This window comes from Bradyrhizobium canariense, assembly GCF_019402665.1.
Taxonomy (GTDB): Bacteria; Pseudomonadota; Alphaproteobacteria; order Rhizobiales; family Xanthobacteraceae; genus Bradyrhizobium; species Bradyrhizobium canariense.
In genome coordinates, this window is record NZ_VSST01000015.1 from 112,510 (window position 1) to 331,950 (window position 219,441).

The 219,441-nt window shown below is 64.7% G+C and carries 174 protein-coding genes, 1 pseudogene and 3 riboswitches (1 of these 178 only partly in view); of the genes and pseudogenes, 112 read left to right on the plus strand and 63 right to left on the minus strand.

The window, feature by feature from the left end:
• From FXB41_RS07345 to FXB41_RS07355, 3 genes are all read right to left on the minus strand, one after another.
• Positions 1-1,366: the 5' portion of an ABC transporter substrate-binding protein gene (locus FXB41_RS07345; protein ID WP_219680943.1), read on the minus strand. It extends 56 nt beyond the left edge of the window; 1,366 of the gene's 1,422 nt are visible here — the first part of the coding sequence; it begins with the start codon at positions 1,364-1,366; its stop codon lies beyond the left edge, outside the window.
• 165 nt (positions 1,367-1,531) lie between these two features.
• Positions 1,532-2,308, minus strand: coding sequence for a Crp/Fnr family transcriptional regulator (locus FXB41_RS07350; protein ID WP_007593261.1), 777 nt, complete (start codon positions 2,306-2,308; stop codon positions 1,532-1,534).
• Between the two features lie 196 nt (positions 2,309-2,504).
• Entirely contained in the window at positions 2,505-2,801 is a 297-nt protein-coding gene (locus tag FXB41_RS07355; RefSeq protein ID WP_007593255.1) for a gamma-butyrobetaine hydroxylase-like domain-containing protein, read from the minus strand.
• Between the two features lie 208 nt (positions 2,802-3,009).
• Here FXB41_RS07355 and FXB41_RS07360 point away from each other — a divergent pair, with 208 nt between their 5' ends.
• The 5 genes from FXB41_RS07360 (at position 3,010) to FXB41_RS07380 (ending at position 8,154) form a co-directional block, all read left to right on the plus strand.
• Positions 3,010-3,783 (plus strand): ferredoxin--NADP reductase, encoded by a 774-nt coding sequence (locus FXB41_RS07360; RefSeq protein ID WP_007593254.1) that lies wholly within the window; start codon positions 3,010-3,012, stop codon positions 3,781-3,783.
• Between the two features lie 104 nt (positions 3,784-3,887).
• Positions 3,888-5,630 carry a fumarate reductase/succinate dehydrogenase flavoprotein subunit gene (locus tag FXB41_RS07365; protein ID WP_007593253.1) on the plus strand — a complete coding sequence of 581 codons (1,743 nt, stop codon included), beginning with the start codon at positions 3,888-3,890 and terminating at the stop codon, positions 5,628-5,630.
• 26 nt (positions 5,631-5,656) lie between these two features.
• The gene (locus tag FXB41_RS07370; RefSeq protein WP_007593252.1) at positions 5,657-5,890 is read left to right on the plus strand and encodes a 4Fe-4S dicluster domain-containing protein; all 234 of its coding nucleotides are present in this window, start codon (positions 5,657-5,659) and stop codon (positions 5,888-5,890) included.
• A 2-nt stretch (positions 5,891-5,892) separates the two neighbouring features.
• Positions 5,893-6,870, plus strand: coding sequence for a HEAT repeat domain-containing protein (locus FXB41_RS07375; protein ID WP_219680944.1), 978 nt, complete (start codon positions 5,893-5,895; stop codon positions 6,868-6,870).
• Positions 6,871-6,981: 111 nt separating this feature from the next.
• Entirely contained in the window at positions 6,982-8,154 is a 1,173-nt protein-coding gene (locus FXB41_RS07380) for a fumarylacetoacetate hydrolase family protein (RefSeq protein ID WP_007593250.1), read from the plus strand.
• Positions 8,155-8,213: 59 nt separating this feature from the next.
• On the opposite strand, the gene FXB41_RS07385 is transcribed toward FXB41_RS07380, so the two are convergent.
• The gene (locus tag FXB41_RS07385; protein ID WP_157158567.1) at positions 8,214-8,381 is read right to left on the minus strand and encodes a hypothetical protein; all 168 of its coding nucleotides are present in this window, start codon (positions 8,379-8,381) and stop codon (positions 8,214-8,216) included.
• A gap of 162 nt (positions 8,382-8,543) precedes the next feature.
• Between FXB41_RS07385 and ytfQ the strand changes: the two genes are divergently transcribed.
• The 11 genes from ytfQ (at position 8,544) to mmsB (ending at position 20,897) form a co-directional block, all read left to right on the plus strand.
• Complete coding sequence (gene ytfQ, locus FXB41_RS07390; RefSeq protein WP_007593249.1) at positions 8,544-9,509, plus strand: galactofuranose ABC transporter, galactofuranose-binding protein YtfQ; 966 nt, start codon at positions 8,544-8,546, stop codon at positions 9,507-9,509.
• A 121-nt stretch (positions 9,510-9,630) separates the two neighbouring features.
• The gene (locus tag FXB41_RS07395) at positions 9,631-11,175 is read left to right on the plus strand and encodes a sugar ABC transporter ATP-binding protein (protein WP_219681156.1); all 1,545 of its coding nucleotides are present in this window, start codon (positions 9,631-9,633) and stop codon (positions 11,173-11,175) included.
• Complete coding sequence (locus FXB41_RS07400) at positions 11,172-12,164, plus strand: ABC transporter permease (protein WP_007593247.1); 993 nt, start codon at positions 11,172-11,174, stop codon at positions 12,162-12,164. Before FXB41_RS07395 ends, FXB41_RS07400 begins: the two co-directional genes overlap by 4 nt.
• Complete coding sequence (yjfF, locus tag FXB41_RS07405) at positions 12,161-13,141, plus strand: galactofuranose ABC transporter, permease protein YjfF (protein WP_007593246.1); 981 nt, start codon at positions 12,161-12,163, stop codon at positions 13,139-13,141. Before FXB41_RS07400 ends, yjfF begins: the two co-directional genes overlap by 4 nt.
• A complete protein-coding gene (locus tag FXB41_RS07410) occupies positions 13,138-13,917 on the plus strand; it encodes a FadR/GntR family transcriptional regulator (protein WP_219680947.1) in 780 nt (259 codons plus the stop codon). Before yjfF ends, FXB41_RS07410 begins: the two co-directional genes overlap by 4 nt.
• Positions 13,914-14,840 carry a Gfo/Idh/MocA family protein gene (locus FXB41_RS07415; protein ID WP_219680948.1) on the plus strand — a complete coding sequence of 309 codons (927 nt, stop codon included), beginning with the start codon at positions 13,914-13,916 and terminating at the stop codon, positions 14,838-14,840. Before FXB41_RS07410 ends, FXB41_RS07415 begins: the two co-directional genes overlap by 4 nt.
• A 2-nt stretch (positions 14,841-14,842) precedes the next feature.
• Positions 14,843-15,919 carry an aldose epimerase family protein gene (locus FXB41_RS07420; RefSeq protein WP_219680951.1) on the plus strand — a complete coding sequence of 359 codons (1,077 nt, stop codon included), beginning with the start codon at positions 14,843-14,845 and terminating at the stop codon, positions 15,917-15,919.
• Positions 15,919-16,797: an SMP-30/gluconolactonase/LRE family protein gene (locus FXB41_RS07425; RefSeq protein ID WP_219680953.1), complete on the plus strand. Its 879-nt coding sequence runs from the start codon at positions 15,919-15,921 to the stop codon at positions 16,795-16,797. Before FXB41_RS07420 ends, FXB41_RS07425 begins: the two co-directional genes overlap by 1 nt.
• A gap of 73 nt (positions 16,798-16,870) precedes the next feature.
• Positions 16,871-17,944 (plus strand): multiple monosaccharide ABC transporter substrate-binding protein, encoded by a 1,074-nt coding sequence (gene chvE / locus FXB41_RS07430; protein ID WP_007593237.1) that lies wholly within the window; start codon positions 16,871-16,873, stop codon positions 17,942-17,944.
• A gap of 188 nt (positions 17,945-18,132) precedes the next feature.
• Entirely contained in the window at positions 18,133-19,710 is a 1,578-nt protein-coding gene (gene mmsA / locus FXB41_RS07435) for a multiple monosaccharide ABC transporter ATP-binding protein (protein ID WP_219680956.1), read from the plus strand.
• Positions 19,707-20,897, plus strand: coding sequence for a multiple monosaccharide ABC transporter permease (mmsB, locus tag FXB41_RS07440; RefSeq protein WP_007608442.1), 1,191 nt, complete (start codon positions 19,707-19,709; stop codon positions 20,895-20,897). The genes mmsA and mmsB overlap by 4 nt, the downstream gene beginning before the upstream one ends.
• An 84-nt stretch (positions 20,898-20,981) precedes the next feature.
• Here the strand turns inward: mmsB and FXB41_RS07445 are convergent, their stop codons facing one another.
• The gene (locus tag FXB41_RS07445; RefSeq protein WP_007593230.1) at positions 20,982-21,137 is read right to left on the minus strand and encodes a hypothetical protein; all 156 of its coding nucleotides are present in this window, start codon (positions 21,135-21,137) and stop codon (positions 20,982-20,984) included.
• 172 nt (positions 21,138-21,309) lie between these two features.
• Between FXB41_RS07445 and FXB41_RS07450 the strand changes: the two genes are divergently transcribed.
• From FXB41_RS07450 to FXB41_RS07520, 15 genes are all read left to right on the plus strand, one after another.
• Positions 21,310-21,885, plus strand: coding sequence for a cytochrome c oxidase subunit 3 family protein (locus FXB41_RS07450; protein ID WP_007593229.1), 576 nt, complete (start codon positions 21,310-21,312; stop codon positions 21,883-21,885).
• 2 nt (positions 21,886-21,887) lie between these two features.
• Positions 21,888-22,148: a cytochrome C oxidase subunit IV family protein gene (locus tag FXB41_RS07455; protein ID WP_007593227.1), complete on the plus strand. Its 261-nt coding sequence runs from the start codon at positions 21,888-21,890 to the stop codon at positions 22,146-22,148.
• Positions 22,149-22,244: 96 nt separating this feature from the next.
• A complete protein-coding gene (locus FXB41_RS07460) occupies positions 22,245-22,697 on the plus strand; it encodes a c-type cytochrome (protein ID WP_007593225.1) in 453 nt (150 codons plus the stop codon).
• Between the two features lie 39 nt (positions 22,698-22,736).
• On the plus strand, positions 22,737-24,083 hold the full coding sequence (locus tag FXB41_RS07465) for a cbb3-type cytochrome c oxidase subunit I (RefSeq protein ID WP_007593223.1): 1,347 nt from the start codon (positions 22,737-22,739) through the stop codon (positions 24,081-24,083).
• A 59-nt stretch (positions 24,084-24,142) separates the two neighbouring features.
• On the plus strand, positions 24,143-24,955 hold the full coding sequence (locus FXB41_RS07470; RefSeq protein ID WP_219680958.1) for a CbbQ/NirQ/NorQ/GpvN family protein: 813 nt from the start codon (positions 24,143-24,145) through the stop codon (positions 24,953-24,955).
• Positions 24,956-24,965: 10 nt separating this feature from the next.
• A complete protein-coding gene (locus FXB41_RS07475; protein WP_219680961.1) occupies positions 24,966-26,882 on the plus strand; it encodes a nitric oxide reductase activation protein NorD in 1,917 nt (638 codons plus the stop codon).
• 74 nt (positions 26,883-26,956) lie between these two features.
• The gene (locus FXB41_RS07480; RefSeq protein WP_219680962.1) at positions 26,957-27,622 is read left to right on the plus strand and encodes an HAD family hydrolase; all 666 of its coding nucleotides are present in this window, start codon (positions 26,957-26,959) and stop codon (positions 27,620-27,622) included.
• An 8-nt stretch (positions 27,623-27,630) separates the two neighbouring features.
• Entirely contained in the window at positions 27,631-28,581 is a 951-nt protein-coding gene (locus tag FXB41_RS07485; RefSeq protein ID WP_219680965.1) for a sugar-binding transcriptional regulator, read from the plus strand.
• Between the two features lie 351 nt (positions 28,582-28,932).
• A complete protein-coding gene (locus tag FXB41_RS07490) occupies positions 28,933-30,246 on the plus strand; it encodes an ABC transporter substrate-binding protein (RefSeq protein WP_219680967.1) in 1,314 nt (437 codons plus the stop codon).
• A 90-nt stretch (positions 30,247-30,336) separates the two neighbouring features.
• Positions 30,337-31,209 carry a carbohydrate ABC transporter permease gene (locus FXB41_RS07495; protein ID WP_219680968.1) on the plus strand — a complete coding sequence of 291 codons (873 nt, stop codon included), beginning with the start codon at positions 30,337-30,339 and terminating at the stop codon, positions 31,207-31,209.
• A gap of 3 nt (positions 31,210-31,212) precedes the next feature.
• A complete protein-coding gene (locus tag FXB41_RS07500) occupies positions 31,213-32,043 on the plus strand; it encodes a carbohydrate ABC transporter permease (protein WP_219680969.1) in 831 nt (276 codons plus the stop codon).
• A gap of 16 nt (positions 32,044-32,059) precedes the next feature.
• Positions 32,060-33,067: an ABC transporter ATP-binding protein gene (locus FXB41_RS07505; protein ID WP_219680971.1), complete on the plus strand. Its 1,008-nt coding sequence runs from the start codon at positions 32,060-32,062 to the stop codon at positions 33,065-33,067.
• Between the two features lie 32 nt (positions 33,068-33,099).
• A complete protein-coding gene (locus FXB41_RS07510; RefSeq protein ID WP_219680972.1) occupies positions 33,100-33,873 on the plus strand; it encodes an SDR family NAD(P)-dependent oxidoreductase in 774 nt (257 codons plus the stop codon).
• Between the two features lie 38 nt (positions 33,874-33,911).
• On the plus strand, positions 33,912-35,552 hold the full coding sequence (locus FXB41_RS07515) for an FGGY-family carbohydrate kinase (protein WP_219680974.1): 1,641 nt from the start codon (positions 33,912-33,914) through the stop codon (positions 35,550-35,552).
• A gap of 6 nt (positions 35,553-35,558) precedes the next feature.
• The gene (locus tag FXB41_RS07520; RefSeq protein ID WP_219680976.1) at positions 35,559-36,494 is read left to right on the plus strand and encodes a carbohydrate kinase family protein; all 936 of its coding nucleotides are present in this window, start codon (positions 35,559-35,561) and stop codon (positions 36,492-36,494) included.
• A 171-nt stretch (positions 36,495-36,665) separates the two neighbouring features.
• Here FXB41_RS07520 and FXB41_RS07525 read toward each other — a convergent pair whose 3' ends face one another.
• Positions 36,666-37,553: a LysR family transcriptional regulator gene (locus FXB41_RS07525; protein ID WP_219680978.1), complete on the minus strand. Its 888-nt coding sequence runs from the start codon at positions 37,551-37,553 to the stop codon at positions 36,666-36,668.
• Between the two features lie 120 nt (positions 37,554-37,673).
• On the opposite strand from FXB41_RS07525, the gene FXB41_RS07530 reads away from it, so the two are divergent.
• The 7 genes from FXB41_RS07530 (at position 37,674) to FXB41_RS07560 (ending at position 45,925) form a co-directional block, all read left to right on the plus strand.
• Positions 37,674-39,095: an amidase gene (locus FXB41_RS07530; protein WP_219680981.1), complete on the plus strand. Its 1,422-nt coding sequence runs from the start codon at positions 37,674-37,676 to the stop codon at positions 39,093-39,095.
• A gap of 96 nt (positions 39,096-39,191) precedes the next feature.
• Positions 39,192-40,142 (plus strand): ABC transporter permease, encoded by a 951-nt coding sequence (locus FXB41_RS07535; RefSeq protein WP_219680984.1) that lies wholly within the window; start codon positions 39,192-39,194, stop codon positions 40,140-40,142.
• On the plus strand, positions 40,139-41,032 hold the full coding sequence (locus FXB41_RS07540; protein ID WP_007593200.1) for an ABC transporter permease: 894 nt from the start codon (positions 40,139-40,141) through the stop codon (positions 41,030-41,032). Before FXB41_RS07535 ends, FXB41_RS07540 begins: the two co-directional genes overlap by 4 nt.
• Positions 41,033-41,034: 2 nt before the next feature.
• Positions 41,035-42,048: an ABC transporter ATP-binding protein gene (locus FXB41_RS07545; RefSeq protein ID WP_007593199.1), complete on the plus strand. Its 1,014-nt coding sequence runs from the start codon at positions 41,035-41,037 to the stop codon at positions 42,046-42,048.
• The gene (locus tag FXB41_RS07550; protein ID WP_219680987.1) at positions 42,045-43,049 is read left to right on the plus strand and encodes an ABC transporter ATP-binding protein; all 1,005 of its coding nucleotides are present in this window, start codon (positions 42,045-42,047) and stop codon (positions 43,047-43,049) included. Before FXB41_RS07545 ends, FXB41_RS07550 begins: the two co-directional genes overlap by 4 nt.
• Positions 43,050-43,103: 54 nt before the next feature.
• Positions 43,104-44,597 (plus strand): ABC transporter substrate-binding protein, encoded by a 1,494-nt coding sequence (locus tag FXB41_RS07555; RefSeq protein ID WP_219680990.1) that lies wholly within the window; start codon positions 43,104-43,106, stop codon positions 44,595-44,597.
• A gap of 353 nt (positions 44,598-44,950) precedes the next feature.
• The gene (locus tag FXB41_RS07560; protein WP_219680993.1) at positions 44,951-45,925 is read left to right on the plus strand and encodes a magnesium transporter CorA family protein; all 975 of its coding nucleotides are present in this window, start codon (positions 44,951-44,953) and stop codon (positions 45,923-45,925) included.
• A 43-nt stretch (positions 45,926-45,968) separates the two neighbouring features.
• Here FXB41_RS07560 and FXB41_RS07565 read toward each other — a convergent pair whose 3' ends face one another.
• Positions 45,969-46,595, minus strand: a complete 627-nt coding sequence (locus FXB41_RS07565) for an alpha/beta hydrolase (protein WP_219680996.1) — start codon at positions 46,593-46,595, stop codon at positions 45,969-45,971.
• Positions 46,592-47,530, minus strand: a complete 939-nt coding sequence (locus FXB41_RS07570) for a ring-cleaving dioxygenase (protein WP_219681000.1) — start codon at positions 47,528-47,530, stop codon at positions 46,592-46,594. Before FXB41_RS07570 ends, FXB41_RS07565 begins: the two co-directional genes overlap by 4 nt.
• A 129-nt stretch (positions 47,531-47,659) precedes the next feature.
• Between FXB41_RS07570 and FXB41_RS07575 the strand changes: the two genes are divergently transcribed.
• Positions 47,660-48,571 carry a LysR family transcriptional regulator gene (locus FXB41_RS07575; protein ID WP_219681010.1) on the plus strand — a complete coding sequence of 304 codons (912 nt, stop codon included), beginning with the start codon at positions 47,660-47,662 and terminating at the stop codon, positions 48,569-48,571.
• 37 nt (positions 48,572-48,608) lie between these two features.
• Here FXB41_RS07575 and FXB41_RS07580 read toward each other — a convergent pair whose 3' ends face one another.
• From FXB41_RS07580 to FXB41_RS07590, 3 genes are read right to left on the minus strand one after another with little or no spacing between them, the layout of a single operon-like run.
• The gene (locus FXB41_RS07580; protein WP_219681012.1) at positions 48,609-48,923 is read right to left on the minus strand and encodes a hypothetical protein; all 315 of its coding nucleotides are present in this window, start codon (positions 48,921-48,923) and stop codon (positions 48,609-48,611) included.
• A 15-nt stretch (positions 48,924-48,938) separates the two neighbouring features.
• Entirely contained in the window at positions 48,939-51,632 is a 2,694-nt protein-coding gene (locus FXB41_RS07585) for a hybrid sensor histidine kinase/response regulator (RefSeq protein ID WP_219681015.1), read from the minus strand.
• Entirely contained in the window at positions 51,629-52,660 is a 1,032-nt protein-coding gene (locus FXB41_RS07590) for an ABC transporter substrate-binding protein (protein ID WP_219681017.1), read from the minus strand. The genes FXB41_RS07585 and FXB41_RS07590 overlap by 4 nt, the downstream gene beginning before the upstream one ends.
• Before the next feature lie 293 nt (positions 52,661-52,953).
• Here FXB41_RS07590 and FXB41_RS07595 point away from each other — a divergent pair, with 293 nt between their 5' ends.
• The 3 genes from FXB41_RS07595 (at position 52,954) to FXB41_RS07605 (ending at position 72,368) form a co-directional block, all read left to right on the plus strand.
• On the plus strand, positions 52,954-53,724 hold the full coding sequence (locus FXB41_RS07595) for a hypothetical protein (protein ID WP_219681019.1): 771 nt from the start codon (positions 52,954-52,956) through the stop codon (positions 53,722-53,724).
• Positions 53,725-53,793: 69 nt separating this feature from the next.
• Positions 53,794-70,662 (plus strand): leukotoxin LktA family filamentous adhesin, encoded by a 16,869-nt coding sequence (locus FXB41_RS07600; protein WP_219681020.1) that lies wholly within the window; start codon positions 53,794-53,796, stop codon positions 70,660-70,662.
• Positions 70,663-70,673: 11 nt separating this feature from the next.
• Positions 70,674-72,368, plus strand: coding sequence for a ShlB/FhaC/HecB family hemolysin secretion/activation protein (locus tag FXB41_RS07605; protein WP_219681021.1), 1,695 nt, complete (start codon positions 70,674-70,676; stop codon positions 72,366-72,368).
• 18 nt (positions 72,369-72,386) lie between these two features.
• On the opposite strand, the gene bluB is transcribed toward FXB41_RS07605, so the two are convergent.
• From bluB to cobU, 3 genes are read right to left on the minus strand one after another with little or no spacing between them, the layout of a single operon-like run.
• Positions 72,387-73,019, minus strand: a complete 633-nt coding sequence (bluB, locus tag FXB41_RS07610; protein ID WP_219681022.1) for a 5,6-dimethylbenzimidazole synthase — start codon at positions 73,017-73,019, stop codon at positions 72,387-72,389.
• A gap of 4 nt (positions 73,020-73,023) precedes the next feature.
• Positions 73,024-73,806, minus strand: a complete 783-nt coding sequence (gene cobS / locus FXB41_RS07615) for an adenosylcobinamide-GDP ribazoletransferase (RefSeq protein WP_219681023.1) — start codon at positions 73,804-73,806, stop codon at positions 73,024-73,026.
• Positions 73,803-74,306, minus strand: coding sequence for a bifunctional adenosylcobinamide kinase/adenosylcobinamide-phosphate guanylyltransferase (gene cobU, locus FXB41_RS07620; RefSeq protein ID WP_219681024.1), 504 nt, complete (start codon positions 74,304-74,306; stop codon positions 73,803-73,805). The genes cobS and cobU overlap by 4 nt, the downstream gene beginning before the upstream one ends.
• Before the next feature lie 121 nt (positions 74,307-74,427).
• Here cobU and cbiB point away from each other — a divergent pair, with 121 nt between their 5' ends.
• Together cbiB and cobD are read left to right on the plus strand one after the other, a co-directional pair.
• A complete protein-coding gene (gene cbiB / locus FXB41_RS07625; RefSeq protein ID WP_311985805.1) occupies positions 74,428-75,366 on the plus strand; it encodes an adenosylcobinamide-phosphate synthase CbiB in 939 nt (312 codons plus the stop codon).
• A gap of 11 nt (positions 75,367-75,377) precedes the next feature.
• On the plus strand, positions 75,378-76,340 hold the full coding sequence (gene cobD / locus FXB41_RS07630) for a threonine-phosphate decarboxylase CobD (protein ID WP_219681025.1): 963 nt from the start codon (positions 75,378-75,380) through the stop codon (positions 76,338-76,340).
• Here the strand turns inward: cobD and FXB41_RS07635 are convergent.
• Positions 76,329-77,777, minus strand: a complete 1,449-nt coding sequence (locus FXB41_RS07635) for a cobyric acid synthase (RefSeq protein WP_219681026.1) — start codon at positions 77,775-77,777, stop codon at positions 76,329-76,331. The genes cobD and FXB41_RS07635 overlap by 12 nt on opposite strands.
• A gap of 10 nt (positions 77,778-77,787) precedes the next feature.
• Entirely contained in the window at positions 77,788-78,423 is a 636-nt protein-coding gene (cobO, locus tag FXB41_RS07640) for a cob(I)yrinic acid a,c-diamide adenosyltransferase (RefSeq protein WP_007593167.1), read from the minus strand.
• A gap of 40 nt (positions 78,424-78,463) precedes the next feature.
• Positions 78,464-78,681: riboswitch (cobalamin riboswitch) on the plus strand.
• A 95-nt stretch (positions 78,682-78,776) separates the two neighbouring features.
• Here cobO and FXB41_RS07645 point away from each other — a divergent pair.
• From FXB41_RS07645 to cobJ, 7 genes are read left to right on the plus strand one after another with little or no spacing between them, the layout of a single operon-like run.
• Positions 78,777-79,160, plus strand: coding sequence for a DUF1636 family protein (locus FXB41_RS07645; protein WP_007593166.1), 384 nt, complete (start codon positions 78,777-78,779; stop codon positions 79,158-79,160).
• Entirely contained in the window at positions 79,157-80,206 is a 1,050-nt protein-coding gene (gene cobW, locus FXB41_RS07650; RefSeq protein WP_219681027.1) for a cobalamin biosynthesis protein CobW, read from the plus strand. Before FXB41_RS07645 ends, cobW begins: the two co-directional genes overlap by 4 nt.
• The gene (gene cobN, locus FXB41_RS07655; RefSeq protein WP_219681030.1) at positions 80,206-83,454 is read left to right on the plus strand and encodes a cobaltochelatase subunit CobN; all 3,249 of its coding nucleotides are present in this window, start codon (positions 80,206-80,208) and stop codon (positions 83,452-83,454) included. The genes cobW and cobN overlap by 1 nt, the downstream gene beginning before the upstream one ends.
• Positions 83,451-84,614 carry a precorrin-3B synthase gene (gene cobG / locus FXB41_RS07660; protein WP_219681032.1) on the plus strand — a complete coding sequence of 388 codons (1,164 nt, stop codon included), beginning with the start codon at positions 83,451-83,453 and terminating at the stop codon, positions 84,612-84,614. Before cobN ends, cobG begins: the two co-directional genes overlap by 4 nt.
• Positions 84,614-85,243: a precorrin-8X methylmutase gene (locus FXB41_RS07665; protein ID WP_007593162.1), complete on the plus strand. Its 630-nt coding sequence runs from the start codon at positions 84,614-84,616 to the stop codon at positions 85,241-85,243. Before cobG ends, FXB41_RS07665 begins: the two co-directional genes overlap by 1 nt.
• 2 nt (positions 85,244-85,245) lie before the next feature.
• Positions 85,246-85,977, plus strand: a complete 732-nt coding sequence (locus FXB41_RS07670; RefSeq protein ID WP_219681034.1) for a precorrin-2 C(20)-methyltransferase — start codon at positions 85,246-85,248, stop codon at positions 85,975-85,977.
• The gene (gene cobJ / locus FXB41_RS07675) at positions 85,974-86,708 is read left to right on the plus strand and encodes a precorrin-3B C(17)-methyltransferase (RefSeq protein WP_219681036.1); all 735 of its coding nucleotides are present in this window, start codon (positions 85,974-85,976) and stop codon (positions 86,706-86,708) included. Before FXB41_RS07670 ends, cobJ begins: the two co-directional genes overlap by 4 nt.
• On the opposite strand, the gene FXB41_RS07680 is transcribed toward cobJ, so the two are convergent.
• The gene (locus FXB41_RS07680; RefSeq protein WP_219681037.1) at positions 86,684-87,430 is read right to left on the minus strand and encodes a cobalt-precorrin-6A reductase; all 747 of its coding nucleotides are present in this window, start codon (positions 87,428-87,430) and stop codon (positions 86,684-86,686) included. The two genes, cobJ and FXB41_RS07680, sit on opposite strands and share 25 nt — an antisense overlap.
• On the opposite strand from FXB41_RS07680, the gene cbiE reads away from it, so the two are divergent.
• From cbiE to cobT, 8 genes are all read left to right on the plus strand, one after another.
• Entirely contained in the window at positions 87,429-88,610 is a 1,182-nt protein-coding gene (gene cbiE, locus FXB41_RS07685) for a precorrin-6y C5,15-methyltransferase (decarboxylating) subunit CbiE (RefSeq protein ID WP_219681039.1), read from the plus strand. The two genes, FXB41_RS07680 and cbiE, sit on opposite strands and share 2 nt — an antisense overlap.
• The gene (locus FXB41_RS07690; RefSeq protein ID WP_219681041.1) at positions 88,607-88,975 is read left to right on the plus strand and encodes a cobalamin biosynthesis protein; all 369 of its coding nucleotides are present in this window, start codon (positions 88,607-88,609) and stop codon (positions 88,973-88,975) included. Before cbiE ends, FXB41_RS07690 begins: the two co-directional genes overlap by 4 nt.
• Positions 88,972-89,754 (plus strand): precorrin-4 C(11)-methyltransferase, encoded by a 783-nt coding sequence (cobM, locus tag FXB41_RS07695; RefSeq protein WP_007593150.1) that lies wholly within the window; start codon positions 88,972-88,974, stop codon positions 89,752-89,754. Before FXB41_RS07690 ends, cobM begins: the two co-directional genes overlap by 4 nt.
• A complete protein-coding gene (locus FXB41_RS07700) occupies positions 89,754-91,064 on the plus strand; it encodes a cobyrinic acid a,c-diamide synthase CobB (RefSeq protein WP_219681042.1) in 1,311 nt (436 codons plus the stop codon). Before cobM ends, FXB41_RS07700 begins: the two co-directional genes overlap by 1 nt.
• Positions 91,061-91,792, plus strand: a complete 732-nt coding sequence (cobA, locus tag FXB41_RS07705; protein WP_219681044.1) for a uroporphyrinogen-III C-methyltransferase — start codon at positions 91,061-91,063, stop codon at positions 91,790-91,792. The genes FXB41_RS07700 and cobA overlap by 4 nt, the downstream gene beginning before the upstream one ends.
• A 45-nt stretch (positions 91,793-91,837) precedes the next feature.
• A riboswitch (cobalamin riboswitch) is annotated at positions 91,838-92,057 on the plus strand.
• Between the two features lie 37 nt (positions 92,058-92,094).
• Complete coding sequence (locus tag FXB41_RS07710) at positions 92,095-92,772, plus strand: energy-coupling factor ABC transporter permease (protein ID WP_007593143.1); 678 nt, start codon at positions 92,095-92,097, stop codon at positions 92,770-92,772.
• Positions 92,773-92,818: 46 nt separating this feature from the next.
• Positions 92,819-93,568 (plus strand): precorrin-6A synthase (deacetylating), encoded by a 750-nt coding sequence (cobF, locus tag FXB41_RS07715; RefSeq protein WP_219681046.1) that lies wholly within the window; start codon positions 92,819-92,821, stop codon positions 93,566-93,568.
• 15 nt (positions 93,569-93,583) lie between these two features.
• Positions 93,584-94,636 (plus strand): nicotinate-nucleotide--dimethylbenzimidazole phosphoribosyltransferase, encoded by a 1,053-nt coding sequence (gene cobT, locus FXB41_RS07720; protein WP_219681048.1) that lies wholly within the window; start codon positions 93,584-93,586, stop codon positions 94,634-94,636.
• Here the strand turns inward: cobT and FXB41_RS07725 are convergent, their stop codons facing one another.
• Entirely contained in the window at positions 94,637-95,209 is a 573-nt protein-coding gene (locus FXB41_RS07725; RefSeq protein ID WP_219681050.1) for a histidine phosphatase family protein, read from the minus strand.
• 72 nt (positions 95,210-95,281) lie between these two features.
• Positions 95,282-95,483: riboswitch (cobalamin riboswitch) on the plus strand.
• A gap of 117 nt (positions 95,484-95,600) precedes the next feature.
• Between FXB41_RS07725 and FXB41_RS07730 the strand changes: the two genes are divergently transcribed.
• The 8 genes from FXB41_RS07730 to FXB41_RS07760 all read left to right on the plus strand — a co-directional run bounded on the left by FXB41_RS07730 (position 95,601) and on the right by FXB41_RS07760 (position 106,494).
• Positions 95,601-97,958, plus strand: coding sequence for a TonB-dependent receptor (locus FXB41_RS07730; RefSeq protein ID WP_219681052.1), 2,358 nt, complete (start codon positions 95,601-95,603; stop codon positions 97,956-97,958).
• 11 nt (positions 97,959-97,969) lie between these two features.
• Positions 97,970-99,397 (plus strand): PepSY domain-containing protein, encoded by a 1,428-nt coding sequence (locus tag FXB41_RS07735; protein ID WP_219681054.1) that lies wholly within the window; start codon positions 97,970-97,972, stop codon positions 99,395-99,397.
• Between the two features lie 461 nt (positions 99,398-99,858).
• Positions 99,859-101,868, plus strand: coding sequence for a hydantoinase/oxoprolinase family protein (locus FXB41_RS07740; protein ID WP_219681055.1), 2,010 nt, complete (start codon positions 99,859-99,861; stop codon positions 101,866-101,868).
• Positions 101,865-103,445, plus strand: coding sequence for a hydantoinase B/oxoprolinase family protein (locus tag FXB41_RS07745; protein ID WP_219681056.1), 1,581 nt, complete (start codon positions 101,865-101,867; stop codon positions 103,443-103,445). The genes FXB41_RS07740 and FXB41_RS07745 overlap by 4 nt, the downstream gene beginning before the upstream one ends.
• A gap of 10 nt (positions 103,446-103,455) precedes the next feature.
• Entirely contained in the window at positions 103,456-104,235 is a 780-nt protein-coding gene (locus tag FXB41_RS41450) for an aminotransferase class III-fold pyridoxal phosphate-dependent enzyme (protein ID WP_283843414.1), read from the plus strand.
• Positions 104,232-104,750 (plus strand): aminotransferase class III-fold pyridoxal phosphate-dependent enzyme, encoded by a 519-nt coding sequence (locus FXB41_RS41455; protein WP_311985806.1) that lies wholly within the window; start codon positions 104,232-104,234, stop codon positions 104,748-104,750. The genes FXB41_RS41450 and FXB41_RS41455 overlap by 4 nt, the downstream gene beginning before the upstream one ends.
• 137 nt (positions 104,751-104,887) lie before the next feature.
• Positions 104,888-105,820, plus strand: coding sequence for an N-carbamoyl-D-amino-acid hydrolase (locus FXB41_RS07755; protein WP_007593122.1), 933 nt, complete (start codon positions 104,888-104,890; stop codon positions 105,818-105,820).
• A gap of 5 nt (positions 105,821-105,825) precedes the next feature.
• Entirely contained in the window at positions 105,826-106,494 is a 669-nt protein-coding gene (locus FXB41_RS07760; protein ID WP_219681057.1) for a flavin reductase family protein, read from the plus strand.
• Here FXB41_RS07760 and FXB41_RS07765 read toward each other — a convergent pair.
• A complete protein-coding gene (locus FXB41_RS07765) occupies positions 106,491-107,153 on the minus strand; it encodes an aspartate/glutamate racemase family protein (RefSeq protein WP_007593113.1) in 663 nt (220 codons plus the stop codon). The genes FXB41_RS07760 and FXB41_RS07765 overlap by 4 nt on opposite strands.
• 56 nt (positions 107,154-107,209) lie before the next feature.
• Here FXB41_RS07765 and hydA point away from each other — a divergent pair, with 56 nt between their 5' ends.
• The 13 genes from hydA to FXB41_RS07830 all read left to right on the plus strand — a co-directional run bounded on the left by hydA (position 107,210) and on the right by FXB41_RS07830 (position 122,799).
• Complete coding sequence (gene hydA, locus FXB41_RS07770; protein WP_219681058.1) at positions 107,210-108,679, plus strand: dihydropyrimidinase; 1,470 nt, start codon at positions 107,210-107,212, stop codon at positions 108,677-108,679.
• Between the two features lie 16 nt (positions 108,680-108,695).
• Entirely contained in the window at positions 108,696-109,670 is a 975-nt protein-coding gene (locus tag FXB41_RS07775; RefSeq protein WP_219681059.1) for an NAD-dependent epimerase/dehydratase family protein, read from the plus strand.
• A complete protein-coding gene (locus FXB41_RS07780; protein WP_219681060.1) occupies positions 109,670-110,419 on the plus strand; it encodes an SDR family oxidoreductase in 750 nt (249 codons plus the stop codon). The genes FXB41_RS07775 and FXB41_RS07780 overlap by 1 nt, the downstream gene beginning before the upstream one ends.
• Entirely contained in the window at positions 110,416-111,852 is a 1,437-nt protein-coding gene (locus FXB41_RS07785; protein ID WP_219681061.1) for an NAD(P)-binding domain-containing protein, read from the plus strand. The genes FXB41_RS07780 and FXB41_RS07785 overlap by 4 nt, the downstream gene beginning before the upstream one ends.
• Before the next feature lie 119 nt (positions 111,853-111,971).
• Positions 111,972-113,591: an ABC transporter substrate-binding protein gene (locus tag FXB41_RS07790; protein ID WP_219681062.1), complete on the plus strand. Its 1,620-nt coding sequence runs from the start codon at positions 111,972-111,974 to the stop codon at positions 113,589-113,591.
• A gap of 41 nt (positions 113,592-113,632) precedes the next feature.
• Positions 113,633-114,667 carry an ABC transporter permease gene (locus FXB41_RS07795; RefSeq protein WP_007593101.1) on the plus strand — a complete coding sequence of 345 codons (1,035 nt, stop codon included), beginning with the start codon at positions 113,633-113,635 and terminating at the stop codon, positions 114,665-114,667.
• Entirely contained in the window at positions 114,664-115,512 is an 849-nt protein-coding gene (locus tag FXB41_RS07800; RefSeq protein ID WP_007608569.1) for an ABC transporter permease, read from the plus strand. The genes FXB41_RS07795 and FXB41_RS07800 overlap by 4 nt, the downstream gene beginning before the upstream one ends.
• Complete coding sequence (nikE, locus tag FXB41_RS07805; protein ID WP_007593097.1) at positions 115,509-117,179, plus strand: nickel ABC transporter ATP-binding protein NikE; 1,671 nt, start codon at positions 115,509-115,511, stop codon at positions 117,177-117,179. Before FXB41_RS07800 ends, nikE begins: the two co-directional genes overlap by 4 nt.
• A gap of 141 nt (positions 117,180-117,320) precedes the next feature.
• Entirely contained in the window at positions 117,321-118,922 is a 1,602-nt protein-coding gene (locus FXB41_RS07810; RefSeq protein WP_219681063.1) for an ABC transporter substrate-binding protein, read from the plus strand.
• 17 nt (positions 118,923-118,939) lie between these two features.
• Positions 118,940-119,881 (plus strand): ABC transporter permease, encoded by a 942-nt coding sequence (locus tag FXB41_RS07815; protein ID WP_219681064.1) that lies wholly within the window; start codon positions 118,940-118,942, stop codon positions 119,879-119,881.
• Positions 119,878-120,801, plus strand: a complete 924-nt coding sequence (locus tag FXB41_RS07820) for an ABC transporter permease (protein WP_007593091.1) — start codon at positions 119,878-119,880, stop codon at positions 120,799-120,801. Before FXB41_RS07815 ends, FXB41_RS07820 begins: the two co-directional genes overlap by 4 nt.
• A gap of 19 nt (positions 120,802-120,820) precedes the next feature.
• On the plus strand, positions 120,821-121,810 hold the full coding sequence (locus FXB41_RS07825) for an ABC transporter ATP-binding protein (RefSeq protein ID WP_007593086.1): 990 nt from the start codon (positions 120,821-120,823) through the stop codon (positions 121,808-121,810).
• Positions 121,807-122,799 (plus strand): ABC transporter ATP-binding protein, encoded by a 993-nt coding sequence (locus FXB41_RS07830; protein WP_007593084.1) that lies wholly within the window; start codon positions 121,807-121,809, stop codon positions 122,797-122,799. The genes FXB41_RS07825 and FXB41_RS07830 overlap by 4 nt, the downstream gene beginning before the upstream one ends.
• A gap of 179 nt (positions 122,800-122,978) precedes the next feature.
• Here FXB41_RS07830 and FXB41_RS07835 read toward each other — a convergent pair whose 3' ends face one another.
• The 11 genes from FXB41_RS07835 to FXB41_RS07885 form a co-directional block, all read right to left on the minus strand.
• Complete coding sequence (locus FXB41_RS07835) at positions 122,979-123,266, minus strand: YciI family protein (RefSeq protein ID WP_219681065.1); 288 nt, start codon at positions 123,264-123,266, stop codon at positions 122,979-122,981.
• Positions 123,267-123,346: 80 nt separating this feature from the next.
• Positions 123,347-124,321, minus strand: coding sequence for a sugar ABC transporter substrate-binding protein (locus FXB41_RS07840; RefSeq protein WP_027517121.1), 975 nt, complete (start codon positions 124,319-124,321; stop codon positions 123,347-123,349).
• 42 nt (positions 124,322-124,363) lie between these two features.
• Positions 124,364-125,341, minus strand: a complete 978-nt coding sequence (locus tag FXB41_RS07845; RefSeq protein ID WP_219681066.1) for an ABC transporter permease — start codon at positions 125,339-125,341, stop codon at positions 124,364-124,366.
• Positions 125,338-126,288, minus strand: a complete 951-nt coding sequence (locus tag FXB41_RS07850) for an ABC transporter permease (RefSeq protein ID WP_007593077.1) — start codon at positions 126,286-126,288, stop codon at positions 125,338-125,340. The genes FXB41_RS07845 and FXB41_RS07850 overlap by 4 nt, the downstream gene beginning before the upstream one ends.
• Positions 126,281-127,807: a sugar ABC transporter ATP-binding protein gene (locus FXB41_RS07855; protein ID WP_007593075.1), complete on the minus strand. Its 1,527-nt coding sequence runs from the start codon at positions 127,805-127,807 to the stop codon at positions 126,281-126,283. Before FXB41_RS07855 ends, FXB41_RS07850 begins: the two co-directional genes overlap by 8 nt.
• Positions 127,804-129,198: an FAD-linked oxidase C-terminal domain-containing protein gene (locus FXB41_RS07860; RefSeq protein ID WP_219681067.1), complete on the minus strand. Its 1,395-nt coding sequence runs from the start codon at positions 129,196-129,198 to the stop codon at positions 127,804-127,806. Before FXB41_RS07860 ends, FXB41_RS07855 begins: the two co-directional genes overlap by 4 nt.
• Positions 129,199-129,251: 53 nt before the next feature.
• Positions 129,252-130,136, minus strand: coding sequence for an intradiol ring-cleavage dioxygenase (locus tag FXB41_RS07865; protein WP_219681068.1), 885 nt, complete (start codon positions 130,134-130,136; stop codon positions 129,252-129,254).
• 16 nt (positions 130,137-130,152) lie between these two features.
• Entirely contained in the window at positions 130,153-131,055 is a 903-nt protein-coding gene (locus FXB41_RS07870; RefSeq protein WP_219681069.1) for an NAD(P)-dependent oxidoreductase, read from the minus strand.
• A 20-nt stretch (positions 131,056-131,075) separates the two neighbouring features.
• Positions 131,076-132,449 carry an amidohydrolase family protein gene (locus FXB41_RS07875; protein WP_219681070.1) on the minus strand — a complete coding sequence of 458 codons (1,374 nt, stop codon included), beginning with the start codon at positions 132,447-132,449 and terminating at the stop codon, positions 131,076-131,078.
• A 4-nt stretch (positions 132,450-132,453) separates the two neighbouring features.
• Positions 132,454-133,533, minus strand: coding sequence for a maleylacetate reductase (locus tag FXB41_RS07880; protein ID WP_219681071.1), 1,080 nt, complete (start codon positions 133,531-133,533; stop codon positions 132,454-132,456).
• Positions 133,530-133,853 (minus strand): Dabb family protein, encoded by a 324-nt coding sequence (locus FXB41_RS07885; protein WP_007593067.1) that lies wholly within the window; start codon positions 133,851-133,853, stop codon positions 133,530-133,532. The genes FXB41_RS07880 and FXB41_RS07885 overlap by 4 nt, the downstream gene beginning before the upstream one ends.
• Before the next feature lie 108 nt (positions 133,854-133,961).
• On the opposite strand from FXB41_RS07885, the gene FXB41_RS07890 reads away from it, so the two are divergent.
• The 6 genes from FXB41_RS07890 (at position 133,962) to mdlC (ending at position 141,691) form a co-directional block, all read left to right on the plus strand.
• A complete protein-coding gene (locus tag FXB41_RS07890; RefSeq protein ID WP_219681072.1) occupies positions 133,962-134,885 on the plus strand; it encodes a LysR family transcriptional regulator in 924 nt (307 codons plus the stop codon).
• 43 nt (positions 134,886-134,928) lie between these two features.
• Positions 134,929-135,396: a MarR family winged helix-turn-helix transcriptional regulator gene (locus tag FXB41_RS07895; protein WP_219681073.1), complete on the plus strand. Its 468-nt coding sequence runs from the start codon at positions 134,929-134,931 to the stop codon at positions 135,394-135,396.
• 46 nt (positions 135,397-135,442) lie between these two features.
• Positions 135,443-137,152, plus strand: coding sequence for an FAD-dependent oxidoreductase (locus tag FXB41_RS07900; RefSeq protein ID WP_219681074.1), 1,710 nt, complete (start codon positions 135,443-135,445; stop codon positions 137,150-137,152).
• 88 nt (positions 137,153-137,240) lie between these two features.
• A complete protein-coding gene (locus FXB41_RS07905) occupies positions 137,241-138,566 on the plus strand; it encodes an MFS transporter (RefSeq protein ID WP_219681075.1) in 1,326 nt (441 codons plus the stop codon).
• Between the two features lie 33 nt (positions 138,567-138,599).
• Positions 138,600-140,048, plus strand: a complete 1,449-nt coding sequence (locus tag FXB41_RS07910) for an aldehyde dehydrogenase (RefSeq protein WP_219681076.1) — start codon at positions 138,600-138,602, stop codon at positions 140,046-140,048.
• Positions 140,049-140,083: 35 nt separating this feature from the next.
• Positions 140,084-141,691: a benzoylformate decarboxylase gene (gene mdlC, locus FXB41_RS07915; RefSeq protein WP_219681077.1), complete on the plus strand. Its 1,608-nt coding sequence runs from the start codon at positions 140,084-140,086 to the stop codon at positions 141,689-141,691.
• Here the strand turns inward: mdlC and FXB41_RS07920 are convergent.
• Both FXB41_RS07920 and FXB41_RS07925 read right to left on the minus strand, forming a co-directional pair.
• Complete coding sequence (locus FXB41_RS07920) at positions 141,688-143,220, minus strand: glucosamine inositolphosphorylceramide transferase family protein (protein WP_219681079.1); 1,533 nt, start codon at positions 143,218-143,220, stop codon at positions 141,688-141,690. The genes mdlC and FXB41_RS07920 overlap by 4 nt on opposite strands.
• A 46-nt stretch (positions 143,221-143,266) precedes the next feature.
• Entirely contained in the window at positions 143,267-144,442 is a 1,176-nt protein-coding gene (locus tag FXB41_RS07925) for a glycosyltransferase family 4 protein (RefSeq protein WP_219681080.1), read from the minus strand.
• Positions 144,443-144,724: 282 nt separating this feature from the next.
• Between FXB41_RS07925 and FXB41_RS07930 the strand changes: the two genes are divergently transcribed.
• Positions 144,725-146,818, plus strand: coding sequence for a GumC family protein (locus FXB41_RS07930; protein WP_219681082.1), 2,094 nt, complete (start codon positions 144,725-144,727; stop codon positions 146,816-146,818).
• Positions 146,819-146,876: 58 nt separating this feature from the next.
• Here FXB41_RS07930 and FXB41_RS07935 read toward each other — a convergent pair whose 3' ends face one another.
• On the minus strand, positions 146,877-148,223 hold the full coding sequence (locus tag FXB41_RS07935; RefSeq protein WP_219681084.1) for a lipopolysaccharide biosynthesis protein: 1,347 nt from the start codon (positions 148,221-148,223) through the stop codon (positions 146,877-146,879).
• Between the two features lie 431 nt (positions 148,224-148,654).
• Between FXB41_RS07935 and FXB41_RS07940 the strand changes: the two genes are divergently transcribed.
• Positions 148,655-149,878: an FAD-dependent oxidoreductase gene (locus tag FXB41_RS07940; RefSeq protein WP_219681086.1), complete on the plus strand. Its 1,224-nt coding sequence runs from the start codon at positions 148,655-148,657 to the stop codon at positions 149,876-149,878.
• Between the two features lie 29 nt (positions 149,879-149,907).
• On the opposite strand, the gene FXB41_RS07945 is transcribed toward FXB41_RS07940, so the two are convergent.
• Positions 149,908-151,044, minus strand: coding sequence for a GNAT family N-acetyltransferase (locus tag FXB41_RS07945; RefSeq protein ID WP_219681087.1), 1,137 nt, complete (start codon positions 151,042-151,044; stop codon positions 149,908-149,910).
• Between the two features lie 226 nt (positions 151,045-151,270).
• Here FXB41_RS07945 and FXB41_RS07950 point away from each other — a divergent pair, with 226 nt between their 5' ends.
• Both FXB41_RS07950 and FXB41_RS07955 read left to right on the plus strand, forming a co-directional pair.
• Complete coding sequence (locus tag FXB41_RS07950; protein WP_007593052.1) at positions 151,271-152,581, plus strand: O-antigen ligase family protein; 1,311 nt, start codon at positions 151,271-151,273, stop codon at positions 152,579-152,581.
• Positions 152,578-153,603: a glycoside hydrolase family 5 protein gene (locus tag FXB41_RS07955; protein WP_219681089.1), complete on the plus strand. Its 1,026-nt coding sequence runs from the start codon at positions 152,578-152,580 to the stop codon at positions 153,601-153,603. The genes FXB41_RS07950 and FXB41_RS07955 overlap by 4 nt, the downstream gene beginning before the upstream one ends.
• 1,030 nt (positions 153,604-154,633) lie before the next feature.
• Here the strand turns inward: FXB41_RS07955 and FXB41_RS07960 are convergent.
• A complete protein-coding gene (locus tag FXB41_RS07960; RefSeq protein ID WP_219681091.1) occupies positions 154,634-157,474 on the minus strand; it encodes an ATP-binding protein in 2,841 nt (946 codons plus the stop codon).
• Between the two features lie 197 nt (positions 157,475-157,671).
• Here FXB41_RS07960 and FXB41_RS07965 point away from each other — a divergent pair, with 197 nt between their 5' ends.
• From FXB41_RS07965 to FXB41_RS07975, 3 genes are all read left to right on the plus strand, one after another.
• On the plus strand, positions 157,672-158,091 hold the full coding sequence (locus FXB41_RS07965) for an organic hydroperoxide resistance protein (protein ID WP_219681092.1): 420 nt from the start codon (positions 157,672-157,674) through the stop codon (positions 158,089-158,091).
• A gap of 37 nt (positions 158,092-158,128) precedes the next feature.
• A complete protein-coding gene (locus FXB41_RS07970) occupies positions 158,129-159,160 on the plus strand; it encodes an alpha/beta fold hydrolase (RefSeq protein WP_219681094.1) in 1,032 nt (343 codons plus the stop codon).
• A 117-nt stretch (positions 159,161-159,277) separates the two neighbouring features.
• A complete protein-coding gene (locus FXB41_RS07975) occupies positions 159,278-159,781 on the plus strand; it encodes a cytochrome P460 family protein (RefSeq protein WP_219681159.1) in 504 nt (167 codons plus the stop codon).
• A 10-nt stretch (positions 159,782-159,791) separates the two neighbouring features.
• Here FXB41_RS07975 and FXB41_RS07980 read toward each other — a convergent pair whose 3' ends face one another.
• From FXB41_RS07980 to FXB41_RS08010, 7 genes are all read right to left on the minus strand, one after another.
• Entirely contained in the window at positions 159,792-163,301 is a 3,510-nt protein-coding gene (locus FXB41_RS07980; protein ID WP_219681096.1) for a PAS domain-containing hybrid sensor histidine kinase/response regulator, read from the minus strand.
• 393 nt (positions 163,302-163,694) lie between these two features.
• Complete coding sequence (gene hemA / locus FXB41_RS07985) at positions 163,695-164,924, minus strand: 5-aminolevulinate synthase (RefSeq protein WP_219681098.1); 1,230 nt, start codon at positions 164,922-164,924, stop codon at positions 163,695-163,697.
• A gap of 190 nt (positions 164,925-165,114) precedes the next feature.
• Positions 165,115-165,732, minus strand: a complete 618-nt coding sequence (locus FXB41_RS07990) for a HEAT repeat domain-containing protein (protein WP_219681101.1) — start codon at positions 165,730-165,732, stop codon at positions 165,115-165,117.
• Between the two features lie 16 nt (positions 165,733-165,748).
• Entirely contained in the window at positions 165,749-166,810 is a 1,062-nt protein-coding gene (locus FXB41_RS07995) for an MBL fold metallo-hydrolase (RefSeq protein WP_219681103.1), read from the minus strand.
• A 94-nt stretch (positions 166,811-166,904) separates the two neighbouring features.
• Positions 166,905-169,058: a methyl-accepting chemotaxis protein gene (locus FXB41_RS08000; RefSeq protein ID WP_219681105.1), complete on the minus strand. Its 2,154-nt coding sequence runs from the start codon at positions 169,056-169,058 to the stop codon at positions 166,905-166,907.
• A 164-nt stretch (positions 169,059-169,222) separates the two neighbouring features.
• A complete protein-coding gene (locus FXB41_RS08005) occupies positions 169,223-169,948 on the minus strand; it encodes an outer membrane protein (RefSeq protein WP_007599475.1) in 726 nt (241 codons plus the stop codon).
• A gap of 223 nt (positions 169,949-170,171) precedes the next feature.
• Positions 170,172-170,492, minus strand: a complete 321-nt coding sequence (locus tag FXB41_RS08010; RefSeq protein WP_007599476.1) for a hypothetical protein — start codon at positions 170,490-170,492, stop codon at positions 170,172-170,174.
• Between the two features lie 236 nt (positions 170,493-170,728).
• Between FXB41_RS08010 and FXB41_RS08015 the strand changes: the two genes are divergently transcribed.
• Positions 170,729-171,076 carry a hypothetical protein gene (locus tag FXB41_RS08015; RefSeq protein WP_007599478.1) on the plus strand — a complete coding sequence of 116 codons (348 nt, stop codon included), beginning with the start codon at positions 170,729-170,731 and terminating at the stop codon, positions 171,074-171,076.
• Positions 171,077-171,200: 124 nt separating this feature from the next.
• Positions 171,201-171,494: a hypothetical protein gene (locus FXB41_RS40545; protein WP_007599485.1), complete on the plus strand. Its 294-nt coding sequence runs from the start codon at positions 171,201-171,203 to the stop codon at positions 171,492-171,494.
• Positions 171,495-171,585: 91 nt separating this feature from the next.
• Here FXB41_RS40545 and FXB41_RS08020 read toward each other — a convergent pair whose 3' ends face one another.
• Together FXB41_RS08020 and FXB41_RS08025 are read right to left on the minus strand one after the other, a co-directional pair.
• Entirely contained in the window at positions 171,586-171,795 is a 210-nt protein-coding gene (locus FXB41_RS08020) for a hypothetical protein (RefSeq protein ID WP_007599488.1), read from the minus strand.
• Positions 171,792-171,956 (minus strand): hypothetical protein, encoded by a 165-nt coding sequence (locus FXB41_RS08025; RefSeq protein WP_007599491.1) that lies wholly within the window; start codon positions 171,954-171,956, stop codon positions 171,792-171,794. The genes FXB41_RS08020 and FXB41_RS08025 overlap by 4 nt, the downstream gene beginning before the upstream one ends.
• Before the next feature lie 346 nt (positions 171,957-172,302).
• On the opposite strand from FXB41_RS08025, the gene FXB41_RS40550 reads away from it, so the two are divergent.
• Complete coding sequence (locus FXB41_RS40550; protein WP_246648674.1) at positions 172,303-172,572, plus strand: hypothetical protein; 270 nt, start codon at positions 172,303-172,305, stop codon at positions 172,570-172,572.
• Between the two features lie 18 nt (positions 172,573-172,590).
• Here the strand turns inward: FXB41_RS40550 and FXB41_RS08030 are convergent, their stop codons facing one another.
• The 5 genes and pseudogenes from FXB41_RS08030 to FXB41_RS08050 form a co-directional block, all read right to left on the minus strand.
• Positions 172,591-174,210, minus strand: coding sequence for an ABC transporter ATP-binding protein (locus FXB41_RS08030; protein WP_219681106.1), 1,620 nt, complete (start codon positions 174,208-174,210; stop codon positions 172,591-172,593).
• A gap of 2 nt (positions 174,211-174,212) precedes the next feature.
• On the minus strand, positions 174,213-175,052 hold the full coding sequence (locus FXB41_RS08035) for an ABC transporter permease (protein ID WP_018458168.1): 840 nt from the start codon (positions 175,050-175,052) through the stop codon (positions 174,213-174,215).
• Entirely contained in the window at positions 175,049-176,020 is a 972-nt protein-coding gene (locus FXB41_RS08040) for an ABC transporter permease (protein ID WP_007599498.1), read from the minus strand. The genes FXB41_RS08035 and FXB41_RS08040 overlap by 4 nt, the downstream gene beginning before the upstream one ends.
• A gap of 91 nt (positions 176,021-176,111) precedes the next feature.
• Complete coding sequence (locus FXB41_RS08045) at positions 176,112-177,662, minus strand: ABC transporter substrate-binding protein (RefSeq protein WP_219681108.1); 1,551 nt, start codon at positions 177,660-177,662, stop codon at positions 176,112-176,114.
• A 218-nt stretch (positions 177,663-177,880) separates the two neighbouring features.
• Positions 177,881-178,193, minus strand: a pseudogene (locus tag FXB41_RS08050) (hypothetical protein).
• A 177-nt stretch (positions 178,194-178,370) separates the two neighbouring features.
• Between FXB41_RS08050 and irr the strand changes: the two are divergent.
• Positions 178,371-178,853 (plus strand): Fur family transcriptional regulator Irr, encoded by a 483-nt coding sequence (gene irr, locus FXB41_RS08055; protein ID WP_246648675.1) that lies wholly within the window; start codon positions 178,371-178,373, stop codon positions 178,851-178,853.
• Between the two features lie 7 nt (positions 178,854-178,860).
• Here the strand turns inward: irr and FXB41_RS08060 are convergent, their stop codons facing one another.
• A complete protein-coding gene (locus FXB41_RS08060) occupies positions 178,861-180,411 on the minus strand; it encodes a winged helix-turn-helix domain-containing tetratricopeptide repeat protein (RefSeq protein WP_219681110.1) in 1,551 nt (516 codons plus the stop codon).
• A 134-nt stretch (positions 180,412-180,545) separates the two neighbouring features.
• On the opposite strand from FXB41_RS08060, the gene mddA reads away from it, so the two are divergent.
• Together mddA and FXB41_RS08070 are read left to right on the plus strand one after the other, a co-directional pair.
• Positions 180,546-181,331 (plus strand): methanethiol S-methyltransferase, encoded by a 786-nt coding sequence (gene mddA / locus FXB41_RS08065; protein WP_219681112.1) that lies wholly within the window; start codon positions 180,546-180,548, stop codon positions 181,329-181,331.
• A gap of 230 nt (positions 181,332-181,561) precedes the next feature.
• Positions 181,562-181,984: a GFA family protein gene (locus tag FXB41_RS08070; RefSeq protein WP_007599506.1), complete on the plus strand. Its 423-nt coding sequence runs from the start codon at positions 181,562-181,564 to the stop codon at positions 181,982-181,984.
• 43 nt (positions 181,985-182,027) lie between these two features.
• On the opposite strand, the gene FXB41_RS08075 is transcribed toward FXB41_RS08070, so the two are convergent.
• A complete protein-coding gene (locus FXB41_RS08075; RefSeq protein ID WP_219681114.1) occupies positions 182,028-183,587 on the minus strand; it encodes a winged helix-turn-helix domain-containing tetratricopeptide repeat protein in 1,560 nt (519 codons plus the stop codon).
• Positions 183,588-184,025: 438 nt separating this feature from the next.
• Between FXB41_RS08075 and pcaB the strand changes: the two genes are divergently transcribed.
• Positions 184,026-185,387, plus strand: coding sequence for a 3-carboxy-cis,cis-muconate cycloisomerase (pcaB, locus tag FXB41_RS08080; protein ID WP_219681116.1), 1,362 nt, complete (start codon positions 184,026-184,028; stop codon positions 185,385-185,387).
• 113 nt (positions 185,388-185,500) lie between these two features.
• Positions 185,501-186,757, plus strand: a complete 1,257-nt coding sequence (locus tag FXB41_RS08085) for an aminopeptidase (protein ID WP_063994582.1) — start codon at positions 185,501-185,503, stop codon at positions 186,755-186,757.
• Here FXB41_RS08085 and FXB41_RS08090 read toward each other — a convergent pair whose 3' ends face one another.
• Positions 186,758-187,312 carry a hypothetical protein gene (locus tag FXB41_RS08090; RefSeq protein ID WP_219681118.1) on the minus strand — a complete coding sequence of 185 codons (555 nt, stop codon included), beginning with the start codon at positions 187,310-187,312 and terminating at the stop codon, positions 186,758-186,760.
• A 235-nt stretch (positions 187,313-187,547) separates the two neighbouring features.
• On the opposite strand from FXB41_RS08090, the gene FXB41_RS08095 reads away from it, so the two are divergent.
• Positions 187,548-188,003 (plus strand): cupin domain-containing protein, encoded by a 456-nt coding sequence (locus FXB41_RS08095; protein WP_219681121.1) that lies wholly within the window; start codon positions 187,548-187,550, stop codon positions 188,001-188,003.
• A 98-nt stretch (positions 188,004-188,101) separates the two neighbouring features.
• Here the strand turns inward: FXB41_RS08095 and FXB41_RS08100 are convergent, their stop codons facing one another.
• From FXB41_RS08100 to FXB41_RS08135, 8 genes are all read right to left on the minus strand, one after another.
• The gene (locus FXB41_RS08100; RefSeq protein WP_219681123.1) at positions 188,102-189,151 is read right to left on the minus strand and encodes an amidohydrolase family protein; all 1,050 of its coding nucleotides are present in this window, start codon (positions 189,149-189,151) and stop codon (positions 188,102-188,104) included.
• Between the two features lie 117 nt (positions 189,152-189,268).
• On the minus strand, positions 189,269-189,790 hold the full coding sequence (locus tag FXB41_RS08105) for a hypothetical protein (protein ID WP_219681125.1): 522 nt from the start codon (positions 189,788-189,790) through the stop codon (positions 189,269-189,271).
• A gap of 76 nt (positions 189,791-189,866) precedes the next feature.
• Entirely contained in the window at positions 189,867-190,811 is a 945-nt protein-coding gene (locus tag FXB41_RS08110; protein ID WP_007599520.1) for an EamA family transporter, read from the minus strand.
• Positions 190,812-190,881: 70 nt separating this feature from the next.
• The gene (locus FXB41_RS08115) at positions 190,882-191,697 is read right to left on the minus strand and encodes an MBL fold metallo-hydrolase (protein WP_219681127.1); all 816 of its coding nucleotides are present in this window, start codon (positions 191,695-191,697) and stop codon (positions 190,882-190,884) included.
• A 58-nt stretch (positions 191,698-191,755) separates the two neighbouring features.
• Positions 191,756-192,160 carry a type II toxin-antitoxin system VapC family toxin gene (locus FXB41_RS08120; protein WP_007599522.1) on the minus strand — a complete coding sequence of 135 codons (405 nt, stop codon included), beginning with the start codon at positions 192,158-192,160 and terminating at the stop codon, positions 191,756-191,758.
• Positions 192,157-192,411, minus strand: a complete 255-nt coding sequence (locus FXB41_RS08125) for an AbrB/MazE/SpoVT family DNA-binding domain-containing protein (RefSeq protein WP_219681129.1) — start codon at positions 192,409-192,411, stop codon at positions 192,157-192,159. Before FXB41_RS08125 ends, FXB41_RS08120 begins: the two co-directional genes overlap by 4 nt.
• 68 nt (positions 192,412-192,479) lie before the next feature.
• On the minus strand, positions 192,480-194,006 hold the full coding sequence (locus tag FXB41_RS08130; RefSeq protein ID WP_219681131.1) for a permease: 1,527 nt from the start codon (positions 194,004-194,006) through the stop codon (positions 192,480-192,482).
• Positions 194,003-194,752, minus strand: a complete 750-nt coding sequence (locus FXB41_RS08135) for an ABC transporter ATP-binding protein (RefSeq protein ID WP_219681133.1) — start codon at positions 194,750-194,752, stop codon at positions 194,003-194,005. The genes FXB41_RS08130 and FXB41_RS08135 overlap by 4 nt, the downstream gene beginning before the upstream one ends.
• Positions 194,753-195,015: 263 nt before the next feature.
• Here FXB41_RS08135 and FXB41_RS08140 point away from each other — a divergent pair, with 263 nt between their 5' ends.
• From FXB41_RS08140 to FXB41_RS08165, 6 genes are all read left to right on the plus strand, one after another.
• Entirely contained in the window at positions 195,016-195,891 is an 876-nt protein-coding gene (locus tag FXB41_RS08140; protein WP_007599531.1) for a branched-chain amino acid ABC transporter permease, read from the plus strand.
• Positions 195,892-195,895: 4 nt separating this feature from the next.
• Positions 195,896-197,047 (plus strand): branched-chain amino acid ABC transporter permease, encoded by a 1,152-nt coding sequence (locus FXB41_RS08145; protein ID WP_219681136.1) that lies wholly within the window; start codon positions 195,896-195,898, stop codon positions 197,045-197,047.
• On the plus strand, positions 197,044-197,802 hold the full coding sequence (locus tag FXB41_RS08150) for an ABC transporter ATP-binding protein (protein WP_007599535.1): 759 nt from the start codon (positions 197,044-197,046) through the stop codon (positions 197,800-197,802). The genes FXB41_RS08145 and FXB41_RS08150 overlap by 4 nt, the downstream gene beginning before the upstream one ends.
• A 4-nt stretch (positions 197,803-197,806) precedes the next feature.
• Positions 197,807-198,595 (plus strand): ABC transporter ATP-binding protein, encoded by a 789-nt coding sequence (locus FXB41_RS08155; RefSeq protein ID WP_007599536.1) that lies wholly within the window; start codon positions 197,807-197,809, stop codon positions 198,593-198,595.
• A gap of 89 nt (positions 198,596-198,684) precedes the next feature.
• A complete protein-coding gene (locus FXB41_RS08160) occupies positions 198,685-200,523 on the plus strand; it encodes an AMP-dependent synthetase/ligase (RefSeq protein ID WP_219681138.1) in 1,839 nt (612 codons plus the stop codon).
• Between the two features lie 79 nt (positions 200,524-200,602).
• Positions 200,603-201,802 (plus strand): ABC transporter substrate-binding protein, encoded by a 1,200-nt coding sequence (locus tag FXB41_RS08165; protein ID WP_219681140.1) that lies wholly within the window; start codon positions 200,603-200,605, stop codon positions 201,800-201,802.
• Positions 201,803-201,962: 160 nt separating this feature from the next.
• Here FXB41_RS08165 and FXB41_RS08170 read toward each other — a convergent pair whose 3' ends face one another.
• Both FXB41_RS08170 and FXB41_RS08175 read right to left on the minus strand, forming a co-directional pair.
• Positions 201,963-203,087, minus strand: coding sequence for a lysozyme inhibitor LprI family protein (locus FXB41_RS08170; RefSeq protein ID WP_219681142.1), 1,125 nt, complete (start codon positions 203,085-203,087; stop codon positions 201,963-201,965).
• Positions 203,088-203,299: 212 nt separating this feature from the next.
• A complete protein-coding gene (locus FXB41_RS08175) occupies positions 203,300-204,031 on the minus strand; it encodes a transglutaminase-like cysteine peptidase (RefSeq protein ID WP_219681144.1) in 732 nt (243 codons plus the stop codon).
• 620 nt (positions 204,032-204,651) lie between these two features.
• On the opposite strand from FXB41_RS08175, the gene FXB41_RS08180 reads away from it, so the two are divergent.
• Entirely contained in the window at positions 204,652-212,190 is a 7,539-nt protein-coding gene (locus FXB41_RS08180; protein WP_219681147.1) for a VCBS domain-containing protein, read from the plus strand.
• A gap of 62 nt (positions 212,191-212,252) precedes the next feature.
• Positions 212,253-214,484 carry a CHASE2 domain-containing protein gene (locus FXB41_RS08185; RefSeq protein WP_007599545.1) on the plus strand — a complete coding sequence of 744 codons (2,232 nt, stop codon included), beginning with the start codon at positions 212,253-212,255 and terminating at the stop codon, positions 214,482-214,484.
• 184 nt (positions 214,485-214,668) lie between these two features.
• On the opposite strand, the gene FXB41_RS08190 is transcribed toward FXB41_RS08185, so the two are convergent.
• Complete coding sequence (locus tag FXB41_RS08190) at positions 214,669-216,264, minus strand: ABC transporter substrate-binding protein (protein WP_219681149.1); 1,596 nt, start codon at positions 216,262-216,264, stop codon at positions 214,669-214,671.
• Positions 216,265-216,474: 210 nt separating this feature from the next.
• On the opposite strand from FXB41_RS08190, the gene FXB41_RS08195 reads away from it, so the two are divergent.
• Positions 216,475-218,133, plus strand: coding sequence for an ABC transporter substrate-binding protein (locus FXB41_RS08195; protein WP_219681150.1), 1,659 nt, complete (start codon positions 216,475-216,477; stop codon positions 218,131-218,133).
• A gap of 191 nt (positions 218,134-218,324) precedes the next feature.
• On the plus strand, positions 218,325-219,278 hold the full coding sequence (locus FXB41_RS08200) for an ABC transporter permease (RefSeq protein WP_007599552.1): 954 nt from the start codon (positions 218,325-218,327) through the stop codon (positions 219,276-219,278).
• The last annotated feature ends 163 nt before the right edge of the window (positions 219,279-219,441 follow it).

Sequence of the window (219,441 nt, forward strand, 5' to 3'; positions counted from 1 at the left end):
TGCCGCTGATCTTGGCGGCATAGGCTTCGGCGTCCTTCTTCAACAGGAACGGCACAACCTCGCCATTGCCGACCGCGAAGAAAGCCTGGTCGGCGAACAGCTTGATGCCGCGGGTGGTATCGAAGACGTAAGCGACGTTGATCTTCTTGCCCTTTGCCTTGTAGTCGGCATAGGCGGCGAGCGTGCAGCCGGTTGACGAGAAAGGCATGATGCCGGCTTCGTCGACCCAGACCTCGCCGGCTTTGCGCGGATCGGAGATCGGTTTCTTGCAGAAGGAATCTTCGCCGGAGATCTCGTAATTGCTGGTGCTGGCGAGCCGCGCGTCGTAGTCGAGCTTCATCTCGGAATAGGCTTTGCGGATGTAGCTGTCGTCGACCCATTTCTTCGGGTCGAACTCCTTCATCCGGCCGAGGTTCTGCAGCACCTTGACGTCGGCCGTCGCGGCGTCGATCAGCGCCGGCTTGATCGAGGGATCAGTGGTCATGTTGCCGCTGGGGCCGAGGAAGATGTAGACGACCTCCTTGTTGATGCCGGTCCATTCCTGGATTTTCTCGGCGGCGAGCTTGGGATCGTCGCGCAGCCACTGATTGGCGGCGATCAGCGCCTTGAAATATGCGACGACGACCTCGGGATATTTCTCGGCGAAATCGGTGCGGACCACGATGCCGTGGAAGGTCGGCAGATTAGTCTCGACGCCGTCAAAGATCTTTCGCGCGAAACCGCGGAACGGCAGCAACTCGGCGAACGGAACGAAGTCGGCATGCGCGTCGATCTTCTTCTCCTGGAGATTGGTCGAGCCGACCTCCGGGCTTTGGCTGACCAGCTGGAAGAAATCCGACGCGTAGCCGCGGTCCTGCATCGCCTTCAGCACCATGCCGTGCGCGGCGGAGCCGAACGGCACGCTCACGAGCTTCCCCTTGAGGTCTGCGAGATCGTAGTAGGGCGAATCCTTGTGAACGACGATGCCGTTGCCGGAGCCCGACAGGCTGTAGGCGGCGATGCCGATCAGTCGGCTCTTGCTCTCCGGATTGCTGTCGAAAGTGAAGCCGTTCACGATCAGCGGATAGTCGCCCATCATGCCGATCTGCAGCTTGTTCGCCATCATCGCATTGGTGACGGGCGGACCGGACGTGAAGTTCTGCCACTCCAGCTCGAACTTGATGTTGGCGTATTTGCCGTCCTTCGGCAGATATTTTTCGAGGAGATGGAGCTGGCGGATGACGACGCCGGCGGTCACCGTGTTGGTCGTGGTGTCCTGCGTTCCGATGCCGAGCGTAACGGTTTCCGCCGCGGCCGGCTGCGCGAGGAGAAGCGCCAGCGACGTCACCGACATCGCGATCGAGAGCGTGGGAAGATGGCGGACCATTCTCATCCTCATTCGGTTGGATGTGCTGTGGTTGCCATGATTGGGTGAGGGCGTGGGCAGGGCAAATCCGGAATGAGCGCCACAGTCGATTAGTTGCCGGGAAAAGTTGATTGCATAGTCCTTGGGCAGTCCTGCACTATAAAGCCGCTTGGGTGGGCACCGGCCCTAGTCCGACGCTTGCCCTCGCATCTCTTCCAGCACGTCGGGCCGGCAGACCACGATCTGGGAGCGCTTGGTCAGCACGATTCCCTTCTCCTGCATGCGCTTCAGGCTGATCGTGACCCATTGCCTGGTGGCGCCGACCATGTGGGCGATATCGGCATGGGTGAAGGCGGCCGCGATCACCCGGCCGTCGGCGTCATCGACGCCATAGAGGTCGACGAGATGCAGCAACAGATGCGCAAGGCGCTGTGTGATCGAGCGCGTTCCCAGCATCTGGGCCAGCGCCGAATAGCACTTGCCCTTGAAGGTCAGGCCTTCGATCAGGCCGATCGCGAGGTTCGGAATCTCGACCGCAAGCGATCGCAACTCCTTTCCGGGCAGATGCACCACGCTGCAATTGCTGGATGCAACGCCGGACCATTGATGCACGGTGCCTTCGAACACTTCCGGCCCGCCGACGAAATTGCCGACATGCCAATAGGCCAGCGTGATCTCGCGGCCGAGCGGCGAGGTGTAGAAGACCCGGATACGGCCGCTTTCGATCAGCCAGATACCGTCATGCTTGCCACCCTGGCTGAACAGCGTCTGGCCACGGTTGAGCACTTTTCGGCGGCCCTGCTTCAGCACCAGCTCCCGCTCGCGCTGGCTGAGCTTGTCCATCAACGGCGGCGGTCCGCCGATCCATTGCTGGTTCTCGGTGAGCAGCAGCGAGGAACCGCCGGCAGGCCGGACTGCCGGGGGACCGGCCCCCCGAACCGCATTCGCCGCCGCCTGCAACATTATCTGCCTCCGGAACGTTCAAACCGTTCTAAAGAGGAGCAATGTCCGTGCCAGATTCACTCCGCTGTCATCGCCCGGCTTGACCGGGCGATCCAGTATTCCAGAGACGTCAATGGGTTATCGAGAAGCCGCGGCGTACTGGATTCCCCGCCTTCGCGGGGAATGACAGCGGAGTTTGGAGGACGACCTGTTGCGTCTACCGTCCCGCCAGGCTCAGCAAATACGGCTTCGGGTAAATCCCCCGATTATGCCCATCCGAAAACGAGATGTTCAGCCCGTAACCGAGATCGCCGATTTCGGTGATCGCGATGCCCGGAAAACGCTCGGGGAAGCGGCCGTCGAAGCGGGCGCGGGTGCAGTGGGCGCATTTGCAGGAGAGGCGGAGCGTTTCCGCCGGCAAGTCCAGCGTGTCGTCCTGAGCGGTGCGAACGCGGAGCGTCGCGAGGTCGGCGCTTGCTTCGTAATCTGCCACGATCGGTGCCACCAAGGTCATGACGTGTCTCCGACCCTTCTCTACGTTGCCGCAGCGCTGCTGCGATAGCAACTAATTGCCAGGCTCAGGTGCGAGGCGCTGATCTTCGCTGCCTGCTGTTCGATCATCGCCCACGAAATGTGAAACTAATCGACCGGGAATTTCAGTTCGGCGTTGCCGGATTCCCGTCTCTCCGAAACCTTGTGCGCAATCGAGGTCAGGAGAGACAATGAGCGCATTTCAGAAGGAAACGGTCCTGTCGGTCAGGCACTGGACCGATAGCCTGTTCAGCTTCACCGCGACGCGCGATCCGGGCTTCCGCTTCCAGAACGGCCAGTTCGCGATGATCGGGCTGGAAGTCGAGGGCAAGCCGTTGCTGCGGGCCTACAGCATGGCGAGCGCCAATCACGAGGAGGCGCTCGAGTTCTTCTCGATCAAGGTGCAGGACGGTCCGCTGACCTCGCGCCTTCAGAAGATCAGGGAGGGAGACGTCATCCTGGTCGGCCGCAAGGCCACGGGCACGCTGATCACCGGCAACCTCCTTCCCGGCAAGCGCCTGTTGCTGCTCTCGACCGGCACGGGGCTCGCGCCGTTCGCCAGCCTGATCAAGGACCCCGACGTCTACGAGAATTACGAGACCATCGTGCTCGCCCATGGCTGCCGCCAGGTCTCCGAGCTCTCCTATGGCGAGCACCTGGTAGAAGGCCTGCGCGATCACGAGTTCTTCGGGCCGCTGATCCGGGACAAGCTCGTCTACTACCCGACCGTTACCCGCGAGCCGTTCAGGAATCGCGGCCGCATCTCCGACCTGATCGCGTCGAACCAGCTCTTCGACGACATCGGTCTATCAGGCCTCGATATCGAGACCGACCGCATCATGCTGTGCGGCAGCCCGGCGATGCTGGAGGAACTTCCCGCGATGTTGTCCGCACGCGACTTTGTCGAGGGCAATCACAGCCGGCCCGGTCATTTCGTGATCGAAAAGGCCTTTGTCGAGCGCTGAGGCGCAAATCGCAGCCCGGCGACAACTAATTGCTATCGCCGGGACGCCTGCTGAACAAATCTGATGCAAAGGCGCCGGACCTGCCGGCGAACCAGGAGCAAGCGATGTCACTAGATCAGATCGTCGATGGACTTTCGGAGGTTTCCTGCGACGTGCTGGTGATCGGCGGCGGCACGGCCGGCCCGATGGCGGCACTGAAGGCGAAGCTGAAGAATCCGAAGGCCAATGTCGTCCTGCTCGAAAAGGCCAACGTCAAGCGCTCCGGAGCGATCTCGATGGGCATGGACGGCTTGAACAACGCCGTCATTCCCGGATACGCAACGCCGGAGCAGTACACCAAGGAAATCACCATCGCCAATGACGGCATCGTCGATCAGAAGGCGGTCTACAAATACGCGCAGAACTGCTACTCGATCATCGAGGAACTCGACAGTTTCGGCATCCGCTTTCTGAAGAACGAGAACGGCGACTACGCCGTCAAGAAGGTGCACCACATCGGCACCTACGTGCTGCCGATGCCGAACGGCGAGACCGTGAAGAAGGCACTGTATCGCCAGCTCCGTCGCGCCCGCATCCTGATCTCCAACCGCTACATGGCGACGCGGCTGCTCAAATCCGCCGACGGGCGCATTGCCGGCGCGATCAGCGTTAATACTCGTACCGCCGAGATGCTGGTGATCAAGGCCAAGGCCGTCATCCTGTGCATGGGCGCCGCCGGCCGGCTCGGTCTGCCGACCTCCGGCTACATGTTTGGTACCTACGAGAACGCAGCCAATTCCGGCGACGGCTATTCCATGGCCTATCATGCCGGTGCGGCTCTGGCGAACCTCGAATGCTATCAGATCAATCCGCTGATCAAGGACTATAACGGCCCGGCCTGCGCCTACGTCGCCGGTCCCTTCGGCGCCTTCACCGCCAACAACGAGGGATCGCGCTTCATCGAATGCGATTACTGGTCGGGTCAGATGATGCTGGAATTCTACAACGAGCTGCTGTCCGGCAAGGGCCCGGTGTTTCTCCAGCTCAAGCATCTTCACCCCGACACCATCTCGGAGATCGAATCGACGCTGCACAAGGTCGAGCGTCCCACACGCGGCCTGTTCCAGCAGGGGCGCGGGGTCGACTACCGCAGCGAGTCGATCGAGATGCATATCTCCGAGATCGGCTTCTGCTCCGGTCACAGTGCGTCGGGCGTGTTCGTCGACGACAACGCGCGCACCACCGTCCCGGGCCTCTATGCCGCCGGCGACATGGCCAGCGTGCCGCACAATTACATGCTCGGCGCCTTCACCAACGGCTCGGTCGCCGGCCTCGACGCGATGGAATTCGCTGACAATCACGACTTCGCGGAATTCGACGCGGCCGATGTCGCCAGCGAACGTGACCGCGTCATGGCGCCGACCAAACGCGAGGACGGCATTCCGCCGAACCAGATCGAGTACAAGACCCGGCGTCTCGTCAATGACTATCTCCAGCCGCCGAAAGTTACGCGCAAATACGAACTCGGCATGCGCCGGCTCGCCGAAGCGAGGGAAGACATGCAGGAGCGCATGATCGCGCGCAATGCGCACGAACTGCTCCGCGCGCTCGAAGTACAGTCGATCATGGACTGCGCGGACATGGCTGTGCATGCCTCGCTCTACCGCGAGGAAAGCCGCTGGGGTCTCTATCACTGGCGGACGGATTTCCCGGAGAAGGACAACGAGAACTGGTTCTGCCACACGCTGCTGAGCAAGCAGGACGGCAAGATGACCAGCGAGAAGCGTGCCGTGGAGCCCTATATCGTGCCGATCGCCGACGATGAGAAGGATCTCTACGACAAGCAGCGCATCCGCGCGACAGCCTGACCCGCCAAAGTAACAGGAGACATACGATGCCTCTCGCTTCCTATCAGACATCGGTTCCGGTGGTCGTCGACGACGCCAAATGCATCGCGGACAAGGGCTGCACGGTGTGCGTCGACGTCTGTCCGCTGGACGTGCTGCGTATCAGCGATATGACCAACAAGGCCTATATGGCCTATGACGAATGCTGGTACTGCATGCCCTGCGAGGCGGATTGCCCGACCGGCGCTGTCACCGTCAACATTCCCTATCTGCTGAGGTAGTCATGTCGAGCCCGTTCGAATCCTACGACGATCTCGAAGATGCCGACGAGCGGCTCCAGGCCGCCGATCCAGGGGAGCGCCGCGTCGCCATCATCGCGCTCGGCCATTCCGGCGATCCCGCAGCAGTCGGCCGTCTCGCCAAAATGGTCGCCGATCCCGATGCCGGCGTCCGCCAGCAGGTCGCGATGGCGCTTGGCGAGTTCGACGGGCCGGAGGCTGCCAGCGCGCTGGTGAAGCTGCTGGTCGATCCTGAGAGAATCGTTGCGTCCGCCGCGGCCGACAGCATGGCCGAGTTCAAGGATCCTGCCTGCGCCGAAATCATCCTGCCGCTGGTCAAGCACGCCCACGCCTTCGTCCGCATGGGCGCGTTGCGCGCGCTGAAGGAGCTGCGCTGCAAGGATACGCTGAAGCCGGCGCTGGAAGCGCTCCAGGATTCCGACGCCGCCGTGCGGGTGCAAGCGATCGGCGTGATCGGGTTCCTCAAGCTGGAGGAATCAATCCCGGCGCTGACCGCGCTGATCAACGATCCCGACGCGCATGTGCGCCGTGCCGCCGTCAGCGCGCTCGCCTTCTCGCAGATGAAGCCCGCGGCTGAGATGATCACGCGCGCGTTGAAGGATTCGGACTGGATGGTGCGGGAGATGGCCGCAGAAACGCTGGGCCTCAACGTCAACGGCTCGATCGCCGCCGACCAGCTCATCGCTTCGCTCAGTGACGAGTTCTGGCAGGTGCGGCTGAAGGCAATCCGCAGCCTTGGCCGGATGAAGATCGAGCACGCGGTTCGCCCGATCGGCAATTGCGTCAACCATGAGCAGGCGAATTTGCGGAAGGAAGCCGCTGCTGCGCTCGGCGAAATCGCCCACCACGACGGCGAGGCGTTCCTTGCCGTCATCGCCAACGATCCAGATCCCGAGGTGCGCAAGAACGCGCGCTGGGCGCTTCAGCAGATCGCGGCCCGGAAAGCGCGCGCGGGGGCATAGGAGCGCGGCGGGCTGCCGCGCTGGACTTCCCGTCCCAGACGTTTATTGGTCTTCGCCAATGTGATCGGCCTCCGCGAGCGCGGCCGATCCGAAAAGAGCGAGGATACGCCCATGACGACATTGACGGTAAAGGACCTTCTTCCCGAGGACGGCACGCGGGGAACGCTTGTCGGCCGCGTCTGGCTGCCGCAGGCGAATGGCCCGGCCGTGGTCGCCGTGCGCGGCGATGGTGTGTTCGACGTCACCGCAACGTTCCCGACCGTCAGCACGCTCTGCGAGGAGGACGATCCGGCGAAGGCGCTTGCCACGACCAAGGGCGAGCGCATCGGCGATATCGAGGCCATCGTCCGCAACACGCCGCCCGATCAGCGCGATCCGAAAAAGCCGTGGCTGCTCGCGCCGGTCGATCTCCAGACGCTGAAGGCGGCCGGTGTGACCTTCGCCATCTCGATGCTGGAGCGCGTGATCGAGGAGCGGGCGAAAGGCAATCCGGCCTCGGCCGAAGCGATCCGGCAAGAGGTGACGCGGCTGATCGGCGACGATCTGTCGAAGCTCAAGCCGGGTTCGGACCAGGCGATGCACCTGAAGCAGGTGCTGATCGACCAGAACGCCTGGAGCCAGTATCTCGAGGTCGGCATTGGCCCCGATGCCGAGGTCTTCACCAAGGCGCCGACCTTGTCGTCGGTCGGCACCGGCATGGATGCGGGGCTGCATCCGAAATCGACATGGAACAACCCCGAGCCGGAGCTGGTGCTGTTCGTCTCGAGCCGCGGCAAGATCGTCGGCGGCGCGCTCGGCAACGACGTCAATCTGCGCGACTTTGAGGGCCGTTCGGCGCTGTTGTTGTCGAAAGCCAAAGACAACAACGCGTCGTGTTCGATCGGTCCGCTGCTGCGCCTGTTCGACGACAGCTTTACCCTCGATGACGCCCGCAAGCTCGACATCAGCCTGAACGTGAAGGGGCAGGACGGTTTCGTCCTCGACGGCCATTCCTCGATCAGCATGATCAGCCGCGATCCGACCGATCTGGTCGAGCAGACCATCGGCAAGGTGCATCAATATCCTGATGGCTTCGTGCTATTCCTCGGGACCATGTTCGCACCGGTTAAGGATCGCGACGCGCCGGGGCAGGGGTTCACCCACAAGCGCGACGACATCGTCACGATCTCGGCGCCCCAGCTCGGCAAACTCGTCAACCGCATGCGGACCAGCGACGAGTGCGAGCCCTGGACCTTCGGCATCGGCGCGCTGATGAAGAATCTGGCGCAGCGGAAGCTGATCTAGCGGTCGGCATGTTGCCCGGCCGACAGCGGGCGATTGCACATCGAAATCAGAGAAGGTCGTCATGCCCGGGCTTGTTCCGGGCATCCACGTTCTTTGTCCCGCATGGCAAGAACGTGGATAGCCGCGACAAGCCCGCCCATGACGATGTGGCGCTGGCCAAGCTGCATCATTTCTTTCATCTTCCCGTTGCATCTGCGGAACAAAATCGCGCTGGGCGTGTCGTACAATGACTCTCCTGCCGAATGTCACCTCCCGACCAAATAGTCAGATAATATGACTAGTCGGAACCAAGCTTCCGTGAAATAGTCCCTCCCGCCGCCTCAAAGGTCGGCCTGTGGGTGCGATGCTACCAATCGGCGCCCCGGATAACATTTTGGGAGATACGCCTGATGATCCTCAAAGCCCTCTTTGCGGCCAGCGCCACTGCCGCGTTGCTGCTCGCGCTGCCGGCGAATGCCGCCGAGCTCACCATCGGCTTCTCGCAGATCGGATCGGAATCCGGCTGGCGCGCGGCCGAGACCTCGGTCTCCAAGCAGGAAGCCACCAAGCGCAAGGTCAATCTCAAGATCGCCGACGCGCAGCAGAAGCAGGAGAACCAGATCAAGGCGATCCGCTCCTTCATCGCGCAGAATGTCGATGCGATCTTCCTCGCGCCCGTCGTCTCGACCGGCTGGGACTCGGTGCTGAAGGAAGCCAAGGAGGCCAAGATCCCGGTCGTGCTGCTCGACCGCGACATCGATCCCTCCGGCAAGGAGCTCTATCTCACCGCCGTGACCTCAGACAGCGTGCATGAAGGCGAGGTCGCCGGCGACTGGCTGGCCAAGACCGTCGGGGCCAAAGCCTGCAACATCGTCGAATTGCAGGGAACGGTCGGCGCGAGCGTCGCCGCCAACCGCAAGAAGGGTTTTGACACCGCCATCGCCAAACACGCGAACCTGAAGGTGGTGCGCAGCCAGACCGGCGACTTCACCCGCGCCAAGGGCAAGGAAGTGATGGAAAGCTTCATCAAGGCCGAAGGCGGCGGCAAGTCGATCTGCGCGGTCTACGCGCATAATGACGACATGATGGTCGGCGCGATCCAGGCGATGAAGGAAGCTGGCCTCAAGCCGGGCAAGGAGATCCTCACTGTCTCGATCGATGCGGTCCCCGACATCTTCAAGGCCATGGCCGCCGGCGAAGCCAATGCCACGGTCGAGCTGACGCCGAACATGGCGGGCCCCGCGCTCGATGCCATCGCGGCCTTCAAGGGCAAGGGCACGGTGCCGCCGAAATGGATCCAGACGGAGTCGAAGCTTTATACGGCCGCCGATGATCCGCAGAAGATCTACGACAGCAAGAAGGGCCTCGGTTACTGAGGCGAGGACGTCGCCGGACGGCCGTGTTTCGGCAGTCCGGCGATCCCGCTCGAAACCGCTGCGCGAACGAACAGGCTCCGTGTCCGCATCGTCGGCGGGCGCCGCTGGGAGTGAATTTGTGATGGAGAACAGCCCGGATTCCGCGGCTTCCCTGCTGGAGGCGCGCGGGATCAGCAAGAGTTTTGGTGCGGTACGCGCGTTGCAGCAAGTCGACTTCACGCTGCGCGCTGGCGAGATTCATGCGTTGCTTGGCGAGAACGGCGCCGGCAAGTCCACGTTGATCAAGGTGATCACCGGCGTGTTCCCGCGCGATGCTGGCATCGTCAGGCTCGGCGGCGAAGAGGTCGCGCCGCGCTCGGCCAAGGCGGCGCTTCAGGCCGGCATCGCCACCGTCTACCAGGAGGTCAATCTGCTGCCGAACCTCTCGGTGGCGCAGAACCTGTTCCTTGACCGGCAGCCGATGCGTTTCGGCATGGTGCGCGAAGGCGAGATGCGCCGCCGCGCCAAGGCGCTGCTCGCGGATTTCGGCCTCGACATCGACGTATCAGCGCCGCTTGGCAATTATTCGGTGGCGATCCAGCATGTCACCGCAATCGCGCGCGCTGTCGATCTCTCGGCGCGTGTGCTGATCCTGGACGAGCCGACCGCGAGCCTCGACCGCCATGAGGTCGAGATCCTCTTTCGCATCATGCGTCAGCTTGCCAAGCGCGGCATTGGCATCGTCTTCGTCAGCCATTTCCTCGACCAGGTCTACGAGATCTCCGATCGCATCACGGTTTTGCGAAATGGTCGCCTGGTCGGCGAGCGCGAGACCGCGTCGCTGTTGCGACTCGAGCTGATCCGGATGATGCTCGGCCGCGAGCTGGCCGAGACCACCAGCGCGCGGGCCGCGACGCGCGAGCATCAGGCCCGCGAAGTCTGCGCGAGCTTCGAGAGCTATGGCAAATCAGGCTATGTCGCGCCGTTCAATCTCGAGCTGCGCCATGGCGAGGTGGTCGGTCTCGCCGGCCTGCTCGGCTCGGGCCGGACCGAGACGGCGCGGCTGGTGTTCGGCGCCGAGCGCGCCGATCGCGGGCAGGCGAGGGTGGAAGGCGCGCCTGTCCGGCTTCACTCGCCGCGCGACGGCGTGCGCCACGGCTTTGGCTATTGCCCTGAGGAGCGCAAGACTGACGGCATCGTTGCCGAGCTCACCGTGCGCGAGAACATCGTGCTCGCGCTCCAGGCCAAGCGCGGTCTGCATCGGCCGCTGTCGCGACGCGAGCAGGACGAGATCGCAAGCCGTTACGTCAAGATGCTCGACATTCGCCCGCCCGATCCGGAGCGTCCCGTCGGCCTGCTGTCCGGCGGCAATCAGCAGAAGGTCCTGCTGGCACGGTGGCTTGCGACCTCCCCGCGGCTCCTCGTGCTGGACGAGCCGACCCGCGGCATCGACGTCGGCGCGCATGCCGAGATCATCCGCCTGATACGCGAGCTCTGCGACGACGGGCTTGCGCTGCTCGTGATTTCCTCCGAGCTCGACGAGATCGTGACCTATTCCGATCGCGTGGTGGTGCTGCGCGACCGCGCTCATGTCGAGGAACTCGCGGGCGAGGCGATCGACGTCGGTAACATTCTCGCGGCCATTGCCGTCGATAGCGTCGCCGTTGCGCTTGAGGCTCACACATGACAGCGCTGCTGCCGCGCCGCGGCCTTGCCCAGATCCTCGCATTGATCGTCATCCTCGCGGTCGATCGTGTGGTGTCGCCGCAATTCTTCGATCTGCGCCTCCAGGATGGACGTCTGTTCGGCAGCCTGATCGACGTGCTCAATCGCGGCACGCCGGTGGCGCTGCTCTCGCTCGGCATGGTCCTGGTGATCGCGACGCGCGGCATCGATCTGTCGGTCGGCGCGGTCATGGCGATCTCGGGCGCGATCGCGGCGAGCCTCGCCGACAACCACAGTCTGGCCGTGGTGCTGGCGGCTGCGCTCGGCGCGGGCCTGATCTGCGGATTGTGGAACGGATTTCTCGTCGCGGTGCTCGGCATGCAGCCGATCGTGGCGACCTTGATCCTGATGGTGGCGGGACGCGGCATCGCTCAGCTCATTACCGAAGGCCGCATCGTGACCTTCTCCTCGCCCGATCTGGTCTGGCTCGGCAACGGCTCCATCCTCGGCGTGCCGGTGCCAGTCGCGATTGCGCTTGGCATGTTGATGCTCACCGGCGCGGTGGTGCGAGGCTCGGCACTTGGGTTACTGATCGAGGCAACCGGCGGCAATGCGCGGGCGAGCGAGCTTGCCGGCGTCGGCACGCGCGCGATGATTTTGGCGGTCTATGTCTGGTGCGGCGTTTGCGCTGCGCTTGCCGGTGTCATCGCGGCGGCCGACATCATGGGCGCGGATGCCAACAATGCCGGCCTCTGGCTCGAGCTCGACGCCATCCTCGCGGTGGTGATCGGCGGCACCTCGCTGTTCGGCGGCCGCTTCAGTCTCGTGCTGGCCGTACTCGGCGCGCTGATCATCCAGACCATGAACACCGGCATTCTGCTGTCGGGCTATCCGCCGGAGTTCAATTTGCTGGTCAAGGCGATGGTGGTGCTCGCCGTGCTGCTGCTGCAATCGCCGAAGCTGTCCGGCTTTGCCGGAATCGTGACGCGGCTGCGGGGGACCAAGGCATGAAAGGCCTGCCGCCCGTCCTCATCACGGCGATCGTGCTCGTCGCGGGATTCGCGCTTTGCGCGATGCAGTTTCCCAACATCGCCTCCACCCGCGTTGTCGGCAATCTCCTGACCGACAACGCCTTCCTCGGCATCGTCGCGACGGGCATGACCTTCGTCATCATTTCCGGCGGCATCGATCTCTCGGTCGGCTCGGTGATCGGCTTCACCACGGTGTTCGTCGCGCTGGCGATCGAGCGCTGGGGAATGCCGCCCCTGGTCGCCTTCGTCGCCATCCTCGCGCTCTCGGCCGCCTTCGGAGCGGCGATGGGCGCGGTGATCCATGTCTTCGATTTGCCGCCTTTCATCGTGACGCTCGCCGGCATGTTCTTGGCCCGGGGTGCCAGCTTCCTGCTCTCGACGGAATCGGTGCCGATCACAGCACCGGTCTATTCCACCGTGTCGGACTTCGCACTGCGAGTACCCGGCGGTGGACGGCTGACGGCGGTCGCGATCATCATGCTTACGATCGTGATCGGCGGCGCATTGCTGCTGCAGCTCACCCGGTTCGGCGCCAATGTTTATGCGCTCGGCGGCAGCCGGGCGACCGCGAGCCTGATGGGTGTCGCCGTCGGCAGGATGACGGTGAAGATCTACATGCTGTCGAGCCTGCTCGCCGGCATCGCCGGCATCGTCTTCTCCTTCTACACCAGCGCCGGCTACTCGCTGTCCGCGGTTGGCGTCGAGCTCGACAGCATCGCGGCCGTCGTGATCGGCGGCACGCTGCTCACGGGCGGGCAGGGCTCGGTGATCGGCACCTTCCTCGGGGTGCTGATCCAGGGCATGATCCAGACCTACATTAATTTCGACGGGACGCTGTCGAGCTGGTGGACCAAGATCGCGACCGGGGTGCTGCTGTTCGCCTTCATCGCCTTGCAGCAGGGGTTGGTCGCGCTCGCGCGCCGGCCCGTGGCAAAGCGCGCGGGAGCAGTCTCATGACCACCTCGCGCATCCTTGTCATCCCGACGCGCCGGGCGCACTCCAATCACGCGGAGGTGGCCCGCTCGATCGGCGTCGACATCATTGCCGGCCGCTACGCGGAGGGAACGCGCCTGCCTGGCGATGCCGAAATGATCGCGATGTTCGGGGTGTCGCGACCGGTGCTGCGCGAGAGCGTGAAGACGCTGGTGGCCAAGGGCCTGCTCACAACCAAGGCGCGGGTCGGCACCGTCGTGCGTGAACGCGTCGCCTGGAACATGTTCGACGCCGACGTGCTGGCCTGGCACCTGGATGCCGGGATCGACAAGCGCTTCCTCAATGACCTCGCCGAAATCCGCCTCGCGGTCGAGCCGCGCGCGGCCGCGCTGGCGGCGGCGCAGCGGTCGGAGCAGGATCTCTCCGAGCTCCGTCGCTGCATGGAGCGGATGCGGCTTGAAGCCTCCGACTCCGTTGGCTTCGCCGATGCCGACCTCGCGCTCCATGTCGGTGTGGCGCGCGCCTCCGGAAATCTGTTCATGCGCTCGATCGGGCACGTCATCGAGGCTGCGTTGCGCGCCTCATTCCTGCTCAGCGCACCGGTCGAACCGGAGGACCGCGACACCGTTCTGCTCTGGCATCAGAAGATCGTCGATGCCATCGCGGACGGTGATGCCACGACTGCGTCGGAGGCGATGGTCTACGTCATTCACAACGGCATGCGCCGCCACGAGGGTACAGTGATCGAGACTGTACCGGCCGAAGCGCTGCCGTCCGCGGAAGCTGGAGAAAGATCGTGACTGAACTTCGCATCGCCATCGTCGGCTTCGGCAAGATCGCGCGGGACCAGCACGTCGGCGCCATCGCAGCGGTTCCCGGCGCGACGCTGGCGGCCGTCGCCAGCCGCAATGCCTCGTTGCCGGATCTGCCGCATTTCGCGACCATCGAGGAGCTGCTGGAAAAAGGCCCGCCGATCGACGCGGTGTCGCTCTGCACGCCGCCTCAAGTGCGCCGCGCCCAGGCCGTCGCAGCGCTCAGGGCCGGCAAGCATGTCATGCTGGAGAAGCCGCCCGGCGCCGGCGTTGCCGAGCTCGATCCGCTGATCGCGATGGCCGGTGAGGCCAAGCGAACGCTGTTTGCGACCTGGCATTCGCGCCATGCGCCGGCAGTCGAGCCGGCGCGCGAGTGGCTCGCCGCGCGCCGCATCCATTCCGTGCACATCAACTGGAAAGAGGACGTCCGCGTCTGGCATCCCGGGCAGGCGTGGATCTGGGAGCCGGGCGGGCTCGGGGTGTTCGATCCCGGCATCAATGCGCTGTCGATCCTGACCAGGATCCTGCCGAAACCTGTGTTCGTCACCGCGGCCGAACTCGCCTTCCCTGCCAATTGCCAGGCGCCGATCGCCGCGAAGCTGACGCTGACCGACATCGACGGCCTGCCTGTGGCCGCCGAGTTTGATTTCCGCCAGACCGGGCCGCAGAGCTGGGATATCCTCGTCGAAACCGACCAGGGCCGGATGACGCTATCCCGCGGCGGCAGGATCATGGCGATCGACGGCAAGACCGTTGCCGAGGCGCCCGATGAGGAATATCGGGAGCTTTACCGGCGCTTCGTCACGCTCGCCGCTACAGGCGCGAGCGACGTCGATTTGGCGCCGCTTCGTCTCGTCGCGGACGCCTTCCTGCTCGGCAGGCGCACGATCGTCGAACCGTTTGTGGATTGATCATGGCTGGATCGAAAACAGAAAGAGACGTCTTCGGAACGCTGCCGGACGGCCGCAAGGTGGACCGCATCGTGCTGCGCGGAGAGGGCGGGTTCGAGGCGCGCATCATCACCCATGGTGCAGTCTTGCAGGCCTTGATCGCGCCGGACGCCAAGGGCGGCTACGACGACGTCGTGCTCGGCCATGACGCGTTCGCCGGCTATCTCGCCGAACGGAAGTTCTTCGGCGCCACCGTCGGCCGCTACGCCAATCGCATCGCCAACGGACAATTTTCGTTGGACGGCGAGACGGTGCAGCTTCCCGTCAACAACGGTCCGAATGCGCTGCATGGCGGCCTCGACGGCTTCGACCGCAAGCTCTGGGACATTGCGGAGATCGACGATGGCGCCGAGCCCGCGGTCACGCTGACCTACACGAGCCCGCATGGCGAGGAAAACTATCCCGGTCGGCTCGATGTGCGCCTGACCTATCGCGTCACCGGCCCGGCCGAGCTATCCCTGATCATGGAGGCGCGGACCGACCGGCCGACCATCGTCAACCTGACCAACCACAGCTTCTTCAATCTGGAAGGCGCGACATCAGGTACGCCCATTCTCGATCACAAGCTGACGGTCGCCGCCGGGCATTTCCTCGCGATCGATCCCACCGCCATTCCGTTGCCGGAGCCGCCGCGCAGCGTTGCCGGCACGCCGTTCGACTTCCGCGAGCCGCGGGCCGTCGGCGAGCGCATCCGCGAGAGCGACCAGCAATTGCGCAACGGCAGGGGCTACGATCACACCTACAGTCTCGCGCGTGATGGCAAACTTGCGCTCGCGGCGCGGCTGGAGGGACCGCGCTCGGGGCGCATCATGGAGCTGCTCACCAATCAGCCCGGTCTGCAGGTCTATTCGGGTAATTATCTCGACGGCACGATCTCGGGCAAGGGCGGCAAGCTCTACCGGCAGTCCGACGCGATGTGCCTGGAGCCGCATATCTGGCCGGACGCACCGAACCGGCCGGATTTCCCGAGCCCGCGCCTAGCGCCGGGCGAGGTCTACCGCCATCACACGGTCTATCGCTTTGCGGTGAGGAGGTCATGATGGAACAGGTGCCCACCTCGGTTCTTTCGGACGATCCTTGCCATCTCGGCGAGGGGCCGACCTATGACGTGACCACGGACACGGCCTGGTGGTTCGATATCCGCGAGGGGCGACTGTTCGAGGCGCAGCTCGCCAGCGGCAGCATTCGCGTTCATGCGCTGGGCCGGATGGCGAGCGCAGTTGGGCGGATCGACGCCGAACGGCAGTTGATCGTCGCGGAAGACGGGCTCTATGTCCGCAAAATCGCCGATGGCGCGATGACGCTGATCTGTCCGCTCGAAGCCGATAATCCCGCGACCCGTTCCAACGATGCCCGCGTGCATCCCTCCGGCACGTTCTGGATCGGCACCATGGGCCGCAAGGCGGAAGCAGGGGCAGGCGCGATCTACGCGTTCCATCACGGCGAGATCTCGATGCTGTTTCCGCGCGTCAGCATTCCCAACTCGATCTGCTTCTCGCCCGACGGCACCACCGGCTACTTCGCCGATACTGCGCGCGCGGTGCTCTACGCGGTGCCGCTCAATCCCACGACCGGCCTGCCGCGCGGCGAGCCGGAAGTGCTGCTGCGCCACACCGGCATCGGCGGTCTCGATGGTTCGGTGTGCGACGCCGACGGAAACATCTGGAACGCGTGCTGGGGCGCTGGCCGTATCGACGTCTACTCTCCGCAAGGCGAGCGGCTGCGCTCGATGAGCGTGCCGGCAAAGCAGGCGAGCTGCCCCGCTTTTGTAGGCCCTGATCTGTCTCGTCTCCTCGTCACCTCGGCCTGGCAGGACATGGATGCGGCGGCGCGTGCCGCCGATCCGCAAGCCGGCTACACCTTTCTGTTGGAGGCATCCGCGCGCGGTCGCGCGGAGCCTGACGTCAAGCTCGCATAGGAGGCTCGAAGCCGCACACCACCAAAGTTCTCGGCGACACGAAAAAACAGTCTGACACCAAAGGGAGTGAAACATGCTGAAACTGAAGACGACCTTCCTCGCGCTGGCGCTGGCCGGCGCTGCGACGATGGCCGCGGGCGTCACCGCCTCGGCCCAGGACAAAGCAACAGTCGGCATCGCCATGCCGACCAAATCGTCGGCGCGCTGGATCGACGATGGCAACAACATGGTCAAGGTGCTGAAGGAGCGCGGCTACAACACCGACCTGCAATATGCCGAGGACGACATTCCGAACCAGCTCTCGCAGGTCGAGAACATGGTGACCAAGGGCGCGAAAGCGCTGGTGATCGCCGCGATCGACGGCACTACGCTGTCCGACGTGCTCAAGCAGGCGAAAGCGAAAGGCATCACCGTGATCGCCTATGACCGCCTGATCCGCGGCACGCCGAACGTCGACTATTACGCGACGTTCGACAATTTCCAGGTCGGCGTGCTCCAGGCCGAGTCGATCGTGCAGGGCCTCGGCCTCAAGGATGGCAAGGGTCCGTTCAACATCGAGCTGTTCGGCGGCTCGCCCGACGACAACAACGCCTACTTCTTCTACAACGGCGCGATGAGTGTGCTGAAGCCGTACATCGACAGCGGCAAGCTCGTCGTCGTCTCCGGCCAGATGGGCATGGACAAGGTCGCGACCTTGCGTTGGGATGGCGCCACCGCGCAGGCCCGCATGGACAATCTGCTCAGTGCCTACTACGGCAACAAGAAGGTCAACGCGGTGTTGTCGCCGTATGACGGCCTATCGATCGGCATCATCTCCTCGCTGAAGGGCGTTGGTTATGGCAGCGCCGGCCAGCCGATGCCCATCATCTCGGGCCAGGATGCCGAGGTGCCCTCGATCAAGGCGATGCTGCGCGGCGACCAGTATTCGACCATCTTCAAGGACACCCGCGACCTCGCCAAGGTGACCGCCGACATGGTCGACGCTGCGCTGGCCGGCAAGCAGGTCACCGTCAACGACACCAAGACCTACGAGAACGGCGCCAAGACCGTGCCGTCCTATCTGCTCAAGCCGGTCGTGGTCTACAAGGACAATTGGGAGAAGGTCCTGGTCGACAGCGGCTACTACAAGAAGTCGCAGTTCCAGTAAGAGGTCTACTCCCTCTCCCGACCTGCGGAGAGGGAGTTCTTTAGGGTTAGGGCGAAGCGCATGTTTATCAACTCGTCATGCCCGGGCTTGTCCCGGGCATCCACGTCCCTCTTCGCAAGCGGCTGCACGTGGATGGCCGGGACAAGCCCGGCCATGACGATTGTGGAAGCCCCCGGGAGAATGATCCAATGACTGCAATGCTGGAGATGCGTAACGTCAGCAAGAGCTTTTCCGGCGTGCAGGCGCTGCGCGATGTCAACTTCTCGGTTGAAGCCGGGCAGATCCACGCCCTCGTCGGCGAGAACGGTGCCGGCAAGTCCACGCTAATGAAGGTGCTCAGCGGCGTCTATCCGGCCGGCAGCTACGAGGGCACCATCATCTTTGATGGCGAGGAGCGCCGCTTCCGCGACATCAACGATTCCGAGGCGCTCGGTATCATCATCATCCATCAGGAGCTGGCGCTGATCCCGCTGATGTCGATTGCCGAAAACATCTTCCTGTCGCATCCGCCGTCCAAGCTCGGCGTCATCGATCGCGACGAGGTCTATAGACGCACGCGGGAACTCCTGGCGCAGGTCGGCCTCAAGGAATCGCCGGATACGCTGATCACCGATCTCGGCGTCGGCAAGCAGCAGCTGGTCGAGATCGCCAAGGCGCTGTCCAAGCGGGTGCGGATGCTGATCCTGGACGAGCCGACCGCGAGCCTCAACGAGGCCGACAGCGCCGCGCTGCTCGAACGCCTCATGGCGTTCCGCGCGCAGGGCATCGGCTCGATCCTGATCTCGCACAAGCTGAACGAGGTCGCCAAGGTTGCCGACCACATCACCGTGCTGCGTGACGGCCGCACCGTCGACGGCATCGACTGCCGCGCCGAGCCGATCCAGGAAGACCGCATCATACGCAGCATGGTCAACCGCGATCTCGCCCATCGCTTTCCGGAGCGGAGCGCAAAAATCGCCGAGCCCGTTCTCACCGTCGAGAACTGGTCGGTCTACCATCCCATCCATCCCGAGCGGCAGGTGATCAAGAACGTCGATTTCAGCGTGAAACGCGGCGAGGTCGTCGGCATCGCCGGGTTGATGGGGGCGGGGCGCACCGAGTTCGCCATGAGCCTGTTCGGCCGCTCCTGGGGCACCACGATCAGCGGTCGCATCCGGCTCGAGGGCCGTGAGATCGTGCTGCCCAACGTGGCCGCCGCGATCGACGCCGGCCTTGCCTATGTCACCGAAGACCGCAAGCAGCTCGGACTGATCCTCGCCGACGACGTCCGCAAGAACATCACACTGGCAAGCCTCGACCAGGTCGCCCCCAACCGGGTGATCGACGACATCGCCGAGCTGAAGGTCGCCAGCGATTACCGCAACCGGATGCGCATCCGCTGCTCCGACGTCTATCAGGAGACCGGCCAGCTCTCCGGCGGCAACCAGCAGAAGGTCGTGCTGTCGAAATGGCTGATGACCGACCCCAAGGTCTTGATCCTGGACGAGCCGACCCGGGGCATCGACGTCGGTGCCAAATACGAGATCTACTGTATCATCAACGAGCTTGCGGAAGCCGGCCGCGGCGTGGTGGTGATCTCCTCGGAGATGCCCGAGCTACTCGGCATCTGCGACCGCATCTGTGTCATGAACGACGGCGCCTTCGTCGGCGAGTTCCCCGGCGCCGAAGCGACGCAGGAAAAGATCATGCGCGCCATCATGCGCAACGACAGAAATTATGGAAGCAGCGCCCTCGCGGGTGCGGAGATGGGAGGATCGCAGCTATGACCGACAAGACGGTTTCGCTGCCCGAGGAGGGCCGGCACGGCAGCTTCATCAAGAACAATTTGCGCAATTACGGCATGCTGATGTCGCTGATCGCGATCATGCTGTTCTTCCAGGTCATGACCGGCGGCACGCTGCTGCAGCCGCTCAACCTGACCAATCTGGTACTGCAGAACAGCTACATCGTCATCATGGCACTGGGCATGCTGCTCGTCATTGTCACCGGCCATATCGACCTCTCGGTCGGCTCGGTCGCGGGCTTCGTCGGCGCGGTGGCCGCCGTGCTGATGGTGACATACAAGGTCGACTACACGCTCGCCTTCATCGCCTGCCTGCTGCTGGGCGCGGCAATCGGCGCCGCGCAGGGCTATTGGGTGGCCTATTTCAAGATTCCGTCCTTCATCGTGACGCTGGCCGGCATGCTGGTGTTCAAAGGACTTGCGCTCGCGGTGTTGCAGGGCCAGTCGCTCGGGCCGTTCCCGGCGACCTTCCAGAAATTGTCGTCGGGCTTCATTCCGGAGATGCTGCCCGAGGCCGGCACGCTGCATCCGACGTCGATGCTGGTCGGTGCGGTGCTCGCGCTCGGCCTCGTCTACGCCAGCGCCAAGGGGCGCTCGCGCGAGCAGTTGCACGGCATCGAGGTCGAGCCTTACGCGTTCTTCCTCGGCAAGAGCATTCTCCTGGCCTGCGCCGTGCTCTATTTCACCTATCTGATCGCCTCGCATCGCGGTCTGCCGAACGTGCTGGTCATCATGACCGCGCTGATCGCGCTCTACGGCTTCGTCACCCGCCGCACCGTCATCGGTCGGCAGGTCTACGCGGTCGGCGGCAATGCGAAAGCGGCAAGCCTGTCGGGCATCAAGACGGAACGGTTGACCTTCCTCACCTTCGTCAACATGGGCGTGCTCGCCGCGCTCGCCGGCCTCGTCTTCGCCGCGCGCCTCAACACCGCAACGCCGAAGGCGGGTCTCGGCTTCGAGCTCGACGTCATCGCCGCCTGCTTCATCGGCGGCGCCTCGGCCTATGGCGGTGTCGGCCGCGTCGGCGGCGCCGTGGTCGGTGCCATGATCATGGGTGTGATGAACAACGGCATGTCCATCCTCGGCATCGGCATCGACTATCAGCAGGTCATCAAGGGTCTGGTCCTGCTCGGGGCGGTGTGCATCGACGTATATAATCAGCGGAGATGAGGCTGCGTAGCCTGGATGGAGCGAAGCGCAATCCGGGGCTACTGACCCGCATTCCGCTCTGCTCCATGCGGGCTACGGCAGTCATTACTGCGTCGTGATCAGCACCCCGGCGATCGCGACGGAGAGGCTCACCGCCGAGACGGTGGCCACGGTCGATAGCACGCCCATTCGCCGGAGCGCGATGGCGAAGACGATGATGATGGGCGTTGCGGTCATCAGCCCGATTTGTGCATCGCTCATGTTATCGCTCGCAGCTCCACGGAACCCTGGGGCGTTTGGTACCGCGACCCGGCCGGCCGGACGTTGCGACGGCGCAAACAAATTGATCGGCATTCCCCAAGTTTGTCCGGCAACAAACTCGGATCGGCACGGCTGAGCTAAGTCTGGCTGGTGTCCTGATCCGGAAGAGCAGATGTCGGCAGCCGATTGCGAACCACGGGGAGCCGGCTGGGGAATTCTGGACGATCTTCCCGGCGATCCCATGATCTGGGTGCTGATCTTCAGCGAGCTCGCCGCCTTCGGTCTGTTTCTCGGTGCATTCGCGGTCGCCCGCGCGATCCATCCGGCCGTGTTCGCGGTGGGGCAGGCGGCGCTTGATCCGGGTCTCGCCGGATTGAACACTGTCGTGCTGGTGACGAGCGGTTGGGCCGCAGCCCGGGCTGCGAAGACCGCGCGGGCCAGCGAGAGCCGGGCGACACAATCCTGGCTCCTCACAGCCATGGGGCTTGGCGGCCTGTTCGTGGCGATCAAGCTCGGCGAATATGCCGAAGAGATCGGACGCGGCATCGGACTCGAGACCAGTCCGTTCTTCACACTCTACTTCCTCCTGACCGGCTTCCATCTTCTGCACGTCTGCCTCGGCATCATCATCCTCGCATTGGTCTGCCGCCGCGCTGAAGCGTTCGGCGTCGAGACGGGAACGGCCTTCTGGCACATGGTCGATCTGGTCTGGATCGTGATGTTCCCGATTCTTTATCTGGTGCGGTGACGATGCCGGATCGCCTGGACATCACATGGATCGCGCTGATCGGCCTCGCGCTCGCGACCATCCTGGTGCCACCGCTGGTGCCGCGGCCGCTGCTCGGCAACGCCCTGCTGCTGGCCTTGGCCGCCGTCAAGGGCCGCCGGATTGCGCTCGATTTCCTCGATCTTCGCGCGGCGCCTGCGCTCTGGCGCGGCCTCGTCAGCGCCTGGATCCTCATGGTGGTGCTGTTTGCCTGGCTCACATCTGCCGTCAGCGCCCTGATCTGACTCACTCCTTGCGCCCTGACAAAGAACAGGCCGTGCCGATCAGCGATAAATCGCATCACCGATTTTCTCGGCGGGACTCAATTGAAAGGATTGGCAATGGCTGAACGCCTGACCAAGTCGGCCGCTCGAAACGTCTTCTACGGCGGCTCGGCCTTTTTCTTCGCCATCTTCATCGGGCTGACGGCGCACAGCCACTACTACATGGTCACGACCTCGACGGACGCAGTGACGCTGACGTCGTCGGTCGCCCGCGGCAAGCATGTCTGGGAGAAGAACTCCTGCATCAATTGCCACACGTTGCTCGGCGAAGGCGCCTATTTCGCGCCCGAAGTCGGCAACGTCTGGGATCGATGGGGCGGCAAGGAGGATCCGGCCGGCGCGCGAGAGACGTTGAAGGCCTGGATGCAGTCGCAGCCTTCAGGCGCGGAGGGCAGGCGGCAGATGCCGCAATTCAACCTCACCGACCAGGAGCTCAACGATCTCGCCGATTTCCTGCAATGGGTGAGCACGATCAAGCGCCAGGATTGGCCGCCGAACAAGGCCGGTTGAGCCCGCCGCTTTCCTCTTTCAAGACAGAGAGAATCCGAGATGAAATATCAGACCCAGAAAGTCGCGATGCTGTATTTCTACGGCGCGCTGACCCTGTTCCTGGCTCAGGTCCTGTTCGGCCTCCTCGCCGGGACGATCTACGTCCTGCCCAACACGCTGTCGGTTCTGCTGCCGTTCAACATCGTCAGGATGATCCACACCAACGCGCTGATCGTGTGGTCGTTGATCGGCTTCATGGGCGCGACCTACTTCCTGCTGCCTGAGGAAACCGAGACCGAGCTGTACAGCCCGCTACTCGCAAAGATCCAGTTCTGGATGTTTTTTGGCGCAGCAGGCGTCGCGGTCGTGGGCTATCTCTTCCACTACCACGAGGGCCGCGAGTTCCTTGAGCAGCCCTTCATCATCAAGGTCGGTATCGTCGTCGTCTGCCTGATGTTCCTGTTCAATGTGACCATGACCGCGCTCAAGGGACGCAAGACCACGGTCACCAACATCCTGCTGTTCGGCCTGTGGGGCGTTGCGATCTTCTTCCTGTTCGCCTTCTACAATCCGGCGAACCTCGCGGTCGACAAGATGTACTGGTGGTACGTCGTCCATCTCTGGGTCGAGGGCGTCTGGGAGCTGATCATGGCCTCCGTGCTCGCCTATCTCATGATCAAGCTCAATGGCATCGATCGCGAGGTGGTCGAGAAGTGGCTCTACGTCATCATCGGCCTCGCGCTGTTCTCGGGGATTCTCGGCACCGGCCACCATTTCTACTGGATCGGCGCGCCCGGCTACTGGCAGTGGATCGGCTCGCTGTTCTCGACGCTCGAGGTTGCGCCGTTCTTCACGATGGTGATCTTCACGGTGCAGATGACCTGGAAGGCCGGCCGCAAGCATCCGAACCGCGCCGCGCTGCTGTGGTCGGTCGGCTGTTCGGTGATGGCGTTCCTGGGAGCCGGCGTCTGGGGTTTCCTGCACACACTATCCTCGGTGAACTACTACACCCACGGCACCCAGGTCACCGCTGCGCACGGCCATCTCGCCTTCTTTGGCGCCTATGTGATGCTCAACCTTGCCGTGATGGCTTACGCCATCCCGCAGATCAAGGGACGCGCGCCCTATAACCAGTGGCTCAGCATGACGAGCTTCTGGATCATGTGCACGGCCATGATGACCATGACGTTCGCGCTGACCTTTGCCGGCGTGGTCCAGGTCCATCTCCAGCGCGTGCTCGGCCAGGGCTACATGGACGTGCAGGACCAGCTCGCATTCTTCTACTGGGTGCGGCTCGGCTCCGGTGGGTTCGTCGCGATCTCCGCGCTGATGTTCGTCTGGGCGGTGCTGGTGCCCGGCCGCGAGAAGCTGGCGACCATTCCCGCCGTGCTGCAGCCGGCCGAGTAAGCGTGACGGCGGCCGCGTTTCGTCGCGGCCGCCGCTTCAGAAATCTACGGAGAAAGATCATGAAAGCAGCCCTTCACGCCTTGGCCGCTCCTGCACCCGCGCTACCGGCCTATGTCGCAAGCGGCAACGAATGCGCGCTGTTCGAGCATGCCTGGCGGCACCGGCTTCCGGTCCTGCTGAAGGGGCCGACCGGTTGCGGTAAGACGCGTTTCGTCGCGCATATGGCCGCGCGGCTGGGCTTGCCGCTCCACACCGTCGCCTGCCACGACGATCTCACCGCCGCCGATCTCACCGGCCGCTATCTGCTGAGAGGCGGCGACACTGTTTGGACCGACGGTCCGTTGACGCGCGCGGTCCGCGAGGGCGGCATCTGCTATCTCGACGAGGTAGTGGAAGCCCGCAAGGACGTCACCGTCGTGCTGCATCCGCTCACCGACGACCGCCGTATCCTGCCGCTGGAGCGAACCGGCGAGGAGCTCGTTGCTCCCGCGAGCTTCATGCTCGTCGTCTCCTACAATCCCGGTTACCAGACCTTGCTCAAGGCGTTGAAGCCGTCGACGCGGCAGCGCTTCGTCGCCATTGAGTTCGGCTTCCTGCCGACCGAGCAGGAGATTGCGGTGGTGTCGGCCGAGAGCGGGCTGCCGCCGGATCGCGTACGGCCGCTGGTAGCGCTTGCCGGACGTCTGCGGGCGCTGAAGGGGCATGATCTGGAGGAGGGCGTCTCGACCCGACTCGTGGTGTATTGCGCGACTTTGATTGCGGCGGGAGTCTCGATCGCCGATGCCGTGCTCGCCGGCATGATCGAGCCGCTGACCGACGATTCCGACGTCAAGGCGGCGCTGCTGGATGTCGCGCGCGCCGTGATTGCGTGAGGCAGGTCCCATGCTCGACTTCCTCGAACTGGAGGAGACGGTCGGCCGCGCCTGGCACCGGATGGTCGGCGGCACCGCGAGCTATCCGGTTCACGATGATCACGCGGTCGCGCTTGCGGAGGTGAGAGGCCGGCTCGCGGTGATGTTCCGTGCGCTTGGCGGCGAGACGGGTGTTCAGATCGCGAGCGCAGGCGCACGCAGGGCGAGCCATCGGCTCCGCTGGCGGCAACGCATCGGCCTTGGAGACGAACGTCTCGAACAGCCGGGCCGCGACGCCACGACCATCTTCTTCCCCGACCGCATTGCGATATTTGCCGACGGCGACCTCAACGCATGCCTCTATCGCTGGCTTGCGGCGTGGTTCGCGGTCGCGCCGATCGAGACGATCACGGAGCATGATCCGCTGCGGCGGGACCTTCTGGTCTTGCGCCGGGCGAGCGAGACGGCGGTCTTCGTGCTCACGCAGTTTCCCGGGCTCGCCGCCGATTACGCGCGGCTCGCCGCCGCAACTGCCGAAGCCCGGCCGCAACGTCCGTTGCCGCGTCTTGAGCAGGAGATCGAGCAGATCGCTCTCGCCTTGCTCGGGGCCGGAAAGGTGCCTTCGGGCCGGCTGTGGCCGGCGATGATGGGGACAGGTCCGCTGCCGGACAAGGCGCCGCCGGACTATCGCTCGGTCCTGCCGTGTCCGCTCTGGGGCGATTGCTGGACGCGCGAGTTCTCGCCCGCGCATGCTGGCGACGACGCGTGCGCGCCGGGCGCGGGGGCCGCGACCCAGGACAATCGCAAGCGCTTTGCCGTGCGCGAGCGCGAGGACAACGCCAACCGCCGCGATCCCTTCGTGCTCAACCGCTTCGAAAAGATCCTCGCGATGGCCGAGATGGTCAATGTCGACCGTCCGGCCGACGACAGCGAGGACGAGGACGCGCAGAAGGCCGCCGACGATCTCGAGGAGATGACGCTGAGCCGCCGCAGCGGCAAGCCGGCGAGCCGGCTCAAATTCGATCTCGACCTGCCGCCGGAAGCTCTCGATGCCTCGCCATTGAACGCAGATCTCACCTATCCCGAATGGGACTACCGCAGCAGCTCCTACCTGCCCGATCACTGCCACGTGCTGGCGGACGCCGCGTCCGAGACCGGAGAGACCTGGTCGCCCGACGAGACCATGCGCCGGCATATCCGTCAGGTACGGCAGCGCTTCGAGATCTTGCGGCCGCGCCGCGAATTGATGCGCGCCCAGGCCGATGGACACGACCTCGACCTCGACGCGCTCGTGCGCGCGCGGTGCGATCTTCGCGCCGGCAGCGGCGGCGGTCTCGATCGCATCCATGTCGCGATGCGCCCGCAGGGGCACGATCTCGCCGTCACACTGCTTGTCGACGTCTCGCTCTCGACGGACGCCTGGGCCGACGGCCATCGCGTGCTCGATGTCGAGAAGGAGGCGCTGCTCGTGCTCGCGCACGGCCTGTCGGCCTGCGGTGACCACCACAGCATCCTGACCTTCACGTCGCGCCGGCGGTCCTGGGTGCGGCTCGAAACGGTCAAAGCCTTCGGCGAGCCGATGAGCGCGGCAGTGGCGCGTCGTATCGGCGCGCTGAAGCCCGGCTATTACACGCGGATTGGCGCGGCGGTGCGCCACGCCTCGGCCGAGCTCGCCCGTCAGCCGCAGCGCAAGAAGCTGCTGCTCGTCCTCACCGACGGCAAGCCGAACGATGTCGATCATTACGAAGGCCGCTTCGCGGTCGAGGACACCCGCAAATCGGTGCAGGAGGCGCGCCGGCTCGGCATCGCCGCCTTCGGCGTCACGGTGGACGCAACCGCGCAGTCCTATTTCCCGACGCTGTTCGGGCGCGGCGGCTACGCCATCGTCGGTAATATCCGCCGACTGCCCGCGGCGCTGCCGGCGATCTACCGGCAGGTGGCGCACTGATCCAGAAAAGGGTGCGGCGTTCCGGCCTTGGGTGAGCTATTGCCCATCAATTGGGTATATGATCGAATGCTGGGATGGACCAGGGCCGGCCGAAACCCGATCTGATCATCTTCGACTGCGACGGCGTGCTGGTCGACAGTGAGCTGCTGAGCTGTCGGTGCCTGTCCGATGTGCTGGACGAATGCGGCATCGCGCTGAGCCAGGAGCAGGCGCTCGAGCTCTTTCTCGGACGCAGCACCAAGGCGGTCGAGCAGCATTATCGGGATCTCGGGCAGGTCGTGCCGGACGGCTTTCAGCCGCGCTTGAAGTCGCATGTGTTGAGCACGTTCGCCGGATCACTCCAGCCGATCGCGGGTGTGGCCGCCGTGATATCGGAATTGCGGGCGCCATTCTGCGTGGCGTCGTCCAGCGACATCGACCGTGTCGCGCTCTCCCTTGACGTCACCGGCCTGCGGGCGCATTTCGGCGACCGGATCTACACGGCGCAGATGGTCAGGCACGGCAAGCCGGCGCCCGATCTCTTTCTCTACGCGGCCGAGCAGATGGGCGCGCAACCTGCGCGCACGCTGGTGATCGAGGACAGTGCGAGCGGCGTGCAGGCGGGCAAGGCGGCCGGCATGACAGTCTGGGGATTTGCCGGCGGCGGCCATTATCGCGGACGCGACGGGCAGGCTATACTGTCGGGTGCGGGGGCCGACCGGGTCTTCGCGCGCATGATCGATTTCTGGAAGGACGCCTGACGCCTGCCATGGCCGCCGAGAATGAAAAGTCCAGGCTCGATGACGCCGCGCGTGCCGGCTGGCTCTATTTCATTGCCGGTCACACCCAGGACGAGATCGCGAAGATGCTCCAGGTGTCGCGCGCCTCGGCGCAGCGGCTGGTGTCGCTGTGTCTCGCGGAACGGCTCATCACCTTCCGGCTCGAACATCCCATCGCCGCATGCATGGAATTGGCGGCGCGTCTGAAGGAGCGTTTCGAGCTTACCCATTGCGAGGTGGTGCCGGCGGATTCCGCCGCGCCGCAGGCCACAGCGGGCATTGCCGAACGCTGCGCCAACCTGCTCGATTCCACCCTGCGTTCGGAGACCCCCGTCATCGTCGCGCTCGGGACGGGACGCGCCGTGCGCGCCGCGGTCGAGCGCGTCACGCCGATCGACCGGCCCAACCACCAGATCGTCTCGCTGGTCGGCAATATCTCCGCCGACGGTTCGGCGAGCTTCTACGACACCGTCGGCCGGCTCGCCGACCGCACCGGTGCGCGGCACTATCCGATGCCGCTACCGTTCCTGATGTCGTCCGAGGATGAGCGCAACAAGATGGTCCGGATCGAGCCGATCGCGAAGGTCAAGGCGGTCGCGGCCAAGGCGGATTTGCGCCTCGTCGGCATCGGCCAGATGGACCAGAAGGCGCAGGTCCATATCGACGGCTTCGTGACCCGCGACGAGTTGTTCGAGATGATGCGGCAGGGGGCGATCGGCGAGATCACCGGCTGGGCCTATGATTCCAAGGGTCGGCTGCTGAAGGCCGGAACCAACAAGCGCCTGACCAGCATCCCGCCGGAGGTCCCGGCGAAGACCACCACGATCGGCGCCGCCGTCGGCGCCGCCAAGGTGCCGGCGATCGCGGCGGCGCTGAATGGGCGGCTGATCAATGGCCTGATCACGGACGAGGCGACCGCAAGGGCGATTCTGGAGCGCTGAGGCGTAAGTCGCCGCGGCAACGGGACTGCGCTCCCTCGCCCGCTTGCGGGAGAGGGCTGGGGAGAGGGTCTCTCCGCCGGCAAGATTCCCCAAGAGGAGAAAGCCCTCACCCGTATCGCATCTGCGATGCGATACGACCTCTCCCGCAAGCGGGAGAGGTCGAGCAAGCCGCGCCGCTTGTTTCGAACAACGCCACCACTTTCACGCCGCGTGCTTCCACCCCCTCCCGCATCGCAGCACTCATAAGTTGCGCGAACATCTTTGTGCCTGCTTGACAACGGCGCGCCCTCAGTCGAACATACGCCCAACGCGTGGGCATATGCTCAAAAGCGCGAGCTTAGGGAGGTCACCGTGAAACACGTCCTCGGCGCCGTCTGTGGCGCGTCTTGCCTGTTGTTGGCCGTCCCCGCGATGGCCGAAACCACCCTGACGATCGCCACCGTGAATAACGGCGACATGATCCGCATGCAGGGGCTGACGGGTGAATTCACCAAGAAGAACCCCGATATATCGGTCAAATGGGTGACGCTGGAAGAGAACGTGCTGCGGCAGCGCGTCACCACCGACATCGCCACCAAGGGCGGCCAGTTCGACGTTCTCACCATCGGCACCTACGAGGTGCCGATCTGGGCCAAGAAGGGCTGGCTGGTGCCGCTCGCCAATCTTGGCGCCGACTACGACGTCGCCGACCTCCTGCCCAAGATCAAGGATGCGGTCTCCGTCGACGGCAAGCTCTACGCCGCGCCGTTCTACGGCGAGAGCTCGATGGTGATGTACCGCACCGACCTGTTCGACAAGGCCGGCCTCAAGATGCCTGAAAATCCGACCTGGGATTTCGTCATCGACGCTGCCAAGAAGCTCACCGACAAGAGCGCCGGCGTCTACGGCATCTGCCTGCGCGGCAAGGCCGGCTGGGGCGAGAACATGGCGTTCCTCTCCGCCATGGCCAATTCCTACGGCGCGCGCTGGTTCGACGAGAAGTGGCAGCCGCAGTTCAATACGCCGGAATGGAAGGCGACGCTCACGACCTATGTCGACCTGATGAAGCAGGCCGGCCCTCCCGGTGCGAGCTCGAACGGCTTCAACGAGAACCTCGCGCTGTTCAATGCCGGCAAGTGCGCAATGTGGATCGATGCCACGGTCGCGGCGTCGTTCGTCACCAATCCGAAGGACTCCAAGGTCGCCGACAAGGTCGGCTTCGCGCTGGCGCCCAACACCGGGCTCGGCAAGAACGCCAACTGGCTGTGGGCCTGGAGTCTCGCAATCCCCGCCGGCTCGAAGAAAGCGGAAGCCGCCGAGAAGTTCATCGCCTGGGCCACCAGCAAGGACTACACCAAGGTCGTGGCTGCGAAGGAGGGTTGGGCCAACGTGCCGCCGGGCACCCGAACCTCGCTCTACCAAAACCCTGAATATCTGAAGGTCGCCCCGTTCGCGAAGCTGACGCTGGCCTCGATCGACGCCGCCGATCCGAACAAGCCGACGGTGAAGCCGGTGCCCTACGTCGGCGTGCAATATGCGGCGATCCCCGAATTCCAGGGCATCGGCACGCAGGTGGGCCAGCAATTCTCGGCCGCGCTTGCGGGATCGATGACGGTCGATGCCGCGCTCACCGCTGCGCAATCTTCAACCGAGCGCGAGATGAAGCGCGCGGGTTACATCAAGTGAGCTCGATCTCTCCCTCCTGAGCTCAGACTTGCGGCCATCCACCGCTAAGGATGGATGGCCGCCTTCTTCCCGCAAGCGGAGAGGCCAACAATGGCAACCCGGCAGACGCAGCTTCTCGCACGGACGCTCCTGACGCCGGCGGTCGGGCTGCTGTTCATCTGGATGATCGTCCCGCTCGCGTTGACGATCTATTTCTCGACGCTGCACTACAGTCTGCTCGATCCCGGCTCAGAATCGTTCGTCGGGCTGGAAAATTTCCGCTACTTCCTCACCGATCCCGCCTTCCTCGCCTCGCTCCAGAACACGCTGGTGCTGGTCGGCTCGGTGCTGGCGCTGACCGTCCTGCTCGGAATTCCGCTGGCGCTGTTGCTCGACCAGCCCGTGATCGGCCTCAACATCGTGCGGCTGATGGTGATCGCGCCGTTCTTCGTGATGCCGACGGTGAGCGCGCTGGTCTGGAAGAACCTGCTGATGCATCCGGTGTCCGGGCTGTTTGCCTGGATCGCCTCGCTGTTCGGCTTGACGCCGATCGACTGGTTCACCGACGCGCCGCTGCTCGCCGTGATCCTGATCGTGTCATGGCAATGGCTGCCGTTCGCGACGCTGATTTTGCTCACCGCGATGCAGTCCCTCGACGAGGAGCAGAAGGAAGCCGCCGAAATGGACGGCGCCAGCGCGGTCTCGACCTTCATCTACATCACGCTGCCGCACCTCGCGCGCCCCATCACGGTGGTGATCCTGATCGAGACGATCTTCCTGCTCACCGTCTTTGCCGAGATCTACGTCACCACGGGCGGCGGCCCGGGACTGTCGACCACCAACATCGCCTTCCTGATCTATTCGCAGGCACTGATCCAGTACGATGTCGGCACGGCTTCGGCGGGCGGCCTCGTCGCTGTCGTGATCGCCAACATCGTTGCTTTTTTCCTCGTCCGTATCGTCGGTCGCAACCTGGAGGCATGAGACATGGCGCGGATGGCGACGAGGCAGCGGGTGGTGGTCTCGACCATCGGGGCGTGGTTCTTCGGCTTCCTGATCTTCTTCCCGATCCTGTGGATGGTGCTGGCGAGCTTCAAGACCGAGCTCGAGGCTTTCGCGATCCCGCCGTCCTTCCTGTTCTTCCACTGGACCACGGAGAACTACGCGACCGTGCAGGAGCGCAGCGACTATTTGCTCCACGCGATGAACTCGATCATCATCGCCGGCGGCTCGACGCTCATTGCGCTTTTGATCGCGATCCCCGCCGCCTGGTCGATGGCGTTCTCGCCGACGAAGCGCACCAAGGACATCCTGCTCTGGATGCTCTCGACCAAGATGATGCCGCCGGTCGGCGTGCTGGTGCCGATCTATCTGATCTACAAGTCCTTCGGCCTGCTCGATTCCCGCATCGGCCTCGTCTTCATCCTGTGCCTCGGAAACTTGCCGATCGTGATCTGGATGCTGTTCACCTATTTCAAGGAGATCCCGCGCGACATCCTCGAAGCCGCGCGCATGGACGGCGCTACCATCGGTCGGGAACTGATTTACGTACTGACGCCGATGGCGATCCCGGGGCTCGCATCGACCATGCTGCTGAACCTGATCCTGGCCTGGAACGAGGCGTTCTGGACGCTCAATCTGTCGACCTCGAACGCTGCGCCGCTCACCACGTTCATCGCGTCCTATTCGAGCCCGGAAGGGCTATTTTGGGCAAAGCTGTCGGCGGCTTCCACGTTGGCGATCGCGCCTATTCTCGTCCTCGGTTGGTTCAGCCAGAAGCAGCTCGTGCGCGGGCTCACCTTTGGCGCGGTAAAGTAGGAAGGGCTGCCGGATCATGGGTCAGATCACACTTCAGGATGTGCAGAAATCCTTTGGCCCCGTGCACATCATCAAGGGGGCGGACCTCGAGATCGCCGATGGGTCGTTCGTGGTGTTCGTGGGGCCATCGGGCTGCGGCAAGACCACGCTCTTGCGGCTGATCGCGGGGCTCGAGGACGTCTCCGGCGGCAAGATCCTGATCGACGGCAAGAACGTGGTCGACACGCCGCCGGCCAAGCGCGGGCTCTCGATGGTGTTCCAGTCCTATGCGCTCTATCCGCATATGAGCGTGCGCGGCAATATCGGCTTCGGCCTGAAGATGGCGGGGCTGGCCAAGGACGAGATCAACCGCAAAGTCGAGGCCGCCGCCGCAACACTGAATCTCACGCCTTATCTCGATCGCAAGCCGCGCGAGCTCTCCGGCGGCCAGCGCCAGCGCGTCGCGATCGGGCGTGCCATCGTCCGCGAGCCCAAGGCGTTTTTGTTCGACGAGCCGCTCTCCAATCTCGACGCGGCGCTGCGCGTGCAGATGCGGATCGAGGTGACGCGGCTCCAGAAGCAGCTCGGCACCACCGCGATCTATGTCACCCACGACCAGGTCGAGGCCATGACCATGGCCGACAAGATCGTCGTGCTCAACGGCGGCAAGATCGAGCAATACGGCTCGCCGCTGGATCTCTACGAGAAGCCGGCCAACCTCTTCGTCGCCGGCTTCATCGGTTCGCCCAAGATGAACTTCGTCACCGGCGAGCACGCCTTGCAGAAGGGCGCGGCAACGATCGGCGTACGGCCGGAGCATCTCAAGATCGAGCGCGACGGTGCCGGCGGCTGGCAGGGAACGATCGCGGTGGCCGAGCATCTCGGCAGCGACACCTTCCTTTATGTCGATGCCGGTCAGCTCGGCATGCTGACGGCGCGCTACATCGGTGAATTGAGCCTGCACGCCGGCGACCATGTATCGCTGGTGCCGGAGCCCGCGCGCATCCATCGCTTCGACGCGAGCGGTAACGCCATCCGAAGCTGACAAGAAACGGCAAGAAAACCGGAAAGACCAAAATGTACCTGGAAAAATTCAAGCTGAACGGCAAGACTGCGTTCATCACCGGCGGCGGGCAGGGCATTGGGCTCGCCTGCGCCGAAGCGCTGGCTGAAGCCGGCGCCAGGGTCGTCATCGGCGATCGTGACAGCAAGGTCGCCGACGCTGCGAAGGCCAGCCTGAAGGCGAAGGGCTACGACGCTGAGACGGCGATTATGGACGTCACCGACACCAAGCGCGTGGCGGAAGTGGCCAACGACCTCGTTGCCCGCCACGGCAAGGTCGACATCCTCGTCAACAACGCCGGCATCGCCCGCAGCGAGACGCCGGCGGAGACCGTGACCGACGAGCACTGGCTCAACGTCATCGACGTCAATCTCAATGGCACCTTCTGGTGCTGCCGCGAGTTCGGCAAGCACATGCTCAACGCCAGGAGCGGTGTCATCGTCAATGTCGGGTCGATGTCCGGATTCATCGTTAACAAGCCGCAGGAGCAGTGCTTCTACAACGCGTCGAAGGCCGGCGTGCACCATCTCACGAAATCGCTCGCCGCCGAATGGGGGGCGCGCGGCATCCGCGTCAATGCGGTCGCGCCGACCTATATCGAGACGCCGCTCAACGCCTTCGTGAAGAGCAATCCGAGAATGTACGATGCCTGGATCGGTGGAACCCCGATGGCACGGATGGGGCAGGTCGAGGAGATCGCCTCGGTCGTGCTGTTCCTTGCCTCGGAGGCCGCGAGTCTGATGACCGGCAGCATCGTGCTGGTGGATGGCGGCTACACTTGCTGGTAGGCTTGCGTCAAAATTGACGAGAGCTTCCGGGGGCGACAATGCCGCGAGCGTATATCGGCGTCGATGTAGGGACCAATAGCACGCGGGCAGGGGTGTTCGACGAGGCGGGCACCTTGCTGGCGACGGCCAAACATCCGATCAGGATCTGGCATGAGGCCGGCGATGTCGTCGAGCAGTCGTCCCAGGATATCTGGGACGCTTGCACGGCGTCGGTACGGGCCGCGATGGCGGAAGCTACAATCGCGCCCGACAGCGTCGGCGGTATCGGTTTCGATGCCACCTGCTCCCTCGTGGTGCTCGACCGGCAAGGCGAGCCGCTCACCATCAGCGCCTCCGGCGACAGGCAGCGAAACGTCATCGTCTGGATGGATCACCGCGCAACGGCCGAGGCGCGACTGATCAACGAAACCGGTGATGCCGTGCTGCGCTATGTCGGCGGCTCGATCTCGCCCGAGATGGAGATGCCGAAACTGCTGTGGCTGAAGCGGCATATGCGCGTGAGCTTCGACACCGCAGGGCACTTCTTCGATCTGGCGGATTACCTGACCTGGCGCGCCACTGGCTCGTTGCAACGCTCGACCTGCACGGTCACTTGCAAATGGAACTATCTCGCCCATGACGGCGGCGGCTGGAGCGCGCCATTCTTCAAGCGCATCGGCCTGTCGGACTTCGTCAACGAGAAATACGCCCGCATCGGGACCGAGATTGTCGCGCCCGGCACGCGGCTCGGCGCCGGTCTAACCGGTACGGCAGCTGCCGATCTTGGCTTGTCACCGAGCACGCCGGTCGGAGCGTCCCTGATCGATGCCCACGCCGGCGGCATCGGCGCAATCGGCGGCCGAGATGAGTCGGACGGCGCCACAGATGTCTCCGACCGCCTTGCCTACATCATGGGAACGTCGGCCTGCATCATGGCGACGACCAAGGAGCCGTGCTTCGTGCCGGGCGTGTGGGGTCCTTATTACTCCGGCATGGTGCCGAATTTCTGGCTTAACGAGGGCGGGCAGTCCGCTGCGGGCGCTGCGATCGACCATCTTCTCAAATCGCATCCCGGCCACGCCGAAGCGAGCGCGGCGGCGCGCAGGGAGGGCCTCGACCTCATCGAGTTTCTCGAGCGCCGCATCATCGCACGCGCAGGCGGCGCCAGCCGCGCCGCGCTGCTGGCCCGCGACGTCCATGTGCTTCCTGAGTTCATCGGCAACCGCTCGCCCTACGCCGACCCTGACACGCGCGCGGTGATCGCAGGCCTCGATCTCGACACCGGCATCGCCTCGATGGAACGGCTGTTCGTCGCCGGTCTGTGCGGGCTCGCCTATGGGCTTGCCGAGGTGATCGAGGCCTTTGCCGCGCATGGCGTCCACTCCAGCATCATGATCATGGGCGGCGGCGCCAGCCGCAGCCCGCTGGTGCGGCAGATCATGGCCGATACGACTGGCCTTACCGTGGCGCTGCCGCAGACCACGGAGCCGGTGCTGCTCGGTGCCGCCATGCTTGGCGCCGTCGCCGGCGGCGCCTATGCCTCGATCGGGGAGACCATGGCAAAGATGTCGGCGCTGGGACGGAAGAGCGAGCCGACCACGCCCGACATCGCCGCCTTCCACGCCCGCAAACGCGGGGTCTACAGATTGCTGCGCGAGGTCGATCGCGGCAGCCGCGCCGCGATGCGAGTGGGAGTTTGAAAACGGATGCTGATTTCATGCGGCGATGCGCTGATCGATTTCGTCCCGACGCGAAACACCGACGGGCGCGAAGCGGTGATGCCGGCCGTCGGCGGCTCCTGCCTCAACGTCGCGATCGGCATGGCGCGCCTGGGCGCGCCGGCCGGCTTTGTCGGCGGCATCTCGACCGACCTGTTCGGGCGCATGATCGCCGACCACGCCGCTGCATCCAATGTCGAGCTCGCGCTCGCCACCCGCAGCGAACACCAGACCACGCTCGCCTTCGTTCGCATCGTCGCCGGCGAGTCGCATTACGCCTTCTACGACGCCGAGACCGCGACGCGGAACTGGACCTACCGGCGCGGCTCCATTCCGTTCGATACTGTTGAAGCCCTCCATGTCGGCTCGACCACACTGGTCAACGACCGGGGCGCGACCGAGACCAGGACCCTGATCGCGGACGCACGAGCGTCCTCGACAATCTCCTTTGATCCGAATTGCCGGCCCAACCTCGTGAAGGACAAGCCGGCTTATCTCGCGCGCATGGCCGAGTTTGCGGCCAGCGCCGATCTCATCAAGATGTCGGACGTCGACTTTACCTATCTGTTCGCCGAGGAGCCGTATCACCAGCGTGCGAGCACGCTGCTCGCACGCGGCGCGAGCCTCGTCGTCATCACCCGTGGCGACAACGGTGCGCTCGCGTGGCATGCGGGGGCAGGGCAGATCGAGGTCGCCGCCCCCAAGGTCGTGGTCGCCGACACCATCGGCGCGGGTGACAGTTTTCAGGCGGCGTTGTTGTTCGCCCTGCACAAGCAGGGACGTCTCGCCCGACAGCAACTAAAGGATATCGGCGAGGACGAGCTCCGCCGCGCGCTGTCCTTTGCCGCCAATTGCGCTGGGCTGACCTGCACCCGTCCGGGCGCCGATCCGCCCTGGAGCCACGAGATCAGTTGGAGCTGGTAATTCGCTTTTTCCTTCTCCCCTTGTGGGAGAAGGTGGCGCGAAGCGCCGGATGAGGGGTTGCTTCCGCGAATTCACAAGCATGAGGTCACGCGCGGAGAGAACCCCTCACCCGTCTCGCCGCTACGCGGCGAGCCACCCTCTCCCACAACAAGGGGAGAGGGGAAGCACGCCTCACAGCCGAGCGACAGCCTTCTCGGCGCATTTCAGAAAAGTGCGGATCAGCGGAGTCTGGGAGTCGCGCCGCCAGCAGACCGCGATGTCGATGGAATCGCTTGCGTCCCGCAGCGGCCGGAACACGACCCCGCGCGGCGCCCCGAGCTGGGCGCAGGCGGGCAGGATGGCGAGGCCTTCACCGGCGAGAACCAGGCTCATCGCCGAATGTACCGTCTCCACCCGGCTCGCAATCGGCATCACGATCTGATGCCGCCGCAGCAGGGCCGCGACCGCGGAAGAGGAGGGGTCCCGCTCCGGCGGCGGCAGCGCGATCAGCGGACGGCCCTGCAGTCGTGTCATTGGCACCGCGCTCAGGCGCGCAAGCGGCGAACGGTTTGGCACCGCCAGCATGAACGGCTGCGCGCCGATCCGGGCCACCTGGATCTCGGGGTGGTTGATGGCTGGCATGCAGATCGCGACGGTGACGCTGCGGTCGAGCAGCCGCGCCTCGCGGGTCGAAGCACTGAGCTCGGCGAAATCGAGATCGATGCCGGGAATGCATCGCCGGAGCTCGGGGATGAGACGCGGCAGCATCGCGTTCGCCAGCACGAACATGTAGCCGACGGACAGCCGACCACGGCTGCCGGCCGCGACCGCGCGCGCGGCCTCGATGCCGTCAGCCGCCAGCGCCAGCGCCTCGCCGGCGCGCGCTAGCAGCGCCTGGCCCGCTTCGGTCAAATCCATGCCGCGCGTGCCGCGGCGGAACAGCGGCGCGCCGACCTCGGCCTCCAGCTTGCGGATCTGGACCGAGAGCGGCGGCTGCGCCATCCGCAGCCGCTCGGCGGCCTTGCCGACGCTGCGCGCCTCGGCGACGGCGACGAAATAGCGGAGCCGGCGAAGATCCATTGGCATACCGTAAACGTATGGGTTGGTGTTCAAAATCGTATTGGCGGCGAGTTAACAAAACTGTCATCCTGGCTGTCAATGCTATCGGCCACCGGCGGCCGGGTTCGGAGCGAAGTGACGATGAACGGTGATCCCTGCCTGCTGTCCGCAACCGTGCTGCGCGGCCTCATCGCGACAAAGCAGATCTCGCCCGTCGAGCTCACCCGCGCGGTGCTCGCCCGCGCCGAAGCGCTCCAGCCTGAGCTGAACTGCTTCATCACGATCTGCGGCGACGAGGCGCTTGCCGCCGCGCGCGAGGCCGAGCGCAAGCTGATGGCCGGCGGGCCGCTCGGCCTGCTGCACGGCATCCCCGTCACCGTCAAGGACATTGTCAACACCAAGGGCGTGAAGACCAGTTTCGGCGCCATTCCCTACAAGGATAACGTGCCGACCGAGGACGCTGTCGCGGTCGCGCGGCTCCGCGCGGAAGGCGCCATCCTGATCGGCAAGACCACGACGCCCGAATTCGGCAGCAAATGCCTGACCGACTCGCCGCTGTTCGGCCGCACCCGCAATGCGTGGAGTGCCGAGCGTTCCTCCGGCGGCTCCAGCGGCGGCGCGGCGGTGGCGGTGGCGAGCGGCATCGCGCCGCTGGCGATCGCGACCGATGGCGGCGGCTCGACGCGAATTCCCGCCGCCTGCAACGGCGTTGTCGGGCTGAAGCAGAGCAACGGCGTCATCCCGCATAGCCAGGCGCTGGACGTGTTCGGCAACCAGACCTATGTCACACCAATGACTCGGACCGTCGCCGACACCGCGCTGATGATGCAGGTGATGGCCGGCGAGGATTCTTGCGATCCCTGGTCGATCGGCGTTCCCGTGCCCGACTTCATCGGCACGCCCGCCCCGCGCGGTGATCTGCGTGGTCAGAAAATCCTGTACTGCCTGTCGCCGCCCGGACGCCCTGTCTCTGCCGACGTCGCAGCCGGCTTCAAGGTGAGCCTCGATCGGTTGGCAGGGCTCGGCGCCGAGCTCGAGGAATTCTCCGGCGAGGGGTTCGACATCGAGCCGATCTGGCGCGCCATCAATCACACCGTCTGGCGGACGCGCTTTGCAAAACTCGCGGCCGAGCATGAGGACGCGCTGAGCGAGGCCTTCCTCAAGCAGCTCGCGCTTGCCACCGACGTCAGCGGCGTCGCCTATCAGGAGGCGATGTTCGCCCGCACGGCGCTGTTCCGCCGGGTGCAATCCCTGCTTGCGCGCGGGCATTTGCTGGCGATGCCGACCATCACCCGGACCGCCCTGCCGATCGATCAGGATCTATTCGGCACCATCGAGATCGACGGCAAGCACTTTGACAGCGTCCGGCCGCACTGGTTTCCCTGGACCATGCCGTTCAACATGACCGGACACCCCGCGATCAGTCTGCCCTGCGGCTTTGGCCGCGACGGCCTGCCGATCGGCTTGCAACTCGTGGGCCGCTTCCGCAGCGATGCTGACTTGCTGCGCGCGAGCGCGTTGTTCGAAGCCTCGCATGACCTCCTGTCCCGCTGGCCGGCTTGAGGAGAGGGACATGCAAAGGACTTGTTCGCAAAGCACTTGCCTCCGATGCCCGGACATGTTGATCGTGCTGCGGATGAGCCCTGAATCCGAGCGCGCATGAGCGTATTTGTCCTCCGACGTCTGCTGACCTTGCTGGCGACACTGGTCGGCGCGTCCGTGATCATTTTCCTGGTGCTGGATGCGCTTCCGGGCAACGCCGCGCAGATGCTGATGGGCGCCGACGCCTCGCCAGATGCGGTCCGCGCGCTCACGGTCAAGCTTGGGCTCGACCAGCCGCTGGCGGTTCGCTATCTGCAATGGATCAAGGGGCTGCTCGTCGGCGATCTCGGCAACTCCTATGTCTACGGCACGCCGGTCGCAAGCCTGATCGCGGAACGGCTGGTGCTGACCATTCCGCTCGCGATGATGTCCATGCTGATCACGGTGACGCTGGCGCTGTCGGCCGGCATCTACACCGCCGCCAACCACAACAAGCTCGGCGACGTCGGCGTGATGTCACTGACGCAGGTTGGCATCGCGCTGCCGAATTTCTGGTTCGCGATCCTGCTGGTGCTGTTGTTTTCGGTGCGGCTGCAATGGCTGTCCGCGGGCGGCTTTCCCGGTTGGGAGGACGGCATCTGGATCGGGATCAAGTCGCTGCTGCTGCCGGCGGTATCGCTCGCGGTGGTGCAGGCCGCGATCCTCGCACGCGTCACGCGCTCGGCGGTGCTGGAAGTGCTGCGCGAGGATTTCGTCCGCACGGCGCGCGCAAAAGGGCTCGGCAAGCGCGAGGTGCTGTGGAAGCACGTGCTGCGCAATGCCATGATTCCCGTGATGACGGTGATGGGCCTGCAATTCGCCAATCTGCTCGCCGGCACCATCGTGATCGAGAACGTGTTCTATCTGCCGGGCCTCGGCCGCCTGATCTTCCAGTCGATCGCCAACCGCGACCTCATCGTGGTGCGCAACTGCGTGATGCTGCTCGCGACCATGGTCGTCATCGTCAATTTCGTGGTCGACGTGCTCTATGCCTTCGTCGATCCCCGCATCAAGGTCCACGATCTGTGAGCGCGCCGCTGACCACCCTCGTCGATGCGCCGGCCACAGCGCGCCCTCTGCCGGCCCGGACCTTCTGGCGCCGCGCGCTGCGTCATCGCAGCTTCGTGCTCGGCGGCGCGCTGAGCCTGCTGGTTCTCGCCTCGGCGCTGCTGTCGCTGCTGTGGACGCCTTGGTCGCCCTATGAGATCGACATCGCCGCAAAGCTCCGGCCGCCCTCGGCCGCGCACTGGCTCGGCACCGACGTCTTCGGCCGCGACATCGTCTCGCTGCTGCTGGCCGGCGCCCGCTCCACCATCATGGTCGGCATCATCGCGGTCAGCATCGGCCTCACCTTCGGCGTCTGTCTCGGTCTGATCGCGTCGGCCAGGCGGGGCTGGACCGAAGAAATCATCATGCGCTTCTCCGATTTCACCTTCGCCTTTCCGGCCGTGCTCTCCGCGATCATGCTCGCCGCGGTCGCGGGGCCGGGCATGGTGACCTCGATCGTCGCCATCGGCATCTTCCAGATCCCGACGCTGATCCGGCTGACGCGCGGCTCGGCCAACGCGATCTGGGCGCGCGAATTCGTGCTGGCCGCGCGCGCGGCAGGCAAGGGCAAGTTTCGCATCACCATCGAGCACGTGCTGCCCAACATCCTGTCGATCCTGATCGTGCAAGCGACGATCCAGTTTGCGCTCGCGATTCTTGCCGAAGCCGCCTTGTCCTATCTCGGTCTCGGCACGCAGCCGCCGCAGCCGTCTTGGGGACGGATGCTGAACGACGCGCAGACGCTGCTGTTCCAGTCGCCGATGCTCGCGGTCTATCCGGGCGCTGCGATTGCAATCGCGGTGCTCGGCCTCAATCTGCTCGGCGACGGACTGCGCGATCTGCTCGACCCTCGATTGGCGCGGGAGCGATGAGGATGGGTGAGCGCTCGACCATGCCGCTGATCGAGGTTGCGAACCTGGGCGTGCGCCTCAACACCAGCCGCGGGCCGGCCCAGGCTGTGCGCGGCGTCAGCTTTGCCCTGAAGCGCGGCGAGACGCTCGGGCTCGTCGGCGAATCCGGCTGCGGCAAGTCGGTGACGGCGTTGTCGCTGATGGGGCTGCTGCCGGACAGCGCCGTCGTCACCGGCAGCATCAAGCTGGATGGTGGCGAACTCGCTGGTTTGTCGGACGCGGATTATTGTCGGCTGCGCGGAAATCGCATCAGCATGATCTTCCAGGAGCCGATGACCGCGCTCAATCCGATGCACACGATCGGCCATCAGGTCGCCGAGCCGCTGCGGCGTCACAAGAAATACTCGGCATCGCAGGCGCGGCGAGAAACGATCGCCTTGCTCGACCGCGTCGGGCTGCCCGATCCGGCGAGGCGCGTCGATGCCTATCCGCACCAGTTCTCCGGCGGCCAGCGTCAACGCGTCACGATTGCGATGGCGCTCGCCTGCGAGCCGGACCTTCTGATCGCGGACGAGCCGACCACGGCGCTCGACGTCACCATTCAGGGCCAGATCCTCGACCTGATCGCCGATCTGGTCGAGGAGCGCGGCATGTCGATGATCCTGATCTCGCACGATCTCGGCGTCATCGCCGAGAACGTGCAACGCATGATGGTGATGTACGGCGGCACGATCATCGAGAGCGGACCGACCGACGAGGTGTTCCGCCGGATGGGACATCCGTACACGCAGGGCCTGTTCCGCGCCCGGCCGAAACTCGGCGCACGCAAGGGGACGCGGCTGACGACGATATCGGGCACGGTCCCGGAGCTCGCTGATCTGCCGTCCGGTTGCACCTTCGCCGATCGGTGTCCGCTCGTGATCGAGCAGTGCCGGGCCGCGCTTCCACCGATGGTGGACGTCGGACCCGGCCATTTCGTGCGCTGCATCCGGACCGACGTGTCCATGGCTGAACGCGTCGGAGCGCTGACCGCATGAGCACGGCGCCTCTTCTCGACGTGAAGGACCTCGAGCAGCGCTACACGCTGCCGCGCGAAAGCGTGTTCCGCCCGCCGGGGCAGGTGCGCGCGCTCAACGGCGTCAGCGTGCGGGTCGACGCCGGCAAGAGCCTCGGCATCGTCGGCGAATCCGGCTCCGGCAAGTCGACTTTCGCGCGAGTGGTGATGGCGCTGGAGCGGCCGACATCGGGGCAGGTCGCGCTGCTCGGCCGCGACCTCAACCGCATCTCCGCCGACGAATTGCGCCGCGCCCGCCGCGATTTCCAGATGGTGTTCCAGGATCCCTACGGATCGCTCGACCCACGCCAGACCATCGCGCGTATCGTCGCCGAACCGCTCACCGTGTTGGAGGGGATTGATCGTACGACGCTACGTGCCCGCGTCTCCGCGGTGCTGCGGCAGGTGGGCCTGCGCGATGCCGATACGGAGAAATATCCGCACGAATTCTCCGGCGGCCAGCGCCAGCGCATCGCTATTGCGCGCGCGCTGATCACCCAGCCGAAGCTGATCGTCGCCGACGAGCCGGTCTCCGCGCTCGACGTCTCCGTGCAGGCGCAAGTCTTGAACCTGATGCAGGACCTCCAGGAGCAGTTCGGTCTCAGTTACGTCCTGATCAGCCACGATCTCGCCGTCGTCGACTATCTCTGCGACGAGGTCGCGGTGATGTATCTCGGCCGTGTCGTCGAGCAGGGGCGGCCGGAGGATTTGTTCGAGCGCTGCGCCCATCCCTACACGCGAGCGCTACTGGATGCCGTGCCGCGGGTGCGCGCCGGCGGCGGCCGGCGCCGGCGCGGGGCCCAGGCGATTGCCTCGCAATCGGCGGTCGCGACCGGGTGTCCCTATGTCTCGCGATGCGCGCTGGCCGATCAGCATTGCCGCGAGGTTCTGCCTGAGCTACGCAAGGTGGGCGAGACGCATCTGGCCGCCTGTCACAAGGCGGAAGCCGTGATGGCGTTGCCGCAATTGCCCGTCGAAGGTTAGCGTCCGCGCCGGGATTGGCGTAGGTTGGGACAACAGAAGGCCCGGGAGTTACGCATGTTCAGGAAATTATTCGTCGTTGCATGTGCCGCTGCGTTTGCTGCGGCACCGTTGCCGGTACTGGCGCAAGGCAAGAAGGACAGCGTCGTCATGGGCATGACGCTGGAGCCCCCCGGGCTCGATCCGACCAACGCCGCCGCATCGGCGATCGCCGAAGTCACGCTCTACAACATCTACGAGACGCTGACCAAGATCAACGAAGACGGCTCGACCTCGCCATTGCTGGCGGAGAGCTGGACGGCCTCGCCCGATCTGAAGACCTATACGTTCAAGCTGCGCAAGGGCGTCAAATTCCACAATGGCGAGCCGTTCGACTCGGCCGCGGTGAAGTTCTCGTTCGAGCGCAATGCTGTCGCCACCAGCACCAACAAGGACAAGAGCCTGTTCCAGAGCTTCGAGTCCGTTGCCGCGCCCGACGCCGACACGGTCGTGATCACCCTGAAAAACCCCGAGCCGAACTTCCCGTTCTTGATGGGGCAGGCAAGCGCCTCGATCGTCGAGCCGAAAAGCGCGCCAACCAATGTCACGCAGCCGGTCGGGACCGGACCTTACCAGTTCGGCGCCTGGGCCAAGGGGTCGTCGATGACCCTGAACAAATGGGCCGACTATCGCAACGCATCCGCGATCAAGCTCTCCAAGGTGACGATCCGTTTCATTTCCGATCCCGCGGCTCAGGCCGCGGCGCTGCTCTCGGGCGACGTAGACGCTTTTCCGCGCATCGCGACTCGCGTCGTTGCCCAGTTCAAGGCCGACCCGCGCTTCACGGTGCTGATCGGCGGCTCCAAGGCCAAGACCATTGTCGCCATCAACCATCGGAAGAAGCCGCTCGACGACGTCCGCGTTCGCCGCGCGATTCTCGCCGCGATCGACCGCAAGGCGATCATCGAGGGTGCCGTCGAAGGATTCGGCACGCCGATCGGCAGCTTCTACACGCCGGGATCGCTCGGCTATGTCGATACCACCGGCATCAACCCTTACGATCCCGAAAAGTCCAAGAAGCTGCTCGCCGAGGCTGGAATCACCGCGCCGCTCGAGCTGTCGCTGAAGCTGCCGCCGCCGCCCTATGCGCGGCAAGGCGGCGAGATTGTCGCGGCCCAGCTCGCCAAGGTCGGCATCATCGCCAAGATCGAGAACGTGGAATGGGCGCAATGGCTGTCGCAGGTGTTCGCGCCCAACGGCCCGCATAATTTCGACCTCACCATCGTCAGCCACGTCGAGCCCTTCGACCTCGTCAAGGTCACCGAGCCGGACTACTATCTCGGCTACAACAACGAGGCCTTCAACGCATTGTACAAGCAGATCGTGTCAACGCCGGACGACACGGCGCGTGCCAGGCTTCTCGGCGACGCCCAGCGTATGCTGGCAACCGACGCAGCCTCCGCCTACCTGTTCCAGCCGCAATGGCCCACCGTCGTCAGCAAGAAGCTGAAAGGCGTCTGGAAGGAAGTCCCGCAGTTCGAGAACGATTTCTCGACATGGAGGTGGGAGTAGCGTCGCGCAGGTCGATTGCGCGATTTCGGTGACGATCTCTCCCAAAGGACGAGATCGTCACGAGACCGGTCCAAACAAAAACCTGAAAAACAACCCCATGCACAGTAGCCGGGGATAGTCATTTCAATGGCTTGCGCGTCACGCGAATTGAAATGGTTTGCGGCGATGCCGTTGACGCGTCGGGCAAAACACTGGCATGATGGCATGATCGAAGAAGGCCGCGGCCGCTTGGTTTGATTGCGCCGGCCCGATGCTCCCCCCGACTTTGAACGTTCGGAACCCTCATGCGTTAGCTCGGCGCAGGATGGCCGCAGGCCGTGCGATCCGGCGCGAGGGTATGCGGAGTTCGATTCTTGCTCAAGCTGTACAGGTGGCCATCCGACGACTGGCAGAAGATCGGCGCGGAGATGCCGTCCGAGATCATCTGGGCTGATCTTTTGGACGCGACCGCTGAGGAAAAGCAGTTCGTCGAACGATTGCTCGGGATACGCGTTCCGTCCGAGGATTCGCTCAGCGAGATCGAAGCGTCGAGCCGCCTGATCCTCGACAACGGCACGCTCTATCTCAGCTCGCCGGCGGTCCGGCTCAACGAGGACAGCGAGGCCGAGATCACGCCGGTGGGATTCGTCATCGGCCCGCGCGTGCTGGTGACGGTGCGCTTCGCGCAGTTGCCGATCTTCGACGACATCGGCAAGCGTATCGGTTCCGATGACAGCCTGGAGAACGGCATGTGCGTGTTCACCAGCCTGGTCGAGGCCATGGTCGACCGCGGGGCCGATGTTCTTGAGCATCTCGGCGCGAAGGTCGACAGGCTCTCGCGGGGCGTCTTCAAGGGCGGGCTCGTCCGCACCAAGCGGCCGGTCCGCTCCAGCCGGCGGATGCGCGAGGCGCTGGAGAACATCGGAGAGCTGGCCGATCGGCTCGCCAAGGCGCGCGATGTCCTGCTTGGCGTCGGCCGCGTCGCCTCGTTTGCCGGCGATGTCGGGAGCGAGTGGATCACGCCCGCGTCGAAAAAGCGTCTCGAGGCCGTCTCGAAGGATGTCGCTTCGCTCGGCGATTACGAGACGCGATTGTCGGACAAGATCCAGCTTCTGCTCGATGCGGTGCTCGGCTTTATCAACATCCAGCAGAACGAGCTGTTCAAGATCCTGACGATCGTCTCGGTCGTGGGCGTGCCGCCCACGATCCTGGTCGGCATCTGGGGCATGAACTTCAAGCACATGCCGGAGCTGGACTGGACGTTCGGCTATCCGCTGGCCTGGCTTGCCATCATTGCCAGCGGCGTGCTGCCGCTGATCTGGTTCAAGCGGCGCGGCTGGTTCGAATGAAATAGCGGCGCACCGTTCGACAACGATGCGCCGCTCTTCGGGATCAGACGACTTCGGCGGCGAATGTGCCGATCCAGTCGCGGGCGAGCGTCAAATCGGCTTGCGACAATTGATGGCCTGCCGGCAACACTTTGTGTTCGACCCGCGCTCCGGCTTCCGACAACAGCGAGGCAAGCTTCGCCGAATTGTTCGCCGGAACGATCGGATCAGCCTGCCCTGACAGAAGCAGGACGGGCTTGCCGCCAAGCTCGGCCTTCGGCGGATCCGACAGCGGCACCATGGCGCGCAGCAGAATCGCGCCTGCCAGCACGTCCGGCTTCAACAGCAACAGCGCGGCTGCGATGTTGGCGCCGTTGGAGAAGCCGACCGCGACCGGCGCGGCGAGGCCATATCGCTGCCGCGCCTCCGCGACGAAGCCGCCGAGTTCGTGCGCGCGGCGGCGCACGTCGTCCTCGTCGAACACGCCCTCGGCAAGGCGGCGGAAGAAGCGCGGCATGCCGTGCTCGAGCACGCGGCCGCGCGGCGAGAGCAGGTCCGAGCCGGGCGAGATCATCTTGCCGAGCCCGAGCAGATCGTTCTCGTCGCCGCCGGTGCCGTGCAGCAGCAGGAGCGGAGGGGAGCCCGCGCCGGTCGCGGGCTCGAAGCGATGGACGAATGAATTCTCGGTCACGACACCCTCTCTTCCAAATTGGGCAGAACACCCTCGATCTGCTTGCGCTGCGCTTCGAGGAAGCTCGGCAGCTTCAGGTCGCGTCCCAGCGTCGCGACGGGCTCGTCGACGGCGAAGCCGGGGATATCGGTCGCGATCTCGAACAGCACGCCGCCAGGCTCGCGGAAGTAGATGGAGCGGAAGTAGTTGCGGTCCCTCTGCTCGGTCGGATGCAGGCCGTGATTGCTCACGAGCCTTTGCGCCATCTTGCCCTGCTCGGCATCGTCGGCCGCGCGGAAGGCGATGTGATGCACGGAGCCGCCACCTTGGTGCCCGCGCAAAAAGCCCTTGGCCTCGTAGATGTCGACGACGCTGCCTTCGACGTCGCCCGGCGCCTTGAAGCGGATCACCGAGCCTTCGCGCGCCGTCTCCTTGAAGCCGAACACGTCGGTGAGGACGGCCGCCGTCTTTGCCGCGCTGTCGAGCAGCAAGGTCACGCCGTGGAAGCCGCGGATCGCATGCTCGGCGGGGACGTCGCCATTGCTCCAGCCGGGCTCGCTCTCGGCACCGGGAATGCCCACGAGCGCGAGTGCCATGCCATCGGGGTCCGTGAACGGCAGCACGGATTCGCCAAAGCGCTTCTCCAGCGCCTCGTAAGCGATGCCCTTCTCGACGAAGCGCTGCGTCCAATAGCCGAGCGAGCGTTGCGGCACGCGAAAGGCAGTCTGGTGGGTCTCGCCGACGCCGCGCCGCCCGGCCGGCACACCGGCCCAGGGGAAGAAGGTCAGGATGGTGCCGGGGCGGCCGGTCTCGTCGCCATAATAGAAATGATAGGTGCCGGGATCGTCGAAATTGACCGTCTTCTTGACGAAGCGCAGGCCGAGATCACGGGTGTAAAAGCCGAAATTCCTGATGGGATCGCCCGCGATCGCGGTCACATGGTGCAGTCCAGACATGGTCGTCCTCCAGAACTTGGGGAGCGGTCTTGCTCTGACCGGAAATATCGTTCCGCTTTGGATTGGAGACAATCCATGCAAATATGACGTCTATGTCTACGATTTGGAAACAATCGCCGGCGCCGGCCCGTGGATAAGGTCGCCAGCCTCCGGGCCTTCGTAAAGGTGGTCGAAAGCGGCAGTTTTGCCGAGGCGGGCCGGCAGTTACGGCTGTCGCGCTCGGCGATCAGCAAATACATCGCCGACCTCGAAGAAAGCCTCGGCGTGCAGCTCCTGAACCGGACCACGCGCCATGCGAGCCCGACCGAGAACGGCCAGCGCTATTTCGAGCGCGCGGTTGTGATTCTCTCGGAGATCGAGGCGGCCGACCAGGCCGTGACGCAAGCCCAGTCGGCGCCGCGCGGCCTGTTACGCGTCAACGCGCCGATGTCGTTCGGCACCCTGCGGCTCGGGCCGGTGCTTGCCGATTTCATGGCGCGGTATCCGGAGCTGCAGCTCCAGCTCGTGCTCAGCGACGATCTGCTCGATCCCGTCCAGGACGGTTTTGACGTGACCTTGCGCATCGCGGAATTGGAATCGTCGAGCTTGATCGCGCGAAAAATCATGCCGGTGGCGCGCATGATCTGCGCTTCACCCGATTATCTCGCACGTCACGGCACACCGAAACATCCGCAGGATCTGCGCGCGCACGCCTCGCTGACCTACGGCTTCCTGTTGACGGGCAATCAGTGGAAGCTCACCGGCATCGACGGCGATCACTGGATCCAGCCGGCCTGGTCGCTCTGCGTCAACAATGCCGAAGTGCTGCGCGATGTCGCGGTCAAGGGCAGGGGGCTCGCGCTGCTCCCGGAGTTCATCGCCGCGGATGCTTTGCGAAAGGGCGAACTGCGAACGGTGCTGGACGAGTATTCCGCGCCGCCGCTCGCGCTCTATGCGGTCTATCCGCCGACCCGGCATCTGTCGGTGAAGGTGCGGCTGTTCATCGATTTCCTGGTGGAGCGGTTTGGCCGGGAGGACGAGGCGGGTGTGCGAACCCGCTGACGGGGCGCAGGGCTATGAGCGCGCGATCAGATTTTCCCTAGTTTTCGATCTCGAACCGAACCGAGACATCCTCGCCAACGCGCGCAAGCCTACGCGCTCGTGTCCTCGCAATCGCAGATGAAAAGTCGTGGACCATCTCCTTGACGTCGGGCACCAGGTTGGCCGTGTTCACGACTTTGATCACATAGGGAGGTTTGAGGGCGTTCATCCCGCCTCCAAAAATCGAGTCTAGAAAAGCTCCCACAATGTCGCCATGCCATTCGGGCGCCCCTATCGCAATCTTAAGCGCCAGTCGAAAGTCCTGAACAGTTTTCCAGCTGCTGCCGTCGAGTTTTATTTCGTGCATCGTCATTACCGGGGGGATCGTCTAGTTGACCGTACGATCTTCGGCAGGCCAGAGCAATTCATCCAGCGTACTCATCGAAGCATTTCGAATCGCGGCGAGCTCGCGTGCGGCGCTCTGGGATTCGGGCGAGGACATCGAGGCTGCTGCTTGCTCGACCTCGCTGCAGCGCTCGAACAGGCGGACCAGGCCGAGCGCGCCGGCGGCGCTGCCGAGCTGGTGCGTGGACCGCGCGAGCTGCTTGCGATCGCCGGCTGCGGCGGCTTCGATAATGTCCGTGATCAACTTCTCGCTGGTCTCCCGCAACAAATGATGGAGTTTTGCGATCTGTGCCGCGCCCAGCAGCTCCTTCTGGTCGGCGAGGAAATGCCGGTCGATCAATGCGCCTGCGGCGAGTTGCGCCGCGGCTGGCTGGTTCTGGGCATCGTCCTCGATCGCCTCGCGCAGCGCATTGATCAGGATCGGTTTGCTGACGATTCTGGCAATGCCTGCGTCTGCAAGCCGCTCGCGGGCGCGGCGCGACATGTCGGCGGTTACCGCGATGATGCGCGGCATGGTCGGCAGACCGAGCTTTCGGATTCGCGATGCCGCCTCGACGCCGTCCATGTCGGGCATGTGCAGATCCATCAGGATGATATCGAACGCGTGATCGCGGGCGAGTGCGATGGCCGACGCGCCGTTCGTGGCAATGGTGGCGTGGTGGCCGAGCCTCTTCAACATCGCTTCGCCGACCTCGCAATTGACGGGGTCGTCGTCGACCAGCAGCACGCGGAGCTGCCGCGATGGCGGCTGGTCCGCGCCTTGCGCGATGCCGCTCGCGGCGAGGCCAAGCGGGACCTCAAGCATGAACGAGCTGCCCGCACCCGGCGTGCTCGCTACCGTCAACTCGCCGCGCATCAGGCGGGTGAGGCGCCGCGCGATCGCCAGTCCGAGCCCGGTGCCGCCGAACCGCCGCGCGATGCTGTCGTCGGCCTGGACGAAATCCTCGAAAATCCGCTCGTGCATGTCGGGCGCGATGCCAATGCCGGTATCGCGAACGGTGATGCGCAGCAGGACATGATCGTCATGTCCGTCGGCCGTTGCGCTCAAGCCGATGCCGCCGCGCGGGGTGAACTTGATCGCGTTGCCGATCAGATTGAGCAGAATGCGATTGAGCCGCACCGGATCGCCATGCACGGAGGTATTGACCATCGCATCGCAGGCGAGATCGAAGGTCAGGCCCTTGCCGAAGGCCTGCGGACGCATCAGATCGGCGGCCGTTTCGATGAGCTGGTCGAGGCGGAAATCGCGGGTCTCCAGAGTCTCGGCGCTGGCCTCCAAGCGCGCATATTCGAGGATGCCGTCGACCAGCGCGATCAGCGTTTCGCCCGACGCGGCCGCGGTCGTGAGGTGGCGCCGCTGCGCTTCGCCGAGGCTGCCGTCGTCGAGCGTTTGCAGCACGCCCATGACGCCGTTCAGCGGCGTGCGCAGCTCGTGGCTGACGACCGCGAGAAAGCGCGATTTGGTCTCGTTGGCCGCGACCGCCGCGCTGCGCGCGCGCTCGGCGGCATCGTGCTCGGCAAGGGCCTGGTCGCGGGTCTTTTCCAGTTCGGAGGTGCGCTCGATCACCTTGCGCTCGAGCGTCGCATAGGATTCGCGCAAGTGAGCGGCCATCCGGTTGAACTGATCGCCCAGCGCCTCCAGCTCGTCACCAGTCTTGATCGCGAGCCGCAGGCCGAGGTCGCCACTGCCGATCCGCCGCGCGCCTTGCGTCAGGATCTGGATCGGCACGGTCATGCGCCGGCTTAGAAACAGAGAGACCAGCACCGCACATGCCAGCAGGATGACCAGGAGAAAAGTCGAGCGTCCGATCGACGCATAGATCGGCGCGTAGGCTTCGGTGAGCGGCAGCTCGACGAACACCAGCCAGCCCAGCGAGGGGACCGTCGCGTAGGTCGACAGCACGCGTTGACCGGACGGATCTTCCTTGACCAGGCCGCCGGCGGGCGGCCCGACGCCATCGAGCGCGGCGCGCACGTCGGCATGGCCGGAGAGATCGCTGCGACGCAATGCCGGCCACAAATCGGGATGCGCGATCAACAACCCCATCCGATCGACGACATAGGCCTTGCCGGTGTTGCCGACTCTGATCCCGGCGACGAGGTCCCAGATGAAGCGAAGATTGACCTCGGCGACAATCACATCCGGCGTGAGGCCCGTTCCGCGCGTGGCGAGCGTCATGAACGGCTCGGTGTCGCCGAGGAAGTAGACCGGCCCGTAATAGGCGCGGCTTTCATTGGCGCCGCGGAAGGCCTGCGAAGCGGAGAGGTCGGCCTTGCTGCCGATCCTGTCCGCGACACGGCGCGACACGCGCACCTGCTCGCGGCCTTGGGCGTCGAGCTCGGCGATTTCCGCGATCGCAGGCGAGAGGCGCAGGAGGCGGATGGCGTTAAGGCGCTGGTCCTCGTTCGTGGACAACTCGGGGGGCAGGCGCGAGAGCCACCTGATCTGGTTTTCGATCTGGCCGATGAACTGGCCGATCTGGATGGCGGCGCTTGCTGCCTGCTCGCGCTGGGTCGCCGCCAGGAGCTGCTTCTGCTCGCGATAGGAGAACCAGACGTCGAAGCCGGTGTTGATGGCGAGCGCGGCAAAAGCGAGTGCGACGATCGAGTAGAGATATTTGCGGAACAGCCGGCCGGGAGGTGGCCGCAGATCTCCCTGGTCGATCGTCTCGTTCACTCGCGGATCTCGTCGGCGCGCGCGAGCAGCGTGAATGGGATCGTCAAATCCAGCGTGCGGGCGACCGTGCGGTTGATCAGGAGCTCGTATTTCCGCGGCGACTGCACCGGCAGATCGCCGGCCTTGGTGCCGCGCAGGATGAGATCGACATAGTCAGCCGAGCGCACTTCGAGCGTCGGCCCGTAGCTCATCAGCCCGCCCGCATCCATGAAATAGTAGAACGGGTAAATCGTGGGCACGCGATATTTGGCCGCCGCGGCCACCGCAGCCTGCCGGTGGACCACCAGGAAGCTGTCGACCAGCGCAATCATCGCCGCCTTGGGCGCTTCGGAAAAGGGCCTGACGGCTTCGTCGATCTCCGATGGCTCGCTGACGGGGGCGGGGACCACGGACACGCCGGACAGTGCTGCCTCTTGCTCGATGGAATCGAGGAAGAAGCGGCCGCCGCGAGGCGTGGTCGCCGGGTTGTACAGGATACCGACGCGCGCAAGATCCGGCACGGCCTCCCGGATGAGCTGAAGCCATTTGCCGCCCATCTCGGCGCTGCTGTTGGTGAATCCGGTCACGTTGCCGCCGGGATGGGCGAGGCTTTCGACGAAGCCGTTGCCGACGGGATCGTTGGCGGTCGCGAACACGATCGGGATGGTTTTGGTGGCCGCCAGGACTGCTGCGGTTTCGACGGTTGAGCCGGTCAGGATCACATCCGGCTTGAGCGCCAGCAATTCCTGGACCGCGGTTTTCAGTCTATCCGGCGCACCGAAGGTCGAACGGAGCTCGAGGCGGAAATTGACGCCTTCGACCCAGCCTCGCTGCCTCAAGCCCACGATGAGGCCGCCCAGGCGGGAGGTCGGGCTGTCGATCATGCTCCTTCTGGTCAGTTCGTCGTCGAGCGGCAATGCCGTCAGCGATGCCACGACCCGCACGCGATCAGATGCTGCGCCGAGCGCCAGCCACCCCGCGGCGGTTGTGCCCGCAAGGCGAATGAACCCGCGGCGATCGACCGCGAGAGCGGAAGGCCGTTCGGTCATGACATTCTTTGCATGGTGGCTTGCCCCAACCCGATGCTTAGCGCGAACGGCCGGCATCCACAATTGATGAAAAAATGCGTTTGTGACTGCTCGTTCGCAGCGTTTGGCGGCCCGATACCGTATTCCTACGCCGCCAAAGAGTCGCCGTTTCGAGCCTCGTCTCCTCCGTGACACCTTGTAACGCACCGCGGCGTTGCAACATTTCCGTCTCGGTCGTGATGACGGTTCGGGGAAGCCGATTTCGTAGCTGCCGATTTTTGAAGCGTTGTTTCATACTTTTTCGAAGGTTTTCGATGCGCAAAATCTATCTCGTTCCGGCCCTCGTCGGCCTGCTCACCACCGTTGCAGCGGGACCCCTTGCGGCCCAGGGCGCCGTACCGAAGCAAAAAGCTGCGCCGGCACCGAAAGCCGCCGGTGCAGCTCCCGCAGCAGCCGGTACGCCGGTCGCCGCCGGCGCGACGTCGGCAGCCGCGGCCGAGACAGCGGCCCCGGACGACAAGTCCAAGGCGACCGATTCCAAGGCGATCGACGGCTTCCGCTCCGCCAAGTTCGGGATGAACGAGGCCGACGTGCGCGCGGCGATAGCCAAGGACTTCGGCGCAAAGCCCGACGCCGTCAGGGCGCAGGACAATGCATCCGAGCTGACGCACAGTCTGCTCTATTCGGCGCCCGAACTGCTGCCGAACGGCGGCACCGCCGAGCTTTCCTACGTGTTCGGCTACAAGTCCAAATCTCTGATCCAGGTCGGCGCGGTCTGGTCGAAAGGCACCGACGCGGCGATCACGCCGGAGAAGCTGTTCTCCAACGCCAACATCCTGCGCGCCCATTTCCTCAGCGAGGGCTTCAAGCCCGACTCCATCGCGGTCAACATGCCCGTCAACGGCGGCATCGTGATGTTCCGCGGCAGTGACGCCAAGGATCGCTCGGTCATCCTGCTTCTCCAGGGCACGTTCGAGAACAAGGACAACAACCAGCGAGTGCTGACGCCGACCAGCCTGCTGCTGTTCTACGTGGCCGACGCCAAGAGCCCCGACATCTTCAAGCTGCCGCCCGGCCAGTTCTGATGCCGCGCTGCCACGACATTCTCCCACCCGGTTGTGGATCGGCCCCAGTGCCGATGAAGAGGATCTGAAATGCGCCGACCATCTGCAAGGCGAGAGAATGACGAGCTGACGCTGCGGGGGCTTGCGCGCTTCCGTTCGATGTCACTGCTCTGCGCGATGCAGATGGTCTTCCTGCCGGTGTTCAGCGTCCGCCTGCAGGCGCAGCCGGCGAACGTGATCACGCCGGACGGCCGCACCGGGACCAGCCTTCAGACGTCCGGCAGCGTCACCAACGTCACGACGTCGACCGTCTCCGGCACCAGTGCCTTCAACTCGTTCTCGCAGTTCAGCGTCGGGAAGGGCAACACCGTCAATCTGCAACTGCCGACCGGTACGCAAAATCTCGTCAACATCGTTCGCGACGCTCCGGTCTACGTCAACGGCACGCTGAACTCCTACATGAACGGCGCGATCGGCGGTAACGTCTATTTCGCCGATCCCAAGGGCTTCGTGGTCGGCCGCAGCGGCACGGTCAATGTCGGCAGCCTCAACGTCTCGACGCCGACGCGCGAGTTCACCGACAGTCTGATCGGCGTGCAGGGGCAGATCAACGGTTCGGCCGTCGCCAATCTGATGGCGGGGTCGTTCCCGGTCTCGCCGGACGGCAACATCCGGATCTACGGCCGGGTCAATGCCATCGACGGCGTGCGCCTGACCGGGCAGAACGTCCTTGTCGGTGGTGCCAGCCAGCGCGACATTGCCAATCTCGATCACGCCGCGAAGTTCGCAGCCTCGGTCAATTCCAAGGGGCTGCGCAGCGCCGCCGCGATTTCCGTGCGCAATGGCTCCATTCACATCGGCGCCGTCAACAACGCCAGCGTGAACGGACGGCTGACCGCGCGCAGCAAGACCACGACGCCGAGCAACATCACCGTCGTGGCCGGCAACCAAGCCGAACTCGGCAAGAATGCGCGGTTGAGCACGGCGAGCAGGACTGCGGATGCCGGCGGCGTCCTTGTCAAGGCCGGCAACGACGTGACCGTGAAGAGCGGCGCGAAGATCAATGCCAGCTCGAAAACCGGCAATGCGGGCCTGGTCGAGCTGAGCGGAAACGGCGTCATCGACGTCGGCAGCGGCGTTACCATCAACCTTGCCGCACCGAACGGCCGGGCCGGCACGCTGCTGATCGACCCGACCGATGTGGTGATCGGCGACGCCAGCCAGGGCGACGTCGGCGTAACCCTCGGGAACACGTCCGTCGCCAACGCCATCGCGGCGCTCAGCGCTGGTGGCACCTATCTGGTTCAGGCCGACAATTCGGTCACGCTGGCCGCGCATGCGGTGATCGATGCCCGCAACCTCGACGCCACCAAGACTCATTCCGTCGGCAACGCCATCAACGTCGAAATCAACGCGCCGACCATCAGCATCGTCAACGGAGCGCAGATCCTCGCCCAGGCGATCAATACTGGTGGAACGACCTACACCAGCGGCAGTGTCACGCTTGCAGCCACGGCGAGCCAGACCCTGATGTCTGGCCACGCCCATGCGACCACGGGCGTCACCGTTGACGGCACGATCACCGGCGGCGCGATCTCGATTAGCGCGAGCTCCACGGCGGTGGCGAGCTTCACGAGCTCACTCGCTTCGACGTTCGCGCTTGTCGGCGAATCGGTCCCCGGCATGATCCTGGGCCTCAACGGAGGCTATGTCGCGGCGAGCGCAACCGCGACCGTGAACATCAACGGCCATGCCAATATCTCCGGCAGCGGCAACGTCTCGATCAGCGCGTACGGGTCGGAGAGGGCCGAGGATCCCGTTATCGCCTCGTCGCTCCTCGGCGTATCGCCGGTCGGCGCTGCGGTCGTGGTCGGGAACATCGCCGGCAACGTCACCACCAACGTAGCAAGCAATGCGACGATCAGCGCAGGTGGTAGCCTCGGCATCAAGGCCACCAACGATGCCACGATGAACGTCACGGCCGTATCGCTGACCTCGAGCGCGGTTCTCGTGGCGACGGTGGCCTATTCGACGGCGTCGGTGACGACCACGGCAAACGTCGCGACCGGCGCCCACCTGAGCGTCGGCACCGCGAGCGGATCGACCGGTGGATTCGCGCTGCGCGCGCTGAATAACAACAGCTTCTCGACGTCCGCGACCTCCGTGGGGCTGGATAATCCGGCCCTGAACGGCGGCGTCGGCGGTGCCGTCGCGATCAGCAACGTCAACACCTCGGCGACCGCGACCCTCGGGTCGTCGCTGGGGTCCAGCACTTCGAACCGGATGAACGGCGCGGTGACGGTCGAGGCGACCTCGAACACGACGTCGAATTCGACGATGTCCTCGACCATCACAGGTACGCCGGCTTTGATCGCCGGACTCCAGGGTGCCCTGGTCGTGGGCACGATGAATCCCAACTTGTTCTCCCAGCAGTTCAGCACGCTTTTCACCGCGGATCTGAACCTGAAGGCGGCGGCGGCCTTGACGATCGCGCGCAGCACGGAGAGCGCGACGGCGGCGATTGCGCAAAACCCCAGCGGCGGCGCGCCGTCGATCTATACGTCGGGCAACGTCGCCGTCATCAGCAACGTGATCGACGTGGGCGTGCGCAGCATTGCGACGGCCTCGGCGATCAGCTCGAGCCCGGTCGATGGTCAGTCGACGGCCGTTGCCGCAGCGGTCGCGTGGGGCGATTTCACGCACAATTCGAACGCCTATATCGGCGACGCGACCCTGATCAATGCGCCGGAGATCGGCGTCTCGGCAAACACCTATATGCCGATCACCAACACCTGGTTGCAATGGGCCTCGCTGACGGATGTGCTGAGGCATCTCAACGGCAATCTCGGCGTCGGCGGCAGCATCTTGACCAGCTACGCCAACTCGACCGCGGACGCCGGCGACACCGTCGGCATCGCAGGGTCGTTGAACAATTTCATGGTTCACAACAACACCACGGCCTGGGTCGCGACCGGTGCCAGCCTGACGTCGACCTGCACGGTTGCGAGTTGCGGCAGCGGCGCGTGGACGGCTGCGCTGGACAGCGGGGCGACGCAGGCCTTCGACGCGACGCTCGCCATCGCGGCGACGGCCTATTCGGCCTCGATCGACGCTGCGGGCAACGTCGGCACGCTCGGCTTCCTTCCCGGCAACACCTCGGGTGGCTCATCGCTGGGCGGCGCGCTCAATCTGGTCCAGTTCTGGAATAACACGGTCGCCGGCGTGGCGTCCGGCGCTTCGCTCGGCGCGACCGACAACGTCTCCATCACGGCATCGACCACCGACCAGTTCTTCGGCGTTGCGCCGACATCCGGCAAGGCGGCCGGCGCCCTGGCGCTGAACGGCATCACGTCCATCGCGCTCGTGAACAACACGACGCATGCCTCGATAGGCATCGGCGCGACGGTGTCGGCTCCGACGGTGAATGTGCTCGCCCAGCAGGATCTGTCGATGCTGTCGGTTGCCGGCGCGGTGTCAGCCGGCGGCAACTCCGCCGTCGGCCTCGCCGTCGCCTATCTCGGCGCGACCACCGACACCGCCGCCTATGTCGGTGACAATCACAGCGACATCCGCCCGGGCCCGTTCAGTTCGGACGATCCGTTCTCGGGAACTGGCAGCGGTAACGGGTCGGTCACGGCCGACCATCTGGCGATTTCCGCGACGACGGCGGGCCGGATCACCGCGGCGTCGATTGCGGCTGCGATCTCGGAACCTTCGGTTTCGGACTTCGGCACCAAGGCCGGTGCCGTCGGCGCAGCCGCGACCGGCGGAGCGGGCGGGATTTCAACCGCGCTGGCCAAGGTTGGCTCGTCGTCGGGCGCCTCCAGCAGCGGCTTCACGATCGATCTTGCCGGCAGCTCCTCCATCAGCGATGTGAGCCTTGGCACGACCGCCTCGATCACCGGCGTCACGATCAACCGCTACTCGCCGAGCCCAACGGCCACCTTGTTGGTCCAGGCGCTCAACGACACCATTCTCAACAACGGCTCGGGCGGCGCCGCCGCCAATCTGGGAGGCAGCGCCGGCTCGACGAGCGTGGCCGTCGACGGCACCATCGCCGCGGCGATCTCGAACAATGTGACCAAAGCGTTCATCTCCAACTCCACGGTCAACAACCAGCAGTCCGTGACCGTGCAGGCATTGAACGGCGGATCGGAAACCGTCGTGGCGATCGGCCTTGCCGCGTCAACGCGGTCCAACGCCGCCTCGATCGCGCTGTCCGTCGGCATCATCACCGACAGTGCGCAGGCCTATATCGAAAATTCGACGATCGCCGGCGGGAGCACAGGCGTCCAGCGGGCTCTCGAGGTCGATGCCTATCAGACCAGCAACATCGCGGTCGGCGGCGGTTCGCTCTATATTTCCGGCGGACAGGGCGGCTTCGGCCTCGCCATGACGTATGCTTCGATCGGCGATCCCTCCGGCGGCAACGCGACTGACGCGCACATCAAGTCCACGTCGATCAGCAATTACGACTCGCTTCTGGTGCTCGCCGACAATGCCAGCATCATCGCGGCCGGTGCCGCGTCGGCCGGGGCAGGGTCGAACGGCCTGTCGGGTTCCATCGTCGTCGACGAAATCACGTCCACGACCACGGCCTATATCAGCAGCAACTCGACGGTGAACATCAACGTCGGGCGCGTGACGGTGCTGGCGGACAGCGGCGCTGTGTCGGACCTCGATACGGCGCTCGGGAATCTCGTCAAGAAGTCGAACAACAATCATCTCGCGTCGGACACGTGCACGGCCGCCGCCGGCAACGGCACGGCGAATTGCATAGATTTTGGCGCGGCGGCGCTCAACGACGGCACGGCGAACGGTCCGGGCGCCAGCATCATCTCCGTTGCGGGCATTATCCAGGCCGGCAAGAACAATGTCGGCGCCTCCATGGTGTACGATACCATCGCGACGACGCATTCGGCCTATATCGCCAACGTCCGGATGTCGACGATCGGCAGCGTCAGTGTGAATGCGGTCGACACCACGAAGATCCAGTCGGTCACGATTGGCTTCGGTCTGGCGACCGGCCAGTTTGCCGGCGTCGGCGGCATGACAATCAGCTCGATCGCCAATAATGTTTCGGCGGCAATCGGCAACAACCAGTCCGACACGACGCAATCGACCGTGACGGCCTCCGACATCTCCGTCACCGCGACCGACAATTCCAGCATCACCGGCGCCGCTGCCGTCGCTGGCGCCTCGACGCAAGGCAGCGCAGCGGGCCTGGCCCTCGTCTACAGCAGCATCGCCAACAATGTCAGTGCCGGCGTCACCGGCTCCAAGCTGACCGCCTCCGGCAATGTCGTCGTCAACGCGAACTCGAATGCCGATATCTCGACGGTTGCCGTCGGTATTGCGATTTCCTCGCAGATCGGCCTTGCCGGTTCGGTCGCCACCAATCTGATGGGAACCAACGTCACCGCCAGCATCACCGGCGGGGCCGACGTCGCAGCGAATAACAACGTTGCCGTGATTGCCGGTAATAATGACAAAGCGGGCGTTTTCGCCGGCGCCGTGTCCATCAGCAAGGGCGCGGCAGGCGGCGCGGGCTCGATGGTCACGAACAAGATCACCGGCACCACCGCGGCCTATATCAGCGGGACGACAACCAAAGTGGATGCGCGCGGAACCAGCACGAGCGACGTGCTTTCCGTCAACAGCGGCACGCTCGCGCACGCGATCGATCTCGGCGGCTTCAGCGCGCCCACCGACACCACGCCCGATCTGAGCGAGACCCAGGAGAGTGTGCGCGGCCTCGCCGTCGTCGCCAGCTCGCACCAGGCCGTCGTCACCAACGTCGCCACCCTGTCCGCGGGCTCGGGCATCTCCATCATGATCAATCCGATCACCAATGTGATGAGCGGATCCACCAGGGCCTATATCGACGGCGCGGCGATCGACACTCGGCTGGCAAGTTCGACGCTGGACCCGCAGATCGATGTGGCCGCCAGCAGCTTCTCCTATTCGGGCGCGTTCGGCGCCGGCGTGGTGCCGCCAACCGGGAGCGGGGGCGGCGGTGCGACCATTCTCAGCACGACGATGTCGCGCGACACCGAGGCCTATATCACCAATGCGACCGTTGGTGGCGTGCAGTCGGCGAGCGCAACGGTGGGCGCCGTCACCGTGAAGGCCAATGCCGAGCAGGACGCATCATCGATCGCGGTCGGTTTCGGCACCGGCTCGGTCGGGCTGAACGTCTTCGTCGCAACCACCGAGGCCTATGTCGACGGCGGCTCCCTCACGGCGTCGTCGCTCACGGTCAACGCCTACGACGCCACAGGTATCGCGTCGGCGAACGGCTCGGGCGCCTATGGCAGCCAGGCCGCGATCGGGGCGGCGTTCCTGGTTCAGGTCTCGGCGAACCGGACCGAAGCCTATGTCGGCGACGAGTTCCACTATCAGGGCAACGGCGCGGCACACACGACTGCGGTCAATCTGAGCGGCGCGCTCGACGTCGAGGCAACGACGAAGAACCGCTTCCAGGCCTATTCGATTGGCGGGGCACTCTCGACCGGCACGGCGGCAATCGCCGGCATGGCCAACATCGAGATTGCCAACAACGCCACCATCGCCGGCGTCTACGACACCACGCTGCAGTCCCCCACTGGCGGTTCGGCTGGCGCGGTCACGATCAACGCCACCGAGGACGTGGCGATCAAGGAGATCGCCGGCGCGCTTTCGATTGCCGCCAGCGGGTCCGGCGTCGGCGTGGGCGCGGCGGCGAATGTGATCGTCTTCAAGAGCCAGACCATTGCGGAAAGCCGCAACAGCGACCTCAATTCGTCCGGCGCGATCAACGTCGGCGCGCTCAGCACCAAGGAAGTCCTGTCCTACGCGGTCACCGCCGGCATCGGCGGCAGCGTCGGCATCGGGGCCACCGTCGGGGTCATCATCATCGGCACCAACACCGCCGATCCGGATACGCAGGGCGAGCAGACCGGCCAGCTCAATCAGGGCAACAACGGCACCCTCGCATCAGTGAACGCGGGCACCAATTCCTCGCATGGCAGCGACGCGGTCGCGGGCGGCACCTCGGGCAATCCGAGCAACGCCAACGCAACCTCGACCTACGACGTCAGCACCGTCCTGACCGGCGGCAATGACGGCGTCACCGCCCAGATCGCGGGCGGCAATGTGACCGGCACGCAGGTCAACGTCGCCGCCACCAGCGCCAACGCGACCAAGATGTTCCTGCTCGGCGCGGGCTTTGCCAAGAACGTCGGCATCGGCGCCGGCATCGGTTACACCAGCGTCGACAGCAGCGTCCTCGCCAATCTGAGCGCGATCGTCTCCGCGCCGTCCGTCACGGTTGCGGCGCGGGTCAAGGACGCCGATACCGGACCTTATTCGGGCAAGACCGTCGACAGCGAGGCGATCGCCGGCGGTGCAGCGCTCTATTTCGGCGCGGATGCGGCCGTGGCGGTCGGCAACGTCGCCAATACCGTCACGGCCCAACTCGGCGGCTCCGTGACCGGAACGGGCGGCACCGGCGCCACTGGCGTCGCCGTGATGGCGATGGACAGCTCGACTCAGAGCGTGACCGCGGGCGGCGGCACCGGCGGCCTTGCAGCCATCGGGGTGTCGATCGCGACCACGGGACGGTCCAGTTCAGTCGCGGCAAAGGTGCTGTCGAACGCGACGGTGAACAGCTCGACCCTTGCGGTTGGCGCCGCCGAGGCCGGCGCAATGTCCGCTTCCGCGACTGCGGTCGCCGGCGGTATCGTCGCCGGTGACGGCGCAGTTGCGACAGCGAAGGAAAATTCGACGGTCCTGGCAGAGATCGGTTCCAGCTCATCGATCACCACGTCGGCGACGGGCGCCGGCACGCTGGTGTCGGCATCGATCACGCCCAAGCTTTCGAGCAAGGCGATCGGTGTCGCGGTCGGCGGCGGCGCCATCGGCGTGTCCGTCGCGGAATCGATGGTGACGGCCACCGTCACGGCCGATGTCGGCGACAACACCACCTTCTCGGGCGGTGCGCTCGGTGTGACCGCCATGGCGCTGGTGCCGACCGGCGGCACGACGACTTACGCCTGGTCGCTCGCGGGCGGCGGCGGCTCGTTGATCGGTGCCCAGGGCAGCTATGCCAGGGCGTCCGAGAACGCGACGGTGAGTGCGTATGGCGGCATCGGGATCCATCTTCCCAATGCCGACGTGGTCATTGCCGCAGAGAACGACAGCAGCCAGTACGCCGAGTCGACTGGCCTCTCGACCGGGTTCCTCGCCATTGGCGCGACCGTCGCACAGGTCTCCTCGAGCGCCCACACCTACGCCTATCTCGGGGCCGGCGCGATCACCGCCGCGTCCAACACGGGCGTTCTCCAGATCACCGCCACGGGCACGGATACCAACGTCGCCAGCGCGCTCGTCGGTGCGGGCGGCACCTATGCCGGCGCAGCAGCGGTTGCGACGACGGCCACCACCGCGGTCACCGACGCCATGCTCTATGGCGAGGCGACGGACAACACGCTTTATTTCGGCGGCCTCAACATCAAGGCCAAACATACGACGAATTATGCCGGCAGCGGTGATGCCTATCAGGCCTCTACGGCGGGCGCCTCCGGTGGCAGCGCGCAGAACGATGTCACGTCGGCGACCACCGCTGAAATCGGCACGCATCTGATCGTCAACTCGGCCGGCGGCGATATGGTTGTGATCGCCAACGACGTGGTCAACCAGGCTGGTGGCGGGGCGCGGTCTGGTTCCGGCGGCGTGTTTGCCGGCGCGGCGGCGCTCAGCAAGTCCAGGGTCACGCAGACCGTCACGACCAACATCGACGCCGGTACGATCCTGAGCCTTAATGCCGATCCGAGAACGACGACGGGCGCAATCAACATCGAGGCCTACAACACGCTGAGCACGGCCGACACGGTCAATTTGAGCGCCGCGGGCCTGTTCGCCGGCGGCGGCGCCGAATCCGACATGACGGCAAATGCCACGCTCACGGTCAACATTCAGGCCAGAGAGCTGTTCAGCGCCGGCAACATCTATATCGGCTCGGCGTCGCGGATGGCGGCAAACAATTACGCCAACGCCAGCCTCTATGGTGCGGTCGGCGGAGTCGGTGCCAGCACGAACGCATGGGTGCATGCAACGCAGAACGTCAGTGTCGGCAGCAGCTCGACAGTGGAGGCCTGGGGCAAGATCAACATCGCCGCAGGCCTGGCCGGCGACGGCAGCGTCTACAGCAGCGTGGCCGCGAACGCGACGACGGTGGTCTACAACAACACGGTCGTTGCCATCTCGGGCCTCTATCGCGGCACCGCCAACGCCGACGACGACACCAGCCTGACGCTTGCCATCGGCTCGAAGGTGCTCGGCGCCAACGACATCTCGCTCACCGCGACGCCGGGCCAGGTCACGGCCTCCGGCCTCGGCAGCAACTACAATCCCTACCTGGAGATCTTCAGCGCCAAGAACAGCGACAACCACAGCAACGACAACAGCGGCGGGACCGGCAATGTCGCGCTCAACGGCCTCGTGGTGGCCGGCATCCACAATGACGAGACGATCACGATCGCGCTTGGCGCGAGCACGCCGACCCTGTCTACGACGAGCCCCTACGATCCGCTCGCGCTCGAATACGTCTCCGACGTCGATCATTTCAATCGGGTGATGAGCTGGAACCACCAGACGATCCAGTACACCATCGTGGGCGGCTTCAATCCTTACCAGACGATCGTCGCTCAACTCGCATCTCTGAGTGGCCTGACGTCGACGCAGGTCCAGACGGCGCTTTCCGCCACGCAGCGCTCGATCACGTTTGGCGGCACCGATCCGACCGGCGAGATCCAGCGCCAGATCAATACCCTGATCCAGCAGGCGCCGTTCGCTGCCAATGCATCCGGCAACGCCTTCGCGTTCGGCGATATAATGGTGTCGGCCGGCAACGTTTCGATCCTGGCGCAGAGGCTGTCCGGGGCAGGTGGCGCAGGTCTTGCCGCACCATCGGTGATCGCGCGCTCTTCGCCCATGATCAAGATTGAAAACCAGGGCCTCGATTTCGTCGCGCTGTCGAACCTCACGATCACCAACGTGACGGGGGGGCTGGTCACGCACCCGCAGGTCGACCCGGGGTCGTCGTCGAACGTGACTTTCACGTCGAACAACAGCGCGACGCCGATCATCGACATCTCGGCGGTCTATAACCGCAAGGATCCCAACACGGGTCTCGGTGTCGACCAGAACGGCAACACCCTGACGCGCACGCCCGACATCTACTTCGACGGCGTCGTCACCAACGAGAACGGCCTGCTCAAGATCACCAACAATCTCGGCAACGTCGTCGCATCGCAGACGTTCGATGCTGCGACAATCCAGATGGTGGTGCCGAACGGCTCCTTCACCTTCAATGGCGGCGTCGGCAGCATCTTCAGCTCCAACCACGACGTGGCCTCGCAATGGGCCAATACCGAGTACAAGCCGGCTGACAACGACACGCTGACGGCGGTGATGGCGGCGGCGACCTATCTCGGTGCCTATGGTGCCTACGACAGCGGCGTGCATATCGCTTCCGGCGGCAATCACCCGTATTCCTATTATTGCTGCGCCTCCGGCAGCGCGGGCGTCGCCGGTACGGCGAGCAACAGCACCGTCTTTACGGCGCGGCTGCTGGATCTCTATTACGACGGCCTTTCGCTCTATTCGGCGATCTTCCTGCCGATGGGTTCGGGTGCGCCGGGCAACGGCAACGAACATGCCGGCAGCACTCCCGACGCGTCAACGCTCGCGACGATCGAGGGGCCGACCAGGCAGACCATCAGCACCGCCCCATGGGAGGCAAGCACCTATGATGGCCAGGGCGTCTATAGCGGCTCCAGCCCGTTCAACTGCTCGCATTGCTCCGCCTACTTCCAGGTCATCAACATCCAGCCCGATGTGATCACGCCGAAGACGGCGAACACGGCGACCAACCCGCCGGCGAATGCGCCCTTCATCATCGGCAAGGCGATCATCCTGTCGGCATCGGTTCTCAACATCAACGGCACCATCCAAAGCGGCTCGAGCAGCAACTATTCGGTCAATATCGGCACCGGCGCGCTGAACGCCATCAACGCTCTGAAGGCCGACAGTTCGGCCTTTGCCCAGGCCCAGAGCAACGCGCAGCACGGCAGCTATGTGGATTTGACGCAGTATCTGTCGAAGGTAAGTGGCAGCGACGTCCAGGTCGGCGCGAGGTACAATGCCGCCACCGACCAGATCCTCCTGAATGGCGTGGTGCAGGGGTCCGGCGGCTACGTCTACCTGAACGGCAAGATCATCTCGACCTCGACCGACGGCACGCCGCAGGGCAACATCATCGTCAACGGGGGCGCCGGCACGATCACGGTGAACAACACCACCGGCCTTCAACTCGTCACCAACACGATCAATACCGGCGTCAGCGCAGCCAGCGTGATCGAGATCGTCGATCAGCTCAAGGCGCAGACGACGTGGTACGTCTACAATCCTGCCGCCCCGGGCGGCCAGCAGGTGTCGACGTATCGAACCAACAGCGTCAATGCGAGCCAGTACGACGGCTCGATGCTTGCCGCGACAAGCGGTACGGCCGGCCTGCAATACGCGCCGCAAGCCAACATGTACTACCAGTGGGTCGACACCGCGCGGCTGGATCGTTCGACGACGAGCACGCAGTTCGACTATGGCTGGCAATACACCTCGCGGGATCCCAACAGCGGTAGCTCCTTCGTCCGCACCACCAGCCTGGTCTCGGACGTGCAGCAGGTCGCCAACGGCGCCACCACGGGACAATTGCAGAGCACGAATTACCAGGAGGTCGTCACCGCGACCGGTTCGGCTCACGGCGGCGGCGGCAACACCCATTCCGACAGGTGCTGCGGCGCGGATGGACAGTACGATTGGTTCCAGGAGATCTTCGATCACCTGACGCTGACGCTGACCAACACCGTCAAGGCATCGAACCCCATCAACATCCAGTTCAACGGCGGCGGCGCCAGCACGGTCGCGGTCACGTCGAACTCCGGCATCGTCATCAACGGCCCCATCAACAACCTTCAGGGTGCGACCTCGGTCGTGGCCACGGGCGCCAGTTCGGCCATCACGGTCGGCGCGAACGCCAACAACCCGGTGATATCGGGCACCAGTGTGTCGCTGTCGGCGGCGGGCGGCATCGGCAGCATCGGTGCCGGCGGGGCGCCGGTCTCCGTGCAGGTCTATGGCGGCAGCCTCACCGCCAATTCGATCGACCACGATATTGCGATCGCGGCCGTGGGCTCGCTGTCGATCAACCAGGTCAAGGTGAACTCGACCGTGGCCGGCGACGCGCCGCAGGGCAGCGTCTTCATCTCGGCGACCGGCGACATCAACTCGGCGTCCGCCTACAGCGTCGCCAACCCTGTCGTCGTCGGCAAGAACATCGAGATCAGGTCCACCGGCGGTGCGATTGGCGCGGTGACCGGCGTCAGCAACGGCGCGACCGTCCTCACCAACATCAATCCGCTCGTGATCCAGGCGACCGGCACGACGCTGGTCGACGGCAGCGTCGATGGCGGCATGCTCAACAGCTATTCGACGACCGGAACCTACATCGTGCAGTCCAAGGGCGATCTGCGGCTCGGCACGGTCGAGTCGAAGAGCGGCCCGGTGTTCCTCGAGGCCGCGGCCTCCGATGGGGCGCAAGCCAGGATATTGAACGGCCTGTCGTCCGGCGGCCTCACGGCCGAGCAGAGCGCGCATCTGGCGGATGTCTGGACCAGCCTGGACCTCCTCAGCGGCAACGGCGCGACCGCAGCCGTCAACAGTTACCAGACCATGGTCACGGCGGCCTACAACGACTACTTCCAGCTCAAGAACGTCGCCTTCGCGAACGGCAACACCTATAGCCCGACCTCGGTGGGCCTGACCGTGCTGCGGGCGCAGGTAGCCGCCAAGCTCGGCATCGATCCTTCCGCGGTCTCGACGACGGACATGCAGAATGAGGCCACGACGCGCTTGCTGAAGGACCAGTTCCTGCTCGGCATGATCGACACGGTTCAGGTCAAGGCCTCGCTGACCACATTGCTCGGCACCGCGCCCTCTGACCCTCTGGCGACGCTGTTCGGCAGCACGCTCTCGTCGAACCTGTTCACCAGATTGTTCGACGGCGTGGCAACTGGCCATCAGCTTATGCCGACCAACACGGCCCTGCAGACGGCGCTTGCGACCTACAGCTCGAACTATGCCTATACGCTCGCTCCGACCGAAAAGCTCTACGGGATGATCACAGCGGGCTCGCAATGGACTCAGAGCCAGCTCGCCTACACCGTCTCTTCCTCAGCGGTCGGTGCACCGCCACCGCCGATCAGCGAGGATGTCGCGGCCAACATCAAGGCCAGCCAGGTCATGCTGTACACACCGAATGGTTCGGTCGGCCAGCTCGCGGCGCCTCAGACGTTCACGTTCACGAGTGTCAATGCCTCGTCGCTGACGTCCGCCCAGAAGGGACTGCTCGCCTCGGCCGGTCCCGGACAGCTCGTCGTCAACTCCTCGACCGACCCGACGACCGGCGTCGTGACCTACAACGTCACGCTGTCGCAACAGAGCCTCGTCATTCTGGACAATCCAACCGCGGTCACCGCCAAGGCGCTGTCGGAGGTCTATCTCGGCAGCAAGAACAGCCTCGTGCTCGGCGGCATTGCGGCCGCGAGTTACGGTCCGATCGCTGCCGCGCAGGCCGGCGGCATCCAGGTGACCGGCAGGGGTGACGTCAAGCTCGATGCGGTGGGCAGCATCTCCGCGGGCGTGAGCGGGGTTCCTGTGATCTCCGGCGACATTCCCAACCTCTCCCTGATCGCCGAGCACGGCAACATCGGCAGCGCTGGCGCGGCCGGAGCCGACCCGGCGGCCAACGCGAACGCGATCCAGATCGCCTTCGCGAGCCCGACCAGCGATCATCTTGATCAGGTGTCGTCCGGACTGGGCGTCTATGTGAAGCAGACCACCGGCGACCTGGTCCTCGGCAACGTCTCAGCGACCGGCGCCATCCAGTTGGCCGCGACAGGCAGCATCTATGCCGAGGCTGGAACCAACTTCGCCGATCGCACGGCGGTGCATATCGTCGGCACGGATCTCGATCTGCGCGCCGGCGGCGATATCAGCTTCGACGGCGCGACGTTCCAGCCGCTTCAGGTGCAGCTCTCCGGCGCGCTCACAGGCTCCGCGGTCGGCGACCTCAGCATCCTGGTCGTGGCGCACGATCTCGCGGTGGGTGCGACCGGCACCTACGGCGCGCTGACTGCGGGCGGGACACTGACGCTGAACGTGCCGCACGGCGCGATCAGCATCAATGCCGATGTCACCAGCGTTGGCCTGATGCAGCTGCTCGCAAACGGCGCTGTGACTTTCGCCGATGGCACCAGCGCGGCGCCGGTGGTGGCCAGCAGCTCCTCGGGCGGGGTGACGCTGGCTTCCGCCTCACTGTCGATGGGCGCCTATTCGGCCATCAACGCGGCCGGCGTGATCTCAGTGATCACCACGGGCAACGCGACCATCGGCCAGCTCAACTCGTCGCTGTCCTATGCGGCGGCCTCGAACGCGCCGTCGATCGTCGTTACCGCCGGCGGCGTCGCTTCGCCCGGAGCGATCATCGACAACGGCGACGGTCAAACGAAGATCGTGGCGTCCGGCTCAGGGGCAGAAGTCTCGCTAGACGCATCGAACGGCATCGGCAGTGCGGCGGCCCGCCTCATCCTCAGCGCGGCTCGGCTTTCGGCGAGCACGAGCGCCGGTGGCATCTACCTGAAGGCTCTCACCGACACCGAGGCAAGCCTGTTGTCCGCAGTGAAGGGTGGCGTGGATCTGGTTGGTTCAGGCGGCTTGACGCTCGACCAAGTACTGGCGGGCACGGCCACGGGTGCGAGCGGCAGCTTCAGCGCCGTCGCGAACAATGGCAGCATTGTCATCGGCACGGCCGACAGCAGCGGCTCGCAAACGGTCCACGCCAGCCAGAACGTGACGTTCAAGTCGCTGGTTACGACCGGCTACAGCGGTGATGTCGGTAACATCAACGTCACGGCCGACAACGGCTTCATCCTGGCGCAGACGGTGATGTCGGGCGGCGTGACGACGCTCGGCTCGGTTTCGGCCCATGGCGGGGCGACACTGGTTGCAGCCTCGACCATCACCGGCAACACGCTCGCCGCCAGCACCGGAGCGGGCCTGTTGAGCGCCGGCGGGCCGATCAACTGGAACGTCCTCAACGTCGGCACGACGCTCAACGCGACCGCGGGCCAAGGCAGCATAGGCTTCAAGATCGCGCAGAGCGGCGGCACACAGACCATCCACGCCCACGACAACGTCAGCTTCGACGCGCTCACGTCCACCGGCTACAGCGGCGATGCCGGCAGCATCAACGTCAATGCAGACAACGGCTTCATCCTGGCGCAGACGGTGATGTCGGGCGGCGTGACGACGCTCGGCTCGGTCTCCGCCCATGGCGGGGCGACGCTGGTCGCAACCTCGACCATCACCGGCAACACGCTCGCCGCCACCACCGGAGCGGGCCTGCTGACCGCCGGCGGCGCGATCAACTGGAACGTTCTCAACGTCGGCACGACGCTCGACGCGACCGCGGGCCAGGGCAGCATCGACTTCAAGACCGCGCAGAGCGGCGGCACACAGACCATCCGCGCCCACGACAACGTCAGCTTCAACGCGCTCACGTCCACCGGTATCAACGGCGATGCCGGCAGCATCAACGTCAATGCGGACAACGGCTTCATCCTGGCGCAGACGGTGATGTCGGGCGGTGTGACGACGCTCGGCTCGGTCTCCGCCAACGGCTCGGCCAGGCTGATCGCGGCGGGCACCAACACCGGTCATAACCTCACGGCCACGACCGGCAGCGCTGTCTTGAGCGGCACTGTCGTTCATTGGGATAATCTCACGGCCGGCGGCACGCTCGACGTCACCGCGACTGTCGGGGGGATCACTCTCGGCACCGCGATCAGCGGCGGCACACAGACCCTGCATGCCGTCAACGACATCGTCTTCAACCAGCTCACCACGGCGGGTATCCCGGATGATGCCGGCGATATCGACCTGCGCTCCGATGCCGGTTCGATCCGGGGCGGATCGATCTTCGCCAACGGCGACACGCACTTCGCTTCAGCGGGCTCGGTCTCGCTCGACCGGATCAGGGGCAACACGGTCAAGCTGTCCTCGCCGGGTGACCTGACGATCGGCTTCGTCAGCGTGGTGAGGGAGCTCGACCTCGCGGCGGATACGATCAAGGTCAATGGCGAGCAGATCCGCTCGACGCCGCAGGTCCCGCTGATCATGAACGTGACCGGCTACAACGGCGGCACCGCGACCTCGGCCAACGTCTCGATCGATCCGGACGGCATCATCATCAACCAGTTCAGGGTGGTGGATGCGAACTTCTGGACCGACGCCCCCGCCGTGGCGATCCTGAACGGCTATGTCCCGGGTCAGCTCATGCTGACGACGGCAACCCAGCAGGTGCTGCTCAACAACCGTACGCCGGCGCCGTCCAACTGGCCGTCGCTCCAGCTCTACCAGCCGGGTGGCGTGTTCACGATGAGCCAGGTTGGGAACGCCAATGTCAGCAACACCTATGTGGTGTTCTACACCGGCGGCGTCTCCGCGACCGTCACCAATTACGGGCCGACCCACACCTGCTGCAACGACTTCACCGGCGCCAGCATGATCCGCAACATCTCCGTCGACGGCGAGGGCAACGAGAACATCGAGACCTGGCTCGCGAAGAAGGACGGGGGGACGTTCTACCTGTTCGGTCTCTCCGGCAAGGCGCGGCTCGATGCGCTGCTGACGCCGCGACCGGTCGAAACCATCGGGGCCGGACCCGCCGTCAACATCGAGGGATTGAGCGACATGCGCAAGCTGCGCCGGCAGGGTCAGCGCGTGGGACGCACCGGCTGGAAGGACGCGGCGATCGGAGCGGCGAAGCCGGTCATTGGCCGTCTCGCACAGGCATGGTAACGGGACCAGGGATGCGGATTCTGGGGGCAGCGTTAGGGCTTGGGCTGGCAGCGTCGTGCATCGCCCCCGCGCGGGCGCAGATTCCGTCGATCAATCCCGGCGTGATCCAGAACGACGTCGACCGGCAACGCCGGCAGCTCGAACAGCAGAGCGCGCCGCCCAAGCTCAACGGGCCGGCGGTGATTGGCGGCGAGCGGGAGAAGTCCCAGCTCCTGAAGCCGGGCGGGCCGAAATTCCGCCTGCACAAGGTCGAGTTCGACGCCTCCAAGTTCATTACGCCGGCCGAGCTCGACGAGATCGCGAAGAAGTACGTCGGCAAGAACGTCGACATCGCCTCGCTGTTGCAGCTCGTCGCCGACATCAACGCCCTCTATACCGAGCGCGGCATCGTCACGGGCATTGCGACGCTGCCCGAGCAGGATGCCAATGGCGGCATCGTCCGCATCAAGCTGACCGAAGGCCGGCTCCAGAAGACGACCATCGAGGGCAACAAGCAGACCCGCCCCGACTACATCCTTCAGCGCGTGAAGGAGCCCGAAGGCGAGGTCCTCGACGTTCCAAAACTCAATCGCGATGTGATCTGGTTCAACCGGACCAACGACGTGCAGATCAAGGCTCTGCTGCAGCCCGGCACCAGCTTCGGCCTGACCGATCTCCAGTTCGCCGTGATCGAGCCGCCGGTCGACACCTTGCAGCTCTTCACCGACAACCAGGGCGCGGAGAATACCGGGCGTTGGGAGGGTGGGGCCTTCTACAAGCGCCACGGCCTGTTCGGTGTCGACGACCGCCTGACCTTCTACGGCGTCCGTTCCGAGGGCAATCTCAACGGCAATGTCGCCTACAGCATCCCGGTCAATCCCTGGGGCGGCCGCGCCGGTGTCAGCTATACCGAAGGCAAGATCAAGATCATCCAGGGACCGTTCGTCGCGCTCGACGTCACCGGACGCTCGAGCCAGGCCGCGGTCAATTTCAGCCAGCCGGTCTGGGTGACCCAGAACTGGCTGGTGCTGCTCAACGCCGCGGAGACCGAGGGCAAGACGGTCAGCCGCTTCGCAACGGTGGCCGTGACCCAGGATCATTACGACAAGGCCACGGCCGGCCTCTCGGTGACCAATTCCGGCAATACCTATTCGATCACGGTTTCGCCTGCGGTGAACTACATCGCATGGCAAGACCACGTGCTCGGCAACAACCGCGCGTTCAACACCTATACCGGCTCCATGTTCGCGACCAGCGCCGCGGGGCCTGCAAATTTCAGCACCAACGTGCTGGCGAGCTGGCAGTACACACAGGAAAAGCTGCTGCCGGGCGACCAGATCTTCTCGATCGGTGGTCCCACCACCGTGCGCGGTTATCCCTCCAACTCGGCGTCCGGCGACAGCGGCTACTATTTCAACGCCGAGCTGCACTACAACTGGTCGCAATGGCTCCGGGGTTTCGACACTTACATCTTCACCGACTGGGGGGCGGTGTACTCGACGTTTCCGGGAATCACCGAACTGGGCTCGGTCGGCGTCGGCTTCTCCTGGACCTACGCCTCGTTCATGACGTTCGAGGCGAATTACGCGACGCCGCTGAAGATGGCGGTCTCGACCCAGCACCACTACGAGGCCTATGGCCGCGTCGTTCTCCGGCCGTTGTTGATGTTCCAGAAGCAGGAAAGCCCCGCGCCGGTTGCGGCCGTGGCCGGCAGGAGCAAGTCGTAGGGCGTATGGGGCACGCGCTTAACGCCGCAGTGTGAATTCTTCCGCGCCGCGCCGCTGCTCCCACTTCGCCTGTTCCAGCTCGGGCCGGTCGCATTCGACTTCCGGATAACCGATGCAGAGATAGGCGATGAATTTCCAGGTGTCCGGCACGTCAAGAATGGCGTGGATGCGATCCGGATGGAGGATCGATACCCAGCCAAGCCCGATGCCCTCGGCGCGCGCGGCGAGCCACATCGCGGTGATCGCCGCGACCACCGAATATTCCGTCGTCTCCGGCATCGTCGCGCGGCCGAGGCCGTGACCGATGTCGCTGGCCTTGTCGGCGAACACGGCGAGGTGCCCCGGGGCCTGTTCGAGGCCCGATAGTTTCAGCGTGGCATAGCGCGCTGCGCGTTCACCGGCATAGGCATTCAGCGCGTCGGCGTTGCACGCTTTGAAATCGTCGACCACGGCGCGACGCCGCGCGACGTCGTCGACGATGACGAAGCGCCAGGGCTGGCTGAGTCCGACCGAGGGCGAGAGACAGGCCGTCTCGATCAGGCGATCGATGGCGCCGTCAGGCAACTGATCGGCGCGAAAGCGGCGCACGTCGCGGCGCCACACGAACAGCTCGCGCAAGTGCTGGCGGAAGGCGTCGTCGAATTCGACCATCGCGTCACCCTCCGATCTGGAAAGCTGCGGCAACCAGGAGGATCAAAATCTCGCCGGTCTGCTCGAACGCGCCGAGGATGTCGCCGGTCTGCCCGCCAATCTGGCGGATGGCAAGTCGCGCCAGCATCAAGCCGGCGAGGGAGAGCAGGATCAGGCTCACCAACGCCTTGCCGGGCCCAAGCGTGAGCGTGAGCGTGAGGATTCCAACAGCGAATGCGATCGCAACGCTGCCGCCCGGCGGTGATCCGGCGCTCGCCGATAGGCCGTCAGGTCGCGCAGGTGCGACCTGCGACATGAAGGCCGGCAAGCCCGCGCGGGCCGCAGTATGCGCAGCGCACAGCGCGAGCGCGACCGCCCACGGATTGGCGATCGCCGCGAGCGCGCTCCAACGCAGGCCGAACGACAGGATCAGCGCGCAGACGCCATAGGTGCCGATCCGGCTGTCGCGCATGATCTCGAGCTTGCGCTCGCGCGTGCGGCCGCCGCCGAGCCCGTCGGCCGTGTCGGCAAGGCCGTCCTCGTGCAGCGCGGCGGTGATAAGGGCGGTCGCGGCCAGCGCGAGCAGGGCGGCAAGGTTCGGTGTCAGACCGAACCGGCTCGCGACCTTGTAGACCAGGGCGCCGGCAAGGCCGACCAGCAGTCCCGCCACGGGCAGCGCCCAGGTCGCGCGCGCGACGGCGCCGTCAGCTGCGGGCTTCGACGATGCCACGGGGAGGATCGTCACGAACGATGCCGCGATCCTGAAATCGGCGATGACGTCCTGAAAGAATTCGGCGCGCGGCATCATTTTAATTTCATCGGCAGGCCGGCGACGACGAACTCGGCCTCGTCGGCAACGGCCGCGATGGCCTGGTTCATGAACCCGGCGGCGTCGCGGAAGCTCCGCGCCAGCGCATTGTCGGGGACGATGCCGAGGCCGACCTCGTTGGTCACGAGAACGACGGGGCTTTTCAGCCGGGGCAGGGCACCGGCAAGCTCCTTGATCTCGCGTTCCCAGTCGCGCTCCGTATGCATGAGGTTAGAGAGCCACAGCGTCAGGCAATCGACGAGCCGCGCGCCGCCGCCGTCGCTTGCGACCAGCGCGGGAACGAGATCGAGCGGCACTTCGCGTTCGATCCAGTCTGTTCCGCGGCGCGCGCGATGCCCGGCAATGCGCGCCTCCATTTCGGCATCGAGAGCCTCGGCCGTCGCGACATAGACCGGCTGCCCAGGAAAGGCGCGCGTGCGCATTTCCGCACGCTTGCTCTTGCCCGATCGCGCTCCGCCCGTGATCAAGATGATGGCCATAACGGTCTCCTGTGGGCCTGACTAATCACCAAACGCGGCCAAAAACAAAGCCGAAATCCGCCAATCAGGGGCTTGCGCTCCGGCCACCCTTTGCGCAACAGGGGCAGGACAGGAGACGGGTGTGGGTTTTGCGGGTGCGATGGCGGTTGCGATGGTGGCGGATGCCCTGTTGGGCTGGCCGTCGTGGTTGTTCGCGCGCATCGGCCATCCCGTCACCTGGCTGGGCCGGCTGATCTCTGCCATCGACACCGCCTGGAATCGACCGTCCGATCCGCCGGCATTTCGCCGCGCCGCGGGTCTCGCCGGAGCGCTCGCGGTGATCGCGCTCTCGGTCGCGCTCGGCTGGGCGCTTCAGTCCCTGCTTCCCTTGGGGATCCAGGTCGTGCTGGTCGGCGTCCTCGCCTGGCCGCTGGTCGCGCTGCGCTCGTTGCTCGACCACGTTGCTGCCGTCGCAAATCCCATGCGGGCCGGTGACATCGCCGCCGCGCGCGACGCGGTCTCGCGCATCGTCGGCCGCGATCCCCTGACGCTCGACGAGGCCGGCATCGCGCGCGCGGCGATCGAGAGCCTCGCCGAGAATGCGTCCGACGGGATCGTCGCACCCGTGTTCTGGGGCGCGCTGTTCGGTCTTCCCGGCATTTTGGGTTACAAAGCGATCAACACGCTGGACTCCATGATCGGCCATCGCTCCGAACGCCACGAAGCTTTCGGCTGGGCCGCGGCGCGCATCGACGACGTCGCCAATTTCGTTCCGGCGCGGCTGACCGGATTTCTGTTCGTGCTGTTGGCGCCACGGCGATCAGAGGCGCTGTCCTGCATGACGCGGGATGCACGCCGTCACCGTTCGCCCAATGCCGGCTGGCCGGAAGCAGCGATGGCGGGTGCGCTTGGTGTGCGGCTCAGCGGTCCGCGGATCTATCACGGCAGCACCACGAACGAGCCATGGCTGAATGAAGGTGCGCGCGATCCGCTTGCCGCCGACATCGATCGGGGATTGACGGTCTACCGCCGCGCCATGCTGCTGCTCGCCGGCCTCCTTGCGATCCTGGCCTTCGCGTGAAAGAACAGCGCATGCGCGAGCACGGTGGAAATCTCGATCAGGCCCAGCAGCGGTTCGGCGGTCGCGCGGAGGACTGGATCGATCTGTCGACCGGGATCAACCGCCTGCCTTATCCCGTGGGCGAGGTGAGCTCGCGCGCGTGGACCGCGTTGCCCTCGCGCGGCGAAATCGAGGCGCTGCATCAGGCGGCGCGGCACGCTTACCGCACGAGCGCGGCGGTTGTCGCGCTCGGCGGCGCACAGGCCGCGATTCAACTGCTGCCGCAACTCGCGCCGCCCGGCCGCGCGCGCATCCTCGCGCCGACCTACAACGAATATGCCGGGGTCCTCTCGGCTGCGGGCTGGGAGGTCCAGGAGGTCGGGGAGCTCGACGCACTGGCGGGCGCGGACCTCGCCATTGTCGTCAATCCCAACAATCCCGACGGCCGATGCCACACACCAAGGGATTTGCTGTCACTGCTGCCGCGCGTCGGTCGTCTCGCCATCGACGAGAGTTTTGCCGATGTGGCCCCGCAGCTTTCGCTTGCATCCGAGGACCGGCCGGGGCTGCTGATTTTGCGCTCCTTTGGAAAGTTTTATGGCCTTGCCGGCCTGCGGCTCGGCTTCGCGCTCGGCAATTCCTCCGACATCGCCAGGCTTGCGGCGATGTCGGGGCCTTGGCCGGTCTCGGGACCGGCGATCGCGATCGCTTGCCGCGCTCTGCATGACGATGCCTGGGCCGAGGCCACGTCCGCGCGGCTGGCGCGAGACTGCGTTCGCCTCGACGGCATGGTGCGGTCGCAAGGCTGGACGCTCGTTGGCGGCACGCAGCTGTTTCGTCTCTACGAGACGCCTGACGCGCTTGCCGCGCAGGAGAAGCTGGCACGTCGCCATATCTGGTCGCGCGTGTTCGCGCGGGAGCCGACATGGCTGCGCCTCGGGCTTCCGGGCGGCGAATCCGAATGGACGCGCCTTGCCGAGGCTCTAGCGCGCTAGCGCGAGCAGGCCGTCGACGTCGAGATGTTGCTCGATGTGATCGGCAAGCGCATCGAGCGCACTCTCGACCCTGGCGTGATAGGGCTCGTTGCCTGCGGGAATGTCGAGCTTCGCCAAGAACGCCTTGCGGAAATCATCCGACGTGAACAGGCCGTGCAGATAGCTGCCCTGCACGCGTCCGTCGCGTGAGATCGCGCCTTCCAGTTCGCCGTTCAGCCTTGCGAATGGCCGCGTGCGATCCGGCCCATCGGTGCGGCCGATGTGGATTTCGTAGGCCTCGATCGGCTGATCCGTCGCGGCATGCACGGCCGCGACACGCGTCAGCGTCTTCTGCGGGGTCATCACCGTCTCGACGTCCAGAAGTCCGAGACCCGGTGTATCGCCCGCGGGTCCCTCGATCCCCTCGGGATCAGTGACGCTTCGTCCGAGCATCTGATAGCCACCGCAGAGGCCGAGCACATGGCCGCCTCTGCGGTAATGAGCCAGGAGATCGATGTCCCAGCCCTGAGCGCGCAGAAAGGCGAGGTCGCCGCGGGTGGATTTCGAACCGGGAATGATGACGAGCCTGACGTCGCCGGGAATTGCCTCGCCCGGCCGCACCATCACGAGATCGACGCCAGGCTCGAGCTTGAGCGGATCGAGATCGTCGAAATTGGCGATCCGCGACAGCGCGAGACAGGCGATCTTGCATTGGCCCGGCTTGCGCGCATCGCTCAGGCCCAGCGCATCCTCAGCCGGCAGCTCGCCGGCGCGCGCGAACCAGGGCAGCACGCCGAAGCCGCGCCATGCGGTCTTTTCTTCGATCAGCTTATAGCCGTCGTCGAACAGCGTGGGATCGCCGCGGAACTTGTTGATGACAAATCCCTGGATCATCGCGGCATCATCCGGGTCGATCACCGTCTTGATGCCGACGAGTTGCGCGATGACACCGCCGCGGTCGATGTCGCCGACCAGCAGGACCGGCACGCCAGCCTTGCGCGCAAAACCCATATTGGCGATGTCGGCCTTGCGCAGGTTCACCTCGGCCGGACTGCCGGCGCCTTCCACCAGCACGAGATCGGCGCGCGCCTTCAGCCGCTCGAAGCTCTCCAGCACCGCAGCCATCAATGACGGCTTCATCGCCGCATATTCGCGCGCACGCGCGGTCGCGATGCGTTTTCCTTGCACGATCACCTGCGCGCCGACATCGGTCTCGGGCTTGAGCAGCACCGGGTTCATGTCGGTGTGCGGCTCGACGCCGGCGGCGAGCGCCTGGAGCGCCTGCGCGCGACCGATCTCGCCGCCGTCGACCGTGACGGCAGCATTGTTGGACATGTTCTGCGGCTTGAACGGGAGCACGCGCAGGCCGCGTCGCACAAAGGCGCGCGCGAGGCCGGCGACGATGAGCGACTTGCCCACGTCCGAGCCGGCCCCCTGGATCATCAATGCGCGCGCCATCGCGAGTTTCTTAGAATTCGACGCCGGCTTGCGCCTTGATGCCGGAGCGGAAGGGATGCTTGATCAGCGTCATCTCGGTGACGAGATCGGCGATCTCGATCAGCTCGTCCTTGGCGTTGCGCCCGGTGAGCACGACATGCGTCATCGGTGGCTTCGAGGTCACCAGGAAATCGACAACTTCGGCGATGTCGAGATAATCGTAGCGCAGCGCGATGTTGATCTCGTCGAGCACGACCATGCGGAGATTCTGGTCGAGGATCAGCTCCTTGGCCTTCTCCCAGCCGGCACGCGCAGCGGCGATGTCGCGGGCGCGGTCCTGCGTCTCCCAGGTAAAACCCTCGCCCATGGCGTGGAATTGGCAGAGGTCGCCGAAATGGCCGGTGAGCATGCGGCGCTCGCCGGTGTCCCAGGCGCCCTTGATGAACTGCACGACCGCGCAGGGGAAGCCATGGGCGACGCAGCGGACGATCATGCCGAAGGCCGAGGACGACTTGCCCTTGCCGGCGCCGGTGTGGACGATGATGAGGCCCTTTTCGCCGCTCTTGGTCGCCATGATTTTGTCGCGGGCGACCTTCTTCTTCGCCATTTTCGAGGCGTGGCGGGCGTCGGTTTCGTCGGCCGTCTGGGTATCCGGTTCTGACGTCATCGGACGGGGTCCTTCGGCTTGACAAGAGGCGGTCGGGGGCAAATGGTGGCCCGGCGTTGGTTCCTGTCCTACGACAGGCGAAGAGGGAATGCGATAGGGGCCGAATCGGCAAGATTTGGTTCCAAAATGCAGCCGCCCCCGCGACCGTGACCGGAGAGATGCCCGAAGCCACTGATCCCCTGGGGATCGGGAAGGCGGGGATCGAAGGGGAAACCCTGCTCCGCAAGCCGGGAGACCTGCCAGCGCGGACGATTTTGGACCGGCGGACGGGGTGTTCCGCGACGGGGAAACGGGCCTTCGCAAGAACGGTTCGTGGGCCTCATCGCTTCCCGCTGTTTATTCTGGAAGAAGCGATGACCGTCACACTTCATGTCTGCATTACCTGCCGCGCCGGCCAGACGCTTGGCGAGGGCGAGACGACGCCGGGCAAGCGCCTGCATGGTGCGATCCTTGAGGCCGGTGTGCCCGACGGCGTCACCGTGGTTCCCGTCGAATGCCTGTCTGCATGCAACCAGGGTTGCTCGGTCGCGCTCAGCGCGCCCGGCCGCTGGTCTTATGTCTACGGCCGTCTGTCGGATGCGCATGCGAGCGACGTGGTTGCGGGCGCCGCGGCCTATGCGGCCGCGCCCGATGGCCTCGTGCCCTGGCGCAGCCGCCCGGAGATCTTCCGCAAGCAATCGCTTGCCCGCATTCCCCCCATTCTCACCTTGGCCGTCGTGCCGGAGGCCGCCGAATGAATTCGCTCGCAAAAGTCCCGGTCACGGTCGTCACGGGCTTTCTCGGCTCCGGCAAGACCACGCTGATCCAGCATCTGCTTGCCAATGCCAACGGCAAGAAGCTCGCGGTGCTCGTCAACGAGTTCGGCAGCGAGGGCGTCGATGGCGAGATTCTGAAATCCTGCGCCGATGCGAATTGCCCGGAAGAGAACATCATCGAGCTCGCCAATGGCTGCATCTGCTGCACCGTCGCCGACGATTTCATTCCGACCATGGAGAAGCTGCTGTCGCGCCCGGTGCGCCCCGATCATATCCTGATCGAGACCTCGGGCCTGGCGCTGCCCAAGCCGCTGTTGAAGGCGTTCGACTGGCCGGAGATCCGTTCGCGGATCACGGTCGATGGTGTGATCGCGCTCGCCGACGCCGAAGCTGTCGCCGCCGGCCGTTTCGCGCCCGATCCTGACGCCGTCGAGGCGCAGCGTGCGGCGGACGAGAATCTCGACCATGAGACGCCGCTGTCGGAAGTGTTCGAGGACCAGATCGCCTGCGCCGACATCGTGCTGCTGACCAAGGCGGATCTTGCGGGCGCGGCAGGGCTCGAAGCCGCCAAAGCGGCGATCACCGCCGAGATGCCGCGCCGCGTGCCGATGCTGGCGATCACCGACGGCGCCATCGACGCGCGCCTCATCCTCGGCCTCGGTGCTGCCGCCGAGAACGATCTCGCCGCGCGTCCCTCGCATCACGACGGCGAGGAGGATCATGAGCACGACGATTTTGCGTCGGTCGTGATCGATCTTCCCGAGGTCACCGATATCGACGCGCTGGTTGCATCCGTTCAGCGGCTGGCGCGCGAGCAGAATGTGCTGCGCGTCAAGGGTTACATCGCGATGGAAGGCAAGCCGATGCGCCTCTTGCTGCAAGCGGTCGGCGAGCGCGTGCGCCACCAGTTCGACAAGCCCTGGGGCGCGGGTGCGAGGCAGTCAAAGCTCGTCGTGATCGGCGAGCACGGCGATATCGACGAGGCCGCAATCAAGGCGGGACTTGGTCTTTCAGGATCTGGTATCTGATGCACGTCGTCTTCCGCGAGAGCCGCGGTCTCGAGGAGACCGCGATACCAAGGGACATCGGCCAGGACCCGGCCGATCTCGTGGTGCTCTCGTATTCGGATTCCGATCTAGCGGCGTTCGCGGCCGGTTGGCGCCGTGGTCGCGACAGCCTGCCGTCGCTACGCCTCGTCAATCTCGCCGAACTGCGTCATCCGCTCTCGGTCGACACCTATATCGAGCGCACGCTTGCGCAGGCGCGCGGCATCCTCGTGCGTCTGATCGGTGGGGAATCCTATTGGCCATATGGGCTCGCGGCCCTGCAGCAACTCGCGAAGCAGCGCGGCATCGTGCTGGCCGTGCTGCCGGCCGACGGCCGCGATGACACGCGGCTGGATGCCTATTCGACCCTGCCGGTCTCGACATTGCGGCGGCTCAAGGTGCTCTGCGACACCGGTGGCCCTGTCGCGTCGCAAGCCGCAATCGCGCAGCTTGCGTTGGCTTCGGGCCTCTATGCGGGACCTATTATCGGCGAGATGACCGTGCCGGAGATGGGCTTTTACGATCCGGCGCGCGGTGTCATGGCGACGCCGCAGGCCCGCGAAGGGAAGCCGCACGCACTGGTGATCTTCTATCGCTCCTATCTCACCGCCGCGGACACTGGCCCGGTCGATGCCCTGATCGCGGCGCTGCGCGAGAAGGGGTTCGACGCGCACGGCGTCTTCGTCACCTCGCTGAAGGCTCCAGGCGTTGCGGATTGGTTGCGGGTGCATCTTGCGCAAAATCCTCCGGCCGCGATCGTCAATGCGACGGCGTTCTCGGCGATGAGCGACGACGGCACGACGCCGTTCGACGCCGCATCCTGCCCGGTGTTCCAGGTCGCGCTCTCCACGGCACGCCGCGAGGATTGGGCGAGCTCGCTCCGCGGCCTGTCGCCCGGCGACCTCGCGATGCATGTGGTGCTGCCCGAGGTCGATGGCCGCCTGTTTGCGGGCGTGGTGAGCTTCAAATCGGCCGCGATGCGCGATCCCGATCTGCAATTCTCGCATCTGGCACACAGGCCCGACGAGGAGCGCGTGAAGGCCGTCGCCGCGCGCGTTGCGGCCTGGCAGCGCCTTTCAGAGAAGCCAGCCGCCGAAAAGCGGATGGCGCTCGTGCTCTCGAACTATCCGGGCCGCCCGCATCAGATCGCGCATGCGGTGGGGCTCGATGCGCTGGCCTCGGTCGAAGCCATGGTGTCCGACCTCGCGGAGGTTGGCTTCGATCTTTCGCCGGTCCATGCGCTCGGCGAGACTCTGCTCAAGCGGACCTTGAGCTGGAGCGTCGCCGATTACCGCGCTGCGCTCTCGCGCCTTCCGCAAGTCTTGCAGGATGACCTCGCGCAAGCCTGGGGCGTGCCGGAGACCGATCCGGGTTGTCGCGACGGCGCGTTCCATTTCGCGGCGGTTCAATGCGGCCGGTCGATCATCGCGGTTCAGCCGGAGCGCGGCGATGCGGCGACGCGCGATGCCGACTATCACGATCTCGCGCGCACGCCCCGCCACGCCTATGTCGCGTTCTATCTCTGGCTGCGCGAGCAGGGCTGTGATGCCGTCGTGCATATGGGCGCCCACGGCACGCTGGAATGGCTGCCGGGAAAATCCGTGGCACTGTCGCAGGCGTGCTGGCCGGAAGCCCTGATTGGCGATTTGCCCGTGATCTATCCCTTCATCGTCAACGATCCCGGCGAGGCCGCGCAGGCCAAGCGGCGCCTGGGTGGCGTCACGATCGGCCATCTGCCGCCGCAGCTCGCCGCATCGGCGGTGCCGGACGGGCTGCGCAGGCTCGAACAGCTCCTCGACGAGTACTCGACGGCCGATGGCCTCGATCCCGCCCGCCGCCAGCGTCTGATCGCCGCAATCCGTGACGAGGCACGCGCGGCTGGCCTCGAAGACGATCTTGGCCTCGATGCAGCGGCCGCGCCGGCCGAAGCGATCCCGCGGATCGACCGCTTCGTCTGCGATCTCAAGGAAAGCCAGTTCGGCGACGGCCTGCATGTGTTCGGCCGCGGCGCCTGCGGTGAAGCGGAACGCGACGCGTTGCGGGCCGCGCTTGCAGGACGGCGCGTCGCGCCGGGGCCGTCAGGCTCGCCCTATCGCGGCCGTCAGGACGTGCTGCCGACCGGGCGCAATCTCTTTGCCGTCGATCCGCGCGCGGTGCCGACGCCGTCCGCGCATGCGCAAGGCATCAAGCTCGCGGAAGAATTACTCCGTCGTCATCTGCAGGATCATGGCGACTGGCCGAAGGGCCTTGTCGTCGATCTCTGGGGCTCGGCGACGATGCGCACCGCGGGCGAGGAGTTTGCTATGGCGCTGCATCTGGCCGGCCTCGCACCGCGCTGGGATCATGCTTCCGGCCGCGTGACCGGTTACGATATCATCGCGCCTGCGGAGCTTGGCCGGCCCCGCATCGACGTCACGCTGCGTGTCTCGGGCCTGTTTCGCGACGTCTTCTCAGGCCTCGCGCAATTGTTCGAGGCGGCAGCCGAGGCGCTGTCGGCGCGCGAGGACGAGGGCGACGAAAATCCATATCGCCATCGCACTTCGCGCGTGTTCGCGCCGCGTCCCGGACAGTATGGCGTAGGTCTCTCGGCAATCCCGGACGCCTTCACGCCCGAGACGCGCGACGCCGCCGGCGAAGCGTGGCTCTCGGCATCGTCATGGGCGTTCTCGGCCGATGGCGAGATCAAGCTCGATCGTGCCGGTATCGAGAAGCGGCTCGCATCCGCCGATGCTTTCGTGCACGTGCAGGATTTGCCGGAAACCGACCTTCTGCTCGCGGCTGACTATGCCGCGCATGAGGCCGGCATTGCGGCCGCCGCAGCCCGTCTCGGCGCGGCAGGGCCATCGCTCTATCATCTCGACGCGACGCGCCCCGAGCAGCCGCACGCGCGTACGCTGACCGAGGAAATCTCCCGTGTCGTCCGCGCGCGCGCGGCCAACCCGGCCTGGATCGCGGGCATGATGCGCCACGGTTTTCGCGGGGCGGCCGAGATCACCGCAACGCTCGAGCACATGGCCGCCTTCGCGCATCTGGCCGGCGCCGTGCCGCCGCATCTGTTCGACCTCTATTACGATGCGACGCTCGGCCATGACGACGTCCGCGCCTTCATGGCTCGCGAAAATCCGGCGGCACTCGCTGCGATGGAGACGTGTTTCGCGCGCCTGCATGAAGCCTCGCTCTGGCGGACGCGCCGCAATTCGATTGCGGCTGCGCTGCGGGAGGCGTCATGAGCGCTTCCGTGGTCAAGGGCTGGTGTCCCGGCGCGCTGCGCCCGATGCAATCGGGCGACGGGCTCGTGGTCCGCGTGCGTCCGTTCGGCGGACGCCTCGACGCGGCACAAATCTCCGGACTGGCCCATCTCGCCGAACGCCATGGCAACGGCCTGATCGACGTGACCAGCCGGGCCAATCTCCAGATCAGGGGCGTCAACGAGACCAGCCACAGGCTGCTGCTCGACGGCCTTTCGCAACTGGCGCTTCTCGACCCCGACGCCGACACCGAATCCCGTCGCAACATCCTAGTGACGCCGTTCTGGCGTGCCGGGGACGAGACCCAATCGCTCGCCGCCGAGCTCGAGGAGGCGCTCGCCGATAGCAAGCTCGAACTTCCAACCAAGTTCGGCTTCGCCATCGATGACGGCACCTCACGCGTGCTTGCGGGCGATTCCGCGGACGTGCGGATCGAGCGTGATCGTTCCGGCGGACTGCTGGTGCGGGCTGATGGCGACAAGCTGGGCCGCTCCGTCGCGCGTGGCGAGGCCGTAACCACCGCGCTCGCATTCGCCGACTGGTTCGTGATCTCAGGCGGCGGCAGAGGCGGGCGAGGGCGGATGGCGGCCCATCTTGCCACTGGTGCAATCTTGCCGGCGGCATTGCGCGGCGAGGCCGAGCCGGCGCCGATCATGGCCACGGCGCGTCCCGGCCTCTATGCGCAAGGTGCGATGGTCGGGGTCGCCTTCGGGCAGATGGCGCATGCGACGCTCAACCAGCTCGCCGGTTGCGGACATGCGCTGCGCATGACGCCATGGCGGATGGTTTTGAGCGAAGGCAAGCGCGCCATGCCGAACGTGACCGGTCTTATCACCGAGGCCTACGATCCCGCACTGCGCGTCATCGCCTGCAGCGGCGCGCCACGCTGTCGCGAGGCGCATGCCGATACGCGTGGCCTTGCCGCGGCCCTGGCCCCGAACATCGGCGCGGCCGCACGGCTCCACGTCTCCGGCTGTGCCAAAGGCTGCGCCCATTCCGGTCCCGCCGCCATCACTCTGGTCGCGACCGGCGCCGGCTTCGACCTCGTGCGCGCCGGGTCGACACGCGATGAGCCCATCCTGCGTGGGCTGAACCGCGACGACATTGTCCGAGATCCCTCCATCCTGATGGGAGGGCACTGATGCCGCACTCGTACGAGACCGACGGCGCGGCGATCTACCGGCAATCCTTTGCGACCATCCGGGCTGAAGCCGATCTTGCGCGCTTCACGCCGGACGAGGAGCAGGTGGTGGTGCGGATGATCCATGCCGCCGGCATGGTCGGCCTCGAAGCGCATATCCGCTTCACATCAGGCATGGCGGTCGCGGCGCGCGCGGCCTTGCAGAAGGGCGCACCGATCCTGTGCGACGCGCGCATGGTCTCCGAAGGAATTACGCGCGCGCGGCTTCCCGCGGCCAACGCCGTCATCTGCACGCTGGGCGACGAGACCGTTCCCGCGCTCGCGCAGTCCATGCGCAACACTCGTTCGGCTGCTGCCCTGGAGCTATGGCGCCCACATCTCGACGGCGCGATCGTAGCGATCGGCAACGCGCCGACCGCGCTGTTTCACCTCCTCAACATGCTGGAGGACCGGGACTGCCCGCGGCCTGCGGCGATCATCGGCTGTCCCGTCGGCTTTGTCGGCGCGGCCGAATCCAAGGCTGCGCTGATGGCCGATCCGAAGGTCGCCGCGTTGACGGTCGAGGGCCGCCTCGGCGGTTCCGCGATCACGGTCGCCGCCGTGAACGCGCTGGCGAGCCGGAGCGAATAGCGATGGGACGCATCATCTGCTGCGGTCTCGGCCCCGGCGATCCCGATATGATGAGCGTGCGCGCCGATCGCACGGTGCGCGGCGCCAGGCATGTCGCCTATTTTCGCAAGAAGGGGCGGCCCGGCCAGGCGCGCCGCATCGTCGAGGGCATGTTGGCTACCGACGTCACCGAATATCCCATGGAATATCCTGTTACGACCGAGATCGCCTTCGACACGCCTGAATATGTCCAGCTGCTTGCCGGCTTCTACGACGAATGGTCGGAACGTCTGGCGCGGCTGGCGCGCGCAGTCGACGTGGTCGTGCTCTGCGAGGGCGATCCCTACTTTTACGGCTCTTTCATGCATCTGCACACCCGCCTGCAGGGCCGCGTCGAGATCGAGGTGATCGCCGGCATTCCCGGCATGGTCGGCTGCTGGAATGGCGTGGGACAGCCGATCGCGCTCGGTGATGACGTGACGACGGTGCTCATGGGCACGCTCGCCGAAGCAGAGCTCGAACGCCGCATGCGCGATTCCGATGCGCTCGTGATCATGAAGACCGGGCGCAATCTCGCAAAGGTGCGCCGCGCGCTCGCGTCCGCCGGACGGCTGGACGACGCCTGGCTGGTCGAACGCGGCACCATGCCGGGCGAGCGCGTGGTGCGGCTCGCCGAGATCGACGCCGCCGACTGCCCCTATTTCGCGATCGTGCTCGTGCACGGCAAGGGCCGGCATCCGGACGCCGCCGAATGACGGGCACGCTGACCATCGCGGGCCTCGGACCGGGCAGCGACGCGCTGGTGACGCCCGAGGTCTCCGCCGCGCTTGCCGCCGCGACCGACATTCTGGGCTACGCACCCTATGTCGCGCGTGTGCCGCCGCGACCGGGACTCAAGCTGCATCCCTCCGACAATCGCGAAGAATTACAGCGCGCGAGCGAGGCCCTGCGGCTCGCGGCCGAAGGCGGGCAAGTCGTCATCGTGTCCTCCGGCGACCCCGGCGTCTTCGCGATGGCCTCCGCGGTGTTCGAGGCGCTCGAACAGGCGCCGCAATGGCAGGAGCTGCCGATCCGTGTGCTGCCCGGCGTCACTGCGATGCTGGCGGCTGCCGCGCGCGCCGGCGCGCCGCTCGGCCACGATTTCTGTGCGATCAATCTCTCCGACAATCTCAAGCCGTGGGCGGTGATCGAGAAGCGCCTGCGGCTCGCCGCGGAAGCCGACTTTGCCATTGCCATGTATAATCCGCGCTCGGCGAGCCGGCCGGAGGGGTTTGGCCGCGCGCTCGCGGTGCTGAACGAGGCCGGCTGCGGCGACCGCCTCGTGATCTTCGCGCGCGCGATCAGCGCCGCCGATGAAAAGATCGAGACCGTCAGGCTGAACGAAGCCCGGCCTGAGATGGCTGACATGCGCACGCTGGTGATCGTCGGCAACTCGCAGACACGCCGCGTCGGCCGCTGGGTCTATGCGCCGAGGCAGGCCCGATGACCGAGCCACTGCATGATCTCGGCCACGCTCTCGACGCGCAATCGTTCCGGCAGTTGCGGTCGCGCGATCATGATCACGGGCAGGCCGAGCCTGCGGGCTGCGTCGATCTTGGCGCGCGCGCCGTCGCCGCCCGAATTGCGGGCGACGATCCGAGTGATGCCTCGCGCGCGCAGCATCTCCAGTTCGCCCTCAAGCGTGAACGGCCCACGCGACACGATGACGTCCGCCGCGAAGGGCAGCGGCGCTTCGGGCGGATCGACGAATCTCAGCGTGTAAGCGTGCTGCGGCTTGGTCGCGAACGGTGCGATGTGCTGGCGGCCGATGGCGAGGAACACATTCGCCGGCGCCTCGGGCAGTGCGGCGACCGCGGCGTCGACATCAAATATTTTGATCCAGTCGTCGCCGGGCGCTTTGGTCCAGGGCGCACGCTCGAGAGCGATCAGCGGCGTGCCGGTTTCCGCGCATGCCGCGACCGCATTGCGGCTCATCTCGGCAGCAAAGGGATGCGTCGCGTCGATCACATGCGTGATGTGCTCGCTGCGGATGTAATCGACAAGACCGCTCACGCCGCCAAAACCGCCAATACGCGTCGGCAACGGCTGAGCGGCGGGTGCGCGGGTGCGGCCGCCATAGGAATACACGGCAGCGATGCCGGCGCGCGCGATCTCCGCCGCGAGCAGGCTCGCGTCGGCCGTTCCGCCCAGAATGAGGGCGCGTGTCATGGCTGATCCCTGGCTGACCATCATCGGCATCGGCGAAGATGGCCTTGCCGGGCTGTCCGAGGCAAGCCGAAAGGCGCTCGATGATGCCGAAACTGTCTTTGGCGGTGAACGGCATCTTGCAATGGCCGGTGTAACCGGGTGCGGCCGTCCATGGCCGGTGCCATTCGATGCAGATGTCGTGCTGAGCTGCCGCGGCCGTCCGACTGCGGTGCTCGCCTCCGGCGATCCGTTCTGGTTTGGCGCCGGCGCGAGCCTTGCCGAGAAGCTCCATGGCGACGAATGGATCGCGCATCCGGCTCCCTCGACATTCTCGCTCGCCGCCGCGCGACTAGGCTGGCGCCTTGAAGCGATTGCCTGTCTTGGTCTCCATGCCGCGCCATTCGAGCGCCTCGTGCCACATCTGGCGCACGGTGCACGCATCATTTGCCTCGTGCGCGACGCGAAGGCGGCCGGCGATCTCGCGAAATGGCTGACGGCGCGCGGATGGGGTGCCTCGGCATTCTGGACGCTCACCGCGCTTGGCGGGCCGCGCGAAAGTATCGACGCGCATCGCGCCGATAGCTTCGCAGACCGTCTTGCCGGAACTCTGGTCGCGGTGGCCGTGGAGGCGAGAGGAGCGCAGGGCCTTCCCCGCAGCTCGGGACTATCGGACGAACTCTTCGTCCATGACGGCCAGATCACTAAGCGTCCGGTCCGTGCGCTTGCGCTCTCGGCGCTGGCGCCGCGTCCCGGTGAACGGCTGTGGGACATTGGTGCTGGCTCCGGCTCGATCTCGGTCGAGTGGGCGCTGAGCGGCGGGACGGCGATCGCCGTCGAGGCGCGCGAGGATCGCGCCGCGAACATTCGCAACAACGCAGCGGCGTTCGGGTTGGCGCATCGGATCACAGTCATCGCGGGAAAGGCGCCTGAAGCCCTTGCTGCGCTGGACGGGCCTGACGCCGTGTTTATCGGCGGCGGGCTCGACATCGCGATGTTCGACGCCGTCTGGTCGCGGCTCGCATCCGGAACGCGATTGGTTGCCCATGCAGTGACGCTGGAGACGGAAGCGCTGCTGGGTGAGCTGCACCAGCGCCACGGCGGCGACTTGATCCGGGTCGAGATTGCGCATGCCACTCCGCTCGGGCGCTACCGGTCCTGGGAGGCGGTGCGGCCCGTGGTGCAATGGAGTGCGGTCCGATGAAGGTCGCCGGGCTCGGATTCAAAAAGGATGTCACGCTGGCCTCGCTGCGTGAGGCGCTTCTGGCGGCCGGCGGTCCCGAAGGCCTCGCAGCATTGGCAACGGTCAGCGACAGGGCCGACGCGGAGGTGTTGAAGCAGCTCGCGCGCGAATGCGGCGTGCCGATCAAGGCGGTCGCCGCCGAAATGCTGGCCGGCATCGACACGCCGACCCAATCAAAACTCGTTGCCGAAAAATTCGGGACGGGATCGGTCGCCGAAGCGGCGGCTCTCGCGGTGGCTGGACCTCGCGCGCGATTGATTGCGACGCGGGTGGTCTCGCAGGATCGCACCGCGACCGCGGCGATCGCGGAGGGAGACGGCGCATGACGGTGCATTTCATCGGGGCGGGGCCGGGCGCCCCTGACTTGCTGACATTGCGTGGCCGCGACCTGATCGCCGTCTGTCCGGTTTGCCTCTATGCCGGGTCGCTGGTGCCCGAAGGCGTGCTGGCGCATTGCCCGCCCGGTGCGCGGATCGTCAACACCGCGCCGCTGTCGCTCGAGGAGATCGTCGCGGAGATCGCCGCCGCACATGCTGATGGCAAGGACGTTGCGCGGCTGCATTCCGGTGATCTCTCGATCTGGTCGGCGATGGGTGAGCAGCTTCGCCGCCTGCGCACGCTCGACATTCCCTACACGGTGACGCCTGGTGTTCCCTCCTTCTCGGCCGCCGCGGCTGCGCTGGAGGCCGAGCTGACGCTGCCCGGCCTTGCCCAGACGGTGATTTTGACGCGCACACCGGGCCGCGCCAGCGCGATGCCGGAAGGCGAGAACCTCGCCGCCTTCGCCGCCACCGGCGCGGTGCTCGCCATCCATCTGTCGATCCATCTGCTCGACAAGGTCGTCGCCGAGCTGACGCCGCATTACGGCGCGGATTGCCCGGTCGCGATTGTCTGGCGTGCGAGCTGGCCCGACCAGCGCATCGTCCGCGCCACGCTCGCAACACTCGACGCTGCTGTCGGCAGCGAGATGGAGCGCACCGCATTGATCCTGGTGGGCAAGACGCTGGGCTCGGCGGATTTCTCCGAGAGCCGTCTCTATGCCGCCGATTACGACCGCCGCTACCGGCCGGTCGGCGCCGAGCCGCGCTTTCCGGAGGTGTCGTGATGGCAGCAGGGCTCGTCATCTCCGCCCCGGCCTCCGGCGTCGGCAAGACGACGCTGACGCTGGCGCTCGCCCGCGCCTGGCGCAACAGCGGATTGCGGGTGCAGTGCTTCAAGAGCGGCCCCGATTACATCGATCCCGCGTTTCATGCAGCCGCTACGGGACGCGCCTCGGTCAACGTCGACAGCTGGGCGATGGATCGCGGGACAATCTCGCATCTCGTCAGCCGCGGCATTGACGCCGATGTCGTGCTGGCCGAAGGCTCGATGGGTCTGTTCGACGGCGTCGCCGCGCGCGGCGTCTGCGGCACCGGAGCGACCGCCGACATTGCAGAGATGCTGGACTGGCCGGTGCTGCTGGTGATCGATCCCTCGGGACAGGCACAGACGGCGGCGGCGATCGCCGCAGGCCTTCGCGATTACCGCGCGGGTGTTCGCCTCGCAGGCGTCGTGCTCAATCGCGTTGCGAGTCCACGCCACGAAGCCCTCGTGCGCCGTGCGCTGCTGGATGTCGGCATCGCCGTGTTCGGTGCGCTGCCGCGACACGCCGAGATCAGCCTGCCGAAGCGGCATCTCGGGCTGGTGCAGGCCGAGGAGCAGGCGGAAATCGGCAAGCTGATCGACGAGGCCGCGCGCTTTGTCGCCGAGCATGTCGATCTCGACGCAGTGCTGCGTTCGGCCGCCACCTGGTCGCCGCAACCTGCCGTAAGCGGCGTCAACGTGACGCCGCCCGGTCAGCGCATTGCGTTGGCCCGTGACGCCGCGTTCTCCTTCGTCTATCCGCATATGCTGGAAGCGTGGCGCGCGGCGGGTGCGGAGATATCGACATTCTCGCCGCTGGCTGATGAGGACCCTGATCCGGGCGCCGATGTGTGCTGGCTGCCGGGCGGCTATCCCGAGCTGCACGCCGGCAAGATCGCGGCCAATGCGCGCTTCCGCAGCGGATTGCGCGCATTCGCCGAAACGCGCCCGGTGCACGGGGAGTGCGGAGGCTATATGGTGCTGGGCACCGCTTTGACCGACGCCGACGGCATCAGCCACGAGATGACGGGCCTGCTCGGCCTGGAAACAAGCTTTGCCAAGCGCCGCATGCATCTGGGCTATCGCCTCGCCGAGCTCACAGCGCCGATGCCGGGGCATCGGGCGGGTGCACGCCTGCGTGGCCATGAATTCCACTATTCGACGATCCTCGCGCAGCCCGACACGCCGCTCGCGGTCGTGCACGACGCGACAGGCGCCGTCATCGCCGAGACCGGCTCGCGCCGGGGACAAGCCACCGGCACGTTCTTCCATCTGATCGCGGAGGACCGGTGAGCGGTTTTGTCTCCTTCGTCTCCGCCGGCCCCGGCGATCCCGAGCTCCTCACGCTCAAGGGAGCCGCGCGCCTGCGCGAGGCCGACGTCGTGCTCTATGACGATCTTGCTTCGGGCGCGATCCTCGATCTGGCCCGGCCCGGCGCCAATCTCGTCGCGGTGGGGAAGCGGGCGGGACGGCCCTCGACCAAGCAGCACCACGTCAACCGCTTGCTGGTCGACTATGCCGTAACGGGCGCGCGCGTGGTGCGGTTGAAGTCGGGCGATGCTGGCATCTTTGGCCGGCTCGAGGAGGAGCTCGAGACGCTGCGCGAAGCGGGCATCGGCTTCGAGATCATTCCCGGCATCACCTCGGCCTGTGTGGCTGCGGCCCAGGCCGGCATTCCGCTGACCCGGCGTCACACCTCCCGCCGCGTGCAGTTCGTGACCGGGGCGGACGTCACCGGCGAGCTGCCGCCAGATCTCAATTGGGTGGCGCTGGCCGATCCGGAGGCGACGACCGTGGTCTATATGGGCCGGCGGACGTTCCCGGCGCTTGTCGTCAAATTGATCGAGCACGGCCTCTCCCCAACCACTCCGGCGGTGTTTGCCGAATCGCTCGGCCGTCCCGATGAGCGGTTGGTCCGCACCACCATTTCGGAACTTGCCGAGCAACTTGCGCGGGGCGGGGCGGCCTCGACGGCGGCCGTGATCCTGTTCGGCGCGCTGGCGGGGGATTATCCGTCATGACCGCCTCGTCCGCCCTTCGCCCCTTGACGCCCGGCCGGCGAAAGGGGCACACAGGAGAGGCATGGTGCTCGACGCGGCGCAAAGCGCCGGAGCATAATCGGGAATGGGGATGGGCGGACCCAGTTGCGGCGCTCAAAACCCCAGCCGCCCCCGCGACTGTAAGCGGTGAGGGACTTCGATCAGCCACTGGGCCGCAAGGCCCGGGAAGGCCGGAGACTCCCAGTGAACCGCGAGCCAGGAGACCGGCCGTGCACGTTTTGAGGCCAAGGCCGTCGGGTGTGACGGCAAGAAGGATCTGAGCCATGCATATCGAACCCGGACTAGTCTCGGACGCCAAGCTCGTGCTGAGTTACGCAACCGGCATCGCCGTCGGCGGTGTTGCCTTGAAGCTCGCGGTCGAGACCGTGCGCGAGCAGGGCATCACGTCGTTCGCGGCGCGGACGCTCGCCACCACGGGACTCGTGTTTATCTTCTTCGAGATCCTGCCGCACTTCCCCGTCGGCGTCTCCGAGGTGCACTTCATCCTCGGCTCGACCTTGTTCCTGCTGTTTGGCGCTGCGCCTGCGGCCTTCGGCCTCGCGTTCGGCCTGCTGTTCCAGGGCATCTTCTTCGAGCCGCCCGACCTGCCGCAATATGGCATGAACGTCACCACGCTGCTGGTGCCGCTGTTCGGGATCCAGGCGATCGCCACGCGGATCATTGCGCGCAACACGGCCTATGTCGATCTGAAGTATCGCCAGGCGCTGGCGCTTTCGACGACCTATCAGGCGGGCGTCATCGCCTGGGTGGCGTTCTGGGCGGTCTATGGCGCCGGTTTTGGCGCGACCAACCTCGTCAACATCGCGACCTTCGCGGCGTCCTATGCGCTGGTCATCGTGATCGAGCCGCTCGCCGATCTCGGCGTGCTGGCGCTGGCGAAGTCGTTGCGCGGCGTCACCGCGCCCGGCCTCGTCACCCCGCGTTTGCACAACGCGGCTTAAGTGACAAGCGAACGGGCGGCCGTCATGGCCGCCCTTCGCAGGCACGATGCTCACGCTCTCCCTGATAGGCATCGGTTGCGGCGATCCCGAGCAGCTCACGCGCGCCGCGATTACTGCCATCAACGCGGCTGATCTCGTCCTGATCCCGCGCAAGGGGACGGCCAAGTCCGATCTCGCCGATCTCAGGCGGACGATCTGCGCCGATGTGCTCGCCAGCGACACGACGCGCATTGCCGAGTTCGATCTGCCCGTCCGCGACGCCGCTGAAGCGGACTATCGCAAGGGCGTGGACGATTGGCACGATGCCGTGGCCGCTGCCTGGTCGCAGACGATCGCAGATCATCTCGAAGGCGAGGGCAATGTCGCGCTATTGATCTGGGGCGATCCCTCGCTTTATGATTCCTCGCTGCGCATCGCGCGGCGGCTCGATCCCTTGCCTGACATCAGGGTCGTTCCCGGCATCACCTCGATCCAGGCCCTGTGCGCGGCGCATGCGCTGCCGCTCAACGATATCGGCGAGCCATTTCTGGTCACGACCGGCCGTCGCTTGCGCGATGGCGGCTGGCCGCAAGGTGTCGATACAGTGGTGGTGATGCTCGACGGCGGCACGGCGTTCCAGTCGCTTGATCCGGAAGGCCTGCACATCTGGTGGGGCGCCTATCTCGGCATGGCCGATCAGATCGTCATGTCCGGCGCGCTGGCCGAGATCGGCCCGCGTATCGTCGCGGTGCGGCAAGAGGCGCGCGAACGGCACGGCTGGATCATGGACAGTTACATCCTCAAGCGCAGGCCGTGAGGCAAGCGAGGCAGCATGCTCCCCGAATGGATCACCCAACAATGCCCTGATATTTCGGCAGTCCATCGCGACGCGGCGGTGGCGCGACAGGCGCAACTGACGAAACCGACCGGCGCGCTCGGCCGGCTCGAGCAGCTCGCGATTGAGCTTGCGGGCCTGCAAGCAACCGAGCAACCGCGCGCGGCCCGGGTTCCGATCATCATCTTCGCCGGCGATCACGGCATCGTCGCGCAGGGCGTCTCGGCCTATCCGCAAGAAGTGACCATCGCGATGCTGGCGAATTTCGCCTCCGGCGGTGCCGCGATCTCGGTGCTGGCGCGTGAGCTGGGCTCCAGCCTGGAGGTCGTCGACGCCGGCACGCTGGCGCAGGAGGAGATGGCTGGAATCGTGACCGACAAGCCGCGCAGCGGCACGCGCGATTTCAGCGTCGAAGCTGCGCTCACCTCCACAGAGCTGGCATTCGCCTTCGAATCCGGCCGACGTGCGGTGACGCGCGCGCAGGCCGGGCAGCCCGATCTTCTGATCTTCGGCGAGATGGGCATCGGCAACACCACGACATCGGCGGCGATCGCGGCCGCCTTGCTCGGCGTGAGCGCGGAAGAGATCGCGGGCAGCGGCACCGGCATCGACGCGGCCGGCCGTGTGCACAAGGCGCGGGTGATCGACGCCGCGATCGCACGTCATGGCATTACGGGCGCGTCGCCCGAAAAGATCCTGTGCGCCGTCGGCGGCCTCGAGATTGCGGCCATCTGCGGTGCCATTATCGCGGCTGCACAGGGCCGCATCCCCGTGTTGATCGACGGCTTCATCGTATCGGTCGCGGCACTTGCGGCGGCGCGGCTCAATCCCTCGTGCCTGCCGTTCCTGCTGGCATCGCATCAGTCCGCCGAGCAGGGACATCGGCTGGTGCTTCGCGCGCTGAATGTGCAGCCGCTGATCAGCCTCGATCTCAGGCTCGGCGAAGGATCGGGGGCGGCCATCGCGCTGCCGCTGGTGCGGTCGGCCTGTGCGCTCCACAACGGGATGGCGACCTTTGCGCAGGCCAATGTGCCTGATCGTCCGGCCTGATCAAATCGTCCGCTGATTGACCGAGACGATGCGCCAGCCGGTCGAGAGCCGGTCGATCCGAGTCAGCGACAGCGGATCGATCACAAAGCGCAGGGCCGCTTGTGGCGTCAGATCCAGCGCGATGCACAGCGCCGCACGGATCGTGCCGGAATGCACGACGAGCGTTGCGGCCCCGCTGCTGATCTTCGACAAACCCAGCCGCACCCGCGCGACCTGATCCTCAAAGCTTTCGCCGCCCGGCGGCCGTGCGCGCGCCGGATCGCTCCAGAACCGTGCATAGGCCTCGCCACCAGTCGCGGCGAGCTCGTCATGCCGACGACCGGTCCAGTCGCCAAAATTCTGCTCGCTGAATTCGTCCAGCTGCAGCGGCTCGAGCCCCAGCGCGTGGGCCGTTTCGACCGTGCGACGCGACGGGCTCGCATAGCTCGCGGCGTCCTGCGCCAGACGCTGCCGCAGCGCCCCCAGCTGCGCGCGATCGCCGAGATCGGCCGGTGCGTCGGCCGCATGGATCGTCCCCGTGACGCCATCGACGGGCGCGTGCCGTATCAGCCAGAGGAAGGTCTCGCCTTCCATGCTTATCTCCGAGGAAGTTGGTCGTTGTGGCAATAACGCCGCAACTGGCACATTGACTCTGTCTGGATCGTAATCCTAGATGCTCGCGACGGTTTCCCCGAGAGGGGATGAAAAGGGAATGCGGTGCGGGGACGTTGTCCCCAATGCCGTGGCTGCCCCCGCAACTGTAAGCGGCGAATCTTGCGTCACGTGCCACTGGGTATCTCGGTCCCGGGAAGGCGACGCAAGGTACTGACCCGCGAGCCAGGAGACCTGCCGTCAGCCGTGGTCACACGCGAAGATGTCGGTCGGGGAGTACAGACATTCGGCTTCATCGGAAGGCTTATAAGCCGGAAGATGGGACCTTGGTTCGCTGTGACGTGCCACCGACGTCATACCGAGGTCCAAGACCGTGTCTCCTGTTCGCATTGTACGACCGCGTGCGTTCCTGCTCGCATCCGCCGCGCTCACATCCCTTGCCGCGCTTGATCCTCCCGGCGCACTGGCGCAGCAGGCCCGCGAACCTCTGCCGCCGGTCGAGGTGACGCCGGCCCAATCCCGCAAGCAGGCCAGGCCGGCCGGCCGAGAAGCGCAGGGCCCACGCCGCGCAGCTGCGCGCCGGCCGGCGGCTGCATCTGTAGCGCCCAAGCCCGTCGTGCCGACCGCGGCAGCACAGACGCCGCTCAACACCAATGCAGTCGCCGAAAGCGCCTCTCGCCTCGGCCTGACCGTGCGCGAAACGCCCGCGACCGTGGAGGTGATCTCGGCCGCAACCATGCGCGAGCAGGGCTACCGCACCGTGTCCGACGTCGCGCAGGGAGCGGTTGGCGTCACAGCCGGCGACAATCCGGCCGAGCCTTCGGCTTTCTCGATGCGCGGTTTCACCAACAGCCAAATCAACACGCTCTACAACGGCATCAAGATCGGTCCGCAGAACATGACCTCGCGGATCACCGACACGGCCAATCTGGAAGCTGTCGAATTCCTGAAGGGTCCGGCGTCACTGATGTCGGGCGAGGGCGCCGCTGGCGGCGCGATCAACTTCGTCACCAAGCAGCCGCACACCGGTCCGATCCGGAACGAGGCGGATTTCTCCTGGGATTCGCTGAACTCGTTCCGCGCGCATTACGGCTCGGGCGGCAGCACCAATGTGCAGGGGCTCGATTATCGCTTTGACGTCAGCCGTTCCTCGCTCAACGGCTTTGCCGACGACACCAACACCAAGACGCTCGACGTCTCGGGCCAGCTCAACTATCGCATCTCCGATAGCCTCAAGGTCTGGGGCGCGATCGAGTACCGCGAGGATCGCTCGAAAGCCTATTGGGGCGCGCCGCTGGTGCCGATTGCCTTCAGCGGCTCGCATGCGACGACGGGGATCGTGTCCGGCAATTACGTCTCGAACTACAACAAAACCAATCTCGGTGCGGTCACGATCGATGACCGCACCTTCAACACCAACTACAACGTCCTCGACAACAGGAACGTCGCGCAGGAGGTTTGGTTGCGCGGCGGTTTCGAGCTGAAGCTCGCGCCTGACCTGACGCTGAAGAGTCAAGCCTATGGCTACGGCGCGGAGCGCACGTGGTTCAACAATGAGGTCGAGGCGTTCAATTCCGGTACCAACATGGTGGATCGCGAGCGTTTCTACGTCGCGCACAGCCAACGCTTGGTCGGCAACGTCACCGACTTGATCTGGGATGCGAATATCGCCGGCCTTGACAACCGTCTGGTCACGACGTTGTCCTCAAGCTACCTTGATTTTGTGAGGCCAGGCGCCGCAAATTTCCCTGGCGATTCCGTTCCGCTGGTCGATCCGCCTCGCGGCTACTACGGCCTGCTCACTATTCAGCAGCAGACTGCGCGCATCGATAATGAGGCGCTGTCATTCGAGGACCGGCTGAAGCTCACGCGCAGCTTCGCGCTGGTTGGCGGCCTGCGCGTCGAGCATATCGGGCTCGACCGTAATTCGACCGACAAGTTCGGTCTGGAGAAGGCGAACTTCCCGTTCTCGCAATCCTGGGCGCCGACCACGGGCCGTATCGGCTACACGTGGGAAGCGGTTCCGGGCCTGACCTTCTTCAGCCAATATGCGACCGGCGCCGACATCGCGGCCAACAACATCTTCCTGCTCAATCCGACCGATCCGCTCAACCTGACCACCGCGCGCACCTACGAGACTGGTGTCAAGCACCTGTTCTGGGACAACCGGGCGGAGTGGTCGTTCTCGGCCTACGACATCCTGCGCAAGAACGTCTATGCCGCGGCAGGCGGCATGCAGCTCAACCTGGCCGGACGGCAGGAGTCGAAGGGCGTCGAGCTGGCCGCCTCGGTGCGTCCGATCGAGCCTCTGCGTCTCTGGGGCAACATCGCCTATGTCGATGCGCGCTACGCCGACTACAATTTTGTCGGCGGCTCGTTCTCCGGCAACACGCCGCCGAACGTGCCACGCGTCGTCGCCAATGCCGGCGCGTCATACCGGTTCTTCACGCCCTGGGCGGTCGAGTTCGGTATCACCGGCCGCCATGTCGGCGACCGCTACAACACCGATGCCAACACCGTGACGCTGAAGGCCTACACTGTTGCGGACGTCTACGCTTTCGTCGACATCCCCAAGACCGTGTTCAACGCCGTCGAGCAGGCCCGCCTGACCTTCCGGGTGCGCAACATCGCCGACAAGCGTTACGCGATCTGGGGCGATCCATTCTATCCCGACCAGATCCTGCTGGGCGCGCCGCGCACCTACGAGATCTCGGCCGCGTTCAAATGGTAGGACGCTGATCGATGATGCGCGCGATCGTCCTGCTGCATCGATGGCTCGGGATCGCGTTCTGCCTGCTGTTCGCGATGTGGTTCGCGACGGGAATCGTGATGCACTTCGTTCCGTTTCCGTCCCTGACGGAAGGGGAACGCTTTGCCGGGCTCGTGCCGTTGGCTAGCGCGGAGACGGGGCTTGCGGTCGCCGATGCCGTTGCCGCGAGCGGGATTGCGGATGCGACGCGCGTTCGCCTGATCCAGCGCAGTGATGGACCGGTCTATGTCGTCGCGGGGCCATCCCGCGCAAACGCAGTCCGCGCCTCCGATGGGGCCGACGCGTCGGTCAAATCTTTCGACGCCGCGCTGGCCATCGCGCGAGATCACGCCCGCAGCCGTGGGCTCGATGCCGCGCGGGCCGCGATCGTTGCACGCTCGGACTATGACCAATGGAGCGTGCCGAACGGCTTCGACCGCCACCGGCCCTTGTTTCGGGTTGGCCTGGGCGACGCCGCCGGAACGGAGGTCTATGTCTCCTCGCTCACCGGCGAGATCGTCCTGGATACGACGCGCAGCGAGCGCGGATGGAATCTCGTCGGGAGCGTGCTGCACTGGATCTATCCAACGATCCTGCGAAGCAACTGGTCGCTGTGGGATCGCGTGGTCTGGACCTTGTCGCTGCTGGCCCTGATCGCAGCTTTGCTTGGCGCTGTGCTCGGGCTTGCGCGGATCAAACCTCGGGGCGGTCTGATCGGGTCGCCCTATCGTGGCTGGCATGCGCTGCATCATCTCATCGGCCTCGCGGCGATGGTCTTCGTGCTGAGCTGGATTTTCAGTGGCTGGCTCTCCATGGATCACGGACGGCTGTTCTCGCGTGGGCAATTGACCTCGACTGAATCCAGCGTGATGAACGCCCCACCGAACTGGACGGCGGCCCGATCGCTCGATCGCCAGCCCGTATCGCCGTCGGTCCACGAGACCGAATGGTTTGCCTTCAACGGCACTCTCTATCGGCGGGATCGCACGGATCTTGCCGCGCAGACCTTGATCAAGGCAGGGGATGCGCCGCGCGACGGACCAACGGGATCTCTGGATGTCCACGAGGTCCAGGGGCTGACCGCGCGCCTCGCAGCCGGCTGCGGCGTACCGTCCGTACTTGCCGACAACGACAACTATCCCGCGCAGTCCACCGTCCCTGGCGCCCCGGTCTACCGCTCCTACTGCGGCGACCTCTGGTTCGACATCGACGGCGCCGACGGCAATTTGCTGCAAAGGCTGGATTCGTCGCGGCGGGCTTATCGCTGGTTCTACGGCGCGCTGCACACGTTGGACTTTCCGGTCCTGGTCGCGCATCCGTTGCTGCGCGACGGCTTGGTCGTCGGGCTCTGCGCCCTCGGCTTTCTGTTCTCCATCACGGGCATCGTCATCGGCTCGCGTCGCCTGGTCGCGAGGCGTTGAGTGGGCAAAACGACCGCTTACTGATCGTACAATAAAGAGAGGCTGAGCCGACTGCCATGCATAGCTCATAAGCAATCGTATGGTCCGTAGCGCCGATCGATCGCCTGCAAATTAGACAGTGCGTCCGCGACGCGTGGATTGCAGTGCAGCGGATGTGCCGTTTCGTCCGGGAAAACTCGTGGTGCGCTGCACTTAGCGCGCGTGGAACGATCCACACCGATGTGCACTCCCTGCGGGCAGCGCTGCACTAAAATGTGCATCGGCGGGCAGCGCCGGTTGCGTGCTGGTCCTGTGCGTTGCGACAACGCTGGCCCTATCCGAAGCCCATCGCTCTGTCGCACGCTCGCAAGCAGTGGCATGACAGGGGATGACGATGAGCGCTCTCGGTTTGCGATTGAACCTCGCGAAGGACGGGAAGCACCCGGCGTCCGGTTCGAACGTCGTCCGCAGCTGACCCACGCATGAACACTGACGAAAATCACTGGGAGGTCGGCACCGATATCGGTGGCACCTTCACCGACATCATCGCGATCCGGCACTCCCCCGCGGAGGCGCGGATCGCGAAAGTGCCGTCGCGACCTCAAGCTCCGGTTCAGGCGATGCTGGAGGCAATCGAGGCGGTGGGCCTGCGCAAGAGCGAGGTCAAGCGCTTCGTCCACGGCACCACGCGCGTAACCAATGCCATCGTCGAAGGACGTTTGCCGAAAGTGGCGCTGGTGGCGACCGAAGGCTTTTCCGACGTGCTGGAGATCGCGCGCTATCGCCGCCGCGATCTCTATCGTCTCGACATTCCGCCAAAATCGCCGCCGCTGGTGCCGCCCGAACGATGTTTTGGCCTCGCCGAGCGCCTCGACCACGAGGGCCGGGTGCTGAAGGCGTTGGATGAAGCGGAGATCGAGCGCCTGGTGGCCTGGCTGAAGGGGACCGGCGTGCAGAGCGTCGCGGTCGCACTGCTTCACGCCTATGCCAATCCCGTCCACGAGAAAATGCTCGGCGAGCGGCTCAAGGGCGTCGTTGCCCACGTCTCGCTGTCGCACGAGGTCAATCCCGAGGCGCGCGAATACGAGCGGACCTCGGCGACCGTGTTCAACGCGGCCGCCATGCCGATCGCGGTGGAGTATCTCAGCGAACTGGAACTGCGACTGCCGATCGGTCCCGGCCTGCAGGTGTTTCATTCGGCCGGCGCCATGATCCCGATCTCCGCCGTGAAGCGGCGGCCGCTGGTGATGGCGATGTCGGGCCCGGCGGCCGGCGTCTCCGCATCCGTCAGCATCGCGCGCCAGCTCGGCACATCGCGGATGCTGACGTTCGACATGGGCGGCACCACGACCGACGTGTGCCTGATCGTCGACGGCCAGGCCGAGATGACAGACGGCCGCATGCTCGGCGACAAGCCGCTGCGCCAGCCGATGCTTGCGGTTCACTCGATCGGCGCGGGCGGCGGCTCGATCGTGCGCAATGGTCCCGGCGGCCTGACCGTCGGACCGGAAAGCGCCGGCTCAGAGCCTGGACCGGCTTGCTACGGCCGCGGCGGTACCGAGCCGACCATCACCGACGCCAACGCCGTGCTCGGCTATCTCAATCCCGAAACCAAACTCGGCGACCGGATCGGAATCGACATCCAGGCAGCCAATGGTGTCATCGCGCCGATCGCGCGCACTCTGGGGCTGAGCCTGACCGAAACCGCGCTCGGCATCATCAAGGTCGCGAACGCGACAATGGCGCGCGCGCTCCGCCGCGTCACCGTGGAGCGCGGCATCGACGGGCGCGACTGCACGCTGCTCGCCTTTGGCGGTGGTGGCCCGATGCATGCCGCGGGCTTGGCCGATCTCTACGGGATTGCCGAGGTCGTCGTTCCCAGCGCATCAAGTGCGTTTTCGGCGCTGGGCTGTCTCACCGCCGATTTCAGCTTCCTCCAGCAGCAAACCCTGCGGGCTGCGCTCGACGGCATCGACCTCGCCCGTGTGTCGGAGCGGATCGGGGTGCTGATTGACGATGCTTCGGCGCCGCTCATCGCCAACGGCGTTGCCGCGACTGAGATCCAGGTCGAGCTGGTGGCCTTGATGCGCTACGCCGCGCAGAACGACGCCATTCCGGTGCCGTTCGCGCGACCGCTCGACGTCATCACGCTGAAGAAGGATTTTCTGGCCCGGCACCACGAGCTGTTCGGCTATGCGACCGGCGAGAGCTGCGTCATCGAATCCGTGCGGGTGCAGGCGCGCCGTCCGTCGCGCACCGTCGTGAGCCGGCCGTCCGTCGCGGTGAGGGCGGTCTCCACCGGCGAGCGCATCTGCTCGTTCGACGGCTTTCACGACATCGCAACAAGCATCATCGACCGCGCCTCGTTGACCGAGATTGTCAGCGGTCCGGCCATCATTGAAGACGCATGGTCGACCGTGGTGGTCCCGCCCGGCTGGCAGGCGCGGCCCGACGTTTCAGGCAATCTGTTCCTGACGCGGGTGGCCCCATGAAGATCGATCCGTTCGTCGTCGAGGTCATCAGGCACGGGCTCTCGGCCGCGGCCGAGGAGATGAGCCTGGTGATGACGCGCTCGGCGCGCTCGCCGCTGCTGCGCGAGGCCGGCGACCTGTCGTCGGCGATCACGGACGGCCGGGGCGACCTGGTCGGGCAGGGCCGCGACATCCCGATCCATCTCGGCGCGATGGCCTATACGGTTCTCGAATTGTTGAAGGTGGTGCCGCGGGACAGCCTGAACGAAGGCGATGCACTGATCTACAATGTCGGCCCGCTCGGCGGCAATCATCTCAACGACGTCAAGGTCGTGCGCCCCGTCTTCGTCGACGGCGAGATCGTGGCGTTCGCGGTCAGCCTCGCGCATTGGCCCGATATCGGCGGCACCTGGCCCGGCAGCTATTTTGCGAAAGCGATCGACACCTTCCAGGAGGCGATGCGCATTCCGCCGGTTCTGATCGCCACGGCAGCGGGCGTCAATACGCCGATCGTGCAGCTGCTCAAGGCCAATGTTCGCGATCCCGAATCCTGCGAGGGCGATCTTCTCGCCCAGATCGCCGCAACGAAAGCCGGCGAGAAGCGCATCTTCGAGCTTTGCCGCGAGCACGGCAAGGCAGTCTTCACGGCGGCGCAGGCGCGCCTGCACGATCTCTCCGAAATCGAGATGCGCGAGGCGTTGCGCGATCTGCCGGATGGCCTCTACGAGGGCGAGGATTGTCTGGACGACGGCGGCGTCAACGCCGCGCCAGCGCGCATTCATGTCAAGATCACCATTGCAGGCGACGAAGCGACCTTCGATCTCTCGGGAAGCTGCGACCGCGTCTCGAATTTCTGCAACACCACGCCGTTCATGGCGCGCTCGGCGGTAGCCTATGCCGCGCGCATCATGAGCGGGCGCGACATGAACCAGAACGCGGGCGCGTTGCGGCCGCTGACCATCATCACGCGCCCGGGCTCGATCCTGGAGCCGGGGTGGAATGCCTCGGTTGCGGCCGGCAACCACGAGACCTCGATGCGCATCGTCGATGCGATCTTCCGCGCGATGCAGGATACCATTCCCGAGCGTCTGTCGGCCGGCGGGGCGACCACGGCGGGCGTCCTGTTTTTTGCCGAACCGCGGCAAAACGGTTCATGGAAGATGCTTTACGAGGTCCACGGCGGTGGCGAGGGCGCGCGGCATGATCGGGACGGCATCTCAGCGACGCGGGTGCATCTGTCCAACACCTCGAATACGCCGGTCGAGGTGATCGAGGCGAATTACGCGATCCAAGTCGAGCAGCAGGCCATTCGCAGGCATTCCGGCGGCGCGGGCGCCCATCGCGGCGGAGACGGAGTCGTGCGCACCTATCGTATCCTGGCGCCGTCGATGCATCTGACCACCTGCATCGAGCGCATGGTGATCGCGCCGTTCGGCATGCAGGGCGGCGAACCCGGCAAGCCCTGCCGCATCTCGCTGATCCGGCAGGGCGCGAACGTCGCGATCGACGGCAAGTCGAACCTGGTGCTGCAGCAAGGCGATCTCGTCAACATCGAGACCTGCGGCGGCGGTGGCTACGGCGCCGAGGCTGCGGAATGAAGGGATTGCAATGAGCAGATTGTTGCGAACCGGGCTGAATGCCGGCGACAGCGCGCCCATGGCCGTGGTCGGCGGCGAGGGCGTCTATTTTCATCTGTCGGATGGTCGCAAGCTCATCGACGGCAGCAACACCGGCGGCGGTCTCGGACATCGTCATCCCGCGATGGTGGAGGCGATCCGCCGCGCCGCGGATACGCCCGTCGTGAACGAGGGGTGGACCTGGGTCGGCCGCGAGCAGGCCGCTGACGATTTGATGACCGCCGCCTTCAGCGGCGAAGAGGATTGGGTCGGCGCGGTGCGCTTCTGCATCAGCGGCAGCGAGGCCAACGACATGGCGCTGTCACTTTGCCAGGCGCTGACGCAGCGGTCCGCGCTGGCAACGCGCGAACGCGCCTATCACGGCATTACGGGCCTGTCGCGCAGCATGACGGTGCAGCCGCAATGGCATGGCGGCCTCGCGGTGCACTCAGGCGGCTCGAAGCTGCCGGCGCCGATGGCGCCGGTGCGGATATTGCCGGCGCCGGATGGCGCGATCTATGGTGCGCCCGCCAACAATGTTCCCCCACGCGAATATCTGGCCGATGCCACGCGCCTGCTTTCGGACACGGCGGCGACGATCATCGACTACACGCAGGGCGGCATCTATTACGACGGCGCCTATCAGGACGAGGTGGCGCGGTGCGCGCGGCAGGCTGGCTCCTACTGGATCGCAGACGAAGTGGTGACCGGCGCAGGCCGCGCCGGGCGCTGGTTCGCGTCCAGGGCGCCGAAAGCCGTCCTGACATCGTGACGCTCGGAAAATCGCTCGGCGGCGGCGCGGCAGCGGTTGCCGCGGTTGTGGTGTCGAAAGACATCGTCGAACGGCTCAAGGGCACGAGCTGGCAGAACTACGGCACGTTGCGTGGGCATCCCATCAGCATGGCCGCCGTCAGCGCCTATCTGAAGGTCGTCAGTGAAGAGAAGATTCTGGAGCACGTGAAGGGCGTCGAAAAGCTGTTCGCCCGCCGCCTGCTCGCCATCGCGCAGAGACATCCAAGCGTGCAGCGCGTGGCGGGGCAGGGGCTGCACTGGACCGTGGAGCTGCACGGGCCGGACTGGCGTTCCTGGCACGCCGACACCACCGAGGTGCCGATCGCCTCGCGCGTCGCGGAGCGGGCCCTGGAGGCAGGCGCCGTGATCGGCACCAGCGGCGAGCAAACCTCGCTGTTCCTCGCGCCGCCACTCGTGATCTCCGAGCATGAGGCCGAGCAGCTTCTGGATGCACTGGACCACGGTCTCGATGTTGCGGATGAGGAGCAGACATGAGGGTGCATCGTGCAACGTACACCATGCCGATCGGCAGGCACCGGGTGGCAAGTCCGGGCGAAGCTGCGTTAAGCTGCCGCGCGCCGGCACGTGCTTGAAACTGTAGCTTAGCTTAAGACATCACCAGGAAATCGCTGATGCGTATTGTCAATGTTGCCGCTGCCCAGATGGGCCCGATCCAGAAAGCCGACAGCCGCGAGGCCGTGGTCAAGCGCATGATTGCGCTGATGGACGAAGCCAAAGCAAAAGGCGCCGACCTGATCGTCTATCCGGAACTGGCGCTCACGACCTTCTTCCCGCGCTGGTATGTGGAGGATCGGGCCGAGTTCGATAATTGGTTCGAGCGCGAGATGCCGAACGCTGCGACGAGGCCGTTGTTCGAGCGCGCGGCGCAGCACCAGATGGCGATGAATTTCGGCTATGCGGAGCTGACGCCTGATGGACATCACTTCAACACCGCTGTTCTCACCGACAAGTCGGGCAAGATCGTCGGCAAATATCGCAAGATCCATTTGCCCGGCCATGTGGAATACGACACCAAACGCTCGCACCAGCATCTGGAAAAGCGCTATTTCGAGCCGGGCGATCTCGGCTTCAACGTCTGGCGCGAGCTCGGCGGCATCATCGGCATGGCCATCTGCAACGACCGCCGCTGGCCCGAGACCTATCGCGTGATGGGCTTGCAGGGCGTCGAGATGGTGCTGATCGGCTACAACACGCCGTCCGTGAATGCGGAGAGGAGCGATGAGGGCGTCGAGAAACGCCTGTTCCACAATCGCCTCTCGGCGCAGGCCGGCGCCTATCAGAACGCGACCTGGGTCGTCGCGGTGGCCAAAGCCGGTAACGAGGACGGACACCCGCTGTTCGGCGGCAGTCTGATCGTCGATCCCAATGGCGAAATCGTCGCCGAAGCGAAGACGGAGGAGGACGAGCTGCTGGTCCACGCCTGCGACCTCGATGCCACCACCTTCGGCAAGACCACGATCTTCAATTTCGCACAGCACCGCCGCATCGAGCACTACGGCCTGATCACCAGCCGAACCGGCGCGGTGCCGCCGCCGGAGAAGTAACGTCGATGACTGGCCAGACCACATCGGGCATATTGTTACGCGAGCTCGATCCGCGCGATCGCTACAAGCTGCTTTGCGGCGTGGTGGTGCCGCGGCCGATCGCGCTGGTGACGACGCTCGATGCGAACGGGGCGGTCAACGCTGCGCCGTTCAGCTTCTTCAACGTGTTCTCGGAGAGTCCGGCGCTGATCGTGCTCGGGCTTCAACACAAGCCGGATCACAGCCCGAAGGACACCACCCGCAACATCCATCGGGACGGCGAGTTCGTCGTTCACATGGTTGATGAGGCGCTCTCCGCAGCGATGAATGACTGCGCGGTCGATTTCCCGTCCGGTGACAGCGAGGTCGCTGCGGCAGGGCTCGCGACCCTTCCCTCAATCGACGTGAAGGTGCCGCGCCTCGCTGCGGCACCCTTTGCGCTCGAATGCCGGCGCCATGTCGCGTTAAATTTTTCGCCCGATCGCGAACTGCTGGTCGGCGAAGTGCTCCGGGTTCACCCCCGCGAGGGCCTCGTCAACGAGGCCAACATGTATGTCGACCTCGACGCCTACCGCCCGATCGGCCGCATGTTCGGCAATCTCTATACGACGCAGCGGGACACGTTCACGCTTGTCCGCGAGAGCCACGCGCAATGGATCGCGCGGCAGGACGCCAAAGAGCTGAAGGACGCCTAGTGATTCGAGAATTGCACCGTACCCAGCGCCATCGTGACGGCCGCCTGCGTCGGGTCGATCACGGCAATGCCGAGCGCGTCTTCGAGGGGACGGCGATGGCGCGCCATGCCGGCGCAGCCCATCACGATGGCGCGGGCGCCGTCCTCGTCGCGCAGCGCGCGGCCGATTTCGATCATCCTGGCCAGCGTGCCTTCGCCCGAGGCGGTTTCGGCGACGCTCATGTTGAGAGGCCGCTCGCCGGCGAGGCGTTCGGTCAGTCCCATCTGCCTGAGATAGCGCATGTGACGCGGGATCGAGCGCTGGGCGATCGCGATGACGCCAAAGGTCTCGGCGCGGGCCAGCGCCGTCAGCACGCCGCACTCGGCGATGCCGAACACGGGCCGGTCGGTGCCTTCACGGCAGACCTGAAGCCCGGGATCGCTGTAACAGGCGATGACAAAGGCGGCCGAGCTGTTGTCGCCCTCGACCAGCCGGCGCAGCGGCATCGCGACGCCATCGACATCGGCCTGGCTTTCAATGCCGAACGGTCCCTCGGCCAGCGTCTGGCAGACCAGTTCGGGGCCGCCCTCGAAACCGAGCGGCTTCAGCGCGTCCTCCAGCCCCTGCGTGACCGCGGGGTTGGAATTCGGATTGATGACGAGAATGCGCGGCCGGGCCATGATGGTTTTCCTGCGGAATGGCGATCACTTGGCTTTAGGCTATCACGGAGTGCCTCATGACTGAACCAGTTTACGACCTGATCATCCGCGGCGGCCGCGTCGCCACCACGACCGACGTGTTCGAGGCCGACGTCGCGATCTCCGGCGAGACCATCGCCGCTATCGGCCGCGGGCTTCCGCCAGCGAAGCGCGAGATCGACGCGCGCGGCAAGCTGGTGCTGCCAGGCGGCGTCGACAGCCACGCCCATATCGAGCAATTGTCCGCTGCCGGCATCATGAACGCCGACACCTTCGAGAGCGCGACCGTCTCGGCCGCTTTTGGCGGTACGACCACGGTGATTCCTTTCGCCGCCCAGCACGTCGGCATGAAGCTGCCGCAGGTGGTGGAGGATTATCACGCGCTGGCGAAGAAGGGCGCCGTGATCGACTACGCCTTTCACATGATCATCGCCGATGCGACCAGGGAAACGGTCGAGGAGCATATTCCGACGCTGGTGAAGCAGGGCCATGCCTCGATCAAGATTTTCATGACCTATGACCGGCTCAAGGTCGACGACGAGCCGCTGCTGGACGTCCTCCTCGCCGCGCGGCAGTCCGGCGCGATGTTGTGCGCCCATGCCGAAAACCACGGCATCATCGCCTGGATGGTGAAGCGCCTGCTCGCGCGCGGCTACACGATGCCGAAATACCACGCCGTCAGCCACGCCCGCGTGTCGGAGGCGGAGGCCTTCACCCGGTTGATCGGCATGGCGGCGCTAATCGACCAGCCCATCATGATCTTCCATGTCTCGACCGCCGAGGGCGCCAAGGTCATCCGCGATTCCCGCGGGCAGGGGCTCAAGGTGTTTGCTGAGACGTGTCCGCAATACCTGTTCCTGACCGCTGCCGATCTCGACAAGCCCGGGGCGGAAGGCGCGAAATGGATGTGCAGCCCGCCGCCCCGCACGCATTCGGATCAGGAAGCGCTGTGGCAGGCACTATCGCTGGGCGATCTCCAGACCATCTCGTCGGATCACGCGCCGTATCGCTACGACGAGACCGGCAAGCTGCGCGCCGGTCCCAATCCGAACTTCAAGCAGGTCGCGAACGGCCTGCCGGGACTGGAGCTGCGACTGCCGCTGCTGTTCGACGCGATGGTGTCAAAAGGACGGCTGGGCCTGGAAAAGTTCGTCGAGCTGACTTCGACGGCGCCGGCCAAGATCTACAATCTGCATCCGCGCAAGGGCTCGATCGCAGTCGGAGCCGATGCCGATATCGCGATCTGGGATCCCAATCGCGAGACCGTGATCGCCGACGAGATGATGCATGATCTCGCCGGCTACACGCCTTTTGCCGGTCGCAAGCTGAAGGGCTGGCCGGTGTCGGTGCTGTCGCGTGGCCGGGTGATCATCGACGGCAACAAGTGCCTCGCGAGCGCTGGCAGCGGACAGTTCCTGGCCCGCAGCGGGGGCGAGGCGGCCAAGCCGACGGGGCGGCTCGTCGCCGACATGGACCCGGAACGGAATTTTGGGGCAAAACTCCTGTGACGGTGGATCGCGCGCGATGAAGATCGTCATCTTCGGCGGTACCGGCTTTGTCGGCCTCAATGTTGCGGAGGCGCTACTCGCGCGCGGCCACGACGTCACGCTTTATGACCGCGCAGAGTTGCCACCATCCGCGCGGCGATCTCTTGCCGACTACGGCGCCCGGCTCAAAGCCGTGCAGGGCGATATCACCGACGCAGATGCCATCGATGCCCTGATCGCCGAAGGCGTTGATGCGATCGTGCTCGGGGCGGCCATCACCGCCGGTGATGAACTGGAGAGGGCATCGACCGCGCGCGTTCTCGAGATCAATGTGATGGCGCAGATCCCGATCCTGCTCTCTGCTATCCGGCATGGCGTTCGTCGCGTCGTCAATCTCTCCTCGGCATCGGCCTACGGTGCTGCGGGTGCGCGGGTCGCGATTCTGGACGAGGACACGCCTTGCGATCCGGTCTCGTTCTACGCCATCAGCAAGTTCACATCGGAGCGATCGGTTGCGCGTCACGCCGAGCTCTTCGGCGGCGATTTCCTGAGTGTACGGCTGAGCGCCCTGTTCGGGCCGTGGGAGCGACCGAGCTCCGTGCGCGACACGCCAAGCCTCCAGTTCCAGATTCTGGCGGCATTCGCGCGCGGCGAGCCGGCGATCATGCCTGAAGCGGGCATGAGGGACTGGATCTACGCGCCGGATGCGGCCGAGGCCGTCGCACTGCTGATCGAAGCCGAGCGGCCGCGCCATCGGCTCTACAACATCTCCAGTGGCGCGCTATGGCCGGCGCTGCAATGGGGCGAGGCCTTTGCGGCGTTGCATCCCGGCCTGGAGTGCCGGCTCGCGGCGCCCGGCGAGAAAACCATCATCAAGCTGCATGGGCCCTATCGTGCGCCGCTGTCGGTGAACCGGATGGCGGATGAATTCGGCTGGCGCGCGCGGTTCGGGTGTACCGAGTCCGCCGCAGCCATGAGCGCCTGGTGGACGCAGCACAAGGAGAGTCTCTGATGCGGCTGCAGGGGCGCACGGCCATCATTACGGGCGCAGGCTCCGGCATCGGCCGCGCCAGCGCGAAGCTGTTTGCCGACGAAGGCGCGCATCTCGCTCTGGTCGATCGCGATGCCGCGGGGCTTGAGGAGACGCTGATCCTGGTGGGCGAGGCAACGACCTATGTCGGTGACGCCGGCGATGCCAGTTTTGCCGAGACCGTAGTCGGCGATGTCGTGGCCCGGCACGGCCGGCTCGATATCCTGATGACCGCCGCGGGCTTTTCCTGCGGCGGCACGGTGCTGACCACCAGTCCCGAAGATTGGGATGCGGTGTTCCGCACCAATGTCGGTGGCACCTGGCTGTGGGCGCGGGCGGCCGTGCCGCAGATGCAGCGGCAGAACAGTGGCTCGATCATTACGCTGGCATCGCAGCTTGCGATTGCCGGCGGCAAGGGCAACACCGCCTATATTGCGGCCAAGGGCGCGATTATCAGCCTGACGCGGACGATGGCGGTGGATTTCGCAACCGACGGCATTCGCGTCAACGCGATTGCGCCCGGTGCGATCGAGACGCCCATGCTTCGCCGCAGCTTTGCCCGTCACGCCAATGCGGACGAGGTGCGCGAAACCTCCCGCAATCGCCATGCCATGAAGCGGTTCGGTCAGGCCGAGGAGATCGCGCAAGCGGCGCTGCATCTCGCAAGCGATGCGTCCTCATTTACCACCGGCACCGTGATGGTGGTCGACGGAGGCTGGCTCGCGGCATGAGCGATACACTGACAGAGCTCGAAGCTGACGTTCGCGCCGATATCGCGCGGATCGCGCATCCCGGTGTCGCCTGGCTCGAACCGAAGACGGGACCGGACGGCAAGCCGGCGCTGGATGTGCTCGTGATCGGCGCCGGCCAATCCGGCATCGCCATCGGCTTCGGCTTGATGCGCTCCCGCGTCAGCAACATCCTGCTGCTCGACAAGGCCGAGGAGGGGATGGAAGGCCCGTGGCTCACCTATGCCCGCATGCCGACGCTGCGCAGCCCAAAGGATTATACCGGTCCTGACCTCGATATCCCGAGCCTGACCTATCAGTCCTGGCACGAAGCCCGCTTCGGCAAGGAGAGCTGGCAGACACTCGACCTGATCCCGCGCGGGCACTGGGCTGAGTATCTGCTCTGGCTACGGCGCACGATCGGCCTGCCCGTGCGCAACGGCTGCGAGCTCCTGGAAATCCGGCCGGCCGCAGACGGGTTGCTGGCCGCACGCGTGAAGCGTGGCGATGGCGTCGAGACGCTCCATGCGCGCAAGATCGTGCTGGCGACGGGGCAGGAGGGAATGGGGAACTGGATGATCCCCGAGCCGCTGAGCCATCTGCCGATGAGCTCGGTCGCAACAGTCGACGACGATATCGATTTCGAAAACCTCCGCGGCAAGCGCGTCGCCGTGATCGGCGCCGGCGCATCTGCCTTCGACAACGCGGCAACCGCGCTGGAAGCCGGCGCCGCAGAGGTACACCTGCTATGCCGCCGCGCACAGATCCAGGTAATCCAGCCCTATCGCTGGCTGACCTTTCGCGGCTTCCTCCGGCATCTCAGCGATCTCGACGATGCCTGGCGCTGGCGCTTCATGCGCACCATCCTCGAGATGCGCGAAGGCTTTCCGCAGGCGACTTACGATCGCTGCGCAAATCACGCCAATTTCACATTGCACGAGGGCGCGCCGCTTGAGGCCGCACGCGAGACCGGCAAGGGTATTGAGTTGCAAACGCCGCGCGGCGCCATACCTGCGGATTTCGTCATCTGCGGCACCGGCATCGACATGGATTTTGCCGGCCGTGGCGAGCTGCGCGCATTTGCCGGCAATATCGCAATCTGGGCCGACCGCTACCAGCCCCCGGAGACCGAGCGCAACGCGCGGCTCGGCCGCTTTCCCTATCTCGCCGACGATTACGCCTTCACCGAGCGCGTCGCGGGCGAGACGCCGTGGATCTCGAACATCCATCTCTTCGCCATCGCCTCCACCATGAGTTTTGGCCCGTCGGGATCGTCGATCAACGCGATGACGACCGCGGTGCCGAAGCTGGTGAATGGCCTGACGCGCGGCCTGTTCCGCGCCGATGTCGAACGGCACTGGGCCTCGCTTCGCGCCTATGACGTGCCGCAGGCCGTGGTCACGCGGCCAGCGCGAAAAATGGAAGAATCGCGATGATCGTCCATGCGCCGCCGCGACAAAGCGTCCACAACAGCGCATCATGAGACTGGCGCGCAACTTGCTTCTTTCTTAACCTGTCCTGTCGGCGTTCTTGTCGAGATCTTTGGGGAAAACCAATGCGTTTTGTGTCTTTCAGGTCGGCATCCTCCGTGCTCGCCACCACCGCGTTGTTGCTCATCGCCACTGCGCCTTCGCAAGCGCAAACCAGGGCCGAGACGTTGCGCTATGTCACCGGCGCATCCGTCAACACGCTCGATCCCAACATCCCGGGCTCGACGCGCGAATCCTTCGCGCTGAGCATGAGCACCTACGACCGCCTGGTGGCGTTCGGCCGCAAGCAGCTCAACGGCAAATGGGTGTTCGATCTCGACAAGATCACCGGCGAGCTCGCCGAATCCTACGACGTCAGCCCGGATGGACTGAAGCTGACGTTCCGTCTGCGCAAGGATGCCAAGTTCCAGGACGGCTCGCCCGTGACCGCCGAGGACGTGAAATGGTCTCTCGATCGCTGCGTCACCGCGCCGATCCTCGGCAAGGCACAGTTGCTGACGGGATCACTGACGTCGGCCGACCAGTTCAAGGTGATCGATCCCCTCACGATCGAAGTGACGCTGCCGAAGCCCGACAAGCTCGCGCTGCCGAATCTCGCGACGGTCTACCCGCTGATCATCAACTCGAAGGTCGCCAAGGAGCACGCGACCCCAGAAGATCCCTGGGCCACCGCTTGGCTGAAGGAGCACACTGCCGGCAGCGGTGCCTATGTGATCGAGAGCTTCAAGCCCGGCGAGCAGGTGATCATCAAGCGCAACGAGGACTGGAACCGCGGCTCGCCCAACAAGCCGGCCTTCTTCAAGCGCGTGATCGTGCAGTCCGTGCCGGAGCCCGCGACCCGCGCCAATCTTGTCGAGCGCGGCGACGCCGACCTCGTCGTCGATCTCCAGGCCAGCGACGTGCAATCGCTCGAGGCCAAGGGCAAGCTCAAGGTGATCTCGACGCCGCAGTACAATTCGATCACCTTCGTCTCGATGAACAACCAGATCCCGCCCTTCGACAACGTCAATGTGCGCAGAGCCGTCGCCTTCGCGCTGCCCTATGAGGATATGTTCAAGGCTGCCCTGTTCGGTCGCGGCGCGCCGCTGTTCGGTGCGAATTGGCCGGATGGCAAGCCGCTGAACGGCATCTATCCGTTCCAGGCGCCGGTGAAGACCGATCTCGACAAAGCGAGGGAATATCTGAAAGCCGCCGGCCTCCCGGAGGGTTTTTCAACCACCTTCAGCTTCAACGTCGGCCAGGCCTCGACCGCGGAGCCGATGGCGGCTCTCGTGAAGGAATCGCTTGCCAAGATCGGGATCAAAGTCGACATCCAGAAGCTGCCGGATGCGCAGATGTCGACGCAGATCAACGAGAAGAAGCTGCCCCTGTTCACGGAAGGCATCGTCGCCTGGCTGCCCTCGACCGATTACTTCTACCGCAATTTCTACACCGGCAATCAGCGCTGGAACTACAGCTCGATCAACAATCCGGAACTGGCGACGATCGCGCAGGAAGCGCGCTTCGAGCCCGACAAGGCCAAGTACGAGGAGGATGGCCGCAAGCTCAACGCGATCCATTTCAGCGAGATGCCGCAGATCCCGCTGTGGCAGCCGAACCAGGACGCCGTAATGGCGGCCTCGATCGAGGGCTATACCTACGAATTCCATCGTCAGGTCGATTATCGCGACGTCAGCCGCAAGTAATTTGACTGAAAAGTGATGTCCGCAGACGGAGGCTCTGAAAGGTGATGACCGGTCTTGGTGCGACGGTGGCGCGGGCGGGGAGGCGGCTTTTGTCGTCGCTGCCGGCGTTGTTCGGCGTGCTGGTCTTCACCTTTCTCCTGATGCGGGTCCTCCCCGGAGATCCCGCGGTGTTCTTCGCCTCTGGGCCCAATGCCGGCAAGGAGGAGATCGAGCAGATCCGCAAGCAGATGGGGCTCGACAAGTCGGTGCCGGAGCAGCTCGTGTTCTATCTGTCCGATATCGGCCGCGGCAATCTCGGCCGCTCCATGATGACGGGACAGCCGGTCCTGAAGGATCTGCGCGAACGGCTGCCGGCCTCGCTGGAGTTGACCTTCACGGCGCTCCTGATCGCGCTGATCGCGGCGGTGCCACTCGGCGTGGTCGCAGCCTTGAAGCCGGGATCGCTGGTCGATCACGGCGTGCGGCTGTTCTGCGCGCTCGGTGTCTGCGTGCCGACCTTCGTCTCGGGCCTGCTGCTGATCTATGTGTTCTACTATCTGCTCGGTCTTGCGCCTGATCCGACCGGGCGGATCGACGTCTTCACCTCGCTGCCGCCGCAGCGCACCGGATTCCTGTCGATCGATTTCCTGCTCGCGGGAGACATCGAGGGCTGGTGGGCGGCCTGCAAGCAGCTGATCCTGCCTGCGCTGAGCATGGCCCTGTTCGTGATCGCGCCGCTGGCGCGGATCACGCGTGCCTCGATGCTGGTCTCGCTCGGCAGCGATTTCGTGCGCACGGCGCGCTCGGTCGGATTGTCCTGGCAGAAGGTCGTCGTCACCTATGCGCTGCGTAATGCGATCCTGCCCGTCATCACCATTGCCGGCATCGTGTTCTCGACCATGCTTGGCGCCAATGTCCTGGTGGAGAAGGTGTTCTCCTGGCCGGGCGTTGCCTCCTACGCGCTCGACGCGCTGCTATCGTCCGACTATGCGCCGGTGCAGGGTTTCGTCTTGCTGATGGCTGGCATCTTCGTGCTGGTCAATCTCGTCGTCGACATCTGCTACGGTATCGCCGATCCCAGGGTGTCGATCGGATGACCAGCGCAACCCTCCGCCATTCGGTCTGGATTTTGCGCGGCAACCCGCTGACCGGTGTCGCCGCGGCGGGTGTCCTGCTGTTTGTCCTGGTCGCGATCTTCGGACCGTGGCTGGTGCCCTATGATCCCGTCGTCTCCAATGTCTCGGAGGCCCTGCAACCGCCGAGCGCGGCGCATCTTGCCGGCACCGACCAGCTCGGGCGCGACGTGTTCAGCCGCCTCGTCGTTGCGGCACGCCTCGACCTTGCCATCGCGGTCTCGGCGGTCGGCATCTCCTTCGTGATCGGCGCCGTCGTCGGCTCTTTCTGCGGCTATGCCGGCGGCAGGCTCGACCGTTCGGTCGGCCGCTTCGTCGACGTCATGATGGCCTTTCCGCTGTTCGTTCTGGCCATGGCGATGGTTGCGGCGCTCGGCAACCGGATCGAGAACATTGTGATTGCGACCGCGATCATCAATCTGCCGTTCTACATCCGCTTCGCGCGCGCCGAGGTCAACGTCCGGCGCAATGTCGGCTGGGTGGAGGCGGCGCGTTCCTGTGGCGAGAGCCATTTCTCGGTGGTGCTGCGCTTCCTGCTGCCGAACATCCTGCCGGCGATGGCGGTGCAGATCTCGCTCAACCTCGGCTGGGCGATCCTGAACGCCGCCGGCTTGTCCTTCATTGGCCTTGGCGTCAAGCCGCCGACACCGGAATGGGGCATCATGGTCGCGGAGGGCGCCCGCTTCATCTCGACCGGGCGGTGGTGGCTGGTGGCCTTTCCGGGCCTCGCGTTGATGATGGCCGTGCTGTGCTTCAACCTCCTCGGTGACGGGATGCGGGACATTCTCGATCCGCGCATGCGCACATGAGCGAGGACTTGCTCAGGATCGACGATCTCCACGTTTCGTTCTCGACGCGGCGCGGAATGGTCGAGGCCGTGCGCGGCGTGACGCTCAAGGTCGAGGCCGGCGAGATGCTTGGCCTCGTCGGCGAAAGCGGATCGGGCAAGTCGGTCACCGGCTTTGCGACGACGCGGCTCCTGGATCCGGCCGGGCGCGTCACCGGCGGAAAAATCCTGTTTCGCGGCCAGGACGTGACAAAACTCAGGGGCGACGATCTCCGGCAGCTCCAGGGCGCCGCGATGTCGATGATCTTCCAGAACCCGCGGGCGGCGCTCAACCCGATCCGCGCGATCGGCCTGCAGATCGCGGACGCGATCCTCACGCACAAGCGGATATCGAAGGACGCCGCCCGCGCCGAGGCGCTGGAGCTGTTGCGCGCCGTCCAGATCCGCGACCCCGAGACGCGGATGAACGCCTATCCGCACGAGCTCTCCGGCGGCATGTGCCAGCGCGTGATGATCGCGATCGCGATCTCCTGCAATCCCGCGCTCTTGATCGCCGATGAGCCGACGACCGGGCTCGACGTCACCACGCAGAAGGTGGTGATGGACCTTTTGGCGGAGATTGCCGCCGCGCGCGGCATGGCGACGGTCCTGATCACGCACGATCTCGGGTTAGCGGCGCGATATTGTCGCCGTATCGCGGTGATGGAGCGCGGCCGTATCGTCGAAGAGGCTAGCCCCAGGACGCTGTTCGGCGCACCGCAGCACGCCTATACCCGGCGTCTGGTGGCGGCGTCGCCGACCGCGACCTCCGGGATCGCGGACCTCGTAACGGAAGAGGAGCGGGAAGGCTACGCGGCTGTCGTCAGCAGGCCCAGGCAGGAGCCCGTTCACGGGACTCCGCCGCTGCTGGAGGTGCGCAAGCTCGCAAAACGCTTCGACGAGGGCGCTGCGGCGGTGGCGGACTTCTCCATGACGATGGCCGGCGGCGAGAGCGTCGGCCTCGTCGGCGAATCCGGCTCCGGCAAGAGCACGACGTCGCGCATGATCTGCCGCCTGATCGATCCGAGCGAGGGCGAGATCGTGTTCGACGGGCAGTCGATCGGCCATGTGGCATCGCGCGACTTTCACCGCTCGCGCTTCCGCAAGGACATCCAGATGGTGTTCCAGGACCCGAACGAGAGCCTCAATCCGCGCTTCACCGCCTTCGATTGCATTGCCCATCCGCTGATGCGGCTCGATCGTATGCGTGGGGGCGATGCGCTGCGCAAGCGGGTGGAGGATTGCGCCGAGCGTGTGGGGCTGCAGCTGGATCTGTTGCCGCGCTTTCCGCATCAGCTCTCCGGCGGCCAGAAGGCGCGCGTCGGCATCGCGCGCGCCATCGCCTGCCGGCCGCGGCTCCTGGTGCTGGACGAGCCGACCGCCGCGCTCGACGTCTCCGTGCAGGCCGTGGTGCTGCAACTGCTCGATCGTCTCAGGCGCGAGAACGACATCGCGCTGCTGTTCGTCAGCCACGATCTCAACGTGGTGCGCATGCTTTGCGATCGCACTATCGTGCTGCGCAATGGCGGCATCGTGGAGCAGGGCGAGAGCCGGGCGCTGTTCGACAATCCCAAGACCGACTACACGCGCAAGCTCGTCGAGGCGATTCCGCATATCGAGACCGGGCCAGTGCTGGCGGCTGCGCTTTGAGGTCTCGCCCGGCCCAAATGGTGCGGATATCCCGCTGGCGAAGGTCCGGTTAGTGGCATACCATTTGCACGCCAATGAGCTCTGGTTTCACCTGTTCTTGGTCAACGATGGCCGGCATCACGGCACTATTGGGAGGATTTCATGGATCGCAGGACCGTATTGAAGGGACTTGCCGGCGCGGGCGGTCTGGCATTGAGCGGCCTCTCGGCCCCGGCGATCGCACAAGGCGCCTCCGCGCGCACCCTGCGCTTCGTGCCGCAGGCAAACCTCGCCAATTTCGACCCGATCTGGGGCACGCAATATGTCGTGCGCAATGCCGCCGCGCTGGTCTGGGATACGCTCTACGGCGTCGATTCCGCGCTCCAGCCGCAGCGGCAGATGGTCGAGTCCGAGGAAGTGACCGACGACGGCACCACCTGGACGTTCAAATTGCGGCCGGGCCTCAAATTCCACGACGGCGAGCCGGTGCGGAGCAAGGACGTCGTTGCGAGTCTCACCCGCTGGGCGGCGCGCGATCCGATGGGGCTGATGCTCAAGGCACTGCAGCAGGAACTCACTGCTGTCGACGATCGCACTTTCAAATGGGTGCTGAAGCAGCCGTTCCCGAAGATGCTCTATGCGCTTGGCAAGAACAACTCGCCCTGCGCCTTCATCATGCCGGAGCGCATCGCGCAGACCGACCCGTTCAAGCAGATCGGCGATTATGTCGGCTCGGGGCCGATGAAGTTTGCCAAGGGCGAGTGGGTCCCCGGCGCGAAAGCCGTGTTCGAGAAGTTTGCCGACTATGTACCGCGGCAGGAGAAGGCGTCGTGGCTCGCCGGCGGCAAGCAGATGCTGCTCGACCGCGTCGAATGGATCGTGATGCCGGATCCGGCGACCGCCGCGGCCGCGTTGCAAAACGGCGAGATCGACTGGTGGGAGAACCCCATCGCCGATCTCGTCCCGGTCCTCAAGAACAACAAGAACATCAGCGTCGACATCGGCGATCCGCTCGGCAATGTCGGCTCGTTCCGCATGAACTTCCTGTATCCGCCCTTCAACGACGTGCGGGCGCGGCGCGCAGTGCTGATGGCGATGAGCCAGGAAGACTATATGCGCGCGCTCGTCGGTGACGACAATTCGCTGTGGAAGTCGCTGCCCGGCTTCTTCACACCGGATACGCCGCTCTACACCGAGGCGGGCGGCGAGGTCCTCAAGGGCAAGCGCGATCTTGACGCTGCCAAGAAGCTGCTCGCCGAGAGCGGTTATTCCGGCCAGCCGGTGACCTGCCTGGTGGCGCAGGACCAGCCGATCACCAAGGCGTTCGGCGATGTGACCGCCGATCTCTTGAAGAAGCTCGGCATGAATGTCGACTTCGTCGCGACCGATTGGGGCACGGTCGGCTCGCGTCGCGCGCAAAAGACGCCGCCCGGACAGGGCGGCTGGAACATGTTCCACACCTGGCATGCGGGTTCGGACTGCATCAATCCGGCGCCCTATACCGCCATTCGCGCCAACGGCGACAAGGCCTGGTTCGGCTGGCCGAACAGCCCCGGCACGGAAAAGGAGGTCACGTCCTGGTTCGAGGCCAAGGGCCTCGACGAGGAGAAGGCCGCGGTCGCTCGTCTCAACAAGGTCGCGCTCGAGGACGTCGTCTACGCGCCGACCGGCTTCTTCCTCAGCTACACGGCCTGGCGCAAAAACGTCTCCGGCATCACAAAGGGGCCGCTGCCGTTCTTCTGGGGCGTGTCGAAATCCGCATGACCTTGCGCTGAAGCCAGATGCTATCCTACATCCTCCGGCGTATCGCCTCGACCTTGCCAGTGATGGCCATCGTCGCGCTGTTCGTGTTCAGCCTGCTCTACATCGCGCCGGGAGATCCCGCCGTGGTGATCGCAGGCGATCAGGCAAGTCCGGAGGATGTGGAGCGTATCCGTCAGAGCCTCGGCCTCGATCGACCCTTCCTGATCCAGTTCGGCAGTTGGGTCTGGCGCATTCTGCACGGCGATCTCGGCACCTCGATCTTCACCAATCTGCCGGTCTCGACCATGATCGGGCAGCGTCTCGGGCCGACGCTGTCGCTGATGATGGTCACGCTCCTGCTCACGATCGTGGTCGCGGTGCCGCTTGGCGTGCTGGCGGCCTGGAAGGCGGGAAGCCTGATCGACCGGGCCATCATGGCCTTTGCCGTGTTCGGCTTCTCCCTGCCGGTCTTCGTCGTCGGCTATGTCCTCGCCTACGTCTTCGCGCTGGAGCTCGAATGGCTTCCGGTGCAAGGCTATACGCCGCGCGCCCAGGGCGTCTGGCCCTGGCTGCAAAACCTGATCCTGCCGGCGATCGCGCTCGGCTGTGTCTACATCGCGCTGATCGCCCGTATCACGCGCGCCACCATGCTCGAAGTATTGCAGCAGGATTATATCCGCACCGCGCGCGCCAAGGGCCTCGGACAGGGCGGCATCCTGTTCGTCCATGCGCTGAAGAACGCGGCGGTGCCGATCGTCACGGTGATCGGCATCGGCATCGCGCTGCTGATCGGCGGCGCGGTCGTCACGGAAAGCGTTTTCGCGATTCCCGGCCTCGGCCGGCTCACGATCGACGCGATCCTGCGCCGCGATTATCCCGTAATCCAGGGCATCGTGCTGCTGTTCAGCTTCGTCTACGTCCTCGTCAATCTGATGATCGACGTCATTTATACGCTCGTTGACCCGAGGATCCGCTATTGACCGATACGACCGTCAATCCGCAAGCGCTGCCGGCGGGCTTCGTCCTCGCGCCGCAACTGCCTGAGATCCTCCGGCCGGTTACGATCCGGCGCGGCTTCGTCGGGCTGCTGCGCGGCCATCCCACCGTTGCCATTGGCGGCACGTTGCTGCTGTTGCTCGTCCTGATCGCGATCTTTGCGCCTTATCTTGGAACGGTGGATCCGACCGCACTTGCGCCGGCCAAGCGGACCCGCGCACCGTCGGCGCTTTACTGGTTTGGCACCGACGTTCTCGGCCGTGACATCTATTCACGCGTGCTGTTCGGCGCGCGGGTCTCGCTCACGGTCGGCTTGTCCGTTGCGATCTTCGCCTCCGCGGCCGGTCTCGCCATCGGCATCGTCTCCGGCTTCATCCGCTGGGCCGACGGCATCTTGATGCGCTTCATGGACGGCCTGATGTCGATCCCGCCGATCCTGCTGGCGATCGCGCTGATGGCGCTGACACGCGGCAGCGTCGGCAACGTCATTCTCGCGATCACCGTCGCCGAAATCCCGCGCGTCTCCCGCCTCGTGCGCAGCGTCGTGCTCTCGCTGCGCGAGCAGCCCTACGTGGATGCGGCAGTGGCCTGCGGCACGCGCACACCGATGATCATCCTGCGCCATATCCTGCCCAACACGCTGGCGCCGATGCTGATCCAGGCGACTTACATTTGTGCCAGCGCGATGATCACCGAGGCGATCCTGTCCTTCATCGGCGCTGGTACGCCGCCGACCATTCCGTCCTGGGGCAACATCATGGCCGAGGGGCGGGCGCTGTGGCAGGTCAAACCCTACATCGTGTTCTTTCCGGCGGCCTTCCTGTCCGTCACCGTGCTTGCCGTGAACCTGCTCGGCGACGGCCTTCGCGATGCGCTCGATCCGCGCATGGCCAAGAGCCTCTGATGTCAAGGGGCTGATCACGATGGCGCTGCTCGAAGTTGAGAACCTCCAGACCCACTTCCGGACGCCCAGCGGCATCAACCGCGCGGTTGAAGGCGTGTCGTTCCATGTCAACGAGGGCGAGACGCTCGCGATCGTCGGTGAGTCCGGCTGCGGCAAGTCGGTGACCTCGATGTCGCTGATGCGGCTGATCCCGGAACCGCCGGGAAGGATCGCCGGCAGCATCCGCTTCGCGGGCAAGGACCTGCTGCAAATGTCCGACCGCGAGATGCGCGCGATCCGCGGCAACGACATCTCGATGATTTTTCAGGAGCCGATGACCAGCCTCAACCCGGTCCTGACCGTCGGGCGTCAAATCCGCGAGACGCTGATGATCCACCAGGGCCTGGACAAGCAGGCCGCAGAGGCGCACGCCATCGAGATGTTGATTCTGGTCGGCATTCCAGAGCCGAAGCGTCGCGTGCGCGAATATCCGCATCAGCTCTCCGGCGGCATGCGCCAGCGTGTCATGATCGCCATTGCACTCGCCTGCAATCCAAAGCTTCTCATTGCCGACGAGCCGACCACCGCGCTCGACGTGACGATCCAGGCGCAGATCCTGAAATTGATGCTGGACCTCAAGCACCGGGTTGGCGCAGCGATCATCCTGATCACCCACGATCTCGGCGTGGTCGCCGAGATCGCCGAGCGCGTCATGGTCATGTATGCCGGCCGCAAGGTCGAGGAGGCGCCGGTGGCGGAACTGTTCCGATCGCCGCGTCATCCCTATACGCAGGGCCTGCTCGGCGCAGTGCCGCGGCTCGGCTCGTCGCTGACCGGCACCGCGAGACGGCTGGCTGAAATTCCGGGGCAGGTGCCTGATCTGCGCAAGCCCATCGTCGGCTGCGTCTTCGCCGGACGTTGCGCGCTCGCGACCGATCTCTGCCGGCAGTACGCGCCGGGGCTCGAAGAGAAGGGGCCACGTCACGTCGCGGCCTGCCACTATGCGGCCAAGGGAGCGGTCGCGGCATGAGTCCCCCGCTGCTCCAGGTCAACGACCTCAAGAAGCACTTCCCGGTTAAAAAGGGCCTGTTCAGCCGCAAGTCCGAATGGGTCTATGCGGTGGACGGCGTGTCGTTCGAGATCGCGCGCGGCGAGACGCTCTCTCTGGTCGGCGAGTCCGGTTGCGGCAAATCGACGGTCGGCCGTGCGATCCTGCGACTGTTCGACATCACGTCGGGGCAGGTCATCCTCGACGGCCAGCGCATCGACGACGCCCATCCGAGCACGATGCGCCAGATGCGCCGCCGTGTGCAGGTGGTGTTCCAGGACCCGTTCTCGAGCCTCAATCCGCGCATGCGCGTGCGCGACATCCTGGCCGAGCCGATCCGCAATTTCGGCCTCGCCAAATCCGCAATCGACCTCGAGACCCGCGTGACCGCGCTGATGGACACCGTGCGCCTGCCGCGCGAGGCGTTGAACCGCAGGCCGCATGAATTTTCCGGCGGCCAGCGCCAGCGCATCGGCATCGCGCGGGCGCTCGCCGCCGAGCCCGAGCTGATCGTCTGCGACGAGGCGGTCTCGGCGCTCGACGTCTCGGTCAAGGCCCAGATCGTCAATCTGCTGCAGGATCTCCAGCGCGAGTTCGGCCTGGCGCTGCTGTTCATCAGCCACGACCTCGCGATCGTCGAGCACATGACCCATCGCGTCGCGGTCATGTATCTCGGCAAGATCGTCGAGGTGGCGCCGCGCTACGAGATCTTCGCCGCGCCAAAGCATCCTTACACCAAGGCGCTGCTCTCGGCGGTCCCGCTGCCGGAGCCGGGGGCCCAGCGCAATCCGATCATCCTCAAGGGCGACGTGCCGAGTCCGATCAACCCGCCGAGCGGGTGCCGCTTCCACACCCGTTGCCCGCTCGTGTTCGATCGCTGCCGGACCGAGGAGCCGACATTGCGCGCGGCCGGCCCCGAGCAGTGGGTGGCCTGTCATCTCGAAGAAGGTGCCGCGGTGGCGAGCGGCTAGCCGTTGGGGCCGCGGCGAAGCTCTGGATCGAGGCGTAGGGGCGACAATCGGGCAAGGATGGCACTCCGCTCCTGTTCTGCCCGACGAGTCAAAGACGTTTGCGACGAAAATTCATGTGTAAAAACAACCCCGTTCTTACTGTGCATGGGGTTGTTTTCGCGTTTTTGTTGAGCCGCCTTTCAGCCTTGGCGGCGCAGGAAGCCCGTGATCGTGACCTTGTCCCAGATGTCGGCCGCCGCAAACGGATCGGCTCGGTTGAAAGCCTCGACCTCGCTGCGGCCAGGCGCCTCGATCAGGAACAGGCTGCCGATCATGGTCGCGCCGTCGTCGGAGACCAGCGGTCCCGACATCACGATCTCGACGCCGAAGCGCGAGGTGTCGCTCAGGAAAGCCTTGTGGGCGTCGTAATTGGCGAGCCGGATCGGCAGCGCGCCGGCGCGGTCGAGGGCGTGAATGGCGAACAGCATGATGGTCTCCGTTTATGCGTCCGTTTCTTGGGACGGCCGCGGCTGCGGCCGTCCGGGCTTGTCGTGATGGGTGCGCCTGGTTACTTGCCGCCGAGCTTGCTGGCTTCCTCGAAAGTCGGGCAGCTCCGTTGCTCCAGCGGCACGTCGAACGGCTGGTAATTGTCCTTGGTGATCACGGTCGGCTTCAGCACGATCTCGGCAATGACGGGCTGGTTGCGCAGGGAGCGGATCGCCATCATGGTGCCAAGGCATCCCTGAAAAAATCCGTTGTAGTCGCCGCTCGCGAGCAGCTTGCCGGACTTGATCGCGTCGATCGCTTCCTTGGTGCCGTTGATGCCGATCACCTGCGCCTTGCGGTTGGCGCCGTCGAGCGCCTCGATCGCACCGACGGCCATGGCGTCATTGGCGGCGAGCACGCCGTCGATCTGCGCGTTCGACTGCATCAGATTCTCCATCACCTGGAGCGCCTGAAGCCGCTGGTAATTTCCGGGCTGCGAGGCCAGCAGTTTTGCGCCGGCGTTTTCCTTCAGCGCGTCGTTGAAGCCGCGGACGCGGTCGACATTGGTCAGCGAGCCCTTGACGCCCTCGATGATGACGATGTTGCCCTTGCCGCCCAGCGTCTTGAGCAGGAAGCGCGCGGTCTCGAGCCCGAGGCTGTAATCGTCGGCGCCGACGAAGGAGAGGAACTTGCCGCCGGCCGAGCGGTCGGTGATGTTGACGACGGGGATCTTGGCTTCGTTGATCTTCTCGACACCCGGCACCATCGCCTTGTAGTCGACCGGCGTGAAGACGATGGCGCTCGGCTTCTTCACCACGACGTCCTCGATCTGGCTGAGCTGCTCGGGAATGCTGTCGGGCTTGGTCGGGATGTACTGCAGCGTCTTCGCGTTCAGCGTCTTCGCCATGTTGTCGGCGCCGACCCGCACGGTCTGGAAGAACGGGTTGGTCTGGTTCTTGGTGAAGACGGCGATGGTCTCGCCGTCGGCTCGCGCTTGCGTGGTGAGCGCGGCCGCCATCAGCAGCGGCAGCGCCAAATAACCCAGTGTCTGTTTCATGTTGCCTCCATCCCTCGTTTTGCTTGTTGGTCGTTCAAGAACTCATTGCGTGCGGCGGCGGGTCTTCATGTCGAGCCAGACCGCGAGAATGACGATGATGCCGGTGACCAGCGGCTGCCAGTTGGCGCTGACCGACAAGAGGTTCATGCCGTTCAGCACCAGCGTCAGGATCAGTGCGCCGATGAAGGTGCCGAACACCGTGCCGACGCCACCGAACAGCGAGGTGCCGCCGATCAGAACGGCGGCGATCGCGGGCAGCGTCAGGCTTTCGCCGATGTCAGCCTCGGCCGAATTGAGCCGCGACAGGAAGATGATCGAGGCGAGCCCCGCCATGGTGCCGGAGACGGCGTAGACCAGCAGCAGGCGGCGCGCGACCGGAATGCCGGAGAGTCGTGCCGCGACCGGATTGGCGCCGATCGCATAGATCTCCTGGCCCCAGATCGTTCGCTGCGCAAACAGTGTTCCGATCCCGAGGAACACCAGCAGCAGGTAGACCGGGATCGGCAGGCCGAACAGATAGCCGCTGCCGATCTGGCGGAAGCCTGCCGGAAAGCCGTGAAGGGTTTCGCCCGCCATGTACCAGTAGGTGAGGCCGTTCAGCACCCAGAGCATGCCGTAGGTGGCGATGAAGGAGGGGATACGAAGCGCGGTGACCATGACGCCGTTGAGCAGGCCGACGATGCCGCCGCAGGCAAGCCCGGTGAGGATGCCAAGCGCCGGCGAGCCGGTCTTGTGGATCACGGTCCCGGCGATGCAGGCGGACAGCGCGACATTGGCGCCGACGGAGAGATCGAGGCCCGCGGTCAGCACCACCAGGGTCAGGCCGGAGGCGATGAAGAAGGTCAGGCTCGCCTGCCTGAGCACATTGAGGATGTTGCCGAGGCTCAGGAAGGAATCGCTGAGCACGGCAAGCACCGCACAGATCAGCAGCGCCGCAAGCAGGCGATAGAACAATTGGATCGCATCCTGCGACAGGAACGAGCGCGGCGGCGCGATGGCCTCTTTGCTGATGTCGGTCATGCGCGGCTCCTGAGCCCGTCGAGGAACAGCGCGACGATGACGAGCACGCCGACGCTTGCGACCTGCACCGAGGACGGCAGCGAGATCAGGTTCAGCCCGTTGCGCAGCACGCCCACCGAGAGCACGCCGAGCACGGTGCCGAGCAGCCAGCCATTGCCGCGCTCGAACGACGTGCCGCCGACGGCGACGGCCGCGATCGCATCGAATTCGAGACCGAGGCCGGCCGTCGGGTGACCGGAATTCATCCGCGCCGTCATCAGCAGGCCGGCAATGCCGGCCATCGCGCCACCGATCGCATAGACCATGATCAGCAGACGGTTGGGTGACAGGCCGGCATAGCGCAGCGCCTCCCGGTTGCCGCCGAGCGCGAAGATGTAGGTGCCGAAACGGGTGTGATAGAGCAGGCCGTGAAACGTTGCATAGGTCACCAGCGCCATCACGATCGGCACGGGAACGCCCAGCAGCGTCGCCGAATAGATGTCGCGTACGCTGTGGGGGATGCCGACCACGCTCTGGCCGTCGCTGACGATCAGTGACAGGCCTTGCGCCATGCCAAGCGTGCCCAAGGTCGCGACGAAAGGTGGGATGCCCACGATGGCGACCAGCCAGCCGTTGGCGAAGCCGAAGGCTGTGCCGACGAGAAGCCCGGCACCGAGGCCGAGCGACATCGAGTGGGTGGCGAGCGAGACGATGGCGACGCAGAGCGAGGTCAGGGTCAGCACCGCGCCCATCGACAGGTCCAGCCCCTCGGTCATGATGATCAAGGTCATCGGCAGCGCGAGCATGGTCAGGATCGTCGACTGCACCAGCACGTTGGAGAGGTTGGCGACCGACAGAAAACCGGGCGCGATCGTGCTGAACAGCGCGATCAGCAGCACCAGCACGATGGCAACGCCGGGAATGCGTTGCAATGGATTGGGTTGAGAGACGACTGCGGCCTCACGCATGATGCATCCCCAGTCGCACGATGTTCTCCTCCGTCAGCTCGTTGCGCGCGAGGTGCCCGGCGACACGCCCCTCGCGCATCACATAGGCGCGGTCGCAGACATGGCAGATCTCGACCTGTTCGGACGAGATCATCAGCGCGGCCGCGCCTTCAGCGACAAGTCGGTCGATCAGGGCGAAGATTTCGGCCTTGGCGCCGATGTCGATGCCCCGGGTCGGCTCGTCGAAGATGAAGAGCTTCGAGCCGGCAGCGAGCCACTTCCCGATCACGACCTTCTGCTGATTGCCGCCGGAGAGCAGACCGACGGTCTGGCGCGCGCTGGGCGTCGCAATGCGCAACTGCCGGATCAGGCCGTCGGCAGTGCGCTGCGCGCTGCGTTGATCGAACAGACCGCTCGGAAACAGCTTTCGCAGCGCCGACACCACCAGATTGTCCCCCACCGACCGCAACAGTGCGAGGCCCTCGCTCTTGCGGCTCTCCGGGATCAGCGCAATGCCGCAGCGGGCGGCAAGATCAGGCTCGCCGGAGATAGTCTTGCCGTCGAAGACGATCTCGCCTGATGTCACGGGATCGGCCCCGAAGATCGCGCGCGCGACCTCGCTACGACCGGAGCCGACCAGGCCACACAGGCCGACGATCTCGCCCCGCCGCACCTCGATGTTGATGTCCGAGATTCCGGTGGAGGCGCTCAGGCCCTTGACCTCGAGCAGCACTTCGCCGGGTTCGTCGGCAAAATTGCGCGGGTAGGTCATGTCGACATTGCGGCCGACCATCATGCGGACGAGCTGGTCCGGCGTGACGTCGGCCGGGCGAACGCCGTCGATGCGACGACCGTCGCGCAGCACGGTGATGCGGTCTCCGAGCGCGAACACCTCCGCCATGCGGTGCGAGATGTAGACGATGGAGACGCCGTCGGCCTTCAGCCGCGCGATTAGCGCGAACAGCAGCTCGGTCTCGCGATCGGACAGTGCTGCGGTCGGTTCGTCCATCACGAGGATGCGGGCGTTCTGGCTGATCGCTTTGGCGATCTCGACCATCTGCTGCTGCGCCACCCCTAACTTGTCGACGATGGTTGACGGGTCGATGTCAAAGCCGATCGTGCCAAGCACGCGCGCGGCGTCGGCCAAAATCTTGCGGCGGTCGATGGTGCCGGGGATGCGGCCCTTCGGCTCGCGGCCGAGAAAAATGTTCTGGGCGATATCGAGATGGGGGACCAGCGAGAATTCCTGGAAGATCACGGCGATGCCGAGCTTCTGCGCGTCTGCGGCCGAGTTGATCGCGACCGGCTCGCCCTTGAAGTAGAACTCGCCGGCATCGGCGCGATAGGCCCCGCAGAGCACCTTCATCAGGCTCGACTTGCCGGCGCCGTTCTCGCCCAGCAGCATATGGACTTCGCCGGGGAAGACGGCAAAGGACACGTCATCCAGCGCCTTGACGCCAGGAAACTCCTTGCTGATGCCGCGCAGCTCGAGGAGCGGGACAGGCGAGGAGGGCTCGACGGCCAATGCGGCGGTGCTCATGCCTGCGCTCCGCTTGCAAAGATCTTTCCGGGATTCATCAGGCCCTTGGGGTCGAGCGCGGTCTTGATCGATCGCATCACATCGACGGCCTCGCCGAGTTCATCAGCGAGATAATCGATCTTGCCGAGCCCGATGCCGTGCTCGCCGGTGCAGGTGCCGTCCATGGCAATCGCGCGGGCGACCATGCGGGCCTGGAGCGCCTTGGCGCCTTCGACTTCCTCCGGCCTTGCCGGGTCAATCAGGATCAGCATGTGGAAATTGCCGTCGCCGACGTGGCCGACGATCGGCGCGATGAACCCGCGCCCGTCCGCGTCGCGCCGGGTCTCCGTGAGGCATTCCGCCAGTCGCGAGATCGGCACGCAGACATCGGTGATCACGGCACGCGCGCCGGGGCGGAGGTCCAGGCCGGCATAGAGCGTGTTGTCGCGGGCGTGCCAGAGACGGCTGTGATCCTCCGGTGCCTTCGCCCAGGCAAAGCCATGGCCGCCATGGTCGGCGGCAATGGCCTGTGCGGCCTCGGCCTGCTCGGCGACGGAAGTCTCAGAACCATGGAATTCGAAGAACAAGGTCGGGGCTTCGCGATAGCCGAGCTTCGCATAGGCGTTGATGCCGCGCATCATGACGTCGTCGAGCAGCTCGATGCGCGCCACGGGGATCGCGGACTGGATCACGGAGATCGCGGTGTCCACGGCGTCCTGCAGGGTGTCGAAGCTGCAGACCGCGGCCGAGATCGCCTGCGGCACGGGATGCACCTTGAGCGTGATCTCGGTGATGACACCGAGCGTGCCCTCGGCGCCGACGAACATGCGCGTCAGGTCGTAACCGGCGGCCGACTTGCGCGCGCGCCGGGCGGTCCGGATCACGCGGCCGTCCGCCAGCACCACCTCCAGCGCGATGACATTGTCCTTCATGGTGCCGTAGCGCACCGCCATGGTGCCGGAGGCGCGCGTGGACGTCATGCCGCCGATCGAGGCGTCAGCACCGGGATCGATCGGAAAGAAAAGTCCAGTGCCGCGCAGCGCCGCATTGAGCTGCTTTCGCGTGATGCCGGGCTGGACCACGACGTCCATGTCGCTCTCGTGCACCGTCAGCACCTTGTTCATACGTGCGAAGTCGAAGCAGACTCCGCCCGCGACCGCGGCCGCATTGCCTTCGAGCGAGGTCCCGGCGCCGAACGGAACGATGGGCATGTTCGCGCCCGCGCATAGCTTGACGATCTCCGCGACCTCCTGCGTGGTTTCAGGGAATACGACGATGTCTGGCGGCAGGCTGCGATAATGTGACTCGCTCTGCCCATGCTGATCGAGCACGCCACGCGCGACGCTCGCGCGCGGGCCGATCAAGCCTGTGAGGCGATCGGCCAATATGCCCGTGCTGACCCGTGGTCCCATCCTTGCTCCCTGTCTTGCCCTGCCGGACTCTTGTTGGTCCGCCGTCGTTCAGCTTAGGCGGCTCTTGCGCTGCTTGCGACCTGCTTCAGGCCGAAATCATAGTTGAGATGAAAATACTCGCTGTCCACCATGCGACCATCGGGCGCACGACCTGGCGGGCACCGCACAAATTCGCGGATCAGGCTGTCCTTGACGCCGAACACCACGTCGCTGTCGAGATACTGGTCGCCGGCCACGAACACATGGGTCACGAGTTGCTCGAAGCCGGGCGCCGAGATCATGAAATGCACATGCGCCGGGCGCCAGGGATGGCGGCTCTGGACCGCCAGCATGTCGCCGACCGTGCCGTCATGCGGGATCGGATAGGCGGCCGGCTTGATCGACCAGAAATTGAATCGGCCATTCTGGTCGGCGTGGAAGCGCGCCCGCATCGCGAGGTCGCCGATCTTGTCGAGCTGCTGCACGTCGTAATAGCCGTCGTCGTCGGAATGCCAGACGTCGACGACCGCGTCCGCGAGCGGCCGTCCGTCGACAGTCGACACCGAGCCGGTGACGAGCATCGGATCGCCCTCCATCGGGCCGGAGATGTCAGCGCCGTTGTCTTTCTCGGGCGAGGCCTGCACGAAGAACGGACCGAGCACCGTGGTTTCGGTCGCGCCTTCCGGCACTGGATGGTTGATGGCGTCGACCAGCATGGAGACGCCGAGCGCGTCCGACAGCAGGATGAACTCCTGGCGCTTGTCGTCGCACATCTGGCCGGTGCGGGTCAGGAAGTCGATGCCGTATTCCCATTCCTTCTGGGTCGGCCGCACCTCGCGGACAAAGGCATGAAGGTGGCGCACCAGCGCTTCGCTGACCTGCTTGATGCGCGGATCGGTTGCGCCCGCGATCCGCTCCAGCACGGCGTCGGTGATGGTGTTCTCGTTGAAATTGCGCATAGATGCCTCCCGTAACTCAGAGTTTGGGCTCGCCGAGGCCGGACAGCCGCTCGATGTGCTTGACGGTCGCGATGAAGTCGGCGTCGCCGTCGCCTTGCGCGACCAGCGAGCCATAGGTCTCCCGCACTTGGGCGGCGAGCTGAAGCGGCACGCCGACCGCGTGGCCGGCGCCGAGGATCAGATCGAGATCCTTGGCCATCTGCCTGCAGGAAAAGGTCGAGTCGAAATCGCGGTTACGCAGCGGCGCGGTCTTGTACTTCACCATCGGTGAGGCCACCGCGCTGTCGTCGAGAACTTTCAGAATGTCCTGCCAGCCGATGCCGCCCTTGCGCGCCAGCGCCAGGCTTTCCGCCATCATGGCGGCCGAGACAGCGATCATCAAATTGACCGCAAGCTTCGCATATCGCGCTTCCTCGCCGGGCCCGAGATAGGTCTGGGCGCGGGTGAAGGCGGCGAGCAGCGGCTTTGCGTTTTCGTAGGCGTCCTTCGGGCCCGAGACGAAGCAGCTCAGCGCGCCGGTGTGAACGATGCTGGCATTGCCCGAGACCGGCGCCCGCAGGTAGAAGACACCGCGCGCCTGTGCAGCTGCGTCGACCTCTGCGGACGCCTCGACGCTCACGGTGCTGGTCTCGATCAAGACAGTTCCGGCAGCCATCGCGGCGATGAGGCCGGTGGAGCCGAGCAACGCGCCGCGCAAGGCAGCGTCATCGGGTAAGGACGTGATGATCGCGACCTTGCCGCCCACGGCCTCCGCCGGCGAAGCGGCAATCGAAATGCCTTGCGCGCGCGCCTCGTCGAGCCGTGTCGTGCTCCGGTCGAACGCGGTCACGGCATAACCGGCCTTGGCGACGAGCACCGACATCGGCAGGCCCATCTTGCCGATCCCGATGAAAGCGACGTTCTTTGGCGTGTCAGTCATTGTTGTTGTCCTTGACGCCCTCAGGCGGCGTGTCCCTGTCGTTCGATGTCGTGCACCAGCCGCCGGCCGGATTGCGCGAGCAATTGCTTTTTCGCCTCCAGACCGTCGGCCAGCAACCGTCCATTCCGCTTCTTCCACACGCCGCCGATCATCACGGCCTCGATATTGGCGAGGCTCGTTTGCATCACCACGGTGGCAACGGGATCGTGCACTGGGACGAGGTTGAGATCGGAGCAATCGATGATGACGAGGTCGGCGAGCTTGCCCGGTGTCAGCGAGCCGATCTGGTGCTCGCGACCGAGCATGCGGGCGCCTTCCGTCGTAATCCAGCGTAGCGCCTCGCGGACGGGGATCGTGGTCGTCGCTGGAATGGTGCTGGTGACCTTGCGCGACTCGGCGTTGTCGAGCGCCCGCTGCATCGAGAGCGCAACGCGCGCGGCGGAGAAGAGGTCGCCGGCCAGCACGGATTCCAGATCGATGCCGATGGTCGGCCGCACGCCGCGCTTGAGCAGCCGTCCGGTGATCGGGAAGCCGTGGCCCTGGACCATCTCGTTCTCCGGCGTCACCGAGAAGGAGACGCTGAGGTCGACCATCCGGTCCAGGAGCTCGTCAGGCAGGTCGTTGCCATGGACGATGTTGATTCCGGCGCCGACGAGGCCGGCCCCGATCAGCTTCTCCCAGCCACCAGGCGTCTTGGCGGGACCACCGCCCTGATGCATGGATGCGATCAGCTTGAACTCGCGCGCCATGCGGAAATCGTGCATGGCGACGTCGAGCGTCGAATAATGCGGGCCGAGGATCGCGAGCCCAAGTGTGACGAGGCCGTCGCGGTCGGCGAGGGGCCCCGCCAGCAGTCGCTCGACCTCACGGCGTGGATGCGGGATTTCCGAGAAATGCGGCTCGCCCGGTTTCGGTTCAGGTTTGGGCGAGCCGTGGAAGAAGGCCGCGCGGATACCGCTCTCGATCAGGCCGCGCACGGCGGCGTTGGTATGATCGGGCGTCGGATTGTTGTGGCACCAGTCGACCAGCGTGGTGGTACCTTGGTTGATCTGGTTCAGCGCGCCCACCAAGGTCGCGATATGGATGTCCTCGGGCCTGAACACCGTTGCGAGCCCGGCATGCATGCGACGGAAATACTCCAGCAGCGTCCAGTTGGCGGCATAGCCACGCAAGCCTGTCTGCCAGGTGTGCATATGGGCGTTGATCAGGCCGGGGATGACGATGCGCCCGGTGCCGTCGATGATCTCGGCCTCAGTCGCGCCGCTGCCGAGATCGATCGATGGACGCAAATCAACGATGCGGTTCCCCTCGATCAGCACATCGCCGCCAGGTAAATCGCCGATCGCGTCATCCATGCTGATGATGACCGCGGATTTGATCAGCGTGCGCCGCATCGAATCAAACTGCCGCTTTGGTGGCGTGGGGCGGCTCACCGGCCCAGGCGCGCGCGATCAGGTCGCGGATGGCGTCGCGTTCGAGCGGGCGCGGGTTCCAGTAGGCGTTGGTGACAGCAAGGTGCGCGGCCTTGTCGATGCCGGCTTCGGGCATGCCGATGTCGCGCAATGCGACCTTCGCACCCAGGCGCTTCGCGAGCTCGAAGAGTCCTTGCGATGCATCGGCGGCGCCGATTGCGCGTGAGATCCGCGCCATCGCGTCGGGCACGGCCGGCGCGTTGTAGGCCAGCGCATGCGGCAGCACGATGGTATGGGTCTCGGCGTGCGGCAGGTCGAAGGTGCCGCCGAGCGTGTGGCAGAGCTTGTGATGCAGCGCCATGCCGACGGTGCCGAGGCAGACGCCGCACAGCCAGGCGCCATAGAGCGCTTCGGTGCGGGCCTCGCGATCGTCGCTTTTCGTGGCAATCGCGGGCAGGGCGCGGGCGAGCGCGCGGATGCCTTCCTCCGCCATCAGCGACGTCACCGGATTGGCATCGCGCGCATAGAGCGCCTCCACCGCATGCGCAATCGCGTTGACGCCTGATGTCGCGGCCAGGCTCGCCGGCAGAGTCAAAGTGAGATCGACATCATAGATCACCGTCTCGGGCAGGATGGCGGCATCGCGCACCGTGGTCTTCAGGCCGTTCTCGGTCTGGCCGACGATCGGCGTCATCTCCGAGCCGGCATAGGTGGTGGGAATGCAAAGCTGGTTGATTCCGGTGCGCAAGGCCAGCGCCTTGCCGAGCCCGGTCGTGGATCCGCCCCCGAGGGAAATGACGCAGTCGGCCTTGCACGCCTTCATCGCCGCGAGCGCCCGCTCCGTGACCTCGACCGGCGTGTGCATGGTCGCGCCGGGAAAGATGCCGGCGTAGAGCGGACCGAGCGCCGCGCCCAGCTTTTTGCCTTGCGCCTCCTGCTGCGGCGTCGTCAGTACCAGCGCGCGCTTGCCGCCGAGCCGCTCGACCTCGGCCTTGGCGCCAGCCAGCGTTCCGCTGCCGAACACGACGCGGCAGGGCAGGTTTTCAAAGGTGAACGAACCGATCATGTGCCGGTCTCTTTGATGGGATAATCGACCTGGAAGCGTCCGATCCGCAAGTCGCCCAGCGCCTCGCGCACGCGCAAATGTTCCGGGTGGGTGGCATAGGCCGCGAGCGCAGCGTGGTCGGTGAATTCGGAGAACAGCACGACGTCGCAGGCGTAGTCGACATCGCTCACGTCGAGACCGACTTCGATATGGGTGAGGCCGTCGATCCGTCCGCGCAGCCCCTCGAACAGGGTCTTGACCTTGACCCGGGCGGCGGAACGCTCCGCTGGCGTCTCCCCGCGCAGCCGCCACATCACGATGTGCCTGATCGGGCCCGACATTTCCCTGTTTCCTCGCCTGCTGTCTTGCTTGTGTTTGGCCCATTTTGCCTTGCGGGATACGGAAATAAAGGTCAATAATCGCAAGTCTCTTTTCCTGTTTGCGAAAAAATGGACCGCCTGCTCCAGTTGGAAGTGTTCGCCAAGACGGCCGAGCTCGGCAGCCTGTCCAAAGCTGCCGAAGCCCTGCGCATGTCGAATGCTGCCGCGAGCCGCCATCTCAGCGCGCTCGAGGAGCGCCTTGCGGTCCGGCTGATCGAGCGCAACACCCGGCGGCTGTGGTTGACGGAGGCGGGGCAGGAACTGCTGGAGCGCTCCAGTCGCATCTTGAGCGAATTGGCGGAGGCCGAGGACATCGTCAGCGATCGCGCGCTGTCGCCGCAGGGCACGCTGCGGGTCACGAGCTCGCTGTCCTTTGCGGTGATCTATCTGGCGCCGATGCTGCCGGCCTTTCGCGCGCGCTATCCGAAGCTCAATATGCAGATCACCACCGCCAACCGCTACTCCGATTTCATCGAGGCCGGCATCGACGTGGCGATCAGGACGCGCGAGCAGGAGCCGGATTCCAACATCATCGTCCGCCGCATCGGTCAGATGCGGCGTGTGCTCGCGGCTGCGCCCTCATATCTCGCAAGCTGCGGCGAGCCGGAACAGCCCGTCGATCTCGCGCGTCACAACATGCTGGTCTACAATCTCGCCAACGATCCCTATTCGCTGCGCCTGCGCAAAGGCAATGGCGCGCAGACTGTCCGCGTCACGCCGACGCTCGACAGCAATGACGGCCAAGTCATCCGCGGCGCCGCGCTGGCGGGGCTCGGCATCCTCATCCAGCCGCTGTACATCGTGCAAAGCGATATCGCGGCGGGCCGCCTCGTCCCGGTTCTGATGGACTGGGAGCTGCCGCTGCTGACGATGAACATCGCCTACCAGAACCGTGCCGGACTGCCCGCCAAGATCAGGGTCTTTTCTGACTTCCTGGTCAGCCACATCCGCGAGCATTCGCAGCCGGGGATCTGGATCGACGCGGCGAAGTGAGCGACATTTTCGAATTCAGGCGGCTTTGCAGAAGGCACATCCATTGAAAGCCAGGACATCCGGCACCGCATGGCGGCATGCCAACATCGGTCGGCTGCTCAACAACGCAGTGCGGCGCTTCGAAGGTCGTGTGCTCGAACTGATGAGCGAGAAGGGGCATGGCGAAACGCGGATCGCGCATGTCGGCCTCACACGCAATCTCGACGTGGAGGGGACCAGACTGACGGAGCTCGCCCGCCGCGCCTCCATGAGCAAGCAGGCGATGGGCGAGCTGGTCGATCAATGCGCCGATCTCGGCCTGGTCGATCGCATCGCCGATCCCACCGATCGGCGCGCGCGCATCGTCATGTTCACGCCGGCCGGGCGCAAATGGCTCGATGCGTTCCGCGACGCGGTCGACGTCGCCGAGCAGGAAATGCGCGCCGAGCTCGGCAAGGCCACGATGGATGCGATCGTGAAGGGGCTGGCGGTCTATGGCGCGACGTTCGACACGCTCGACGACATCAGATAGTCAGGCTACTTGACGATATCGTCAGGCGACCTTACCATGCAGAATAATGCTGGTAGGGAGAAGCGTCTTGGAAACATGTCTGAAGGCCTCGGTGCTCATCGTGGGCGGGGGGCCCTGCGGCCTGATGCTCGCCAACGAGCTCGGCCGGCGCGGCGTGTCCGCGATCCTGGTCGATGAAAAGCCGGGCACGGCATTCAATCCGCAAGCCAATGCGACGCAAGCGCGCTCGATGGAGCACTATCGGCGGCTGGGTTTTGCCGACGAGATCCGACGCGAAGGACTGCCTGCGGATTATCCGACCGACGTTGCATATTTCACGCGCTACACCGGATACGAGCTGGCCCGATTTCAATTGCCGTCATCGTCACGCGCGGGCGAGCTCGTCAAGGCCATGTCGGGCTCCTGGAGCGCGGCCGAGCTGCCGCATCGGGTCTCGCAAAAATATGTCGAGGCGGTGCTGCGCCGCCATGCCGAACGGCTTCCCGGAATACGGCTCAGCTACGGTCATCGTCTGATCAGCTACGTCGAGAGCGATGACGGCGTCGTCGCCCAGATCGAACGTCTCGATGACAACAGCCGCTTTGAGGTCCGGGCCGACTTCCTGGTCGGGGCCGACGGGCCGCGCTCCATGGTCCGGCAGTCGCTCGGCATTGTCTACGGCGGCGAAACCGGAACGCAGCGCGATTTCATGGGCGGCCGCATGCTGGCGGTCTATCTCCGTTCGCCAGGCTTCTACGCGAGCATCCCGCACGCCAAGGCGTGGATGTACAATTGCTTCAACGGCGACCGCCGCGCCTTCATGGCATCGGTGAACGGTCGCGACGAGTTTGCGTTTCACACGCAGCTTCGGCCGGGCGAGGACGAACGCGCGATCACGGCCGACGAGGCCATGGCCGCGTTCCAGCGCGCCTGCGGCGCGCCGATCGACTGCGAAGTGCTGTCGTTCCTGACCTGGACCGCCGGCCACGCGCTGGTTGCGAATGCCATGCAGCGGGGCAGGGTGTTCCTGGGCGGCGACGCGGCGCATCTGTTCACGCCGACCGGCGGGCTTGGCTACAACACGGCGATCGAGGATGCGGTCAATCTCGGCTGGAAGCTCGCAAGCGTCGTCAAGGGTGTGAGCCCGGCGGGGCTGCTCGACAGCTATGAGGTCGAGCGGCGTCCGGTGGCGCTGCGCAACACCGATTATGCGCGTCGCTTTGCCGACTCGCTCGGTCTGTTCGCTCCCGCGCCTGAGATCGAGGACCCCACCGAGGCCGGCGACGAGGCGCGGCGGATCGCTGGCGTCTATCTCGAACAGCACGCCCGCGCCGAATTCAACATCCCCGGCATAACCTTCGGCGGGCGTTACGACGGCTCGCCGATCATCGTCTCCGATGGTAGCCAGCCGCCGCCGGACGCCGCGAACGTCTACGTTCCGAGCGCCTGTCCCGGCGGGCGCGCCCCGCATGCGTGGTTGGACGACGGCGTCTCCTTGTACGATCTGTTCGGGTTCGAGTGGACGCTGCTCCAGTTCGGCGAGGTCATGTCCGCGCATGCGTCATTCGCCGAGACCATCCGCGCGATCGGGGTTGATGTGAAACTCGTCACGCTGCCGAAATCGCTGCGGGATCTCTACGACGCCGATCTCGCCTTGATACGCCCCGACCAGATCGTGGCCTGGCGCGGCAGCGCGTCACAGGCTGGCACGATGGGGCGCGTCCTTGCCCGAGCACTCGGACACGATGCGAGCGACGGCGCACGGCTGGCAAGCTGATCGACTCTCGCCGTCGCATCCGATCAGCGGCGGCGCGGCCAATAACAACAAGACAACAAAACGACAAATGACACCGGAGGAGGAAGCCGTGACGATAAGAGCATTGGAGGACTACGACGATCATGTTGCGACCGTCGCCACTGCCGAGCAGACGGCGAGCAGCCGCCGGCGGATCCTGATCGCCGGCACCATCGGCACCGCGATCGAATGGTACGACTTCTTCATCTACGGCCTGATCGCGCCGCTGGTGTTCGATCAGCTGTTCTTTCCGAAGTTCGACCAGCTCACGGCGAGCATTGCGGTGTTCGCGACGTTTGCCGTCGGATTTTTGGCGCGTCCGCTCGGCGGACTGGTGTTCGGTCATTTCGGCGACCGCCTCGGCCGAAAGTCCGTCTTGCTGTGTACGCTGCTCATGATGGGACTTGCGACCATGTCGATCGGATTGTTGCCGACCTACGCCAGTGCAGGCGTGACCGCGACCGTCGCGCTCGTCATGCTGCGCTTCGTGCAGGGCTTTGCACTCGGCGGCGAGTCGACCGCGGCGATCCTCATGGCGATCGAGACGGCGCCCGGCCACCGGCGCGGGTTCTCAGCCGCGGTGATCCAGGCCGCAGGACCCGTCGGTGTCGTGCTCGCCTCGTTCGCGGCGCTCACGATTTCACGGCTGCCGGAAGCGGACCTGCTGTCATGGGGCTGGCGCGTTCCGTTCCTGATCAGTGCGGTGCTGGTCGCGCTCGGCGTCTACATGCGCCTGCGCATCGAGGAGAGCGCGACGTTCCGAAAGGCGAAGGTGACCGAAGCGGCGCCTGTGGTCGAGGCACTGCGGGAGCATTGGCGGCCGATCCTTATCGTGTTCTTCGCCGAAATGGCGCAGACATCCTATTTCTATTTGACAGCCATCTTCACCATCTCCTTCGCGACCCGTCAGCTCGGCGTCCAGAAGGACGTCATCACGCAGGCCGTGCTGTTCGCCAATCTCGTCGGGCTTGTTGCGATGCCGCTCATCGGCGCATGGTCCGACCGTATCGGACGGAAGCGTCTGTTCCTGACCGGAATCGTGCTCGCAGCCATCTCGATGTTTGCATTCTACGGTGTAGTCGCGAGCCGTGACACGATGTTGGTGACGGGCGCGGTGATCCTCGCCGCGGGGGTGATCCATCCGCTGATGTTCGGCAGCGAAGGGAGCTATTTCCCGGAACTGTTTCCGACCCGCATTCGCTTCACGGGCGTGTCGATCGGAAAGCAGCTCGGGACGGTGCTGGGCGGCGGGATCGCGCCGCTGGTCGCCACCAGCCTGTTTGCGCAGACGGGCTCCACCTACGCGATCACGGGATACTACGTCGCGCTCGCGCTCGCAGCGATGATCGCGCTCGGCTTCGCGCATGAAACCGGCAAGTCGCGGCTGCTCGGCTGAGCAGGCGCCATCACCAACATCAGGGAGGTTTTCATGGACGTCAGTCTTCTCATCAACGGGCAGGACCAGGCCGCTTCCGGCGGCAAAGTGTTCGAGCGCCGCAATCCGCTGTCGCAAGAGGTCGCAAGCCGCGCGGCCGCCGCGACCGCTTCCGATGCCGACGCTGCGGTGGCGGCGGCCTCCGCCGCGTTTGCCGCATGGTCGGCGTTCGGCCCGAACGCGAGGCGCGCTCTGTTGCTGAAGGCCGCAGATGCGCTCGAGGCCAAGCGCGACGCCTTCATCCGGATCATGATGGCCGAGATCGGCACGACGGAGATCTGGTCGGCCTTCAACGTCAAGCTCGCGACCGGCATGCTGCGCGAAGCGGCGTCGCTCACCACGCAGATCGCCGGCGAGGTGATCCCGTCGGACAAGCCTGGATGTCTCGCGATGTCCGTCCGCCAGCCGGCCGGCGTGTGCCTCGGCATTGCGCCGTGGAACGCGCCGATCATTCTCGGCGTTCGCGCCGTGGCGACGGCGCTTGCCTGCGGCAATACGGTCGTGCTCAAGGCGTCCGAGATTTGCCCGGGAACGCACCGACTGATCGGCGAGGTCTTCAAGGACTCAGGCTTTCCGCCCGGTGTCGTAAATGTTCTGACCAACGCACCGGCCGATGCGCCTGCTCTGGTCGAGCGCCTGATCGCCAATCCGGCCGTGCGGCGGATCAACTTCACCGGCTCAACCCGGGTCGGCCGCGTCATCGCCGAACTCGCCGGGCGGCACCTCAAGCCGGTGCTGCTCGAGCTTGGCGGTAAGGCGCCTCTGGTCGTGCTTGACGATGCCGACCTCGATGCCGCCGTAGCGGCGGTCGCGTTCGGCGCCTTCATCAATCAGGGCCAGGTCTGCATGTCGACCGAGCGGGTGATCGTCGACGAGGCGGTGGCGGCCGCCTTTCTCGATAAGCTTGCGAAGAAGACGGCTGCGCTTCCGGCCGGCGACCCGCGCTCCGGTCCGGTCGTGGTCGGCTCGATGATCGACGAGGCGCCGGCCAAGCAGGTCGTGGCACTGATCGACGACGCGATCGCGAAAGGCGCCGTCAAGCTCGCGGGGGGCGACCGGGTTGGCACGGTCGTCCCAGCCACCGTGCTCGACCGCGTGGTGCCGGGCATGCGCATCTACACCGAGGAGAGCTTTGGTCCCGTCGTCTCGGTGGTACGCGCGCGTGGCGTGGACGATGCCGTTCGGCTCGCCAACGATACCGAGTACGGCCTCTCGGCCGCCGTGTTCGGCCGCGACGTCGCGCGTGCGTTGACGGTGGCGCAGCGGATCGAAAGCGGTATCTGCCACGTCAACGGCCCGACCGTGCATGACGAGGCGCAGATGCCGTTCGGCGGCGTCAAGGGATCGGGCTACGGCCGCTTCGGCGGCCAGGCCGGGATCGCCGAGTTCACCGATCTGCGCTGGATCACCATCGAGACCCAGCCGCAGCACTATCCTTTCTGATCGCGCAGCAAGCGAAGCCACCAGGACGTCCATTCATGAATTCGAAAATTCTCACGGTTCGGGAAGCGACCCTCGGTGTGCTTCGCTCCTTTGGCGTCGATCGCGTTTTCGGCAATCCGGGCTCGACCGAGCTTGCGTTCCTCGGCGACTGGCCCGACGACATCGACTACGTGCTCGGTCTGCAGGAAGCCTGCGTCGTCGGCATGGCGGATGGCTATGCGCAGGCGACGGGACGTCCGGCTTTCGTCAATTTGCACTCGGCGGCCGGACTCGGTCATGCCCTCGGCAATCTCTTCACCGCGTTCCGCAACAAGACGCCGATGGTCGTGACAGCCGGGCAGCAGGCGCGCAGCCTGTTGCGGATGCGACCCTATCTCTTCGCCGAGGACGCCGCACAGTTTCCAAAGCCCTATGTGAAATGGAGCGCCGAACCGGCGCGGGCCGAAGATGTTCCAGCGGCGATCGCGCAGGCCTTCCTCACCGCCATGCAGCATCCGCGCGGTCCGACATTCGTGTCGGTCCCGTCGGATGATTGGGCGCGGCCCGCAATCGCACCGCCGGTCCGCCACATCGCGACGGAGTTTGCGCCCGATCCGGCGGCGATCGTTCGGCTCGGCGCGGCGATCCGGGCCGCCAAAAAACCTATCTTCGTTGTCGGACCCGAGATCGATCGCAGCGGCTGCGTCGACGCGATGGTCGCTGTGGCCGAGCAGGCGAGCGCGGCCGTTTGGGCAAGCCCGATGTCGAGCCGTTCGAGCTTTCCGGAATTGCATCGGCTGTTTGCCGGCTTCCTTCCGGCAGCACCAGGAGGGCTCGCCCGCGCCCTGGGCGGCGCCGATCTGATCGTCGTGGTCGGCGCGCCGGTGTTTACTTTCCATGTCGAAGGACAATGCGAATTGCTCGACGACGGAACGCTGGTCTGGCAGATCACGGATGATCCGACGGAAGCCGCAGCCGCTTCTGTCGGCGACACCATCATCAGCACGCTCCCGAAGGCGCTGGCTGGGCTGCTGTCGGCGATGCCTGACATCGCGGAGCGCGAAGTGCCGGCCGCGCGGATGCGGCCTGCCGCTCCTGCCGCGCAAAATCCGATTCCGCCGGGCTATGCGCTCGCCCGGCTCTCGGCGTTGATGCCGAGCGATGCGATCGTGGTCGAGGAGGCGCCGTCGCATCGTCCCGCCATTCAGCAATTCCTGCCGCGGCCGGGCGCGGACAGCTTCTACACGATGGCGAGCGGCGGACTTGGTTACAGCCTGCCGGCCTCGGTCGGCGTGGCCCTGGCGCGGCCGGGCCGCCGCATCGTCGCCCTGATCGGTGACGGATCGGCGATGTATTGCATCCAGGCGATCTGGACCGCGGTGCAACGCCGCCTACCGATCACCTTCGTGATCATGAACAATTCAGGCTATGGCGCGATGCGCGCCTTCAGCCAGCTGATGCAGGCGCATCGCCCGCCCGGGATCGACCTGCCCGGGCTCGACTTCGTGGCGCTCGCAAGGGGAATGGGTTGTCCGGGGCAGCGCGTGACCGATGCCGGCGACGTCGACGCCATCTTGACCGAAGCGTTGGCATCGAGCGGTCCCGCGCTGGTCGATATCGCCGTCGACGACGCCACGACCGACCTGTTCGGCCATCCGCGCTAGCTGGCGGTAGAGGGACTGGTTCGCGGCGACAAAACGGCCGATGGAAATTTGCCTCCGAAGGCGCGGGTCTTGGGTTGGACACGCGATCCGTCGATCACCTCGAGCCGGCCGTAGCGGTTCAAGGTGTGCAACTTCCTGCCGGGCCATGCCGATCCGGGCCGCAGAGAGTGGCGGACAATCTGCTTGAACGTCGTCGGCGACAGTTCGACGATTTCCGCCAGGGCGAGCGCTGCGCCGTATCCGCCGGCACAATCCTGGACCGGCCGCCACAATTTGCCATTGATGGTGACGAAATTCCCCGCAGGCCGCGTGCTCGCGCGGTCGATGAGGACGGGGTTGCTGGCATGCGGCAACCACGGGCCCATGAGGTGCTCGGCGTAATAGATCGCCAGCGAATCCGAATATCCGCCGGTGCCGTCGCGCCAAGCTCCGAACAGATAGTTCAGGCCGTTGTGCCGCGTGATCGTCACATCGGCGAGTTCAAGTCCCGAAAGCAGCGTCTCGTGCCGCTCCCATTTGTCTGGAAACCGAACGCATTTGTAAATGGCGACGTCCCCATTGGTCGAGCTCTCCGGGATCATCCACAACGCGCCATCGTCCTCGATCAGGAAGGGATAGGAGAGGTGCCAGGGCTCGTCCAGTACGGGCACGACCGCTCGGACCGGGCCCGTATCGTCGAACTCGATCGCGGAAATGATTCCTTTCCCAACCCGGTGATCGAGATCTTCAAAGAAGACGAATGTTCTTCCCTGCCATGTGATGGGGAAAGGATCGGCGTAGAAGTGATTTCCGGGGTCGGAAAGGACATTCCAGCGGGGCCCTGACAGATCTCCGGTCTGCCAGACGCCGGCACCATCATTGAAGCGCCACCCGACATGCCAATGCGGGGCATAGCAGCAGAGGCGATAGATCTCCTTGGCGATCGATGTCGCTAGGCCGCGCGCGACGTACGCCGCCGGCAGGCCGTTACCAATTCGGGCCGGTCGCGCCAGCTGCGGCAGGATGCGCGGCCGTCCCGACAGGATGGCCGCCACCATGGTCAGGGTTCGCGCCATGACCGTTTCTAGTCCGCCGCTCAGACCGGCCGCGATTTCGGCAGAGGGGTGGCCGCGATCGAGGACTGCACCGTCGACCTCGTCGACGATTTCGATCACCGGCAGATCGCCGGCGAGAATGGCGGCAAGGGCTGCGTTTTCGCCTGCGGCTCCATTGAACAGCGGACGGAGATACTGCCGGGCGGAGCAGTTCGGATCCCGCGCGGCACCGGTGAAATCGACGATCACGTCTGCCGTGCCGGCGCGAGCCTGCATCCATTCGGGACTGATCTTCAGCCTGTCGGCGCCGCTGTGCTTGCCCTTGTGCAACACCAGACGTTCGAGCTCGAACAGCATGTCGAGACCCGTCGGCCGCGGCTCCGCCGTTGCCGTCCATGCAATCTGGACCGGTACATCTCGGTCATCGATCGGCAGCGTCTCGCGGCCCATCCATCGCCGCGCATGCTCAATTTCACAGCGAAACTCGATGATCATGTCGAGCCGATCCGTTTCCGAGTCGATCCGTTTAAATGCGCCCCGATCAAATGACCTGGCCGAGAATTCGAACGTATTCCTCCACCATGGCGTCCACTGAATAGCGCAGCTTCAGGCCTTTGGCGTTTTGTCGCAGTTCATCGCTCAGTTTTTGGTCCGTCAGGAGCCTGGAGACGGCGGCCGACAGCTTGGTATGATCGGAGGCATCGACGAACAGCGCTGTCGGTTTTCCTTCGACGGACAACACCTCGCGCAAGACCGGGAGATCGGTGACGACCGAGGGAACGCCGGCGTTTGCGGCCTCCACAGCGGCCAAGCCGAAGGTCTCCGCCTGCGTCGGAAATACGAATACGTCGAGAGCGGCGAGAAACTCCGCCATCTGGCGCGGGGTGATTTCGCCGAGCAGATGCAGCCTGTCCGATACTCTCAGCTCATCCGCCAACTGCCGCAGCCGGGCCTCGTCGGCTCCCTGGCCGGCCAGCGCGAGGTGCCAGGATGGTTGATCCGGCAACAGACGTATCGCCGCGTCGAGCCGCTTGTGCGGGTGCAATCTTGCTGCGCAGCCGAGCAGGGTGCGATCCGGCGGCAGATTGAACTTCTGTCGCGCAGCTTGCTTCGTCAGGGTGAGCGCCTTGTCGTCGAAGCCGTGCGGGACATGCATCATGCGCGCGCGATAAGCCTTGGGGTAGCGCGAATACTCGCGTTGCATGTCCAGCGAGTTGAGCGTGATGCGGTCGAAGAAGCCGAGGCTGCCCATGGCAATGTCGGCCATACGGACCGGCCAGCTCATCGACAGCGCGGATGAAACTTGATTGGCGATCACAGGCGCGCGGCAGATGAGGCGCGCCACGCCGGCGCCGATGACATTGCCGAAGTGCTGAAACGTCAGAACGGCGTCGGGCCTGGTGGCCCCGATATGGCCGCCGAGCGTCCACAGCATTTGCAGCAGCGCCAGCGGATTTCCCGGCCGGCTCGACGCGCAATAGATCGTGTCGGGGGGCTCATCGAACGAATCCGACTTGCGGAAGAAGAACAGATTGGTGACCCGATAGCCGCGGGCGGTCAGCCCGGCGCCAAGCAGGCGCGAGATCTCCTGCGCGCCCGCGTTCTCGGCCTGGGTCTGTACGAGAAGCACGTGCAGCTTTCGTCCGCTACCGTTGGGCGGCGGGAGTGCTGTCGCAGTCGTCTCGCCCAACGCCTTGTTTGGCTGGTAATGGAGCACGGATCCCGACCCACTAGAGAAACGAATTTTTCACATTCTTAACCCCGTGCTTACCATGGAGGCCTCGCGCGGACACCGACTAGCAATAAACGGAGTTAATGCGCGCCCTGTCGCAAGGGCATCGTTCGCGAGGGAATTCCGCTGGTTCCCGACGAAGCGAAGCGCGCGCGTTAACCAATTGGTCATAGCCGCGCCAGGCGCGGGTAACCGCGGATTAACCATAGATATTTACGTTGGAGCAGGCACTGAACAGTGTTCGCCAGTTGAATCCGAGTAAAATCCATGACGTTCGGTCGCCGCGCAGACCCGACAAGCTCCGGATCGACCGCTGCCGCCGCGTCGTGGCAGACGCGACATGCGTCAAACGGCGAGTCGCGCGAATCCGCCGCGCGCTTGGGCGGTGCGCTCACGGCCGCGGGTGCGCTCGCTTTCATGCGGAACAACGCTCGCCGCATCCTGACGCTTGCTCTGGCGATTTTTTCCCTTGGCGTCATCGTTCTCTTGGTGATCCCGGTGCGATTTGCGGCGACCGCGCTGGTGGTGGTCGATCCACGCGAGCAACGCGTGACCTCGGAGCAGGACGTTCTGCCGGGCATCGGGCAGGATAGCGCTGCGCTGCAAAGCCTGGTCGAAGTGGCGAAGTCCGACGGCTTTCTCAAGCCGCTGATCGAGCAGCTCAAGATTCGGGACGACGAGGACATTTCCGGGGGACATACCGACCCCGCGCGCCTGCTCGAGAGATTCCGCAACCGCCTCGACATTTCCCGGCGCGGGCTGACCTATGTCATCGCCATCCGCTTCACGTCGAACCGGCCGGAGCGGGCCGCTTACTACGCCAATGCCATCGCCGAGGCGTTCGTCGCCAGCCAGGGCCGCAGCCGCACCGATGCGACCGACGAGGCCGCCGACTGGCTCAGTGGCCGGCTCAAATCATTGAGCGAACGGTTGAAGGCGTCAGAGGACGCCGTGGCCACGTTCAAGCTCGAGCACAGGATCGTCAACGCGGGCAAGGATTCCACCACCCAGCAATTGCGGGTCACCGAACTGTCGCAGCAGGTTGCCGCTGCGCGCGCCAGGACCGAAGAGGCGAAGGCCCGCTACGAGCAGGCACAGCGCGACGTGAAGGCGAATGTCGACAGTCCCGTCAAGCAGGATCTGCTGAGCGCCCTGCGCGCGCAGCGGTCGGCGCTCAATGACCAGATTGCGCAGAAGCGGGCGGTGTTCGGCGACCGCCATCCCGACCTCGTCATGTCGTACAGCCAGTTGACCGATCTCAACAGGCAGATCGAGGTTGAGCGGACGAAGGGCATCGACACCGCAAAATCGGAATACGAGGCCCAGCGCGAACAGCAGAAGGCGCTGGAAGGCCAGATGAAGGCGGCGGAATCGCAGCTTCTGGTCGATGGTCAGGCACTGGTCCGGCTCCAGGAGCTGCAGCGCGACGCCGAGGCCAACAGAAACATCTACGAGCAGTTCCTCTCGCGCTCCAAGACGACGAACGAGCAGCGCCTCTTGCAGAGCTCCCAGACCAAGATTGCGTCGTCCGCCATTCCGCCGCTGCGCTCGACCCTTCCACCGCTGTCCTTGCTGCTCGCCGCTCTCGCGATCGGTTCGCTGCTGACATCGACGGCGGTCGTTGCCGCCACGGGACGCGGATCGGACAAATCCGCTCCCGATATCCGCGACCCCGAACCGGCTCCGCGCCAGCCCGCGACGTGGTCGCGTCCGCCCATTTGGGCCCGCATTCCCGACTTGGCGCCAGGCGAAGCCCCCAGAAACATCTGGCAAGCTCCGGTGTCCGCGACGACCGAACTCGATCTCGGTCTCCACCTGCGTCCGCTGCTGGAGCGGCTGGAGAAGGTGCCGGGACCTCGTGGCAAGGTCGTCCTCGTGATGTCGGTCGGGAAGCGCGCCGGCGGCAACACCGTCGCGCGGTCGCTGAATCGATGGGCCGTGAACACGGGCAGGCTGAGCGTGTTGATCCGGGTCGAGCCGGACCTCGGCGGTGCCGGAGCTGGCCTCGCCAAGGGCCAGGCCGACGGCATGACCACCGCAGATTTCCGCAGCGTCGATGAGCTCCTGAACGCCAGCAAGAAGCCCCAGCCACAGCCCGCGGACGATATTCGTTCGGAGTTCGATCTGATTGTCGTCCACGCCACCTCCCTGGCCTTGCAGCCGGAGGCGGCGGCGCTGGCTGCTCACGCCGATCTTGTCATGCTGGTCGCGCGCGAAGACGCAGTCGACTCGGCCGCAATGCGCAGGGCGACCGCTGCGCTCTCCCGGTTTGCCGGCGTGCCGACGGGCATCGTCGTCAATCGTGTGCCGGCCGGCCCGTCGGCGTCGCGTCGCGGCGAAGTGTTGGGGCTGGCTGGTTGACGCCACCGGCAACGGATTGCCGAGCCGAGCCGTGCCATTGCCTCGGCTGACCAGAGGTCTATTCGCCGGAGTCCACGCCACGGACCGCGTAGGCGCTGGGCTTCGATGCCGAGAAGCGCAAAAGCCCCAAAATCGAAGGATCGACCCCGGTTCGCCGCCGACAGAGGATATTGAGGGCGATGGTCGCGAGCGCCAGCGACACAGTGGCCGAGATCGCTGCGCCAAGAACGCCGAGCGAGGGAATGAGGACGAGAAATCCGACCAGCCGCAGCGCTACATTCCCGGCGATCACGGGGACATACTCGCGCTCATAGCCGGTCAGCTGCAAGATTGCCGCAGAAGGACCGCCCGCCGCCTGGAACGCTGTTCCGATCGCGAGCACGATCAGGACCCAGTGCTGCGCAGCAAAATGCGGCCCGAACAGGTTGAGCAGATGGGGACCTCCAACCCAGATCAGGAGAAGTCCGCTGACCACGCACACCGCGGTTACTTCCGCCATGAGCCGCAACGTTCGCTCGAATTCCTGATGGTTCTTGCTGAAGTACAGCGAGGGGAGCCGACGTGCGCCAAAACTGTACAGTGCGGCCGACAGCATGGCGAAGATGTTGGCCAGCCGCGAAGCGGCAAAGTAAATTCCGGCGGTTGTGGGGTCCAGCATCCAATAGACCAGAATGACGTCGAAATACTGGTTCGCGGCTTCGAGGATGGATGCGACCCAGAAATGAAGCGCGCTCGATCTCCAGCGCGACGTCTCGGACCCCACCGCCGTGCCGCGGAAATCCGGCAGGGTTCGCGCAATCGCGATGATCTGTGCAATCAGTCCGACCGACATGGCAATCGTCATCACGGCGATCAATTCGGCGGGATCGAGCTGGCGATGGCCGAACATGATTGCAAGCAGGAACAGCACGACGCTGACGCGCCAGAAGAACTCCCTGTTTCCTTCTCCCATGAGAATGCTGACCAGGGAGCGTGCGATCTGGCTGCCAAGCATCAGTCCCGCATTCACGGCCGTGTAGGCCGACACCGCGAGAACCAGCAGCCACGAGGCGCCTTTGATGTTCGCGCCGATCGCCATTGTGCCGATCGCGATCAGCATCGCGACGGAGGAAATTTTGAGGCTCGATAGCAGCACGCCTTTGGTGAGATCGGGCTGATTTCCCACCCGATACTCGTTCAGAAATCGCACCAGCAGCGATTCCTGGCCCACCAGTCCGACGACCGCTGCCATCTGGGCCACCGAAAGCCAGGTCGCAAAGATACCAAACCCATCGGGCGACATCGTTCGTGCCGCAAGCGAGAACAACGCGAACGCAAGCGCGCCGCTACCAACCTTGAGAAGGATGGTTCCGGCAACACCGCGCGTCACGTCGCGCCGCATGAATTGGACGATGGATTCGATCATGGAGATTTAAGGGGCAACTTCCCCTGAAGAGACATTTCAGATTACCTGCAAAAGCCTAGCATGCCGAAAAACCGCGAGTGTTAATGGACGGCCTCCATGATCCTGCCGACCGCGGCGATGTCGCGGCATGCCTGTTGCTTCACTATGGAACATTGCTGATCCCATTGTCCCAGATAGAGCAAAGTGCGGCCTGATCGCGTGGCGGCATAGCGCCGCATCGACGGCCAATGAGGCGAGATGAGCCGCTGGAATGCGGACCGGCTCGCCGGGAATGCCTACCCCGAGCAAGGCGCGTGCCGGATCTCGTCGGGCCGGGCCGGTCTCCGCTGCATTAACCGAGATATCGAGAAATGATCGCGTTTGGTCCTGCGATGCGACATCAGGCGAGAGAATTGCACGGGCAATCATCGTTGACCGTGGGAGCCTGGACCATGACGGCGGATAGCAACGCGCCCGAGCCGATTGCCGCAGCCGGCCCTTCGACGATCGTCGCCGACATTGTGATCGTTGGCGGCGGCCTCGCGGGCTCGCTCGCGGCGGCCGTGCTCGCGCGGTCAGGGCATCGTGTCGCGCTCGTCGACAAGCGCGCGGTCTATCCGGACGAGTTCCGGGTCGAGAAAATTGGCGGCCATCAGCTGGAGATGTTGCGCAAGCTGGGCTTCCTCGACGCGCTCGACAGCGTCGCCTGCCGATATGATCAGGTGCTCAATATCAGGGAAGGCAAGGTGGTCGATATCAGCGTCGGCCGGGCTTACGGACTAGCCTATGCCGATCTCGTCGCCATGGCGCGCAGTCAACTGCCTGATCCGTCCAGCCTGATCGTCGACGAGGTCACTGCCGTCAACTGTAGCGACGATATCCAGCATATCGAGCTCGCGTCCGGGAGACGCATGACAGCGCGCCTCGTCGTGTTGGCCACGGGCATGGCGGGCGTTCTCGGTTACAAGCTCGGTATCAAGCGGCGGGTGCTGGCCGAGCGTCATTCGGTCACGTTCGGATTCACGATCGCGCGCCGAGACGATGCGCCGTTCGATTTCGAGGCGCTGACCTGTTACGGCGAGCGCACGGCGGACGGCATCGATTATCTCAGCCTGTTTCCCGTGCGTGCCGGCATGCGGGCAAATCTCTTCATGTTCCGCGACGCGGCCGATCCGATCATGCGCGAGCTGCGCCGCGAACCGGAAGCGACGGTGTTGCGCCTGCTGCCGGGTTTGCGGCCTTACCTCGGCGATTTCCACGTGATCGACCGGGTGCAGAATTGGGTGATGGACCTGTCCGTCGTGGAAGGACATCTCCAGCCCGGCGTCGTGCTCATCGGCGATGCGTTCCAGACCAATTGCCCTGCCGCCGGCACCGGCGTTGCCCGCCTGCTGGTCGATGTCGACCGCCTCTGCACCGAATATGCGCCGCGTTGGCTCGTGACCGAAGGCATGAGCCAGGACAAGATTTCGGAATTCTATTCCGATGTCGACAAGGTCGCGGCGGACCAGCAGTCGCTGAAGATGGCGCACTTCCGGCAGGCGCTGACGTCCCGCAACGATATCGGCTGGGACGTGCGACGGCGCCTGCACTTCCTGCGACGCAGGATCACCCACCGGGTCGATCAAATGCGGCCGGGCTGGCTCGCGCATGTTCGAGGCGCGCTACGCGCCTGAGAGCCGCACTCATCGGGGCCTCGCGCCGGTCAGCGCGTGGGCGTTGAGGTCCGGGTCGGCAGGAGCCGGAACTCCGACATTCGCTTGGCGGCCAGTTTGAGCCAGGGCGCCTGCTTCAGTGCGAACAAGGAAATGGCGCCCACGGTGCTGCCGGCCTGCGTGACCACCCACATCGGCGCGGGCTGCGCGCCGAACTGCTTCTTGTAGGGCTCGTCACCGATGGTGAAATCGAGCATCTGATCCCCGCGCTCAATGCAGTCCTTCGCGACTTGCTCGAACATCAGCGCGCCCAGGGACTGGCTCTTGTATCCGGCAATGTCGAAGGCGCTCATGATAACGAGGAAGCTGCCTCGATGGCAGAGCCCGAGCACGGCGGCAATCACCTCGCCATCCATCTTCATGGCATAGAGCCGGACAAAGGAGCCGAGGCCGCGCTGCGCCATCTCGGAATAGAAGCCGTAATATTCGGAGCGCTGGAGCAGATCTCCGTCGCCTTGCGCCTGAAAGCGCGGACCGCGGAATTTTCGCATCACGTCCATCGCCTCGATCACGGAGGCGCTGTCGCCGCAGCATGAAAAACTCAGATCGCCCTTCTTCTGGAGCTGCCGGGATTTTTTTGCGAGCTCCTTCTGGTAGGAACGGTCCATCGCGCTGGCGCGCCATTGCTCGAACGGCGCGACGAGAACGGTCGCGTAGGCGTTGGAGTCCATCGCGGCGCGGCGGGGCGTAGCCAGGAGGTTCTCGATCGGAAGCCGTCCATCCGGGAGCTTGGTCATTCGGAGCAGATCGAACGGGCGGACAAGGTACCTGATTTCTGCGCACGCGCTCTCGTCCTTGAGCAGCTCGGAAAAGACCTGCGGACTGCACACCGGAGCCAGATAGTCGGAGACGCGAAGGTCGGCGAATTCGACGGTCCGTATCGGGCCGCGCCGGATCCGCAGCAAGGGCAGCACCATCGCAAGGGCGCCCGTCGCGCGGTGGCGGACCACGACAACCAGAGGCGTTGCGCCTGCATGAGACGCGAGCCTGGTATAGAGGGTGTCGAGCCAGAGCGGATGCTGGAACGCGGTGGCGGCCGAGTTGTCGAACAGCTCCGCGTAATCAGGCGACAGGAAGTCGAATCCCTGCTCGATGGCGATGTCGAATGTGTTGCTAGGTCTGTTCATGATAACCAGGGAAGCCGGATAGCTCGGGACCGTCGATCGAACCGGATCTGCGCTTTATAGCAGGGTCATTACAGGCGAGACACCGGCGGCGTGTGATTTGCACTAATGCTTCAAGCAGGGCTCGTATCGTTACCAAACCGTTAATTTCTCGCAACGGCGCCGCCTCGCGGGGTGAAGATCGACCTGCGCTAGCGAATTATTAACCGCGCTTAAGGAAGGTCATCTCATGGCCAGCCTGCAGACCGAGGTGGATTCCGGGGCACCCGGGCGCGCGATCTGGACGACGCGCAGCGTTGGCGTCGAGAGGATAGCCAGGATCGCGATCAGCTGTTCGATCACCATCAACGTGGTCGCATCGATGGGCATCTTCAACGCTGCGCTAGTGCCGGCGGAGCTGAGCTTTCTGCAACAGGCCATAGCCCTTCTGATGTGGGCTATCCTGATCTACGCAAGTGCATTCGTGCAGCCGCGCCTGCGGTTGCAGGTCAATCCCGATCTGGTGGCGCTGGTCGCATTCTATGCCTTCGCTATTCTCTCGGTGTTCTGGTCCAGCCTGAGCGTCGCGGCGATCATGAAGAGCGCGGCGCTTGCGATGACGACGTTCGGCGCATTTTGCCTCGTCACGCGCGTCGACGTGGACGACATCGTGAGAGCCACGGCCCTTGGGCTCTTCATATTGGTCGCCGCGTCGGCTGTCTGTGCGTTGGCCGTGCCCGACATCGGGATCGACCACAGCTGGATGCACAACGGTCAATGGCAGGGCGTCTACGAATCCAAGCAGACGCTCGGCTTCGTCGGCGCGTATCTGATGTTCTTGGCCTGCTATCAAAAGATGACGGGGCAGGGGTGGCTGGCCTTCCTCGCCGTGTTCCTGTTGGCGTCGACATGTGTGCTCGCGTCGGAATCGCGCGGCGCCGGCGCTGTCGCCCTGGCCGCCTGCGCCATGCTCGTGACCTCGATGTGGTCGGTCGGCTGCATGAGGCTCTATGCGCTCCTGCCGTCGGTCATGTGCGTTCTTGCCGGACTTCTGATCCTGTATTTCTACGTGACGGGATACGACGCGATCCATATCGGCGATGCCAGTATCGATTTCACCGAACGAACCTTCATCTGGCATTACGCGATAAGCCATTTCAACGATGCGCCGCTGCTCGGCTTCGGCATCAACGGCTTCTGGACCATCCCGTCGATCTACGATTATTTCGAACAGAATCACGGCTGGGTGCTCGACAATTATCACAGCGGCTACATCGCGATCCTGATGGAAACCGGCTTCCTGGGGTACATGCTCTTTGCTGCGAGCGTCCTCCTGTTTTCGCACAAGATCCTTCATCTGATTTCCGCTCGCACGATCGACCGATCGCATTGTGCCCTCATCATCGGATTTGTCGTCCTCAGCTTTCAGACCAATTTTACGGAGACGACGTTCCTTCGCTCGACGATGTTCACATCGGTGCTCCTGGTGGGATTTTTCTTCGCGACGTGCAGGCCGGTGCGACCGACGGAATTCCAGGCTCTAGGAATGGAAGCGGTATGACCGCCACGCGCGCTCGCTGGTCGAGAAGCTTCAATCTCGCGGTAGCGGCGTTCTTCCTTGCATCGCTGTTCTCCCACGCCCACGGGGCCGAGCAGACCGCCGCCCGTGACATGCCAAAACTGGGTCGCGGTATCAACATTCTCGGCTACGATGGTATCTGGGAAGGCGGCCAAAACGCGCCATTTCGCCTGGACAATCTGACCGCCATCAAGAAAGCCGGGTTCGCGCATGTCAGGATCAATTTCTTCGGCTTCAAGTTCATGGGGCCGGGGAATGTCATGGACGAAATCGTCCTGAGGCGGCTCGACGCCGTCATCGAGGAGGTTCTCGCGAGGAAGCTCGTTCCCATCGTCGACGAGCACGATACTCATCTTTGCCAGCGCGACGTTTCCGAATGCGCCGAGAAGCTCAAGGCGTTCTGGCGGCAGATCGCCGAGCGCTATGCCGGAAAATATCCGGCACTCGTCTTCGAGGTGTTGAACGAGCCTGGTGGGGAAATGACGTCCGCCGGCTGGAATTCGCTCCTCAATGAATGTCTCGGCATTATCCGTCGCACCAATCCCGAACGGCCGGTCATCGCCGCCGTTCTCAACACCGACGAGATCCCTGTCGACGCGCTGGCTCTGCCGCCAGAGGACAGGCATCTCATCGTCACGTTTCATTATTACGCGCCGATACGGTTCACCCATCAGGGCGCGCCGTGGTCTCCGACGTTTTCGCGGATCGGGCCCCTGGACTGGGGCAGCCCGGAGGATGAAGCGAAGGCTGCCGCGGACTTCAGGAAGATGAGCCTCTGGGCGGAGAAAGAGCAGCGCCCGGTTTATGTCGGCGAGTTCGGAGTGTACGAGCGTGCGCCATCCGACAGCCGGCAGCGATATTTGTCATTCGTGGCGAGAAGCGCCGATAGGCTCGGCTGGTCATGGGCCTACTGGCAGTTCGATCACGACTTTGCCGCCTTCGACAGCGCGCGTCAGGCCTGGAAGCCAGGTATCCTGCGTGCGCTGATGCCGCCGATGCGTTGAAGTCGGGTCCCAAGCCCGCTCATGTCGCGGAAGGAGTGTCGGGCCTTGTCCCGTCGGGCAAAACACCCGCCACCGCGTCAACCCCTCTCCGCAAAAATATTCCACTTTACCGAAATTCGGTTTTGGCGTATGTGTCGCTCATCCCGGCTCATCCTTGAGGGGCGATCTTGTGGTCGTCACGTTCGCGAGCCGGGCTTGCGGTGGACGCGGCAGCGTTCGGGTGCGAGTGGCCAAGGGCAGGGCGGATTGCTCTCCGTGAGCCCAAGGCTTCGTTCCGACGAGCGGCGCTGCTAGGCTTCGTCTCGTCTGTAAGTTTCCGGCTCTGTCGACAGGGCTGGAAAAACTGCGGCGAAATGGCGAACCGTGCGTACGGCAAAACCGTGTGGTCCTGGCCGTCGTTGCTACGGTCAAGCCCTGGCGAATGCGGCATCCGCGTCAACCGGCGCGGTGCCGGTGAATTTCGTTGGGACGAGGGAGGCCAGCAGGAACTCGGCTCCCGGGAGAGCACGGCATAAGCCGTCCAACCATCGCGCAGGGAAGGCCGAGTGATTGGCACCACCTGTATGCTGCTGTGCGGTTTCCTTGCGCACCATTTTCGCGCAGCGGACCGCGGGTGCCAGCCGGCACCCGGCCTTCCCTGCGCCCTCTTGGACAAGAGGGGGGAGTGACGAAGCAAAGCTCGGGCGAAACACGCCGCGAGGACGCGAAGGTGTGTCTGCAAGTTGAATCTGCATTGGAGGATGACGATGCTGCCCCTTGCTCCGTCATTGCGAGCGCAGCGAAGCAATCCAGTGTCTTTCCGCAGAGGGATTCTGGACTGCTTCGCTGCGCTCGCAATGACGATGTGGAGAGAACGTGCGACATACTCCGCTCTCGTGCCCCGGACGCAGCGCAGCGTCCCTTCGACGATGCGCTGCAGAGCCGGGGCCCATCTCGCCGCACTGTATCATGTCACTGCTGGGTCCCGGTTCTGCGCAGCAACGCAAGAGCGTTGCAGCGCGCCCAGGACACGAGCTGCACCGAGTCCGCGTCACAATGTTTGCAACAACTTGTCGGCGGCCCGGATATCGGCTGTCTCTGAGCCCTGGGCGAAGCCTTCATACGCCAATTGAAGCCATCGCTTCGCTTCCTCGCGCCGGCCGCGTTCGGCAAGGAGCCCCGCGAGATCGATCGCGGCCCGCAGCTCCCAGGCTTTGGCGCCTTTGCGACGACTCAATTCCAGTGATTGGACGAAGTGGGCTTCTGCCTGATCAGCGTCGGGCTGGGGCCTCGCCAAGAGAACCCTTCCCTTCATGCGCAGCAGCTCGGGCATGTACAGATGATCGCCGCTTTGCTCGACGAGGCGGATCGCATCGTCGATCAGGCCCGCACTCCGCTCGATCTGCCCAAGCGCCATCAAGCCCTGAACAAGCGCGATGTTGAACGTCGTGGTGAGCAGCTCGTAGCCGGCATCGTGGAGCTCACGCAGACACGTCCCGATCGTCTCGACGCCTTCGGCGGCATGGCCGCGCCGGATCGCCAGTTCGCCTTTGACGCCGCGGCCGACCGCAAGATAGGGGCCCATGGAGCGCGATTCGGCATGGGCGATGAAGCGGTCGATGTTCTCTTCCGCGGCCTCGAGGTCTCCGCTCCAGAGATCGATCGAGACCGCCCAGATCAACGCAATGCAGAGCGTGATCGGATGGTCCATCTGCGCGGCCTCGACGACCGTCTGTCGGGCCAGTTGCAGCGCATCCGCGGGGCGGCCCTGCAACCAGAACTCGCGCGCGAGCGAGATGCCGGCCCGGTTGCGGTGATCGAAGCCATAGACGGTGCTGATCCGTTCCGTGCCCGGCCCATGCCAGGCGGCCTCCAGCATCGTCAGCGCGTCGCGGTGCTCGCCGGCAAGATGCAAGGAGACACCGAGGAGCGAATGGGCGAGGGCGAGGGAGGCGGCATCGGCGAGTGTCCCGGCGACCGTAAGGCTTTGCTGCGCATAGCCGAGCGCGGCGTCGAACTGTCCCATCCGCTCGTGGAAAATATGCATGCGCCCGAGCAGCTGGAGCTGGTTCGGCGCGTCGCCGCGCGCCTCGGCGATCGCAAGGCTCCGGCTCAAGGCGGCGCGCGCCGCTTCGCTGCCGCCGCGCGTGAACATCAAGGTCAGTCCGAGCGCGCCCTGGATATGCATTTCCTCGGCGCAGCCGCGCGAGGACGGATCGATCGCAAGCAGCGCCCGTTCAGACCAGCGCCGGCACTCGACCAGCAGGGACATGGCCAGAAAGATGGGAGCGGCTGCAGCGGCGAGTGCAACGCCGATGTTGGCATCGCCGTCCGGGCCAAAACACCAGTCCAGTGCGGCGCGCACGTTGTGAAGCGCGGAGAAGTGGATCGCGCGCTCGTCGGCGCTCGGCGCAGTAGCCCATGTCGTGCCGGCCTGCTCCAGCCAATGCCGGTAATAGGTCGCGTGGCGGGCGGCGAGCGCCGCGTCATCCGGCTCGATTTCGAGCAGATAGGTGCGCGTCGTGTCGAGCAGACGGTAACGCATCATGGCGCCAATCGGCCGCGCCGCGACCATCGACTTGGCCACCAGGCCGTCGATAGCGTCGAACAGGCGGGAGCGGTCGACACGTTCGTCCGGCACGATCTCGAGTGCGGCGTCGATGGTGAAGTGACCGGCGAAAACCGCGAGCCTGCGCAGCACGATGCGCTCGATGTCGGACAAGAGCCCGTAGCTCCAGGCCAGCGTCGCCTGCAACGTCTTCTGTCGCGGCGGCGCCGTGCGCTGGCCCTGCCAGAGCAGATTGAGACGCTCGTCGAGCAGTGCCGCGGTCTGCTCCAGGCCGTAGGCTTCGACGCGGCCGGCGGCGAGTTCGATCGCCAGCGCCATGCCGTCGAGCTTGCGGCAGATCCCGGCGACGATCGCCGCATTGGCATCATCGAGCGCGATCTGCGCGCCGCCGGCCGTGGCACGTTCGAGGAAGAGCTGAAGGGCGGGATAAGTCTGCGCCGCGGCTGCCGTCAGCCCGGGCTTGTCGGGCGGAACCGCGAGCGGCGCCAGCCGATAGACCTGCTCGCCCTCGACCCGCAGGGCTTCGCGGCTCGTCGCCAGGATATGGACATGCGGTGCGGCGTGCAAGATCTCGGCGGCCAGCGGGGCCGCGGTCGCGATGACGTGCTCGCAATTGTCGAAGATCAGCAGCATCCGCTTGTCCCGGAGATGTGCGAGCAGCGCAGGCAGGGGATCGTCGGCTTGCGCGGGCAAGCCCAGCATCAGCAGGAGCGAGGTGATCACGAGATCGGGATCGCTCAGCGCGGCAAGGTCGACGAAATGTGCGGCGTCGAAGAATGTCGCGAGCAGGTCGTGAGCGATGGCCACGGCAACGGCGGTCTTGCCGACGCCGCCCGGGCCGGCGATCGTGACGAAGCGCGAGGCGATGAGCCTGTCGGAGACGGCGGCGACCACATCGTCGCGCCCGACCATCCGTTGCAGCCGGTTCGGCAGTTTGACGGGCGGCAATTCCGTTCGCGCTACGGTGCGCCCTTCCGCCGGGATATTCACCTGCGAGATCGGCGCCACGAAGCAATAGCCGCGGCCGGAGAGTGTGGTGATGTAGCGGGCACCGTCCTTGCCGTCGCCAAGGGCCTTACGAAGCGCCGCGACGTGAAAGCGCAGATTTGCGTCCTCGACCCTCATACCGGGCCACACCAGCGCCATCAGATCATACTTGCTGACGACCTGGTTCGGCCGCGACATCAGCGCGAGCAGCGTGTCGAAGGCCTTTGCACCGAGCGGCAGCGCGGCGCCGTCGCGCATCACAAGTCTTTCATTCGGCGTTACGGTGAATGGCCCAAACGAGAAGGTTCCCGTTGCGGTGCCGGCCGGCTCGGTCATGGCGAAATCCTGATCCTTTCAGACGGACCGGATAGCCACATGATCGCAATCCGGCAAGGCCGTCCCTCGCCGCCATCACACCGCAAGTGCAGGCCTTGTGAGGCGCGCGCGCCGAGACCTCACAAGTTCTCACAACTCCCAACGGGTGTGTCGCGGCAGCCGCTGCTAGTCAGTTGTGCGACGGCAAGGAGACCTTCATGACCCAAGCGGCGAAACTGCTCTACACGGCCCGGACCCGCACCAGCGGCGGGCGACAGGACGGCATATCGCGCAGTTCCGACGGCCGCCTGGATATCAAGCTGTCGCCGCCGGGCGGCACCGGCATCGGTACCAATCCCGAGCAATTGTTCGCGGCCGGCTGGTCGGCCTGCTTCGAGGGCGCGATGGAGATCGCGGCCCGCAAGCGGAAGATCGAGCTCCCCAGGAAATGCGCGATCGATGCGGAGATCGACCTGGTGCTCGACGAGGGCGCTTATTCCCTCAGGGCACGCCTCGATGTCAGCCTGCCCGGCCTCGATCGCGAGATCGCGCGCGGGATCGTCGATGAGGCGCTTCAGACCTGTCCCTATTCCAAGGCCGTCCGCGGCAACATCGACGTCACGGTCGCGCTGATCTGACGGCACCACCTCCAACCATCAACAAGGTAGCACCATCATGAAACAGATCATCGATCAGCACCGCCGCCAGTTTTTCGGCATCGCCGCCGGAACCGTCGCCACCGGCCTCGGCGTGATCGGCCTCGCCCACGCCGAATCGCAAGCGCCGCGCTCTTCCGCGACGAACGCGTCGTTCGGCGCGATCAAGCAGATCGATGCCGGCGTCCTCAACGTCGGCTACGCGGAGGCCGGTCCTGCGAACGGCCCCGTCGCGATCCTGCTGCACGGCTGGCCCTACGACATTCACGCGTTTGTCGACGTCGCGCCGATCCTGGCAAGGGCAGGCTATCGTGTCATCATCCCCTATCTCCGTGGTTACGGCTCGACCCACTTCCTCTCCGCCGAGACGCCGCGCAACGGCGAGCCGGCGGCAATGGCCGCCGACATCATCGCGCTGATGGACAAGCTCGACATCAAGAAAGCGGTGGTCGCCGGTTTCGATTGGGGCGCGCGCACCGCCGACATTATCGCCGCGCTGTGGCCGGAGCGCTGCCGCGCGCTGGTGTCGGTCAGCGGCTATCTGATCTCCAGCCAGGCCGCGGGCAATGCGCCGCTGCCGCCGTCGGCCGAGCTGCTGTGGTGGTACCAGTTCTATTTCTCGACCGAGCGCGGCCGCGCAGGATACGCGAAGTACACGCATGATTTCGCAAAACTGATCTGGAAGCTGGCTTCGCCGCGGTGGAAGTTCGACGACGCCACCTTCGACCGCAGCGCGGCGGCGCTGGACAACAAGGATCACGTCGCGATCACGATCCACAATTACCGTTGGCGGCTCGGGCTCGCTCAGGGTGAAGCGAAATACGAGGAGCTCGAAAAGAAGCTCGCGGCAGCTCCCGTCATCGACGTGCCGACGATCACGATGGAAGGCGACGCCAATGGCGCGCCGCATCCCGACCCAAGCGCCTATGCCAAGAAATTCTCGGGCCGGTACGACTACCGCCTGATCACCGGCGGTATCGGCCACAATCTGCCGCAGGAAGCCCCAGAAGCGTTTGCCAAGGCCGTCATCGACGCCGACGGCGGTGCTTGATGATTTTGGCCACTTCGGTCCGGCAAGGCCGGACCGAGGCCTGACATGCGATCGCAGTTCAATGAAGCGTCAGCGAAAATGAAATCCGGAAAGTCAAGAATTCCATCCTCTACGGCGATGATCGTGTTGGCCGTGCTCCTCCTCGTCGTTGTCCTGACCTGCGTGCCGTATCTGGTCACGATCGCGTTCGCGCACGGGCAGGCCGATGCCTCGCCGATCTTCGGCGTCACTGTCCCGGAAGGCTACAAGCAGTGGGAGCTGATCGCGCCGGCCGAGGAGGCGGCTCCCCTGGACGAGCTGCGTGCCGTCGTCGGCAACAGGACCGCGATCGATGCTTATCAAGACAACAAGCTTCCGTTCCCGGACGGCACAATTCTGGTCAAGCGGGCCTGGAAGCGGAAGCAATCGCCCGAATTTGCGTCCGCGACGATTCCCGGTGAGGCCACCACCGTCCAGGTGATGGTGAAGGATTCCAGAAAATATGCCTCGACCGGCGGCTGGGGATTTGGTCGCTTCGTCAACGGCAAGCCGGTCGACGAGGCCCAGCATCGCACCTGCTTCGCCTGCCACGAAGCTCGTGTGAAGAGCCGCGACTACGTGTTTACGAGGCTTGCACCTTGAGTGCGGAAGTTCACTCCGCCGCCACCATCTGCTGCGTGCGCCACTGGCCGAGCAGGGCGCGCAGCGAAGCCGGCTTGACCGGCTTGTTGAGCACCGCGACCTTTTCGTCGCGCGCAGCCATTTGCACGGCGGGGCTGCGGTCGGCGGTGATCAGGATCGCGGGGATGCCGTCACCGAAGCGGCGGCGGATGTCGCGGATCGCCGCGATGCCGTTGCCGCGGTCGAGGTGGTAATCGACCAGCAGGCCGGTCACGCGGCGGCCGGCAGTTTCGATCGCGGCGATCGCGCCCTCGGGATCGGCGACCGCGATCACTTCGGCGTCCCAGGCCTTCAGCAGCGTGCGCATGCCGTCGAGGATCGCGGCGTCGTTCTCGATGCAGACGATCAGGGTCCCCGAGATCGAGGTGCGTGCGAGCGGCGTCGCACTGGTCACGGCCGCGGTGTGGGTGATCGCCTTTGCCGTCGGCACCGTCACGGAAAATACCGATCCGCCGCCGACATTGGAATCGATGGCGATGTCGTGCTTGAGCACGCGTGCCAACCGCTCGACGATCGACAGGCCCAGGCCGAGGCCGCGGGCAATTCGCGCGCCCTGCTCGAGGCGGTGGAATTCCTTGAAGATCTCGCCGCGCTTGACCGCCGGGATGCCGACGCCGGTGTCGTAGACGCAGATCTTCAGCGTGGCGCCGCGGCGGCGGCAGCCGACCAGCACGCGCCCGCGCGGGGTATATTTGATGGCGTTGGAGATCAGGTTCTGCAGCAGCCGCCGCAGCAGGAGACGATCCGACTCCACCGGCAGCGAGCACGGCACGAAGACGAGCGCCAGATTCTTGGCGCGCGCGATCGGCGCGAACTCGATCTCCAGCGAGCGCATCAGGTCGGCCATCTTGAAGCTCGAGATCGAGGTCGTCATCGCGCCGGCGTCGAGCCTGGAGATGTCGAGCAGCGCGCCGAGGATCTCCTCGATCGCCTGGAGCGATTCGTCGATGTTCTCGACCAGTCGCGTCTCCTCGCCGCTGTGCTGACGCTCGACCAGACTCGTGACATAGAGCCGCGCCGCGTTCAGCGGCTGGAGAATGTCGTGGCTGGCGGCGGCGAGAAAGCGCGTCTTGGAGATGCTGGCGTCTTCGGCCGCGCTCTTGGCCAGCGCCAGCTCGGAATTCAGCCGGGTCAGCTCCTCGGTGCGGTCGCGCACCCGCTTTTCCAGCGTCGCATTGGCGCGCTCGAGCGCTTCGGCCGCCTCGAACGTGGGCGTGACGTCGGTGAAGGTAATGACGAAGCCGCCGCCGGGCATGCGGTTGGTCAAGATCTCGATCACCATGTGGCGGTCGGGCAGGCGTTCGAGATAAGGCTCGCCGTCGGTGGTGTAAGCCAGCAGCCGGCGCTCCAGCATGGCCTCGCGCTCGATCGGATCGGTCGGCTCGCTCACGCCCATGAATTCCAGGATTTCACGCAAGGGCGTGCCGAACTGGATGAAATGCGGGGGAACATTGAGGAGATCGCCGAACTGCCGGTTGGAGCAGATCAGTTGCAGATCGGCATCGAACACCGCGATGCCCTGGCGCACATGGTTGAGCGCGGTCTGGAGGATCTCGCGGTTGAAATGCAGCGCCGCATGGGAATCGTCGAGCAACTTGAGCGCAGCCTTCGCCGACACCGTCCGTTTGCGCAACAGCAGCGACATCACCAGACGCGAGGAGGCTGCGCCGATCGAGGAGGCGATCAGGTGCTCGGCGTGCTGCAGCAGCTCGAAATCGGCGGGCGCCCCGGACTCCAGCCGCACATTGCGCCGCGCGGAGAATGCCTCGAACGAATGCCGCGCGCGGTCAGGCCCGAGATATTGCGCCACCGTGGTCTGGATGTCCTGCACCGTGACGGTGGTGCGCCAGCGCCGGAAATTCGGGGAAATCGGCGCGAGCGTGTTGGGGACGAACAGATCGGCCTGGACCAGTTCGATCGAAGACGGCCGGCGCGCCAGCGACAGCAGCACATAGGTGAGGATGTTGAGCGACAGCGACCAGACGACGCCGTGCATCAGCGGCGGCAAATCGGCGCCGAACAGCGCCTGCGGCCGCAGCGCCTCGATCCCGAACGGGCCGTGCTGGAGCAGCAGGATCCCCGCCGTCGAAGTATCCATGAAGCTCGGGATGAACAGCGTGTAGAGCCACACCGCGAACCCGACCAGCATGCCGCCGATCGCGCCGCGCGCGGTCGCGCGCCGCCACAGCAGCCCGCCGAAGAAGCTTGGTGCAAGCTGGGCGATGGCGGCAAAAGACAGCAGGCCGATCGCCGCGAGCTGGGTGTTGCCGAGCGCGCGGTAGTAGAAATAGGCCATCACCATGATGGCGAAGATCGCCAGGCGCCGCGAGCGCAACAGGAAGTCGCTGAAATCGGCGCCGCCGGTGCGCCCCTCGGGCCGTCGTTGCAGCACCAGGGGCACCACGAGGTCGTTCGAAACCATGATGGAGAGCGCGACGCATTCGACGATCACCATCGCGGTCGCCGCCGACAGCCCGCCGACGAAGACGGCGACGCTGAGCAGATCCGCGCCGCCCTCCATCGGCAGCGCCAGCACGTACATATCCGGATCGGCGGCGCCGAACGGAAAGCTGACGAGACCGGCGAACGCGATCGGGATCACGAACAGATTGATGGCGACGAGATAGAGCGGAAACAGCCAGCGCGCGCGGCCGACCTCGGCGTCCGAGGAATTCTCGACGACGCTGACGTGGAACTGGCGCGGCAGCAGCATGATCGCGCACAGCGACAGCAGCGTCATGGTCAGGAAGTTGCCGATCGACGGCGAATAGTTGATGACGCGCACCGCCTCCGGCGTCTTCATCGCGCGCTCGATCAGCTCGTGCGGCGAGAACATCCAGAACGTGACGAAGATGCCCGCGGCAAGAAAGGCGACGAGCTTGATGATGGATTCGGTCGCGACCGCCAGCATCAGGCCGTGCTGGTGTTCGGTGGCATCCGTCTGCCGCGTGCCGAACAGCACCGCGAAGGCCGCCATCGCCAGCGTCACCATCAGCGCCACGTCGCCGACGATCGGGATGTGGGAGAAGGCCTGGTCTTCGCTCAGGATGGTTTCGAGCGAGGAGGCCACCGCCTTGAGCTGGAGCGCGATGTAGGGCACCGAGCCGATGATCGCGATCAGCGCGACGGTTGCCGCCACCGCCTGGCTCTTGCCGTAACGCGCGCCGATGAAGTCGGCGATCGAGGTGATGTTGTGGGCCTTGGCGAGCTGGATCACACGGCGGAGGACGCCGGCGCCGAGCCCGATCATCAGGATCGGGCCGACATAGATCGCGAGGAAGTCGGTGGAGGTGCGGGTGGCGAAGCCGACCGAGCCGAAGAAGGTCCAGGAGGTGCAGTAGATCGCCAGCGACAGCGGATAGATCAGCCCCGAGGCGCGGCCCCGCCCGGCCCGCGAGCGGCGGTCGCCATGGCTCGCCACCAGGAACAGAAAGCCGATATAGCCGAAGGCGGCGGCGATCACGCCCCAATCGTGCAGCATGGCGAGCGTGCTTCTCCCGGGGGCGCGCTGGCCGCGCCCGATCTCATTTTCCCTGTAAATCTAGCGCGTTGGGCGTGTGGAGGCGACAGCGAAATGCCGCGCGGGCGCGGGAACCGGGGTTGTCGTTAAGGTGCGCTGCCCCAAAGCTGCGCTGCCTCGGGCTCACCGAGAGAGTCCCCGCGCGGTACCCCCCTCCCTGACCCTCCCCCACAAGGGGGGAGGGAACGGAGAGAGCGTCCGCGTCGCAAGAATTCGAGACCGACCGTCACGCTGTGCGGCTACCCGATGTAAGGAGCCGCAACTCTCTCGCTCCCTCCCCCCTTGTGGGGGAGGGTGGGGAGGGGGGTAGCTCCGGGGACGGTGAAACTTAGATCGAAGAGAAGGCGAAGAAGCCTACTCCGCCGCCAGCGACTTCTCGCGAAGCGGCAGACCCAGGCGGTCCCACACTTGCAGCAGGGCTTCGGCGAGCTGATCGATCAGGCCGTCGTCGTGATAGGGCGAGGGCGTGATGCGCAGGCGTTCGGAGCCCTTGGCGACCGTCGGATAGTTGATCGGCTGGATGTAGATGCCGTGCTGTTCGAGCAAGAGGTCGGAAGCCTGCTTGCACTTCTCGGCATCGCCGATGAACAGCGGGACGATGTGGGTGTCGCTCGACATCACCGGCAGGCCGGCGGCGTTGAGGATCGCCTTGACCCGGGCGGCGCGATCCTGGTGACGCTCGCGCTCCCAGCTCGACGTCTTCAGGTGCTTGATCGCCGCGGTCGCGGCCGAGCAGATCGCCGGCGGCAGAGCGGTGGTGAAAATGAAGCCCGGCGCATAGGAGCGCACGGCGTCGATGATCTGGCCGTTGGCGGCGATGTAGCCGCCGAGGCAGCCGAACGCCTTGGCGAGCGTGCCTTCGAGAATGTCGATGCGATGCATCACGCCGTCGCGCTCGGCGATGCCGCCGCCGCGCGGGCCGTACATGCCGACGGCGTGGACCTCGTCGACATAGGTCATCGCGCCGTACTTCTCGGCGAGGTCGCAGATCTTGGCGAGCGGGGCGATGTCGCCGTCCATCGAATAAAGGCTCTCGCAGGCGATCAGCTTGGGCCGGCTCGGGCCTGCAGCCTGCAACAGCGCTTCGAGATCGGCGAGGTCGTTGTGGCGGAACACGACCCGCTCGCAGCCGGACTGGCGGATGCCTTCGATCATCGAATTGTGGTTGAGCTCGTCGGACAGGATCAGGCAGTTCGGAATGAGCTTTGCGATGGTCGCGATGCCGGTCTGGTTCGAGACGTAGCCGGACGTGAAGAGCAGCGAGGCTTCCTTGCCGTGGAGATCGGCGAGCTCGGCCTCGAGCTGCACCAGCGGATGATGCGTGCCGGCGATGTTGCGGGTGCCACCTGCGCCGGTGCCGACCCGGGTCGCGGTCTCGACCATCGCGCCCACCACCTTCGGGTGCTGGCCCATGCCGAGATAATCGTTGGAGCACCAGATCACGACGTCGCGCTTGCCCTTGGGCGAATGCCAGAGCGCATGCGGGAACCGGCCGGCAATGCGCTCGAGATCGGCGAACACGCGGTAGCGCCGCTCGGTGTGGAGACGATCAAGGGCGGAATTGAAGAACTGGGCGTAATCCATCGTCAAACCTGCAGCGGAACCGACCAAAGACCCGCATATCCTTAGAGCTTTTCCAGCTCCAATGTCTATGCGCTATCCCACATTTGGACCTGCGGGGCATTTGGGCAAAATGCCCTATCGTGCGATTTGAAACTTGATCCGGATCAAGTTCGCGCGAGACGTAATGTTGCTCTGCACCATTGCGCCCGGGCTATCTGCGCGCCCCGATCGCCTGATGGGCGTGCGCGGCGGACTTGCGCACATGTCCGTCGTCATCGTTCAGCAGCGGGGTCAGCGCGGGTAGGACGTCCGGATCGCCGAAAGTCTCGGCGATCTCGCAGGCCCACAATCGATGCCGCGGAAGCTCATCCCTGGAAAATGCATCGAACAGCAGCCGCCAATTGCCCGCGGCGGCGCCTCGCCGTAAGGTCCGCGCGGCTTCCTTCCGAACTCCGATTTCCGGATCGCGCCTGTAGAGATCAAAGGTCGAATGGAAATCCGCCTCATGCCAGATTTCCGCAAGGGCGCGAAGCGCGCACTCCCGCGTCGATGCTTCGGGCGCCCTCAGAAGGGGCAGCACGAGATCATGAGCTTCGGCAAGCTTCCATTGCTCGACGATGCCGCAGGCGGTGCGCCTGACGTAGTCTGACGTGTCGGAAAACGCAGTGGTAATAATCGTGCGGAGTTCATGCCCCCGCTTGTGTTGTCCGATGACCTCGATTGCGGTTCGCCGTACAAAGGCATCGCTCGCCGTTGACAGTGTCCGAAGCTCGCCCAGCGCTTCGTCGTCGTCCCGTGCGAGCAGGTTGCGGATGGCCTCATGGGTCATCGGCGGCCCCTGAAACTCAGGTCGTCCTGAACTGCAACACGCCGTCTTTCATTTCCGCCGTCAGCCGGCCTTCCACGATCATGTAGTTGACGTGGGCGACCAGTTCGCCGGCGGCGAAACCCATCTGGTGTTCGTCCAGCACGTGCTTGTTGAACACCACGGGCACCAAGGCGCGCGAGGTCTGCGGCACCTCGCGGCAGGCTTCCGCGATCAGGCGGCAGCGCTCCTCGTGGTGATCGGCGAGCTGCTTGATGCGGGTCTTCAGCCCGTAGAACGGCACGCCGTGGCCGGGCAGCACCAGCACGTCATAGGGCAGCGTCGTGGTGAGGCTGGCGAGCGAGGCCAGATATTCGCCGAGCGAGTTCTGGTCGGGTTCGACCGCCCACACGCTGACGTTCGGCGAGATCTTGCTCAGCACCTGGTCGGCCGAGAGGAACAGCTTGTCGTCGGCGCAATACAGCATCACCTGGTCGAGCGCGTGACCGCCGCCGGTGATCACCTTGAAGCGGCGCGTGCCGATCACGACGTCCTCGCCATGCGAGATGCGGCGGTAGGACGGCGGCAACACCGAGACGCGCTTGAGATAGTCCTGGCCGCGGCCGAGCAGCTTTTCCGTGAGCGACTCGTCCATGCCGTGGCGGCGGAAGAACAGCCGCTGCGCCTCCTTCCGCTCCTCGGTGCCGCGGTTCTGGTGATAGACCGATTGCAGATATTCGACCTGAGACATCACCAGCGGGCAGTTGAATCGCTCGACGATCCACCCGGCCAGACCGACATGATCGGGATGGGAATGGGTCACGATCAGGCGCGTGATGTTGACGCCCTTCAGTGGTCCGTCGAACAGCTTCGTCCAGGCTTCGATCGTCTCCTCATTGCCGAAGCCGGCATCGATCATGGCGTAGCCGTCGCCATCGGCGAGCAGATAGATGTTCACATGGTTGAGGCGGAACGGCAGCTTCAGCCGCACCCACAACACGCCGGGCTTCACCTCGACGACCTCTTCGGGGCCGGGATGCTGTTCCCAGGGATAGCGCAGGGCGTCGGCGGAGGACTGCACGGTATCGGTCTTTGCGTTCATGCTACCGGCTTAAACCCGCTCGCCGCGGCGCGCCAGCCGAAAAAGGACGCTGGCGCGCCCGCATAGCGGTCATTCCGGGTTGCGGAACGGCGGCTTACGCCGCCCGCATGTTGTTGAGGAACGCGTCGATCTCTCCGCGCAGCATGTCGGCTTCGCGGCGGAGCGCGTCGGAGGCGCCGAGCACTTCGTTCGCCGCTGCACCGGCTTCCGCCGAAGCCGTGGAGACGCCGACGATGTTGCTGGAGACCTCGCTGGTGCCACCGGCCGCATGCTGGATGTTGCGGGCGATCTCGCGTGTCGCCGCGCCCTGTTCCTCGACCGCGGCGGCGATCGTCGTGGTGACGTCGTTGATCTCGCCGATGATCCGGCCGATGCCCTGGATGGCGCCGACTGCCGAAGTCGTCACCGACTGCATGCTGGCGATCTGGCTGCGGATCTCCTCCGTTGCCTTGGCGGTCTGGCTCGCGAGGCTCTTCACCTCGGAGGCGACCACCGCGAAGCCGCGGCCGGCTTCACCCGCGCGCGCCGCCTCGATGGTGGCGTTGAGCGCCAGCAGATTGGTCTGCGAGGCAATCGTCTGGATCAGGTCGACCACCACGCTGATGCGGCTCGCGCTGTCGGCGAGGCTTTGCACCGTGGCGTCGGTCGCGCCGGCTTCGTCGACCGCTTTCCTGGCGATCGCGGCCGAGGTGACGACCTGCTTGCTGATCTCCTCGATCGAAGACGACAGCTGCTCCGTGCCTGACGATACGGTCTGCACGTTGACCGAGGTCTCTTCGGCTGCGGAGGCAACCGCGTTCACCAGCGCGTTGGACTGGTCTGCCGTGTTCGACATGCTCTGAGCGGTCGATTGCATCGAATTGGCCGACTGCGCGAGATTGTCGAGTGCGGAGCGGACCGCGCCCTCGAATTCTGCAATCTTCGCCTCCATCTGCGCCGCACGCTCGGCCTTGGCGACGCGATCCCTGTCCTGCTCGCTCGCAAGCGCCCGGGCTTCGATCATGCTGTCGCGGAACACCGTCAGCGTTTCCTTCATCGCGCCGATCTCGTCGTTCTGCCGGGAGCGGACGATCTCGGTGTCGAGATCGCCGGCCGAGAGCAACTGCATGGCGCGTTGAAGCTCGCGAATGCGGCGCAGGATGTTGCGGCCGACATAGAGCCAGACGAACAGCGCCGAGCCGACCAGCGTCAGTGCGCCGAGTGCCAGCATCGCGGTGGTCGCGAGCGAGATCTCCTGCCGCGCCTGGAAGGTCGACGCATTGGTCTCCTTCTGCACACCCTCGACCAGCTGCTGCACGCTGATGCCGAGGCCGACATTGAGCTTGCGGGCCTCGTCCAAAATGGTCTGGCCGTAATCGATGGCGTCGAGCTCCTTCTGGCGGATCTTGAACACGCCGGACTTGCCTTCGCCGAAGGCGAACAGCTTTTGCACGGTATCGCGCACCGCTTGCATCGAGGCAATGTTCGGCAGGTCCTCGAGGTTCGACTTGACGCGGTCGCGCGTCGCCTTGAACTCTTTCTCGATCGCCTCCAGCGTATCGCTGTTGTTGGCCGACAGCGCCGCCATCATGTCGGCGGCCATCAGATTGCCGTTGGCGGAGATGGTCGCGACCTGGGAGACAGTGCGGGCGGCTTCGGTGGCATCGTCGGCGGAAACTTCCGCCGCGCCGAGGATCGCGTTCAGGCGCGTTTGCGCATCCAGCATGGCAGGACCGGCCGCACCGACGAAGGTGAGCTGCGCCTTGCGGAGCGCTTCATATTGCTTGTCATGCAGCGCGCCGGCATCGAGCCGCTCGCGCGCGGCCGACACCAGGCTCTGGGTCGCCTCGTCGATGCTCTTGGCGGTGTCGCGCAATGCGGTTGCGATCTGCTTGTCGGCGCCGAGTTCGATGATCTCGCCAAGCTTGGCCATGGCAAGCTGCTGGATCTCCTGCACCTTCTTGGTGCGTTCGTTCAGCGCCTCGTCGGACGGCGACGCCAGGAGGCCCGGCCCCTGCGCCGCGAGCGTTGCGCTTTGCGATGCGAGTTGAAGGCTGGCGGAAAGGCGCGGGATGTCGCGGCCGCTCAGGTCCATCATGGTGCTGCCGAGATGGTGGAAGACGAAGCCGGCGCCGGCTGCAATCACGAGGCCCATGCCCGCGATCACCGCGAAGGCCGTGAACAGGCTGCCGCGCACGCCCCATGTCGGCATTTTGAAACGGGGCCGGATACGACCAAGCAAACGGCCAAGGCCCAGACGGATCGCCATCGAAATTCCCCCACGCGTGATCTTTATGTTTTCGCCGCGGAGTATCCTCGGGCCAGGTTAAAAAATCGCAAGTCGCTCAATTGGTTGCGCACGTTCCGCACAGCGAAAAAAGAAGGGCCGGCAACGATGCCGGCCCTTCATCATGATAAGGTTTTGATAACCGTTCAGTAGCGCGCGACCGCCGAGTTGGCCCAGTTGAAGCGGTAGTTGACGCCCGCCTTGATGGTGTGGTCGTCGGTGGTGAAGTTGCCGGTGCCCGCCAGCGGACCACCGGTGAAGTGCGCGTCGCCGAAATTGTAGTACTGGTACTCGGCCTTGGCCGACCAGTTCGGGGCGAACATGTATTCGAGGCCGGCGCCGACGGTGTAGCCGTTGCGGTGATCGCCCGTGATGACGAAGGCCGCCGGCACGCCGCCGACAGTGACCTTCTCGTTGTTGTCGGAGTAGGCGTAGCCGCCCTTCACATAGAGCAGGCCCGGACCCCAGGTGTAGCCGACGCGGCCGGTGATCGAGCCGAGACCGCGCTGGTCGTTGGTGTAGGCGACGCCGCCCGGGAACACCGCGCCGACGCTGCCGGAGAGCCAGGAATACTGGCCTTCGACGCCGACGACGAAGTTCGGGTTGAACTGCCAGTCCGCACCAGCCTGCACGCCGCCGAGGAAACGGCCGTTGCCGTTATTGCCGGTGGAGAGGCCGCTGAAATTGTTGTCGCTGGAGAACGCGCCGCCGACATGGCCACCGATGTAGAAGCCGGTCCAGTTGTAGATCGGCGCGGCATAAGCGGGCGCGGGCGCCTTATAGTAATTGCGGTTACCGAGATCGGCACCGACTGCCGGCGCAGCAGCGCCCAGCACGAGCAGCGCAACGGTCGCAAACAGAATCTTCTTCATCGTCCAAACTCCAACACTTAGGTCCCCGGCAGGCGCGCTTTCCGCGCCGTCGTTGATTTTGCAGATAGCTCGCTTTTGACGAAAATGCTGTCACATCCGTGGCACAGCGGCAGCCAACCTAACGTATTGGGCCGTAAATGATTTTCGTGCTTAATGTCGGCTTAAGAAGTGGTGAAGGAAGGCTTAACTCGGCGCTGTCAGTGTAACTTGCGCGCGCATCTCATTAACCAAGACGGCGCCGCGCCTCATCGCGCATCTGTTCGCGGAATGCAGCGCGCTTTGCGGGCCGGTCTTCCTCGCGCACGTCATGACGATCGAAGACGTCGAACTTCTCCAGGATCGGGTAGCGCTCGCTCGCCATCGCGAGCACGCGCAGCACCTTGGTCGCGGACGGTGTCGGGCCGCTGACTTCCCAGCGCCGGATGGTGTCGGCGCCGCCCTTCTCCGGCAATCCGCAAAGCCGGGCCATGTCGGCCGCGGTGAGCTTGCGTTCGAGGACGTCCGAGAGATCGTTGCGGAGTTGCTTCAGTTCGGGACCGGTCATATCGCCTCAATACGCGAAGTCGATGAGGTGAATGCACTAGAGCATTATCGGTTCTGATTGAATCAGAACCGAAGCTCTAGATCCTTGTTTCGACGCGTTTTCTTCACGCGAACCGGCATCCACTTCGCTCGAAAACGCTTTAGCGCTGATTCGGGTCCATCCGAAGGCGAGGCGCGGTAGCGGGCGGGCGTGCTAGTCTCGCGCCCGCCGGGCTCAGCAAAGGAAAGAATAGTCGCATGCCCGTGTTCAAGCTGCCTCTGTCGGGGGACGTCGTGCAGTCCATCAACCCGATCACGTCGTTCTTCAGCCCGGCCGGCGGCCAGTTCGGTCTCGTGAACATCACGGTGGGCCAATCCTCGGCGCCCGATGTCGAGAAGGACCTACTGTCGGATGTCGGCAGTTACGGCAAGCAGATCGGCCAGGTCGCGGATGCGCTGCTCGTGGTCATTGAGCATCTGGAAGCGCTCGGTGACAGCGCATTCGGCGATGACAAGGCAATCGCGGCCTTCAAGGAACTGATGCACTCGGTCGCGACCGTCAAGGAGCGCCACAACCGCAAGGCCTGTCGTCCGCGGCGGCGCTGATCATGCCGTGCGACCGCGCTCCGGCACCTTCGTGTGCGCACGGAGTTATGAACGGAGTGCTATGGAATTCTTCCGAACAATGAACACTTGGCGTACGGGGTCTACGGCGACGAAAGGATCAGCGATGACAGGCATCAAATTCGCGATTGCCGCACTTATCACGGTTGGCCTAGCTACGGCCCCCTCCGTTGTCGAGGCGAAGAAGCACAGGTCCGCCAGACACTACAGCTCCGTTATGGCGGCCCCGAGTTATGGCAGCGTTGGAGGGTCGATGGCCGTGCCGTCGAGGGCTTACGGCAGCTCAGGACAGACGGTGGGGACGGTCACGGCGCCGTCGATCGGCACGTATAATTGGCCTTCCGTCGGCGTCACCAACTCGGTTCCGACCTGGAGCAATACCAACCCGCCGGTTCGATAGCACGCGAACGCTCTGGGCGAGAGCCGATGTCGATCAGCGCGGCCGGTCGCAAGGTGAAGATCGCAACGCCCCCAGAGGGGAGCATGCGCCCTCAGGCGCCCCGGCCGGCCTGTTGGCCGATCACGCAGCGCCATCCCGCGAGGCGCTCGGCCGGATGCTGGTTCATCCATTCGGCAAGCTGCGGCGCACCCATCAGGCACGATTGCATCGAGACGTCGGCGAAATCGGATGTGGTGACGGTCTGCTCATGACAGTTCGCTGGAGAGGCGAGGTTGCAGAGCACGGCGATGATCTTGATCACGCGAGGTTGCCTCCGTCGCTGCGACGCGCGGAGGCTCCGCTTGATGGTTCGCTCACCGGATCAGCCGGCGGGAAGATGCTGTCGTAGATCGCGCGCGCTTCCTGGATGAGGCGAATGCGCTCGCGCTCGGATTTCGAGACAAACTCAATAACCTGGCCCATGTCGTCTCCAATAGATTCTCAATCCATCATCACATGATGGAAATCATTTCATCCGGATGTGGGGTGTCGCCTTCGGCTTTGCAGCCGTGCGGGCGGTCACGAGGGATAAAAAGCCCGTGAGGATTCCGCTCCTGAGGGGGAGCGGGGTACCTTCAGCGATGCGCCGATCTCACGGCGCATCTGTTCGGCGGGGACCGCTTCGCAGCATCGTGATGAAGAGTTGAGCCCCGCGGGATGATGGCACTGCGGCACATTTTGTCGCGCGTGGAGTTGTAAGGTCACTCAGTGCACGGGTGCCTCGACGAACGGCATCGCGATTGAGAGACCGCGCCCGAAAGGATCAGCCATGACAAGAACGAAACGCTCCATTGCTGCACTTATCGCTCTCGGATTGGCTGCAGCGCCACTCGCCGTCAACGCACAAACGTCGGGGACGGGGACACCAAGCAGCACGAGCGGACGCTCCGGAGCACCAGTACAGCAAGGGACTATTGGAAGTTCCGGGCAGACCGTCGGGACCGTGACAGCGCCATCGGTCGGAACGTCCAACCAGCCCTCCGTCGGCGTAACAAACTCGGTCCCCACCTGGAACAACACGAATCCCCGACCGAAGTAGAAATCGCGATCGGCTGACTTACGCCGCCGGCGGGCGATCCTTGCGCCCCGGCACTGCCGCGAGCAGCTCGCGCGTATAGGCATGTTCGGGCGCGGCGAACAGCTGCGCGGTCGGCTTCAGTTCGACAATGGCGCCGCGCTGCATCACCGCAATGCGATCGCAGATTTGAGCAGCGACGCGCAGATCGTGGGTGATGAACAGCATCGACAGGCCAAGACGCGCCTTGAGGTCTTCAAGCAGTCTCAGCACTTGCGCCTGCACCGACACGTCGAGCGCGGAGACGGCTTCGTCGGCGACGATGATTTCGGGTTCGAGCGCGAGCGCGCGCGCGATGCCGATGCGCTGGCGTTGGCCGCCGGAGAATTCGTGCGGATAGCGTTCGAGTGCGCCGGCATCGAGGCCGACCATCTTGAGGAGATCGCGGGCGCGGTCGAACGCCACCTTCGGATCGGTGCGGGCCGCAATCGGGCCGTCGGCGATGATGTGGCCGACCTTGCGCCGCGGATTGAGCGAGGCGAACGGATCCTGAAAGATCATCTGGATGCGGTGGCGCTCGGCGCGCAGCGCCTTGCCCGCGAGCTTTGTGAGATCGGTCTCGCCGATCCGCACGGTGCCGCGATCGGCTTCGACCAGCCGCATCACAAGACGGGCCACCGACGATTTGCCGGAACCGGATTCGCCGACCAGGCCGAGCGTCTCGCCCTTGAGAATCGTGAAATTGACTTCGCGTGCGGCATCGACGCGACGGTCCTCGCGAAACCAGCCGCCCGAGGTGACGTAGGTCTTGTCCAGTCCGATCACCTCGACCGCTTTGGCCTGGTCGACGAGAGGGTTGCGGGCGGGCGGGTCCATCGTGGGCACGGCGGCGAGCAGCGCCTTGGTGTAGTCGTGCTGCGGCGCGTTGAAGACGGCCGAGGCGGGGCCTTCCTCGACCACCTTGCCGTGGCGCAACACGATGACCTGGTCGGCGATGTCGGCGACCACGCCGAAATCATGGGTGATGAACATCACCGCCATGTTGCGATTGCGCTGGAGGTTGCGGATCAGTTTCAGGATCTGCGCTTGCGTGGTGACGTCGAGCGCGGTGGTCGGCTCGTCCGCAACCAGCACCGCCGGTTCGAGCGCGAGCGCCATCGCGATCATGGCGCGTTGGCGCTGGCCGCCGGAGAGCTGGTGCGGATAGGCGCGCACGATGCGCTCGGGGTCGGGGAGGCCGACCTCGCGCGCCAGCGACAGCGCCTTGGCGCGCCGCTCCCTCGGCGTGAGCAGCCCGTGCGCCTCGAACATCTCCGCCATCTGATCGCCGATCCGCATCAACGGATTGAGCGCGGTCATCGGCTCCTGGAAGATCATCGCGAGCCGGCGGCCGCGCAGATCTCGCCAGCCGTCGTCGTCGAGTTTGAGCAGGTCGCGGCCTTCGAACTGGATCTCGCCGGAGGTGACGGTGACCGTGTCAGGCAACAGTCCCATCAGCGCATGCGCGCACATCGATTTGCCGGAGCCGGATTCGCCGACGACGCAGACGATCTTGCCGGGCCGCAGATCGAGCGAGACGCCGTCGACCGCGAACGGACGCTCGGCGCCCTTGGGCAACGCGATCCGCAAGTTCTTGATGGAGACGGCGGGCGGAGCGGTCATGATCAGCGGCCCTCCCGCGACAGCCGCGGATTGAGCGCGTCGTTGAGGCCTTCGCCGATCAAATTGAGGCCGAGCACCGAGATCAGGATGGCGACGCCGGGAAACACGGTGATCCACCACGCCTGGCGGATCACGGTGCGGCCGGCACCGACCATGTAGCCCCAGGAGATCAGGTTGGGATCGCCGAGGCCGAGGAACGCCAGCGAGGATTCCAGCAGGATCGCGGTCGCCACCATCAGCGAGGCCAGCACGATCACCGGCGACAGCGTATTCGGCAGGATTTCGCGCAGGATGATCCAGGTGTTGCTCTGGCCCGTGACCACGGCGGCCTGGACGTACTCCCGCGTGCGCAACGACAGCACCTCGCCGCGGACGAGCCGCGCGACCGGCGGCCAGCTCACCAGCGCGATCGAGGCGACGATCGAATAGATCGAGGGCTGCAGGATCGCGACGAGCACGATCGCGAGCGCAAAGCTCGGAATGGTCTGGAAGAACTCCGTGAAGCGCATCAGGGCGTCGTCGACCCTGCCGCCGAAATAACCGGCCATGGCGCCAATGGGAACGCCGACGACGAGCGCCACCAGGGTGGAGACCATGCCGACGAGCAGCGAGACGCGTGCGCCAAAGATCATGCCCGCGAACACGTCGCGGCCGAGTGCATCGGTGCCGAGCGGCACGGTCGCGAGCGTGAACGGCGGCAGGAACGGCCGCTGCACCATGCGCCAGGGCGAGTTCGGGAACAGCATCGGACCGAACAAGGCGACCGAGATCGCAAGCAGCAGGATGATGAGCCCGATGACGCCGCTCGGGCTCCTCAGCATCGATTTCCAGAACTGTTTCATGTGGTGAATTCGATGCGCGGGTCGACCAGGCGATAGACCAGGTCGGTGATGAGGTTGAAGATCAGGACCATGGCGGAGCAGATCACGAAGACGCCGAGCAGCAGATTGTAGTCGCGCTGCAGCAGGGCGTCGTACATCAGGCGTCCGATGCCGGGCCAGGCGAACACGGTCTCGGTGATGACGGCGCCGCCGATCAGGGTGCCGGAGTGGACGCCGGCGAGCGTCACGACGGGCAGCAGCGCGTTGCGCAGGACGTGGCGGCGCTGGATCACGGCGTCGGACAGGCCTTTGGCGCGCGCGGTCTTGACGAAGTCGAGCCGCTTCACCTCCAGCATCGAGGCGCGCGTCATGCGGGTGTAGGTCGCCATGAAGAACAGGCCCAGCGTCATCGCCGGCATGATCAGGTGCTTCGCGACATCGACGGCATGAGCGAAGCCAGTGAGGTTGGCGCCGACAGTCTCGTAGCCGAAGCTCGGCAGCCAATCCATGGTGACCGAGAACAGCAGGATGCCCATCAGCGCCACCCAGAAGATCGGCATGGCGTAAAAGATCAGCGCAAAGACGGTGATCGCGGTGTCGAGAAAGGTTCCGGCAAAGCGCGCGGCGAAGGTGCCGAAGAGAACGCCGAGCACGAGCGAGATCGCGAACGCCGTCAGCGTCAGCAGCAATGTCGCGGGCAGCCGCTCGCCGATCAGCTTCGCGACCGGCGCCTGCTGGCGGAAGGAGAAGCCGAGGTCGAGGGTAGCAATGCCCTTGACGTAGATGAAGAGCTGCTCGGGCAGCGGCTTGTCCAGGCCGAACTTCTCCCTGAGCTGCTGGACGAAGATCTGGTCGCTCGCCCCGGCCTCGCCCGCCATCACGACGGCGGGATCGCCGGGCGCAAGCCGGATCAGGAAGAAATTGAGGACGACGATCGCAAGCAGGACGATCACGCCCTTCACGACACGCTGAGCGACGAAGGAGAGCATCTAGAGGATCATATCGGTGATGTGACCTGGAGCGACAGAGATGGAGCGATCACCTCTCCCCGCCAGCGGCGAGAGGTGACGGAGGCAGCCCTCACTTGTCCAGCCATGCGTCCTTGAAGCCGTCGTTGACCCCGATCCCGGTCGTGATCAGGTTCTTGACCTTGCAACGCATGATGGTGGGGAATTGCAGCTCGAGCATCCAGGCCACCGGCACGTCCTCGACCAGGATCTTCTGCGCCTTCTCGTAGATCTCCTTGCGCTTGGAGTCGGGCGTTGCCACCGCGCCGTCGGCGAACAGCTTGTCGATTTCCGGGTTGGAGTAACCTTCGACGTTGTTGAACACCTGGCCCTTGGCAATGGCGCTGGAGACGTAGTTGCGGCCGACGCCGAGGGCGGGATCGCCGTACTGGTAGAGATAGGTGAAGGCGATGTCGTAATCCCAGTCGCCGATCTTCTGGTTGAAGCCGGCAACGTCGGTGGCGATGGTCTCGATGTTCATGCCGACGTCCTGGAGGTTCTGCTTCACGGCTTCACCCCAGCGCTGCCAGGTCTCGCCATAGGCGAGCGGCAGAAGACGGATCTTCTCGCCCTTGTAGCCGGCTTCCTTCAGCAGCGCCTTGGCTTTGGCGGGATCGTAAGGGTATTTCGGCACGTCGTCGGTGTAGTATTTGATGGTCGAGGCCGACGGGCCGGTCGCGACCTTGCCGAGCCCGTTCCAGATCACGTCCTTGGCGAAGTCGCGGTCGATCGCAAACATGACCGCCTGCCGCACCCGCTTGTCGGCGAGCGGACCCTGGCGATTGTTGAGCCACAGCCAGGCCAGCGGCGAGAAGAACTCCCAGCCGGCGCCGGTGACGCAGGTGTCCTTCAGCTTGGACAGCCGCGGCACGTCGAAATTCTCGACCGAGCCGCCGGGCAGCACGTCGACCTTGCCGGTCTCATACGCCACCGAGCGCGCCGCGGCATCGGGAATGATCTGCCAGTAGATCTCGTCGAGATAGGGCTTGCCCTTCTCGTAATAGTTCGGGTTCTTGACCAGGCGGATGAAAGAGCCCTTCTGCCATTCCTTGAACATGAAGGGGCCGGTGCCGACAGGGGCGTTGTTGTAGGGATTGGTCTTCCAGTCGGTGCCTTCATAGAGATGTTTCGGCACGATCGGCATCGAGCCGACCTCGAAGATGCCGAGGAACGGACCGAACGGCTGCTTCAGCGTGAAGACGACAGTGTAGTCGTCGGGAGCCTCGACCTTGTCGACCTGCGCCAGATTGTTGCGGGCACGCGCGTGGGTCTGCTTCAGCATCTCGATTGAGAACAGCACGTCGGCGGCGGTGAAGGGCTTGCCGTCGTGCCAGGTCACGCCCTTCCTGAGCTTGAACGTGTAGGTTTTGGCGTCCTCGCTGACGCTCCAGCTCTCGGCGAGCTCCGGCTGCGGTTCGAGCTTGGGGCTGTAGCGCAGCAGGCCTTCGAAAATGTTGCCCGACACCATCTGCACCGGGCCGTTCTGGACCATCGCCAGCATCAGGCCGGGCGGCTCGGGCTGAATCACGGCATTGATCGCTCCACCCGCTTTCGGCTCTTGCGCCAGCGCCGGGGCCGCGAGGCCGCAAGCCAGGAGGACACCAAGCAACACTCGTTTTGACATGTCGTATCTTTCTCAAGCGAGACCAGCCGCAAACGCTTCGCACGTCATGGCGCGCAAAGCTACGGCAGGCCCATCCCAGTCCCCATCCGGGATCGAGGCTCACACAGTCTCATTCGGCGCCGCAAGATGAAAGTCTCGACAGTGTTCGCCCAAAAAATGTACAGCGCGTCCTGTTATGGCATTTGACGGCCAAGCCGGCGCCGCCGCGCCGCCCTGCTTCAGGAGGGCCGCAGCACCCGTTGCAACTCGGCAAGCGCGTCCGCGAGTTGCTCCCGGTGCGCGATGTCGTCCTTGGGGATGGCCGCGACACTGCCCGCGAGTTCGCGCAGGATTCCGGCGAGCAGGCCGAAATTGAGGGTGCAGGTGCACCGATTTGCGCTCGTCCGCCGTGCCCGGATGCTGCAGCACCAGCGCAACGCCGCTTCCGTCGAGACGTGCCTCGAACCGCGATGAATGCCCGAAGGTGCCGACATAGAACTTGTCGGGATATTCGAGCGCGATCTCTGCCTTGTCGGGAACCGGCTTGGACATGTGAGCCTCATTGATGTCAGGCCATTCTGGCCGGGAATAAACTCGGCCGCCTTGCGATAGGTCAGAGGCGGGCTCGTTCCGGATTTGATTCGGATCAAAGCCGGGCTGCCGCTTCTGCGATCTGATGGCAGGACGGGTGAAGCCCCGCGTGCCCGGTCAACTGCGAGTCCATCGGCGATGAACGTCCATTCCACCCCATCCGAAGCGGATTCAGACGATATCGCCATCTCTTTCGCAGACGAGGCGTCGGCACGTTGCGCGCAATTGCTCGGCGATGCTGGCCTCAGGCTGACGCGCCACCGCCTGGCGCTCGGCCAAATGCTGTTCCTCTGCCCTCATCGTCATGTGACAGCGGAGGGGCTTTATGAAGAAGCCACCGCCGCCAATCTGCGGCTGTCGCTTGCGACCGTCTACAACACGCTGAACCAGTTCACCGAAGCCGGCCTGTTGCGGCGGATCGCGGCCGACGGCATCAAGTCGTTCTTCGACACCGATACGTCCGTGCATCCGCATTTCTACCTCGAAGGCGAGGATGTGCTGGTCGACGTCGCCGACGGCCTGACCTTCACCAGGATGCCCGAGGCGCTTCCGGGCCACGAGATCGCGCGGCTCGACGTCGTCGTCCATCTGCGCCGGAAGCGTGACGTAGACCCGGCATAACGATCGTCTAGCGCAAGCCCGCCCGCCGGAACCCTTCCAGATAGTGTTCGCGGTCGGCGTCGTTCGCCCATGGCAATTGCGTCGCGATCCAGCGCAGCGAGATGTTGGGCTGGGTGCGGCGGAGCTCGCCCAGCGCCATCTCCGCAAGCACGCCGTCGCCGGTCATGCCAGCAGAAACCGCCAGCACGCGGTAGGCGCCGGTAAGGTCGCCGCGGTGGCGGATCGCCTCCCGCGCGAGCGTGATGGCCTCGCCATAGCGCCGCTCGGTGAAGCGGGCATAGCCGGCGATGCCGTGATAGATCGCCAACGATGGATCGCGCGGCGAGAGCCGCATTGCCCTCTGCGCTGCCTCGAATGAATCCTTCGGTCGTCCGGCATAGGACAGCGCCAGTGCGTAATAGCCCTGTGCCAGCGAGAAGTTGGGATTGAGCGCGAGCGCCTGCTCGAACTCGGACAGCGCGTCCGCAAGCCTTCGCGTCGAGAAGTAGACGCTTCCGAGCGCAGCGTGCGCCCAGGCATCCTCGTGGTCGCAGCGCACCGCGGCGAGCGCGGCGGCTTCGGCCACCGGTGCCACCACGGCAAGCTCGGCCCAGCCGAGATGCACGCCGAACATGTGGTTCGCCGCGAGCACCGACCGCGCCTGGCCGTAGTTCGGGTCGATGCCGACCGCGCGTTCCAGCAGCGCCCGCGCGGTCTCGTGATCCCGCCGCGTCACCCGCCAGTAATGCGACAGCGCCCGCATCAGGAGATCCCAGGCATCCAGGCTCGCGGGGGGCTTGCGATGGGCGCGAAAACTTTCCGCCGCATGAATCTGCGGCTCGATCGCCGCCGCGATCGCGTTGGTGATTTCGTCCTGCACGGCGAACACGTCGACCAGCTCGCGGTCGTAGCGCTCGGCCCAGAGATGGCTGCCCGTCGTGGCGTCGTTGAGCTGCGCGGTGATGCGCACCCGGTTGTCCGACTTGCGCACGCTGCCTTCGACGACGTAGCGGACGCCGAGTTCCTCGGCGATCTGCCGGATGTGGACAGCGCGGCCCTTGTAGGTAAAGGACGAGTTGCGGGCGATCACCATGAACCAGCGCTGCTTCGACAGCGCGGTGAGGATGTCCTCGCTGATCCCGTCGCCGAAATAGTCCTGTGCGGGATCGCCGCTCATGTTCTCGAAAGCGAGCACCGCGACCGCCGGGCGGTCCGCCAGGGCGCGCGGCAAAGCAGCGACGGGTTGCGTGGGGGCGGGCGCGGATGCCATTTCTTCCCGGACTTCGCCGACGAAACGAAAGCCCTTGCGCGGAATGGTCTTGATCAGCCGCTGAGTCGCACCGTCGTCGCCGAGCGCCTTGCGCGCGGCGTTGATCCGGCTGTTCAGGGCGGAATCAGAGATGATCCGATCGCTCCAAATCTGGCTGATCAGGTCATCCTTGCTGACCACACGGGTGCGCTGCGCCACCAGATAAAGCAGGAGATCGAACACCTGCGGCTGCAACGGCACGGCGGCGCCGCTGCAGGTGAGTTCCCGCAGGTCGCCGTCGAGCACGTTGTTTTCAAAGCGAAATCGCACGTTTCTGTCGTCTCAAGCAAAAATCAAAGTCGTCTCAGGCGAAAATCAACCGTCCGCGAAAGTCTTGGGACCTCCGGTGCGGCATGGTGCAGCGACCAATGAAGTGCTGGCGTTTTGGCACAACGGAGCTGTTTATGACCCAAATTGATCATCAGGTTGATCCTATCGGCCCGGTTGCGGGCTCACGCATTTTCAAGTTCATCGCCTTTCTGTACGGAATTGCGGCGTATCTCGTGTTTTTCGTCACCATTCTCTACGCCATCGGCTTCGTCATGGGGCTCGTGGTGCCGAAGACCATCGATACCGGGACCGATACGCCCGTGGCCGAGGCCGTCATCATCAATCTGCTCGTGATGGCCCTGTTTGCGATCCAGCACAGCGTCATGGCGCGCCGGCAATTCAAGGCCTGGTGGACGCAGTACGTCCCCAAGCCGGTCGAGCGCAGCACCTATGTGCTGTTTGCCAGCCTGTCATTGCTTCTCCTGTTCTGGCAGTGGCGTCCGCTGCCCACGGTCATATGGGACGTCGCGAACCCGGATCTTGCTGTGACGATCGTCACGCTGTCGCTGGTGGGCTGGGTCCTGGTGTTTACCTCGACCTTCATCATCAATCACTTCGAGTTGTTCGGATTGCATCAGGTGACCAATCATCTCGTCGGTAAGGAGGCGTCGCCGCCGCGCTTCAAGACGCCGCTGCTCTACAAGTTCGTCCGTCATCCGATCTATCTCGGCTTCATCATCGCGTTCTGGGCGGCGCCGGTCATGACCGTGGGCCATCTGCTGTTCGCCGCCGTGACGACGGCCTACATCTTCGTCGGCATCGCGCTGGAGGAGCACGACCTCATCGATCTCTTCGGCGACGAGTACCGGCAGTACAAACAACGGGTGTCGATGCTTATTCCCTGGCGCAAGTCGGTATAGCTTGCGCGTCGTTCGGCCGCGTCCGCCGAAAGGAGGACGCTCGGCGGCGCCGAGGCGCGTAACGGAGCTTGCCGACCCGGCCTTCCACGTTTCTCGGGGTGAATCCCCCTTCACCCCGACGCTATTAGTGCGAGCGAAGCTCGTCGCGACCCCCGCATTCCTTTTTGCCGACTTATCGGCAAACAGCAGCGGGGAGAGGAATCTGAACAATCATCAACGGAGACGACCTAATGAAACATGTTGGAAACTGCTTCTGTGGCGCGGTCACGATCGAGGTCACAGGCGCGCCGGAGGCGATGGGCTATTGCCATTGCAGCTCGTGCCGCTCGTGGTCGGGCGGTCCGGTGAACGCCTTCAGCCTGTGGAAGCCCGAAGCCGTGCGCATCACAGAAGGTGCAGAGAATGTCGAGACCTTTGCGAAGACGCCGCTCAGCCAGCGCAAATATTGCAAGAAGTGCGGCGGTCATCTCATGACCAACCATCCGCCGCTCGGCCTGATCGACGTCTTCACTGCCACCATCCCCACCCTGGCGTTTGCACCAGGCGTCCACGTCAACTACGCCGAGACGGTGCTGCCGATGCGCGACGGCCTGCCCAAGCTCAAGGATTTTCCGGCCGAGTTCGGCGGCAGCGGCGAGATGATGCAGGAGTGACGGCGCCCTTCTCCTCTCCCGCAAGCGGGAGAGGAGAGATTTGCTACCTCATTCCTGCGCGCCACAGTCCCTCGAGGTAATGCTCGCGATCCTCTTCCCGCAGCATCGGCAGCTCGCGCGTGATCCAGGCCAGCGAGATGCCGGGCTGGGCGCGGCGCAAGCCTTCCAGGGCGGAAGCCGAGAGCACGGGATCCCCCGACATGCCGGCGGCGGCCGTCAGCACGCGATGCGCGCCGACGAAATCGGCGCGCTGCCGCATCGACTCGCGCGCCATCTGCACGGCTGCCTCGTAGTTATGTCCGATGAACTGGGCATAGGCGGCGATCCCGCAATAGATCGGCGCAAGCGGATCCCGCGGGCTCAGCCGCAGCGCGTGGCGCGCGGCGGCATCGCCGTCCTGCCATCGTCCTGCGTAGCACAGCGTGACGCCATGGAAGGCGTGCGCCATCGCAAAGTTCGGATTGAGTTCCAGCGCCAGTTCGAACTCTGCCAGTGCGTCGTCGAAGCGGCGGCGGAATAGATAAGTATAAGCCAGACCATGATGGGCCCATGCATCCTCACGATCGGCCTCCACCGCCGCGAGCGCGGCGCGCTCGGCGACCGGCACGGTCGGGGCCATGTCGGACCAGCCCATATGCGCGCCGAAGATGTGGCTGGTCGCGAGCAAGCCGAGCGCCTTGCCATAGGCGGGATCGAGCGCGACGGCCTTCTCGAGCAATCCTTGCGCGGCGGCATTGTCCTCGTGGGTGATGCGCCAGTAATGCGACAATGCGCGCATCACGAGGTCCCAGGCATCCAGGCTTCCCGGCGGCTTCTGCTGGGCGCGAAAACTCTCGGCGGTATAGAGCTGCGGCTCGATCGCGGCGACGATCGCCTCGGTGATCTCGTCCTGCACCGCGAAGATGTCGGCAAGCTCGCGGTCGTAGCGTTCGGCCCAGAGATGGCTGCCGGTCGAGACGTCGTTGAGCTGTGCGGAGATGCGCACGCGATCGCCGCTCCGCCGCACGCTGCCTTCGAGCACGTAGCGCACGCCGAGCTCGCGCGCGACCTCGTTCATGTGCACAGCGCGGCCCTTGTAGACGAAGGAGGAGTTGCGCGCGATGACGAAGAACCAACGCAGCTTCGACAGCGCGGTGATGATGTCCTCGCTGATCCCGTCCGAGAAATAGTCCTGCTCGCGGTCGCCGCTCATGTTGGTAAAGGGCAGCACCGCGATCGCCGGCCGGTCCGGCAGCGCCAGCGGGGCCTGCAGTAGCTTCGCTCCGAAATCGGATTCCGGCGCGGTTGCTCCACGCTTGGTCTCGACGTCGCCGACGAAACGAAAACCCTTGCGCGAGATGGTACGGATCACCGCCTGGCTCGCGCCGGTGTCGCCGACCGCCTTGCGTGCCGCATTGATCCTGCTGGTCAGCGTGGATTCGGACACGCTGCGCCCGTGCCAGATCTTGTCGATCAGCTCGTCCTTGCTGACCACCCGGTCGCGGTTCTCCATGAGGTGGACAACGAGATCGAAGACCTGCGGCTCCACGGCAACGGGAACCTGCTCGCGGCTCAGCTCGCGCAAGTCGGTATCGAGCAGGTGATCCCGGAACAGAAACTGCACGTCGAAAACTCAGACCTCAAGGCAACATCGGGCAATGATGAAAGCAAAACGGATTTCGGCTGATGTCTGTGAGTCCACCGAGGGGCCTGCCCGGTTCACCACGATCGCGTGATGGCAGGCATGCAGTTTACGGGGAGGAATGCAGCCTTGGTTAGAACGTGGCCGGTTCGGCCGGATTGTCGCGATTTCCTCACGTCATTGCGAGCGTAGCGAAGCAATCCAGCCTGTCGCCGCGCAGACAGCGTGGAGTGCTTCGTCGCAAGGGCTCCTCGCAATGTCGGTGTTGAGGCAATGGCGTGCGTGCGGGAGCTTCCCATGTTGTCCTGGCCTTCGCCGCGATGGCATCGAATGTGTGACGAACGGTGAATGTCCATTGCCGAACAGTTCCGCGTGCGTAAGCTGCCGCCCACACAAAACACCAACCACGAAGAAACGCCCATGCCCGCTTTTCATGCCTCGACCACCGTGCTCGATTCCGTGCTGTTCCGCGATGCCTTCGGCACGCCGCAGATGCGGGAGGTGTTTTCCGATATCGCGACGGTCGCGCGCTATGCCGAGGTCGAGGTGGCACTGGCGAAAGCGGAAGCGAAGTGCGGGGTGATTCCGCACGATGCCGCCGACCAGATCGCGGCGCGGACCGATGTTGCCGCGCTCGATTTCGACCTGTTGCGGCAGGAGACCGATGTCGTCGGCTATCCGATCCTGCCGCTCGTGCATCAGATGGTGAAGCAATGCGGCGATGCCGGCCGCTATGTGCATTGGGGCGCGACCACGCAGGACATCATGGACACCGCCGTGGTGCTGCAATTGCGCGCCGGGCTCGAGATCGTCGAGCAGGACATCGCCGCGCTGCGCACAATCCTTGCCGACCTCTCGAAGCGCCACCGCGACACGCCGATGGCGGGCCGCACCCATCTCCAGCAGGCGCTGCCGGTCACCTTCGGCTACAAGACCGCGATCTGGCTCGCGATGTTCGACCGCCACGCCGAGCGCCTCAGTGAATTGAAGCCGCGCGTCCTGGTCGGCCAGTTCGCCGGCGCCGCCGGCACGCTGGCCTCGCTCGGCGACAAGGGGTTCGAGGTGCAGGAAGCGCTCTGCGCCGAACTGAGGCTTGGCGTCCCCGCTTCGACCTGGCACGTCGCACGCGACGGTTTTGCCGAGGCCGTCAACTTCCTGGCGCTCGTCACCGGCTCGCTCGGCAAGATCGCGCTCGACATCATGATCATGGCCTCGACCGAATTCGCCGAGGTCTACGAGCCCTTCGTCAAGGGACGCGGTGCTTCCTCGACTATGCCTCAGAAGCGCAACCCGATCTCCTCGGAACTGATGCTCGCGGCGTCGAAGGCGGTGCGCCAGCACGCCGGCCTCATGCTGGATGCCATGGTGCAGGATTTCGAGCGCGCCACCGGGCCCTGGCACGCCGAATGGATGGCGATCCCCGAGAGCTTCGTGCTGACCGCCGGCGCCTTGCACCAGGCGAAGTTCGCGCTCGCCGGCCTCATCGTGGATGAAAGCAAGATGAACGAGAATCTCGCCGTCAGCCGCGGTCTGATCGTGGCCGAAGCCGTCATGATGGGGCTCGCGCCGCAGATCGGGCGGCAGGAGGCCCATGACGTGGTCTATGACGCCTGCCGGCTCGCCAATGAGAAAGGTCTTACGCTGGCGGACGCGCTCTCGTCCGATTCCCGCGTCTCTGTCAGAATCGACCGTGCCACGATCGAGGCGCTGACATCACCGAAAAATTACCTCGGCCTTGCTCCCGCCATGGTCGACCGGGTGCTGAAATCGGCAACGCGTTGAAAACCAAAATGCGCGAAACTGCGTATCTTTGGGGGGTCGCAAGGCACTCGCGCACTTGTGTCTCGCGATGCTAGACTTAGATTGGACGAGAGACGTTCGGCAGAGGATCCGGCATGACTGATCAACGCATCACCTCCACTCCCATCGATCCCGTGAAGCTCGACCGGCTGGCCGAGGTGGCGGTGAAGGTGGGCCTGGGCTTGCGGCCGGGCCAGGATCTGCTCTTGACGGCACCAGCGATCGCGTTGCCGCTGGTGCGGCGGATCGCGGTGCATGCCTACAAGGCCGGCGCCGGCATCGTGACGCCCATTCTCTCCGACGAAGAGATGACGCTGGCGCGCTATCGCCACGGCCACGACGACAGCTTCGATCGCGCCGCCAACTGGCTCTACGAGGGCATGGCCAAGGCGTTCTCGAACAACACCGCGCGTCTCGCCATCGTCGGCGACAATCCGATGCTGCTCTCGGGCGAAGATGCTTCCAAGGTCGCGCGCGCCAGCAAGGCCAATTCCATGGCCTATCAGCCGGCGCTGGAAAAGATCGTCAATTTCGACACCAACTGGAACATCATTGCCTACCCGAGCCCGTCCTGGGCGAAGCAAGTCTTTCCGAACGATCCTGAAGAGGTCGCGATCGGCAAGCTCGCGGACGCGATCTTCGCAGCGTCCCGCGTCGATCGCGACGATGCGCCGGCCAATTGGGCGAGCCACAATGCGGTGCTGCGGGAGCGCACCAACTGGCTCAACGGCCAGCGTTTCCGCGCGCTCCAGTATTCGGGACCGGGCACCGACCTCACCATCGGGCTCGCCGACGGCCATGAATGGGAGGGCGGCGCCTCGCTCTCCAAGAACGGCATCAGCTGCAACGCCAATATCCCGACCGAAGAGGTCTTCACCACGCCGCATTGCCGGCGCGTCTACGGCCATGTCGTGAGCTCGAAGCCGCTATCCTACCAGGGCACGCTGATCGACAACATCGCGGTGCGCTTCGAGGACGGCCGGATCGTCGACGCCAAGGCTTCGCGCGGCGAGGAGGTACTGAACAAGGTGCTCGACACCGACGAGGGCGCGCGGCGTCTCGGCGAAGTGGCCCTGGTGCCGCATTCCTCGCCGATCTCGCAGAGCGGGTTGTTGTTCTATAATACGCTGTTCGACGAGAACGCGGCCTCGCACATCGCGCTCGGCCAGTGCTATTCGAAGTGCTTCGTCAACGGCGCCCAGCTCACGCCGCAGCAGATCGCGGCGCAAGGCGGCAACCAGAGCCTGATCCATATCGATTGGATGATCGGCTCGGCCGAGACCGACATCGACGGCATTCTGGCCGACGGCAGCAAAGTGCCGGTGTTTCGCAAGGGCGAATGGGCGAAGTAACTACGCCGCCGCGTTGCGCAGCATCGGGCTGTTGTCGATGCTGAAGCGGTTGAACAGCGTCGTGAACGGGCTGCCGTCGGTGGCCCGCACGACGGCGTCGGAGGCCGCCACCGCGTCGTAGAGCGCACCGACCGGATCATTCGCCTCGGGCAGGTCGAGACCCCCGCGGATTTGCTCGCGGGCCTCGTTGACGTCGTCCTCGTCGTCGAGTGTGGCCTCCAGCGCATCCGCCGCCCGCCGCATCTCATGGAGATCACCGCCGGCGGAAAATTTGAGGATGTCGAGCCAATAGGGGTGCGCCACGACGAGCTTGACGAAAGCCTCGAAACTCTCCGCGATGATTCCCGCGCGGCCTTCCGACGAGACGTAGCGCACATTCTGGGACGGCAGCAGAACGAACGCGCCGCCGGAGCCGTCACTGCCGATCTGCCGGGGGCTTTCGATGCCATCGACGGTGAACCAGGGCTCCTCGTCGGTTGCGAAGGAGACATCGAGGCTGCCGAGCCAGGCCACGACCTCGCCTTGAGTTGCGAGAACCTCCGGGGTGAGGGGCATCGGCATGGCTCCTTTCAGATAGCTTCGCGCACTTTGTCGCACCCCGGAAAAGAAGGGTTCATGTGTACGAAATTGCAGGGAAATTGGGACGTTAACCGTTTCGCGTCTGCAACTTGCGGCTGATTGTCGGACCCTGCGTAAGAAAGAATTAAAAACCGGCTACTAGCGTTCCCGCCATCTTTGAACAATCCGGGCCGAGACCCGGCGGATCATATTTTATCCCCTGGGGGAACAGATGTCGCGCGCATTGATTGAAATCAGTAGTTGCAATGTAGATCTCGAGCTGCGGCCGATCGAACCGTCCTGGATCATCGAAGGCAATCCGGTGTCGCGCTCGCACATCCTGTCCACCAGCGCCGACGGCACCGCTTCGACCATCATCTGGGCCTGCACCGGAGGCCGCTTCAACTGGTATTACGACATCGATGAGACGATCATGATCATGGAAGGGTCGATCGTGCTCGAAAGCGACGGCATGCCGCCGAAGCGCTACGGCCCGGGCGACGTCATTTTCTTCCGCAACGGCGCGCATGCCAAATGGCATGTCGAGGGCCACGTCAAGAAGATCGCCTTCTGCCGCAAGACCAATCCCGTGATGATCGGCTTCCTGATCCGCGTCCTCAACAAGCTCAAGAAGATCTTCGTCTCCACCGGCGAGCGCCGTCCTGCCTCGCTGATGGGCGCCGGTTAGAGTTCAATCAGTTTCAAGGACGCTTCCCAGCGGTCACGACGGAACAGGGGGCCGGGATCAACATCCCGGCCCCTGTTCTCGTCATGGCGCCAATCACTTTAAGGCAGATCGAGCCGGTAGAAATCACTCGCGGTCTGCGAGAACAACGCCGTCTTCTCGGTCTCGCTCAAGGGCGCCGCGATACGCTTGAAGGCGTTGAAGATTACCTGATAGCTGCACTGGCCCTTGTCCGGCGGGAAATTGCTCTCGAACATCGCGCGCCTGGGTCCAAACGCCTCGATGCAGGTTTCAATGTAAGGCCGCCACGCCGCGGCAAGCTCCTCGGATAACGGCGGCCTCTCGCGCAAATGGAAGTCGTAGCCGAGCAGGCACATCGCGAGCCCGCCGAGCTTCACCACGACGTTCTCGCATTTCGCGATCTCCCGGATCGAGGCGCGCCATTGCGCAAACACCTCCTCGCGTCGCCCGGCAAAGCGGCCGATTCCGGCCGGGCCGCCGCAATGGTCGAGCACGATCCTGGTGTCGGGAAATGCGCGGGCGAGCTCGGTCAGCTCGCCGATTTGCGGATGGAACAGCCAGGCGTCGAAGCTCAGGTTCAGCGGCGCGAGACAGGCAAAGCCCTTCCGGAAGGTCGGGTCCTGCAACAATCCCTGCGGCCGGCTCGCATACATGCCGGCGACTGCGGGATCTGCGTCCCAGGCCGAGGAATGCCGGATGCCGCGGAAGCGACCGTTGCCCGCCGCGATCTCGGCCTCCAACACCGGTTGTGCGGCATCGCCGAGCAGCAGGTTGACGTGGCTGACGATGCCGGCGCAGATCGCCGCCTTGCCATAGCCGCCGCTGGCGCTCATCGCGGCGACGCCATTGGCGAACTCGACCTCGCCGACCGGCCGGAATGCTTCGGGCCCGTGCGCACGATACATCGAGCGGCAATCGACATAGACGGTGGCGGTGATGTTGTGGCCGGAGGCGATATCCGCCGCCATCTCCTCGATCAAATAGCGGTGCCCGCGATTCCAGAGATGGTGATGGGGATCGACGATCGGCCGCGAGGGATCGATGATCTCCTCCCGATGCAGCGCGAGCCAGTCCTCGCGCGGCTCGACGAATAGCCCGCTCGTGTTGGCGGGCAAACCGCTTGCGGCCATCGGCGTTCGCTCCCTTGATGTATGCTTCTTGTTCTCGGAGCCTAACACCTCGTTCTCGCGTGCAGCAGCGCGCGTTTCGCAACCGCACCCGTCATCGCGGGCACAGCGGCGCCGTCGTCAATCCTTGCGCCGCTTCGCCCTCACATCGACCAAAAGCCGCCAATCGGTTGCGGTGGCCGGCTTGACCTCGCCGAGCCAATGGAAGAAATCCTCGGTGATTTCCGTAAAACTCCAGCGCGTCAGGTCGCCGGCTTCGGTCGTGCCTTCCTGAACGATGTCGGCATCGCGTGGACGGCCGATCTGCTGGCGGAATATGCCGCGGCCGGGATCGAACCAGGAGATCCGCCACGCATCGATGGTCGGATCGTAGACCCGCAGCGTCGTGCCGTACCAATTGCCGGCGATCGGCAAGGCCGGGCTGCCAGCCGGGCGCGGAATGATCCAGACGTCTTGCACGGCGCGGCCCTCCAGCACCCAGCCGAAATGGATTTCGCCGGGCGCTGTGTGTTTCGTTCCATCGGGTCCATGGGCGGTGATCTCGGCGTCCCAATCGCCGACGAAGCGGCCATAAAGCTGGAGCGCCGCCGCGTGCTCGGGGTTCGGTCCGTCCGCGTGCAATAATCTCGCAAAGTCGCTCATGTCGATCTCCTGTTTGCGGGGAGATCAGCACGACCGGGCGGCAGCCGACTTGGAGAAAATTGCGCGGCGCCCGCCGTCAAGTCTTGTTGGGCGACAGATGCCCTATGCCAGGATTGGGCCTATCGTTCGTTCGTCGGCTCGTCGCGCGTTCCGCGAGCCAAATGACGATGACGGAGACAATCACGAGACCCGCACCAAGCAACATCAGGCGCGAAAATGGCTCGCTCAGCACGAGGGTGCCGAGCAGTACAGCGATCACCGGGTTGACGAAAGTGTAGGTCGACACCAACGAGGTCGAGACGTTTTCCAGAAGCCAGTTGTAGGCAACGAATCCGATCACGCTGCCAGCGATGATCAGCCAAAGCGCCGCTGCAAGCGAAGTCAGCGAAACCTCGCTCGGCCTGAAGTTTCCGATCTCGCCTGTCAGCCAACTGATCGCGAACAACACGGTACCGCCTATCGAAAGCTGGATGCCCGAAAGCAGGATAGCGGATGCCTGGCTCGACATGCTCCGGGACAAGATAGTCCCGGCCGACCATGACAAGGCCGCAGCCAGCAGCCAGACGACGGGAAGGATACTGATGCCGGCCTGCTCGACGTTTTGCCACGCCACGAGTCCGACGCCGAAGAAGCCCGGCACGAGAGCGAGCAGGGCGAAGGGCTTCGGTCGCTGATCGCCGGGGAACAAGACATCGATCAGCAGGATCCAGAACGGGATCGTGGCCAGCACGATGGCCGCCACGCCCGAAGGAACCGATTGCTGCGCGAAGGCGAGTACGCCATGGCAACCGACAAAGAACAGGAGCCCGCACAGGCTCGCCCTTATCCACGCCTGCGCGGATAGGTTCGCGACCTCACCGGCACTCATGGCCAGCAACAAGATGCCGCCACAGAGCGAACGCAGCGCCATCAGCAGAAATGGCGGAATCGATTTCAGGCCCAAAGTGATGGCGAAGTAGGTGGAACCCCACAGCAGGTAAATGGCCGCAAATGAGCCTATGACCAGCAACCTTCTGCTCATGACTGCTCCGATCGTAACTGATTTCGAAGCAACCAAGTCGGAGGAGGCTCATGCGTTCCGGCTCGGCGCGTCACACCCCGTCGAGGATGATCACCGTCGGCTTCGACGGCAACGCATCCCGAGACATCCGGAAACTTCGTTCCATACGCCGGTCGATCTCGAACTGCTGGCCGATACGTTGCATGAAATCGTCGAGCGGGGTGGCGAAGCGGTGCATCGGCAGCACGACCGAGGCGCGCAGCCGCTTGGTGATCTCGGAGACGCCGTCGAGCGACATGGTGTAGGTGCCGTCGATCGGCACCATGACGATGTCGAGCCGCCCGATCTGGGCAAAATGGCTGTCGTCGAGCTTGTGGTGAAGATGGCCGAGATGGCCGATGCAGAGGCCCGCGACCTCGAAGATGAAGATCGAATTGCCGTCGCGGATCATGTCGGCGCCGGAATCGTCGCCGAAATAGCGACGGATGTCGGTGGTGACGTTGCGGATGAAGGTGTCGCCGATGCGCTCCGACACGATGGCCGGCTTGCCGTCCTCGCCCCAGCCATGCAGCACATGAGGAATGCGCTTGTCGGGATATAAAGAATAGTGCGTGCTGTGGGCCCGGTTCATCGTGACGACATCGGGCAGCCGGCCCACTTGGTAGGCCCCGCTATAGTCGGTCGCGATGCGCAAGCCGCCGGGCGTGTCGATGAAATAGGTGGAATGGCCTGCATAGGTAATCTGGACTTCAGCGGAGGCTGCGGCCTGCCGGAACGCGACCGGCGTCGCGCGGGGTGCCGCATGCGCCATCGCCAGGCATTCGCTGCGCTGAGGTGATTGCTGCGCGAAGGCAGATGTTACCAGCCAACCGAGAAGCGCACAGACCGTCAGCAACAATCGAGACATCAGGAACCGTCCGGCGCTTATCGACGATCTGTGAGTGTATCTACGAATTATCCTCGCGTCATGTGGTGCCGGCGAGCCGCGCCATTCCACCGCTTGCTTTGATCAGTTTCACGGCCGCTTTGTCGAACGACACGAAAGTATCGGCCCCAAGCCAGTTGCCTTCGTGGGCGATGACGCCATCGGTAAAGTCACCCCCGGCCTCGAGGAGCGCTAATCCAGCCTCAGCTATGGGCCGGTTGACGACGACATTGGATGCATTGATCAAGTGCCGGATCGAAGCCGCGATATTTCCAGCAGAGGTTTTGTAGCCTCGTGAGAGGACCCAAGCCAACTCACATAATGCGGGGATCGAGATGGCTATGAGGTCCGCGTTCTCGAGAAGGGCTTCGGCCACCTTGCTCTGTTCGGCATCATCTTCGACCAGCACCCGTACCAGGACGTTGGTGTCGGGTGTTATCTTCATCGCTTGCTGGCCCAGCCGTCAGCAATGACCGCATTCATCTCCTCGATCGAGAGCGATCGACCGTTCGTCTTTCCCTTCAAAAAGCCGAAGGCATCCGGAATCTCTCCGGTGGGCCGAACTGCTCTCACCTCAACTCGCCCGCCAGGAAGCTTTTCTATCGAAATCTTGTCGCCCGGATGTACACCGAGGTGCTCCAGGAGGTCTTTCCGTAGCGTAACCTGCCCCTTTGCCGTGACCGTGAGCGTGCTCATGGGGATCCCTCAATACTGAGACCTTGATAGGTAAGGCAATTTATCCTTACTTTCAAGGCAGGCAGCCTTTACTCCCGCCGCGGGCTGAACTTCCAGGTGATGGCGACGAGGCCCGCGGTGATCAGGCCGCTGACGAGACCGACGATGGGCAGCGTGAGCACCAGCGCGGCGCTGGCAGCCCAGCCGATCGAGGAGAACGCCTCGGCAAAGGTCGCAAGTCGCGACGAGGTCTGGCGGCGGCGAAATTGGCTGCGCCGGGCCTGCACCCGGAACCAGAGCTGGATTGCGGTGGCGGAGGCCGCGCTGACGATGACCGCACCGGCGCTGACCGCGGCCTGGAACGCCGAGGCGAAAGCGAGCGCCGCGATCAGCGGGCAGAAGACGATGGCGATCGCGATCAGCACCACCTCGATCTTGGCGCGGATGACGCTGGACGGCGTCAGCGGCGCGGTCGCAACCAGGTCGGGCGCGTCCTCGCCCGAGATCGTCAGCCAGGCAAGCCCGCCGGCGAGTTGGCCGGCCGCCATGACGATGACGGGCGTGATCAGCGTCAGCGCCGCGGAGCTGTCGGCAAAGTTGCGCCAGAGCAGCAGCGCCGGCGGCACCAGATAGAGCAGCTGCATCAGCGTCTGCGAGATCAGCCAGGGATCGCGCCAGAGCAGCGAAAATTCCTTGCGCCGCAGGGCATGCTGACGCGATCCGCCGCGGAACGGGCGCTCCTTCGCGCTGCGACGGCCGGACGCGCCATAGGCGGCGGCATCGATCGCCGTGTCGGCGAAGCGGCCCGAGAAGATCGCCATGACGCTTCCGAGCAGCACGAGCCCGAGCGCCAGGAGCAGCAGCAGCGCTTCGGCGTCTCCCATCGCCGCCCGCGCCGGCCACCACCAGATGCTGTCGGCATCGGGCGCGTAAGCGGCCAAGCTACCCGAGGTCAGGATGGTGAAGCGCGACAGCGTGCCGTAGGACATGATCGCCGCCACCTGAAGCGCGATCACGAAGCCGGCGCCGATGATGGCGGCGAGGATCTGGGCGACGAACCGTGTCCGCGCCGGACCGATCAGGCGAAACAGCAGGATGGTGACGGCGATCGCGATCGCTGCGGCCGACAGGCCCATGGCGACAACGACGCCGAACGCAGCAAGCCAGCGCGCGCCGCCCCCGAATACCAGCACGTCGATGAAGGGCGTCGAGAACAGCAGCGCCATCACCGTGATGGCGAGCGCGATCGCGGCGATGCGCACCGAGAACAGATTGGCCAGCGTCGCGGGTGAGGACATGATGAGGTCGAGATCGGCGCGTGCGTAAAACACCCGGGTCACCGATTCGATTGCCTGCGACAGCATCAGCGTCCAGGCCAGAAAAATCGTCGCCGAGATCACGATCAGCGAGGATTTGTCGAGTGGCAATTGCAGGTCGGCGAAGCGGCCGATCACCGCCCAGGCCGGTACGTGCAGCAGCGCCGCGAAGAACAGCAGGCCGATTACCGCCGCACGTGTTCGTTTGCGCCGCCCGCCGGTCATCATGGCGAGCCATTCGCGCCAGGCGAGCCGGAGCTCGTGGCGGGCGAACCAGGACAGCGCGGTGGCCGAGCTCATGCGGCTTCCGGAAGCGTCACCAGCGCGATGAAGAGATCTTCCAGGCTGGTGTCGGCGTGCCCGTTTTGCTGCCGGAGCTCGGTTAGCGTGCCCTCGGCAACCAGGCGGCCGGCTGCGATCACACCGATACGGTCAGCCATGCGTTCGGCGACCTCGAGGATATGCGTGGTCATGATGACGGTGCAACCGGCGCGGACGCGCTCGCTCAGGAGTCCCTTGACATGGCGGGCGGAGACGGCATCCAGTCCCGTCAGCGGTTCGTCGAGGATGATGAGGCGGGGATCGTGCACCAGGGCGCCGGCGAGGGCGACCTTCTGGCGCATGCCCTTGGAAAAACCCTCGCAGCGTTCGTGCCGGTGCGGCTCGAGCCCGAGCGAGTTCAGGAGACCCGCGGCGACCGGTTCCGAGGCCGATGGTGCGATGCCCCACAGACCGGCCACGAATTCGAGATATTCGAGCGGCGTGAGCTTGTCGTAGATCATGGGCTCGTCGGAGACCCACGCCATCACCTGCTTGGCGGCGACGGGGTTTTGGAGCGCATCGATGCCGAAGATGGAGACCGCGCCGGCATCGGGCCGCAAAAGGCCTGCAACCATGCGCAAAGTGGTGGTCTTGCCGGCGCCGTTGGGGCCGACCAGCGCATAGAATTCGCCGGCATGGATGGTGAGATCGAGGTTATCGACCGCCAGACGGTCAAAACACTTCGTTAACCCCATGACTTCGAGCGCCGAGTCGTCCGTCTTCATGGCGGCCACACCTTGCGGTTTTGCATCGCTCGCGACCATGCCCCGAAGATGTTTCGGCACCGTGAATCGCGCTGCCGCAAATTCCGTCATCCGGATTGGACTAATGGCAAGTCACCGTTTGTTGACAGCGCTTGGCGGTTCAGGCTGAATTGGCAAAGGGACGAATGGCGCTAACGCAGCGAAACGACTGCGTAGCGACTGAACACAAGATGCGGCAAGGCGGTCAGGAAGAACCGCCGGTTGTATCGGGAGGATGCGCGACGATGCTGGATTTCGTTCAGCAGCTGGTCAGCGGTGTTGCGCTCGGCTGCGTCTACGGCCTGATCGCGCTCGGCTTCGTGCTTGTCTACAAGGCCACCGAGGTCGTCAATTTCGCGCAGGGCGATTTGATGATGCTGGGCGGCTTCTTTGCCTTCACCTTCATTGGCATGATGGGGCTGAACTACTGGGTCGGCTTTGCCGGCGCGGTGGCGGCAATGGCGCTGTTCGGCATGCTCGCCGAGCGCGTGGTGGTGCGGCCGATCCTCGGCTATCCGCAATTCTCCATCATCATGGCCACCATCGGGCTCGGCTATTTCCTGCGCTCGGTCTCCGGCATGATCTGGGGCACCGACGATTTCAAGATCGACACGCCGTTCAGTCAGGGCGTGCTGCGGATCGGTTCGCTGGTGCTCGCCCATGACAAGCTCTCGGTGATCGCGGCGACGGTCATCCTCTGCGCGCTGCTCTGGCTGTTCTTCAACAAGACCATGCTCGGCACCGCGATGCGCGCCAGTTCCGAGAACATGCTGGCGGCCTATTACATGGGCATCCCGGTCAAGCGCGTGGTGTCGATCGTCTGGGCGATCAGCGCGGCGGTTGCGACCTGTGCCGGCGTGCTGCTGGCGCCGATCACCTTCATCCATTCCAATGTCGGTCTGGTGCTGGGCCTGAAAGCGTTTCCGGCCGCCGTGCTCGGCGGCTTCGGCTCGATCCCCGGCGCCGTCGTCGGCGGCGTCCTGATCGGCGTCATCGAGAGCATGGCCGGCTTCTATCTGGCCGAGGGCTGGAAGGACGTCGCGCCCTACGTCGTGCTGCTCGCCGTGCTCTTGCTCAAGCCCGAAGGCCTGTTCGGCCTTCATGTCCGCAAGAAAGTCTGAACGCATGCGCTTCCTGTTCAAGACCGACTACGAGGACGACATCAGGCTGTTTCCGCATTCTGGCTATTACGTCTCCTACGGTCTCCTGCTGGCCGTGCTGCTGATCGCGCCCTATGTGCTCTCCAGTTATCTGATGAGTCAGCTCGTCTTCGTCTGCATCTATGCGACCGTCGGCGTGGCGCTGCTGATTCTGACGGGTTTCACCGGGCAGGCCTCGCTCGGGCACGCGGCGTTTCTCGCGATCGGTGCGTATACGGCGGCCTATTTGCAGAAGTATGGTGTGCCGTTCCCGGTCTACTTTCTCGCAGCCGGGCTCCTGACCGGGCTGATCGGTGCGCTGGTCGGATTCCCCGCGCTGCGGCTGCAAGGCATTTATCTCGTCATCGCCACCATCTCCTTCGCCTTCATCGTCGAGGAGATTCTGGCGCGATGGGAGAGCGTCACCAACGGCAACGAGGGCATGCGGATCAAGGCGGTGTCGCTGTTTGGGGTCGCAGTCTCGCGCGACGGCCCCACCTTCTATTTTCTCTGCCTCGCCGTGCTGGTGCTGACCATCGTCGGCACCCTCAATTTGCTGCGCTCGCCCACGGGGCGCGCCTTCGTCGCGATCCGCGACAGCGAGACGGCGGCGCGCAGCATGGGGGTCAATGTCGCGCTGTACAAGGTGAAGTCCTTTGCGATCTCCGCGGCGATCACCGGCTTCGCCGGCGTGTTGTTCGCGCACAAGCTCTCCTTCATCTCGCCGGAGATGTTCACGCTCCAGCTCTCGATCGAGTTCATCATCGTGATCCTGATCGGCGGCACCTTCAGCCTGCACGGCGCAGTGCTGGGAGCGATCTTCATCGTGATGATCGATCCGTTCCTGACATACCTCAAGGACGACATGCCCGGCATCATCGCCGGCATTGCAGCGACGTTCGGAGCGGGCACGCAAGCCGCGGCCAATGTCCAGTCCAAGGTCGCGGCCTTTGCCTCGCTCAACGGCTTGAAAGGCGCCATCTACGGCATCATCATCGTATTGTTCGTGCTGTTCGAGCCGCTCGGGCTTTACGGCCGCTGGCTCAAGATCAAACTCTTCTTCCAGCTGTTCCCGCTTTACAAGCGCGCCACCTTCAAGCGGCAGAAGATCTACGTGAAGTCGGAGCGCAACCGATGAGCTATTTTCGCGCCGAGAGTTTGTCGCTGCATTTCGGCGGGCTGAAGGCCGTCGATGCGGTGTCGTTCGCGGTCGAAAAGGGCGAGATCCTCTCGATCATCGGGCCGAACGGCGCCGGCAAGAGCTCGATTTTCAACCTGATTTCGCGGATCTACCGGCCGACCTCGGGTCGCATCTTTTTCGAGGATCAGGACATCACGGAGCAGCCGCCCCATGACATCGCAAGGCTTGGCATCGCCCGCACGTTCCAGAACATCGAGCTGTTCGAGAATGCGACGGTGTTGTCGAACCTGCTGGTCGGCCGCCACCGGCATTCGACCACGCAGCTTTGGCAGGAGCTGTTGTTCCTGCCAGGCGTACGCGCCGACGAGAAGGTGCATCGCCGCAGGGTCGAGCAGGTCATCGAATTCCTCGATCTCGAGCCCTACCGCGACAAGCTGATCTCGGGTCTGCCTTACGGCGTGCGCAAGGTGATCGAGCTGGCGCGCGCGCTATGCTCGGAGCCGAAGCTGATCCTGCTCGACGAGCCGTCCTCGGGCCTCAACGTGGAGGAGACTGACGACATGTCGTTCTGGATCCGCGACCTGAAGAGCGAGCTCGGCGTCACCGTGCTGATGGTCGAGCACGACATGTCGCTGGTCAACCGCGTCTCCGACCGCGTCATCGCGCTGAACTACGGCAGGGTGCTGGCGATGGGCTCGCCGGCCGAAGTGCAAGAGCACCCCGATGTCGTCGCCGCCTATCTGGGAGCCTGACGCGATGGATGCCGTGGCGACACCAGATATCATCCTGAAACTCTCCAACATCGAGAGCTATTACGGGCCGATCATGGCGATCCGCGGCATCTCGCTCGAAGTGCCGCGCGGCCGCATCGTCACGCTGCTGGGCGCCAACGGCGCCGGCAAGACCACGGTGCTGAAGACGATCTCGGGCATTCTCGACCCGCAGAAGGGCGCCATCGAGTTCATGGGCAAGTCGATCCAGCGCATGGAGGCGGACAGGATCGTGCGGCTGGGCCTCAGCCATGTGCCGGAGGGCCGCGAGGTGTTCCCGTTCCTCTCCGTGCGCGAGAACCTGATGATGGGGGCCTATCCGCGCAAGGATCGCGACGGCGTCGCGGACGATCTGGAGCGCGTCTACGGCTATTTCCCGCGGCTGAAGGAGCGCATCAACCAGCCGGCCGGACAGCTCTCCGGCGGCGAGCAGCAGATGCTCGCAATCGGCCGCGCGCTGATGAACCGGCCGACGCTGTTGCTGCTCGACGAGCCCTCGCTTGGGCTGTCGCCGCTGCTGGTGAAGGAGATCTTCGCCATCATCCGTCGGGTCAACGAGGAGCAGGGCATGTCGATCCTGCTGGTCGAGCAGAACGCCAAGGTGGCGCTGGAGACGGCGCACTATGGCTATGTGCTGGAAATCGGCCGGATCGTGATGAACGACAGCTGCGACCGCTTGATGCATTCGAAGGACATCCAGGAATTCTACCTGGGCGCCAAGGAAGCCGGCGCACGAGGCGAGCGGCGCTGGAAAAAGAAGAAGACTTGGCGTTAGAGGAAGCCTTAAATACCAAAGCCCATCCGCTAATATAGACCGCCGGCAAGGCAGGCAGTGGAGGGGAGCGCGACAAGAAGGAGACGTGCATGGCCCGACCGGCGGTGCTGACGGTCGCTGACACGATCGCGAAAAGCTTTTTGCGCGCCGCGGAGACGCGGGGCGACGGGCCGGCTATACGCGAGAAGAAATTCGGGATCTGGCAGCCGACCAGCTGGCGCGAATGGCTGGAGATCTCGAAGGAGATCGCCTACGCGCTGCACGCCATCGGCTTCAGGCCCGGCGACGTTGCTTCCATCATCGCCAACGCCGTGCCGGAATGGGTCCATGTCGACATGGGCATTCTGTGCGCCGGCGGCGTCTCTTCCGGGATCTATCCGACCGATGCCTCATCCCAGGTCGAATATCTCGTCAACGATTCCCGGACGAAAGTGATCTTCGCCGAGGACGAGGAGCAGCTCGACAAGATCCTGGCCTGCCGCGCACGCTGTCCGTCTCTGCGAAAGATCATCGTGTTCGACATGGAGGGCCTTAGCGGCTTCTTCGACGACATGGTGATGTCGCTCGACGAGTTCCGCGCGCTCGGGCGCAACCACATGGCCGGCCGCGAGGCGCTGTGGCAGGAGATGGTCGACAGTCGCAGCGCGAGCGATCTCGCGGTCCTCGTCTATACATCCGGCACCACGGGCCCGCCCAAGGGCGCCATGCACGCCAATCGCAGCGTCACGCACCAGATGCGGCACGCCGATGATTTCATTCCAGCGCGCGAGAACGAGGAGCGGCTGATTTTCCTGCCGCTCTGCCACGTCGCCGAGCGGATCGGCGGCTATTACATCTCGGTCGCGCTCGGCTCGGTGATGAATTTTGCCGAGAGTCCCGAGACTGTGCCGGACAATCTGCGCGAGGTGCAGCCGACCATCTTCCTCGCGGTGCCGCGGATTTGGGAGAAGTTCTATTCCGCGATCACCATCGCGCTGAAGGATGCGACGCCGTTGCAGCAATGGGTGTACCGCCGCGCCATCGACATTGGTTATCGCATGGTCGATTGCAGGATCGAAGGGAAGCCGCCGCCGCTGTCGTTGCGCATCGCCAACGGCATCGCTTACCGGCTCGCTTTTCGCAACATCCGACGCATGATCGGGCTCGACCGATGCCGCATCGCCTTCACCGGCGCGGCGCCGATCGCGCCGGAGCTGATCCGCTGGTATCTCGCGCTCGGCATCGACATCCACGAACTCTACGGCCAGACCGAGAATTGCGGGGTCGCCACCATGATGCCGGCGGAAGGCATCAAGCTTGGCTCGGTGGGCAAGGCGGTGTCGTGGGGGGAAGTGGCGCTGTCGCCCGACGGCGAGATCCTGATCAGGGGCGACTTCCTGTTCATGGGCTATCTGAATCAGCCGGAGAGGACAGCTGAGGCGATCGACCATCGCGGCTGGCTGCATACCGGCGACGTCGGCACCATCGACAATGAGGGCTTCGTCCGCATCACCGACCGGATGAAGGACATCATCATCACCTCGGGCGGCAAGAACATCACGCCGTCCGAGATCGAGAATCAGCTGAAATTCTCGCCCTACATCTCGGATTCCGTGGTGATCGGCGACAAGCGGCCATACCTCACCTGCCTCGTGATGATCGACCAGGAGAATGTCGAGAAGTTCGCGCAGGACCACGACATCCCCTTTACCAATTATGCCAGCCTGTGCCGCGCGGCGGAGATCCAGGATCTGATCTGGCGCGAGATCGAAGCGGTCAATGCCAATTTCGCCCGCGTCGAGACCATCAAGAGATTCTATCTGATCGAACGCCAGCTCACTCCGGAGGACGAGGAGCTGACGCCGACCATGAAGCTGAAGCGCGGCTTCGTGAACAAGCGGTATGCCGCCGAAATCGACGCGATGTATCCGGCGCGGGCGGTGGCTTGAACAATCTTGTTTAAATAACAGCGAAGGAGTGATGGCCCAACCCTTCGCACCATAAGGGCCCCAAGGAGAGGAGACGTCAATGTCGAGATCGTTGAGAACGTTCGGCTTTGCGGCAGGCGCGGTGGTGCTCACCTGTCTGCCCGCCGTCGCGCAAACCAAGGTCACCAATGAAGGCATCTCGGCGTCCGAGATCGTCATCGGCACCCATCAGGATCTGTCGGGGCCGATCAAGGTCTGGGGCGTGCCGGTCTCCAACGGCATGAAGATGGCGGTCGAGGAAATCAATGCGGCCGGTGGCATCAATGGCCGCAAGATCAGGATGATCCTCGAGGACAACGGCTACGATCCGAAGAAGGGCGTGCTGGCGTCCCAGAAGATGGTCGAGCGCGACAAGATATTTGCAATGATCGGCTCGATGGGATCGGCGCCGACGCTCGCCGCGCAGGACATCCTGTTCGATGCCGGCGTGCTCCAGCTCTTCCCGCTGACCGCCGCCGAGTTCACCTTCAAGTTCGACCCGGCCAAGCCGCAGGAGCGGCTGAAGTTCAACAACCTCTTGCCCTATGTTGAGAGCACGCGCGCCGCGCTGAAATACATGGTGGAGTGGAAGAACTTCCAGAAGCCCTGCATCATGCACCAGGACGACGAGTACGGAAAGAACGTGCTCGACGGCTTCACCCAGCAATTGACGGTCATGAAGCTGCAGCCGGCGTCGGTGACGAGCTACAAGCGCGGCGCCTCCGATTTCAGCGCGCAGATCGCCAAGATGAAGTCCGACGGCTGCGATCTCGTCGTGCTCGGCACCGTGATCCGCGAGACCATCGGTGCGATGACGGAGGCGAAGAAGCTCGGTTGGGAGGTCACCTTCCTCGGCGCGACGCCGACCAACGTGCTGGAAGTGCCGGCGCTCGGCAAGGACGCCGTCGAGGGCCTCTATGCGGCGAGCGGCTTCGAGATCCCCTACGAGGACACCGCCAAGGGCAAGGTCCACGACTGGCTCATCAACTACAAGAAGATGTTCAACACCGATGCCAATACCCAGGCGATCATCGGCTACAACGCGGTGACGACGTTTGCGTTCTACGCCAACAAGGCGGGCAAGGATCTGACCGGCCAGAAGATGCTGGACGCGCTGGAATCGGGCGACAAGTTCCTCGACATCTTCAACTCGCCGCCGACCAAATTCTCCAAGACCGACCACCTCGCCAACACCATCACCCAGGTGCAGCAGGTCAAGGGCGGCCGCTGGGTTCTGGTGAAGGACAATCTGATGTTTTGATTTCTTCGCCTCTCCCCGCATGCGGGGAGAGGCCGGGATTTGCGCAGCAAATTCCGGGTGAGGGGGCTCTCCGCGAGTCGAACTGTCACCGGATTTGCTGAAGCAGCCCCACACCCCAACCCTCTCCCCGTAAGAACGGGGCGAGGGAGAGCACACAGCCCTACGATCCCCCACCCGCGGTGCCTGAATTCACCGGGGCCAGCTCGTCTTCCCGGCAGCGCCAGCCATCGGCGGCTTTGACAAACGCAAATGTGCGCTGGATTCGCAGGCGGCGCGTGACGTTGAAGGCGTCTGCGGAGCGCTCCTTGTTGCTGACGCCAGGCTGCGGACGACCCGTCCTGGGGTCCCAGCAGGTGCCCGTGCACGTCGTGGCGACCTTGCTGCAGGTGGCGAAGGGCGCCAGCACGGCCATCTCGATTTCGCCCGTGACCTGCGCCTCCTGCTCGCCCACCTGGCTATCGAGCGCATAGACGCGGTTGATGCGGAGGAAGTTGCCGCAGGAATTGGCCGCGTGGATTCGCGCGGCACAGAAGTCGACGGCATCGGTGTCGGGCGCGCGGGCTGCGACCTGCCGGCCGAACACCTTCTTCGGATCGCCTTTCGCCGCGCCAATCTCGTCGGCCTTGTGCTTCAGATAGCCGGCGAGACAGTCCTCCGCGGACTCGAGCTCCCCGAGCGGCACGTTCTCCTTGCCGACCAGATTGCATTTGCGATCGCGCTCCCGCGTCCACCGGCCGTATTCGGCGAAGGCAAAGCGCGCCGCGGTCGGATCGAGCTTGCCGATCAGGCCGAGAACCTGACTGTTCAACTCGGTCTCGGCAAGCGCCAGCGACGGGTCCGCACAGATCAGCGCGCCCGCGGCGGTGTTGGCCGCGAGACAGTCGAAATCCGGATCGCGCACGATCGCGGCGCGCTCATCGGTCACCTTGAGAAGACATGCCTTCACCCGGTCGAAATCGTCGGTGCGGATCGCGGTCTGGCCGACGATGCCGCAACCGAGGTTGCGCTGGCGAATCCAGATCGCGTTCTCCTCGATCCCAGGCAGGCGATCGGGCAGACGGGCAAGCCGTGCCTCGATTCCCGTGCTCAGCTTCTCGGCGGCGGCGGCAAGCTCGGCATCACCGCAGAACAATTGATTGCCGGGATCGCGGATCTGCTGGCAGTTGTTCCTGGCGAACAACGGCAGCCTTTCGGCGACGGAGCGGTCGGACGGGCTGGATTGCGCGAAGCCTGGCGCCGCCGGCAAGGCCAGCAGTGCAAGCATAGTCAGCACGATGAACCGCATTCCGGTCGCCCCCGCATAGCCGCGGCCATGCTAGCGTCCCGAATCGCGCGGCGAAATGGCTTTGTGGGGTAAGCTACTTGATCCTGGTAGCCCGGATGGAGCGCAGCGCAATCCGGGATTCGTGCGACAGGCGGCGGCCCCGGATTTCGCGGAGCCCGTCATCGGGCGGCGCTGTGCGCCGACCCGGTGGCTCCATCCGGGCTACAAGAAAGTCAACGCGCCTCGGCGGCGATCATCGAGAACCGCACGGGTTCGTCGACATACTTCATCACGGCCGACTGGTAGAGCACGAACAACGGCTGGTAGCTCCGTGCGGCGTCGTCCTCGACCATCGCCATGCGGCGATTGTCGAGCATCAGCCAGTGGCCGTCGAGCCGTGCAGCGACAACCGCATGCTCTTCGCCGGCCCTGACGTCGCGCACCACGACGATACGGAGATCTTCGGCGGCAACGCCCGCGAGCTTAAGAGCGGCGAGCTTGGCAATGGCGTAATCCTCGCAATCCCCGGCGCCGAGCGCGAAGGTCGCGAGAGGTGAGCTCCAGACGTCCTCAGAACCGTCAGCGGCGGCACGGATGGCGAGGTTGATGGCGCGATTGGTCTCGCCCAGCAGAGCGCGGCCGTCACGGCTGCGGGCCTGGTCGACGATGGCGAGCAGTTTCAGCGCAGCCGGCGAAGCGCAATTGTCCCGGTCGCCGTCGCACAGCGCGAGCTGCACCATGTCATCGTCGAGCCTGGACCTCAGCGCGAGCCATTTTTGTTGCAGGCTGCCGGCGGAGATGGCGAAGGCGAACACGCCGAACGGCTCGGCGGATTTGCGCACGAGGACGCCGGCTCCCGGCGACAACAGCGTGCCAGCGCGAAGCTCGGCGGCCGATCCAAGCAGGATCAATCCGCACAGCACTAGGATTGCGCGCCAGGCGCGCGAACGAGCAGCGGTCTCCATCTGACATCCCCTTCCGGCTTCGCCAGGTCCCCCTCGACCTGCACGTGCTGGGCTTTGTTGCTTTCGCGGAGATAGTGCGAGGCAGGCGGTTTTGTTCTGCTTAACGCGCCCGGCTGGGGTCCCAAAACCGGGCAACAGGCTGAAACGGGCCTGCTCATATTGCGTAAAATTTTACGATTCGCCGGCTAGGAGAGCGGCAGTTGCCGCGAAGAAGGACCAATTGCAGGCACAAGTTGTGGTGGAACTGATTCTGCGCCTTATGGCTAACGGCTCGCTATTTCACGGCTTCTGTTAGTTGGATCACAGATTTGGCCCCGTATTTGCCGCAGGGTGGTGCGGGGCACCACGAACAAAAGATGACATAAGTATCTATTGTGGGATTTCTGCAATAGAATACATGAGGTTACTTGGAATGAGCGAAAATAAGCGCTGCTTTACGTATGAGTATTTGAAAGATTACTTTGACTTCTCTGCAGGTGCCCAGCCGCCTGAGAGCATCGACCGCTTGGTGATGCGAAATCACACAAGCAATAGGTGGTTTCGCTAAGGACTTGGTAATGATATGCAAGTTTAGGCGAGCGATACTTACTTAGATTTTAACTCCTTTTTTGGTGCCCGGATTGAATTACGCTGGCAAATTTGACGCCGCGATTTCCTTGGACGGCTTGGGTTCCCGATCGCCCGCCGATGGCCACGTCGATTCCTTTACCGCAAAGGCACATGGTCATGTGCCTGACGGCGCATTCGTCGTTCCCGACCCGAACCTGATCTTCAACGGCGATTTCAAGCGCGCCGGTCTCGACCTCGTGCTGTCCCATGACGGCCACGACTTCGTCGTTCACGACTATTTCAGGGGCGACAAGCGCGCGGCGATCGCCTCGCCCGACGGCGCGCACCTCACCGGCGACGTCGTCAACGCACTCACCGGCCATGTGCAATATGCGCAGGCCGCCTCCGGCATTGCCGCCGCCCAGGTCATCGGCCACGTCACCAAGCTCTCCGGCAGCGCGACCGCGGTTCGTAACGGCGTCTCCGTCATCCTGAACAACGGCGACAACGTCGAGAAGGGCGACGTGGTCTCGACCGGTGGCGACTCGACGCTCGGCATCACGTTCATCGACGGCACGGTGTTCGGCCTGTCCTCCAATGCGCGGATGGTGCTGAACGAGATGGTCTACGACCCCAACGGGTCGAACAATTCCTCTCTCCTCAGTCTGGTCGCGGGCACCATCACCTTCGTTGCCGGCGAGACCGCCAAGCACGGAGACATGAAGGTCGACACGCCAGTCGCCACCATGGGTATCCGCGGCACGGCGGTGCTGAGCCAGATCAACTTCGTCGTTCCCGCCGGCGGCGGCGATCCGCAGCCGCAGGCGAGCTTCCAGGTGCTGGTCGAGCCGAACGGCACGACGGGCTCCTACATCCTGTTCGACAAGGTCACGCTGCTGCCGATCGCGACGGTCAACCAGGCCGGCCAGATGATCCAGATCAGCGGCGGCAACGTCTCGATCTCCAATGCGCTGATGTCGCCGGACATCCAGAAGCTGATCACGGACGTGTTCACGCTGAAGTTCACGGACAACAACAGCAACACCAAGCTGACCCAGAACTTCACCGACTCGATCACGCAGACCGGCAACATTGTCGTGATCAAGACGGACACCGGTGCCACCGCGACCGCGACCTTCACGAATCTCACTCAGCCGGGAGCGCAGGATTCCGGCCATGATCCGTCGAGCAGCACCCGCATTCCCGGCCCGCCCGATGCACGCAGCCTTGATCTCAATGGGAATGTGCAGAAGGCGTTCGCGCTGACTGAGCGTGCGGATACGACCGGCGACACGACGCATTCCGACACCATCTCCGGCCTGATCACCTTCGTCGACCAGAACCTGGGCGACCGGCCGACGGTGAGCATAGACCTCGGCGACGCGCCGAACTATCTCTACAAAAATGCCGGCCAGCAGGATGTCACCAGCGCGCTCTCTGCACTCCAGAAGCAGGACATCGCGGCAACGCAAACCCAGATCAGCGTCGCCGCAGCCGGCGGTAACAACAACAACGGCTCGGCGGTCTGGACCTACACGATTCCCGACCACGTCTTCGACTTCCTAGCGGCCGGTGAAACGTTGACGCTGACTTACAAGGTTCGCGTCAACAATAATTTCTCGGTCAATCCCGAAACGTCGCCCATCGACATCACCATCACGATCACCGGCACCAACGACAAGCCGGTGATCACCACCAGCGTTCCCGTCATCATCTTCGAGGGCGGCACCAGCAAACCCGGTGGCCCGCTCACCAGCGAGGTGCCGACTTCGGGCACGCTGACCTTCACGGATGTCGACCTCACCGACGCCCACACGGTCGCGGTCAAGCTGACCAGTGCGACCCTGCCTGATGGTAGCGTTCCGCCCGGCCCACTCGCGGCGTTCCAGAGCGCGATGTCGGTCGCGATCGCGGCGGGCGCCGATAGCACCGGAGACGGCACCGGCGCCATCAACTGGTCGCTGGCTGACCTGCCGGTCTATCTCGCCGACTTCATCCCCAAGGGTGAGGTGCTGACGCTGGTCTACACCGTGACGCTCAAGGACGCGCAAGGCGCCACCTCGCAGCAGACCATCACCGTCACGATCACCGGCACCGACGCTCCCGCCGTGGTGTGGATCGCGACCGACAAGCCCGGTGCTCCCTCCGGCGGCTTCTGGAAGGATGCGGCCAATTGGGCAACCGGCACGGTCCCGACCATCAATGACGACGTCATCGTCATCACCGACCAGCTGCATGGGCTAACGCCGTCCTATCCGGTGACAATCGACACGGCAGCCTACGCCAAGTCGATCACGATGAACGACTACGACACCGCGGTCGGCCACAAGGCACCGGAAGTCATCAACAAGAGTGCGCTGACGATTGCGGGCGAGATCAGCCTCAAGGCCGATTCGAAGCTCACCAATTTCGCGGCAAGCACGATCTCGGTTGGTGGCAAGGCCGAGTTCCTGGACAGTAGCGTGCTCACCAATGCCGGCTATCTGACGCTTGCGGCCGGTGGCGATTTCGCTGGCGGTACCACGATCGCCAATTCCGGCACGATTGAGCTGTCCGGCGGCACGCTGAAGACGCTCGCCGCAATTAACAATGCCGGCGGCACGCTCAAGGCCGATGCCGGCACGACGCTGATCGTCGACACTGCCACCATCAGCGGCGGCACGGTCACCATCGCCGGCACGTTGGAACTCGATGGCAGCAGCGTCCTCAAGAACGGCACGCTGAACAATTCAGGGGCGGTCAACGTCAAGGGCACAGCGGAGTTCGCCCACGAGACCGTCTCCAACACCTCCGGCGGCACGATCAAGGTGCTGGCGAATGGCTGGCTGACGATCGACCAGGGCGCGACCGTTACCAATACCGGCAACGTCACGATCGATGCCGCGGGCAAGCTGACAGTGAACGGCGCCACCATCAGCGGCGGCACGATCAACGGTCTCGGCACGATCGACGTTACCGGCGCCAGCACGATCGATGGCGGCGCGACGCTGAGCACGGCCATAGTTATCGCCGATGCTAAGCTGACGCTGGACGGCATCACGGTTTCGGGCTCGACGATCACGGACAATGCCGGCATCGAGCTCGACAACACCGTCAAGCTCCAGGACGGCGCCAGCATCCAGGATGGCGCGGTCGCCAACACCGGCACGCTGAAGATCGCCGGCGCTGCGATGCTGTTCAACGATGTCGTGACCAACACCGGCACGGTGTCGGTCGATGGCGGTCAAACGCTGACACTGTCCGGCACGGAGATTTCGGGCGGGGCCGTCAACGGCGCCGGCATCATCGATGTCATCGTCGCGAGCAAGATCGACGGCGGCGCCACACTGAGCACGGCTGCAGTTACCGCCGATGCCAAGCTGACGCTGGACGGCATCACGGTTTCGGGCTCGACGATCACGGACAATGCAGGCATCGAGCTCGACAACACCGTCAAGCTTCAGGACGGCGCCGGCATCCAGGGTGGCGCGGTCGCCAATATCGGCACGCTGAAGATCGCCGGCGCTGCAACGCTGCTCAACGACATCGTGACCAACACCGGCACGGTGACGGTCGATGGCGGCCAGACGTTGACGCTGTCCAGCACGGAGATTTCGGGCGGGGCTGTCAACGGCGTCGGCACGATCGATGTCATCGGCAGCAGCAAGATCGATCAATCGGCGACGCTGAGCACCGCTGCCGTGACGGTTGAGAGCGGCGTCATACTGACGCTGGATGACGTGACCGTTGCGGGTACCGCAATCGCCAATCATGGCACGGTCAAGGTCGATGCAAGCAGCAAGCTGACATTGAACGGTGCAAGCCTGACCGGCGGCGCGCTCATTGTTTCGGGCACGCTGAATTCGACCGGCACAACTGCGATTACCGACGCTAACATCTCGAACAACTATCTGATCGAGGCAACCCTGGGCGCGTTGACGCTGTTGGCGACGACCTCCGCAAGCTCGATCGCGAATGACGGCATCCTCCGGGCCAATGGCGCCGAGCTCGACATCAACGGCGAAGCCGTCACTAACACCGGCACGTTGGCGGCGATCGATCACGGGACACTGAAGCTGATCGGGATGAAGGCGACCAATACCGGCAGCGGTACCGTCTCGGTCGAGTCCGGCTCGACACTCGATCTCCAGGGCGCGACCATCGACGGCGGCACGGTCACGATTGCCGGTATGCTCGAATCGACCGGCACGAGTGCGATCGACAACGCCGACATCACCAACACCGGCACGATCACGGTCACCAGCGGCACGCTGACGATCGATCCCGCCACGCTTCACACCATCACCAATCACAATCTGATTCAGGCGAATGGTGGCGTGCTCGGCGTCTCCGGCGAAGACATCTCCAACACCGCGGATCTCGAGGCGATCAACTATGGCACGCTGAAGCTGACAAATCTGACTGTCAGTAACAGCGGCACCGGAGCGATCACGGTCGATGGTCACTCGAAGCTCTATCTGACCGACGTCTCGATCAACGGCGGCAGCCTGAGCAATGCCGGCAATCTCTACAGCGCCGGCGTCGATACGGTCACGGGCAGCGTCACCAATACCGGCATCATCGAGGTCCAGAGCGGCACGCTCGACCTTGCGGGTGGCATCGCCGGTTCAGGCAAGGTGATCGTCGATGTCGGCGCGACGCTGGAGTTTTCGGGCGCGACCGGTTCGATCCACATCGTCAATTCCGGCTCGATCGTGGGCACCGGTGGCAATGCGGCGATCCACATCCAGCAGGACACGACCGGTTCGGTGATCGACAATTCCGGCACCATCGGGCCGGCCGCCGCCTTGAGCGTGACCTCCGCGACCGATGCGATCGTCGAGACCGACGGCAGCCTCACGATCAACAACACCGGCCACATCAACGGCAATGTCTCGGTCGCTACCGCGACCTTCAACAACGAGCTGGGCGGCACCTGGACGGTCGCCGGCACGAGCGTGTTCGGCAATGCGTCGACGATCGTCAATGACGGTGTCATCGATCTCCTCAACGGCGCCTCGATCTCCCTGAGTGGGCCTGGCCTCGTCAATCACAACCACATCGACAGCTGGGGCACGGCGTCGATCTCGGGCACCATCGCCAATACCGGCACCATCGAGGTCCATGGCGAGTTGTCGCTGTTCGGCTCGTTGACCGGCACGGGCTCGGTCACCGTCGATGCCGGCGCGCTGCTGAAGCTCGAAGGCACGGTCGCGCAAACGATCGCACTTCACGGCAACGGCGCCGCGCTTGAGATCGATACGGACACGTTCGGCGGCTCGATCGCAGACTTGTCCGTGAACGACACGATCGAATTATCGACGATCCAGTGGGGCCCCGGCACCAGCGCCGTCTACGTGCCCAATGCTGTCGATCCTGCGAGCGGCGGCATGCTCACGGTCACCGGCAACGATGGCAAGACCATTGACCTGACTCTCGTCGGCGACTATCGCAACGCGCACTTCGCGGGCAGCGACGATGGCGGCCACACGCTGATCACGATGCATGCGATCGACGACGCGCCGGCGTTCGACATGGTCAATGCATCCCTGACCGCGAACTTCTCCGAGCGCGAAAGCACCACCGGCTCCGGCGATTCCGACCCGCTGCCCGCCGCAACCGGCTCGATTCACTTCACCGACATCGACCTGACGGACCGTCCGATAGCGACAGTTGCAGTCACTGACCAGGCTGTGACCTGGCTGGATGGCGGCACCGACCTCACCGCGTCGCTCACCGACGACGAGACCGCCGCGTTGAAGGCCGCGCTGATCTATGGGCAGACCGGCAAGAACAACGGCACCGTCAACTGGAGCTATTCGATCGTCGACGGTGCGCTGGATTTCCTCGCCAAGGACCAGACCGCGAAGGTCGACTCCACCATCACGCTCACGGACGATTACGGCAAGATCCATACGGCCGAGGTCAGCGTCACCATCACTGGCAAGAACGACATTCCGACATTGGCCGCGGTCACCACGGGTCCACTTGTTGACACCGCCGCCACCGATAGCTTCCCGAACATCACGGGAACGCTGGTCGGGACCGACGCCGACCATGGCGAGACGGCAACGTTGCACTACGCGGTGATGGATGGAGCGAACGCGGTCACGACGGTCGCCGGTCATTACGGTTCGCTGACGGTGGATGCCGTCGGCAGCTACAGCTACGTTCCGGATGCTGCGGCGATCAACGCGCTGTCGGCAGGCCCTTACTCGGACGTCTTCACGATTCAGACCAAGGACGCGCAGGGTGCTGTCGGCACGGCGTCATTCACGGTCGCCGTCACCGGCGCCAACGACACGCCGGTGTTGTCCAATGGCAGCATCGGGAAACTCACCGACACGGCCGCAGCGGATAGTTTCTCCGACCTCACGGGACAGGTGGTCGGGACCGACGTCGACACCGGCGACACGCTGAGCTATGCCCTGCTTGACGCAGGTCACCAGGCCGTCGCGACGGTCACGGGTCATTATGGCGCGCTGACGCTCAATAGCAACGGCAGCTATAGCTACGTTCCCGACGCTGCGTCGATCAACGCCCTGCCGGGAGGCTCCTATTCGGATAGTTTCACGGTCAAGGTCACCGACGCGCATGGCGCTGCCACCACCGCGACATACACGGTGGACCTGACGGGCGCCAACGACACGCCGAAGCTGTCCGATCTCAACATCGGCTCGCTCACGGACACGGCTGCGACTGACAGTTTCGCCAATCTCACCGGCAAGCTGGTCGGGACCGATGCTGACAGTGGCGAGACGGGGTCGCTGACCTATGCCGTGCTTGATGCGACGCATCATGCGGCTGCAACGGTCGCAGGCCACTACGGCTCGCTAACGGTGAACGCGAACGGCAACTACAGCTACGTTCCGGATGCAACCGCCATCAACGCACTGCCGCAGGGATCCTATTCGGATACGTTCACGGTACAGACGACGGACGTTCATGGGGCCGCGGGCACGGCGACACTGACAGTCGGCGTGACCGGCGCGAATGACACGCCGATGTTCGATCTCGATCACGTGAGTGTTAGGCAAGACGACGACGAGCAGGTGATCGTCCATGGCCTTTCGTTGGTCGACCCGGACGCTGCTCCGAATGAGATATTCACGCTGGCTGCCACGACTGAGGCTGCCGGCAGCAATGCGAGCCCGTCGTCGCGCTCCGGTCTATTTGCAAACATCAATGGGAGCCTGAATACCGTTATCTACAATGAAGGCAGCGCAGAGCCGCCCACGGACAAGATCACGCTCACCGTGACCGACGGGCACGGGGCGAGCGATACCATTCACTTGATTTTCAACCTTCCTGAAAGTGCGAACGACCACGCGCGGATCACCGGCACGACCGGCAAAGATCTGTTCATCGGAACCGGCTATCAGGATCAGTTCGTGTTCGCGGCCGACTCGAACCGCGATATGATCGTGAATTTCACGCCGGGTCAGGACCACATCGATCTCTCGGCAGTTGTGACGACCTCCAATCTTTCCGCCTGGATGGCCCAGCATGTGGCCGGGTCACCTACCAATTCGGCGGACACCCTGATCACGATCGACGCGGCAGACACGATCGTCCTGAAGGGCGTCACCGCGGCCCATCTCCATGCGAGCGACTTCATCGTCCACGCCTGATGACCGCTTGGGTGCCAAGCCGCCGGCTGCCATTGCCCGTGAAAGCGTGATATTCAACCGCCATGAAACGTCTCAAAATCCTGCGGCGGTGGTTTGCGCGGAAGTTGGGGTTTGCGCGGCTGATGTGCCTTGCGCTGCTGGTCGTGTTTGCCGGCGCTCGCCTGTGGGATCCGCCGCCGATCCAGGAACTGCGGCTGCGCACCTTCGACATGTTTCAGTTGATCGATCCGCGCCACAAGGCGGCGCGGCCGGTCACGATCGTCGACATCGACGACAAGAGCCTCGCCAAGCTCGGCCAATGGCCGTGGCCGCGGACGCGGATCGCCGACATGATACAGAACCTTACCAGCAACGGCGCGGTCGCAATCGGCTTCGACGTCGTGTTCTCGGAGGCCGACCGGCTCAATCCGGATCTGGTCGCGAGCCACATGCGCTACCTCGACGATGCCACCCGCGCCAAGTTGCGCGAGCTGCCGAGCAACGACCAGATCCTTGCCGAAGCGATCAAGCGCTCGCGCGTGGTGCTGGGCGAGACGGGGCTTCCAGCAGTCTTGTCCGAACTCGACAAGTCACTTCCATTCACCGGCGTAGCGACGCTCGGGGAGGACGGGTCTGAACGCTTCATGTTCGACTTCCCGGGCTTGTTGCGCAACGTGCCTGTGATCGAGAAGGTCGCGGCCGGACGCGGCCTGTTCTCGATCAGACCCGAGCGCGATGGCCTGATCCGCCGCGTGCCGATGATCCTGCGGGCGCAGGACAACATCATGCCCTCGCTGAGCCTGGAGATGCTGCGCGTCGCCACCGGCACGCCGACGCTGCTGATCAGGACCGACAAGAGCGGTATCCGCACGATCCGCCTCAAGGGCCTGGAGATCCCGACCGACAAGAACGGCCAGCTGTGGATGCATTACGCCCGCCCGGACCCCTCGATCTACGTCTCTGCGGCCGATGTGCTCGACAATAGCGTGTCGCCCGGCAAGATCGCCGGCAAGCTGGTCCTGATCGGCACCTCCGCGGGCGGGTTGAACGACCTCAAGACCACGCCGGTGTCCTCGACCATGCCCGGCGTCGAGATCCACGCCCAGGTGCTGGAGAGTGTGCTGAGCGGCGCGGTGATCTCCCAGCCCGGCTATGCGCTCGTTGTCGAGCTGCTCGCCGCGCTCGTCATCGGCTTGCTCGTCATCATCTTCACGCCGAACCTCGGACCGGTCCGCCTCGTACTTGCCGGCGCGACCTTCGCCGCGATCCTGATCGGAGTGTCCTGGTTCTACTATGCCCAGCGCCGCTATCTCATCGACTTCACCTATCCGCTGCTCTCGACCACCGCGATCTATCTGACGCTGATCTTCGCGAGCTTCGTGCGCGAGCAGCGGCAGCGCGTGCAGATCCGCGGCATGTTCGCGCAATACATGTCGCCGGTGCTGGTCGAGCAACTCGCGCAGTCACCGGAAAAGCTCGTCCTCGGCGGCGAGGAGCGCGAAATGACGATCATGTTCTCCGACGTGCGCGGCTTCACCACCATATCGGAAACCTACAAGCACGATCCGCAGGGCCTGATCGCGCTGATGAACCGCTTCCTGACCCCTCTGACCGACGTGATCATCGATCAGAAGGGCTATATCGACAAATATATGGGCGACGCCATCATGGCGTTCTGGAACGCGCCGCTCGACGATGCCGAGCACGAGGTCAACGCCTGTGAGGCCGCGATCCAGATGCTGGAGCGGATCGACGCGGTGAACAAGGACCGCGAACAGGAAGCCACGGATGGCGGCCACGTCTACATCCCGCTCAATGTCGGTATCGGCCTCAACACCGGCATCGGCGTCGTCGGCAACATGGGCTCCGACCTGAAGAAGAACTATTCGGTGCTCGGCGACAGCGTGAACCTGGCCTCGCGCCTGGAAGGCCAGTCGAAGGAGTACGGCTTTCCCATCATCGTCGGCTCGAGGACGGCGCTCGCCGCCAAGGACAAGTTCGCGATCCTCGAGCTCGACTTCATCATGGTCAAGGGCAAGACCGAGCCCGAAGTGATCTACGCCATCGCCGGCCGCGAGGACGTGATGCATTCCGGCGCCTTCCAGCGCCTGCGCAACGTCACCATCGAAATGCTGGCCTGCTATCGCGGCCGCGACTGGCAGGGCGCGCTGGACGCCATCGAACGCGGGCGCAGGAGCGAGGATGCCGACACGCTGGAAAAGCTGTTCAAGCTCTATGAAGTGCGTATCAAGGAATTCCAGGTGAATCCGCCGGCGGAGGGGTGGACCGGGGCCTATGCACTGCTGACGAAGTAGGGGGCAGATGTGCGGTTTTGAAGCTAACCACACACTCGCTGTCGTCCCGGCGAACGCCAGAACCCATTACCCCAGGGAGAAGTTGTTACGGCGAGCGGCCAACCACCAATCTTCGGCAAACGAAATTCGGTGGTTATGGGTCCTGGCTTTCGCCAGGACGACGGCAGAGGGTTGAGCTGTCGCCTCACTCCGCCCCGATCGTCGTCAGGTCCTGGAACCAGTGCTGCGCCTGGACGAACTGCTTGACCTTGGGCGACAGCGCATGCGGGTTGGTGTCGTGCACCACCCACACCAGCGTGGCGTCGTCGACGATCAGCGCGTGCGCCTGCGCCAGCAGCTCGTCCTGCTTGGTGCTGTCGAAAGTCTGCTTGGCCTCGTCGATCAGCGCGTCGACCTTCGGGTTCTTGTAGCCGCCCCAGTTGACGCCGACCGGCGCGATCTGGCTCGAATGGAAGAAGCGGACGATGGCGTAGAGCGGGTCGGAGGTGACGTAGGCGATGTTGTTGGCGGTGATGCCGGCGTTCATCTCGTCGGCCGCGCCCTTGCGCCAGTGCGTATAGAGTGTCTCGAGCTCGACGACCTTGAAATCGATGTCGATCCCGATCTCCTTGAAGCTCTGCTGCAAAAATTCATTCATCGGCAGCGACAGCATCTGGCCGGTGCCGCCCTGTGCGATGATGAAGGTCGCCTTCAGCGGCTTCGCCTTGGAGTAGCCGGCTTCCTCGACCAGCTTCTTCGCCGCGGCGACATCGTATTTCAGCTCGAAGCTCGGCTTGCCGAACCACGGGCTCGACGGATCGACCTGTCCCTTGGCGGGTTTCGCAAGGCCATTCATCAGGCCGACCACGGCCTCACGATCGATCGCGAGGTTCAGCGCCTTGCGCAGGCGGATGTCGGTCCAGGGCGAGCCCGGCAGCACGCTCAGATGATAATTCCAGACATGCGGCGTGACGTTATCGACGAGCTTCATGCCGGCGGCCTTGAGCTGCGGCACGGCATCCGGCGCCGGCGTTTCGATCAGATCGACTTGCCCGGCCAGCAGCGCATTGGTGCGCGTCAGCGCTTCCGGCATCGGCACCAGCACGAGCTTGTCGACCTTGGGAATACGCTTCTTGTTCCAGTAATCCGGATTCTTCGTGAGCTCGGCGAGCTCGCGCGGCACCAGTTTGGTCAATTTGAACGGGCCGGTCCCCGAAGGCTGGCTCGCGAACTTGTCCCAGTCCTTGCCGAGCTTCTCGTATTGCGTCGGGCTCGACACCAGGAACCACAGCATCTGATAGGGAAAGAAGGAATCGACCGTCTTGGTGGTGATCTCCACCGTGGAGTCGTCGATCTTGGCGTAGCTCGCGACCGAGGGCAGGCGGGTCTTGACCTGGGCGCTCTGGCGCTTGTCGAATTGTGGCGCCTTGTCGTTGAGCACCTTGTCCAGATTCCAGATCACGGCGTCGGCGGTGAACTCGCTGCCGTCGTGAAACTTCACGCCCTTACGCAAGGTGAAGCGCCATTTGGTCTTGTCGGTATCGTCGACCTTCCATTCGGTGGCGAGCCCCGGCACCAGTTTGCCGGGTCGATCGGCGACGTCCATCTCCCAGGCCACGAGCGGATCGTAGATGGTGTAGGCCGTGAACTGATAGGCGCCGGCGCCGCGATCGGGCTGGCCGGTGGTCAGCGGGATGTCCGCCATCGAAATGCCGTAGCGCAGCACCGTTTCGGCGCCCGCCGGAATCGCGGACAACGCCAGTGCAAGCACGGCGAAACAGGTCGATAGTCGGATACGCATGGCCAAAGCTCCAAGGAAGACTTCAAGGGAGAATTGGAGCCAAACCTGCAATCTTGATGCCAGAATAGGCAGCGAGGTGCTTTCGCCGACGTGTCATCACAAGGACTTGTCGTCGCAGGGGCAATTTGCAGAATAAGTTTCCCCATTGGCATAGGCATTGCATACGATTGCATCAAAATTAGTCATCGAAGCCGGAAAAGGATTGAGGCAATGCTGATCAACAAAAACAAGACCCGCGCGGCGCTGATCGCGTTGCTGGCGCTCAGTAGCGCGGCTGCGTGGCCGCGCGTCGCCAGTGCCGAAACCGTGCTGCGCATCGCCATGACGGCTGCCGATATTCCGCGCACGCTGGGCCAGCCCGATCAGGGTTTTGAAGGCAACCGCTTCACCGGCCTCACCATGTATGACGCGCTCACCGCCTGGGACCTGTCCTCGGCCGACAAGGCGAGCGTGGTGATCCCCGGCCTTGCCACCGAGTGGAAGGTCGACGATGCCGACAAGACCAAATGGACATTCAAGCTGCGCCCCGGCGTGACCTTCCATGACGGCTCGCCGTTCAATGCGGACGCCGTGGTGTGGAACGTCGAGAAGGTGCTGAAGCAGGACGCGCCGCAATTCGACGCCAGCCAGGTCGGCGTCACGGCCTCGCGGATGCCGACGCTGGCGTCCGCGAAGAAGATCGACGACATGACGGTCGAGCTCACCACCAAGGAGCCCGATAGCTTCCTGCCGATCAACCTCACCAATCTCTTCATGGCGAGCCCGGCGAAGTGGCAGCATTTCTACGAGAAGGCGGAAGGCGCTGACGCCAAGGCCAAGTCGCAGGCCGCATGGACCGCGTTTGCCAAGGACGCCGCGGGCACCGGCCCGTGGAAGATGGCCGCGTTCACCCCGCGCGAGCGGCTGGAGCTGGTCAAGAATGCGAGCTACTGGAACAAGGACCGCGTGCCCAAGGTCGACAAGATGGTGCTGTTGCCGATGCCGGAGGCGAACGCGCGCACCGCGGCGCTGCTCTCCGGGCAGGTCGATTGGGTCGAGGCACCGGCGCCGGACGCTTTGCCCGAGCTCAAGCAGCGCGGCTTCAAGCTCTACGCCAACGAGCAGCCGCACGTCTGGCCGTGGCAGTTCTCGCGCGTCGAGGGCTCGCCCTGGAACGACATCCGCGTGCGTAAGGCAGCAAACCTCTGCGTCGATCGCGAAGGACTCAAGGACGGCCTGCTCGCGGGGCTGATGGTGCCCGCGACCGGCACCTTTGAGCCCGGCCATCCCTGGCGCGGCAAGCCGACCTTCGAGATCAAGTATGACAAGGCGGCTGCGCAGAAGCTGATGCAGGAGGCCGGTTTCGGCCCGAGCAAGAAGCTGACGGTGAAGACCCAGACCTCTGCCTCCGGCTCGGGCCAGATGCAGCCGCTGCCGATGAACGAATATCTCCAGCAGGCGCTGGCCGAATGCTATTTCGACGTGCAGCTCGACGTCATCGAGTGGAATACGCTGTTCACCAATTGGCGCCGCGGCGCCAAGGATCCCAGCGCCAACGGCTCGAACGCGACCAACGTCACCTACGCGGCGATGGATCCGTTCTTCGCGCTGGTGCGCTTCCTGCAATCGGGCATGGCTCCGCCGGTCTCGAACAATTGGGGTTTCATCAACAATCCCAATTTCGACGAGCTGGTGAAGAAGGCGCGGCAAACCTTCGATCCCGCCGCGCGTGACGCGGCGCTCGCCGAACTGCACGCGGCCTCCGTCGATGACGCAGCCTTCCTCTACGTCGCCCACGACGTTGGCCCCCGTGCCATCAGCCCGAAGGTGACAGGCATCGTGCAGCCAAAGAGCTGGTTCATCGACTTCTCGCTGGTGTCGATGCAGTAATTCTCTCAGCTTGCTCAGTGCACCCTCTCCCCTTGTGGGAGAGGGTGGCTTCGCAAAGCGAAGCCGGGTGAGGGGTCTCTCTCCGCGAGTGACCATCTCTCATTAGGAATAGCTGTACTCGCGGAAACAACCCCTCATCCGGCGCTCCGCGCCACCTTCTCCCGCAAGGGGAGAAGGAAGAAAGAACTGCAGTGCTCGCCTATATCGCCAGACGCATCGTCTACGTCGTCCCGATCGTCATCAGCGTCGCGCTGGTGTGTTTTCTGCTCGTGCACATCACGCCGGGCGATCCGCTGGTGGCCGTGCTGCCGGCTGACGCCTCGCAGGAGCTCGCCGCGCAGCTCCGCACCGCCTATGGTTTCGACCGCCCGCTGCCGGTGCAGTTCGGGCTTTGGCTGCTCCGCGCACTTCATGGCGATCTCGGCAATTCCATCGCCACGGGCCGCCCGGTGCTGGCCGAGGTCATGCGCGCGGTCAGCAACACGGTCACGCTGGCGATTGCGGCGGCGATCATCGGCTTCACCATGGGCATCCTGCTCGGCCTGATCGCCGGCTATTTCCGCGAGACCTGGATCGACAAGCTGGCGACATCCTTTGCCATCGCCGGCGTTTCGGTGCCGCATTACTGGCTTGGCATGGTGCTCGTCATCATCTTCTCGGTTCAGCTGAACTGGCTGCCCGCCGTCGGCGCCGGACCCGGCGGCTCGGCCGCCTGGGCCTGGGACTGGGCGCATTTGCAATATCTCGTGCTGCCGGCGATCACGACCTCGGTGATCCCGATGGGCATCGTCACCCGCACGGTGCGCGCGCTGACCGGCGACATTCTCAGCCAGGACTTCGTCGAGGCGCTGCGTGCAAAAGGCCTGCACGAGCGCGGGGTGTTCCGCCACGTCATCAAGAACGCCGCGCCCACCGCGCTCGCCGTGATGGGACTTCAGCTCGGTTACATGCTCGGCGGCTCGATTCTGATCGAGACCGTGTTTTCCTGGCCGGGCTCCGGCTTCCTGCTCAACTCGGCGATCTTCCAGCGCGACCTACCGCTGCTCCAGGGCACGATCCTGATCCTGGCGCTGTTCTTCGTCTTCCTCAATCTGCTGGTCGACATCGCGCAAGCCGCGATCGACCCGCGCATCAAGCGGGGCTAGCGATGAGCGAGGCTGGAGCCGTGAAAAGGGTGCGCTCCCTCCCCCGCCTGCGGGGGAGGGTTGGGGAGAGGGTGCCTCCTCAATCGAGAGTCCCCAAGAGGAGAGAGCCCTCACCCGGCGCTGCGCGCCGACCTCTCCCGCACGCGAGGGCTTTGCTTAATTG

Bases quoted from the DNA above. Each gene is read 5' to 3' on its own strand.
- FXB41_RS07680 (WP_219681037.1), bottom strand. From the start codon at position 87,430: ATGACACGCGCCCTCATTCTGGGCGGAACGGCCGACGCGAGCCTGCTC.
- FXB41_RS08175 (WP_219681144.1), bottom strand. From the start codon at position 204,031: ATGGAGACCGCTGCTCGTTCGCGCGCCTGGCGCGCAATCCTAGTGCTG.
- FXB41_RS07970 (WP_219681094.1), top strand. From the start codon at position 158,129: ATGAAACAGATCATCGATCAGCACCGCCGCCAGTTTTTCGGCATCGCC.
- FXB41_RS08150 (WP_007599535.1), top strand. From the start codon at position 197,044: ATGAGCTATTTTCGCGCCGAGAGTTTGTCGCTGCATTTCGGCGGGCTG.
- FXB41_RS07775 (WP_219681059.1), top strand. From the start codon at position 108,696: ATGAAGATCGTCATCTTCGGCGGTACCGGCTTTGTCGGCCTCAATGTT.
- FXB41_RS07635 (WP_219681026.1), bottom strand. From the start codon at position 77,777: ATGGCGCGCGCATTGATGATCCAGGGGGCCGGCTCGGACGTGGGCAAG.
- FXB41_RS07965 (WP_219681092.1), top strand. From the start codon at position 157,672: ATGACCCAAGCGGCGAAACTGCTCTACACGGCCCGGACCCGCACCAGC.
- FXB41_RS07950 (WP_007593052.1), top strand. From the start codon at position 151,271: ATGGCCAGCCTGCAGACCGAGGTGGATTCCGGGGCACCCGGGCGCGCG.
- FXB41_RS08045 (WP_219681108.1), bottom strand. From the start codon at position 177,662: ATGTCAAAACGAGTGTTGCTTGGTGTCCTCCTGGCTTGCGGCCTCGCG.
- FXB41_RS07860 (WP_219681067.1), bottom strand. From the start codon at position 129,198: ATGGGACCACGGGTCAGCACGGGCATATTGGCCGATCGCCTCACAGGC.
- cbiE (WP_219681039.1), top strand. From the start codon at position 87,429: ATGGCTGATCCCTGGCTGACCATCATCGGCATCGGCGAAGATGGCCTT.
- FXB41_RS07495 (WP_219680968.1), top strand. From the start codon at position 30,337: ATGGCAACCCGGCAGACGCAGCTTCTCGCACGGACGCTCCTGACGCCG.
- FXB41_RS07990 (WP_219681101.1), bottom strand. From the start codon at position 165,732: ATGACCCATGAGGCCATCCGCAACCTGCTCGCACGGGACGACGACGAA.
- pcaB (WP_219681116.1), top strand. From the start codon at position 184,026: ATGCCCGCTTTTCATGCCTCGACCACCGTGCTCGATTCCGTGCTGTTC.
- FXB41_RS07840 (WP_027517121.1), bottom strand. From the start codon at position 124,321: ATGAAACAGACACTGGGTTATTTGGCGCTGCCGCTGCTGATGGCGGCC.
- hydA (WP_219681058.1), top strand. From the start codon at position 107,210: ATGACTGAACCAGTTTACGACCTGATCATCCGCGGCGGCCGCGTCGCC.
- FXB41_RS08005 (WP_007599475.1), bottom strand. From the start codon at position 169,948: ATGAAGAAGATTCTGTTTGCGACCGTTGCGCTGCTCGTGCTGGGCGCT.
- FXB41_RS07845 (WP_219681066.1), bottom strand. From the start codon at position 125,341: ATGACCGACATCAGCAAAGAGGCCATCGCGCCGCCGCGCTCGTTCCTG.
- FXB41_RS07410 (WP_219680947.1), top strand. From the start codon at position 13,138: ATGACCACCTCGCGCATCCTTGTCATCCCGACGCGCCGGGCGCACTCC.
- FXB41_RS08165 (WP_219681140.1), top strand. From the start codon at position 200,603: ATGTCGAGATCGTTGAGAACGTTCGGCTTTGCGGCAGGCGCGGTGGTG.
- FXB41_RS07605 (WP_219681021.1), top strand. From the start codon at position 70,674: ATGCGGATTCTGGGGGCAGCGTTAGGGCTTGGGCTGGCAGCGTCGTGC.
- FXB41_RS07995 (WP_219681103.1), bottom strand. From the start codon at position 166,810: ATGAACGCAAAGACCGATACCGTGCAGTCCTCCGCCGACGCCCTGCGC.
- chvE (WP_007593237.1), top strand. From the start codon at position 16,871: ATGCTGAAACTGAAGACGACCTTCCTCGCGCTGGCGCTGGCCGGCGCT.
- FXB41_RS07960 (WP_219681091.1), bottom strand. From the start codon at position 157,474: ATGACCGAGCCGGCCGGCACCGCAACGGGAACCTTCTCGTTTGGGCCA.
- FXB41_RS07370 (WP_007593252.1), top strand. From the start codon at position 5,657: ATGCCTCTCGCTTCCTATCAGACATCGGTTCCGGTGGTCGTCGACGAC.
- FXB41_RS07930 (WP_219681082.1), top strand. From the start codon at position 144,725: ATGACGTTCGGTCGCCGCGCAGACCCGACAAGCTCCGGATCGACCGCT.
- FXB41_RS07545 (WP_007593199.1), top strand. From the start codon at position 41,035: ATGGGTGAGCGCTCGACCATGCCGCTGATCGAGGTTGCGAACCTGGGC.
- FXB41_RS07520 (WP_219680976.1), top strand. From the start codon at position 35,559: ATGCTGATTTCATGCGGCGATGCGCTGATCGATTTCGTCCCGACGCGA.
- FXB41_RS07755 (WP_007593122.1), top strand. From the start codon at position 104,888: ATGCGTATTGTCAATGTTGCCGCTGCCCAGATGGGCCCGATCCAGAAA.
- FXB41_RS07400 (WP_007593247.1), top strand. From the start codon at position 11,172: ATGACAGCGCTGCTGCCGCGCCGCGGCCTTGCCCAGATCCTCGCATTG.
- FXB41_RS07425 (WP_219680953.1), top strand. From the start codon at position 15,919: ATGGAACAGGTGCCCACCTCGGTTCTTTCGGACGATCCTTGCCATCTC.
- FXB41_RS07900 (WP_219681074.1), top strand. From the start codon at position 135,443: ATGCTGGTAGGGAGAAGCGTCTTGGAAACATGTCTGAAGGCCTCGGTG.
- FXB41_RS07825 (WP_007593086.1), top strand. From the start codon at position 120,821: ATGGCGCTGCTCGAAGTTGAGAACCTCCAGACCCACTTCCGGACGCCC.
- FXB41_RS07365 (WP_007593253.1), top strand. From the start codon at position 3,888: ATGTCACTAGATCAGATCGTCGATGGACTTTCGGAGGTTTCCTGCGAC.
- FXB41_RS07800 (WP_007608569.1), top strand. From the start codon at position 114,664: ATGACCAGCGCAACCCTCCGCCATTCGGTCTGGATTTTGCGCGGCAAC.
- FXB41_RS07590 (WP_219681017.1), bottom strand. From the start codon at position 52,660: ATGACCGAACGGCCTTCCGCTCTCGCGGTCGATCGCCGCGGGTTCATT.
- mddA (WP_219681112.1), top strand. From the start codon at position 180,546: ATGACCCAAATTGATCATCAGGTTGATCCTATCGGCCCGGTTGCGGGC.
- FXB41_RS07920 (WP_219681079.1), bottom strand. From the start codon at position 143,220: ATGATCATCGAGTTTCGCTGTGAAATTGAGCATGCGCGGCGATGGATG.
- FXB41_RS08155 (WP_007599536.1), top strand. From the start codon at position 197,807: ATGGATGCCGTGGCGACACCAGATATCATCCTGAAACTCTCCAACATC.
- FXB41_RS08125 (WP_219681129.1), bottom strand. From the start codon at position 192,411: ATGAGCACGCTCACGGTCACGGCAAAGGGGCAGGTTACGCTACGGAAA.
- cobS (WP_219681023.1), bottom strand. From the start codon at position 73,806: ATGATGCCGCGCGCCGAATTCTTTCAGGACGTCATCGCCGATTTCAGG.
- FXB41_RS07570 (WP_219681000.1), bottom strand. From the start codon at position 47,530: ATGTCTGGACTGCACCATGTGACCGCGATCGCGGGCGATCCCATCAGG.
- FXB41_RS07710 (WP_007593143.1), top strand. From the start codon at position 92,095: ATGCATATCGAACCCGGACTAGTCTCGGACGCCAAGCTCGTGCTGAGT.
- FXB41_RS08035 (WP_018458168.1), bottom strand. From the start codon at position 175,052: ATGAAACAGTTCTGGAAATCGATGCTGAGGAGCCCGAGCGGCGTCATC.
- FXB41_RS07375 (WP_219680944.1), top strand. From the start codon at position 5,893: ATGTCGAGCCCGTTCGAATCCTACGACGATCTCGAAGATGCCGACGAG.
- FXB41_RS08070 (WP_007599506.1), top strand. From the start codon at position 181,562: ATGAAACATGTTGGAAACTGCTTCTGTGGCGCGGTCACGATCGAGGTC.
- FXB41_RS08095 (WP_219681121.1), top strand. From the start codon at position 187,548: ATGTCGCGCGCATTGATTGAAATCAGTAGTTGCAATGTAGATCTCGAG.
- mmsB (WP_007608442.1), top strand. From the start codon at position 19,707: ATGACCGACAAGACGGTTTCGCTGCCCGAGGAGGGCCGGCACGGCAGC.
- FXB41_RS07580 (WP_219681012.1), bottom strand. From the start codon at position 48,923: ATGACGATGCACGAAATAAAACTCGACGGCAGCAGCTGGAAAACTGTT.
- cobM (WP_007593150.1), top strand. From the start codon at position 88,972: ATGACGGTGCATTTCATCGGGGCGGGGCCGGGCGCCCCTGACTTGCTG.
- FXB41_RS08100 (WP_219681123.1), bottom strand. From the start codon at position 189,151: ATGGCCGCAAGCGGTTTGCCCGCCAACACGAGCGGGCTATTCGTCGAG.
- FXB41_RS07500 (WP_219680969.1), top strand. From the start codon at position 31,213: ATGGCGCGGATGGCGACGAGGCAGCGGGTGGTGGTCTCGACCATCGGG.
- FXB41_RS07670 (WP_219681034.1), top strand. From the start codon at position 85,246: ATGGGACGCATCATCTGCTGCGGTCTCGGCCCCGGCGATCCCGATATG.
- cobD (WP_219681025.1), top strand. From the start codon at position 75,378: ATGCGCGAGCACGGTGGAAATCTCGATCAGGCCCAGCAGCGGTTCGGC.
- FXB41_RS08115 (WP_219681127.1), bottom strand. From the start codon at position 191,697: ATGTCTCGATTGTTGCTGACGGTCTGTGCGCTTCTCGGTTGGCTGGTA.
- FXB41_RS07880 (WP_219681071.1), bottom strand. From the start codon at position 133,533: ATGATCGGTTCGTTCACCTTTGAAAACCTGCCCTGCCGCGTCGTGTTC.
- FXB41_RS07725 (WP_219681050.1), bottom strand. From the start codon at position 95,209: ATGGAAGGCGAGACCTTCCTCTGGCTGATACGGCACGCGCCCGTCGAT.
- FXB41_RS08120 (WP_007599522.1), bottom strand. From the start codon at position 192,160: ATGAAGATAACACCCGACACCAACGTCCTGGTACGGGTGCTGGTCGAA.
- cobF (WP_219681046.1), top strand. From the start codon at position 92,819: ATGCTCACGCTCTCCCTGATAGGCATCGGTTGCGGCGATCCCGAGCAG.
- FXB41_RS07760 (WP_219681057.1), top strand. From the start codon at position 105,826: ATGACTGGCCAGACCACATCGGGCATATTGTTACGCGAGCTCGATCCG.
- FXB41_RS08090 (WP_219681118.1), bottom strand. From the start codon at position 187,312: ATGCCCCTCACCCCGGAGGTTCTCGCAACTCAAGGCGAGGTCGTGGCC.
- FXB41_RS08160 (WP_219681138.1), top strand. From the start codon at position 198,685: ATGGCCCGACCGGCGGTGCTGACGGTCGCTGACACGATCGCGAAAAGC.
- FXB41_RS07690 (WP_219681041.1), top strand. From the start codon at position 88,607: ATGAAGGTCGCCGGGCTCGGATTCAAAAAGGATGTCACGCTGGCCTCG.
- bluB (WP_219681022.1), bottom strand. From the start codon at position 73,019: ATGGTCGAATTCGACGACGCCTTCCGCCAGCACTTGCGCGAGCTGTTC.
- FXB41_RS08040 (WP_007599498.1), bottom strand. From the start codon at position 176,020: ATGCTCTCCTTCGTCGCTCAGCGTGTCGTGAAGGGCGTGATCGTCCTG.
- FXB41_RS07890 (WP_219681072.1), top strand. From the start codon at position 133,962: ATGGACCGCCTGCTCCAGTTGGAAGTGTTCGCCAAGACGGCCGAGCTC.
- FXB41_RS07525 (WP_219680978.1), bottom strand. From the start codon at position 37,553: ATGGATCTTCGCCGGCTCCGCTATTTCGTCGCCGTCGCCGAGGCGCGC.
- FXB41_RS08195 (WP_219681150.1), top strand. From the start codon at position 216,475: ATGCTGATCAACAAAAACAAGACCCGCGCGGCGCTGATCGCGTTGCTG.
- FXB41_RS07910 (WP_219681076.1), top strand. From the start codon at position 138,600: ATGGACGTCAGTCTTCTCATCAACGGGCAGGACCAGGCCGCTTCCGGC.
- FXB41_RS07780 (WP_219681060.1), top strand. From the start codon at position 109,670: ATGCGGCTGCAGGGGCGCACGGCCATCATTACGGGCGCAGGCTCCGGC.
- cobG (WP_219681032.1), top strand. From the start codon at position 83,451: ATGAGCGCTTCCGTGGTCAAGGGCTGGTGTCCCGGCGCGCTGCGCCCG.
- FXB41_RS07790 (WP_219681062.1), top strand. From the start codon at position 111,972: ATGCGTTTTGTGTCTTTCAGGTCGGCATCCTCCGTGCTCGCCACCACC.
- FXB41_RS08110 (WP_007599520.1), bottom strand. From the start codon at position 190,811: ATGAGCAGAAGGTTGCTGGTCATAGGCTCATTTGCGGCCATTTACCTG.
- FXB41_RS07745 (WP_219681056.1), top strand. From the start codon at position 101,865: ATGAAGATCGATCCGTTCGTCGTCGAGGTCATCAGGCACGGGCTCTCG.
- FXB41_RS08105 (WP_219681125.1), bottom strand. From the start codon at position 189,790: ATGAGCGACTTTGCGAGATTATTGCACGCGGACGGACCGAACCCCGAG.
- cobO (WP_007593167.1), bottom strand. From the start codon at position 78,423: ATGACGTCAGAACCGGATACCCAGACGGCCGACGAAACCGACGCCCGC.
- hemA (WP_219681098.1), bottom strand. From the start codon at position 164,924: ATGGATTACGCCCAGTTCTTCAATTCCGCCCTTGATCGTCTCCACACC.
- FXB41_RS07665 (WP_007593162.1), top strand. From the start codon at position 84,614: ATGCCGCACTCGTACGAGACCGACGGCGCGGCGATCTACCGGCAATCC.
- FXB41_RS08015 (WP_007599478.1), top strand. From the start codon at position 170,729: ATGCCCGTGTTCAAGCTGCCTCTGTCGGGGGACGTCGTGCAGTCCATC.
- mmsA (WP_219680956.1), top strand. From the start codon at position 18,133: ATGACTGCAATGCTGGAGATGCGTAACGTCAGCAAGAGCTTTTCCGGC.
- FXB41_RS07785 (WP_219681061.1), top strand. From the start codon at position 110,416: ATGAGCGATACACTGACAGAGCTCGAAGCTGACGTTCGCGCCGATATC.
- FXB41_RS07460 (WP_007593225.1), top strand. From the start codon at position 22,245: ATGGCTGAACGCCTGACCAAGTCGGCCGCTCGAAACGTCTTCTACGGC.
- FXB41_RS07945 (WP_219681087.1), bottom strand. From the start codon at position 151,044: ATGAACAGACCTAGCAACACATTCGACATCGCCATCGAGCAGGGATTC.
- FXB41_RS07555 (WP_219680990.1), top strand. From the start codon at position 43,104: ATGTTCAGGAAATTATTCGTCGTTGCATGTGCCGCTGCGTTTGCTGCG.
- FXB41_RS08145 (WP_219681136.1), top strand. From the start codon at position 195,896: ATGCGCTTCCTGTTCAAGACCGACTACGAGGACGACATCAGGCTGTTT.
- irr (WP_246648675.1), top strand. From the start codon at position 178,371: ATGAACGTCCATTCCACCCCATCCGAAGCGGATTCAGACGATATCGCC.
- FXB41_RS07395 (WP_219681156.1), top strand. From the start codon at position 9,631: ATGGAGAACAGCCCGGATTCCGCGGCTTCCCTGCTGGAGGCGCGCGGG.
- FXB41_RS07550 (WP_219680987.1), top strand. From the start codon at position 42,045: ATGAGCACGGCGCCTCTTCTCGACGTGAAGGACCTCGAGCAGCGCTAC.
- FXB41_RS07955 (WP_219681089.1), top strand. From the start codon at position 152,578: ATGACCGCCACGCGCGCTCGCTGGTCGAGAAGCTTCAATCTCGCGGTA.
- FXB41_RS07815 (WP_219681064.1), top strand. From the start codon at position 118,940: ATGCTATCCTACATCCTCCGGCGTATCGCCTCGACCTTGCCAGTGATG.
- FXB41_RS07450 (WP_007593229.1), top strand. From the start codon at position 21,310: ATGTCGGCAGCCGATTGCGAACCACGGGGAGCCGGCTGGGGAATTCTG.
- FXB41_RS07355 (WP_007593255.1), bottom strand. From the start codon at position 2,801: ATGACCTTGGTGGCACCGATCGTGGCAGATTACGAAGCAAGCGCCGAC.
- FXB41_RS08135 (WP_219681133.1), bottom strand. From the start codon at position 194,752: ATGAAGACGGACGACTCGGCGCTCGAAGTCATGGGGTTAACGAAGTGT.
- FXB41_RS08010 (WP_007599476.1), bottom strand. From the start codon at position 170,492: ATGACCGGTCCCGAACTGAAGCAACTCCGCAACGATCTCTCGGACGTC.
- yjfF (WP_007593246.1), top strand. From the start codon at position 12,161: ATGAAAGGCCTGCCGCCCGTCCTCATCACGGCGATCGTGCTCGTCGCG.
- FXB41_RS07870 (WP_219681069.1), bottom strand. From the start codon at position 131,055: ATGACTGACACGCCAAAGAACGTCGCTTTCATCGGGATCGGCAAGATG.
- mdlC (WP_219681077.1), top strand. From the start codon at position 140,084: ATGAATTCGAAAATTCTCACGGTTCGGGAAGCGACCCTCGGTGTGCTT.
- FXB41_RS07765 (WP_007593113.1), bottom strand. From the start codon at position 107,153: ATGGCCCGGCCGCGCATTCTCGTCATCAATCCGAATTCCAACCCCGCG.
- FXB41_RS07455 (WP_007593227.1), top strand. From the start codon at position 21,888: ATGCCGGATCGCCTGGACATCACATGGATCGCGCTGATCGGCCTCGCG.
- FXB41_RS07700 (WP_219681042.1), top strand. From the start codon at position 89,754: ATGGCAGCAGGGCTCGTCATCTCCGCCCCGGCCTCCGGCGTCGGCAAG.
- FXB41_RS07935 (WP_219681084.1), bottom strand. From the start codon at position 148,223: ATGATCGAATCCATCGTCCAATTCATGCGGCGCGACGTGACGCGCGGT.
- cobU (WP_219681024.1), bottom strand. From the start codon at position 74,306: ATGGCCATCATCTTGATCACGGGCGGAGCGCGATCGGGCAAGAGCAAG.
- FXB41_RS07600 (WP_219681020.1), top strand. From the start codon at position 53,794: ATGCGCCGACCATCTGCAAGGCGAGAGAATGACGAGCTGACGCTGCGG.
- FXB41_RS08185 (WP_007599545.1), top strand. From the start codon at position 212,253: ATGAAACGTCTCAAAATCCTGCGGCGGTGGTTTGCGCGGAAGTTGGGG.
- FXB41_RS07485 (WP_219680965.1), top strand. From the start codon at position 27,631: ATGGCCGCCGAGAATGAAAAGTCCAGGCTCGATGACGCCGCGCGTGCC.
- FXB41_RS08000 (WP_219681105.1), bottom strand. From the start codon at position 169,058: ATGGCGATCCGTCTGGGCCTTGGCCGTTTGCTTGGTCGTATCCGGCCC.
- cobT (WP_219681048.1), top strand. From the start codon at position 93,584: ATGCTCCCCGAATGGATCACCCAACAATGCCCTGATATTTCGGCAGTC.
- FXB41_RS07535 (WP_219680984.1), top strand. From the start codon at position 39,192: ATGAGCGTATTTGTCCTCCGACGTCTGCTGACCTTGCTGGCGACACTG.
- cobJ (WP_219681036.1), top strand. From the start codon at position 85,974: ATGACGGGCACGCTGACCATCGCGGGCCTCGGACCGGGCAGCGACGCG.
- FXB41_RS07885 (WP_007593067.1), bottom strand. From the start codon at position 133,853: ATGTCGGGCCCGATCAGGCACATCGTGATGTGGCGGCTGCGCGGGGAG.
- FXB41_RS07810 (WP_219681063.1), top strand. From the start codon at position 117,321: ATGGATCGCAGGACCGTATTGAAGGGACTTGCCGGCGCGGGCGGTCTG.
- FXB41_RS07360 (WP_007593254.1), top strand. From the start codon at position 3,010: ATGAGCGCATTTCAGAAGGAAACGGTCCTGTCGGTCAGGCACTGGACC.
- FXB41_RS07830 (WP_007593084.1), top strand. From the start codon at position 121,807: ATGAGTCCCCCGCTGCTCCAGGTCAACGACCTCAAGAAGCACTTCCCG.
- FXB41_RS08130 (WP_219681131.1), bottom strand. From the start codon at position 194,006: ATGAGCTCGGCCACCGCGCTGTCCTGGTTCGCCCGCCACGAGCTCCGG.
- FXB41_RS08085 (WP_063994582.1), top strand. From the start codon at position 185,501: ATGACTGATCAACGCATCACCTCCACTCCCATCGATCCCGTGAAGCTC.
- FXB41_RS08140 (WP_007599531.1), top strand. From the start codon at position 195,016: ATGCTGGATTTCGTTCAGCAGCTGGTCAGCGGTGTTGCGCTCGGCTGC.
- cobW (WP_219681027.1), top strand. From the start codon at position 79,157: ATGAATTCGCTCGCAAAAGTCCCGGTCACGGTCGTCACGGGCTTTCTC.
- FXB41_RS07445 (WP_007593230.1), bottom strand. From the start codon at position 21,137: ATGAGCGATGCACAAATCGGGCTGATGACCGCAACGCCCATCATCATC.
- cobN (WP_219681030.1), top strand. From the start codon at position 80,206: ATGCACGTCGTCTTCCGCGAGAGCCGCGGTCTCGAGGAGACCGCGATA.
- FXB41_RS07530 (WP_219680981.1), top strand. From the start codon at position 37,674: ATGAACGGTGATCCCTGCCTGCTGTCCGCAACCGTGCTGCGCGGCCTC.
- FXB41_RS07865 (WP_219681068.1), bottom strand. From the start codon at position 130,136: ATGCGCAATTTCAACGAGAACACCATCACCGACGCCGTGCTGGAGCGG.
- FXB41_RS08025 (WP_007599491.1), bottom strand. From the start codon at position 171,956: ATGGGCCAGGTTATTGAGTTTGTCTCGAAATCCGAGCGCGAGCGCATT.
- FXB41_RS08030 (WP_219681106.1), bottom strand. From the start codon at position 174,210: ATGACCGCTCCGCCCGCCGTCTCCATCAAGAACTTGCGGATCGCGTTG.
- FXB41_RS07515 (WP_219680974.1), top strand. From the start codon at position 33,912: ATGCCGCGAGCGTATATCGGCGTCGATGTAGGGACCAATAGCACGCGG.
- FXB41_RS08170 (WP_219681142.1), bottom strand. From the start codon at position 203,087: ATGCGGTTCATCGTGCTGACTATGCTTGCACTGCTGGCCTTGCCGGCG.
- FXB41_RS40550 (WP_246648674.1), top strand. From the start codon at position 172,303: ATGACAAGAACGAAACGCTCCATTGCTGCACTTATCGCTCTCGGATTG.
- FXB41_RS41450 (WP_283843414.1), top strand. From the start codon at position 103,456: ATGAGCAGATTGTTGCGAACCGGGCTGAATGCCGGCGACAGCGCGCCC.
- FXB41_RS07350 (WP_007593261.1), bottom strand. From the start codon at position 2,308: ATGTTGCAGGCGGCGGCGAATGCGGTTCGGGGGGCCGGTCCCCCGGCA.
- FXB41_RS07980 (WP_219681096.1), bottom strand. From the start codon at position 163,301: ATGCTGCACGATTGGGGCGTGATCGCCGCCGCCTTCGGCTATATCGGC.
- FXB41_RS07505 (WP_219680971.1), top strand. From the start codon at position 32,060: ATGGGTCAGATCACACTTCAGGATGTGCAGAAATCCTTTGGCCCCGTG.
- FXB41_RS07940 (WP_219681086.1), top strand. From the start codon at position 148,655: ATGACGGCGGATAGCAACGCGCCCGAGCCGATTGCCGCAGCCGGCCCT.
- FXB41_RS08190 (WP_219681149.1), bottom strand. From the start codon at position 216,264: ATGCGTATCCGACTATCGACCTGTTTCGCCGTGCTTGCACTGGCGTTG.
- FXB41_RS07470 (WP_219680958.1), top strand. From the start codon at position 24,143: ATGAAAGCAGCCCTTCACGCCTTGGCCGCTCCTGCACCCGCGCTACCG.
- FXB41_RS07850 (WP_007593077.1), bottom strand. From the start codon at position 126,288: ATGCGTGAGGCCGCAGTCGTCTCTCAACCCAATCCATTGCAACGCATT.
- ytfQ (WP_007593249.1), top strand. From the start codon at position 8,544: ATGATCCTCAAAGCCCTCTTTGCGGCCAGCGCCACTGCCGCGTTGCTG.
- FXB41_RS07380 (WP_007593250.1), top strand. From the start codon at position 6,982: ATGACGACATTGACGGTAAAGGACCTTCTTCCCGAGGACGGCACGCGG.
- FXB41_RS07735 (WP_219681054.1), top strand. From the start codon at position 97,970: ATGATGCGCGCGATCGTCCTGCTGCATCGATGGCTCGGGATCGCGTTC.
- FXB41_RS07475 (WP_219680961.1), top strand. From the start codon at position 24,966: ATGCTCGACTTCCTCGAACTGGAGGAGACGGTCGGCCGCGCCTGGCAC.
- FXB41_RS07740 (WP_219681055.1), top strand. From the start codon at position 99,859: ATGAACACTGACGAAAATCACTGGGAGGTCGGCACCGATATCGGTGGC.
- FXB41_RS40545 (WP_007599485.1), top strand. From the start codon at position 171,201: ATGACAGGCATCAAATTCGCGATTGCCGCACTTATCACGGTTGGCCTA.
- FXB41_RS07510 (WP_219680972.1), top strand. From the start codon at position 33,100: ATGTACCTGGAAAAATTCAAGCTGAACGGCAAGACTGCGTTCATCACC.
- FXB41_RS07875 (WP_219681070.1), bottom strand. From the start codon at position 132,449: ATGCGGCGCACGCTGATCAAATCCGCGGTCATCATCAGCATGGATGAC.
- FXB41_RS07975 (WP_219681159.1), top strand. From the start codon at position 159,278: ATGATCGTGTTGGCCGTGCTCCTCCTCGTCGTTGTCCTGACCTGCGTG.
- nikE (WP_007593097.1), top strand. From the start codon at position 115,509: ATGAGCGAGGACTTGCTCAGGATCGACGATCTCCACGTTTCGTTCTCG.
- FXB41_RS07595 (WP_219681019.1), top strand. From the start codon at position 52,954: ATGCGCAAAATCTATCTCGTTCCGGCCCTCGTCGGCCTGCTCACCACC.
- FXB41_RS07420 (WP_219680951.1), top strand. From the start codon at position 14,843: ATGGCTGGATCGAAAACAGAAAGAGACGTCTTCGGAACGCTGCCGGAC.
- FXB41_RS07855 (WP_007593075.1), bottom strand. From the start codon at position 127,807: ATGAGCACCGCCGCATTGGCCGTCGAGCCCTCCTCGCCTGTCCCGCTC.
- FXB41_RS07480 (WP_219680962.1), top strand. From the start codon at position 26,957: ATGGACCAGGGCCGGCCGAAACCCGATCTGATCATCTTCGACTGCGAC.
- FXB41_RS07465 (WP_007593223.1), top strand. From the start codon at position 22,737: ATGAAATATCAGACCCAGAAAGTCGCGATGCTGTATTTCTACGGCGCG.
- FXB41_RS07645 (WP_007593166.1), top strand. From the start codon at position 78,777: ATGACCGTCACACTTCATGTCTGCATTACCTGCCGCGCCGGCCAGACG.
- FXB41_RS07835 (WP_219681065.1), bottom strand. From the start codon at position 123,266: ATGCTGTTCGCCATTCACGCCCTCGACCGCGCCGGCGCGCTGCCGATC.